We start from the raw sequence: 230,686 nt of genomic DNA, 5'->3' as shown, positions 1-230,686 counted from the left end.
TAGCGGGGCGCACGGTTATCGTGGATGCCGATCGGTACAGTTCGCCTAGAAAAGCCTTGAAAGCAGCGACACCACGGCCGTTTCGACGCGTAGAATGCGCGAGCCCAGATGGATGCCTTCAAACCCCATCGCCTGCAGTTTTTCCACTTCAAAGGGAATAAAGCCGCCTTCGGGGCCAATGGCCAGGGTCACGCTCTGATCCATGGGCAGGCCGCGCGGGCAGCTTTCCCCGATGCCGGGATGTGCCAGCAGTGCCCGATGACCGATGATGGCCTCAGGCAGCTGGTCCTCGATAAAGGGTTTGAAGCGAGGCTGCATGTCCACCGTCGGCAGCACCGTGTCACGCGCCTGCTCAAGCCCAAGGCGGAGGTGGGCATCGATGCGCTCGGGCTGAAGCTCGGGCGATTGCCAATAGCTTTTCTCCACCCTGGCCGTATGTAAAAGCGTCAGTCGCTTGACCCCCATGGTGGCAATGTTCTCAAGCGAGCGAGCGAGCATGCGCGGGCGCGGCAGCGCGAGCAAAAGATGTATCGGCAGTGCCGGCGGGGGAGGATTATCGAGATGAAGGATCTCGAACAGCGCCCGATCCCTTTCAAGCTCGAGCAGGCGCGCTCGGCCGACCCCCTCATTGCTCATGCCAACTGTCAGCTCTTCACCGACGGTGGCCCGATGAATCTCTTGAAGATGGCGCAGGCGTCGACTGTCGCGAATACAGGCTCGATCGGGAGGCACAAGGTCCTCTGGGGTCAGCAGCAGCAGGTTCATGGCAGTGGTATTTCCAAAAGCGCGAGCGTGTCGATAGGAGCGGCGATGATAGCGCAGCGACCGCGGGCGGACGACCCGTTCGCTTTCTGACATAATGCGCCGGATACACGCCCGGACATACGGGCAACTGGCTTGAACCATGATGCAGGAAAGCTTCGCCATGAAGGTATTGATGATCGGCGGCGGTGGCCGCGAACACGCACTGGCGTGGAAACTGGCACAGTCACCGCGAGTAGACGAGGTGCTGCTGGCGCCCGGCAATGCCGGTACCGCTCGCGAGCCCGGTCTTCGCAACGTCGATGTTGCCAGCGGTGACATCGAAGGGTTGCTGGCGGTAGCACGCAGTGAGGCGGTGGCATTGACGGTGGTCGGCCCCGAGGCACCGCTGGTGGCCGGCGTGGTAGATCGCTTTCAGGCGGAAGGGCTCAGGATTTTCGGTCCGAGCGCGGCAGCCGCGCAGCTCGAAGGCTCCAAGGCCTTCAGCAAGGATTTTCTGGCGCGCCACGGCATTCCAACGGCCCACTATCAAAGCTTCACCGAGGTCGCGCCGGCACTGGCCTACCTTGAGTCACAGGGCGCGCCGATCGTGATCAAGGCTGATGGTCTGGCCGCCGGCAAGGGCGTCATCGTGGCCATGGACATGGCGCAGGCACGGGCTGCCATTCACGATATGCTTGAAGACAATGCCTTTGGCGATGCCGGCGCTCGAGTGGTCATCGAGGAGTATCTCGAAGGCGAAGAGGCCAGCTTTATCGTCATGGCGGATGGTTACCACGTGGTCGAGATGGCCACCAGCCAGGACCACAAGCGAGTGGGAGACAATGATAGCGGTGCCAACACCGGCGGCATGGGCGCCTATTCACCGGCACCCGTGGTGACCGAAAGCGTGCGCCAGCGTGTCATGCGCGAGATCATCATGCCGACCATTCAGGGCATGAAGGCCGACGGCCATGCGTACACGGGCTTTCTTTATGCCGGGCTGATGATCGATGATCAGGGCGCTCCACGCGTGATCGAATACAATTGCCGATTTGGCGATCCCGAAACCCAGCCGATCATGCTGCGTTTGCAGTCTGATCTGGTCACACTGTGTGAAGCAGCCATCGACGGCCAGCTTGATCAGTATCACTGCCAGTGGGATCCCCGTTCGGCAGTCGGTGTGGTGATGGCGGCAGAGGGTTACCCGGGCAGCTACCGCAAGGGAGACGTCATTACGGGATTTGACGAGGCGCAGCGTCTTGGATGTCACGTCTTTCACGCCGGCACCCGTGAGAGTGAAAACGGCACCATCGAAACGGCCGGCGGGCGCGTACTTTGTGTGACGGCACTGGGAGACGATGTGAAGGCGGCACGCGATCTGGCCTATGAAGGCGTGGCCGCCATGCAGTTTGAAGGCGGGTTTTACCGCAGTGATATTGCTGCACGCGCCATCAATCGATAGCGCTGCACGTCGGTCGGCTGCAAGGGTCGACCGGCGTCAATAACAATACCCGTCTCGGGTCTGCAGCTCAGGAGGTGCCATGTCACGCGAATATCCCGTGATTGCCATTACCGGCTCGTCCGGCGCAGGAACCACCACCGTGCGGCGCGCCTTCGAGCGCATGTTTTCCCGCAAGGGCATTCGGGCCGCCTTTGTGGATGGCGATGCCTTTCACCGCTATAGCCGGGAGGATCTGGCGCGCATCTTTCGCGACGAGCCCGAGCGCAAGCATGAGCTCTCGCACTTTGCCGTCGAGGCCAACCTGTTGGATCGCCTGGAGCGCCTGTTTGCCGAGTACGGCGAGCACGGTACCGGTACCTATCGCCACTACATTCATGCCGAAGACAAGCGCATGCTGGAGGCCGGCTATCATGTGGGTACCTTTACCGAGTGGCAGCCCTTGCCCACCGGCACGGACCTTCTGTTCTACGAAGGACTGCATGGCGGACTGGTCTCTTCCCAGCATGATCTTGCCCAGCATGTCGATCTGCTGATTGGAGTGACGCCAACCGTCAATCTCGAGTGGATTCAAAAGATTGACCGCGACATCAATATGCGCGGGCATTCCCATGAGGCGGTGGTGGATACCATTCTTGGACGAATGCAGGACTACGTGCGCTATATCGTGCCGCAGTTTTCCCGCACGCATATCAATTTTCAGCGCGTACCCACGGTTGATACCTCCAATCCCTTTGAGCCGCAGGCGATTCCATCCGATGCCGAATCCTTCGTGGTGATTCGCTTTCGCGACCGCGACAGCGCGGATTTTCCCTATCTATTGACCATGCTGTCAGGCGCCTTCATGACGCGGCCCAACACGCTGGTGGTGCCCGGCTCACAAATGCCATTGGCCATCGAACTGATTCTGGAGCCTCAGATCGAAGCCCTGCTGGCGCAGCGTCGCTTTCGATAGGTATGTTTGGCGCCAGTAACAACGATTCTTTCTTGACCAGGGAGTGTTCATGTCCACGATCTTTACCAAAATCATTAACCGCGAGATCAATGCCAGCATCGTTTTTGAGGACGATGAGGTACTGGCGTTCAATGACGTTAACCCGCAGGCGCCGGTCCATGTGCTGATTATCCCTAAAAAGGAGATCGCAACGCTTAATGACCTTGCTGAAGAAGATGCTGCACTGGTGGGCAAGCTGCATCTTGTCGCGGCGAAGATCGCCCGTGAGAAGGGGATCGCTGAAGACGGCTATCGCGTGGTGATGAACTGCAATGACCAGGGCGGCCAGAGCGTCTATCACATCCATCTGCATCTAATGGGTGGGCGTCAAATGAGCTGGCCTGCCGGCTAAAGACATTCTCGCATCCATTAAAAGCGTCGGTAGCCACTCTGCCGGCGCTTTTTGGTTTCCGATGCATGCGTTGCTGAGCATTCAGCGTCGCCAGCCCGAACGATGGCCGCTATAGTCAGGGCATCCTTCGCTTTTTCATCGTGAGCGAGCTTCAGGAGATAGGCCATGTCCCGTCGATTCACGCACAGTGATCGTTTTGTTGATCAGCTTGACACCATGCTGCGAACCCTGGTGCCGGGGGCAACGCGTGCCAGCCGAGCCCGGCCCGGCATGGCGGTAAAAAATCAGTCCATGACCGCGGAAGAGACCCGGCATTCCATTGATGTTCTCCGCCACCACCATCGCGCTCGCGTCATCGGTCAGGGCGTATATCAGGGGCAGCGGTTTGCCACGGGCATCAGCAGCCGCTATCAGCCGGTAGATGACTTATCGGTGCGAGGCATCGACCATCTTGACTGGTGCGATACTCGTCTTGAAGAGCTTGGAGGACAGCCGTCACGTTTGATCCCCTTTTATTACACGACATCGCTGGGCGCGGGCATACTGCTGAGTCGACGCCATCGCGCGCATGGGCTTGGCTTGGTCAATCTGGCGGAAACGCTTCAGGGTGAGTCTCTGGAGCGCCAGATGGCGGCGCTGCCGGCAGGGGATAACAAGTCGCGCGCGATTATCCGTCAGATGCTGGACGACTGTACGCGTCATGCGCGCGTGGCGCTGGAGGCCGGGGGAGAGCGCTGGCCTGGCGGCTGGCGATGGGTGACATCGCTGGGGGCTCGGGCGTGCGAATGGCGACGCCTGCGTCGCCATTCATCCGGTAATATGATCGATTGATCAATCCTGCTCGCGAGGCGCGCGCTCCTGAGTTTCTCCGGATTGAGCCTTGCGAGATTCGGTCGAAATGGGTGAAAGCTCGGTAATGGCACCGGCCTCGTCTTCCTCCTTTTCATGAGAGAAAAGATCCCACGCCGCAATGAAAAGTGCCGCAATCAGCGGCCCGATCACGAAGCCGTTGATCCCGAAAAGCGCCATGCCGCCAAGTGTCGAGATCAACACGACATAGTCAGGCAGCTTGGTATCCTTGCCGACCAGCAGCGGGCGCAGAAAATTATCCGCAAGGCCGATCACCACGACCCCCACAAAGGTCAGGATGATGCCACTGGCAATGTTGCCGGTCAGCAGATAATAGATGGCGACAGGTGCCCAGACCAGAGCGGCACCGATGGCCGGCAGCAGTGACAGGAAGGCCATGATGACGCCCCAGAGCAGGGGCGCTTCAATCCCCAGCCCCCAGAAGGCCAGACCACCAATGGCACCCTGAGTGGCGGCAACGATGATATTACCCTTGACCGTGGCCCGAGTGACCGTAATGAACTTGTTAAGCAGTTGATACTTGTAGCGCGCGCTCAGAGGGATGGCCTGGCGGATGCGTCGACCCAACGGTACCCCGTCGCGAAACAGGAAAAACAGCAGATACAGCATGATGCCCAGGCTAATGAAAAACTGAAGCGTGTTCTGTCCGATACTCAGGGCTCTTGACGCCAGAATCTGGCTGCCCTGTGCGGCGCCTTCGGAAACACGATCGCGCAGCTGGGAAAGGTCGCCCATTCCTGCGCTTTTGAGCCAGCCATCGACCGTAGGCGGTAATGCCTGGCGTGCCTGTTCGACATAGGCACCGATATCCAGATCACCTGTACGGATGCGTTGATAGACGCTGGTGCCTTCCTGAACCAGAGAGCCGGCGATCAGGGTGACCGGGATAATGACGATAAAAACGCAGATCAGGACATTGGTAAGGGCGGCCAGATTGCGTCTTCCCCCATAGAGGCTCAAAAGGCGCCGCTGCAGGGGCATGAACACAAGTGCCAGAATAACCCCCCAGAACACGGCGCTGAAAAAGGGCAACAGTATCCAGATAAAAGCGACCGAGACGGCTACCAGCAGCAGCTCAAACGCCCTTTTTTCAATCGGTTTTTCCATGCTTTCTCCTGCCTGGCCATGACGTCAGCAAGTGCTGACCGGCAGTGCCTGTCACCATCGTAAAAAACCCGGCACAACGCCGGGCATGTCATCTTCAGTGTAGTCAGACTGCGCTACACGACATTGATTCATCGCAGTGTTCAGCGCTGAAGGCCGTTGTCAGGCTTCAACGATTTCCCACGAATGGGTGATCTCGACGCCGCCTTTGGCAAGCATCAGTGACGCACTGCAATATTTCTCGGCCGAAAGCTCCACGGCGCGCTTGACCTGAGCTTCCTTGAGCGAGACGCCTGTCACCACAAAGTGAAGATGGATACTGGTAAAAACAGCCGGTGTGGTGTCGGCGCGCTCGGCCTTGAGCTGGGCCACACAGTCAGTCACCCTTGCGCGCGCCTTTTCAAGGATGTTGATGACATCATAGGCGCTGCACCCACCAAGGCCCATCAGAACCATTTCCATGGGGCGGGGGCCGGTATTACGACCGCCGTTGTCCGGGTTGCCGTCCAGAATGACGGCATGACCGCTGCCGGATTCGGCCACGAACTGTCGACCGTCGGTCCATTTGATGTTGGCTTCCATGAGTCTTGCTCCGTACGAGTAAAAAAGAGGTGAAACCTCTCACGGTATGATTGGATCAGGGACAGAAATCAGTTCATGTCACTGATGCGAAAGTTGTTGCTCCAGAAGAGCCAGACGTTCGGGTGTGCCAATATCTGACCATTTTCCCTGATGGTGATGGCCGCCGAGCCGCCGCTGCTGTATGGCGTTGACCAGGCAGGGTTTCAATGGGCAGGGCGTATTGTCGGTCAGATCTGCCACCAGGGCGGGATGCATGAGCGCCATGCCGGCATATACCAGGCGGGGTTCTCCCTGCTCGTGCAGGCGGCCGGTCTCGTCCAGGTAAAAATCTCCTCCGGGATGGTGCTCCGGCGGGTCGACCATGACCAGTCGCGCCAGGTCATCTCCCAGTGGTGCCGTCATGCCGGGGGGCATGTCGCACCAGACGTCGGCATTGACCAGCCAGAAGGGGGCCTCTCCCAGCAGAGGCAGGGCATGACGAATGCCACCGGCTGTCTCGAGTGCCGTGGGCTCGACGCTGTAGCGCAATTGAACCCCATGCCGGGCGCCATCTCCCAGTGCCGTCATGATCTGTTCGCCGAGATAGCTGACGTTGATGACAATATCGGTCATGCCTACCGAGCGAAGCCGCTCGATATGATATTCGATCAGGGGTCGTCCCCCTACCCTGAGCAATGGCTTGGGACAGTCGTCAGTCAATTCTCGCATGCGTGAGCCGCGCCCGGCGGCAAGAATCATCGCTTTCATGTCAGGCCTCGTGGCAGCCGGTACGATGCTGAATCAGTCGTGCATCCAGTGCTGGTACGAAGCAGGTATCAAACCACTGCATGAAGGTTTCAAAGCCAGGCTGGCCCGTTAGCCCCTGGCGAACATGCTCAACAAACAGTGGCAGTAGCGTGAGATAGCGAGGCTTGTTGTCGCGCAGTGCTAGACGACAAAAGCCGCCCAACACCTTGAGACTGCGCTGGGCGCTGGTTAGATCGACCATGCGTCGAAACGCTTCCGGGGCCACGGGCGCCATGACACCGGCGCCTTGTGCCTGCTGACGCCAGGCCTCGATCCAGCGTTTTTGATCGCTTTCAGGCCAGGCATTGTTGCGATCGCGTAAAAGACAGACCAGATCGAAGGTCAGCGGACCGAGCACCGCGCCCTGAAAATCGATGACCCGGAGTTGGTCCTCATGCCACATAAGGTTTTGTGCGTGGAAATCGCGATGGACACAGACTCTGGGCTGGGCGCTCACTGCCGCGACCAGCTGTTCTCGTATTTGTGTCCAGCCCTGCGGAGGCGCCATGTCAAGCCACTGCTTTAGACACCACTCGGGGAAAAGATCGAGCTCCTCTCCAAGCCAATGCGCATCATAAATCGGCAGCTCATCGGTCGGCAGGGCTGCAATGGCTACCGAGGTTTTGATGGCCTGCATCATGAGCATTTCACGCTGACCATTTTGAAGATGTTGGCGCAGCATCTCATCGCCAAGATCTTCCATCTCGATAAACCCCTGATCCAGATCGACATGGTAAAGCTCGGGGACGGCAATACCATGGTCGCGCCATTGGCGAGCAATCTCTACAAAGGCATGGCTGTTTTCGTGCTCCGGAGGGGCATCCATCAATATACGTGAATGGCCGCTATCGAGATGCAGGCGAAAATAGCGCCGAAAGCTGGCATCATCTGTCACGATCTCAAGCTCGGGAGCTGTCGACTCAAGGCCGTGATGAGAGGCTGCCCAGTGGCGCAGGGCGTCAAGGCGCGCTGTCATGGGAACTCCTGGTTGACGGTACGGTTGCGGCACCGCATGCTGAGCGCTCAAGGACCGCAACAGACACTTTTGTCGCTGTTTTCAGGCTGCTGCAGTGTCCAATGCCGCGTACCATACCGATTTTTAAAAGCAATCACATCGCTTCATTGCAAGGAAGAACAAGGATCATGGGCCAGCGTATCTTCTGGACCGCCGCCTCGCTGACCGGTCTTCTCTCGACCATGGCTCAGGCGGCGCCCCAGCCACTGCCTGCAAGCGAACTTGACTGGCAGGCGTGGGGGGATGACCGCCCCGCCAATGCGCTGTGTCGGGGCCGCTATGTTATGCCGGATTATCGTATCGATGCCGGCAGTACTCCGTCACAGGTGCGTACCGAATCCGATGACGCCGGATACGGTAGCAATGGTGAAACCCTGCTGGATGGTGAAGTTGTCCTGCGTCAGGGGGACGAGCAGCTTGAGGCAAAACGCGCCACGCTTAACGAGGCGCGCACGAATGTGTCGCTACAGGGGCCTGTTGCCTATCGTCAGCCCGGGTTTCTGGTGCGTGGTGATAGTGGCGAGATGGCGCTCAACAGCGATGCAGCTGAAATTGACCAGGCCCACTACGTGGCGCATCAGCAGCGTCTGCGCGGTGACGCCGGTCAGTTGGCGCGACTCGAGGATGGTCGCTACCGGCTTCAGGACGCTTCCTTTACCACCTGTGAACCGCAGTCGAGTCTCTGGAAACTGGTCAGTAGTGACATCACGCTGGATCAGAAAAGAGGATACGGGACCGCGACCCATGCACGCATGGAAATCGAGGACGTCCCGGTCTTTTACTGGCCCTGGCTGCGATTCCCGATCGATGATCGCCGTCTGAGTGGATTTTTGTGGCCTTCGGTCAGCTATGGCAGCGATTCAGGGCTCGATTACGCTCAGCCGTTTTATCTCAACCTGGCGCCCAATTACGACGCTACCATCACCCCCCGCTACATCTCTGAAAGAGGGGAGGCGATTGGTGGGCAGTTGCGTTATCTCTTCGAAGAGGATGCCGGTACCCTGGAAGGCAACTATCTCGGCCACGATGAGGGCGGAGATGACAATGAGCATGAAGGGGAAGATCGCTGGTTTGTCCGCTATGCCCATGATGGGCTTTTTTCGCCGCGTACCACCTACAATCTGCGCTATGGGGCAGCCAGCGATGGTGACTATTTCGATGATTTCGGGCAGACCTTCGAGCAACAGGATACCGATAACCTCGAGCGTCTGGCGCGGCTGAATTATCAGGGCACGACCTGGAACCTTCAGGCGCGGGCGCGTGGTTATCAGAAACTTGATGACCCGCTGCGTGATGATGACAAGCCCTTCTATGAGTTGCCGGCGTTGCTGGCCAGCGCGCGCTGGGACCAGGCCGGAGGTCTTTACGAGGAATTCAATTCCAGCGCCACTTATTTCTGGCGTGACGTTAACTATAGCGACCCCGAAATCATCCCGCAGGAGTCCGCGACAGGGGCGCGTGTTCACGTTGCCCCCGCCGTTGGCTTCCGCCGTTCTCCTTCATGGGGATTTTTCGAACCGCGCGCGCAACTCATGGCCACCCAATATGATCTGGACTGGCATGACCGTGAAGACACCTCGGGCTTTGATAACTCGCCCAACCGGGTGTTGCCGGTCCTGTCGGTAGATTCGGGGCTCATTTTTGAACGTGATGCCAGCATTTTTGGCAGCGACTGGCGCCAGACCCTGGAGCCTCGCCTGTACTATGCCTATGCCCCGTATCGCGATCAGTCCGAGCTGCCGCAGTTCGATAGTCGCGAGCAGCCGCTGTCCTACTCGCAGCTCTGGTCACCTTACCGGTTCAGCGGTACGGACCGTATTGGAGACATCAACAAGGTGTCCTATGGGGTCAGTACCCGCTTCCTTGAAGATGATACCGGCCGGGAACGGCTGGCGTTGTCGGTGGGGCAAAGCCACTACTTCGAGGATCGCCGCGTCATCGATGCCCGCTTTGAAGACCGCGTGCTTAATGAACAAAGCGATCTTTCTTATCGCAATACGCGTGATCGCTCACCGATCGTTGCGGAAGCCGATTGGCAGATTACCGATCGCTGGTCGGCCCGGCAGTCTCTTTTCTACGATGATCACCGTAATCGCACCGAGAAGGCCACGTCCTACCTGACCTATCAGGACACAGACAATCTGATCCTCAATATGGGGTATCGGTGGACCGTTCAGGACTTTGATCCTTTCGGGGATCAGGATGATCGCCTGACCTATAACCGTGAAGAATATGATCTGTCGGCGGCGTATCGCCTGACGCCGGCAATTTCACTGCTTGGTCGCTATCTGTATGATCAGACCAATAATCGAACCCTCGAGACGCTGGCGGGTGTGCGCTTCAATGACTGCTGTTACGGCGTTCAGCTTGCCTGGCGTGACTATATCGATGATAACGATACGGCTCGCATCAGTGATGACGATCGCAAGCAGGGGCTCTTTTTGTCCTTTATCTTCAAGGGGCTTGGCAGTGTAGGGCAGGGTAGCACTGATGGTTATTTCTCCGAGGCCATTCCCGGGGTTCGGGAAGATGACTTCGGCGCCTATACCGGCGTGAGCAACTAAATCATACGATCGCCTGCAACCGGACAATAACCCGTAGCGAAGGCACGACCCTTGCTGCACCACTGACGTCAGGTCAGTGTCATGAATGAGAAGAGAGATGTCATGAAAGCACGCAACGCAAACACGCTGGCCGCTCTGGGCCTTGCGCTGAGTCTTTCCATGTCGCCGCTGGCGACGGCTGCGGTGCAGCCACTGGATCGCGTCGTTGCCGTGGTCAACGATGACGCCATCATGTCCAGCGATCTGGACCAGCGTGTCAGCCAGGTGCGTCAGCAGATGCAGTCACGCAACATTGGCATGCCCGACCAGAATGAGCTGCGCGAACAGGTGCTCTCACGCATGATCACCGAGCAGATCGAGCTGCAAATGGCCCAGCGTGCCAACCTGAGTGTCAGCGACAGCGACCTCAATCAGGCCATGCGAGGCGTTGCCCAGCGCAACAACATGACGCTCGAGCAGTTTGCAGATCGTGTCGAGCAGGAAGGCATGAGCTATGCCCAGGTGAGAGAGCAGGTGCGCCGTGAGCTTCTGATTACTCAGGTGCAGCAGCGCAGTGTGGCAAGCCAGGTCAACATTTCCGATCGGGAAGTGGATCAGTATCTAAAGCAAGCCGGCAGCAATGCCAATACGCAGTATCATCTGGCGCATATCCTGATCTCCGTGCCGCAGGCGCCAACGCCTCAACAGGCTGAGGCGGCTCGTCAAAAGGCCGAACAGCTGCGTAAGGAAATTACCTCGGGTCGGGCGAAATTTCAGGAAGTCGCCGCGGCGCAGTCCGATGGACCGCAAGCGCTGGACGGTGGTGATCTGGGCTGGCGCTCCGGTGCCGAGATGCCCAGTATCTTTGACGACGTCGTGCCCGGCCTGAGCGTGGGGGAGGTTAGTGAGCCGATTCGCAGCCCCAGTGGTTATCATCTGATTACGCTTCTGGACAAGCGCGGCGGCGGTAATGCCGATCAGCAGCGAGAGCAGATTCGACGCACGCTGTTTCAGCGCAAGGTCAACGAAGAGCTGGAGGCCTGGACGCAGGAAATTCGTGCTTCGGCCTACGTCGACAATCGACTGGAACAGGGTGACGGCACCTCGCCGTAACGGGCCATGCCTTTTCTCGGATGCCGGCATTGATAACAGGCCGCGAGCGACCCTCGCGGCCTTTCGTTGATGCAGGCCGTTATCTTTTATGCAAGGATCATTCATGTCACGACAACCAGCCCCCATGCGCGCGCGCAAGCGCTTTGGGCAGAATTTTCTTCAGGATCACGGGGTCATTGAGCGTATTGTTGGCTCGATACATCCGCGAGAGGGTGATCGGCTGGTCGAAATCGGACCCGGTCAGGGCGCCCTGACCGAGGAGTTGCTGGCAGTACATGGATCACTTGAGGCCATCGAACTCGACCGTGACCTGATCCCGGGGCTGCGCACGCGCTTTTTTAACTATCCCGACTTCAACATCATTGAAGGGGATGCACTGGCGTTCGATTTCAGGGCATTCCGGGGTGAAGGGGCACCACTGCGTGTGGTCGGTAACCTTCCCTACAATATTTCCACGCCGCTGATTTTCCATCTATTGAGTGCCGGCGACGCGGTGCGCGACATGCACTTCATGCTGCAAAAGGAAGTCGTGGCCCGTCTTGCTGCACAGCCTGGTACCGGACAATGGGGCAGGCTATCTGTCATGACACGCTATTACTGCCAGGTCGAATCGCTCTTTGATGTGCCGCCTGAAGCCTTTTTGCCCCAGCCCAAGGTGGATTCCAGCATCGTACGGCTGGTGCCGTGGCAGGTGCGGCCACACGTGGCGCATGATGAAACACTGCTCTCCGATCTGGTGCGTCGCGCCTTTTCCCAACGGCGCAAGACGCTTCGCAACAATCTGCGGGATATCATGAGCGCCGAGACACTTGAATCGCTTGAGATTGCGCCCACGCGTCGCCCGGAAACCCTGAGTGTCGGTGAGTTTGTGACGATTGCCAATCACCTGTCCGAGAACGCCTCATGAGTGAGCCTGCCAGGGATATCGTGGTCGAGGTTGAAAGCTTTTATCTGCCGCAGGAGTCGGATCCTTCGCAGCAGCGCTTTGTGTTTGGCTATCGGGTCGCCATCCGCAATCAGTGGGCGTATTCCATACAGCTACTGGCGCGCTACTGGCGGATCTCCCTGGGCAGTGGCGAGGTGCGTGAAGTTCGTGGAGAAGGGGTGGTGGGCAAACAGCCCATGATTGCGCCGGGTCTGCCCTTCAATTACAGCAGCCGCGCCATTCTCGACAGCCAGGTAGGCGTCATGGAGGGCAGTTATACCTTCATGGCGCCGGCGCTGGGAGAGACGTTTGATGTGACCATTGCACCTTTTCGTCTGGCCTGCCCGCTGCATCTGCATTGATATCTCAAGGCCTCGTGCTGAAAGGGAACAATGTCTTGTTCGTTCAATGGTTCTGGAGTAGACAATGACGATCTGGGTCATCGGTGATTTACATGGCTGCGGCCATGAGTTTGATGCGCTGCTCAAGGCCATCGATTTTGTACCGGGGCGCGATCATCTGTGGCTGACCGGGGATCTGATCAATCGTGGGCCGCAGTCACTGGCAACGCTTCGCCGGGTATATGAATTGCGTGAGCATGCAAGCGTGGTGCTTGGTAATCATGACCTGCATCTTCTGGCCGTCGCCTTTGGCCATGGTCGTCTCAAGCCTTCGGATACCCTGATCGATATCCTTGAGGCGCCTGACCGTGAAGTGTTGCTGGAGTGGCTGCGTTGCCAGCCCTTGATGGTCGAGTCCCAGACGTATCAGTGCGTCATGACCCATGCAGGTCTGCCGCCGCAGTGGTCGATCGAACGTGCAAGGCAATATGCCCGTGAAGGTGAGGCCATGCTGTCTTCGCGCCAGTTCCTTGAATTCCTGCCGCACATGTATGGCAATGAGCCGGCGCGATTCGAGCCGGGGCTTCGCGGCAATGATCGCCTGCGCGCGATCATCAATGTCTTTACACGCATGCGTTTTATCGATGCCCACGGCACGCTCGATTTCAGCGCAAAGGAAGGGCTGGACAGTGCGCCCGAAGGTTTCAGTCCCTGGTTCTGCTTCGAGCGGGGCGACACCGAGCGCTTGATCTTTGGTCACTGGGCTGCCCTGGAAGGTCGTGCACCCGGGGCGCGAGCCAATGTTCGATCGCTTGATGCCGGCTGTGTCTGGGGCGGGGCCCTGATGGCCATGAATCTTGAAACCGATGAAGTTGTCACGGTCGCCGCGCAGGCGCGTGGATAATGGCGGCATCGATATTGCAAACAGATCCAGAGGAGACGGCATGTCCTTTAGTCATCTCGATCATGACACCCTGAGGCAGTGGCAGGGCAACGGCACTGCGCATAAGGTGGTCGATATTCGCGATCCCATGAGTTTCAGTCAGGGGCATATCCCCGGCAGCTGTCATCTGGACAATACGAGCGTGGGCGATTTTGTCGAACGCACGCCGCAGGAAAGTGCCGTGGTAGTGGTCTGCTATCACGGTCACTCCAGTCAGCAGGCAGCGCTGTGGCTGGCCGGGCAGGGCTTTGAAAGGGTCTACAGCCTGGATGGAGGCTTTACCCACTGGCAGCACCAGCATCCCGATCAGGTGGTACGTGACGATGGGGTCGGGTCGAGGTGATTCGTTTTGAGCTCGATGAGGCGCTGAAGGGTCTCGAGGTCTATTGCGTTGGCGGCGCCGTGCGTGATGACCTGCTGGGGATCGCCCATGATGACCGGGATTGGGTGATTGTGGGTACCACCATCGATGAGATGCGCCAGCGCGGGTTTCGCCCGGTCGGGCGTGATTTCCCCGTCTTTCTCCACCCTCATACTCACGAGGAATACGCTCTGGCGCGCACCGAGCGCAAATCCGGTCATGGTTATACCGGTTTTGAGGTACATGCCGCGCCCGATGTGACACTGGAAGAAGATCTTGCGCGGCGCGATCTGACCATCAATGCGATGGCGCAGGATAGTTCGGGGCAGCGCGTGGATCCTTTTCATGGTCTGGAGGATTGTCGTGCCGGAATCCTCCGTCATGTCTCCGGGGCCTTCGTCGAAGACCCGCTGCGCATTCTACGCACTGCCCGCTTTCTGGCCCGTTTTCGCCCGCGCGGGTTTACGGTCGCTGATGACACGATGACGCTGATGAAGGCCATGGTGGCCGAGGGCGAGGTCAGTCATCTGGTGGCCGAACGGGTCTGGCAGGAGATCGAGCGGGCGCTGAGCGAGTCTGATCCAAGGGCCTTTTTCGAGTTGCTTCAGCAGTGTGGAGCGCTCAATGTTTTGATGCCGACGCTCGATGAAGTGTTGGTGGAAGGTCTGGCACGGATGAGTGTTGCTACGGCGCCCATGGCCCGCTGGGCGCTGCTGACGGCGGACCTGTCAATTGACGCCCTGACGGCACTTTGCGAGCGTTATCGCGTGCCGGGAGAGTGGCGTGATCGTGCTCTGATGGTCGTGCGAAGTCGGGCGATGTTCTCAGCCCCGTTTGAGGCCGAGCAGGTGCTGGCCTGGGCGCAGGTCATGGATGCCTGGCGGCGGCAGTCGCGTCTGGATGACGTGCTTGATATGCTGGCCATCGGCGACTTCGGGTTGCCTGTTACGGTGCTTGAACACGCGATTGATCAGGCGCGCATGATTTCACCTCAATCACTCATGGCGCAGGGCTATCAGGGTGCCGAGCTGGGACGTATGATCGAGATCGAGCGTCTGCGTGCTATTGAACACGCGCTGGCGCAAGCGTGATGGCCTCCAGCGGCTCCGGCGCCGAGATCTGCTTTCCCTTCCACTCAAAGGCGACCGGCCACAGCCCCTGGGAGTCGGCATCGAAATCCTGCCATAGCGCCTGGTAGGTCAAACCTGTCAGCGGATGATGGTGATCACCGAAGCTTTCCGCCAGCGGACGCAGGACAAAGGCGTTATAGGTGATCTCTTCACGAGGCAGAGTGATTCCGTCAATGCAGCCGGTGAGATCGTCCATGCTCAGGATGTCGATATCCAGTGCCCGCGAGCTGAACTTTGGGGCGCTATGGTCACGGCCATTGTCACGCTCGACCTGCTTGCACCACTGATTGAGCTGCGACAGCGGCCACGGGCAGGTCGCGCCCACTACCAGGTTGTAAAAGTTGCATGGGCTGTCAAACCCCACCGGGTGGCTTTCAAATACCCGCGAGATCAGCAGTTCCCCGAATGCCTCATGCAGAGCGGAGAGCGCCGCATCGATACGGCGATGACGATGGGCGTTGCTGCCCAGGCTGAACAGTACAAAGGCCATGTCAGCTGCGGTACTCGCCGCGTTCGATACGCACGCCCACAAAGGCAGCGTCTGCCACGGCACCCGGTTTCTTGAGCGTCAGCCGCAGCCAGGCAATGCCAAATTCTTCTTGAAGCAGGCTCGCCATGCGCTCGGCAAAGGTTTCTACCAGTTCAAACCGGTGTTCGCTGCAGTACGCCTGAAGGCGCTGGCTAATAGCGGCATAGTCCAGTGTGGCGCTCAGGTCATCGTTACGAGCGGCCTGTGCGATGTCGCAGCCCAGCTCCAGGCTCAGCAGGAGCCGCTGATGGATGCGCTTTTCCCACTCGTACACGCCGATAACGGCTTCCAGCGCCAGTTCTTCAATCAGCACCATGTCCATGGCGTCGCTCCTGTCATGGGAGGTTGTTGTTTATGGACGGTTGTTTATTTCTGGACGTGCGCCGGGGGCGCCAGTTCGGAAAGCGGCCAGCGCGGTGTGGCCAGCATGGTCCGGCCATCGCGTTCGCCGGCCAGCAGGCGCTGTGTGCCCACATAGGCAATCATGGCGCCATTGTCGGTACAGAAGCGCCCTCTCGGGTAAAAGGCGCGTGCGCCCATTTTTTCAAGTGCTGCATCCAGGCGCTGACGCAGCCGCTGATTGGCACTGACGCCCCCGGCTACGACCAGGCGTTTGAGGCCGGATTGCTCCAGCGCGCGTCGACACTTGATGACAAGCGTATCGGCCACCGCTTCTTCAAAGGCGCGGGCCACATCGGCTCTTGTCTGGTCATCAAGGGTGCCCTCGGATTCCAATGCCTTGATGGTGGTCAGGGTGTGCGTTTTCAGACCCGAGAAACTGAAGTCCAGTCCAGGACGGTCGGTCATGGGTCTTGGAAAACGGAAACGGGTGGGGTCGCCCTGCTCGGCGAGACGTGCAATGTGAGGGCCACCGGGATAAGGCAGCGAAAGCATGCGAGCGGCCTTGTCGAACGCCTCGCCTGCTGCGTCATCAACCGACTCGCCCAGCAGCGTATAGTCGCCCAGCGCATGCACGGCGACCAGCTGGGTATGTCCACCCGAGACCAGTAGTGCCACAAAGGGAAATTCGGGGCGCTCTTCTTCCAGCATTGGCGCCAACAGGTGGCCTTCCATGTGGTGAACACCCAGTACCGGTACCTGCCAGGCCCAGGCCAGCCCATGTGCGGTGGATGCTCCGACCATCAGAGCGCCGACCAGGCCGGGGCCTGCTGTATAGGCGATGGCATCGACTTCGCGGGCTTTTAGGCCCGCTTCAAGCAGTACCTGGTCAATAAGAGGGAGCAGGCGACGAACATGATCGCGTGAGGCGAGCTCGGGCACGACGCCACCGTGCTCGACGTGCATGTCGATCTGGCTGAACAGGGCGTCGGCCAATAGCCCGTGTTCACTGTCAAACAGGGCAATCCCCGTTTCATCGCAGGAGGTTTCGATCCCCAGTACGCGCATGATGTTTCCTGACTCTGATAAGGGCGTCTTTCAATGGCGGGTGCCACTCGGCAGGTGGTGGGCGCTGCCGCCGGCAGGGGAGCAAGTTTACCTGTTTGTGCTTCTCGCGTCAGGCGCTTTGCAAACCGGAGACGTGACGTTTATAATGCGTGTCCCTGTAATACCGGGCTGTGCTTCTGGCCGCTGATCGCGGCGCCTTCGCTGAATCGTGATAAACATTCATGACCGGTTTAAGTGCCGCATCGACGGCATTGAGCACATTCAAACCTCATTGATCTCCTTAAGGTGGTGATTGCTTAATGCCTTCCGTCAAAGTACGTGATAACGAACCGTTCGACGTTGCTCTGCGTCGCTTCAAGCGCTCCTGTGAAAAGGCTGGCGTGCTCTCCGAAGTTCGTCGTCGTGAGAACTACGAAAAGCCCACGGCCGAGCGCAAGCGCAAGGCAGCAGCAGCTGTCAAGCGTCATGCCAAGAAGCTGCAGCGCGAGCGCAAGCGCTTCGAACGGTTGTATTAATCCGTACCTGAGCGTATGCCCAACGCTTCAGCGGGATGCCGAACGGCCGCCATTGGCGGCCGTTCGTTTTTATAGATGATGGTGTGTCAGACGTTGCCACAGGGTGGCAATCAAGGACGTCATCACGGCCGATAACGCCACATGCAGCGCCTGAGAAGTCAGATCCTTCGGATAATGGAAGTGATGGCGACGTCGCAGGCATGACCACTGACCCTTGAGGTAGTGCAGGACATTATGGCCGGCAGAATTCCTCAGCGATTCATCGACGATCTACTGGCGCGAACGGATATCGTTGATGTCATTGGTGCTCGTGTGCAGCTCAAGAAGACGGGGCGCAACCACTCGGCGCTTTGTCCGTTTCACCAGGAAAAGTCTCCTTCCTTTACTGTCAGCGCCGATAAGCAGTTCTACCACTGCTTTGGGTGTGGTGCGAGCGGCAACGCGCTGCGTTTTGTCATGGAGTTTGATCGCCTGAATTTCCCGGAGGCGATCGAGGCACTGGCCGGTCGTGCCGGCATGGAAGTGCCGCGCGAAGGAGAAAGCGATGAACAGCGCCAGCAGGCGCGTGTCCAGGCGCGACGACAGGAAGAAGCCGTCAATCTGCTGGAGTTGGGGACGCGGTTCTATCAGCAGCAGTTGGCGTCAGGCGCGTCGCAGTCGGCGCACGATTATCTAAAGCGTCGCGGCCTGAGCGATGACATTGTCAGCCGTTATGCCATTGGCTATGCACCGGCAGGCTGGGATGTGCTCAAGCGTCATCTGAGCGAAAAGGGTGTGGATGAAAACGTTCAGATCGAGTATGGCCTGCTGGTCAGGAAAGAGGAAACCGGGCGCAGTTGGGACCGTTTCCGTGATCGGGTCATTTTTCCCATCCGCGACTGGAAAGGGCGAACGATCGGCTTTGGCGGCCGCGTGCTGGGGGATGAAAAGCCCAAGTATCTCAACTCGCCCGAGTCCCCGGTCTTTCACAAGGGGCGAGAGCTTTACGGGCTTTATGAGACCCGGATGCAATCAAAGCGTCCTGAGCGCATGCTCATTGTGGAAGGCTATATGGATGTGGTGGCCCTGGCGCAGCACGGGGTCGATTACGCGGTAGCGACACTTGGGACTGCGACCACGGAAGAGCATTTACGGCGTCTTTTCCGCCTGGTGGATGAGGTGGTGTTCTGTTTCGACGGTGATACTGCTGGCCGGCAGGCGGCATATCGTGCGCTGAATACCGTGCTGCCGCAGATGATCGATGGCCGTCAGGCACGGTTTCTGTTTCTGCCGGAAGGGGAAGACCCGGACTCTCTGATCCGTCAGGAAGGCGGTAAGGCGTTTGAGCAGCGCATCGTTCGCGCCGGTTCGTTGACGGAATACCTCTTCGATCATGCCGGTGAGGGACGGGATCTGCGGCGCCTTGAGGATCGGGAGCGCTTTGCCAGTGCTGTGCTGGAAGGCATCGCGAAGTTGCCTCAGGGGCTTTTGAAATCCCTTTTGATGCGCGAGCTCAGCGAGCGTACAGGCCTTGAGCGCAGTACGCTTGAAGAGATTTCCGAAGGCAGGGCTCGCCCGGGTGTGGCGGCATCACAGACCCCTCAGCCACAGCAGCATGCGTCTTCTCATGAATCCGGCCATTCGGCGCCGTTGGCAAGAAAGGCGCCGCCACGCCGTCAGCAGGGTGCGACGAGCCTGAGCATGAGCGGTCGAATCCTTCATTTGATCGTACATTCGCCAGTGCTGGTCGAGGCGCTACCTGAAGGCGAGGCGTGGTGCCCTGAAGATGACGACGGCCAGCTGTTGCTGGAGGTGGTCAGGCTGGTGCGCGCTGGTGGGTATCGCTCATCGCAGGTATTGCTGGCCCATTTTCATGGCAGCAGTCATGGCAGCCGGCTGTTGACGCTCCTGCAGCGTGAGCCATTGATTCCGGCCGCTCTGCGTCAGCGGGAAATGGAGGTGCTCGTGGCGCACTTCGAGCAGCAGCGCAAGCGTTCAAGTCCGGAGCGTGAGCTTGAAGCGTTGCAGGCCAGAGAGCGCAACGGTGAAAAACTCACGCGTGAGGAAGCAGGTCGGCTGTGGCAGTTGATCTGTGAGCTCAAGCGCTGAAGGCCCTGCCATGGGGTTGAAACAAGCGTTTATCCCCCTTATTTAGTAGGGATACAGCGATAGACGCCGCATGGCTTTTGGCGTCCGAATCAATACACAGGATTGGTGAGAAGCGACAGTCATCTGCTGTCGGCTCCCTGCTGGTCTATACTGGATTGTCTGGTGTGTCTTTTGACATGAACCAGGCGCTTCACTCTTCTTCGAGATAGGTTTCTATGGCTGGAAATACACCGCAGTCACGTCTGAAGGAGTTGATCGCGCGAGGCAAGGAACAGGGGTTTCTTACCTACGCGGAGGTCAACGACCATCTGCCTGAGGATATTGCAGATCCTGATCAGGTAGAAGACATCATCGGCATGATCAACGACATGGGTATCAACGTCGTTGAGGAGGCACCCGATGAAGATACGTTGATGATGTCGGATCAGTCTGCTGACGAATCTGCCGCCGAAGAAGCTGTCGCAGCGCTGGCGGCTGTTGAAAGTGACGTTGGTCGCACCACTGATCCGGTCCGCATGTACATGCGTGAAATGGGTACCGTCGAGCTTCTGACGCGTGAAGGCGAAATCGAGATCGCCAAGCGTATCGAAGAGGGAACCCGTGAGGTCATGTCGGCACTGGCGAGCCTTCCGGGCTCTGTAGATTCGATACTCCAGGCCTACGATGCCACTCAGGATGAAGAGGCTCCGGGGCGTCTATCCGATCTGTTCTCGGGCTTCATTGACCCTGATGAAGGCGTACCGGGTGTGGCCGAGGTCGAAGAGCCCATTCCCGAAGTCGTGGCCGACGACGCCGACGATAGCGACAGTGACGACGACAGCGACGAAGAAGACAGCGATGAAGAGGACGATACCGCCTCTGAAGGCGGTCCGGACCCCGAGCTGGCGCGCGTTCGCTTTGAGCAGATCCGCGAGCAGAACGAGCAGACCAAGGCGGCCATCGAAGCGCATGGTCTGTCTTCATCGCAGGCGCGCAGCGAGCAGGCCCGTCTGGCAGAGCTCTTCTCACCGATCAAGCTGGTACCGCGTCACTTTGAACGCCTCGTGGGTCAGCTTCGCCTGAGCGTGGGTCAGATCCGTGAACAGGAAAAGACCATCATGCAGTTGTGCGTCAAGCGCGGCAAGGTGCCCCGCAAGACGTTCATTGCTTCTTTCCCGGGTCGTGAGTCCGATTCGAGCTGGATCGATGATTTTATCGAGCGCAACAGCAAGCACGCCAGCAACATCGAGCCACTGCGTGCCGATATCGAGCGTGCTCAGCGCAAGATTGCCTTTGAAGAAGAGCTGGCGCTTTTGCCGGTCTCCGAGCTCAAGGACATTAACCGTCGCCTCTCGATCGGTGAAGCCAAGGCGCGTCGTGCAAAGAAGGAAATGGTAGAAGCCAACCTTCGACTGGTGATCTCGATTGCCAAGAAGTACACCAATCGCGGCCTGCAGTTCCTGGATCTGATTCAGGAAGGCAACATCGGTCTGATGAAGGCCGTCGACAAGTTCGAATATCGTCGTGGTTACAAGTTCTCGACCTATGCCACCTGGTGGATTCGTCAGGCAATCACGCGCTCGATTGCCGATCAGGCTCGTACCATTCGTATTCCGGTCCACATGATCGAAACGATCAACAAGCTCAATCGCGTTTCGCGTCAGATGCTTCAGGAAATGGGCCGCGAGCCCACACCGGAAGAGCTGGGCGAACGCCTTGAGATGCCGGAAGACAAGGTCCGCAAGGTGCTCAAGATCGCCAAGGAGCCGATCTCGATGGAAACGCCCATCGGTGATGATGACGACTCCCATCTGGGTGATTTCATTGAGGACTCCACCATGGTGTCTCCGATCGATTCAGCTACCGGCGAAGGTCTGATCGAAGCCACGCGCAACGTGCTAGGCGGCTTGACGGCACGCGAAGCGAAGGTGCTGCGCATGCGCTTTGGTATCGATATGAACACTGACCACACGCTGGAAGAAGTGGGCAAGCAGTTTGATGTGACCCGCGAGCGTATCCGTCAGATCGAGGCCAAGGCACTGCGCAAGCTGCGTCATCCGTCTCGTTCCGAATCACTGCGCTCCTTCATCGACGAATAAAGCATCAGGTTCGTCTCTCAACGCCCGCTGCCTTCAAGGCGCGGGCGTTTTTTTATGCATATAAGACGACGTCACGATCCGGGCGTACGTCTGGCTTCGGCACATATCCAGTCATGGACGGCGCGAATGCGAGGATCGTCCAGCGCACCAAAGGCGTGAACGATCGCGTAATGGCGGCCCGTGTTGACTCGCTGTGGTAGTGGAGCAATCAGTTCACCGCTGCTCAATTCATCGCGCAGCAGTGTCTGGCGGGCAATGGCAATACCCATGCCGGCACGGGCGGCCTCCATGGTGAGGTCATGTCGATTGAAGCTATAGCCTCGCTGGATGCCGAGGGTGTCGGCGCCGATGGCTTCCAGATAGTGATGCCATTCGCCATGCGCGCTGCTGCCTCGCCACGCAGTGACATCATGCAGAAGCGGATAGTGGCTGAGCCGGTCGGGATGGTTCAGTGCCGGGCGGTGGCTGAATAGCGATGGGGCGCAGACCGGAAAAATGATCTCTTCCATCAGCAGCGTGGAGGCCATGCCCGGGTAGTGATCGTTGCCCAGATCGATGGCCAGATCGAAGTTTTCCTCGGTCAGGGTGCGGTCACTGTCTTCGGCGTGCAGGTAGATGTCCAGTGCCGGCAGTTGCGCCTGCAGGCGTGGCAACCGAGGCATCAGCCAGCGGGTCAAAAAGGACGGCACGCAGCGCAACACCAGCTCACCACTCATCAGGCCGCGGGACAGTCGCTTGAGCTCCTGGTCGATACGACCGTGTGCGCTCAACACTGCTTCGGCCAGTCGCTCCCCCTCGGCCGTTAGCGTTAGTCTTCGCGGGTGGCGATGGAAGAGTCGAAACCCGAGTCGCTCTTCGAGTAGACGAATCTGCTGACTGACGGCACCCGTGGTGACATTGAGTTCACCGGCCGCACGCGTAAAAGAGAGATTGCGCGCGGCGCAGGCAAAGACATGAAGACCGGCATGCATGGCGGTAGTGGCTGAGGGCATAAAAACTCGGCATCAGCGGTGGCCCATATAAGGCCGATATGGTTGATGGTTTAGAATAACTAAACCCTGGTCGCCTATTTATGCTTTGAAAGGCGCTCAAAGGCAATACATGCTGGCCTCATCGCGCACAAATCCAATAATGGTTTAGCGCTCCTTACACCGATTATGGGGTGACAACATGCCTATCAGCGTCTTCGAATTGTTCAATATCGGCATCGGCCCATCCAGCTCGCACACGGTTGGCCCGATGCGCGCGGCCAAATTTTTTCTGGATGCGCTGGAAGAACGTCAGGCGACCTCACGCGTTACCGGTATGGAGATCCATCTTCACGGTTCACTGTCAGCCACCGGGGTCGGGCACGGTACCGACCGCGCGGTCATCATGGGACTGATGGGAGAGCTGCCGGCCTCGATCGATCCGGACATCATCGCGCCGGCCATTGATGAGCTGCTGGAGTCACAGGTGCTGCGCCTGGGGGGGCGGGTCAGCGTGCCCTTTTTGTGGGAGCGGGACTTTTACTGGTCCAACGAGCCACTGCCGCGTCACCCCAACGCCATGACGCTGGTGGCCACGCTCAGGGATGGCAGCAACATCACCCAGACCTGGTATTCGGTGGGCGGCGGCTTTGTTATTAATGGTGCCGATGAAGAAAATGCTGATGTCGAGCCCGGCATCACGCTGCCCTATGATTTCGAAAGCGCCGACGCGCTGCTTGAGATCTGCAAGCGCGAGAACATGAGCATCGCCCAGGTCATGATGGCCAATGAGCTGGTCTGGCGCAGTGAAGAGGAAGTGCGTCAGGAGCTCTTCGGTATCTGGCAGGCGATGCAGGCCTGTATCGCCAAGGGGCTTGAGCAAACCGGTGTACTCCCGGGCGGCCTCAACGTTCGCCGTCGTGCCTCAGGTCTGCTGGCCAGGCTTGAGCGCGCCGAGAAAAACCTGATCGCGACCACCTTTTCAGCGATGGACTGGGTCAATCTGTTTGCCCTGGCAGTCAATGAAGAAAACGCCGCCGGTGGGCGCATGGTGACGGCACCCACCAATGGCGCCGCCGGTATTATTCCAGCAGTGCTTGGCTACTGGATGAAGTTTGAAGAGAGTGCCTGTGAGCGTGGCGTCGTCGACTTCCTGTTGACGGCCGGTGCCATCGGTATTCTGTGCAAGAAAAACGCCTCGATCTCCGGTGCCGAAGTCGGGTGCCAGGGAGAAGTGGGTTCGGCCTGCGCCATGGCCGCTGCCGGTCTGTGCCAGGTCATGGGGGGCACGCCCGAGCAGGTGGAAAACGCCGCCGAAATCGGCCTTGAGCACAATCTCGGCCTGACCTGCGACCCGGTCGGCGGTCTGGTTCAGGTGCCGTGTATCGAGCGTAATGCCATTGCGTCGGTCAAGGCGATCAATGCCGCTCAGTTTGCGCTTAATGGCGATGGCAGCCACTTTATTTCGCTGGATCATGCCATCCGTACCATGCGCGATACTGGTCGGGACATGCAGAGCAAATACAAGGAAACCTCGCTGGGCGGGCTGGCCGTCAATTACGGGCTGGCCGTCAACGCCATCGAGTGCTGAGCGTCTGGTCGGGTCATGCGGTCAGCCTCATGACCCGATCAACAGTACCGGCGCATAGGCGGCCACCCCGGCCGCCACCGGTAGCCCCAGCGTTCGTGTTTTGTACCACAGGGTCAGCGTGACGAGGCTTGCGATCAGCGTACTGACCCAGCTCACCGCATTGACCGGCTGAGGCGCCAGCGACACTCCCAAAAGGGCCGCAATCATCAGCGGTGCCAGTATCGATGGCCATGCTGGTATGGTCACCTTCCCCTCGGTGTCGGACGAACGGCTCAGACGCCGCTGCATCAGATAAAGCGGTAACATTCGAATCAGCAGGGTCCCCACGGCCGTGGCACAAGCGGCCCACCAGACAGCGCTGTTCATGGTCAGCTCCTCGCTGCACTTTCCGTCAAAAGATAAAAGCAAAGAGCGCCAAGCGCTGCTGCCATTGGCACGGCGATGTTGGTTATGTGATTGAGCGCCAGTATCAGCGCCGCAAAAGCACTGATCAGTAGCGCACTACTCCATCGCGCGGACGTCACACGCGGTGCCAGCAGCACCAAAAAAAGTGCCGACAGTGCAAAGGCCATGGCACTGGCCAGTAACGGCCACTGCTCGATCAGTTGCTCACCGATGAGGCTACCCAGCAGGGTGCCACCCGCCCAACCCAGCCAGGCCACAATGGCGGTACCGAAAAACCAGCTCGTGCGCTCTTTCTCATCCAGTAGCGGCAGGCGGTAATGCGCCAGCGCAAACACCTGATCCGTCAGGCCATGCATCAGCCACGGCCATCGACGACTTTGTGTCACCCATGGGGCAAGTGATATGGCATAGATCGCGTGGCGGGCATTGATCAATAGCGTCATGACCACCGTCAGCCATAGCGGCGCGCCGCCCGCAATCATGCCCACAAACAGAAACTGCGAGGCTCCGGCATAGATCAACAGCGACAGGGCCGTGGCTTCAAACGGACTGAAACCCGCCTGATTGGCCACCAAACCAAAGGAGAGTGCCGCCGGCAGATAGCCACTCAGCAGTGGCAGGGCTTCGCGAGCGCCCATTTGCCACGTGGCGGTCATGTCATGTCTCCTTTGGCATAAAAGATGGTGACCAGTGCCGTGGCACCCGTTGGGCCTGCTCTGTAGAGGTGCGGCTGATCCGCCGCAAACTGATGAATCTCTCCGATGATCAGCGTAAGCGGTGCCTGCTCGACGCCGGCCTGCAGACTGCCGCCGATGACCTGGATTGTTTCACGAGTGCCCATGGCATGCGGGTGGGCATGACGCGAGGCGTTGGGAGCCAGCGTCATGAGATAGATGTCGACGGGCAGGGCATCATGATGACGCTTGAGCAGGGAGATCGAGATATTGCCGTCAGTGACGCTGCCCAGGGTTTCGGCGATCAGCGCGCTGAAAGGTGTTTCCAGTTGCAGTGCCAGACGCCACAGGGTATCGAGGGTGGGGTTGCCCTGGCCCTGCTCAAGTCGTGACAGGCTTGACTTGGCAATGCCGGCCTTTTCTGCCAGAAGGCTCAGTGACCACGCCCTTTGCTGGCGCATTGTCGTGAGGTGGTGTCCAAGACGCTGCAGGGCATGATTATCCATGAATCTTTGCTCCAGTAATCGACGATCTCGACCGTTCCATATATAAAACGTTTTATATATGGAACGGTGCAATGTCAAACGTGAGGTCCGGCTTGCGTCATTCAGGGCAGCATCTGGATAAATAGAGACTTATGAAGGGATTGTCATGGTAATGACATAGTGGTGTAGGATCGTGGGTATCGTCTCGACTCGTGGGGAGTTTCGTGTTATGCGCCAACCCATGGTGTTACGTCTACATGCCTCCGGCATCCCGATCGACTGGTTGACGCTTGAAGAAGCTGCGGTATTGATGTCGCGTGCCTCTGAAGGTGGTGTGGTGTGGGCTGATGGTGAGGCCGCTTATCGACTGCACGGCGGCACCAGCTCACTAACCGGCAGGCAGTCGTTTATTGATATTCCTGAGGTCATCGGGGTCTCGCCGTCGGTCAATGCCATGCTGGCGTTCGAGCACACCGGCTTTAATCGGGTGCTGTGCAAATACCGTGAAGGCCTTTGCTGCGCCTACTGTGGCGTGACGGTGACGCGCCAGGCCCTGACCATCGATCACATTCTACCCCGATCCCGTGGCGGGCGACTTTCGATGCTCAATGCGGTGGCCTGTTGTCAGCGCTGCAACAGTCTCAAGGGCAATCGAACGCCGGAAGAGGCGGGCATGGCGCTTCTGTTGAAACCCTTCGTACCGACCATGGCAGAAGTGCTCTACATGATGCGCCCGAAAGCCATGACGCCCCGGCAGCTCTGGTATCTGAAGTGTCAGTTCAAGAATGCACCGCTTCGCGCGTATCTGAAAGCAGCACTGGCAGCCTGAGAGCTCGCCGGCTCAGTAGTGCATCAGCCTGGCCATACGCTCGCTCAGCAGTGTGCCCCCCAGTTTGATGTGTGTCGGGGCGACCGGGACGAAGTGTCCACCCTTCCAGAGCAGGCTATGGGTCTGGTCAAAGGCCACGATAGGGGTGAGGTCGGTACGCTGTGTCTGAGGCAGTATCAGTGGGGTGAGGTTATCAAGGATCAGATAACTGCCGTCCTGCTTTCGATAGCGCAATACGGCGTGATAGGTAGGGGTGAGGGTATCCCTGGCCGCCAGAAAATCGAGCCTGTCGGATGACATGCCGACCTCGCGCAATATCTGGTATTTGGCGATGGCAAAGTCCTCGCAGTCGCCGTAGCCCTCACGGGTTAGACGATCAAAGCCTTTCCAGATGTCAGTGCCTTCTTCTTCCTGCTGGCGCGCGGCGTTATTGACCACTCTGTTGACGTACTGCAGCTGCGCCAGTCCCTGATACTGACGCACCTGTTGAACCAGTTCAGCTCTCGATTGGGTAATGGCCATCTCGCGGCTGTCGTCCCACCAGGTGAAGGCTTTGGCGGATGATGTGAAAGGCAGGGCAAGGCAGCCGGTCAACAGCGTGGCGGCAAAAGCGCGATGAAGGGGCATGAGCAGATACCGACAGGATCATGGAAGACGTCCGGGGTGTGATGCTCTATTTTGCACTGTGCCGAACGCATGCCATGGGATGATCAACCCCCTTGAAAGGGGCCTTTTTCTGCCTATTGCCCCGGGAGGCCGTCGACACCCTCCAGTGCCGAGTCGTGATCTCCAGCACTGCCAATCACACTGAAACTACCATCGGTTTCCAGAACAACGGCGTGAACCTTCTCGACATCGGCCATGCCCTTTTCACGAATGGCGGCCATGATTTCTGTCTTTGCCACCCGCTCGCGCTGCATGGCATCACAGCAGTACTGCCCCCTGAAAAGCAGCAGGGTGGGCTGGGACTTAATCAACTTGAGCACGCCGCGTGAACGCACCGAGAAGAAGGTGATCACAAACTGCAGCATCACGATCACCACAAATGCGGTAATGCTCTGGGCGAGGGAGACCTGCGTTGAGGTCAGCGCAGTGGCCAGAATGGAGCCCAGCGCGATGGTGGTGACAAAATCGAAGGCGTTCCATTTTGACAGGGTTCGCTTGCCGGAGACGCGCAAAACGATGATCAGGATCAGATAACTTAAAATACCGACCACGATTGTATGCAGAATGGGGTTCATGAGCGCCGCTCTTTGAAGAAGCATGAAGTGAACCTTCAGGGTAGATGCGGATATGGTTTTCTGTCGGATATCCGCGGGAAATACTGGCGCGCCAGACCGTATCAGTGAAATAACACCGGAGATGTCTCATGAAGGATATGCCCTCACCAGTACGATGCACGTGGGTTCAGGGAAATCCTGTACTGGCGCACTACCACGATCATGAATGGGGCGTGCCGGAGTTCGACAGTCAGGCCCTGTGGGAGAAGCTGATCCTTGATGGCTTTCAGGCCGGCCTTTCGTGGCTGGTCGTGTTGAAAAAGCGTGATGCCTTTCGCGAGGCCTTTGAAGGATTTGATCCCGAGCGTGTTGCCCGCTTTACCGAGCAGGATGTCGAACGGCTGCTGCTCAATGCAGGCATCATTCGCTCACGTGCCAAGATTGAGTCAGCCATTGGCAATGCTCAGGCGTTTTTAAGCATGCAGGATCAGGGGGAGGACTTCGCAACCTTTTGCTGGTCAATGATAGGCGATCGACCGATTCAAGGCCTGCCGCCCGTGCCAACGCAAACGCCGCTGTCAGCTGCGTTTTCAAAAGCACTCAAGGCAAGAGGCTTCAAGTTTGTCGGGCCTACGATCGTGTATGCCTGGATGCAGGCAACGGGGATGGTCAATGACCATGCGCCGGATTGTCATCGGCGCCGGGTGGTTGCGGCGATGGGGGAGCCCCGCATGCCGCGGTCATGAGACCAATGGGCAGGGTGCCGGCCGACATATGTCGGCCGGCGGCTCCTTTTATGGTTAAAGGAATGTCATCAAATCATTTGCCTGTCTCAAGCCTCAGGCAATATGTTCATGAATGACAGCTTCCGGGAAGTAGCGACGCAGCATGCGATTTTGAAAACCATCCACGAAGCTTGAGTTGATGATGATGATAAATCGCTCATAGGGCTGGCCCGGGTCGTCCTGACGCAGCGCCTTGGCGCCGTGAAAGAGGCGGTCATCACGCAGATGAAGCACATCGCCGGGTTCCATGACCTGATCAGCCAGCAACGCCTGGCCTGCACGATCTGCGTAAAGCACACTTTCAGCACCGCTGACGTTGTCACGGTCCAGCACCATGATGCTCAGATAGCGGCAGCCGTCGGCATGAATGCCCTGGCCCTGAAGAGGGTCAAGCTCGCCCGAGCCCCTGACGCCTGTGATCTGCATCAGGATGGGCTCATTGGCACCCAGTCCCCAGAGTCCTGCCCAGGCTTCGACAAAGGCGCGGACGTCGGGCCGGTCCAGAAAATCCTGCTCAAGAGCCGGATACCAGCGCAGCTTGTCCGCCATGCTTTCGGCATCGTTATACTGTCCACCCTGGGCCATGGGGCACTCACCCAGATCTTTCATACGACCCAGCTCATCAATCGCCAGCCAGGACATGCGCTTCCAGCGACGATCAACGTAGGGGTCACGCGGAAGGTTCCGGGTAAAGGCCTGCCAGGCACTCAGGTCGACACGGTCACGAACCTGGGTAAAGCACCAGTCATGTTCGCCGAGCGCTGCCGGGACATTGTGCTGCCAGAAGGACTGTGCATTGGTTGTGGTCATCTTTTTTCTCCTGAAAGAATAATGAAATGCGTCAACTGTCGGCGTTTGCCGACAGTCCGCACTCAAATGTTATGGACTTTCAGAAGGGGATTGATGAGCAAAGACAGGCATTGATTGGAAATGAGGGTGAATGCCAGAACACTGGTAACGTCTCGCTTATTCCTTGTGACATGGCGTAAGCTGTTATGCTGATGAGAGACGCCAGTATTTTTGACCAGCGGACCCTTCACCGGGTCAGATCAGGATTAATCGGAGATGCGCATTTCGCACAAGTACCTGCGCTATGGTCTTGTTCTATGGATGACAGGCCTGATATCGGTGCTGGTGGTCACATCTTTTTTTGGTGCGCGCAATCTGGCGATCATGATTCTGGGACTGGCACTGGTCGCCGTGCTGTTTGCCTGGCATCGTACCCGGCTGCGTAATCGACAGCTCTATCAACAGCTTCACTATCCGGACAATCGTCTTAGCAGCCATGAGCGTTTGCGCTATGACCGCAGCGAACAGCGCTTTCGAGCGCTGCTTGAAAGCCTGCCGCGCGTTGCCGTGCAGGGCTATGATCGTAAACGACGCGTCATTTACTGGAATGCCGCCAGTACCCAGCTCTATGGCTACATGCCTGATGAGGTGATGGGCTGTCGGTTTGAAGAGCTGATCATTCCGAAAGGCATGCGCGAGTCGGTCATACGTGCGCACCAGAGCTGGATCAACGAAGGGGTAGAAATCCCGGCCAGTGAAATGGAGCTGGTACACAAGTCAGGGCGGAACGTGGCGGTCTTTTCGCACCACGTGATGCTTGGACAGCACACCAATAATCCGCTGATGTTTTGTGTGGATGTTGATCTGTCAGTGCAAAAGCAGGCACATCGTGATCTTGAATTCATTCGGCGTTATGACCCGCTGACGCTACTGCCTAATCGTGCAGCTTTCATTGCCGAGCTCAACCGATTGATCGAGGATGAGGATCGTCATCGGGCGCCCTTGGCGGTCCTGTTTATCGACATCGAGAATTTCTCCGAAATCAATGACTCGCTGGGATATGAGCAAGGAAATCATCTACTGACTCAGGTCGCCGAGCGGCTCTCCCAGAACAGTTACACTTCCGATTTACTGGCACGGTTTGGCAATGACGAATTCATCATGGCCTGCACACACCTTGATTCAAGACGCCATGCCCTGCAGTTGATCGACCGGGTCAACAGCATGTTTGAACTGCCATTTCTGCTGGATGGCAAGTCTCATCACATCACGGTCAGTCAGGGCATCAGCCTTTTTCCTGATAATGGCGAAGATGCCCAGTCACTGGTCTATGCCGCCAATGTCGCGCGCAACCGTGCCCGGATGCCGGGTGAAAGCCGGTTTCAGATATTCAGTCACGAGTTTCACCGCGATCTGATTTATCAGCATGAACTGCTCAAGCGTCTGGAAAATGCCATCGATCAACAAGAGCTGGCGCTGCATTTTCAGCCCCAGATATCGCGTAGTGGTCGTATCGAAAGCATGGAGGCGTTGCTGCGCTGGTTTCCTGCTGAGGGTGGAATGATCTCTCCTGCAGAGTTCATTCCGCTGGCGGAACGGTTTGGGCTGATGGGGAGTCTGGGGAATTGGGCCATCGAGGCGCTTTGCCGCCAGCAGGCCAGCTGGAAGGCGCAGGGACTCCATGGCTACCGTGTGGACATCAATCTTTCCGGAGAGCATCTGCGTACCACGATCATGCTTGAGCAGCTGGAAAAAACGATGCAGCGTTACCAGCTTTCCATGCGCGATATCGGTATCGAGATTACCGAAAATGTTCTGGTGCAGGCTGATGAAGCGGTAAAGAACCATTTGCAAACGCTTTACCATCGTGGCATGAAAATTGCGATTGATGACTTCGGCACCGGTTATTCCTCGCTGGCCTATCTAAAGCAGTTTCCCGTCACCTCACTCAAGATCGATCGTACCTTTGTGATGGATTCGCCTCAGAGTCTTCAGGACCGGGCCATTCTGGCAGGTATCGTCTTTATCGGGCACCGACTCGGTCTTGAAGTCATCGCAGAAGGGGTCGAAACCAGCGAGCAGCTGGAGCTGGTTCAGGAGCTCAACGTCGATCTTGTTCAGGGGTTTTATTTCTTTCGATCCATGCGAGCCGAACGAATCACGCCACTGCTTGAAACACAGCCCCTGTTTCGAGGGCGACAGAACGCCTCACACAAAAAGTAAGTACGTCATGTCCTCTTGATCAAGAGAGACGCTTCAGCGTGATCAACACCTGATGCCGGCAAGCCGGGCTGCTCATATGACAGGTGATTTCTTTAATAAAATGAGCCGGCTCGCCAGTACCGGAAAACGTCACATGATTTTATGGCCGTCTTCATGTCGGCCAGGTAACTCTCAATCTGGCGCTTCGCCGTGCTTTTCTTGTAAATGATTGATTTTTTGCTATTTGCATAATCCAGGTTAGCGGCATCGGGAAGCGATTCGTCCAACAATAGCGTCTATCTTTGGACGGTAATGCATCAATTATTACTATAATGCCGAATGGCTTTTTCAAGCGATTCGGGAGGTGCATGCCATGTTGGACAGGGATCGCTGCCTGGTGCGTAACTTCAAACATTATTGTGCGCTTGATGAGACGGAAGCCGAGCTTCTGGCAGCGCTGGAAAAGACGCCTCAGACCGTATCGAATGCCCAGATGCTATGGGAGGAGAACCATTTCGCTGAAACCCTTTGTGTTCTCAGTGAGGGCTGGGCATGTTCATACCGGTCAATGGATGATGGCACTCGCCAGATCCTTAATATCTTTTTGCCGGGGGATGTGGTCGGTTTGAGTGATTTTTCACCTCGACGCCATCTGACGTCGGTGGCCATGCTGACAGAAGGCGTGATTTGCCGTTTTCCTTTCAAGAATTTGACAGATATCTTCACGACATCTCCCAGGTTGACCACCGTGCTGTTTTCGCTGGCGGGGCAGCAGCAGGCCATCATGGCAGAGCGTCTGGTCAACATGGGCCGACGCACTGCGCGTGAAAAGGTGGCGCATTTCATCTGTGAAATGCATTTGCGTTTGCGAAAGACCTGCCCGGACATCACGCATCGGTTCAACCTGCCGCTGTCGCAGCAGGTGCTGGCAGATGTTCTCGGGCTTTCAGCCGTTCACGTCAGTCGTACCTTCTCCGAACTCCGTGAGGAAGGGCTTTTATATCGTGAGCGTAATCGAATCGAGATTCCGGATCTGGAGGCCTTCTATGACGTCGCCAATTTCTCGGATATCTACCTGGGCGATAGTATCAGCGAGCTGTTAAAGCTGATTGAAAACGATGGCTCTACGCTGCGTTGATATCACCACTCATCCATTCCATCTCTTGAACGTCTGATGAGCATCTGACAGGGCAGGCCTGGGTCTGTCCTGATGCTTTTCAGGCAGTATTTCTATCGCGTCTTTCCCTCAGTGAAGGCTCCGGCCTAAAGCGGTATCGTCCATTGGCCGTGCTCGTCTGGATTTGTCTCTTTCATCGGTTGCCGTTTGCGCTTTTCGTGGCCCACTATACCGGCGCGATATCGAGCTGTTGAATGCCCGTCGATGTCGGATACCCGTGTTCAGCAGGCACATCGAGCCTGTTTTGACCAGGATGGAACGTATCTATTACGCCAGTGATAACCCATAGTGGAGACGACCATGACGCAGTCCATCGAACAGTTGAGCGCTACCCGAAGCCATGGGGGGTGGGTCAAGCGCTTCAGCCATCGCTCGCAGGTACTTGATTGCGACATGACCTTTGGCATTTTTTTACCGCCACAGACGGAAAATGGCCCCGTGCCGGTACTGTGGTGGCTCTCCGGACTGACCTGCACTGATGAAAACTTCATGCAAAAGGCCGGCGCCCAGAAAATGGCCGCCAGGCTGGGCATGGCGATTATCTGCCCGGATACCAGCCCGCGCGGCACTGATCTGCCGGGTGAGCGCGAAAGCTATGACTTCGGTTCAGGCGCCGGTTTTTATCTGAATGCCAAAAAGGCGCCCTGGGACAAGCACTATCACATGTATGACTATGTGACGAGCGAGCTTCCGGCGCTGGTTCGTGAACATTTCCCCATCAGCGAACGTGAAGCCATCAGCGGACACTCCATGGGTGGCCATGGTGCCTTGATCTGTGCGCTGAAACAGCCCGGCCGCTATGCCAGTATCTCGGCCTTTTCGCCCGTCGTTAATCCGGTGGACTGCCCCTGGGGTGAAAAGGCCTTCAGCCACTATCTGGGAGAGGATCGTGGCGAGTGGTCCAATTGGGATGCCTGTGAGCTGATATTGGCCGGCGCTTCCAAACAGCCCATGCTCATTGATCAGGGGGAAGATGATCAATTCCTTGAAAACCAGCTCAAGCCGGATCATCTGGAAAAGGCCTGCCACCTTCAGGGCGTCCCCCTGAAGCTCCGCCGTCACGAAGGCTATGACCACAGCTATTTTTTTGTGGCAAGTTTCATCGATGACCATCTCGAATATCACGCTCGTCACCTCCTTGCCGATCAGGCGTGATCCTCGGCGATTAACGTTCATCACTTCCGGGGCTCCTGCATGAGCCCCGGCTGTTTATTGTCCTCATGGATATCGCGAAGGCACTCATGGTCGGGGACGTGTAACCTGTGGTCATTAACAATGATCAGACGGCATGGTGCACAAACAGGCACTGCTGCAATAGAGGAAGGGGGCAAGGGCATTGATCGGACTGCTGCTACGATGGTGCGTCAGAATCCTGTTGGGCGCGATCGTGTTGTCGATACTGCTGGTCACGCTGTTTCGTTTCGTGCCGTTGCCGGGGTCGATGGTCATGCTCGAGCGCAAGGTGAGTTCCCTCATCGATGGTGAGCCCATCACGATTCACTATCACTGGACGCCCTGGCGGTCCCTTTCCGATCAGGCAAAGCTTGCCGTCATTGCCGCCGAGGATCAGAAGTTTCCCTATCACTATGGATTCGATCTGGATCAGGTGCATGCCGCCATCCAGGCCTGGAAGGAAGGCAAAAGCCTGCGTGGTGCCAGTACCATCAGTCAGCAGACCGCCAAGAACGTTTTCCTGTGGTCCGATCGCAGCTGGCTGCGCAAGGGCATGGAGGTCTGGTTTACACTCTTGATCGAGCTGATCTGGCCCAAGGAACGCATCCTTGAGGTTTACCTCAATGTGGTGGAATGGGACCAGGGCGTGTTTGGACTGGAAGCTGCTGCCCAGCATTATTACGGCATCGGCGCCAGTCAGGTCACGGCAGGCCAGGCCGCAAGACTTGCAGCCGTTCTCCCCAATCCTCGTCACTGGAGTCCGACGGCGCCGAGTGGGCGTGTGGCACAGCGCATTGCCTGGGTCAGACAGCAAATGAGACAGCTGGGCGGCACGCGCTTTTTACAGCGTCTACAGTGAAATGGAACTGCCTGTAATAATGAAGGCAATAAAGCCTTTAAAATTAATTACATGCAGTAACAAAATCAGTTGAACTTAGTGGGTCGTGCGGCGTCATAATGACAGTACGCATTGAAAAGCAAAGGTAGTCAGGAGGATGTTCATGAAACGTTTTGCCGCAGTTGTTTCCGCATCGCTGGTCGCGACCGGCCTCGCTGCCACACCGGCACTCGCCGCTCAGGAGCAGCCGGCTCAGGGCGCCCAGAGCCAGCAGCAGTCACAGAAGAATTTCAGCGACGACCAGCTGCAGAACTTTGCCTCTGCTTCTCAGGAAATTGCAGGCATCTCGCAGGATTACACCAAGCAGCTTCAGGGTGCTGATGATGCCGATGCTCAGCAGAGCATCCGTGAAGAGGCCAACCAGAAAATGGTACAGGCCGTACAGGACAACAATCTGGAAGTCGAACAGTTCAACCAGATTGGTCAGGCTGTCCAGAATGATCCTCAGATGATGCAAAAGGTTCAGCAAATGGCGCAGAAAAAGCAGTAAGCCATTTCGGTAATCTCAAAGGGCCGCTTCTTCGGAAGCGGCCCTTTTTTATGCTCGAAAAACGCTTTTTGATCCCGGTTCGAGTAAAAGGAAATTTTCTACTAAAGTCTACCCCTTGATGACTTAAGGCCAGCGCAAGGCTGGTGACATTCAGGGATGAAGACGAGCACTTATGACGGAGCAAAAGAGTTCAAGCGGAATAGGCTACATACTTTCCATCTGTCTTGTCGCAGCACTTGGCGGCATTCTGTTTGGTTACGATACGGCCGTCATTTCAGGCGCCATCTACTCGATTACCACCTATTTTGACCTCTCATCGACCATGAAGGGTTGGGCAGTATCGAGTGTGGTGATCGGCAGCATTCTGGGCGCTCTCGGTGCCGGCTATCTGGCCAATATTCTGGGCCGACGCATGACCATGATGACGGCGGCTGCCCTGTTTCTGGTGTCAGCACTGGGGTCTGCACTGGCGCCTGCCTTCTGGTTTTATATTGTCCTGCGCTTGGCCGGGGGTGTGGCCGTGGGGATCGCCAGCGTGGTATCGCCCATGTACATGGGAGAACTGGCCCCTCAGCACTGGCGTGGCCGGACACTGAGCATGTTCCAGCAGTCTCTCGTGGTTGGCCAGACCATCGTATTTTTCGTGAATTACTTTATTGCACGTGATGTGGCCCAAGAGTGGCTCAATAATTACGGCTGGCGCTGGATGCTGGGCTCAGAGGCCATTCCAGCCGTGCTCTTTGCGGTATTGCTCTTGCTGGTGCCGGAATCGCCGCGCTGGTGCATTATGCACGGACAGCATGACCGGGCTCGGCGAATACTGGCGCGCTTTACGCCGCAAAAGGACATCGAGCCGATGGTTGAGGAGGTGCGTCATTCACTGGATGGAGGAAAGTCCAGCGGTCGTCGTGCCATGAACCGCCAGCTTCATCAGGAAAAGCGCAGCTCACGCAGTGCCCTTAAAAAACCCGTGATGATGGGAATCGCGCTGGTAGGTATCTTCCTATCGGCGGCGCAGCAGCTCTCCGGCATCAATGTGGTGATGTATTACGCGCCGACCGTGCTCTCCGGCGTCACTGACAGCACCGGCAGCGCGCTGCTCCAGACAGGCTACATTGGCCTGATCTTTATCGTGGGCAATTTGATCGGGATGTATCTGATCGACCGTGTCGGGCGCGTACGTCTTCTGACCATTGGTTCGCTGGCCTGCATTGTGAGCATGGCCGTGTTGGGCACCGTTTTCTGGTTCGATGTTCAGGGCTATACTGCGATGCTGGCCATCATGGTGTATGTCACGGGCTATGCCATTTCCTGGGGCTGCTGCAGCTGGACGCTTTTGTCAGAGATCTTCCCTAACTCGATTCGTGAGTCGGGCATGGCGCTGGCCATGGGCGCACAGTGGACGGCTGGTTTTATCGTGGCGCAGACCTTCCCGATGATGCGCGGCAGCGAATGGCTCAATGACATGTTCAATGGTGCCTTTCCGTTCTGGCTGTTTGGTGCGATTACGCTCATCAGCCTGTTGATCGTCTGGCGTTTTGTGCCGGAAACGAAAGGCGTGCCGCTGGAATCGATGGAAACGCTCATGGGCGAGAAATTCCGCCAGGGGCGAGTTAAAGACTTCTCGCAGTATCGCGAGCGTGATGCGCAAACGGCCTGACACCGCTCGGGAAGGGTTTCACGCCATCAAAAAAGGCCCCACCATGGTGGGGCCTTTTTGATGTTTCAAACCGGCCGAGTCAGCTTTAAATCACCCACATCAGCATCAGCGGCAGATAAATGAACGAGGCGAGTGTCGAGCACATGACCAGACTGGCCACGAACTCCGGCGAGCGTCCTGCCTTCTGGGCAAAGAGATAGTTATACACCGCCATGGGCATGCACATCATCACCATGAGAATACCTCGGGCTTCTTCATCCAGCCCCAGCAGCAGGCCAATGCCCTGAGCGATAACGCCGGCCACTACAACCCGGCCCAGCGCAAAGGCAAGTCCAGCTGACAGGTTACGTGCGCGAATGCTGGCCAGTGCCACACCGAGCGTAATCAGCATGATGGGAATCGTCATGCCGGCCAGTAGTTCGATGCTGTTGGCAAGCCATGCCGGCAGCGTAATCTGATAGGCCATCAAAAGAATCGCGATGATGCTGGCGTAGATGGTCGGATTGGTCAGCAGGTTTCTGACCGGCCGTGAACTGCTGGTAATGCTGCCCACCACGAACTGAGCAATCGATACGATCACGAACACGGCAATGGCGAGTGAAAAGCCGCGTCCTTCGCCAAAGGCATACATGGCCAGTGGCAGGCCCATGTTACCGGTGTTGGGAAAAAGTACCGACGGCACGATGGTACGCCAGTCCATCTTCGTAATACGCGACAGCAGCAGACCGACGACCAGCAGCACCAGCAGGCACAGAAAGGTTGCGGTGGCCATGCTCGAGAAGGCCGACAGTTCGACATGCGTACTCGACAGGGCATTAACGATAAGACAGGGGGTGCCGACGTTAAAGACAAGCTTGGTAACGAACCCGGTGGGGTAGGGCTGACGAAAGCGCACCCAGAAGTAGCCGATGCCAGCACCCACCATGATGGGCACCATGACAGCCATGATTTGTGAAAACATGAAAAACCCTGTGGAAGCAGCAGTGATGACTGCAACAAAGCGAGAGCTTTATTTTCACGGGGTTGTGAGGACAGTTGCAAGCTGTCTGGAAAAAATATTCTACTTTCGTCGTATTTCTATTTGGGCAGCTTGATGGCGTGCCCGGGCCGATTGGCCAGGCGGCTGTCCTGGCCCAGCCGGCGGGCGCCATGCCTGGCGTGGCTGATAAGACCGGTAATCAGTACTCGTTCCGGCATGTGTCGCCAAAAGCGTGAGGGCATGCTGCGCACCATCGTTTTTTCGTTGAGACGAGCCGGGTTGAACGTGCTGGCATAGTAGGCAAGCCAGAGATCTTCTGCATCATCTTCCATGGCCGACAGCGACTGATAATCCTGCACGGTAAAGGGGCCAGCATCAGGACGCTCAATGTGCCATTGCCGCCCATCACAGACGATGGCGCCCTCGGGGGTCATGATCAGCCAGCGATGCTGTCCCATCCGATCAATAAAATGTCGCGCGGCGCCTTCAAGCACATCGTGGCGAGGTTCGAACCATGCGATGAATTCCGGCGCGTGCTGCTCTCCAGCACTGGTTGATTGAGGATGAAACCGCAAAAAGGCATGAATGTGATGCACTTCATGGTTCACGGCCTTGACGCGCTGTTCGATGACGGCACCGTCAGTATCCCCCGCCAGCAGGGCTTCGCCTTTGCCCTGAGCCAGTCGCCAGACCACTCGATACAGCAGCGCCCAACGACACTCCTGATGATGGGTAGGCCAGTAGCGCGAGGCACACTCCAGTCGCCGCAAATCCTGCCTTGAAAGTTTCAATGCCAGTGGTGTCTCGGCGGGTGGGGGCAGGTCGGTATCACCGCTGGCAAAAAGATCACCTGCCGAGTCTTCGCTTTGCCACAGCACGTCACCGGGCGGCACTCTGGCAGCCAGTAACCGGCGGGCATGGTTGCGCCAGCAGGCGAAGTCGGCTCGGGTCATATGCAGGGTATACATCGTCACGCCGTCTCCTGAAGGATCAAAGCAACGCCATCTGCGCTGGAGAGGCCGTCTGCATCTGGGCGAGCAGGGCCTGTCGTTCAAGACCGGCCTGTCGCGGCCGGTAATCCTGCGTGGTAATGAAGGGCGCCAGCTTTTTCATGGAGCAGCCCAGTCGGGTGAGGTCGGTATAGCGGATGCGCCGCTCCCGTCTTAGCGTCTCGATGCGTCGAGCGCTGGTGATGCCGATGCCTGGAACGCGGGCAATCATGTACATGTCAGCGCGATCCAGATCGATGGGAAACAGCTCACGATGGTTGAGCGCCCAGGCAAGCTTGGGGTCGATGTCCAGCGACAGGTTGCCGGGCCCTTGCAGAAGCTCATCGGCACGAAAACCATATCCCCGAATCAGAAAATCGGCCTGATAAAGGCGATGTTCACGCAGCAGCGGCGGTGCAATCAGCGGCACCGATGATGGGCTTTCGGGGATGGGTGAAAACGCCGAGTAGTAGACCCGCTTGAGCCGGTAATCGCCATACAGCGACTGAACGTTACCCAGAATGGTGTGGTCATCGGTATCGTCGGCCCCCACGATCATCTGGGTGCTTTGCCCGCCGGGCGAAAAACGAGGGGCCTTTGGCTCGGCGGTAGCTTCATCCAGCCCATCGCGGATGGTCGACATGGCGTGGCGAATGGTGGTGTCGCTTTTTTCTGGCGCCAGTCGGTTCAGGCTCTGGCTGGTCGGCAGCTCGACATTGACGCTGAGCCGGTCAGCGTACAGCCCGGCCTGACGGATCAGGTCGGGCGAGGCATCCGGGATCGTCTTGAGATGAATGTAGCCGCGAAACTGATGCTCAACGCGCAGCGTTCTGGCCACTCTGACCAGCGCCTCCATGGTGTAATCATTGGAGCGAATGATGCCGGAACTAAGAAACAGCCCGCTGATCAGGTTACGGCGGTAGAAGTCGAGCGTCAGCCGCACGATTTCATCAACGCTGAAGCGTGCTCTGGGGACATTGCTCGAGCGCCGATTAATACAATATTGGCAGTCGTAAAGGCAGAAGTTGGTCATCAGAATCTTGAGCAGCGCCACGCATCGGCCATCCGGCGTGAAGCTGTGACAGATGCCATTGCCATTGGTGGCGCCAAGTCCTTTCTGACCCTTTGACGAGCGTTTGGGCGCCCCGCTGCTGGCGCATGAAGCGTCGTATTTGGCGGCGTCGGCAAGAACGATCAGCTTGTCGGTGAGCTGCATGAGCACTCCTTTAACTGTATTTGCATACAGTAATCGTGATGCGCATGAACAACAACTGAATTGCATTCATGGCATCAGCGTAGTGCCTGAGCGGGGTACTTCTTCATCAAAGGACAGTCGTGCCTTGGCGCCGCATCAATCATGACGGCGGTCAGGGCATGGTCGTCCAGATTGGCGTGGTCGCCGATCAAGCGCATGCCCGATTGCCATGTCTCGCTCAGTGTACAGTCCAGTACCAGCGTGCACTGGCCTGAGGAAACCGTCGGGTCCAGCCCCTCGATCCGTGCGTCATGAAAATAAAAACGTGTGCCGGTCAGGGGATACAGCGCCTTGAAAAGACTCTCCTTGAGCGAGAAGGTCAGTGTGATGAGGCGTGCACGCTGTTCAGGTGTGAAGCCATCGATGGCCCGTTGCTCATCCGGGGTCAAAATCGATGTGGCGAGATAGTCGGCGCGCTCGACACTTAGCCAGCGTTCGGCATCCACCCCCAGCCCCTGATGAGTGGCTGCGGTAGCGACCAGAGCAGCAGCAAGATCACGCGCATGGGTGATGGAGCCTTTTGCCGGTAGTGGCCAATCGACCTGGCGGTCCGTCAGGCTGGGCAGGGCAGTAACATGGATATCAAGCGCGGACAGCGCATGGCGGGCGCACACTCTACCTGCCAGGTATTCGGCGCGACGCTTGGTGACTGCACGGGAGAGGTTGTCAGGCAGCGCCATGCCATGAAGGGCGAAGGCGCTGTCATCAAAGCGTTGAGCATCAAAGGAGGTAATGCTCAGTCGCGCCCCACGCGCCGGAGAAATAAAGGGCCAGCCAAAGTGTGGGGGCGCGATGACATCAGACATGAAGGGTCGGCGTTACAGTGACAGCAGGCCGACGATAATGCCGCCAAAGATCAGCCACTTGATCACGTAATACAGTGTCTTGTTCTTCTTTTTGAGACGCTTGCCGGCTTCACGAACCTTGTAGATGTACTTGAAGGCACGGTTGAGCCCGCCGGTGTGATCGTTGTCATCATTGGGGGAAGCCGCCGCAGCCATCACGTTGCGACTGAACCAGCGATTGACCGCCGCTGCCCAGCGATACTTCATGGGTCGCTCGATATCGCAGAACAGGATCAGGCGGTTCTGTTCTGTATCGTTCTGGGCGTAATGAATGAAGGTCTCATCAAAGAGCACGGCTTCCCCGTCTCGCCAGCTGTAATCGATGCCATCCACATTGATGCGGCAGCGATCATCGTTGGGTGTACGCAGGCCGAGATGGTAGCGGATCGAGCCGGCATAAGGGTCGCGATGTTTCATCAGCTTGCTGCCGGCGGGTAGCTCGGCGAACATGGCTGCCTTTACACCGGGAATCCCGGCCAGAATCTCGGTCGTGCGCGGGCAGAGCTGGCGCGCTGACTCATGGCTTTCGCCGTACCACTTGAGATAAAAGCGCTTCCAGCCACGTCGGAAAAACGAATTGAATCCGGCGTCGTCCTTTTTGGCCGAGCCCTTGATGTGATTTTCAAGTGTCAGGGCCTCATCGCGAATTTCTTCCCAGCGAGCGGTCAGTGCTTCAATGCCCGGGAAGTCTTCGGCGCGGTGGTAGGGGCGGTCCGGCACTTTTGAAAACAGATACATGAACGCATTGATGGGCGCCATGAAGCTCGAGTGGTCCGACAGCTGGCGGAAGGGCTTGTGACGAACGCGGCCACGAAAATGCACATAAAGAATACTGGCCACGATCAGGGCCACGATTGTCCATTTGATCATAGCGATCTCTTTTCCGGATGATTGCCGGCAACGTCGGCGATAATGTTGTCTTCCAGACTACTGGCGGCGCAGTCTCGCATGTTCGCAAATGAGTGTCATTACTAAAGTCGAGGAGGGGCTTTCCTGGGGCCAATCATGCCCATGCTCGTCGGTTCTGTCGACATGATTTGCAGGCTAACGACTTGAAAGACACGGCGCAGGGACTAATGTCATTACTGGACTATCGATCAAGGGTCCACGGCCAATGGTCGTCAAGCCGTTACACGGCGCTTCGAGCGCCATATGACAGGAGGTCACATGATTCCCGATATTGGTCTGGGTACCTATCGCCTCAAGGGCCAGGAGGTCATCGATTCGGTGACAACGGCGCTTGAACTGGGCTATCGACATATCGACACCGCGCAGATGTATGGTAATGAAGCTGACGTCGGACGTGCCATCGCCGAAAGCGGTGTGGCGCGGGAAGATATCTTTTTGACCACCAAGGTCTGGACCGATCGCTTTACCCATGACGATCTCATCAAGAGTCTTGAAGAGAGTCTTGAAAAACTCGGCACCGACCATGTGGACCTGGTGCTGTTGCACTGGCCGTCTCCGAATAACGAAGTCCCGATCGCCGAGTCCATCGGGGCACTTGTCGAAGCAAGATCGCGTGGGCTGACGCGTCATATCGGCGTGTCCAACTTTACCATCGCCCAGATCGACGAGGTGCTTGGCGTCGAGGGTGGTGATCAGCTCATCACCAATCAGATCGAGGTGCATCCCTTTCTGGCCAACAAGGCGCTTGCAGAGCACTGCAGTAAAAAGGGGCTCAGAGTGACCGGTTACATGCCACTGGCGGTGGGTAAGGTCATGGAAGATGATACGCTCAAACAGATTGCCGAGCATCACCATGTCACACCGGCACAGGTAGCATTGGCCTGGGTAGCGGCGCGCGATATCGTGGTGATTCCTTCTTCCACAAAACGAGCCCACCAGCAGTCCAACCTGGACGCCATGAATCTGTCGCTGGGTGATGATGAGATCGAGCGCATTAATGCATTGGATCGCGGCGAGCGCATCGCCAATCCTTCCTTTGCGCCGGCATGGGATGAGTGAGGCGTTTAAGCTTCTGCTCTGATCGAATGAAAAAGGGGCGCCTTTAACAGGCGCCCCTTTTTACGTTGACACTCGATCCCTGATTGGCTCACGAGGTCAGCAATGACGGATTGAGTGTCAGCATCTGCATCGAAAAGGCCGTCGGCGTTTTCGGTTTGCCGTCAGCGTCGACAAAGTAAAGCTCAAACCCTGTGCATTGGCGACGTGTCTTGCTGGAGTTGATGTAACTGTTCAAATGCTTGAGCCCATCAAAGCGAACCCCACGGTCTTCAACGGTGACCTGAATCAGCGGGTTATCCAGCAGATATTCGGTGACCAGCTTGATCGTGCCTTCCGTTGTGACCTGATTGGTTGTAAAGCATCCCAACCCACGGCTGAGCTTGTCCTGGCGCCACAGGAAGTGCTGTGGGATGCCAGTGGTCAGCTTGACCTTTTCACCGTTGATCATCATTTCGCTGACGCCGGTCAGGCCGACCGTTGGTTTGCCGGCAGCGTTGCGGGTCAGACTATAGCGCTCATAGAGCCCATCGCCCTTGCCAATGGTAATGGCATCCGAAAAGGCCTGATCTTCACTGTCTTCAAGCGTCAGTGGTCCACCCTTGGTGCGCATGACAATACCCTTGGCCGACCCCGCACTGTTTTTGCAGGCTTCAATCACAAGAGGTGGCAGATAGGCCCATTTGTCTGCCTGCTGAACAATGCTGTCCGGCGTAATGCGCATGGCACGACCCGATGCGCTTCTGACTACCATGGCGCCCCCCTGAGCCGAAACGCCACCCATACGCGCATCATGTAAAAGAGAACTGAACACGTTGCGCCAGCCCCAGGTCACCTTATTGCCCGCCGCGAAACAGTTCATGATCTGCTGATAGCTGGTGCTGCGAATGGCGGGGTAGCCACTCTCGTCATCGGTTTCATCCGTAGGCGCGATCAGCGGAACCTCTGCAGCTGTCCCTGTGTCGCGACGCTTTTCCCACCAATTGCCGATAAAGTTGCAGTCGTAGATATGTGATGCAGCTACGGCGTCACCACTCAGGAACTCGAAAATGTTGTCCTGAAACGTGCTGCCATTAATTTGACGGCGGAAAATAAAGGCATTTCCGCAGTTGTTGAATTCGTTACGCAAAAAACGCGCTGTTGTCGAATAGCTGTTTTTGCTGTCTTCACAATAAAGCCCATAACCTACCTGAATGCAGACGCAGTCCTCCATCGTGAAATTAACCAATATGTCCTTGACGTAAATGGCGTACTGGATATTAGTGAAATGAATGTTTTTGAAAACGCTGTTGTAGCCGTAAGCATCGAATGCGATTTTGCTGTCGCTTTCCTTTTGGCCCTGAATCAGCAGGTTTTCAACCAGTGGCCCCTGATTGATGAACATGGGCCCGCTGAGTCCGCTGGCCGGACGAATGCGGGCACACCTACCTTTTTGATTTTCACGTAGACGCCCGGGGCCGCTCAGATTTTTGTACTGTAGATCAACCGTTTTGGCGATGACATAGTCGCCCGACGGTACGATAACTGTCGCGATGTCGCTGTGCGCCGCAGCATCATTGAAAGCCTGTGAACTATCGGCCTTGCCGGTAGCATCTGCACCAAAATCGAGAACGGTCTTCATTGCAGTAGCAGTAACAGTAGTCATGAGTATTCTCCAAAGATAACCAGATTAGTACCGCCTTGTTATCCTTTATGGATAACGTGTAATCATGGTTAATTATTTGGTTAATACCGTCAAGCCGAATTTGATCAAAATGGTTAATTAAATTTGATTGGTCCAATTAATCCTTTTTAAACAGTGATTTGCTGATGCAGGGCCATACGTTATCGGCGAAGCATCATTTGTGCCATGACCACACCAATGATTCGACAGTGAGGCCCCAGTGTCATGTACTGCTGGGCCCAGCCTCTGTTCAATGCCTTGAGCATGGGAGGCTGACCGGGTTCTTCGATGTAGCGCTTGAAAGTGGCCTCTGCACTACCGTGTTCTTCACACTGAACGATGACGTCATCTCCCGACATGGCCTGAACATCCGGGTCGACAAAGATCAGGGTGCCCGGTGGATAGACCTCCATCATTGACTCCCCTCGCACGCGAAGTACAAAGCAGCTCGGACCGCAATTGGGGGGCCTGGGGAAGAACTCCTGGTCCCCCTGGTCGATGATGCTTGCCGAGGTTTCCGTCCATGCCCCTGCCTGCACCCAGCTGAGCAGTGGGGCCATTCCATTCATGATAGGGGCCTGTTCAATGCTGTTGTCACTGCGTGGTGACATGGGGATCACATTGCCTTCGTAGGGCAAAGCCTGCTGATGCACGCTGTCCAGCCATCCATCTTCCTTTCCGAATGCCGCTTCAATACGACGTGCGAAATCATCGCCGATATTACGGGTCGCCTTGTTGCTGAGAACCCGACTGGCTGCCGGCGGCTCTACGCCTACGCACTCGGCAAATGCCTTGTTACTGCCGGCCTGGTCGCGTAACGCGCGTGCGTTTTCACGTCTGATCTCACTGACTCTTAGCATGGTGGGGTCTCATCAGAAGTATTAAACCTTTCTCATAATTATCCTTGATGGATAATTAAAACTCACGCATACTCGGTTTTGTTAACCAAATGTGTGCATATTGTGCATCCGGTGATTGAATATTGCCATGTGAAAAGTCAACGCGTCCCGGTCCGCCAATAGCGCTTCAAGCAGTACCCGTATACGCGGAGAGTCTTATGAACGAATCACAGCGCAGCAAGATTATCGTCGCCCTGATGAAACGCGAAGGCGGATTTGTGGATCACCCCGATGATCGCGGGGGGGCGACCAATTATGGCATTACTCAGCAGGTGGCATTCGAGCACGGCTTTCGCGGAAGCATGCGTGATCTGCCTCAGCCGCTGGCCGAGAAAATCTATCTGAAAACCTACTGGCATGCGATGAAACTGGATGAGATCAGTGCGCGTGCGCCCGCACTGGCAGTCACCTTGCTGGACTATGGCGTACACAGTGGTACCAAACGGGCCGGACGACAATTACAGGAGGTGTTGAATGTCTTGAGCAATAACGGACGGCGCTGGAGCGCTATCGGGACAGACGGTTGCATTGGAACGCAGACGCTCGGGGCAATGGACGCCATGCTCAAACTTCGCGGTGTTAATAGCGGTCACACACTCGCGAGTACCATTAATGCGCTGCGTCTGGCGTGGCTGGTCGATCTCGCACGGCGTGATGTCTCACAACAGGCATTTGCACAGGGCTGGATTGATCGTGTCGTCAGGCTTGAGAGGGATATGTATGACATCGAACCTGACACTGGTCGAGATGGGACATCCAGAGAACGGCGAGGAAATCGTCATGGCCTGGTCTGACGTCGGACGACGTCTTGAAAAGGAGGCGCCTGAACTGGCAGCGCTTTTTAAAAATCCGGATAACTGTGACACATTGGGAGCGATTGTTGCTGCCACCCTTGAGTGCTGGGCAAATGCCTCTGCGCAAGGGGTCACGGACATGCTGGATCAGAACCCGGAGGCCATTGAGCGACTCAGGCAGCTGGATATAGAACGCATCAAGCTTCAGTTGGATGTCGCATCACAAAAGCCGTCGATGTCGCGGGCAACCGGAAGCGCTATTACAGGGCTTTTCAACAATGACTGGCGAGCGGGGGTGGGGTGGACACTGTGTGGCATGCTGGCACTTATGTCTGTGGCCATCTGCATTACCGTTATTAGAGACCCGGACCGTATCCAGGACTGTGTGGATGTCATGACCTGGCTGATTTTCTCCGCCAGCGGAATACTGGGTGTTAACCTGCACGGCAACAGCGTGGAACGCCGTGTCATGATGGAGGAAACGCATATGGGCATGAATGATCGTGGCCAGGAGGGCCCTCCACCACGTCCAAGGGATACTCAGGATTGATCCTGTTGCATCCAGTCTTCGCGCCCGGCTCCTGCCGGGCGCTTTGATGTTATCGATCAGCGCTCGATCAGTCGGGCATTGAATTCGATCGGTATGGCATTGTCCAGACGCTTGTAACCCAGCAGCGACAAAACAGTCTGTGCATTATCCAGCTTCATCAACTGCTGGGTATCTACACTAATGGGCTCGGCCAGTGTCAGGTGATAGTACTGTTGATCCAGGCGCTCAAGTGTCAGAGGGACCTGTTCACTGCGCTCGAAGTGATTGCCACTGGCGGTCAGCGTCACATTGCGGGTGGTCGAGTCTCCCGGTTGCAGGTTGCTCAGCCAGGCCGGATTCACCTTCGTGGACAGCGTTACCATGGCCGAGTCGGATGAAAGTCCCGACAAAAGGCCGCCCAGGCCACCTTTCTTACCCAGCAGGTCAGTCTGCTCAAGACGCAGAGGCATCTCGAACCGACCTTCATCATCGATGGTGCCCTGAAGATCGGAGACATGATAGGTGCGCTCCATTGGGCCGCGCTGCCCCTGACCTGCCACATGAGCGGTAATCTCACTGTCAGCCGGCACAAATTGCCAGGCCGCCTGTGCCTGGGAGGTCACTGCAAGCGTTACGCTTGCCACGCCCAGCATTTTCCAGAAACGATCACGCATGTGCTCACTCCTTGTTGATTAACGGCACTGGCCTCACGGCAATGCTTTGGGTATCATACGCAACCGCAATATCAGGGCCTATAGCTCAGTTGGTTAGAGCAGGGGACTCATAATCCCTTGGTCGTAGGTTCGAGTCCTACTGGGCCCACCAATTATTTCAATAGCTTACGCTATTTCTCGCCTGTCTCATCGCCCTCATTTGTACCCGGTGTCAACGTTGTGTCAACGCCACACCATTCATGATGAAGTGACTGGCGAACGTGTGTCGCAGCACGTGTGTCCTTTGACCCTTTGGCAGGACAATCGTTGTCCGGTTCAATGCCTGGGTAAATGCCGCGTAGGCGTCTATCGGAAATATACGGCCAATCCGCGGGCCGTGTGTCTTGAGTTCAGATAAAGCCCGGGGTTAGCAGTGCTGCTTTCCTGTGACCATTGCCGATGTTCACATGGAGGCTTTTTTGCGGAGTGCGCTGCTACAGCAGATTCTCGATCTCGGTCTTGGATCCATAAAAGCGAGAAGTTAATGCCATCTTCTGCATGTATAGGGTGCGTCTTATGAAAAAGATGATGTGAATCTTTTCGTCATTTAATTTGGTTAGATCAAACGTGCGGCCACAAGAACATCGGCAATCGATTGAAAGGTCCCTTCAGGAATCGGTTCACCGTTACCGGCACGAGTAGCGATCGCTTCAGCAAGCTGCGAATCAGCAACTCGTGGAATATGGCGCTGGTTGGCACTTTCGAGCAGCAATGCAGCAGCATTGGCCGATGCCTTGCAGGTGATGACAGGCACTGGGGTCTCACCACGTACATACCGAATACCTACCAGCCAACCCTCCTTTGTACCGATCATTACAGAGGTATGCTGTATCCCGATTTTGGCATTCAGCTCGTGCATTTTGCGTCGCTCTCTGCGGCGTACCTGATTCAGCGTTGGGTCACCTTCCTGATCCTTTCGTTCGCGTTTCTGTTCGGTTTTGGTCATGCGTTGATCGCGTCTGAAAAGCCAGCGCTGCAGCAATACATCAATGGCGCCGACCAATAGAAACGCGGCCAGAGCGGTGATGGTCAGTGGTTTCAACAGGTCAAGGAAGGTGCCCTGCATACAGCCCAGGCCACAATAGGAAGACTCCATTAACGACTGCAATCCGAGTCGATAAACGATGATTAGCGCTACCATGAGTGCTGTCATCTTGAGCAGCGACTTGAAAAACTCGATGATGCCGCGAACCGAGAATATTCGTTTAAGCCCTTCCACAGGATTGATCTTTTCCGCCTTGGGCAGTACTGGCTCGCCAGAAAAGACGAACCCGCGGGAGACGCCAATGTTGGTCAAGACAACCACCAGGAATATCAGTGCTACCAGAGGCAACGTGAAAATCAGCAGTATCTCGCCAGCCTGTGTCACCAGGCGCGGCCAGAGAGTATCGAAAGGATCAGTATATAGGCGTGCGGTCAGGTCAAGCAGGCCCTGTAGTCGCGCGAAAAAATCACCGGCAGTAATGGCCAGATAGAGCGTGCAGGCCATCATCTGCATGGCGGTGACCAGGTCTGCACTTTTGGCGACCTGGCCCTTCTTGCGTGCATCGCGGAGCTTTTTCGCCGATGGCGGTAGCGTTTTCTCCTCGGAGGGCTGCTGGCTCATCGCGAGCCCCGCCTGACATCAGGCGCCGACAGTCGATCCTTTCTCCATGTCTGTCTGCAGATTGTCGCCATCACCAGCATAGTCCTCATGAGTGAAATCGTCCCAACCCGCCTCGGGGAGGTGGCCCTCGCGCAGGAAGAACGCGTACTCATCGCTGCGGTACTCGAAAATGCTTTCGTCATCCGGCGCATCGCGTTGGCCGTAGCCCTGGACATACTCCTTTAAAAACTCGTAGCGGTCGGCGCCATCTTCGGTCAGTAAACCATCCTGGTCCAGCGAGTTGAACAGGTCATTCAGATCATTTTGATGGCCTTCCAAAGCATTGGTTCGCTTGATGTCCTGAAAAATGGTAAAGGGTACTGTGGCGATCGTCAGTGCGGCTGAGACCCAAAACAATGGCCCGGAGGCGGCTCGGGCAAAGGCAAGTCCCTTGAGTGCGGCGAGTGCGGCACCGCCCCCGGCCAGACCAAAGGCTCCGGCAGCAACGGTTACCGCGCCCTGACCGATGGTGGCACCATCGCCGCTGTCCACACCGCGCTTGATCATCAGCCCGCCAAGGGCGATATCCAGCGCCCCGGTGGCCGAGTTGGCCGCGCCGTCGAGCACGCGCAGGAAAGAGCTGATGGTTCGTGTCGTCGTCGTGGCTTTGGGCAGTGCCGGGTTTTTAGCGTATCCGTCACTGATACCCTGCACAATCTTGCCCGTATCGGATTCGCTCAGGTCCAGTTTCTGGCTCAGCTTTTCGCGATCGCCGACGGGCGCGTCGTCGATGATCTGTTCGATGTTCTCGACGAACCTGAGACCCTTGCTCTCGGTGAAGGGGGCGCCGCTGGAGGTATCCTTGCCCCAGATCTGCGGCAGTGTCTTGTCCAGCCCCAGCATGGCGTTGACGTTGGTACCCTTGACCTTGTCCGTGATGTTGCTGCCGAGGTTGACGAAGTGCTGGCTGGCGCCGAGGAAACTGATGAATTCCTTGGCCACGGCCATCCGCGCCTCGTCGCTGTCGGCCAGCTTGCTGCCTCCGCCGGCGAGCTGATAGATGCCCGAGGCGAGCGAGATCAATCCGCCTGTCGAGCCCAGCGCGCCGTTGGCATTAAGGGTACTGATCAGCGACAGCATGCCGCCGTTGGTCTTCTCGTTGAGCGCCTTGTAGACGCCATTTTTCATCAGCCCGTCGATATCCGATTGGGTGATGGCGCCATTTTTTTGAAAGCGATCGCCGAGCTCCTGCAGCGCCTTGCCGAAATTCTTCGCCGTCTGCTTATCATTGAGATACTCGTTGACAAACTTGTCGATCGACTCTGTCGTACGCCGCGGGATATCGACGCCAGCACGCTTGAGCGCTGCCAGCACCATCTTGACCACGTCTTGTGTGGCGGTCGCAGTGTTGGCGTCGTTGATATTGTCGGGGTTGGCAATCAGCTCGTCGAGATCGGTGATCATCGAGTCGAGCTGCAGGCTCTGAGCAAACTCGGCCGCCTTGTCGCTATCCTCGGTGGCCGGGAACATTGCCGCCAGCGAGCTGTAGGTGGCGGCAATATCCTCCTCGGCCAGCTCTCCCTGGCCACTCTTGCGGAGATCATTGATATATTCGATGTAGTCCTCACTAAATGCTGTTTCCTCGAGCCGCGAAGCGATGGCATCCTTATTCGGGACTTTATTTACCGCTTCTGTCTGGGCTGACATGTAATCGTCCCGGACGGCGTCTGAAGCAAACAGTTCACCAAGCTTTTCATCCAGCTTCTCGCCATTGATGATGGACGAAAAATCCTTGCCATTGAGCTGATCCATACTGAGCCCTTCGGAGACATCCAGACCTACCATCTCCAGCCCATTGTCGAGGGCACCCTGAGCACGCAAGGCACGATAGAACTGAGCTCTCTCGTCATTTTTATCGATGCTGCCGTCCTTGATGCCTGTTTTCCAGTCATCAATGAGTGTTTTCCAGGTGAGCTCGCTGACGGTCTGCTTGCGAGAGCTGTCATCCGGATCTGCTTCACTCGTTTCCAATGAGCGAATATCGACGTTGCTGAGAGAGGGTAAATCATGTTCTCGACGCGCCGTATCGATCTCTGCATTGCCGGCCAGCCGCTGAGCATCGTTATCGCCACCGTGACGTGACCAGTAACCATCGAAAACGTTTTGCACTGCCTTGCCGTCGTCTCCGGCTGCACTTTTGATTCGTTCACGCAGTTCCTCGTTGACCTCTTTGGTCGCTTTCTCCAGAGAAGCACCATTACCCATCTTGTCAGCGATCAGATTCTGATACAGCTGCGACATTGTCTCTGAGCTATCGAGATGCAGAATCTGTCGTGAATCCGTCAGAGTGGCCCCGGCCATGGCTTCTGCGAGGGCGTTGAGATTGTCCTCGTAGCTCGGATTGCTGGTCTCTGTGTTCTCGGCCAGAAAGTGGTCATAAGCGCTGTAGCCGGCATTGATCGCATCTTCTTCGCCACCATGACGCTCGAAGTAACCGTTGAAGACGTCCAGCCCGTCTTCGCTATCCTTGTCGGCGTTCGTCAATGCATTGTCGATTCGGCCGAAGAGGTCATTTTTTGCCTCACTAATGGCACTCTTCAGGTTCGGAGCGTCACCCCGATCGCGCTGCTGCTCAAGCTGATAACCGACCAGCTTGCGGAACTTGTCACCGGCATCACCGGTCAGGCCGTGAACGGTGCGCTTCTCGATATTGATGCCGTCGGCCATGTCTGATGAGAGCGAATTCAGAGTGTCGTCGTAGGCGATGTCTGCCTCGTCGCGGTGCGCCATCCAGGTTTCTTTGCCGAGCGCAGCGGCGTCTTCTTCGCCGCCGTGACGCTTGAAGTACCCATCGAAGACGTTGACGACGCTGCTGCCGCCGACGCTGTCGATTCGGCGGCGCAGATCATCATTTACAGCGCTCACCGCTTCTCCCGGATCTTCGCCCTGGTCGATCCGGTTCTGGACCAGATTCTTGTAGAGTTGCGACAGAGTGTCCGAGCCATCGAGGTGCAGAATCTGACGCGAGCCGGTCAGTGTGCTTCCGGACAGCCCCAGCGCCAATGCGTTGAGGTTGTCTTCGTAATCCGGATTGCTGGTGATCGTGTTGTCGGCGAGAAAGTCATCGAATGCATCATAACCTGCGTCAATGGCGGCCTCCTCGCCGCCATGGCGTTTCCAGTATCCTTCGAACACGTCGAGACCCTTGCTGGCGCTGCGGTCAGTATTTTCGAGCGCATTGCCGATGCGCTCAAACAGTGCATCCTTCGCCTGATCGATCGCCTTGCCCAGATCGGGTTCCTTTTTGTTGGCCCGTTGTGCGTTGAGCTCGGCGTTGACGAGGGTTCTGAATTTTTCTGCTGCGCCCCCCGTCAGGGAAGAGACCTTTCGTTTGTCGATATCAATGCCGTCAGCCATTTCGACCGCAAGTGCATTCAGCTTGTTCTCATACCCTTTGTCACCCGGCAGAAGTGACTGGCTATCGCCCTGACGTTGCCTGCTGGCCAGCACCAGTGCGGACAAAAAGTCGCTATCCTTGACAGGATTGGCATTTGAAAGGGCAGAGCTGTTAACGCGCATTGGAGTTCCTTTTTCGACAGAGGGCGGGCAGACTCGACGATGAACGATCAACCGAGAGGCGAGTTGCGTATTAGTCCTGTCATGGAGTGTCATTGGGAGGTATGACGCTCCTATGGCAATAAGGAAACAATGGGTAACAGAGCGTGGGGATTTGGTAGTTGAAGAAAGGGAAAAAGTCTATTGACCAGCCCCAAGTATGCCTTCCAGACGACTCAGGTTGAGCTCGAGTACATCAAGATGATTCACCATCAACGGAATAAGGAATACGACATAAACCAGCATCAGGAAAGCGAACAGTAAATTCTTGATCGGCAGCGACAGATCGAAGGCGTGGAGGTTGGGTGCCATCCGTGCCGCGTAGGCGAGCATTAGATCGGAAAGAAGCAGGGCGATCACAAGGGGGGCCACCATAAGAAGGCCAATTTCCATGACCTGATCGAGCAGAGCGAGCAGTCCCATCGCTGAATCATGTGTTATGATCGGAGCAACATCCGCCGCAGGCCAGAGCGAGTAGCTGCGATAAAAGCCGTCCAGCAATAGCATAAAGCCGCCGGTAATAAAAAAAAGCGCGAGCAGGGTAATCGACATTAGCGTTGATGTGACACCGGTTTCGGTTGCCCCCATGGGGTCAACAATCTGCGCCATGGTCGAGCCCCGTTGCAGGTCGATAAACTCTCCAGCAACCTCGGCGGCCCAGAATGGCACGCCGAAAATCAGGCCAATCGTCACACCAATCAGTAACTCCTTGATGACCATGCCAGCCAGCGCGATGCTTGAGATATCAGCAAGACGGGCAATATCGGCATAAAGTGGAACAATCAGCGGAATCGAGATCGTAACTGCGACTGCTGATCGAATCATGCCGGTCAGGCCGAGACGATTGAATGCAGGTGTCACGAGCACCATGCCCAAGGCACGGGCAACACCCAGTGCACCTGCTGTGATGAGCGGGTAAGCAAAGTCGGTGAGAAAGCGGGCAAACTCTTCGTAATTCATGCCGGCGCCTTGCCCCCATTGAGCAAGCATATCTCGTGTCTAGCGTGTCCAGGCGGCAAAGTTATTCAGTACCTGATCGGTAAGGTTAACGATTTGTGTGGCCAGTAGCGGGCCGGACAGAATCAATACCAGCAGTACGGCTACCAGCTTGACCGCCTGAGGCAACGTTTGATCCTGAATCTGGGTCAGGGCCTGAAGCAAGCCGACACCAAAGCCAATCACAATGGCGACAATCAATGCCGGAGCCGATACAAGAAGGACGGTCCAAAGAGCATTTTTCATCAGGGAAAGAAAGATATCGTCGTTCACGCTAGCCTCCGCCATAGCTGAGAATGAGACCGTGCATTAGTCGTGACCAACCATCCACGGCGACGAACAAAAATATTTTCAGGGGAATCGAGATCAGGGTTGGAGATACCATCATCATGCCCATCGCCATCAGGACATTGGAAACGATCAGGTCAATGATCAGAAATGGAATATAAAGAAGAAAGCCTATTTCAAAGGCCCGCGTCAGTTCCGAGCTGACAAAGGCAGGGATCAGTACGATTAGATCGTCATCCTTTAGATTTTCTCGCGCTTCGTCTGACCAGAGCGTCCTTGTTGCATCAATGAAAAAGGCCCGTTCATGCTCACTGGCATAACGCGAAAGATACGCCTGTAATGGCGCTCGTATGGCTTCTCCGGATTGACGTATCTCCTCGACACTGGAAAATCCCGTTTGTTGATGCTCAATGCGATGTGTGATTTCACCGATCAGCGGTGTGGTGATATAGACGGTTAGTATCAGTGCGATACCGTAAAGCACCAGGTTGGGTGGGGTCTGCTGTACGCCCAGCGCATTACGGATAAGAAACAGCACGACGGAGATTTTTAGAAATCCTGTCATTGTGACGACGGCCAGGGGGACCAGACCGATCGAGGCGACAGCGATAATGATCGCGATCAGATTGGGCTGAAACTCATCCATCCAGATTGAGCCTCTCGATTTGCACACCAAGATCATCACCAATCATCACCAGACGGCCGAGCCCCATGCGACGGCCGTTGATTACCAGATCCACTGCTCGTTCAGGACGTTTGCCAAGAGGCAGAACGCTTCCATCTCCCAGTTCTCTTAGCTCGCCAAGCGTGAGCTCCAGACGGCCCAGCTCACAGGTCAAGCGCAGCGGTAGATCGTTCAGGTCAGCCCTGTCGCCTGTCGCTTGTTCCTGATCAGGTGAAGTATTGTCCGGCGACGATTCGTTCATGCTGTCCTCTTTTTGATCAAGTTCCTGAAGGGGAGTGTCTGGTGCTGTGACCGATGCATGGTGCTTGCCTTCGGATCGAAGCGAGCTTGTAAGTGTTGGCCCCTCCGAGCTGACACGTGCCTCTGCGATGTAGCATCCGCCGACAATGACTTCCGCCTGAGTCGGATCGCCGTAAGGTTGCTCAAGCAGCACCACGTCACCAGGCTGCAAACTTCGCCACTCCCGTAGCGCAAGATGCTGGAGGCCCGTAGAGACTGTGACGGTCGTGGTAATTGCGCTGCCAGAGTGCTGTTGTCGCGGGAAATGGCGATCAAGCAGGGGCTGAAGACGAATTAATAAAGTCGCACTCAGTTCGATCCGTACAAGATATGGCTCATTGCTGGATTCAGGAGACAGTAAAAGCATCATCTCCTGATTCACCGTATGTCCTCTGATTCCTTTTTCTATAGCATTATTTTCAGGTACCGACTCAACACGTATATCGGCGTCGAGAAACGTCTCAAGCGGTTCGAGCCAGGAAAGCCACACCGACTCCAGCCATAGGGCCGCCAGGTCGGGATCAACCTGGCGCAGGGAGCGCTGCCGAGCCGGATGCGCGCCCAGAAGGTCAAGCGTGCGCCAGTTGCAGGCAATGTTGATGAACTCGTCGCCGACACAAAGTCGAAAATGAACCTTTTCGGCAGGCAATAATGCATCATGAACAAGACTCAAATGCACGGTATGCCCGTCCCACTCCAGAACCAGAGGTTCTCGCGGGCAGTGCAGTGCGTTATGCAGCGATAGCATATCCGGATCAAACCGGCGCAATATGCTGGGCAACGCTGCCTTGTCCGATGACGAAGCGATAGTATCCTTCACTGCCTGAATCTCCCGCCCGAGTGACTCTCTTCCATTTCGAGCTCTGCCAGATGCTCAGCGTTGGTCAATGCTGTCTGTCGATGTCGGGCCTGTAATCGTTCGAGCGCTTTCTGCGCGCGTAACTGCCGGGACCACTCGCGTGCACGAGCTTCACGCTCCTGCTCGGCCAGGCTGGCTTCGTCATGACAGCGTTGTTGCTGCTGCTCAAGGTCGGCACGAAACTCGTCCACATCGGCACGTGCGTTTTGCCACTGCTCAAGATGAAAGACACTCAGCGGCTGGCGAGCCGTTTCGAACAGGTGATCATCGTGTTCGTCGGCACGCTGTCGGTGAAAATTTTGTTCGGCGATCAGCCGGCGAGAACGCTCATCGATTTCTTGACATCGCTGACGTGCGCGCGTTAGTGCCTGCTCGGCGAGCCGAGTCCGCTGCTGGCGCAGCTTTAACAGACGATCCAGCTGATTCGGGGAGGTCACTGTGCAATTTCCCGCAGTCGACTCAGAGTGGTTTCAAAGCTGACATGGTCGTTCGGAGACTGGCGAAGAAAAGACTCGATGGTGGCGTGTTTGCGGATTGCTTCGTCGGTGACGTCATCACTACCTTCGCGGTATTCACCCACCTGCAGCAGAAGTTCAACGTCCCGGTAGTGCGACATCAGATTCCGTACTCTGGCAGCGTCACGACGATGGGCCTCATCAGCAACGCTCTCCATTAACCGACTTCGACTGGCAAGTATATCGATCGCGGGAAAATGTTCGCGACGGGCCAGCTCACCACTCAGCACGATGTGGCCATCAAGGATGGCACGAGTTTCCTCGGCGATAGGGTCAAGTGCACCATCGCCTTCTGTCAAAACTGTATAGATTGCAGTAATGGACCCATCGCCTTCACGGCCAGGCCCTGCGCGTTCGAGCAAGCGGGGCAGGGCGGCGAAAAGTGAGGGTGGATAGCCACGACGGGTTGGTGGTTCACCTGCGGCAAGGCCGATTTCGCGCTGGGCGCGAGCAAACCGGGTCAGACTGTCGACCAGCAGCAAAACGTCGCGCCCTTGATCACGGAAATACTCGGCAACGCTGGTAGCTGCCAATGCCGCGCGGGCTCGCTCGATTGCCGGACGATCAGAGGTGGAAACCACGCATACCGTGCGCTGTCTTGCCCTGGCATCCAGCTGAACGTCGAGCAGTTCACGCACTTCGCGACCACGCTCACCAACCAGACCCAGTACGACGACATCGGCGTCGCTGCCACGAATAATGGCCGACAGTAGAGAGGATTTACCAACGCCGGGTTCACCAAATAAACCGATACGCTGCCCTTTTGCGACCGTATTGAGTGCGTCAATGGCACGCACGCCCAGAGGCAGGGGGTGTTGAATCAACTGTCGCTTCATGGGCAGTGGTGGTTCAGCATGTACCGGATACTCGATGAGTGTTTCCGGCCCGGGTTCAGGGCCGCCATCCAGCCACTCACCCAATGGACTGATCACCCGCCCGAATAGTCCCTCTCCTACTGCAATCCCCTGAGCGCGGCCGGTAGCGATCACCTCGCTGCGCGTCGAGAGACCGTGCAGTTCACCGATCGGTGAGAGGATGGCATCGTCTTCCTCAAATCCGATGACCTCGGCCGCAACGCGACGACCGCTGACGGGATCACGCAGATAACAGAGCTCTCCAATGCTCACACCTTCGATGCTTGCATGGATCAGAAGTCCACGAATTCGTTTGACTCGTCCCCGGATCTGATGAGGCGTTATTCGAGAGAGTCTGTCATTGAGCCGCGGCAGTAAATCATCGAGGCTCATGGTGCTTTCCGTCCGGGATTCGATGATAACGCCTCGGCAATGGTTTCAAGCTGTGTCTCGATTCCCAGGTTCATGACTGCTGTCGGGCTCACCAGCAGGCACTGGGATGGGCCAAGTCCTGGGTCGGCTTCCACTGAAAGATCAGTCGCTGCTTGGTAGTGTTGGGCAAGGTGCTCGGTAACGCGATCTACCAGTTCAGGTGCCACGCGAATGCAGGGTCGTTGTGCCTGGCGCCACTCACCGAGCGCTTGACGCACACTCATTGCAATACGTTCGGTATCGTCGAATTCACCGAGCAGGCGTTGCATCAGATTGAGCACCAGACCGCCAAGCTTCGGCTCCAGGGCGGCAAGATAGTGATCAACATCGGCATGGGTCTTTATCAAGAGCTCTGCAGCGTCACGCTCACCTTTCTGACGTCCGGCGGCAAGACCTTCGGCATACCCCGTTTCGCGAGCGCGCCGAATCTCTTCTTCCTGATCGGTGGCACGCTGGCGTGCCTGATCTAGAAAGGCAAAACCATCGGTCCAGGCCTTGGCCTGCTCTGCACGTAAAATGACATTGCCGGGGCGGCGGGGCAGCATGTTCATGTGTCACCTCGCAGCCCGGAGAGGGAAGGAGAAGAAAGGCCTTCTACGGCCAGACGTGCGATTTCCACTGCTGCGACATCGACCGGTCTATCATCAAGTGTCATATCCCAGGCCCAGCTCAGTTGTAGCCAGTTCTGCCATGCCGGGGGTAGGTATTGCCACCATTGGTTCAGACAGTAATGGCCATCGCGCTCGATGGCGCCCTCAAGCAAATCAAGGTCTTCGGTAGAAATCATTTCGATCGTATCAGGGTGTGGCCGGCCTCGGTGGCGAAGCGCCAGTGCGTGTAGATCATCACCAAATCGACTCCTGAGTGACAATACTTTCGTGGCCTGAATCTCACGTACAAAAGCATTCGCATGTGCGATAACGCCTGCAGCGCGTCGGCAGGCATCGATGGTGTCAGGAGCAAGCTGACTCAACTGTAGATCGGAGGGCGGCAGCGATGGCAGTGACGCGGGCGACGCAAGGTTGTGACGCAGGCGTAGGCGCTCGACCAGTCGGGCACGAAAGCGGGGCTGTTGGCTCCATTCATCAAGATACGTCTCGCTGGCGAGACCATCGAGGCTGTCCAGCCAGTCATGTCTGTTACAAATGACCGGCAATATATCGGCACTGCCGTTCTTGTTGGCTTCGAAACTCATGGTGGTGCCGCCAGTTCATAAGGTTGCTGTCGCCGTCGCTGCCAGATCAGCCACCCCACCACGGTCAGCAATACAATGATGGCAGCGATCAGCGTACCGAACAGCCACCAGGCCCGTGAAACGCTGGGCGCCGGCATCGCAATGCCCAGAAAAGTGCTCATCATTGGTTGGCGAGCTTCATTGACCGGCTCGCTGATTTTCGAGGCAACCGTCACTACTGACACCTTGTCGTAAGTCAGCCCGGCAATACCGTTGGCTACCAGCGTTTTGATTCTGGGAATCAGTGGATTGATATCGAGTGATGGCAGATATCTTACAAATACGGATGCCGAGGAGGGGGTACTGTCGCCGCGGAGCAGATCATTGTCGGGAAGCACCACGTGCACGCGTGAAGAAAGAACGCCGTCTATCTGGGAAACGGTATGCGAAAGCTCTTGGCTCAACGCATAGATCATCTGTGCTTTTTCCTGAACAGGAGAGGAAACCAGTCCGTTTCCCTGAAAGACATCTCCCATATTGGCAAATTGATGCTCCGGCAGACCGGCACGATCGAGAATATCGACGGCATCGGCAAAATGATCTTCATCGACCGTTACTGTCATGCGCCCTTCATCATCGGCATGGCGCTTGGCCGGCACGCCACTGCGCGCCAGTGTCGCCACGAGCAGGTTTGCCTCGCGCTCGTCGAGGTCAGTATAGAGATCGGTATCGCACGCTTGCAGCAACACGGCCATCAAAAGCAATGCCATTGTCCGAATCCGATGTCTTGAAAAAAGCCGAAGCACGTGGAGCTTCCCCTGTCGTCGATGGTAACTAAAACGTTACTGACCTTTCAGCAGCGTATTGGCCGAACCCGATACCTGAGTCGCCCCTCGAACCACCATTGAGGTTTCAATGGAGTGATCGAAGACGCGTCCCAGCGAATCGACAACCTTCGCCATTGCTTCGTTATCAAGTACCGATGGCGTATCGCCGCCATCATTCACAGGGAGGCCATTTTCCGGTGTTGTTACCTGTGCCATGGGCTCGGAAGCCTGTACTGAATCTGCTCCGGTTTCCTGAGAAAAGCTGCTGACGCGATTGAAAAAGCCATCCAGATTGTCAAGAAGGTTGGCACCGAGCTCTGAAGGGCTCGTTTGATGAGAAGCACTGGCCTGACTTGCCATGTGCTCAAAAAGGTTTTGCGATGACTGCGCTCGTGTAGTGGTTGCCGATGCCACCATATCCGCGCCAACGGGAGACACAGGATTCATCATTCACCTCCTTTTTGTCCTCGCCAATGCGAGCGATACTGGTAATAGGTAAGGCGGCGCCGAACGCAAAAGCGAACGGTGCCGCTTCTTGATTTGAAAGGTAAATCAAGCGTCGGACATGCACCGACCTGTCTTTCTCTACCGGATTAGTCCTCTCCGCCGGACATTGCCTCGCCAAGCATTTCCTTCATCATCGGCATCAGAATCAGCTGTCCACCGACCTGGACCATACCTTCATTCATAGCCTGATCGAACTGTGCCTTTTCCAGTGCCTGGTCGAACCCCTCGGTACCGGATGACTGAGTGTCACCTGCGGGGCTGGTGCTGTTTACGGATTCTACTGGCATGATCTATCTCCTGTTACAGGTTTTCGATGCCGGGGTGAACTGATATCCCCTTTTACCGCCTTTCTCACGGGGCAGACGGTGTCGTGACACTGCCCCGAAAGACTCTGACCCCGTCAGGCGCGGATGCCGGAGTGGGTCGACGCAGCGACGAGACACGCTGCTCTATTTCTGCCAGCCACGCCGGTGGTCCGGCCACCTCAAGCCGGCTTCCACCGTTTCGAAGCCGGGCATTCAGGGGATCGCCGATTTCAATTTCATTGATTTCAATCTGCAATCGGTCAGCATCTACACCATCAAGATCGATGATTTGGCGGTCCAATTCTTCATTGGAAACCACATGCAGCACATAGCCATCGTAAAACCATGCCAGATCATTGGCCTCGCACACCTTTCTTAAAAAATCGCCGGCACTGTCAGCGTGAATATCACCGCGCATTTCACCCTTTACGGAACGGCTCATTTCCATGGGGAGTGACAGATTTCGCCCGAACTCCTGCAGGACATCACGTACATTCTGCTTGATGACAATGTAGTGATAGCTCTGGTTTGCCCAGGGGGCTTCTGCACTCAGAACAGGACTGGCCAAAAGCACGGCGGTCACGATCGGCAATAGCGTTGCCAGTCGCAATACGATGCATCGGAAGACCATTCTGGCAATCCTGTGATGACGTCTGAATGACGACATGTCAGCGTTGATGCTCGCCGTATGGCTGTGATTATGAAAGTATGCGTTCACCATCGGCATGACTCGATGCCCACTGCCGAGTATTTTTCGCTACGCTGTAGGCTCATTTTTCAGGTCCGGGATGACTTTCCAGATGACGATAACCGCTGACTTTTCTTCCGGTACTGTACGGTTGCTGGTTGTTGCCGGGATGACTGCGATTCTCACGGCCTGCAGCTCGGCGCAGGTTGGTAGTGACCAGGATCGGCTGCTCTCGCTGGCCGACGATATCGATCAGCAGGGCGATCACTCTACTGCTGCGGCGATGTATGAGCGCGCGATCGATCGAAACGGCTCCTCGGCAAACGTTCTGGTGCGCCTTGGGCAGGCAAGACTTGATGCTGGTGATAACGAGGGTGCCGCCCGCGCCTTTCGCGATGCCCTTCGAGAGGATATTCAGCTTGCCCCGGCCCTGCTGGGACTTGGTACGGCCCAATTGCGTCTTGGAGAGGCGCAGGGCGCTCGGCGCAGTCTTGTTGAGGCAGTCAAGACCTTGAACAGCACCGCGGCGTGGAGCAGGCTTGGTGCGGCACAGGCGCTTTCCGGCGAGCCGGATGAAGCCGTGAATTCCTTCCGCCGCGCGATGATGCTTGACCCGAAGAGTCTTGATGTAAAAACCAACCTGGCCCTTGCTCAGGCGCTCGCCGGTAATGGTATACAGGCCGGTACTGAGATACGTGACGTGGTCAATTCGCCCCTGGCCGAGTCTCGCCACTACCGTAATGCTGTCTTGATTCTCGTGCTGGCAGGCCGATCTGATGTTGCGAACCACATGGCGCTTCCGGATGTCTCTACTGTCGAACGTCAACGTTTGATTGCCCAGGCTCAACGCGTTGCAGCGTTGCCTACTGCTGAGGCGCGGGCACGGGCACTCGGACTGCAGTCGACGTAGTATCATGATTTAAAGCCCGTCCGTAGTGGCATTGAGCCCTCCGGCGGAGCGGGCCTCGCTCTCCAGCCGGGTGCGTCGTTCATTGGCGCGATCACGATCATTCAAGCGTTCTCTGGCAGCATTGGCCACCGGCGCTGCCATGGCCTCGCCCATGGGCTGACCGCGTGTCAAATCACGAGGATTTGCCACCATCAATGACAGGTTGAGATCATTGGCGCAGCCCGGAGGGAGTGTGATCTCACCGGAGGCTTCTGATGGTGCCTGACAGAGATTGGGGATCGCCATGGTCCGTTGCACGGTCCGGGCCGGACCAAGAACATCCACTTCGCGATAACCGCTCGTCCAGCTCATGGGGCCCAGCGTTGATTGACAGCCTGCCAGCAACACAAGTGCCAGAGTCGACGATAGACGAAGCGATGTCGGCAGCCGGACCAGTGCAGGCGGCGTTACGACCTCACCGTTTTCTGTCATGCCAGCTCCTTTCATTGAAGGTAAAAGCCAAAGGGGTCATCGACACCTGCCGATCTTGCATGTTGAGCCGGATCATCTCCCAGACGCGGACGTTCACTTATACGTGCCGTGTCCAGCGGGGTTCTTGGCGTCGGCGACGAGGACGGTGACACCAGGTAGGGCGTGATCAGTATGACCAGTTCCGTTTCGTTACGCTGAAAGCGCCTGGAACGGAACAGCTGTCCGAGAATGGGAATGTCACCGAGTACCGGAATACGTTCGATACCGTCTGATGCCTGACGCTGAAAAAGGCCGGCAATGGCAAATGTCTGCCCGCTACCCACTTCAATCACCGTATCGGCTCTTCGAACCTGAAGTGATGGCACGTTATAGCCGGCGATCTGAACATTGTTATTGGCGATACTGCTAACCTCGGGGCGTACCTCCATCGAGATTCGACCGTTAGGCAGTAATGTCGGCGTGCTTAAAAGCGACACACCGAACTGCTTGTACTGAATGCCGACCAGATCGTTGCCTACCGGGACGGGAATCGGAATTTCGCCACCGGCCAGAAAGCTTGCGGTTTGACCTGAAACGGCGGTGATGTTGGGCTCGGCCAGAATCTGTAGCAGATTGTTCTGCTGCAGGGCCTGAAGCAGGCCGTCAACACCATCGCTGCTCGGCGCATTGGCGATATTGCTGGTCAGTACGCCAAAGGAGAAGGAGCCATTGTTGATCAGAGCGTTCCAGCTGACGCCGTAATCAAGTAGTTCATCGCGAGCGACCTCTGCAAAACGAACCCGAATGTTGATCTGTGTTGCGCTGTCGAAGGTCGTGCGGTTTGAGCTGATACCGTCGGGTGATTCAGCCTCAAGGATGTCCTGTGTTGCCATGGCACCCGTTACTGAATGGCTCTGCCCTTCAGCAATCAGGCGTTTGCCTGCCAGACGAAGATGAATCTGTGTCTCACCTGCGTCATCCTGGAGGGCCTTGCGTGCCGGACCAGGATCATCGCGTACCTGAAGATGTAAAGAGGCCTGGTTCACCTCATTGGCATCCAGGGCAATCAGGTTGGTATCGCCGGACTGCTTGCCAAAGAGATAGACGACGCCCGGTGAGACAACTTGTACGTCAGCGATGGCAGGATCGGCCACGAAAATCGAGGCGATATTGGCATCAAAGCGCAGGAGGCGCCCCTGCCCGGTTTCCAGTGGCAGAGCCTCACTGTCATCGGTTGCGTCGACAGTGACAGCAGCATATGCCGGAAGCGTTGTCAGCAGGACAAGCAATACACATAAAAGCCAGTATTCGGCCAGCCGAAAGGTAAAGCGCCCTCTATATCTTGTGCCTGGGGTCATGAATGTCGTTGCCACCTTGTGCAAGGCCTTCAAGGCCGGATTACTGTGAAGCATTGTTTTTGAAGCAATCCTGTCTGATTGCGCAACTTCCCATGATCGCATTAGCCGCTGACTTCGGATTGTGCGTTTCTGGGTGAAGCCGGCTTTGGCAAGCGCATCTGAGAGATGGCTTGCAGATGAAACTCCGGCGCAATTTCCTGCCAGGCAATAACGGGTACGTCCAGTTCCTGCTGATGCACCCATCGTTGAAGGGTCGCGCGAACATCCTGTGTGATTACCACAATGGGGTGAAGATCGGAATCTATAGCTTTCAGTTGCTGCTGAAACCAGGTGTTCAGTGCCTGAGAAAGAGGGGACGGCAGGCCGCTGCGCAGCGGCTGATCCTGTGTCCGGCGCTGGGTAGTCCGAAGCGCTTCTTCAAGCGACCGAGTCGCTACCCATGCGGGTAAAACCCGATCATCGCGGGCGTATAGATGGCAGATCTGTCGAGCCAGAGCAATGCGGATGCGATCTGCCAGCCGGGCACTATCCGTTTCCTGACCACCCCAGGTTACCATCGCCTCAAGGATGGTCCGCATGGCGCGAATGGGCACACCTTCCCCCACCAGCCGACGCAGTATTTCAGCCATCCTGTGTAGCGACACCACACGAATTGCTTCGCTGACCAGTTCGGCATAGTCCTGCTCCATTTCGGAGAGCAGCCCGCGCGTTTCCTGAATACCAAGAAACTCGCCAGCGTAGCGATTCAGTGTTCGCTCAAGGCAACGTTCCAGAACCTGGCTCATGAGAAGATAGCGTATGCCGGCTTCATCAAGCTTTTCAGCTGCGCTGTCGGGCAACCACTGCCATGTGCCGCGTCCAGCCAGCGCAGGTTGATCCCAGGCAGAAAGTTCGACTACCTCCAGCAGGGTGGCATCGTCGTCGAGCAGCAGTGATGACTCTGGAAGCTCGTTGCGCAATACGGGCACTTCGTCAATTTCGATGGCGAAATAGCGATTGCCAAGTCCTGGTTCCATGCGCATTCCAACGGCAGGAATCGAAATGCCAAGACGCCTTCCAACCCGCTCGCGAGTGTTTTGCAGTCCTTCACGCAAAATTTCCTGGGAAAGATTTTCGGCCAGAGAAGCTCCCAGAGACACCGTGACCCGATAATGTCGGATATCTCCTTCTTGTGCGGTCAGCGTGGTGTCCGATATGGAAGGGAGGTGGGGTGAAGCCTGTGATGTCTCGTCGATCGAGTCGTCCAGAGCCGGATCTGCGGAGTCAGCCTCTTCCTGACGACGTTGACGACGACGTAGCAGAAAGGCACCTGCGCCCATCAAGGCCGCAAGTGACAGGAAAACACCAGTGGCAAACCCCGGGATAAATGCAGCGCAGAAGAGCACTGTAGCGGTCAATCCGAGCGCCTTGCTGTTGCTGCCGAGCTGACCGACGATCTCACTGCCCAGATCGCTTGCATTATCCGAACTCACACGGGTAACAACAGTACCTGCACCAATCGAGATCAGTAATGCGGGGATCTGTGCAATCAGACCATCCCCGACGGTCAATAACGAATAGGTTTCTACGGCTTCCCCAAACGCCATGTTGTGCTCAAGCATGCCAATCATCAGTCCGCCAATCAGATTGACGAACAAGATGACCAGACCTGCGATGGCGTCACCCTTGACGAACTTCATCGCCCCATCCATGGCACCGTAAAGCTGGCTTTCACTTTCAAGGCGAGTACGGCGTCGACGTGCCTCCTGCGTATCGATATCTCCATTTCGCGCATCGTTGTCGATGCTCATCTGCTTTCCGGGCATCGCATCAAGTGTAAAACGCGCGGCAACCTCGGCAACGCGTTCAGAACCCTTGGTAATGACCAGAAACTGGGCGACGGTAATGATGAGAAACACCACCATGCCAATAACCACTTCTCCAGCAATCACAAAATTGCCGAACGCCTCGACGATCTGGCCGGCATCCGCTTCAAGCAGGATCAGACGTGTCGTGGTGATCGATAGCGCCAGCCGAAACAAGGTCGCAAGCAGGATGATCGGTGGGAGAGAGGAGAACTCAACCGGATGGGATATGTAGAAAGCAACCACAAGAATCAGCAGGCTGACGCCGATATTGATACCAATCAACATGTCGACCAGCGCTGTTGGCAGTGGAATGATCATCATGACAACGGCCAGAATCATGAACGCCGCGATCACCACATCACTTCTTTGAGAGGCTTTCTGGGCCAGACGATTAAGACGTGACAGGACATCATTCATGGTGCAAAAAACTCCGGGAGTGGCTCTCGTGTTGCCTGTCATGGGTGTCTTTTTGCGTAATGTATTCGCGGTAGGACTGTCTGGCCAGATCGCGATCATCACTGACCAGATGCGCGCGGCTTTTCAATAGCGATAGCGTCGGATCGGCTTCGCTGAGCGCTTCCAGATGTTCGATGATATTGAGCGCACGACGTGCATTGCCCTCGGCCAGAAAACCGTGGCATAGCGCACGTAAAATACCCGTATGCCTTGGTGCCATGCGGACAGCGATCAGCAGTAAAACCATGCCTCGCTGTGTCTGACCACTCTTTAGATAGAGGTGTCCCATCAAATGCATGAGATCAATGGCGTCGCGATCATCGTTCCGGTTCATGAATTCTCCTGGTCGTCATTTTCGCTACCGGGAAATGCACTGGAAAGATCATCAAGCCGGGCTTGCCAGGCTTCCCGCCAACCAATTTCTTCTTCAAGAATTGTTTTGGCTGTTGCCTGCGCATCATCATCTTCCAGTCTGGGCAGGACGTGATCCAGAACATGCCGGAGCAGGTCGATGCTGCGATCATTGGTAAAACTGCTGACATCGACTGGCGCAGGTGCTGCCAGGGTTTCAAGACGCTGGCTTAATGGCGGACGAAGCGTCTGGCGCGATCGTGCCTCGAGCACTGCATCGTCAAAGGCGCCATCGGTTCGAACGTCGAGATCATCTCCTCTTCGCTCTGGCGCTTGAGTGCCGAGGCCTCGAAGGCTGTCACCGCCCAATGGAATATCATGGTTAATCTTCATTGTGAGCGCGGCTCAATGTGTCAATGCATACCGGGTATCGCCGCGGCTCAGCAGTACACGATCATCATTGATTGACGAGATGATCCATCCCGAAGAAAGAGAAGCTCCCGGGTAAAGACGCTCACCTCTGTCATCGATCACATAGGGATTATCCCCCAGCCAGACCGCGCGCAACTGCAGGTCTGGGGCCTCGGCCTCTGGCTTGAGTTGCGCTTCATTGAGAAGCATCTGCTCGCTGCCATAACGACGATCGAACCAGTGCTGGATCTGCTGCCAGGTGCCTGCCTGGTCGGGCGTGTATTCACCTGAGACGCTCAGGTAGTTTTCTTGTTGACCGACATTGAGGTGTAGGCCGGCCTGACTCAGACGCGCTTTCAGCGCTTGCGAAGCATCCTGTCGAGAAACAGCACCTATCTGACGAGCGCTATCGATTGTCTGATTATCCAGTGTGACAGGTGCTGCAGATGGGCCAATGTTGGCATCTGCCTGATTGGCGCCAATGAATTCGTAAACGATCAATACCCCGATAGTGGTGCTTAGTGCCACGAAAGGCACCAGACGGCTGGCCGTTTTATGCCAGACAACCGGAAAACGAGGCAAACGAGGCATGAATGATCGGGTCGGCGGAGGCGTGATACGCATAGAGACGTCAGCAAAGTCGATACATGCCGGTAATTCACTACGAACGCCGGTGCCTTGAGCGATGATGCGGCCATTGACCGAAACGTCTCCACCTATAGCTTCCACAGCCATCTGGCGTCCATGAAAACGTAATACGACATGTACTGGTGCGATATCGGGATCACCAAGCCATACATCAGACGTATCGTCGGTGCCAATTCGACATGTACCGCTTTCCAGTTCGATGATTGCGCCGCGATGAAGGCCGGTGACGACTTCAAGCGTCATGGCATGATGTCGAATTGAGGGCGTTGAAGGCGCTGGCGGACTCATGCGTTGCTCCCCTGAATATTGTCGTTGACTGTGCCAAGGACCAACCCGATCCACCACTGGAACCATGGGATGTGTCAGACGCTGTAAATAGGGATCGCGCTTTAAAAAAGAGATCGCGGACGACAAACGTCCGCGATCAGAAGCCATTGCTTAGTTCTGCGGACGCTGTTTTGTCGCATCAAGCTCGGTCTTCTTTTCGGTTGTGACTTTCGTGATTTCGGCAGATTTTGCAATGGCTTCATTAAATACTTCTTTCAGCTGCGAAATCGCTGCATCGGAAGAAGTGTTAGAACTTGTCGGATCAATGGCGGGTGCATCAGACATGTCGTGCTCCTACAGAAGATATGTATGAGTAATTCATGATTGCTTTCAGCTGTAACAGCAAATGGCGTGAATCTGGAAGGCCGCGTGCTGTCGACAAATCGATACTAGGGGGCAGGTCATGACAAAGCGATGTCATCAAAGTAACGTTTATTGCGTTAATGTTTCATTTCGTTTGTTAAAAAACAAAAACCATCCAGATCTTCTGGGGATGTTCTATCGGTATTTTTTAATGTTAAATATTTACATGATATCAAAAGAGTATGGTCAAAAGAATTGCCTGTCATTGTTTAATAACGATCGACAGCGCCGGCCCAAGCCCGAATTGAAACTAGCAAATAGTGGCAGTTGTTAAAAATAGAAATGATACCATCATTAACAATTATATTTATAAATATTACGTAAGTTTAATAATTACTTCGAATTATGCAGTTGAATTGTTACGAACAACCGGTCCATGGTTGGGGTCATAATATTACCCAACCTTCGGCTGCCGGCTACGAGTTTTAAGTATTATCAATGTCTGAAGGTTGATTATAAAAAATAATGAATTTAATAGCTCTCACTTCTGACTTGAGATAGTTCTTTCTGATGATTGACAAAAGTTTTGCAATGGACTTGGGCTCTAGCGTGAAGCCTGTTTAAAGGAGTTGTCGATATTCTGATGCTTTTTGGGTTTGGCTTGAAAAATTGTCTTTTATGCCAGCCATGATCTTGAGCGCCTTTTGGAAAAGGTGCGTGAAATATATCCAGTTAAAGAAAAGGTTCTTTTGTTAATTCATTTTTGAAAATCGGTCGATTTCAGCGTTAGAAGGCATCAAAAAAACAAACCAGGAGGCTCCCCCCATGTCTGGAGGAATTACGCCAAAGCAGTCATCCCGCTTATCTGAAACTGCTGGTCCAGAGGTTCTCGAGCGTCATCCAGAGGGTTGGATATCGACGCTTGTCAGGTCCATCAATCTAAATCAGAAGTCTCTCAAATCCGATGACAGCGGTCCCGGCTCCGAAAAGCTTGCCGATTCCTCTACAAAAGCGCCGAAAAATCTCGATGACTACAAGCAGATTGTGACCACCGGCGATAGCCGAATTCGTTATGAAACAAAGGGTGGAAAGACTGTTGAGGTCGACCGCCACGCCACGCCGGCGCTGTTCGAGACGGTCAAGCAGGATGCCGCGCAGATGACCGCGCTCAATCAGAGCGGGGAGGATGGCTACGGGGTATTGCCGCTGGATGCCGAGCCTCCCGGCAAGCTAAGCGACTACCGCTTCATTGGCCCGCCCGACGAAGTGGCCAAGGGTATCATCCGCTATGAGATGCAGAACGGTGCCCGGGTCGTGGTTGCCGAGCGCGCCAACCCAGAGCTCTTCGCTGCCATCAAGAAGGATTATGAAAGCCTGATTGGCATCAATAAAAGCGAGGCGGATGGCTACGAACGTCTCCGCGGCGACGCCACTCCGCCGCCCTACTACAACACCGAAGTCGGCGCACCCGGAGAGATGGGTCCGGAAGTGATTCGCTACGAGCATGACAGCGAGAAGTTCGTCGTCGCGCGCAGCGACAATCCGGAACTCTACGACTACCTGAGCGAGCAGTACGCGACTCTGGGCGGTAACGCTGAGCATCAGTCCGCCATCGATGGTGCAGTGAACGATGGCGCCATCATCGCCGGCGCCGATACCGAAGCGCCTGAGTTAAACGACTTTAAAAACTTCAGTTGGCAGACCGATGCGCGGGACGACGTCATTCGCTTTACCACCCATGACGGTCGCGACGTCGTGGTCTCAAAAGCTTTGACGCCAGATCTGTTCAAAACGGTCTCCGAAGCTCATAAGACCTGGGACAGGATTCACGAGCTCGAGGGCGACGGTTACCAGCTGCGTTCCGCCGATGAGGATATACCCGTGCTGGGCAGCGGTGACAGCGTGAAAAACGCCACCGATGAGCACGGCGATGTCATCGAAGGACTCAAGCTGGTCGAGGTCGATGGAGAAAAATTCATTGTCTCCAAGGGAGTGACACCGGAGCATTTTGAGGCTGCTTCCAGCTTCCAGCAGACTTCGAGCGAGAGTGTCATCGACGATGTGTTTACCGATCACGACCTGCCTAGGTCGGAAGAGACCAACCTGATGGGCCAGGAGACCACCGTCGAGAACGACGATGGTGAGGCCAAAACGGTCACTGAACTCTACATGGAGAAGCTCGAAGAAAAAGCGGAAAATTCGGACAACGAGAACTTCAAGAAATATGCCCGACTGCTCGAACTCAAGACCCAACTGGATAACGGAAGCTTTCAATACCTTCCTTATATGACAGTCAATCATGGTGGCGACTGGACTTATTACGCCAGCGATACCCAAGGCATGGACCCGGCCGACCTGCGTGGTCTAATTCATGAGGAAAATCTCGGTATAGAGCTTGCGAAGCTACTCGGCGATGAGGAAATCGCCAAATTTACCGAGGAGGCGATGAGTGAAGCCCAGAGCAAGATCAAGGATCGTGATGGGCTGGCCGACAGGATCTACGACTCGCTGACCGGCGACAAGGGCACGGATTATCTCGATGCCGTCGAGGATCTGCGCGACAAGGGTTTCGGTGACGAAGCTGCCACCCGTCTGAACAATGATCTGAACACGCTGCAGGCGCTTGATCCAGAGCGTGCAGCCGAGGCTCGCGGCAGCATCACGGCAGCCAGTACCGCCAGGGGGGTAGAGGGAGAGCTCAGCGACATCGACGCCGAATACGAGAGTGGCGATATATCGCCGGAGAGCGAAGAAGCCGCGGAGCAGGTCGCCGCCGACATGGTGCCAACGATACTCACCAGCATTACCTACGGCACCTTTGGTATTCAAACGACCAATGGCGTCTGGAACGCGGTAAACGATGTGCTTTCTAGCGGCAAGACCGATCCAAAGGGCTCGGTACCGTCCAACCTGTCAGCAGATGAAAAGCTGCAGTTCACAAAAATCATGGCGATCGCCTCCGGCCTCAAGGAAATCATCAAAACGGCAGCGATGAGCGGAAGCAACATGGAGACGGCGCTGAAGGATTCGTCTCTCATGCGCGATGTCATGAAAAATGTGGGTGAACAACTTCGCAACATGACCACCAGTCGCGATGGCCAGCCGCCCATCGTCGAGTTGAGTGACAGCCAGCGCACCAGTATGCAGAGTTCGCTTAGAACCCAGTTTCAAAGTCTGATGGCTTCGAACACCATGTTTGCGATTGGCGGCATGGCGGCACTTTCCAATGCCATCTATCGCCGTTCAGGCGACGATTTTGGTGATACGGCCGAAGAGCGCATGACTGTTGCCCGCGGTATGCTGGTCTTTATCGGTACTACGCCTTTCGCACTCAAGGGCCTTGCCGATGCGGCAGGATCGAAACTGGATGATGGCAGCCGATTGGCGAAACTGTTTGGTACCACTGACATTACCCATGCGCTCGGGCTTGACAAGGAGATGGGTGACGTTGTGCACGAGCGCTTTCCCGACAAGTTCAATGGCGGTGCGGATTCTTCGAACAATACATCTCTGATGAACCCGGGATCAGAAGCAAGAGAGCGCTTAAACAGCGTAAATTCAAGTCTCATCGAGCTTGAAACACTTGCCAATGATCCCGGCGCAAGCCAGGGACAGCTTGAGCAGCGCATTGATGAGGTGATTCGAGATGCCAATGCGCAACTCGATGAAGTGTCATCCCTTGCTCAAGGGGAAGCTGGTATCGGCAGCGAGGAGCAGGCGCGTATTCAGGACGGCATCGATCGTCTTAAGAGTGATATCGACAGTCTTGAGGCAGCCAAAAGCAATACGTCATCAACGAACTCTCGAGAGACCTTCGTTACTGCACTTGAGGATATCTTTTATGATGCCCAAAGCCATTTAAGCGAATTTTCGACCAACGCCACTCCCAATGAGGTGCTGTATAGCCAGATCGACGATTTCGACCGCTCGGTAGGGGAATATCGTCAGATGCTGGACGCCGATGGCAAGGGCAAGGGCAGGATGCCTGAGAATGCCGGTAAGCTGTTCGATGCCATGATGGAAAAACATCAAAACATTCGAGAATCGATCACCAATGACCCCTCGCTAACGGATACCGACCGAACTCGGCAGCTCGAGCGACTGGATGATATGGCTGGCCGGCTTAACGACGTTCGCCCCCCAAGTGATGGATCACGCCCGACCGGTCTGAGCGACGCTCTGGACGATCTTGACAGCCATGCGGATGATCTTCATCAGCGCTTCGACCCCGCCAACGGTGAATCCTCGAAGGCTGCCCTGCAGTCCATGAATCAAACACTGGACGCCACAGCTGACGTCATGACCAACGGCGAGCGCACTCAAGGGGGCACGTCGCCTGACCGCCTTGGAGGCACCAGCGACGATGGCGATGTAGGCAGCAAGAAGAAGGCGCTCATCGGGCCGGCACTCAAGGGTTTGGCCTACATGACCGACTTCGCTGGCGGCATTCTCGATACCGTTGTCGCAGGTATTGGCCTCGATAAACTCATCAAAAACGGCGGCACCCCGATGGAGTTTGCTGCCAGCTCGACCGGTGTGGTTTCTGGGTCGTTCTTCACCATTGGCGGTGCCGCCGAGATTGGGGCGTCACTGCAAACGGCTTCCCGCGTGCTTACAGGGCTTGGCGCGGGACTGCGCGCGGCCGGTCCCATCGGCAATCTCATCGGACTAGGGGTTGGTATCGCTAGTCTGATCCTCAACGCCGTCATGGCTCAAAAGAAAGGCGCCGAGACTGAAGGCAAGATACGCGACCAGTTTGAGCAGTTCGCCGAGGATGGCGTGACGGAGGATGATTGGGGCGAGAAGTTCAACTATCTGATCAACTCCAGCTACGGCTTCAAGGACATGATGCACGCTGGCGATAACGACAAGGAGCCCGATCCCTTGTTCAAGGAGTGGTTCCCCGAGGACATGGCGGCTTGGGAAGCGCAGCCGGAGCAGTACGAGAAATTCACCCAGGAGATCCGTGAGAACGGCAACGTCGATGACTTCTTCTTCGATTTTGATAAGGACCAGATGCAGCTCAACATTCACGGTCAGGAATTCTATCAGGAGAACAAGGAGATTATCGATACGGTTTTGACCAATTGGGGCAAGGGGGACGGCGGCAGCAATTGGACAGGCTTGAAAGGTGGCGATGATATCGTCAGCAGGGACGACCTCGAAGACATCTCTGAAGGTAAATACGATTCCTCTCAGTCGGAAAAAGACGCTGCCGACTTCCTGCTTGAGAACGAAGAGTTTTTTGCCCTGCTGGATACCTTGCACAAGCAGGATGGGTCGGATGGCAAAATCAGCAGCGCCGACATCGATTCCTGGATGCAACTGATCGGCGAACGAGAGATTACCGACGATAACCCGGCCTTCGCTAAAGAAAAGAGCATCTGGGATAACCCCGCGAGCTTTAAACTGTAGAGAAGCCCAGGAGGGGGTTCTTCTGTTCACTTAGTTCGAGTCCGCCATGACTGCACGGCGGGCTCGAAGCTTCACGACAGCCGTTGTATCAAGCTTTGACTGAGCTACAAAAGAAAATAGGGCACGTTGCGCTTTACCAGGTAAACAGATTTTTTCTGAGGGCTCCGGTATAGAGACTACGTTTCTACCATGATGACTACCAGGCAGTTGCATACTCATTCCGTGCAATAAAAAGCTCTTCAATCTGATCCTGTGCCAGCTCTCACGCTAACCTATTCCTGTTCATTGCCTTTGAAACGATCATGACACACACAGCAGAGCTTGTTGCCGTCGGGGTCACGCAGGTAGGCACCATAAAAATAGTCGTGATACTGCGACCTCAGGGCAGGAGCTCCTTCGTCGGTAGCGCCCAATGCCATGCCAGTCGCGTAAAACTGATCGACGATGTCATGGCTGTGCGCCTTGAAGGCAATCATCGTGCCGTTACCGGCAGTGGCAACCTGTTGATCAAACGGGCTACAGACAAGAAACAGAATGTTCTCCTGCGGGGCGGCGTAGCATAGCCATTTATGATCCATCTCATCGTCTTCATGGCGATAAAGACCAATGCAGTCCAGTAGTGGATCATAAAACTCTCTGGCTTGTGCAAGGTCAGTACTTCCTACCATGACATGACTCAGCATGACTTTTAAGCTCCGGCATCTGCCGTTCTGACAGGTATGGCTTGGCATAGCCCGATGCAAGGCTATCGTGACGTACCATTATGATTGAACGAGCAGGCAATAACAGTGCTGGAAAAGCCGAATGGTCTGCAGGGGTACCAGCATGATCAAGACGGCGTCGAATAAGCCGTTCACGAAAGGAAGGTTTACGGCTTCAAAAAATCGCGGTTACCGTCCGGGGACAGTAACCGCGGTCAGCTTCCATGCCTGTGAAAGCAGTCCCTGCTTCAAGTGCTTCATGCACAATGTGGGTCCTTCCACCTGATCAGGTTATTCACCCAGGAGGGGACGTGCCATAGCATTGGTATAAAAAAGGGCACTCTCCGGCATTGGCCATAAAATGACCCCAATTATTGCTTTGGTTTATTAATTGCGCTTCTTGAACTGTTGCCCATAAATGATCTCAGGTGAACAGCGACATGAGATCACGCAGCAGTTGAAGGGTATTGCTGATAGCTTCTGCCATGAGAGGTGTCTCCATGAAGGTAGCCGGCCCCCGAAAGTGCTTGATCAGATCTGAATCATTACCGCCGGGTATCGCGGTCTATGGTCAGGCCTGGTCGAACTCCCTGAGTGGCACTTCGGGTGGCGGCCGGGAATTGTTCGCTGCCTATACATTATGGTGTGGTACTACGCCCTCAGCGAGCTGAATGATAGACAAAGTCATCACTGTCACGCTGGTAGCGGCTGGTGCCCAACACGCTGGCTTCGGCACGCTCTCCACTTCGCTGCACGGCCTGGCAGCGGATGTCGGTATGGCCGGTAAACGGCCTTAGCCCGGTATTGACGGCTGTTTTCAACAGGGCGTAGCAGACACCATTGTTGAACGGCTCAAGTTCCGCATCACTGTAGTGATGATCCCCCGAGTACGTTAGTTCCACATCAATATCACTGGCGGTCAGCGAGCGAATGTCATAGCCGACCAGTCTCTCATCCTTGAGCATGTTGTCGAGCGTTTCGGTAAATGGTGCGGTAGGCATGGCTTCAGTTTCTGCCATCGCAGCGCCACCTGAAAGACAGGTGCCTATTAGCAGAAATACCGATAAAAAATTGCGTTTCATGTCACCCTCATCGTGATGGTGTACTAATATTCTGGCGGATATAAAACCTGGCTGCTGTGCTGAAAACTAGAGGGCACAGGTTAAATTGGCGCACGGTTAAATTCTTGCCTAGGCTAAAAATTGCCTGTTTTCGAAAAGGAGCATTCGAAATGACGTTCAAGGGTATCGCTACTACTGCAGTACTTGCATCTGTTATCGGACTGGCGGGTTGTTCCGGCAACGATGTGAAAAATCAATCACCCTATGCGCAGGCTGATGGCCGTTATCAGGGCACACTGCCCTGTGCTGACTGTGCCGGAATCAAGACCAATCTTGAAATTCGCAATCAGAACGACACTGGTGCGAGCTTCACGCTGGACAGCACACGTCTAGGTCAGAGCCAGAAGCCACTGGAAACCAAGGGTCAGGTGCTGATCAAGGAAAATGTGGGTCCCAACAGCTACCCACTGGTGTATGAACTGAAAAACGGGCAGGGCAACACCATCTATAACCTGCTGCCAGTGGGCAACGGCGACATGCGTTTGCTGGATCGAAATTATTCACGTATCGATTCCAGCGACAATCTGACACTCAAGCGCATTAATTAATAGACGCCTGAGTTCAGATGACCCGGTCCATCGCGGCCGGGTTTCTTGTATTTCCTAACGTCTGATACAGGAGATTGACATGGGTGATCTGTCTGAAGAGATGAGAATGCCAACGCCGTGTCCGGAATGCGGCAGTCATAGTGTCCGCCTGTCAGAAGTGCGAAATCCTACGGACAAGGTGTTTTGCTCATCGTGCAATACGGTACGTGGCCAATACGCCGATCTGCAAAAAGAGCTTGAAGACAAGCCCAAAAGTGAAGCCGAGGAACTGCTTGAAGAAGTGGTCAACAAGAAGGGAAAAGCGCCCAGCTCGTCCTGATGGATAGACGGTGCCGACCGCGCACACTGCATTGAAAAAGGCCCGCTTCCATGGAAGCGGGCCTTTGCATTGCCGGTACCGATTGGTGGCTGGTGTCACGTCTTGATACCGCCCCAGTTTCGGCGATGACAGTCACATTGGCTGTCCTGACAGGGCTGGTTGTCCGGATGAGAGGTGGCGCAGGCCTCACAGCAATACACCTTGCCGTTGACCTCGGGTGCTGTATCAGGAACGACGCATTCACAGTAGGTGCAGTCACAGATGCGCTGTGTCATGAAAGTTCTCCTTGTTGATGAAACGCGGGCCTGCCCCAAGCATAGGCCATCAACGCATGAACGGTGTTCCGGATAGCGTTATCCCATCAGGGCATTGGCGATAAAGAGCCCTGCAAGCGCCGTGGCCCAGCCAAGCGTTGTCGGCACCGAGACCACCAGTAGCTGGTGCTTGGCATTTTTAACGCCCAGCATCCGATTGACCACCCAGAAATAACTGTCGTTGAAATAGCTGAAAAACAGTGCTCCAAGGCAGGCCGCCTGCGCCGCGAGTACCATGTTGACGTCCGGTATGGCCGCCAGAATGGGGGCTGAAATTGAGGCGCCCGTGATCATCGATACCGTACCGCTTCCCTGTGCAAAGCGCACCAGTGTCGCAATGATGAAAGGAATCAGAAACGCCGGCAGGGCCAGAGAGGCTACCTGTGCGCCGATGTAATCGCCGGCGCCGCTGGCCCGTAATACTGCTCCCAGAGCGCCGCCGGCGCCGGTGACCAGCAAAATGATACCGGCACTTTCCACGCCCTTCTCCAGATGAGTCAGTACCTCTTCGCGCGGCATTTTGGGGACCAGTCCATAGACCGCCACCAATACACCAATACCCACGGCGATGACCGGATTACCAAAGAAGGTAATCAGCTGGCCAATCAGGGAGTTTGCAACATCCACACTGTCACTCAGGCTTGCCAGCGCACCAAACAGCGTATTGAGAAAGATCAGACCGATCGGCAGTGCAATGGGCAGAATGGAGCGCATTAGTGAGGGCAGCTCGTGCTCGCCGAGCTGGGGCAGCTGGGTTGAAGCGTCATCAACAGGGCTCAGGCTCTGGCCGGTATCGCGCTCGATCATGGCTTCGATGCGGGGGCCCATGAAACGGGCGTACAGCACCATGACGATCAGTGCCGGTGCGGTAAACACGATCCCCCAGGCAATCATCAGACCAATATCGATTCCGAAGATTCCCGCAACGCCCAGCGGACCCGGGGTGGGGGGAACGGCGCTGTGGGTTACGATCAACCCTGAACCCAGCGCGATCCCGAGAGTCAGCAGCGAACGACCACTGCTGCGCGACAGTGCTCGCACCAGCGGGTTGAGAATGACATAGGCAGAATCACAAAAGATCGGGATCGAGACGATATAACCGGTCAGCGCCATGGCCCAGTCTTCTCGCTCCTTGCCCAGCAGGCGCAGGATGGTCCGGGCCAGTCGCTGGCCGGCACCGGAGACTTCCAGAATACGGCCCATCATCACACCAAACCCGATCACCAGACCGATGGTGGCAAGCGTTGCGCCGAAGCCGGTGGTTATGGCACCGATAACATCGTTGGCCGGCATGCCACCGATCAAACCGGCAAGCGAGGCCGCAGCGACCAGTGCCAATAGCGCGTGTACCCGAGTTTTCAGCACCAGAAAGATCATCACAAAGATGGCAATGCCCAGGCCAATGATGACCTGTGGTCCCGCAGTGGTGGCCTCTGTCATGACGGTAGATTCCCGGAAAAGAAGTGGATGGCCTTCCAGAGAAGGCCGTTTGGTCCAAAGTGATCGCGTTTACTGGCTGGCCATGTGGTGCTGATGGGCGCGAACGATGTCGTCAAAGTTCTCGTCGACATCAAAGCCCAGTGACAGGGCGTAGCGGTTATCAAAAAGCGGCGCCCAGCTATAAACGATGGCTTCGATCTGCGGGTCACGCTCGTAGCGAATGCGCGCGCTGGCGTCATTTCCTGCCACACGCTCAAGGCTTTCGATCATTTCGCGAACCTCAATCGACATGCCGGGGAGATTGATGGTGCGACAGACCTCCATTCGCTCGGTATCAAGTGACAGCGCATGGGCAAGGTTATTGATGATGGTTTCCGGCGAGCAGATCCAGATGGCAAATTCCGGGTCGATCGGACAAATCGCTTCTTCACCTCCCAGCGGCTCCCGGATGATGGAACTGGCAAAGGAGGAAGCAGCCCGGTTGGGGCGGCCGGGGCGTACCACGATAGTGGGCAGTCGACAGATCCGGCCGTCGATGAAACCGCGGCGGCTGTAGTCATTGACCAATAGCTCACTCATGGCCTTTTGAGTGCCGTAGGACGAGCGCGGCTGCGGGGCTGTCTGTTCGTTCAGCGGAGAGGGCATACCCGGGCCGAACACCGCCAGTGAACTGCTGAACAAAAATCGAATGTGATCACCGCGATGTCGGCAGGCTTCAAGCAGTGACCGTGTGGCATCGAAATTGACCTGCATCCCCTCATCGAATTCCGCTTCAGCGTGAGAGCTGACAATCGCTGCCAAATGGCACACGGCAATGGTGTCCTCGCGAAAGGCACGTTCGATCACCGATGGGTCACTGATATCACCCACTACTGAATCAATGCGCTCGTCATCGATCGGGCATGGCGCCAGATCAAGGCTGGTGACATGGCTGATGGGCTGTCCTGCAAGTGTTCCCTGAGCGAGCAGTTTCGCGGCCAGTCGTGCGCCCAGAAATCCTGCGCCGCCAGTAATGATGATGTGCATGGGCTGCTTCCTTGTCTGGTGTGTCGAATTGTTTTCTGGAAAATCCTGACCCTGGCTCGACAGGGCCGAGCGCACCGCGCGAGTGCGTCGAGCGATATCATTCAAAGGGGGTATTGAGTGTTGCCCCTTTTTTTGTAATGTTGTCTGACAACTATTGAGCGGAGCAATATGGTCATTGGTCGAACATCCGGCGCTCTGGCGTTATTTTTCGCAGGACCGCATCTGATACGGAGGCGTACACGACATGGTTGATTCGCCGTCTGACCGTCACCTGTCGGAGAGAGGGCCGGGCCTTGCCGAGCAGGTGGCGGGCGTACTGACTCGTGCCATCCATACCGGAAAGTTGAAAGCCGGACAGCGCCTGCCTACCGAAGCAGCGCTGGGGGAGCGTCATGAGGTCAGCCGCTCCGTGGTCCGCGAAGCCATTTCCATGCTGCGCAATGCCGGTCTTGTCGTTTCAAGGCGGGGCAGTGGCACTTTTGTGGCCGAGGCGCCGACAGTGTCGCTGGTGCAGGCACTGCCCGGGGGTTCGCTGGCCTCGGTACTGCATCTGCTGGAACTGCGTCGTGCGCTGGAAGGCGAAGCGGCCTTTCACGCCGCTACGCGCTGCTCGCGGGCGCAGCTTCGAAGACTGCGCAATGCGATGGTGGATATCGATGAGGCCGTGGAAGCCGGTGAGTCGGGCGTAGAGCAGGATCTCGCCTTTCATCGTGCCATCGCCGAGGCCTCGAACAATGAGTACTTCATCACCGTTCTGGATTTTTATAACCGGTTTTTGCATCAGGCCATCAGCCTGACCCGAAGCAACGAAGCACGGCGTGACACCTTTGTTGCCGAGGTCATCAGCGAGCATGACGCCATGATCGAGGCCATCGCCAGCGGCGATGGCGACGCCGCGCGTCAGGCGGCGTGGTGGCATATGGATCAGGCCCGCAGGCGCCTGAGTGATATCCCGCCGTCGTTGATCGAAGCATTCGAGCACGCGCGCGATGGCGGTCAGGATTAATTTCATCATGAACTGGTTTCAAGGGAGTCAAGGCATGGCACACAGGCTCAGAGCAGGGGTTATCGGACTGGGATCGATGGGAATGGGCATGGCGAGCTCGCTGATCCGCGGTGGGTTCGACACCCAGGGCTGCGATATCAATGCAGGTGCCCTTGAACGACTGGCCGCCGAGGGTGGCAGGCCGGTTGCCAACCCCGCCGAGATGGGGCGCCAGGTCGACATCGTCTTTCTGGTGGTGGTCAATGCCGCTCAGATGCGCGAGGTGTTGCTGGGAAGCCATGGGCTGGCCTCGACTCTGAGCTCTGGCAGTATCGTGGTGGGGTGTGCCACGGCGGCGCCGGACGATGTCATCGCGCTGGCGGCCGAGCTAAAGGAAAAGGGGATCGACTATCTCGATATCCCCATTTCGGGTGGCGCGGTCAAATCCGCAGCCGGTGAGCTGACGTTGATGGCTTCCGGTCCATCAGAAGTGTTTGAGCGTGCCCAGCCGACGCTGGATGCCATCGCAGCCACCATCTTTCGTCTGGGCGAGGCGCCGGGGCAGGGGTCACAGGTCAAGCTGGTCAATCAATTGCTGGCGGGCGTACATATCGCGGCAGCTGCCGAGGCCATGGCTTACGGCATCAAAAGCGGCTGTGACCCGCAAACGCTCTATGAAGTGATTACCAAAAGCGCGGGTAACTCCTGGATGTTTGAAAACCGCGTGCCGCATATTCTTGATGGCGATTATACGCCGCGCTCGGCCGTCGATATTTTCGTCAAGGATCTGGGGCTGGTGCACGACACCGCCCGCGCTGGGCGTTTCCCGCTACCGATGACCGCCCAGGCGCTGACCATGTTCAGCCAGGCCTCTTCCATGGGCTTTGGCCGTGAGGATGACGCGGGTGTAGTGCGTATTTTCCCGGGGATTGATCTGCCGACGCAGGCGGCCAACGACTGATTCTACCAACGCCAGTACGGAGTTTCCCCATGCCATTGCTGGGTTGTATTGCAGATGATTTTACCGGTGCCACTGATCTGGCCAGCCAGCTGGTCAGTATCGGGATGCGTACCGTACAGACCATCGGTATCCCCGATGAAGGGCTGGCCGAAGAACTGGCCGAGGTTGATGCTGTGGTGGTGGCGCTCAAAAGCCGCACCATCCCTGCCGAGGAGGCGATCTCACAGTCGCTGGCGGCGCTTGAATGGTTACAGGCGCGCGGCTGCGAGCAGTTTTATTTCAAGTACTGCTCCACCTTTGACTCTACCCCTGAAGGCAACATCGGCCCGGTTACCGAGGCACTGATGGCCGCGCTCGAAGTGTCCTTTACCGTCGCCTGCCCGGCGTTGCCGGCCAATCGCCGCACGGTCTATAACGGTTATCTGTTTGCCGGTGGTGTACCGCTCAATGAAAGCGGCATGCAGGATCACCCCCTCACGCCGATGACCGATGCCAATCTGGTGCGTGTGATGGGCAGCCAGACCCGACACCGGGTTGGGCTGGTGAATATTGACTGCGTGCGTCAGGGTAGCGATGCCGTGCGAAACCGCTTTGAGGCGCTCAAGGCAGACGATGTCAGGGTGGCGGTGCTTGATGCCATCGAACAGTGTGATCTGGAAACGCTGGGTGAGGCCTGCCGCGATCTGAGGCTGGTGACGGCCGGCTCCGGTCTGGCGCTTGGCCTGGGGGCGCGCTGGGGCGATCAGCTGACTGGTGGAGACGCCGCCGCGCTTCCCGCCACCCCCGGTTCCGAGGCCATTCTCAGCGGCAGCTGCTCACGGGCGACGCTGGCCCAGATCGAGCATGCAAAGGCGCACTATCCTCATTACCGCCTTGATGCACTAACCCTTGCCGAAAATTATCAGGATCAGGTGGCCGAAGCGCTCGCTCTGGCGCGAAAGCATCTCGATCGGTCCCCCGTGCTGATCTATGCCAGTGCCTCCCCTGACAATGTCAAAAAGGCGCAGGAGATGCTGGGCGTGCAGGCAGCCGGTGAACTCGTTGAGCGCGCGCTGGGGGAGATCGCAAAGGCACTGGTCAGCGAGCTGGGCGTTCGCCGCCTGCTGGTCGCCGGGGGCGAAAGCTCGGGCGCTGTGGTCAGTGCTCTTGAGGTGAAAGGCCTTCAGATTGGGCCGAGTATTGATCCGGGCGTGCCCTGGACGGTGACGCTGGGCACTGACGAACGGCTTTCGCTGGCGCTCAAATCCGGTAATTTTGGCGGTGAGGATTTCATGACCAGGGCCTGGGAGACAACGCCATGAGCCACATCAATACCCATAGTGAAGAAAACCGTCTGCGCGAGGAGATCAGCGAGATCGGGCGCGCCTTTCGCCAGCTCGGCATGGCGCCCGGGACTTCCGGCAACATCAGCGCCAAATGCGAGGGCGGCTGGCTGATGACGCCCACCAATGCGAGTCTTGGTGCGCTGGACCCGGCCGAGATCTCGATGCTCGACTGGGACGGCAATCTGCTCTCCGGCAAGCCGCCGACCAAGGAGTCCTTTCTCCATCGCGCCTTCTATGAGTCACGTGAGGAAGCCGGTGGCGTCATCCACCTGCATTCGACCTACGCCTCGGCGGTTTCCTGCCTGCGCGGGCTGGACGAGCGCTCGTGCCTTCCACCGATCACGCCCTATTTTGTGATGCGGGTCGGCCGTCTGCCCTTGCTGCCCTATTTCCAGCCCGGTGACCCGGCGATGGGCGCGGCGGTACGTGAATACGCCCCCGATTACAGCGCCGTGCTGCTTGCCAATCACGGCCCGGTCGTGGCTGGCAAAACGCTGGAGGCGGCGCGCAATGCCATTGAGGAGCTTGAAGAGACCGCGCGTCTGTTTTTGCTGCTCAAGGATCAGCAGATCAATACCCTTGATGAGTCGCAGATCGAGGGCCTGCGCCAGCAGTTCGGTGCCCGCTGGTAATCATGGTCTCTTCCCCGGTGACCGTGGGCACCGGGGCCTGTCGACTGCCCCTTTTTATCTGAAGGAATCCTCATGCCGCGTTTTGCTGCCAACCTGACCATGATGTTCAACGAAGTCTCCTTTATGCAGCGCTTTGAACAGGCCGCAGGGCAGGGCTTTGAAGCGGTCGAATATCTTTTTCCCTACGCCTTTGCGGCCGACGATATTGCCCGTGAGCTCAAGCGCCATAACCTGAAGCAGGTGCTGTTCAATCTGCCGGCGGGTGACTGGGAAGCGGGCGAGCGCGGTCTTGCCGCATTGCCCGGACGCGAGCGCGAGTTTCGTGACAGCGTCGAGACGGCTATCCAGTACGCGCGCACGCTGAACTGTCCGAGAGTACATGCCATGGCCGGCGTCGCCGGCGAAGGGGCAGACCTTGCGGCCATGCACGACACTTATCTGGACAACCTTCGCTTTGCCGCGCGCCGGATGCAGGAGGAGGGCATCATGCTGTTGCTCGAGCCGATCAATAGCCGCGATATGCCAGGCTATTTCATCAATCATCAGCATGAAGCGCATGAGGTGATCGAGACCCTCGGGGAGCCCAACATTCGGGTGCAGATGGATTTCTATCACACCCAGATCATGGACGGTGATATCTGGACCACCTTTGAGGAGTATCGCGAAGGGGTAGGCCATATCCAGATTGCCGGCGTGCCCGAGCGTCATGAGCCCGATACTGGCGAGGTCAATTACGCTTGGCTGTTCGAGCAGCTTGATCGAGTCGGTTTTGACGGCTGGCTGGGCTGTGAGTACAAGCCCCGTAGCGAAACCGCCGCCGGACTTGAATGGTTCAAGCCCTGGCAACGTTGAGTGACGATCTTATTCGTCGTGACCTGAATAGCGCGCTTCCAGATCGTCAAAAAGGGCCTTGTTCACCAACCGCTGCCGTTCGCTGAATGAGGCCACCAGCTGCGGGTCTTCATCGAGCCGGCCATTTTTGAGCAGTTGGGGCAGGGCCCTTTGCATGCCGCAAACGGCACTTTGTAACGCTGCATTGGCATAAAGCACGACGGCGTAGCCCAGTTGGTCAAGCGCATCACGGTCAAGGGTGGGGGTTTTACCACCGATCACGAGGTTGATCAGCAGGGGTACCTCAAAAAGGGCCGGCAGGCGTCGAATATCTTCCAGCGACTCGGTGGCTTCGATAAACAGGATATCTGCCCCTGCCTCGGTAAATTGATGTGCGCGCTCGATGGCGTGTTCAATGCCGTGGACCGCTGCGGCGTCAGTACGGGCGACAATCTGAAGGTGGTCATCCTGTCGGCTATCGACGGCTGCCTTGATCCTGCCGACCATCTCCTGTGTCGTCACGACCTGCTTGCCGTTGAAATGACCACACTTCTTGGGCATCACCTGATCCTCGAGCTGGATGGCATCTGCACCGCTGCGCTCGAGTGTGCGCACTGTATGGCGAACGTTCAGGGCGTTACCGAAGCCGGTATCGGCATCTACCATGATGGGAAGCTCAACGACCTCGCGCACTCGGGCGGTATGCTCGGCCACTTCATTGAGGCCGATAAATCCCATGTCAGGGAGGCCCAGTGACATGTTGCTGATACCCGCACCGGTGAGATAGAGCGCTTCAAATCCCGCATCTTCGACAATTCGAGCGCTCAGGGCGTTGAAAGCACCGGGCATCAACATGGCGTTGCGTGCCATGATTCGGCGGCGAAAGGCATCACGTCGCTGGGTATCTGCAATGGACATGTTCTTGTTTCCTGAAACAGGACGTTATTGTGGAGGGCACTCCTTCTGATACTGCCAGAGGCTGTCGAAAACCGATATCTCGCCATTGGATGGAGGCGGTTTGTCCAGCGAGCTCAGGTATTTGTCTCCTGCCTGAAGCCATCAGCGATAGCCTGCGGCCTGTAGCTCGAAAAACTCGGCGTAGCGGCCGCAAGCCGCCATCAATTCGTCATGACTGCCGCGCTCGATAACATGGCCATGCTCCATGACCACGATGACATCGGCACTGCGAACGGTTGAAAACCGGTGCGAGATCACAATGGCGGTCTTGTCGCGACTATAGAGACGAAAGCGCTCGAATACCGCTGCCTCGGCGGCGGCATCCATGGCGGCGGTGGGTTCATCGAGCACCAGAATATCGGCATTTTCACGCATCCATGCGCGGGAAAGGGCGATGCGCTGCCATTGGCCGCCGGAAAGCTCCTGACCATTTTTAAACCAGCGGCCGAGCTGAGTGTGATAGCCCTGTGGCAGCCGTTCGATAAAACCATCGGCCAGTCCGCGATGGGCGGCATCGCGCCAGCGCTGTTCGTCGTCGAAGGCATCAATGTTGCCTACTCCCAGGTTCTCTCCGACCGGAAACTGATAGCGCACGAAATCCTGAAAGATCACCCCGATCCGACGGCGCAGAGCTACGACATTCCAGTCACGCAGATCGCTGCCGTCGAGCAGGATACGCCCGCGGCTCGGCTGATACAGGCGGGTCAACAGCTTGATCAGGGTGGTCTTGCCGGAACCGTTTTCCCCCACCAGCGCCAAGCTCTCGCCGGGGCGCAGGTGCAGGGAAATGTCGTGCAGCGCGGTGGTGCCACCAGGGTAGTCGAAGTGGACGTGCTCAAAGCGCAGGCCGTCACCGGGTGTGGCGCCTTCGGTCAGCGTGCCGTACTCGGCATCGACAGGCAGTTCGAGAAATTCATAGAGATTGGACAGATAGAGATTGTCCTCATACATGCCGCTGATGGCACCAAGACCGGCTGACAGTGCGCTCTGGCTCTGTTTGAACACCATCAGATACATGGTCATCTGCCCCAGCGTCAGTGTCCCGATGATGGTTTCCAGCACCACCCAGCCATAGGCCGCGTAGAAGGTCAGGGTGCCCAGCAGCCCGAGTAGGAATCCCCACATGGTGCGCCGCAGGGTAAGGCGACGTTCTTCGTCGTAAAGGCGTTCAAAAATGGCGCGGTAGCGCTCGCGCAGCAACGGTTCAAGACCGAAAAGCTTGACCTCACGGATACTGTCTTCACGTGCGAGCAGCGTCTCCAGATAGCGTTGCTCGCGCATTTGCGGCGAGCGCCAGCGGAACAGGCGAAAGGCCTCACCGGAAAAGCGTGCCTCGGAGAAAAAGACCGGCAGGGCGCCGAAGGCGATAATGCCCAGTGCCCATGGGGAAAATTGCACCAGCAGCACGGCGAAGCTTGCCAGTGAGATCAGGTTTTGCAGCAGGGTGAACGTTCGATTGACCAGCGACAGGGGCCGGGTCGAGGCCTCACGACGGGCACGGGTGAGCTGATCATAAATTTCCGAGTCCTCGAACTGCGGCAGCGAGAGCTGGCCGGCCTTGTCGAGAATCATCATGTTGACCCTCTGACCCAGCCGGGCCCGCAACAGCGACTGCTGCGCCTCCAGCAGTCGCTGTGCCAGTGCTATTACTACGATAATGCCGCCTTCCAGTGTGACCAGCCACAAGACCGGAGAAAGTATCTCGAGCGTATCGGTGGCGATACTCTGATGTCTGGTGGCTGCAACCACGCCATCGACAATCAGCTGACCGACCCAGGCGGCGACGGCTGGCAGTACGCCGGCCACCAGTGTGGCCAGAGCCAGTCCGAGCATCATCAAACGTGAGGTCTGCCAGACCAGAAGCAAGGCTCGATGGGTGTAACGAAAGACATTGAAAAAATCGCCCGGCGCAGCGGCCAGGCGATGTTTGATGCGAAAAGGGGGCATGAGTCAAATGGCCATCAGAAGATCTGTCGTGAACGCCTTCGCGGGGTAGCGCCCTGGCGCGGGGCCCGGCGCATTCTGATATTGGCCTGCCATAAGTCGGGGAGCGAGGGGGCCAGTGGCCTTGCCGGCTGACGTTGGGCCCGCCCCTGCTGGGGCTTTGGTATCTCGCGCATGCCTTCTCGCAGGCACACACCAAGACTTGCAACCACGAGTACTCCTGCCATCAATAAACTGCCCACACTGCTGATGATGATCAATGCACCGGCTGCAACGCCCAGGGCAATCAGCATGACAGACAGGCAGATGTCGCGTGAGAAACCTCGCCAGAGCCCGTAGCCACCCAGGATGATTGCAAGAAAGGCTATCCATAGCAGACTGATCATAACGTCACGCTCACTCCTTGTCGGGCGCATCCTGCACCAGTATGTCCATCAGTGATTTTAGTGCATTTTGTGACAAAAACACGCCAAAGTCTGACAGACCCGAATCAATGGGTCGTCATGCTGTGGCGCACTGGTCCGAAGCGCCGTGATGGGCACTTTAAAGGCACCGGGTCAATAACGTCAGAAGAGGGCGACAGGTTAAGCCTCCTGATGATCAGAAGTATTAACAAAAGGGATTCCGGAGCTTTTAGATGACCGGCGGGGCGGCGAGAGAGGATGGCTGTCCTGCAGTGCGCATGCGCGAGAATAACCTGTGCGCAAGCGCCTTCGAGGGGCCGGAAGGCAGTGCTGACATGCTATCCTCATGACCATCGCGGTATCAAAGCCCCGTTAACGTGCGGGCATCCTTTCATGCCTGGACGCCGCTTTTTCAAAGACTCAGGAGTACAGGTCATGGCCATCGGGCATCGCAAGGGCTGGAGCATTACTGCCGGTATTGCCGTACTGGTGGTTGGCGGTATCTATTTTGCCGGCCCCTGGGCGCTGAAGAGCTGGGCAGTGGACTCGCTTGGCAAGGCCACCGGTCGGCCGGTCACGATCGAGCATCTGAGCTTTAATCCCTTCACGGCGACGGCTTCGTTACGGCAGCTCAATATCGGCGCCGGTGACTCGCCAGTCATTCATGTCGACGAGGGTGAGGCGACTCTGGCGTGGCGTACGCTTTGGGAGTCAGGTATTCATGTTGAGCGCATTGACCTTGAGGGACCTCGGCTGCATCTGGTGCAAACGCCGGAAGAGGGCCTCAACATCACGCAGCTGGGTGGCAGTGGTGACTCCGGCAAGAGCACTGCGCTGATCATTGACAGTATCAAGGCGCAACACGGTGAGATTGACTGGGTAAATCAAACTCAATCTCCCCCGGTGCAGCTGGCGGTAACCGATCTGGCGCTGACGCTTGAAGGCTATGACAGCCGCTCGTCATCTCCCATGCACGGTGAGGCAACAGGCACCTTGAACGGCGGGCAGCTCCATGCCGATGGCCGATTCGGTCTCAGTCCGTTGACCGGTGATCTGCAGGTAAGGGGGCAGGAGATCGGATTGAAGCTTATCAACCCCTGGCTGTCTCAGCTCAGTCGCGTGCAAATCGACCAGGGCACGCTGAACGCTCACGGAAAACTTGCCTTTGGTGAAGCAGAACAGGGAAAGGTGCAGTGGCAGGGTGATCTGGAGACAAACTCGGTTTCCGTGCTGGATGGTCGTCAACGCCTGTTTTTCAGTGTTGACAAGGCCCGGCTTGAAGGTATGGATCTTTTGACCGGTGATCATCTAAGCGCTGATCAACTGTCAATGTCAGGGTCAAAAATGATGGCCATTATTGATGAGGAGGGGGCGTTCAATCTGACCACTTCTCTGGGACTGCAGTCCGAAGGTGGCTCAAAACAGGAAAATCAGTCCCAGCATGGGGCCTCGGCAAAAGAAAACGAGTCCTCCGAGGGCGAGTCTCGGAATGAGCCACAGCAAGAGGGTGGTATGGCGCTTGCGCTCGGCCACATGGAAGTTTCCAATGGCGCGTTCGATTTCGAGGATCGCAACATGTCACCCAGGGTGACCCTGAGCGTCAGCTCACTTGAGGGCACCATGCAGGATTTTGATACCCGCCGCGACAAATCGGCAAGCTATTCCTTCAAGGGGTTCGAGAGTCAGCAGACACCGGTCACCATCGAAGGAAAATTCAATGCATCAGCGCCCTCTGGGGTCATGCATCTGATGGTCGATCGTCTGCCGCTTGAACGTTTCGCCCCCTATATTCAGCGCTTTGGAGGTTACAGGATCGAACAGGGGACTGCCGATCTTGATCTACGCTATCAGCTTCGCAACGGGCAACTGGATGCCAACAACCACGTAGTGCTTCGCCAGCTGGACCTGGGAGAGGAGGTGTCCAACGGAGATACTTCTTTGCCGCTGAAAACGCTGATCGGTGTTCTGCAGGGAGGCGATGGCGTTATCAATCTCGATATTCCCATTGATGCCTCGGTGGAAGGAAGTGGCGTCGATGTGAGCAAGGTGGTCTGGCAGGTCATTGGTGAAGCAATGGAGAATATGGTGACATCGCCCATCGATACGCTCGATGCCATGATCAATGGGGGGGACGATGATACGAAAGACAAGGACTCCGGGGGCTACGAAGAGGGGCCCCTGTCGCGGGTGGTCACCAAACCCAGCGACGACTGAGCGTGAAACAAGGATATGAAGGCGGAATGAAAACGGATAATGGGCAACTGGCTCGGTGGGCACAGGGCGTACGCCCCGGGGCGGCAGGTCTTTTGCTGGCGGCGTTGATCAGTGGCTGCGCCAGCTATGAAGGTATTGAGCCCAAAGGCGAGCTGGTGTCGCTCAATCAGCTATCGGCCCTTCAGGCCGTCAGGGATGTCACCATTTCTTCGGCCAACTGGCCCGAGCGTCAGTGGTGGAATGCGCTGGGAGATCCGCATCTGGAGGCTTTGATCCAGGAGGCGCTGGCGGATTCACCAGATATGGATGTGGCTCAGGCCCGGCTGCGTTCGGCCAATGCAGCGGTTGATCAGGCAGGTGCCAAACGTCTGCCAACCGTGGATGGTTCTGCGAAAATATCACGCTCGCGCGTCTCGGAAGTCGATGATCCCAGCGGGCAGGGCAATATCTACAGTACCACTCGCGGGTTGTCATCAAAGTTCAGCTATGACGTGGATCTGTGGGGGGGGCGTCGTGCGGCATGGTCAGCGGCACTGGGCGAGGCCAGAGCCACCGAGATCGATCTGCATGAGGCTGCCCTGACGCTATCGGTTAATGTGGCCAGGGCCTATGTTCAGCTGGCGGGAGATTACGCCCTGCTGGGCATCGCCCAACAGGAGCTCGAGCGTGCCCAGACCATTGATCAGACCAACCAGCAGCTTCAGCAGGCGGGGCTAAGCGATCAGTCGGCACGCCTGCAGTCCCGCTCCAGCGTGTCCACGGCGAAGCAGACACTGGAGTCGGCCGAGCAGGCCGTACGCAGTGATCGGATTTCTCTGGGCGTGTTGTTGGGCAAGGGGCCGGATCGCGGCTTTGATATCGAGCGCCCCCTGCCATTGTCACCAGCGCTGTTGTCGCTGCCTTCGGTAGTGCCGGCCGAGCTGGTCGGTCGCCGTCCGGATGTGGTGGCCGCGCGCTGGCGGGTCGAGGCCCAGACCCAGCAGATCAAGGCAGACAAGGCGCAGTTCTATCCCAATCTCAACTTGAGTGCGATGGCCGGCTTCAGCTCGCGGCTGGGCAGCTATTTCTTCTCTGAGCCGGCCAAGAGCTGGAATGTTTCTCCGGCATTGTCGCTGCCGATTTTTGAAGGCGGCCGGCTGAGGGCCAATCTGGACAGCACCGAAGCGGATTACGACCTGGCCGTGGCCCAGTACAACCAGACCGTGATTTCGGCACTGGGCACCGTGGCCGATACCATTACCTCAGTGCAGTCACTGGATCGCCAGCGGCAGTCGCTTGAAAAGGCGCGCGACGACGCTCAACAGGCCTTCGATCTGGCACTCGAGCGCTTTCAGGCAGGCATCACCAACTATCTGCAGGTGTTGAGTACCCAACAGCAGCTGCTCAGTGCCCAGCAATCGCTGGTCAGTCTGAACAGTCAGCTGGTAGATACCTCGATTCAGCTGGTACAGGCGCTGGGTGGCGGTTTTCACGATGGCCTCAACGTGCCACATATCTCTGGCGGCTATCCCCATGCGCCCAACCCCCGGACCACGGGTAGTTCCTCTGATCAAGCGGGCTCCTGAGCAGACATCGTCAATAAAGAAACGCCCCGTCAAGGGGCGTTTTTCGTGGCAGAAGTCGCGTCAGCAGACAAGAAGTATCAGGACTCGTCGTCCTTGTCACTCTTGTCGTCATGGCGAACCTGAGCCACGGCACGGCTGTTGTCAGCATTCTCGAGCTTGGCCAGAAGTTCTTTCGAATCGGTCTTGAAACTGGCCAGTTCCTTGCCGCTCAGTGAGCGGCCGCCCGGCAGCTTGACGCGCATGGCATTGACCTGAGAACCATTGGCGATGATCTCATAGTGAAGATGCGCGCCGGTGCTGCGACCCGTATTGCCGGATTTGGCAATCTCCTGGCCCATCTTCACGCGCTGTCCCGGCTTGACCTCCGGCTTTGAGAGGTGGAGGTAGCGGGTCTGGTAACCGTTGTCATGGGTGATCACGATATATTTACCGGCCAGCGGATGGCTGACCACTTTCGTGACACGGCCATCGGCGGGGGCGCGCACTACGCTTCCCACCGGCATCGCAAAATCAGTGCCCTTGTGGGGCGAGATGCGACCGGTGATCGGATGGTGACGCTTGAGATTAAAGGGCGAACTGATGCGATAGTGGCCCTTGAAGGGATAGCGGTTAAAGGCCGGGTCGAGCCCCTTGCCGTCGGGCGTATAGTAATCGCCGTCATGGCGCACGATGGTAAGGTCATCGCGGCCTACATACCGGGCGGCCAGAATGCGGGAGTCAAAGGGTTTTCCATCAATCACGTCCGACTCGACCAGCACCTGGAACCTGTCGCCGTCGCGGGCAGAACGGAAGTTGAGCTTTTTGCCCAGTACCGAAATCAGCTCCGCCACTTCTCCACCGGATAGGCCGGTCGCCCGTGCCGAGGAGCCAAAGCTGCCACTGACCGTGCCGGCGAAAAGCCGCTGTGTGGCTTCGCCGGTGCGTTTGATGTCGTTGACACTAAAGCTTTCATCGGTGCTTTCGCGCTCAAAGAGATAACCCTTGCGCGTATTCTGCATGACACGAAGTGCCAGCAGATGCCCGTCCTTGTCGACCTTGTAGTCCAGCTCGTTACCCACGCGCAGATTGGTCAGCGCCTTTTTATCAGGGGCGTCATTAATGAGCTTGAGAACTTCGCTATAGCCCAGTCCCAGGCTGTGCTCGGCAAGCTCTGCAAAGGTATCCCCACTTTGAACCTTGTAGGTCTGCCATTCGGGCGTGTAGGGCTCCCGGGTTTCGATCTGGCTGCCCAGAGAGAACTGGCCGCCTAGGCTGTCATCGTCGGCATAGTCGCCGGTATCGTCATCGTTGAAATTGTCAACATAGGACGTATGCCCGCCGAGACCGTTGCCCATGCCCGTTACATGATCGGCACGGGCGATGGCCAGCTCGGCATTTACCTGTGCAGGATCATTGCCCAGAGTGGCGCCGGCATTCATGGCCGAAAGGTTGGATGCCACAGCCAGGGCCTGGCGGACGTTGAGAGGGCTGGTGTCGCTCGCTGTCGTTGCAGTAGGCGCCGCCAGTGTCAGTGCACCGGCGATCTCGAGATGCGTTGGCTGACCAAAGACTCGAGCCTGTTCCTGTGTGCTGGCGAGGGCGAGGCTGATGGGCCGTGTGGCCTGCTGGAATTCTGCGACCGTGGCGTCTGTCGCAGCCGAGGTGTTCGTATGTTGATAAAGCTGGTGCGCACCCAACACGCCAACCATGGCGGTAACCGGTAACAATAAAAGCCTGTGCGTGCGGGGTAGCGAACTAAAAATTCGCAACATGATTATGGGCGCCGTATACAGATAGATAAAAGGGATAAAGGCCGGGTTACCTTACCTCAAGGTCAGAGATATGCCTAGTGTGAATCCCGTTAATTGGGCACCTTTATTACATATTAAAGCGGCTTGTACATAGAGATGATTAATGTTTGTTGGTTGTGAAACCATTGTACAAGAATCACTTTTTTGTCATGGCGGTATGACATACTCGGTCAGTCGGGCTTTTTCCGCTGCCGCCGCATGGCTGTCGCTCTGGCAAGGCTCCATGTTCCTTGCATCGGCCCTGACAGGAGTATTGATTGCGGGTCCTTTTATATGGATAAATAAACAGTATCTGATGTGGCTTGCAAATCCGAACAGTGTTTTATTTTAATCCTTGACTTCGAAATGCTCTTTTCCTTTTAAATAAATAGGGTTTTAGAACGCGTTATCATTTTTAAATAATGATGCCGTTAAAAAAGGTCGATGAAGGATTTAACGGGTATGCATTGGATTTTAAATGTATCTTTTTGTCATGCTGTAAATGACGTTTATGCTGGTTTTTTGTTGTAAAAATTAACGTTCTCTTATATTTTCTTTGCGGCTTGCGTTGTGCTGATCGGAGCATTTAGTTGCATGATTGGAAAGAAATTTTCCGTGCAGAAGTGAGCGCGCTGATAGCTGAAAATCCAGCGATGCCGTCATTTGTTGACAGGATGTAACATGTCTCGAGTAACTCTGGTTCAGTGGAAAATGCTGGCAGCAGTGGTGGATCATGGTGGCTTCGTTCGAGCTGCAGAAGCGATCCATAAAAGCCCCTCCAGTATTAATCATGCTGTTCACAAGCTTGAAACCCAGTTGGGTGTACAGCTGCTGGATACCAGCGGCCGACAGCTGCGTTTGACTGAGTCGGGAGAGATGTTGTTGCGCCGGGCGCGCCAGCTACTGGAAAGTGCCGAGACCCTCGAAGCAGTCGCCGACAGCCTCTCGGGTGGGCTGGAGGCCGAGATTTCCATCGGGATTGACCAGATTCTCGGTCCTGAAGCTCTTTGCTACGCTCTGGATCGCTTCTCTGCCCAGTATCCACATACGCGCATCCAGCTGCATGAGTCAGTGCTCAACGGTGGTATAGAGATGCTGCTGGATAATCGGGTGGACCTTCTGATCTGTGGTCTACCGGTACCGGGGTATCTGGGGGAACTGATGGGGGCCATTCGTTTCATTGCGGTGGCACATCCGGATCATGTACTTCATCAATTGAATCGGCCGCTGGATCTGCGCGATCTTCGACAGCATCGCCAGATCGTGATCCGTGATTCCGCGCAGCGTGAACAAAACGACAGCGGTTGGCTCAAGGCCGAGCAGCGCTGGACGGTATCGCATGTTGCCACTTGTCTGGACATTCTGGCTCGAGGGCTGGGGTTTGCCTGGGTGTCGCAGTCGCGTGTTCAGCCATTGCTGGACAGCGGTCGGCTCAAGGCATTGCCGCTGCAGGCCGGTGGCATTCGCGAAGTGCCGCTCTCTCTATACATCAATGATGTGGAAGGGACGGGGCCTGCGGTTCAGGCCATGGCCGAGGCGCTGCGTCATGAGTTTCGATCCTGATGTGATAATTGCCACAGCGCTGGATGTGGTCGGAGGCTGTGCCAACCATGGTTGTAGCGACTATTCTCACTGCCCGAACATGAATTTCCCGGAGATGGATTGATCCGGGCAAGGAGACTGGCATGGGCTTATTGGTTGAAGGGCAGTGGGTAGACCGCTGGTATGACACGAAGGGCAATGACGGCGAGTTTGTTCGCGAGTCTGCAAAGCTGCGCGACTGGGTGACGCCTGATGGCGACCCCGGTCCCGATGGGCAGAAAGGCATCAGTGCCGGCAGTAATCGCTTTCATCTTTATGTTTCGCTGGCCTGTCCCTGGGCACATCGCGCGCTGATCATGCGCCGGCTCAAGGGGCTTTCCGATATCATGGGCGTTTCGACCACCAGCCCCTACATGCTGGACGAAGGCTGGACGTATGAGCTTGATGAAGGGTCTAGCGGTGATCCGATCAATGGCGTACGCCGCCACTATCAGCTTTATACCCTGACGGATCCGGATTACACCGGGCGTGTGACCGTGCCTGTTCTATGGGACAAGAAAACCTCGCGCATCGTGAATAACGAATCCGCCGATCTGATGCGCATCTTCAATACCGCGTTCGACGAGCTGACCGACAATACGCTTGATCTTTATCCCGCGCCGCTGCGTGAGGAAATCGATCGCATCAACGATGAGGTGTATGACCGGATCAACAACGGCGTTTACAAGACAGGGTTTGCCACCGATCAGAAGGTGTATGAAAAGCATGTCACGGCACTGTTTGAAACGCTTGACCGGCTTGAGTCGCTGCTGAGCGAGCGCCGCTACCTGGCCGGTGAATATCTGACCGAGGCCGACATCCGCCTGTTTACGACGCTCGTTCGCTTTGACAGCGTCTACTACAGCCACTTCAAGTGCAATCTGCGTCGAATCGAGGATTACCCGTCGATGTCGAACTATCTCCGCGAGCTTTATCAATGGCCCGAGGTGGCAGAGACCGTCAACATGACGCACATCAAGCGTCACTACTATGGCAGTCATCCGGGCATCAACCCCAATGGGATCGTGCCGCTGGGGCCCGAGCTTGATTTTGATCGACCACATGACCGGGAACGTCTGTCGGGCAAGGGGATCTGGCAGCACAGTCGTTAATAGCGCGTCGTGAATGACGATGGCCGGCAGGGGTTGGCCATGTCATGGTCCCGGTCATTCGCGACGTCTTCGACTTTCGGCGTGCACTTGCAGCCACGCTGTGATAGATTATGTCCACCTCGCTTGTGAAGACCCTGCCATCTCTGCTGATTCGCCCCCATTGAGACTGCCGTTGCGTAGGGGACGATTCTCCAAGGCGCCAAAGCGCCCACGCATCGATGGAGCATTGGGCACCATACGACGGCAGTGACTGCCATGACCTGTCGGTCGCCGCGTATGACGTGTTGCCCAGATGCAATAACGGTCGCCACATGCCACGGATATCGTCGTTTGCTCGCCTATTATGCAAGCAAACCGGGACGATACGAGTGCGACCGGTCCGGGAACCATCCGATATGTCTATCGCTTGATAGGTCTATCGCTTGATGAGTGTCTCCCGACCAGACATTTTCCCCCGCCGGCCTGATGCCGGCTTATAAGGTGTGACATGACTTCTACTTCCGTTGCCTCGCCGACTTTCGGTGACATGGCGCTGCTGCCTGCTGTTCTCGAATCTCTTGTATCTCTGGGTTATGAAACCCCGTCACCCATTCAGGCGCAGACCATTCCATCGCTTCTGGAAGGCGCTGACCTTTTGGGTCAGGCGCAAACCGGTACCGGCAAAACGGCAGCCTTTGCCTTGCCGCTGCTCTCCAGGCTGGATCTTGATCGTCGTGAGCCGCAGGTACTGGTACTGGCCCCGACACGCGAACTCGCCCAGCAGGTTGCCGTGGCCTTCAGCCGCTACGGTCAGAACATCAAGGGCCTTGAGGTCGTGACACTCTGCGGTGGTCAGGACTACCGCGAACAGATGCGCGGCCTGAAAAGCGGCGGCCAGATCGTCGTGGGCACGCCGGGTCGTGTCATCGACCACCTGGATCGTGGTTCTCTGAGCCTGACCGGCCTGAATGCGCTGGTTCTTGATGAAGCCGACGAAATGCTTCGCATGGGCTTCATTGATGACGTCAAGCGCGTTCTCAAGGACACCCCGACCGATGCGCAGCGCGTGTTCTTCTCCGCCACGCTGCCGCCGGAAATTTCACGTATCGTCAGCCGCTATCTGGTTGACCCGATCACGGTTCAGATCGAAGCGCGTGCCGCCACGACCACCATTCAGCAGCGCGTCTGCCGCGTGGAAGGCCCGGCCAAGATTGAAGCGCTGGCACGTATTATCGAGGTCGAGCCGGTTGATGCAGCCATTGTCTTCGTGCGTACCCGTGCGTCCTGCACCACGCTGGTCGATCAGCTGGTCGCTCGTGGTATCGCTGCGGCGCCGCTGTCCGGCGACCTGGATCAGAGCCTGCGTGAGCGCACGGTTCAGCGCCTGAAAAAGGGCAAGGTCGACGTGCTGGTTGCCACCGATGTGGCCGCACGTGGCCTCGACGTGCCGCGTATCACGCATGTCATCAACTTTGACATGCCCCACGATACCGAAGCCTATATTCACCGTATCGGTCGTACCGGCCGTGCCGGTCGCGAAGGCACGGCAATTGCCTTTGCCGGTAATCGTGAAGTCCGCAAGATTCGCTGGCTCGAGCAGGCCACCGGCCAGAAAATCGATATCATGGAGCTTCCCGACGAGAAGACCATGCGTGCGCATCGCGACGAGAAGTTCAAGGCCCGTGCCGAGGCCATGCTTGAGCGCGGTCATGAGCATCAGCGTGCGATGGTGGAATCGCTGCTGGAAGAGGGCATCGATCCGATCGATCTGGCCTGCGTCTTTGCAAGCCTTGCCCGTGCCGGCGAACCGCCGATTCGTTCACTGCCGAAATCCAATCCGCGCAGCGAGCGTCCCGAACGTGGCGAACGCTCCGAGCGTGGCGGTGAGCGTCGTCCGCCGCGTCGCCGCGAAGGTGGCCCGAGCGAAGGCATGACCCGTTATCGTCTGGCCGTCGGCCATCGCGATAACATCAAGCCGGGACAGCTGGTGGGTGCTCTGGCCAATGAAGGCGGTATCGAAGGCGCCCGTATTGGTCGCATCGACATTCGCCAGACCCACAGCCTGGTTGAACTGCCCACCAGTCTGCCCGAGACCGTACTGGCCAAGATGGCACGTGCTCGTGTCGGCGGTCGTCAGCTGGAAATCAGCAAGGATGCCGGACGCCCCGAGGGTGGTCAGAGCGAAGGTCGCAGCGAGCGCCCGCGTCGTGATGATCGTCGTCAGCAGGCCTCCTGAGGCTATCCTGTCGGTGCGCTGACTAACGCACCGGTAAATGCTACTTCAAGGGCCCCCTGCCTATCGGCAGGGGGCCTTTTTTATTGATGGGCATCACCATCTGATCATGGGGTCGCTGGCGGGGAAGGGGCGGCATTGTCTACGCTCAGGCAAACCGCCAGGAGGTACCATGACATCACAGCGACAGCCGTTACATGAGTGGACCATCGACCCGGAAAGGGCCGTCGCGCTACAGAAATCGCTGGCGCCTCGTATCGAGTGTCAGGACCGGATCAGTAACGTTGAGCACATTGCCGGGGTGGATATCGGTTTTGAGGATAGAGGCGAGACCACGCGCGCGGTGATAGTGGTCATGCGCTGGCCGTCGCTTGAAATTGTCGAGCGCGTCCTGCATCGCACGCCAACACGTATGCCTTACATTCCGGGGCTATTGAGCTTTAGAGAGCTGCCAGCGGCGCTGGAGGCCTTTGAGCAGCTCACAGTCACACCTGATCTGTTGATGGTGGATGGCATGGGCATCGCGCATCCGCGCCGGCTGGGTATTGCTGCCCACCTGGGGCTCTGGCTCGATATACCTGCCATTGGCGTAGGGAAAAGTCGTCTATGTGGTCAGCATGACGAGGTGCCCGAAGCGCGTGGCAGCTGGGTTCCCCTGACACATCGCAATGAGACCATCGGCGGCGTGCTGCGTACCCGTGAAAGGGTCAAGCCGCTCTACATTTCGACTGGCCACCGGCTCTCGCTTGAAAGCTCGATCGAGTGGGTCATGCAGTGTCTGACTCGCTACAAGCTTCCCGAGCCCACTCGACAGGCCGATCGTCTTGCCTCTCGCCGAACTGCCGAAACGCGACGACCCGAGGGAGACGCTGCGCCAGGGCAGGAGTCACTATCGCTTGAGTAATATACCGTTATCCTGTTTCTGGGGCTCAATATTAAACCTGGCGAGATTGGCTCAGCCATTTTAGCAGTGCGTCATGAAAACGCTCCGGAGCCTGTACCTGTGGTGAATGACCCAGATCCTCGAAGCGCACATAGGTAGCGTCTGGGATCTGGTCGGCAATCGCTGGACCCAATTCATCGTAGTGGCCCAGCGTTTTTTGAATATTCTCTGGTGCGAGCGCCTTGCCAACGGCCGTATTATCCTTGTCTCCGATCATTAAAAGCGTTGGGACCTCAATATCCTTGAACTCGTAGACAACGGGTTGATTAAAGACCATGTCATAGGTCAGTGCCTGGCTCCAGGCATTGATATCACGGCCATCGCCGCGGTACATGCCGGCCTGCATCTCGACCCAGCGATCATATTCCGGTTTCCACTGACCGGCGTAGTAGGTCTCCTTTTGATAGGCGCGCATCTTTTCGGCGCTGGCCTTTTTGCCGCTTTCATACCAGTTGTCGATCGACTGCCAGGGAACCCCCTTCGCTTTCCAGTCTTCCAGACCGATGGGGTCGACCAGCACCAGCTGATACGTGGCCTTGGGGTACATCAGTGCATAACGGGTCGCCAGCATGCCGCCCATCGAGTGGCCCATGATGGTGGCGCGCTCGATTTCAAGATGTGACAGCAGAGCATTCGTGTTGGCGGCCAGCTGATGCAGGCTGTACTGATAGTGTTCCGGCTTGCTGGATTTGCAAAAACCGATCTGATCCGGGGCAATCACGCGATAGCCCTTCCGGGTCAGGGCCTCGATGGTGCTCTCCCAGGTGGCGGCGCAGAAGTTCTTGCCGTGCATTAATACCACGGTGTCACCGTTGGCCTCTCCTTGCGGGGTGACATCCATGTACATCATCTCAAGCGATTGTTGCTGACTGTTCAGCTTAAAGCGATGCAACGGCCAGGGGTAATCGAAGCCTTCCAGTCGAGGGCCGTAAACGGGCGCGTCAGCAGTGACATTATCTTTTGCCATGACAGGCAGGGTCAGGGAGACCAGAAGTGGGGCCAGTAAAAGAGGGCGCATGACATATTCCTTGCCAGCATCGTCGAACGATGTCGTTGTGGGCTCAAAGGCCACCACACCTCAGGCGGCGCTTTCCAGTCTGGCAAAAAATGGCGGTCCGCCAAGCGCGCAGCGCGTGTTTTAAGCTCCTCTCAAGACACTCCGGACGCACGATCAGGCACGACCTCGGCTCAGGCGATCTGTCATGCTGCCGCGCTGCAGACCGTCGAGCAGAACCTCTCACTCCGGCATGGCGGATACGCGGTGCTGTCGAAGTGTTCGTTTGTTTGCCATGATAGAGCCCCTGAACCCACTATGCCCATTGCAATGAAAGGACCCCTGGCCATGCAGAAAAAAGGTATTGGCGATTTCTTTTTTACCATCGTTTTATGGATATTGATCGGTGGTCTGGCCCAGTGGCTGATGCAGCACCAGCTCGGTGGCGGGGAGGGCAATGCGGCAATGACCGGCATTTCCACCGGTAGCAGCACGGCCGAAGGCGTTGGATTTTCCTCCTACTGGAGCGCGCTGGGCCTGGTATCGCTCTTTTTCGCCGTCATTGCCTTCATGGCGCGTGATCTGATGCGTGACAACCCGGTCACCCGGTCGCTGAAGGTTATCGGCACCCGCCTTCTGAGCACGACCTTCGACATCGGCCTTTTTGCACTGGGCGGCACGCTCTTTTTGATGCTGAGTCCGAGTGCGGTCAATACAGTGCCTCAGTGGCAGGCCCTGTTTATTGGCATCAGTCTGCCATTTTTCATCGTTATCCTGGTGGTGCTGGGGGTGATCTGGTGTTTACTGCGCTTCTCGCGTCTGTCGCTGGTCAGCATTCCGGCGCTGGAGTTCAAGCCGCTGGTACGGGTCGCGCTCTACGTGGGACTGCTGGCCGTTTTCGTGCTGGCCGCCTGGCTGGCACTATAAACATCGCCAAACGAGTGATGAGGGGCCTCTACGGAGGCCCTTTTTTAATGGCTTAAAAACGAGTGGCCTGACTTTACAAGGGTTTCTGAAGCGTTGTCAGGACGTTTTTTTCGAGCATCAACTTAATGTGATATCGCTTTGTCCGTTACCGCGGGGCGCGATCCTGATCTGAACCGGTATGCGTTCATGCATATCCTGAACGTGAGAAATGACGCCGACGCGCCGCCCCAGCGATTGCAACGCATCGAGGGCGTCCATGGCCTGCGACAGCGACTGGGGGTCAAGGCTGCCAAACCCCTCGTCGATGAAGAGGGTCTCGATCTGCAGCTCCGAGGACGCCATGGAAGCCAGGGCCAGGGCCAGGGCCAGCGAGACCAGAAAGGTTTCTCCGCCTGAGAGCGAATGCACCGAGCGTCGCTCATCGCCCATGTCCGTATCGATGACCAGAAGCCCCAGTTCGCTGCCGCCTCGTGCCAGCCGATAGCGTCGCGCCAGACCCTGAAGGTGGATATTGGCGTGTTCAATAAGCCGCTCCAGATTCCAGCCCTGGGCAATGCGACGAAACTTCTTGCCATCGGCGGCCCCGATCAAGCCGGAAATGCGTCCCCAGCGCGTGACGTCACGCCGATGCTGCTCAAGCTTTTGTTCAATTTCACGGGCCTGCGCACGGCAGTGGTCATCGTGGCGCAGCGCATGCGCGGCCTCATCACGCAAGCGCTGTGCCTGAGGAAGGTCCGCGTCAAGGCTTGCCTGTTGGCGGGCAAGCTCGGTGAGGCGTTCTTCTCGCCATGTTGTCAGGCAGTGCGATGCGCCCCGTGCGGTAAGGGTCGAATCGGGTGAAACGGCATGCTCACTGTAGTGTTCACGATGGCGCTCAAGCACGGCCAAGCGCTCCTGACCAAGAAGTTGTGCCTCGCTGATGCGCTGGTCCGTGGCCGCCATCCTGCTTGCCAGCTGCTGCAGATGCTCGGGTGGCAGGGCCAGAAGCTCTGCCAGGGTGGCTTCATCGATATCAGGATTCGCTTCACGCCACTGTGTCATCTCTAGGGACAGCGTCTCGCGACTGCGGGTCTGGTCTTCATGCTGCTGCTGAAGCTGTGAAATGTCCTGTTGAAGCGTTCGGCACTGCTCATCACAGCCCGCCAGCTGCTTTTGAGCCGTGGCCAGCTTCTCTTCACAGGTCTCGATGTCATGATCGAGCGCCTCACGCCAGCGATTAACGTCCGGGTAGTCGCCCAGCTGCGTCCTGAGCGTTCGGGAAAGCGTTTCGCGCTCGTCGATCAGCGGGGCATGGGCAGCTTCAAGGCTCTCGATCTGTTCGCGCGCGTGGGCCACAGTGGTTTCAAGGCGTGCTGTTTCGATTTCAAGGTCATGAAGCTGTTCCTTGAGCGGCGTTCTGGTCTCCTGGTCACGATCAAAATACGCCAGATGCTCGCCATCCTCACGCTGCGCGGTAGTCACGCCTGCCAAGCGCTGCTCGAACCATGGCGGGCGGTCCTCCAGGGGAGTCGCCAGCAGCGTGTCGCTCTCGGGGCAGGCCTCAAGATGCTGGCGGGCTTCGAGTCGCTGGGTCTCGAGGGTGGCAAGCGCTTCTTGGCGCTGGATGATCTGGCTATTAAGCTCGCCGTAGCGACCTCTCAGCTCGGCACAGTGCTGATCCAGATCGTCGCGTGTCTGGCGAGCCTCATCAAGCTGGCGCTGCTCCTCGCGCTCGGTGGCCACCAGCATGTCATGCGCCGGCTGCGACGGTGGCTGGCGTGCATAAGGATGATCCTGACTGCCACATACCGGACAGGGCGCGTCGGCTTCCAGGCCTTCACGCAGGGTGTCAACGCTGTCGCTGCGGGCAGCGCGCAGGCGGGCAATGCTGTTTTCGAGCTGATCGAGAATCGCTTTTTGCCGATCAAGGTCGGTTCGGGTTCGGGTGCCGTCCTTGCGTAGCGTTTCAAGCGTCTGACGATCTTTGGTCTGATGCGTGCTCAATGTCTGAAAACGCTGATCCAGCTGCTGCCAGTGGTCGTGGGCGTGTTGAAGGCTTTCCAGCGCCTGGCGCTGCTGGCGATATTGATCCAGTCGATTCTGGATCGCCTCGCGCCACTGAGCGAAGGAGGTGGCGCCATCGGTCAGCGTTTGAAGTCGAGCATCAAGCGCCTCGAGCGAGGTTCGTTGTCTGTGTGCCTTCTGGCGGCAGTGAGCGAGCGCCTTTTCCTGGTCCGACAGGGTTTGATGATGCGTCTTGAGTTGCTGCTCGGTATGCAACGCGCGCTGATGCAGGTCGCGATGGCGCTGCTCATCCAGTGAGCACTGCGCCAGTAGCGGCTGCTGATCCCGGTAATGCTGACGTCGTGATTCCAGCTGCGCCTTGTGCCTGTCGCGCTGGTCGACGATCTCGTCGCGCTGGCGTTTGGCCGTCGTAAGACGTGTTTGTGCCGCATCGCGGCGATCTTCCAGCGCCTTGAGCGACGCGGTCAGCGCGTCGTGCTGTACAAAGAGGTGTCGCGCAGGGGCCAGTGCCTCGAGTCGGGACAGCTGCTGTCTCTGATCGGCCTGTGTCTGTCGAATGCTCAGGGCGTCTTCATAAGCTTGACAGGCGCTTTGCCAGTGCGTTTCAAGCTGTTGATCGGTGGCCAGCCAGCTCTGCTCGCGTTCAAGCGCCTGCTGCTGTGTTTGAAGCGTCTGAAGTTGCGTCAGGGTTTCGGCGGCGCGCTGCTCGAGCGCCTGGCGCTGCTCGGGTTCGACGGGCATCTGATGGCCGAGCTGAGCTTCCAGTGCGGCCACCTCACGTTCACAGTCGCGGGTCTTTTGAAAGGCGGCGATGGAGAGGCGCGAATAGATGTCGGTGTCGGTCAGCTTTTCCAGCAGCTCGCTGCGTTGATTGTCATCGGCTTTCAAAAAGGCACTGAATTCGCTTTGCGCCAACAGCACCGCGCGGGTGAACTGCTCGAAACTCAGCCCCAGATACTGGGGCAGCAGACGGTCGAATTCGCGCTTTTGCGAGGTAATGACCCGTTGGTCCGGCAGGGAGATGAGGCTCTGTTCAACGCCCTGAAGCTTGCCATCTGCCTTGTGACGGGCACGCCGCACGCGCCAGCAGGCCCGGTAGTGAGCGCCATCACAGCCGCGAAAATCGACTTCGGCGTAGCCGCTGCTTTCGCCTCGGCGCAGCAGAGTGCGCGCATCGGCGGTGGTCAGGGTCTCCTCGCCGACATCAGGAGAAACAGAGTCCCGACCCGGCGCGGTCCGAAGGCGAGGGGTGCTGCCGTAAAGGGCCAGACACAGCGCATCCAGCAGCGTGCTTTTGCCCGCACCGGTCGGACCGGTAATGGCGAATAGCCCTGCACTGTCGAGCGGGCTGGCGGTGAAGTCGATGATATGTGGGCCGCTGAGCGAGGCAATATTGTGAAGGCGAAGGGCCAGAATTCTCATGGGGTCTCCTCGGGCGTCTCATCATCGAGCAGCGTTTGCATCAGGGACTGCACATCGTGGATGACCTCATCGGGCGGTGCATCGCCATACTCTCTCGCCCAGACACGGCCGAACAGATCCACGGGACCCAGATCATCAAGGGATTCGCATACCTGATCCGGCGACGGTGGCTGCGACGTGCGGGTGGTGATGCTGATCAGACGTACGGCCTTGCCCTTGAGCGCGTGCTCGATGAGTGGGCGCAGATCCACTCGAGGCGCATCCAGCATCACACGCACGTCAAGCCAGGGCCATGTGTCGCGCGGCAGATCAGTTTGTGTGTCATCGACAAAATCGCTGCTTGCCAGAGTCTCTAGCACCTCTTCAAGCGGCAGTGGCCCGACCCGGTGCATGGCGACACTGCGAGGGATGAGCAGCGAGGTGATTTCCGCAACCTGTTCGCCTTCGAGGGTGACTTCGAGCACCTGATGCGGGTAGTGGGTTTCGGAGAAATCCATCGCCAATGGTGAGCCGCTATAGCGAATATGGTCACTGCCGACCCGCTGAGGTTTATGCAGGTGTCCAAGCGCCACATAAGCAATGTCGGGCGGGAACAGCGATGCAGAAAGCGATTCTTCACCGCCGATCACAATGGGGCGCTCGCTGTGTTCGGAGACGCTGGCACCATGAAGATGGGCGTGGCTCATGGCGATCAGCGCCTGCCCCGGCTCGCGCTTTTGCAGGCCGGCCTCAAACAGTGCGTCATGAACGCGCACCATGCCCTGAACATAGTGGTCACCGGGCGTTTCGGAGACGTCTTCATCGTCAGGCCTGGTGCCATCATGTGTTCTTCCGGTCACTTCAGCCGGTCGCAGAAAGGGCAGGGCCATGCACCAGGCGCGAGTGACCCCCTGCCTGTCCGTCAGGGGAACGATCAGGCGATCCACATCGGGCCGGCCGCTGTCATGCCAGAGAATGCGACCCAGCGCATGGGTATTCAATCGCTGCAGCAGTGGCGCAGGCAGTTCGATGCGTGTGCTGCTGTCATGATTGCCGGCAATCATGACAATGGTCAGCTGTGGCTGGCGTTCGTGCGCACTGACCAGAAAGTCATACAGCAGTGACTGGGCCGCCATGGAAGGATTGATGACATCAAAAATATCGCCTGCGATCAGCAGGGCATCGGGCTGTCGCTCATCGAGTGTTTCCAGCAGCCAGTTCAGAAAGTCGTGATGCTCGTTGTGGCGCGACTGGCCGTGGAAGCGCTGGCCGAGATGCCAGTCCGCGGTGTGAATCAGTTTCATCAGGCGCTACCGTCTCGGGAAAAATGGCCTAGGGTATCGGTATCATACGCGGATGATCGAGCCGTTCAGGACATGATCGAGGCGCACAAAATGTAATGTCAGGGTAAGCGTGAGTGTGCTCGTGAAAATGATGTGTTGTTCAGGATCATCTCAAGCTCGACATAATAGGAACGCTCGATCAATACGAGTATATTTCTGATCCATTGCAGGTCCCGGTCATGTCGGTGCTGGCGTTGCCCGTGCAGGAAGAAAAAAAGCAGTAAGCGGTGACACGGCGTCACCATGTTTTACGCAAGGGTGAGGAACCCTCCAGACCTGCGATGGTCGATTCTGGTTAATTACGGGTCATCAAACCCTGGAGTGGTTGACCCTGTATTAACTCAACAACTGGATTGCGACTCAGGCAGGGTCGTATCGTCTCAAAAGGAAAGTCTTGTCCATGGATCGAAGAACTCTACTCAAGGCATCTGCGGCGCTGTCTGCGCTGGGCATGTCGACCAAATCCCTGTTGGCTCGCGCCAGTGGCAACAACAATCGCGGACCGGGTGAAGGGGTCGAGGTGGCGCTGGATGACAAGGGCACCGATTTCGATTTCGACTGGCTCAAGTCGCATGCTCGTGACATGGCCAAATCCGAGTACAAGGACACCACCGAGAAGCTGCCCGAGACGCTGACACTCGACAATCTTGACCCGCTGGAATATCAGGCCATCCAGTACGACCAGAACCATGCCCTGTGGTCCGATCGTGGTGATGCGGCCGTTCAGGCCCAGTTCTTCCACGTCGGCATGCAGTTCAATCAGCCGGTGCGCATGTACAGCGTGGTTGATAAAAAGGCCTATGAGATTCATTTCCGACCCGAGCTCTTCACCTATGAAGGTACGGGCATCGATGTTGATCAGCTCAAGGGCCATGATCTGGGCTTTGCGGGCTGGCGTGTCTCGCGCAATCCGGATTTTTCGGCGCTGGCCAACGTGGTCTCTTTTCTGGGCGCCAGCTATTTTCGGGCCATTGACAAGAACAACCAGTTCGGCCTGTCGGCCCGTGGACTGGCCATCGATACGGCCATGCCGCCGGAAGAGGGACAGGAAGAATTCCCGGTATTTACCCACTTCTGGTTTGATGAGCCGCCGGCCAACCGCGCCCGGTTTACCGTGTATGCCCTGCTGGATTCTCCCAGCGCGACCGGCGCCTACAAGTTCGATATCGACTGCCAGTCCGAGCGAGTAGTGATGGGGGTCGATGCCAACGTCTATCCGCGCAAGAGCATCGAGCGTCTTGGTATTTCTCCCATGACCAGCATGTTCCTGACCGGGACAAGTCAGCGGATGCGTCGCGATACCATTGTGCCTCAGGTACATGATTCCGACCGGCTCTCGATCTGGAGCGGAGATGGCGAGTGGATATGCCGCCCGCTCTATAATCCCGATGTCCTGCAGTACAACACGTTCGAGGACGAAAACCCGCGTGGGTTCGGACTGGTGCAGGATGATCACGATTTCGAACACTATCGCGACGTGGTCAACTATTATCATGCCCGCCCGAGTCTGTGGTGCGAGCCGACCAGTGAATGGGGCAAGGGCTCGATCACGCTGATCGAGCTTCAGACCATGGGGGAAACGGTCGATAACATCGCCGCGTTCTGGCAGCCCGCAGAACCCGTAGAGGCCGGTCAGGAGTTGAGTTACAGCTATAACCTGTACTGGAGCCCGCATCCCCCCGTGAAACCTTCCGTTGGTCAGGTGGACAAGACCTGGAGCGGTATTGGCGCGGTACGTGATGGCTGGATTCCGGGCGAATATTCGCCGGAAACCTGGGCGCGCCGGTTTGCGGTGGACTTTCGCGGTGCGCCCATCAAGGATATGCCGCATGACGCCAACATGGAGGCCGTTGTGTCCGCTTCCAGCGGCGAAACGCAGGTTGTGTCGGTCACAAAGCTGGGTGGGCCGCTTCAAATGTGGCGTGCACAGTTTGACTGGTATCCCAAAAGCGAGAAGACCGACCCGGTGACACTGCGCGTTTATCTACGCCAAGGTGACCAGACACTCAGCGAGACCTGGCTTTATCAGTTCGTACCGCCGGCACCCGGCGATCGTAATTGGGATCGCCACGGCTGAGCCGAAAAATATTGACGTACTAAAACGGGCCCTGCGGGGTCCGTTTTTCTGTATGACGTCTTCAAGGGTAACGCCTGCCGATGGCGAGGCGTACACTAAAAGAACTGACCGCTGACTGATAAGTGCCGGAATTTTCAATGACCGAGCTATTACCGCGTCCCTTCGTCTTCCTTCGCCATGGCGAAACCTTCTACAACCGTGCCAGCCTCATTGCCGGTAGCCCGGATGTGCCCCTGACGCCGCGGGGCGAGTCGCAGGCGCGTGAGGTCGGCACGATGCTTGGACAGGCATCATGGTCTCATGTGGCCGTCAGTACCATGTTTCGAGCCCGCAAGACTGCTCGGCTGGCGCTGCCGGATAATGAACTGCATGTTTATGCCGGGCTTCGAGAACGTCACTGGGGCGAGCTGGAAAAGACGCCCATTCAGGATCCCATGCCTTATTTCGAGGCGTTGGAGAAGGGCGAGTCCTGGGAATGCTTTCAACGCCGGGTGCTGGAAGTCCTCAATGAACTACTGACACGCTTTGAGTGCCCGCTGGTCGTGGCGCACTCCGGTGTTTTTCGGGTGATCTGCAATGTGACTCAGGGCCACCCCTACGGTGCCCGCATCGGCAATGTGGCGCCCGTGCTGTGTCAGCCGCCTTTGCCGGGCCATGAGCACTGGCAGCTCACCCCCTGGCAGCGGTAGTGAAGCAGGCCGCTGGTATCTATCCTTCATAACGTCTGTATCACGGACCATCACGCACATCAGGGAAGGAGTTATTTAAATGACGACAGTCGGTTATGGCGATGGCCATGTTGAGGTAGGCGGTCACTTTCCCGCGCAGGGGGACAAGGCCCCATCATTTTCCCTGACAGGACGGGAAATGAACGATGTCTCTCTCGAGGATTTCGCCGGGCAGCGCAAGGTACTTTCGATCGTGCCCAGTATTGATACCGGCACCTGCGCCACCTCCACGCGCAAGTTCAATGAGCAAGCCTCCCGGCTCGAGAATACGGTCGTGCTGGTCATTTCGGCGGATCTGCCTTTTGCAGCCGGTCGCTTTTGCGGCGCGGAAGGACTGGATAATGTACTGATGCTCTCCACGTTTCGTCATCACGCCGAATTTGTGCAGGCCTACGGGGTGGATATTCAAAGCGGCCGACCGCGCGGGCTTTGCGCGCGTGCCGTGATCGTACTAGATGAAAATGATCGGGTACTGCACAGCGAGCTGGTTGATCAGATCAAGAATGAACCCGACTATGACGCTGCACTATCGGTGTTGTAGGAATACTCATTCTCGAAGAAGTTGCCAGTGTGAAAGGATCGACTATCCTTTGGGAAGTGTCAGGCACTGGCCCGACACAGGGATTTTTTGAATATTATCTGTACCAGGGAGGCATGTAATGGCCATTCAGAAGAAAGGTTCTGCCGAATGGAAAGGAAGCCTGAAGCGGGGCAAGGGTGTCGTTTCCACCGAAAGTGGTGCGCTCAAGGAAAACCCCTACGGTTTCAATACCCGCTTTGAAGGTCAGCCGGGAACCAACCCGGAAGAACTGATCGGGGCAGCGCATGCCAGCTGTTACTCCATGGCACTGTCCATGATTCTGGGACAGTCCGATCTTGAGCCTGAAAGCATCCAGACAGAGGCGATAGTAACGCTGGAGCAGGACGACAGTGGTTTCTACGTCAGCAAGGTGGCGCTGAAAACGGTGGCCCGTATTCCGGGGGCTGACCAGCAGACTTTCGAAAAGGCCGCCAACGATGCGAAGGAAGGGTGCCCGATCTCGCGTCTGCTTAACGCCGACATCACCCTTGATGCAAGGCTTGAAGGCTGATCTTTCAAATAAAGATTCAGGCAGTCATAAAAAGGGCCCTGCCAAAAGCAGGGCCCTTTTGCGTAGATAGTCTTTTACCTGGATAGTGTGCTTAAGGCGTCTCGGGCTCTTTCAGTACGCCCGGGAAGATATCGTAGAAGGTATCAGAGGCGATGCCGATGAGCACAACATCGTTGCCGATACGGCGCCAGGCGTAACCTTCATAGCGGGGCAGTGCCTGCTTGACCGCGTCGGGGAGCTGCTCGCTTTCGACATTTTCCGGAATTCGATCCCCTATTTGTAGTGGTGGCGCTACCACCTCAAAGGTCTGACGCTTGAAGTCTTCTCGATGTGCCATCAGCGTTCGAATGACCAGGCGGCGGTCGACTTTCGGGCCGCTCTGGGGTTCACGCATGACACTTGCCCCCGGTGAGGACTGATACCCCTGCTGAGGCTGAGTGGCGGCCTGTGCCGGGCTCTGAAGCATCACCAGCACAAGTCCCAGACTCAGGGGTATGGTCAAAAACGCTGGGCACATACGCATTCCAGTTTCCTTCCAGCTAAATAATGAATCCGGATAACCTTCGGGCAACGAAATACCCGGTAGCGTTATCCTCATGAAAGTGATTGAGCGCTGCTTTTTATTGTGACATACGCAAGGGGCCGCTCCCTTGAAAGCGGCCCCGTCAGATGAACGAGACGGTAGATATGGTGCAAAAGGCATTCAATGCACCAGCCAGTCCTGTTCCGGACGAATGATACTGGGCGCTGGCGCGGCCCCATACTTTTCATAGTATGCCTGCCGTTGGCGCCACTCCGCACGTTGAAGCCGATGTTTAAGCTGAACAAATCCTTCATGACGATCATATTCGCTGTCATCGATCAGCATGGCAGAGGCCTGCTCCGGTGATGAAGCAAGCTCTGCGTAGCCCCTTTGCGACGAATCCAGAGATGTCGAGCTGCGTTTGAAAAATCTCATAAGGCTCCCTCTCTTGCACTGTAACAGCAGTGTTTCTTTTTTAATCTGTACAGTATCGACACTGGCCTGATCCTTGGCTGTGCCGTTACGTTAAGTGACAGTATAGATGGTTAAATCAGCAAAATTCACGCTTTTGCATCCATCCATTGGACAGGCCTTGCGGAAGGGCTGGCAGCTGCCAGCCGCTCCCGTTTGTCCTGCTGTCATGAAGATCCCGGCTCGGCTGTGACAGGGAAGCCTCAGGGAGGGCTGGGTCATTCCGCCATGATCGGTCCCAGCGATTGCATCAGGCGCTCGCCACGCTCGAGCTGTTCGAGCGAAATGAATTCATCAGCTCGATGTGCCTGCTCGATGCTGCCGGGACCACAGATGACGGCCTGTAGACCGGCCCGTTGAAACTGCCCGGCTTCGGTGGCATAGGCGACGGCCTGACCGGGTTCACGAACGCCCAGCTTTTCCAGCAGCGCGAGCGCCTCTTCGTTGTTGCGATTTTCAAGCCCCGGCACGGTATCGGTCAGTGTGGTGGTCTCGATGGCAAAATCGGCATTGACGCCCTTGAGAGTGGTCTCAAGCTCATCGCTGTATTCGCGAAAGCGCTGGTAGACAGCTTCGAAGCCTTCCTCGGGCAGATGTCGAATTTCCCAGTCGAACTCGCAGTGCTGCGCCATGATGTTGATAGCGTTGCCGCCCTTGATGGTGCCCACATGCAGACTTGAATGGGGCACGTTGAAGGCATCATCCAGTGACCCTTCCTCGGCCAGCTCGCTCATGATGTCCTCGATGCGGCTGACAAGACGCGCTGCAATGTGAATGGCCGAAATGCCTTGGTTGACCTGGCTTGAATGGGACGGTACGCCATGAATGATCGTTCTAAGCGTGGTGATCCCCTTTTGCAGGATCACCGGGGCCATCAGGGTCGGCTCACCGATAATAACGGCGGATGGGGCAGGATGGTGTTTGACCAGATGCTCGATCATTCGGGGCGCGCCCAGACAGCCAATCTCCTCATCATAGGAAAACGCCAGCCAGATGGGACGCTTGAGCTCGCGTCGGGACCAGTCCGGCACACCTGACAGGGCACAGGCCAGAAAGCCCTTCATGTCACAGCTGCCCCGGCCGTAAAGACGACCGTCACGCTCGGTCAGGGTGAAGGGATCACTTTGCCACTGCTGGCCCTCGACGGGGACAACATCGGTATGACCGGACAGCACGACGCCACCGGCCACATCGGGCCCGATTCGGGCCAGTAGATTAAAGCGCTCACCGTCATCGCTGGCGATCCGCTCGTGACTGATGCCATAGGCATCCAGATACTGTTCGACCCACTCGATCAGGGCCAGATTGGACTGGCGAGACAGCAGATCAAAATCAACAAGGGTGGCGAGAATGTCCCGGGCAGTGGCAGGCAGTGAGGCAGGGGATGTCGTCATGGCGTTCTCGGGCTCCGGACAGAAAGGGGAACGACCTGCCGGCATTAAAAGGGCAGATCCTGACTGAAAGTGTAACGCAGCCTCCATGAGATGAAAGATCGCCTCCTGTCGGGAACTTCTGTCGACTTTTGTGCGTGACTTTTCTGATATGATCGGATCCGGCTCGGTCGGCACCCATTTCGCGTGATCCGCGAATGTCGGCAGACCATGTCGCGTGATCCGCGATCAGATTGACTTTGTATGTGCCACGTCAACTGCTTTTTCGATAGCGACTTTCCCCATGAACAATGCCAATTCAAACGGACCATCGACGTCCGTGACGCGTCCATTGGGCGCCCGCGATATCAAGACACTGGGGCTTTCCGCACTGGGCGGTGCGCTTGAGTTCTACGATTTCGTTATCTTCGTTTTCTTTGCAAGCGTGGTCGGCCAGCTCTTCTTTCCGCCTGACATGCCCGAGTGGCTGCGTCTGGTACAGACCTTTGGCATCTTTGCCGCCGGCTACATTGCCCGACCCATCGGTGGCGTCATCATGGCGCACTTCGGTGATCGGCTGGGTCGCAAGAAGATGTTCATGCTCTCCATCATGCTCATGGCCCTGCCGACGCTGATCATGGGGCTTCTGCCCACCTATGCCACCATCGGCTATCTGGCACCGATTCTGCTGCTGGCCATGCGCATGCTGCAGGGGGCCGCCATCGGCGGCGAAGCGCCCGGCGCCTGGGTATTCGTGACCGAGCATGTGCCGGCCCGTCACACCGCCTTTGCCACCAGCACCCTGTCTGCGGGGCTGGTCGCCGGAATTCTGCTGGGGTCTTTCATGGCGACTGGTCTGAATTACGTCATGAGCGACGAGACCCTGCATAGCTGGGGCTGGCGTGTACCGTTTCTGGTCGGTGGGGTACTGGGCTTTGTGACGCTTTATCTGCGTCGCTACCTGCACGAGACGCCGGTATTTACCGAAATGCAGGAGAACAAGGCGCTGTCCGAAGAGCTGCCCATGCGCACCCTGTTGCGTGACTATCGCCCGGGTGTGGCCATTTCGATGATCGCGACCTGGCTTTTGACCGCCGCTGTGGTGGTCACGATCCTGATGACACCGACGCTGTTGCAAAGCTTTGCCGGCATTGACCGCGGTCTGACCCTTCAGGCGAACTGTGTGGCGATCGTCTGTCTGATCATTGGCTGTCTCAGTGCCGGGGCGCTGGCCGACAGGATCGGGGATGGCATCGTGCTGATGCTTTCCTGCGCGGGTCTGGGCATCACCTATTTCTATTTTTTCTGGCTGATGCATCACGACGTGACGCTGCTGTTCCCGCTCTACGCGCTGGTAGGCTTTTTCGGCGGGCTGACCGGGATCGTACCGGCCATTGCCGTCAAGTCGTTTCCGGCCGCCATTCGCTTCACGGGACTTTCGTTTTCCTACAACGTGGCTTATGCCATCGCCGGTGGTCTGACGCCAATGATCGTGACCACCTCGATCGAAAAACTGCCAATGTCGCCTGCCTGGTATGTGGCCGGCGTCATGAGTGTCGGTGTGGTCATGGGGCTTTTTCTGGCCAGGCGCCACTATCACTACCGTGCTCAGGCCGCACACTAAGCCGACCTTTCCTGTCCGGCGCTTATCAGCCAGGCTCATTCGAGCCTGGCTTTTTTATGGCCGTTCAAAAGCCCCGCAACGCCGGGCCATGCGTTCATGGACAATCTTTCAGGGAGAAGCAGATGGAGATTACGCTCAAGGGCAAGACGGCACTGGTCACCGGCGCCAATCGCGGTATCGGTGCGCACATGGCCGAGTCGCTCGCCCGTGCCGGTGCCAATGTGGCCTTTCACACGCGCAAGCCTCGTGACGAGGTCAACGAGACCGCTGAACGCCTGACCCGCGAATGTGGCGTCAAAACCGGCGTGGTGGTGGCGGATTTAAGTGATCCGCAGGCCGTGGATGGCATGTTCGAGCAGTTTGACGATCAGTTCGACCATATCGACATCCTGATCAACAATGCCGGGTTCGAGAACGCCCATGCGCTGGAAGACATGCCGCGCGAGGACTGGCAGGCCTTGATGAACGTCAATCTCAATGCGCCGTTTTACTGCTCGCAGCACGCTGCGCGACGCATGAAAAAGGCCGGACAGGGCGGCGTTATCATCAATATTCAGTCCATCCACGATGAGGTGGTCAGAAAGGGCGTGGCGCATTACAGCGTCGCCAAGGCCGGTCTCAAGACCCTGACCCGGGCGGCAGCCGTGGAGTGGGGCGAATACGGCATTCGCGTGGTCGGGCTATCACCCGGTGCCATCAGTACCGATATCAATCAGGAAGACAACGAGCGCCTGGGAATTGACAACATGAACAGCTGGATTCCGCTGGGCTTTATCGGAGAAACGAAGGATGTCGCCGGGGTCACGGTCTTTTTGTGCTCGGAGCAGGCGCGCTATATCACCGGCACCACGCTCTATGTTGATGGCGCCTTCATGCATAACGTCATGCGCTATGACATGCGCCCGGACCATGATCTCGGGGTCTGACACCGCCGCGACTCGCTGTCGAGCATTAACCCGCGCCAGATCGTGCGGGCTTCTCCCAGCGTGAACGCTTCGCAGCTCCCGGCGGTGCAGGTAGGATAGATGGCCCCACCGTCTGCTGTGTCTCCGGGAGCGCAATGTTTACTGTTTTGCACGCCAACCATCTCGAGGATCTGCGTGATCTCGCCACGGCGCTTTCGGAGCGCGACCCGCTGGGGCCTCTTGAAGATGAGACCTTTCTGGTGCAGTCCAACGGCATGGCGCAGTGGCTGCAGCTCTGTCTGGCACAGCACCATGGCGTCGCGGCCTCGCTGGATTTCCCGCTGCCCTCGAGCTTTGTCTGGCGCGCCTACCGTGCCGTGCTGGGCGATGACATTCCCAAACGCTCGCCGTTTGACAAGGGGCCGATGACCTGGCGACTGATGCGCCTGTTGCCTCGTCTTTTGCGTCAAAGCGAGTTTGCACCGCTGGCCCACTATCTCGATGACGAAATCTCCCTCGATGATCAAATCGAAGGCGTGGCGCCCTGTGGTGAACGCAAGAGCTATCAGCTCGCCTCCCGGCTGGCGGATCTCTTTGACCAGTATCTGGTCTATCGGCCCGACTGGATGGCGGCCTGGGCGCAGGGGGAGACGGCGCCTTTTGATATCGCGCCGGTAGATCACTGGCAGCCCGTGCTCTGGCGGGCGCTGCTGGAAGATGCCTCCGATCAGGCGCAGCGTCATCACCGCGCGGCGCTGCATGATCAGTTTCTGGTGCAGGCCCGCGCGCTGACCTCTGTCCCGAAAGCGCTGCCGCGCCGGCTGTTCGTGTTTGGCATTTCGGCGCTGCCGTTTCAGCTGCTTGAAGCCCTGCATGCCCTGTCGGGGGTAATGGATATCGTACTGATGGTGGCCAACCCGTGTCGCTTCTACTGGGGCGATATCGTGGCCGATCGTGACGCACTGCGAGCGCAGCTGCGACGTGACAGCCATCGTCAGCGCCATCAGGCCGCACCCTCGCTTGAGGGGCTGGACAGCGAGACGCTGCACCTCAGTGCCAATCCGCTGCTGGCCGGCTGGGGCGCACAGGGCCGCGACTTCATCGAGGCGCTTTACGATTTCGAGGCCGACAACGCCTTTGACATGGAGCACGATATCTTTCGTGATCCGCCGACCGAGGCATATCCGAGTCTTTTGCATCAGCTTCAACAGGAAGTGCTGGACCTGGTGCATCCGGCGCGTCGCGCCGAAGAGGAGGGCGACAAGCGCCTCGTTCAGCCTGAAGATCGCTCGCTTGCCTTTACACGTGCCCATTCACCCCTGCGGGAAGTCGAGATTCTGCACGATCAGATGCTTGATGCCTTCGACCGGGATTCAAGCCTGCGTCCGCGAGACATGGTCGTGCTGGTGCCGGACATCGAACGCTACGCGCCGCTGATTGATGCGGTGTTCGGGCAGATTCCGCGCGATGACGCTCGCTATATTCCCTATACCGTCTCCGACCGGATTGCTTCTGGCGCGAGCCCGCTGATGAGCGCGGCACTGTCGCTGCTGGAGCTGCCCGAGCGGCGTCTTGGTGTCAGCGAGGTGCTCGACTGGCTGGAGGTGCCGGCCTTTCGACGGCGCTTCAACATCGAGGAAGAAGAGCTCGAAAGACTGTCGCAGTGGCTGGCCGGCAGCGGTGTGCGCTGGGGGCTCGACGGTGAGCATCGCGATACGCTGGATCTGCCGGGGCTTTCGGAAAATACCTGGCAGTTCGGTCTGGATCGCATGCTGCTGGGCTTTGCCATCGGCGAAGGCAGCTTCGACGGCATCCAGGCTTATGACGAGATCGGCGGGCTTGAAGCCGATCTGGCCGGGCGCCTGGCCGAGCTGATGACGCGCCTCAGATACTGGTATCAGCATCTTGAGACGCCCGTGAGCATCGATGATTGGATTGCGCGTCTGGAGGAGATGCTCGAGGCGCTTTTTGCACCGGTTGAGCAGAATGATTTCGATATTCTTGAGCGTCTTTCCAGAGCGGCCCGCACCCTGGCCGAGGAAGGCGAGTGCGCCGAGTTTGGAGAGGTGCTGTCGCTGGCGGTCTTCCGCGAGGCGCTGACCGATCGGCTCGACGAGGGCGGCCTGGCCCAGCGTTTTCTGGCCGGGCGGGTCAACTTTGCAACGCTGATGCCGATGCGCGCCATTCCGTTTCGCCATACCTGGCTTTTAGGGATGAATGACGGTGACTATCCGCGCGTGCGTTTGCCGCAGGACTTTGACCTGATGGCCACTCGCCATCGCAGCGGCGACCGTTCACGCCGCGACGATGATCGCTATCTGATGCTGGAGGCGATGCTGGCCACGCGTGAAGCGCTGACCCTCTCCTGGGTTGGCCGCGACCAGCGCGACAACAGTGAGCGCGCCCCTTCGATTCTGGTCAGTGAGCTGCTCGACACCCTGTCGATGGGTTGGCGCGTTGAGTCAGAAGATACCGAGACGGCGCTGTTTGAGCGTTTGATTACGACCCATCCGCTTCAGCCCTTTGCACGGGCCTACTTCGCTCTGGAGCGAGGAGCAGCTCCCTTTGATCGGCTGTTCACCTATGAGCGCGGCTGGGAAAGCGTGCATCACCCCACCGCCATTGCGGCCATCGAGCCGCTGGGTGCATCGCCGCCGCCGGAAGAGGCCGCCAGCCTTGATGATCTTGAGCGGTTGTTGAGGCGGCCCTGGTCAATCTGTACGGCCGGGCGGCTGGGCATTCATTTTCATCCCGTTGCCGTTCCGGAGGAAGACGCCGAACCCTTCGCGCTGGACGGGCTTGAGCGCTTCAGCTTCAAAAGGCATCTGCTGGAAGGCGCCTGCCGCGAGCGAGACCTGAGCGAGATGCTGGAGGAAGCGCGACGCAAGGGCATGCTGCCGGCGCTGGGATTTGGAGAGCGGTTGGCAGAAGCGCTGATCAAGCCTCTCGGGCAACAGCTGGATCAGTGGCATGAGCTGACAAACGGTTTGTTACCGGTCGAGGCGATGCGGGTCGAAGTATTGAATGATGCCGGCACGACCGTATTGTCGGATCGACTTGATGGCCTGTGGCGAGATGACACCGGCGGGCTTCATCGCTGTGTGCTGGCGCCGGCTCACTTTGGACATTTTCGCCGCGACCGTAGCGGACGCCTGACGCACTACGGCAAGCCGCACAGGATGATCCGCGCCTGGCTTGAGCACATGGCGCTCACCGCCATGGGCGAGCAGGTCGTGACCACGGTGCTGTTTGAAGACCGCGTACTGGTATTTGAAGCGGTCTCGCTTGATCACGCGCGAGATACGCTCCGGTCGCTGTGTCAGCAGTGGCGAAAGGCCGGTGATGCGCCGTTGCCCACAGCGCTGGAGCCGGCCATGGAGTATTTCGCCGGCTGGCCTCGAAACATCGATGAGAGCTGCGAGAGTGAGTACCGCGAAGCGGGGCTTACCCGGGCGCAGACCTGTTATGAAGAGGCCCGTTTCAACGGCCCGGCGCCCCTGCGTGAACGCGAACCCATGATGGGGGAGCTGTGGTCACGCTTTGACGATCTATGTGAGGCCGGGTTCGAGGCGGCCACCCGGGCGCTGTACGCACCCTTCATGAGTGCAATGGCCGCGCTGGTGGATGGCAGCCCCATCAAGGAGCCGGAAGCTTAAAGCCCCAGCTGATTGAGCCCCGGATGATCCTGTGGGCGCGGGCCGGGTGCCGGCCAGCGGAAACGACGTTCATCGGCTTCGATGGGTATCTCGTTGATGCTGGCTTCGCGGCGCACCATCAGGCCGTATTCGTTGAATTCCCACATCTCGTTGCCATAGGCCCGATACCACTGATCGGAGCGGTCGCGCCATTCGTACTGAAAGCGCACGCCAATGGTGTGATCGGTAAAGGCCCAGAGCTCCTTGCAGAGTCGGTAGTCGAGCTCGCGCTGCCACTTGCGATGCAAAAAGGCGGTAATGGCCTCACGCCCCTGAAAGAATTCGGTGCGATTGCGCCAGCGTGAATCCTCACTATAGGCGCCGGCGACCCGTTCTGGCTGGCGGGTATTCCAGGCGTCTTCTGCGGCACGCACCTTGGCGCGGGCGCTGTCCATGTCAAAGGGGGGAAGCGGGGGACGGCTTTCCATGCGCGGACTCCATCACATGATGAAACAGGGACGCTCAGGCTAGCATGTTCATGAAGGTGTTTTCATGAGGCCGGTGCATGACGCGGCGGGGTGATCATGAGGCTGCTATCCTTGTTGTCATTCTTTCCCTTTTCTCCTCTCGGAGTGCTCGAATGCGTCATCTTGATCTGCAGGTGATCCAGCAGGCTCGCGAATGGGCTTATACCCATTCCACGATCTGGCTGTGTACCGTTCTGGGAACCTATGGCTCTTCGCCTCGTGCGCCCGGCTCGATGCTGGTGGCCACACAGGATGGTCATCATGTCGGCTCGCTGTCCGGCGGCTGTGTCGAGGAGGCGTTTATCGAAAGCCTTCAGGACGGCGCCTTTTCAAGTCCGGCCACCATTGTGCGCTATGGCGAAAGCCAGGAAGAGAGTCAGCGTCTTCAATTGCCCTGTGGCGGCGTGCTGGAAGTGCTTATCGAGCGGCTGGACGTCACCGATGAGTTGAAGGTGCACCTGGAAGTGCTTGAGGCGACGCTTCTGGGGCGCAAGCGCCTGGTTCGACGCGTGAATCCGGAAAACGGTCGCTATCGTGTCGTACTTGACGAATCCCCCAACGGCCCCGCCGTGACGCGTGATGACCAGGGGATGGTACAGATCCGCGTCGGTCCGGCCCTGCGTCTGATTCTGGCCGGCATTTCACCGGTGGCCGGTTTCTGTGCCCAGTTCGCTCGTGCGCTGGGGTATGAGGTGATTGTCTGCGATCCGCGCGACGAGGTGCGACGCGAGTTCATCGCTGCCGGCCACGGTGAGGGCATTGAAGTACAGGCGGCCCTGCCGGCACTGTTCATTGCCTCGGGCGCCTGTCACGAGGCCACTGCCGTGGTGGCGTTGACCCATGACCCGCGCATCGATGACCCGGCCATGGTAGAGGCGGTCAGAACGCCTGCGTTTTACATCGGTGTGATGGGCTCAAAAAGAACCTCACAAAAGCGTGCCGAGCGACTCAGGCGCTCCGGTGGCCTTAATGACGAAGAGATTGCCCGGATTCATATGCCGATCGGCATGGATCTTGGCAGCAAGGCACCGGCCGAGATTGCCCTGTCTGTTGTGGCCGATGTCATGCGGATTTATAACGGCAAGGCAGGAGAAACGCATCTCGCCGCTACCCCCGTGGCGACTGCGGTCTGATGGCAGAACCCAGGCACGATCAACGGCGCAAGACTCCACAGGTGATAGGGCTGGTGCTGGCGGCAGGACAGAGTCGTCGGTTCGGCAGTGACAAGCGTCTGGCTTCGTTTAATGGGCAGACGCTGCTGGCGGCCACGGCGGCCAGGCTGGCCCCCCATGTGACCGCCATGGCCGTCATGTTGCGTCATGGCGAGCCCATTGAACCTTTTGGTTTGCCGTTCGAGGCGCACATCATGCATGCACCTTCATCACCCATCGGCATGGGAACAAGCCTTGCCACGGCGGTATCCGGCCTGCTCGCCTCGACCGAGCCACGTCACCTGCAATGTGAGGCGCTGGCGCTCATGCTGGGGGATATGCCCGAGGTGCGTGACGAGACCCTTTCGGCTCTGATGGTCCATGCGAGTGGCGATATCATCGTGCGTCCGAGCCATCAGGGCCGCGCGGGCCATCCTGTGGTCTTTGGACGGTCATTCTGGCCGGCGCTGGCAGAACTTGACGGGGATGAGGGCGCCCGGTCACTGCTCAAGCGTCATGCCCTGCAGGTCGTGACGCTGGACACCAGCGATCCGGGAATCCTTACCGATATCGATACGCCCAAAGACCTGTCTTCACTTCAATGATTTGAGATCTCATGGCTCGAGTTGCGCTTTTTGCCGACGTACAAAACATCTATTACACCGCCCGCGAAACCTTTGGCTGTCAGGTCAACTACGCTGCGCTCTGGCGACATGCCGTCGGCGAGGACACCGTCGTGGCCGCTTATGCCTATGCCATCGAGCGACATGATCCGCGCCAGCAGCAGTTTCAGCATGCGCTGCGCGATATTGGCTTTGAGGTGCGCCTCAAGCCGTTCATTCAGCGCCGTGATGGCAGTGCCAAGGGCGACTGGGATGTCGGGATCACGCTGGATGTTTTTGAAACGTCGAGCGAGGTCGACCGGGTGGTATTGATTTCGGGCGATGGCGATTTTTCCGAATTGCTTGACCGTATACAGCAGCGCTTTGGCGTCAAAACCGATGTTTATGGTGTTCAGGCACTGACCGCCAATGCCCTTCGGCAGGCGGCCGACCGATTTGTACCCATTGAAGGCGCGCTTTTGCAGAACACCCGACGCTGAGTCGGGGGCTGCCAATGGTTACTGCACGCTGTAGCGGTGGCCGACCAGACAGGCGGCCAGTGCACGGCGATAGGTGCCCGCCTGAAGCCGGGAAGGTGGCTCAAGTGTAGTCGTGGGGTTAAAGCCGCTCTGATCGATGGCCCAGCGATGACACTGGCCGTGGTCGTGCTGCTGCAGGCGTAGCGTTTGATCCTGCATCGGGTAGGCCACGACATCAAACAGGTCCATTCCGGACATCTGAACTTCGCGCGGGGTAGGCGTTGGGGTATAGCGTCCATCACTTTCGGAGGCCACAAACCAGCTGCCTCGCGACACCTGATAGCGCTGCTCACCGATCCAGATCGGGCGAGCATCGTCGGGCAGTCCGGCGCGTCCGGAGGTCGTCGGTGCGGCATTTGCTGATGCCGCGCCCAGTATCAACAGAGGCAGCAGCGCGTGAGTCAGACCGCAGGACAGGGGAAGAGACTTGACCATGAAAGGGCTCCATGACAGGTGTGGGCACCGCAGCGGGCGCCCTTTGATGTCATGCCAGGATATACGACAGGAGCAGGCAGCACCATGACCCGCCATCTATCAGCCTCAAACGTTCGCCATCTGACGCTGGCCATGCAGGGGTTTGGCGCCGACCGCGATGGCCCCGAGCCTGACAGTCGTGCACTTTCAAGCCTGGTTCGAAGGCTCGGGCTCTTGCAGATCGACAGCGTCAACGTGCTGTGTCGGGCGCATTATATGCCGCTGTATTCACGGCTGGGCCCTTATGATCGGCAATGGCTGGAGCGCTTTAATCAGGGGCCGCCTTCCAAAAGGCGACTGTTTGAATACTGGGGCCATGAAGCCTCGCTGATTCCCGTGGAAGATTACCCGCTCTATCGCTTTCGCATGCAGCGCGCCCGTGAAGGCGGGGGTGGCCTTTACAAACGCCTGGCGCGTTTCTCGAAAGAGCATCCTGATTTTGTAGACCAGGCGCTCGCTGAGATCCGCCATCGCGGTGCGCTGGCAGCGTCTGACCTGACCGGCGGCGGGCGAGGGCAGGGTAGCTGGTGGGGCTGGAGTCATGGCAAGTCAGCCCTTGAGTATCTTTTCTGGAGTGGCCAGGTACTGGTGGCCCATCGGCGTGGCAATTTTGAACGGGTATATGACCTGCCCGAGCGTGTGGTCGGGTATGATGCCGTCGAGGCACCTGAGTTGTCACCCCAACAGGCTCAGCAGGCGCTGGTCGCACGGGCGGCTCGGGCCATGGGCGTGGCCAGCGTGCGGGATATGCAGCGTTATTTTCGCCTGGATGGTCGTGAGGCCCGCGCGTGCATCGAGGCGCTGGTCGACAGCGGTGAGCTGGAGCCTGTCGAGGTGGAGGGCTGGTCAATGCCGGCCTGGCAGCATGTCAGGGCGCGAACCAGTCGCCGGGCAAGCCATGCGACCGCGCTCCTTTCACCCTTTGATCCTCTGATGTGGGACCGCGAGCGCGCCGCTCGTGTGTTCGACTTTCATTATCGCATCGAAATTTATACGCCATCGCACCTGCGCCAGTACGGCTATTACGTGCTGCCTTTCATGCTGGCCGGGCAAATGGCCGCTCGTGTCGATCTCAAGGCCGAACGCGCCGCTGGTGTGCTGCAGGTGATCAGGGCCCACCCCGAACCGAATATCTCAACGGAAATACTGGCGCCGGCACTGTTTGAGGAGCTTGTCCGACTGGCCCGTTTTCTGGGGCTTGGGCGTGTGCAGATAATGGGCAGTGGCCCACTTGATCGAGCGCTTGAAGCTGTGGCCCGCGAGACATGAAAGGACCGAGAAGGACTGTTACTGGCGCCTCGTCAGGCGTATGGTAAATGTCATACAACCTCATACCTTGACCAACAACGACAAGACCATGTCCTCTGATTCGATGGCGGGAGCAACGCCCGCCGGTACCAACCTTCGTATTGTCGCCATCGTCAGCTCTACCTTTGTCAGCATGCTGTGTATCGGGATGACGCTGACGGTGCTGCCGCCATGGATGAATGGCCCGCTGGGCTTTGATGCCGTCACGGTAGGCGCGGTCATCAGCCTTCAGTTTGTGGCGACGCTCCTGTCCCGACCCTTCTCAAGTCAGATGGCCGACCGGCTTGGCGCCAAGCGTGTGGTGCTGCTGGGCATGAGCGGCTGCGCGCTCAACGGTGTCCTGATTCTGATGGCGACGCTGAGTATTCAATGGCCGCTTGCAAGCCTGGTATTGTTGGTTCTGAGTCGCCTGGTGCTGGGTGTCTCTCAGGGGATGATCGGCACGGGCTCGCTGAGCTGGGGTATCGGGCTGGTGGGGCCTGCGTTGATGAGCAAGGTGATCTCCTGGAATGGCATCGCAGGATTTGGCGCGCTGGCCATAGGCGCGCCGCTGGGCGCCGTGCTTGCGCAGGGGCTTGGCGTGATGAGCATGGGGCTTTTCATCGTGTTGATCGGTGGGCTGGCACTGGCGCTGGCCTGGCGGCGACCGGCCTCTCCGATTGTCAGCGGCAAGCGCGTGCCCTTTGCGCATGTCTTCCGCGTGGTCGCCCCCTATGGCGGTGCGCTGGCCCTGAGCTCGGTCGGCTATGGTGTGATCGCGACCTTTATAACGCTGTATTACGCCGACCAGCAGTGGGATCACGCGGCCTGGGGGCTGAGCGCCTTTGGCGCTGCCTTTATCACGGCGCGGGTGCTGTTTGCCGGTACCGTTAATCGCTTCGGCGGCTATCGTGTGACGCTGGTGTGCTTTATGGTCGAGCTGGCAGGGCTTCTGGCCCTGTGGCAGGCCACTCATCCGGGCGTTGCCCTGCTGGGCGCGATACTGGCAGGTCTTGGGGTCTCACTGATTTATCCGGCACTGGGCGTCGTGGCGGTGGCCAAGATTGCCGCCACCAGTCGCAGTGCCGCACTGGGCGCCTATTCGGTCTTTCTGGATGCTGCGGTGGGCCTGACCGGGCCGCTGGCGGGCTTTATCGCCAGCCGTGCCGGCTATTCAAATATCTTTCTGGCTGCAGCGCTTTGCAGTCTGGCCGGCTGGGCGCTTTGTGTCGGGCTCTACACCGTCTCGATCAGACGCCGCGCGCGAGCCCGACGCCAGGCTCTGTCAGAAGACAGGGCGACATCATCTTCACTGGAGTCACAGCCTCAGAGTTGAGCGAGGCGAGCACGTTCCAGATCCTCTCTGGTATGAAGAGAAAGCTGGTGCTCGAGATCGAAATACTCCCCCCACTGCTCATCAAAGTGGCTGGGCTCAAAGCGCTCAAAGCCACTACCCGGGGTAAAGGTCATCTCACCAAAATAGACCTGTCCCTGAAGGCTGTAGAGATCCACCCGCACGTAAGCGAATCCCTGTGAAAGGTTTTTGGCGCACTCGATCAGGGCTTCCAGGTTGTCAGGCCTTGTCGGGAGGCGCGACGCCGAACTGTTGGCGTATTTGACCTTGAGCGGCAGCCGCTGCCAGTCGGTCGTGAAATAATCACGGCAATGGCCGTTGAAGCGGTCGCTATCAACCTGAATGATGCAATGTGATTGTTCGGCGCTGTTGAAGCAGTGGAACTTGTAATCGGCCGGAATGTTGCCGCCGTCATCAAGCATGAGCTGTTCAACCACCAGCTGCGGTGCAATGTTGCGGTACTGGGTCTCGCGTGAGCCCATATAAAAGTTGCGACTGAGCCAGCCATCGGTCTGACGCTTTAGCTCGTCAAAGGAAAGAGCGCTCTTGTCGGTGACGATGCGATTCATGGCGCTGCCATGGTTGCCCTTGATGACGAACTGCTCGGGCAGGGCCTCGAACATGTCACGCGTCAGCACCGGATTTGACGCCAGCAGCGGGATCAAATGCTGCTGTCCCAGTCTTTGCGCCACGAAGTCACGCACTGCCAGCTTGTCAGCCAGATCACGAAAGATGGGACGATCAGCATCGAGCTTGAGGCACGTCAGCTTTTCGCTCCATGTACGTGGAGCCTTGAGCGATGGTGTGCGACCAAAACGTTTTTCAAACTGTCGCAGGGCTTCGCGCCGGTCCGAGCGCTTGAGGCGGCGAAAGGCTTCAGAGCATCGTTGACGCGTGCGCAGTAATGGTAGCGGCAGGGGGAGCGTATTGTCGGCCACGAACATCTTCCATGAATGCTGACTAAAATGTGGCAGGACGATAGCAGGATCAATCGCATTGTTAATTAAGTAATTGTTAAGGGCTATTCATTGTCCCCCGTGACAGCTACCTTTCGGGGTTGTTTTGACGTATTGCATGTTTTGACGCCGGGCAGGGGCTCTGAAACCCTGACCCGTTCTAAAGCGGAGACGGCCATGAGTGATAATACCCCGCAGCAGCCTCACGACATTGATGAGGAAACGATTGAGCTTGCCACCCGGATATTCAACACGGCGCGCACCGGCGATGCCGAGAAGTTTCGGGAGTGGCTGGGTCAGGGACTGCCGCCCAATATGCGCAATCACAAGGGGGACAGCCTTTTGATGCTGGCGAGCTATCACGGCCATCATGACACCGTGAAGGTGTTGCTCGAGCATGGCGCCGACCCCGAACTGCGCAACGACAATGGCCAGAACCCGCTGGCTGGCGCGGCCTTCAAGGGAAATCTGGAGATGGTCCGACTGCTGCTGGACGGTGGCGCCGAGATCGATGGCTGTTCGCCGGATGGCAAGACCGCCCTCATGTTTGCGGCCATGTTCGATCACGTCGAGATCACACGGTTTTTGCTGGAAAAGGGAGCTGACCCCATGCGACGCGAAAGCCGTGGCATGACGGCCGGCCAACTGGCACTGGGAATGGGTGCCGAACACACCCCGGCGCTTTTGGGAGAAACCCGCGCGGATTAAGTCCCGAAGCCGGCGCCGTCTATAAAGTGTCCCGCCATACGCGTACAATCGCCCGCCAAACGTCATCATTCACGCCCGAGCCGGCCTGCCGGCTCGGGCGCCTTTTCGGAAATTCCCCTTGCTCTCTACTGCCAATATCACCATGCAGTTTGGCCCGAAGCCGCTGTTTGAAAACGTCTCGGTCAAGTTCGGCAACGGCCATCGCTATGGCCTGATCGGCGCCAACGGCTGTGGTAAATCCACTTTCATGAAAATCCTGGGGGGCGATCTGGAGCCTTCCGGCGGCCAGGTCATGAAGGATGCGACCACACGGCTTGGCAAGCTGCGTCAGGATCAGTTTGCCTTCGAGAATGAGCGAGTCATCGATACCGTGATCATGGGTCATGAAGAGCTCTGGCACGTCGCAGCCGAGCGGGAGCGTATTTACTCCCAGGCCGAGATGTCCGAGGAAGATGGCATGAAGGTTGCCGATCTCGAAGTGCGCTATGCCGAACTCGACGGCTATACCGCTGAAGCCCGCGCCGGTGAGCTGTTGCAGGGACTGGGCATCGGGGATGATCAACATCAGGATCTGATGAGCACGGTTGCCCCCGGCTGGAAGCTGCGTGTGCTGCTGGCGCAGGCCCTCTTTGCCGACCCGGATGTGCTGCTGCTCGATGAGCCGACCAACCACCTGGACATCAACACCATTCGCTGGCTGGAAGACATCCTCAAGGCGCGGCGGGCGACGATGATCATCATCTCGCACGACCGCCACTTCCTGAATAGTGTCTGCACACACATGGCGGATCTGGATTACGGCGAACTGCGTCTGTTTCCGGGTAACTACGATGAGTACATGATTGCCGCCACCCAGGCGCGCGAACGTCTGCATTCCGATAACGCCAAGAAAAAGGCCGAGATTGCCGAGCTTCAGCAGTTCGTCAGTCGCTTCTCGGCCAACGCCTCCAAGGCCAAGCAGGCCACCTCTCGTCAGCGCAAGATCGACAAGATTCAGCTCGAGGAGGTCAAGCCGTCATCGCGTGTCAGCCCCTTCATTCGCTTTGAGCAGAACAAAAAGATTCATCGTCAGGCGCTGACGGTCGAAAACATCAGCAAGGCCTGGGATGACAATGTTCTGTTCAAGCGGTTCGGCCTGCAGGTCGAAGCCGGCGAGCGTGTGGCCATCATCGGCCCCAACGGCATCGGCAAGACCACGCTGCTCAACTGTCTGACCGGCAATATGGCCGTGGACAGCGGTGAAGTGAAATGGACCGATGCCGCAGAAGTCGGGTATTTCGCGCAGGACCACGCTGCGGATTTTGAAAGTGGCGACACGCTTTTTGACTGGATGGGACAGTGGACCACCCAGGGTGAGCAGCAGGTACGCTCGGCGCTGGGCCGCATGCTGTTCTCCAATGACGATATCGGCAAATCGGTACGGGTCATTTCCGGTGGCGAGCAGGGCCGCATGCTCTTTGGCAAGCTGGCGCTGCAAAAGCCCAACGTGCTGGTGATGGACGAGCCGACCAACCACCTGGACATGGAATCGATCGAGGCGCTCAACCTGGCGCTGGAGAACTATCCCGGCACGCTGATCTTTGTCAGCCACGACCGTGAGTTCGTAAGCTCCCTGGCCACGCGCATCATCGAGATGAAGGATGACGGTATCGTCGACTTCAGCGGCAGTTATGAAGACTATCTGCGCAGTCAGGGCATCTACGGCTGATGCTGACGTTGTCGTTCGAAAAGCCCCGCCATTGGCGGGGCTTGTTTTTCTGCTGCAGGGTGTTTTCGTGCGGAGCATCATGCCGGTGATCATGAGTGGCAGTGGGCGGCACCTGGTTCAGTGATTGCCCAGACATTCGCGTTTTCTTCAGTCATCTGGCCCATTGGCATAACCTTTTGTGCAGCGATGGCGGTTTTTTTTATCACCTTTGATTGCATTCGATGATCAAGGGTTACGCGATCTGCATTGTGAATGAACAAAAATAACAGGGATTCATAACCCTGGTTAGCGCATCGTTTAGAGGAGAAGGCGGTAAGCGATTTTCGGGCCCGGCCACCGTAATAGCGCGTAAATTTCCATTGCCTTGTAGAGGCACCTTGTCGGCTGGATGCCCGTCATGTCGGGAACTATCGGGTATCGTATGCAGCCCAATCATTATCATGCCAACCAGGAGGGCACCTTATGAGCAAGCACGGCAATGGGCGGTTCGAGAAATTCAAAAGTGATATCAAGGCGAAGGTTGCGGTGGCCACCAACAGCGATCGTCTTTATGAGGACGCCGAAAAGCAGCGGCTGATGGTACGCCTAATGGAAACAAAAGGTCTGACGCAGGATGAGGCAGAAAGGGAAGCCGCTCTCCAGCTTCGCAATGAATAACCGGCGTTGAAAAATGCCATGGCAGGAGCGGGTCATGACTCGCTGTTGATCGAGGCCGGTGCCTACCCTGACTCGGACCCTTGCTCGGAAGTCGCCGTAATCAGCGCTCCCACCAGTGATTTAATCCGGCCCAGGTAGCTGCCGCTTGAAGGCGGTGTGGGGTCCGAGGTCAACACGATTGTCATCTCGCGCTCCGGTACCACGAACAGCACCTGCCCGCCGTAACCCCAGCCGTAATAGACCGTCTCATGTTCAATCTTGCTGGAAAACCAGCCGTAGCCGTACTCATCGCCGTTATAGAATGAACGTGTCCGTGGCTGCCATGACGTCCTGATCCAGGCTTCTGGTACCACCTGTCGTCCGCTATAATGCCCGCCGGTACGATACATTTCGCCCAGCGCCATCAGCGCCTGTGGTGTCAGGCCCATTTCATTACCGCCGAAGTAGATGCCCTGAGGGTCGCGGGTCCACGGTGGAATATTGATGTCCAGCGGAGCACCCAGCCAGTCCCGCATCAGCGCCAGCGTCGAGCGCCCGGTAGTGTGGGTCAGGGCGGCCGACAGCAGGTGCGTATTGCCGGTGGAATAGAGCATCCGGCCACCCGGTTCCGAGACGAAAGGTCGCGAAAGCGCGTTACGAACCCAGTTTTTACTGGCGACCCATGCGCCATAGTGCTGCCCGGAGGTGCGCTCGAGCCCTGCCTGCATCGACAGCAACTGGCCGACGGTAATATTGCGTATTCGCGAGTCGGCATCCGTCGGGATCTGGTCGCGGGCCAGCAGTTCGATGACCGGCTGATCGACGCTTTTGATGACGCCCTGCTCGATGGCAATACCCACCAGTGCTGACATCACTGTCTTGGACAGTGATTTGATGTTGGCCGTCTGATTGGGGCGGTGTCCACGATAGCCTTGCTCGATCACGATTTCACCGTGAATGGCCACCATAAGGGTATGGGTGCGCGGCAGGGCACCGGCCTGATCTGTCAGTCGTGACAGCGTTGAAGGAGCTGGCGTGATGGTAGAGGCCGAGGCGGGTATCGATATTAGCCAGAACAGGGCGATTATGACCAGTGCATGGCTTGGAGGTCGGCGCTTTGGCATGGGGGCCACTCCATCGGGGGGACAAGCCGGATGACTCAAGTGTGGTGCATATTCAGGATGACCGCCTGCAGGCACTGGCGTTGTTAAGGCCCAGCTGAGCCTGGTCTGAGCCCCTTGATAAATCATTCGCCTGGGCCAGGGGGGAAAGCGCATGCTGTAGAGGCTACTGATATCCCTTCACCCGCCTTTGGAGGATTTGATGACGCGCCCCAATGTATTGATTCTCATGGCTGATCAGGTCAACGGTACCTTGTTTGAGGATGGGCCGGCCGACTTTCTGCACATGCCCCACCTCAAGGCGCTGGCAAGCCGCAGCGTGCGGTTCAAGAACGCCTATACCCCCAGTTATCTCTGCGCGCCGGGGCGAGCGGCCTTTATGTCCGGGCAGTTGCCATCTCGTACCGGTGTCTACGATAACGCCGCTGAATTCCCGTCGAGTGTACCGACCTGGGCGCACCATCTCAGACGCGCCGGCTATCAAACCTGCCTGTCGGGCAAGATGCATTTTGTAGGGCCCGATCAATTGCACGGGTTCGAAAGCCGCCTGACAACCGATGTCTATCCGCCCGATTTTGGCTGGACGCCGGATTACCGACGTCCCGGTGAGCGCATCGACTGGTGGTATCACAACCTGGGCTCTGTTACCGGCGCGGGTGTGGCCGAAATCTCCAATCAGATGGAGTATGACGACGAGGTCGCCTTCCACGCCGAGCAGAAGCTCTTCGATCTCTCCCGTGGCCATGATGATCGCCCCTGGGCGATGTGTGTGAGCTTCACCCATCCTCACGACCCCTATGTGGCAAGACGCAGATTCTGGGATCTCTACAACGACTGCGAGCATCTTGAGCCCGGACTGAGTGAGGTGCCCTATGCCGAGCAGGACCCGCATTCCCAGCGGCTTTATGAGGCCAACGACTATACGAAGTTCGATATCCAGCCGGAGAATGTGCGTCGCGCGCGTCAGGGGTATTTCGCCAATCTGTCCTATGTCGATGACAAGGTTGGCGGGATTCTGGATGTATTGAAGCGCACCCGCATGCTGGACAACACCATCATCATGTTTGTCTCGGATCACGGCGACATGCTGGGTGAGCGCGGTCTGTGGTTCAAGATGAGCCCGTTTGAAGGCTCCTCACGCGTGCCGCTGATGATCAGTGCGCCGGGCTTTGAGCCGGGCGTCGTGGAAACACCCGTGTCGGCCATTGATATTAATCCTACCGTGGCCGATCTGGTCGGTGTAGATCTCAGCGCCATCGCTGCCTGGACCGATGGAGAGTCGCTGGTACCGCTGATGAAGGGGGGGACGCGTGACACGCCGGTCTATATGGAATACGCCGCCGAGGGCACGATTGCGCCGCTGGTGACCATTCGCGAAGGGCAGTGGAAATTCAACCACTGTGAGGTTGACCCGCCGCAATTGTTCAATCTGGTAGACGACCCGGATGAGCAGCATAACCTTGCCGAAGACCCCGAGCACACTGGTGTTCTTGAGGCGTTTACGCAAAAGATGCGCAAGCGCTGGGACATGGCACGCTTTGATGCCGATGTGCGAGAAAGCCAGGCGCGGCGTTTGATCGTCTATGAAGCGCTGCGTAACGGTCACTACTTCCCGTGGGATCATCAGCCCCTGCAGGTAGCGTCCGAGCGTTATATGCGCAACCACATGGACCTCAACGTGCTGGAAGAAGCGCAGCGCTTTCCACGCGGAGAGTAGAGCGCAGACACCCCTGTCGGTTCTGTCCTGACGAACCGGCGCCATGAAAGTGTCGAATGGGGTATCAGGAGCTTTCATGGCAGCCTTTGGCCATACGCGTACCCTCACGGTCTGGAACACCGTAGAGGGGACGCAACATGGCATCATTCTGGACCGGGCTGGGGCTGGGCCTTTCATTGATCATGGCGATCGGGGCTCAGAACGCCTTCGTTCTGCGACAGGGCCTGCGTGGCGAGCATCTTTTGATGGTGTGTCTGTGCTGCGCGCTCAGCGATGCGCTACTGCTGGCGTTTGGCGTCTATGGTGCTGCTACCCTGATCGAGCAATTTCCAGCTCTTGACGCCGTCCTGCGCCTGGCGGGCGCACTTTTTTTACTGATGTATGGTGCCAGGGGCATGGCCGGGGCGGTGTGCGGTGGTCAGGCGCTGGTGCCGGTTGAGCAGCAAAGGGCCCTGTGGCCCCGGACGCTTGCCGTGTGTCTGGCACTGACCTGGCTCAACCCTCATGTCTATCTCGATACGGTGGTGCTGGCGGGGGCCGTATCGGCCCAGCAGCCGTCAAAGGGGGCCTTTCTGGCCGGTGCCATCACGGCTTCCTTTATCTTCTTTTTTGGATTGGGACATGGAGCAGGCCGCCTTCGGGCCGTGCTGTCCCGCCCTCGTGCCTGGCAAATACTGGATGGCAGCATGGCGATGGTCATGTGGGGGGTGGCCCTGTCGCTGCTATGGCCCATGGTCAGGCCGTGAGGACGCGGCTATCGTATGTTCAAGACCATACTGATGCTGTCCGACCATGGTTGAATATCATTCATGTCATGGGTGAACAACCCTCGCTGGTGTTCATGACGACGCCACGGCATATTGCGTGACGAAAAGGCTGTTCTGCAGCATTTGTTGATTAAGGAATGATCATGTCTTTACCCATGCCTCCCTATCGTGCTGACACGGTGGGCAGCCTGCTGCGCAGCGACACTCTCAAGCATGCCCGTGAACAGCATGCCGCCGGCACCATCGATCAAAGCGCGCTCAAGGCTGTTGAAGACAAGGAAATTACACGTCTGGTCAAGCAACAGGAGTCTCTGGGGCTGAAGGCCGTCACCGATGGTGAGCTGCGTCGCGCCTGGTGGCACTTTGATTTTCTTGAACATCTCACCGGCGTTGAAGGGTTCGAGTCCGAGCAGGGCATTCAGTTTCAGGGTCGCCAGACCCCCTCCCATGGCGTGCGCGTGGTGGATCGTGTCCGGTTCAATCCGCAGCATCCGATGCTTGAGCACTTTCGCTATCTCAACGAGCAGACCACCAGCTCGATTGCCAAGATGACGATCCCGAGCCCCAGCGTGCTCCATTTTCGTGGCGCCGGTCAGGTCGATCGCAGTGTCTATCCCGAATGGGGAAGCTACTTCAATGATCTGGCCGACACCTGGCGTGAGGCCATCGCTGCCTTTTACGAGGCGGGCTGTCGCTATCTGCAGCTTGATGACACGGTCTGGGCCTATCTGTGCTCCGACAGTGAAATCGAAGCGGCACGCGAACGCGGTATGGAATCGCCCGAGGCCCTGCAGCACGTCTATGCCGACGTCCTCAATCGGGCGCTTGAAGGCCGGCCAGCCGACATGCACATCAGCCTTCACGTCTGTCGTGGCAACTTCCGTTCAACCTGGATCAGCGAAGGCGGCTATGAGCCGGTCGCCAAAACGCTGCTGGGCAGCGTCAATGTCGATGCCTTCTTCCTGGAGTACGACACTGACCGGGCCGGTGACTTTCGACCGCTGCGCTTTTTGCCTCGTGGCACTCAGCAGGTCGTACTGGGTCTGGTCACGACCAAGACCGGCGAGCTTGAATCCGCCGAACAGATTCAGGCTCGCCTGAAGGAGGCGAGTGAATATGTGCCGATGGATCAGATCTGTCTGAGTCCGCAGTGCGGGTTCGCCTCGACGCACGAAGGCAACAATCTCACCGAGGAGCAGCAGTGGCAGAAGCTGGATCTGATCGTTAACCTCGCCGAGGAGTTCTGGGGCTACTGAGACAGCCCTTGAACCGCCTATCAACGTCTGACTGATGTCCGGGTCAGGCGTTTTTTTATGCGCTTTTGAATGCGAGAGCTGCACTCGCGGAGGTGTCCCGCTATCGTTGTCGCATGTTCTCCTGCAAAAGGCATCTCCCTTGGCACGACCAACCGGCACGCACAGTGCCTCACGCTATCAGGCGTCATTGCTGGAAGGCCCGGTTCTGGGCTCCCTGTTAAAACTGTCCATCCCGATCGTACTGGCCAACATCCTGCAGTCGGGCTATCAGCTCATCGATGCCTTTTGGGTCGGCCGGCTGGGCGGGCACGCCGTGGCCGCCGTCTCGGTCAGTTTTCCGGTGACCTTTTTGCTGATTGCGCTGGGCTCGGGGTTCAGCATGGCCGGCTCCACCCTGGTGGCGCAGCACATGGGGGCCGGTAACCATCATCGAGTCAATCAGGTGGCGGGACAGACCATTTTACTGGTGGTCGTGACCTCCCTGAGTCTCTCCCTGATCGGCATCTTGCTGGCGCCGGGACTGCTGGGGCTTTTGGGAGTCGAAGAGGCCGTGTACGACGCGGCGCTGGTCTTTTTGCGCATTTCGATGGCGGCGATGGTCTTTACCTTCGGATTTTCCATGTTCCAGGCGCTGATGCGTGGGGTCGGCGAGGTGCGTCTGCCGCTGTATATCGTGACCGGCACGGTACTTTTGAATGTGGTGCTGGACCCACTGTTCATCTTCGGTTTCAACCTTGGCGTGGGCGGTGCGGCGCTGGCGACTCTTGTTACCCAGGCGCTGGCGCTGGGAACCGGGTTATGGCTGCTGGTGCGCGGGCGGCATGGCATCGTGCTCAAGGGCCATGATCTGCGCCCTGATCCGGTCTTCATTCGCCGTGCGCTGTCGCTGGGGCTGCCGGCGTCGGTCGAGCTTTCTGCCCGGGCGCTGGGCATGAACGTGATGGTTTTTCTGGTGACGGGCTTTGGCACCGTTACCATCGCCGCCTATGGTGTGGGCACCAATATCATGGCCTTTGTGATCATTCCGGCGCTGGGGCTTTCCATGTCCACGGCAGCGCTGGTAGGACAGAACATCGGTGCCGGACAGATCGAGCGCGCCGGGCGGATTGCACGCCTGTCTGCCCTGATCGCGCTGGTGTCCCTGAGCGTCATCGGTCTTGTGGTCTTTACGTTCGCCCGCCAACTGGTGGCCTTTTTCGTGCCGGGAGATGAGGCCATTATCGAGGCAGGCAGCCATTTTCTGCACATCACATCGCTGACGTTCGGATTTATCGGTGCCCAGATGGCGCTGACCGGTGTCTTTCGGGCGGCAGGACATACCGTGGTGGCAATGCTGCTGGCGCTGGTATCGCAGTGGGTATTGCAGTTCCCGCTGGCCTTTATTCTGTCGCGCGATACCGTCATGGGCGTGGATGGCATCTGGTGGGCCTTTCCGGTCACCAATATGGTCACGGCATTGATCGCGCTGATTCTTTTCATGCGAGGCGACTGGCAGAAAGGGCGCCTGGCCGAACGGGAAGACCCGCTGAGTGCACAGGTCTCCGACGAGATCATCAGCAAGGGCCCCGGTCCGAGCGCCTGAACGCGCCCACGCGGACGGTTCGATCAATCGACAATTAATAAAGAGGAGAGCGGCACATGGCAGACAATCACCGGTTTGATGCAGCGATGGCGCAGCTGGATGCGCTGCACGCCGAAGACCCACGGATGGAGACGGTCGATGGCGAACAAGTGCCCTATGAGCTTTTATACGCTCAGCGCATGAGTGAATGGCTGGAGCGGCTCAGGGGTGACGCCAGCGAGACGCTGCAGCTGGCGGTGCGTGCCCAGCACCTGAAGCGCTGGGAAGTGCCGCGCGACAGCTATCCGATGGACCGGCCCGGCTATCACGCCTGGCGTACCGGTCTCAAGACGCGTCAGGCTGACATGGCGGCCGAGGTGTTGCGTCAGGCAGGCTATGACGAGGCGGATTGCGCCCGGGTGGCCGCGCTGATACGCAAGGAAGATCTGAAAAATGATGAGGAGACGTGTGCGCTTGAGGATGCGGCGTGTCTGGTCTTTTTGCAGGACTATTATGCCCCCTTTGCCGCCGAACACGACGATGACAAGGTTCTGGGAATCCTGCGCAAGACCCTGCGCAAGATGTCTGCCGAAGGGCATCGTCTGGCTGGAGAAATTGTGCTGGAAGGTCGTGCCAGAGCACTGGTTGAAAAGGCCGTTGCCATGGAGATGCGCTGACCCGTAGGCGCATGTGGTGCTGAAGTGGCAGGATCAGGATGACACTAAAAACCCCGCCGAATGGCGGGGTTTTTTGAGCGCACAAGCATCAGAATTCGGCCCACTCTTCGACTTCGTGGCGTTGCACGGTCGGTCGCTTGAGCTCGGTACGCGGCGGTGCTGACGGCGCCTTGATGGCCGGTCGTACGGGCGAGGGCGCTGTCGCACTGACGGATCTGGTGCTTGCAGCCGAGGCACTGGCAGTGGCGCCGGCCTCGACCCTGAAAAATGATATCTCCTGCTGAAGTTCGGCGGCGCGGTCGCGCAGGGCACGGCTGGCCATGCTTGATTCTTCAACCAGTGCGGCGTTTTGCTGGGTCACGGCGTCCATCTGGGAGACGGCCACATTGACCTGGTCGATGCCGGTCGCCTGTTCGCGGCTGGCCACGGCGATCTCGCTGACCAGATCGGTGACGCGTTTTACGCTTGAGACAATCTCGGTCAATGTCTGGCCCGAGCGATTGACCAGGTCAGCGCCGGTATCCACACGTTTGACGCTTTCCTCTACCAGCTGCTTGATTTCGCGGGCCGCGTTGGCGCTGCGTCCGGCGAGGTTGCGCACTTCGTTGGCCACTACCGCAAATCCGCGGCCCTGTTCGCCGGCACGGGCGGCTTCGACTGAGGCATTGAGCGCCAGCAGGTTGGTCTGGAAGGCGATCTCATCGATCAGGGAGACGATGGTGGAGATCTTCTGGCTCGAAGCGCTGATCTCGCCCATGGCGGAGACAGCGTTTTGTACCACGTCACCGCCGGTTCGGGCCTGCTGGCTGACTTCACGTACCAGACGGTCGGCCTGAGCAGCGTTATCGGCGTTGTGGCGTACCGTGGTCGTAATCTCCTCCATTGAAGCGGCCGTTTCCTCAAGGCTTGTGGCCTGTTCCTGAGTACGTTGATTCAGATTCTCGTTGCCATGGGAAATACTTTGTGCGGCATCATTGACCGCTACGGCATTGTGGCTTACCGAGCGAATCACGCCGGCCATCTTGTGCTGCATGGCGGTCAGCGCCCTTAGCATGTCGCCAAACTCATCCCGGCAGGTAATGTTGGTCTCGACGGCCAGATTGCCCTGCGCCAGCTCATTGGCGAAATGATGTGCCTTGCCGAGCGGCGTCATGATGCCGCGTACCAGCCAGATCGACAGGGCCAGTGACAGCGCAATGGCCAGTGCAATCACGCCAAACATGATGTTCCTGAAGGCCTGATAGGCCGTGCCGCTTTGCTGATAGTGAAGGCCGGCGTCGGCAACTTCACGTTCGAGCAGATCTTCAATACCCGGAATGACGACCTTGTAATCCTGCCGGATGGCGGCGTCATTAAAGGCCTCTGCGGCAACGAAGTCGCCGGTCGCCATGATGTCCATCATGCGCTGCAGATTGGACTGCAGCGTGGTGATGGACTGCTGCAGCTGTGTGGCCTGCTGGCGCTCCTCGGCATTTGTGATAACGCCAAGATAGGTGGACATGGCCGCGTTGGTAATGGCGTCATTCTGAGCCATTTCTGATTTTGTGGTCAGGGCCGTTGCGGTGTTGTGGTCACGCTGCTCGGCGACCATCTTGACGCGGTTGCTCAGTAGGGTCGCGCGTATGGCGCCCAGCTTTTCGATGGCCGTCACGTTGTATTTGTAGGTGGCTTCCAGCGCCTGCTGCGATTTGTGTGCGCTATAGATGCCCAGTGCCCCCACCACCAACAGCAACATGATGCAGATGGCCAGGCTGCCCGAGAGCCGGAGTCGGACGCTCTTTTTAGGGTTCATCATTTGATGCTTTCCTCGAATGGTTGATCCGATCGCTTCCGTTGCGAGTCGATCGCGCACCCGGCGCAGATTCTGACGTGACGGAGTAGGTTGAAATAGTTCCGAGTGTTCACGGCGGGTATATCGACCGCTTTGGCATTTACTCGAGCATCATGGGAACTATCAGCACAATTAACTTGTGCTAAATAAGGCTCGTTTATGATATCGAGCAGTCGCCCTGATGAAGGTTTGTCAGTCGTAAAGTTTCCTGCTCTGGTGCCGATGGTAGTGGGTATTCGATGGGTCATTGATAAGCGAGAGCCTGGCCGGGCGATGTCATGACATCGCGTAAATGTCAGGGCTGATACAAGCGGGGAAAACCGGGATGATGCCTTCCCTGAAGGGGTGTGTGACGGTGCTGCTCTTGCTGCTGTCGTTGTCGGCAAGGGCGGATGGGTCACTTTTGATCACGCAGGCAGGCAGCGATATGCCGCTTGCTCAGGCCGTGGTTGAAATCATGCTTCCCGATCGTGAAACGGCTACCGGGAAAGAGGACGGCTATCAAATCGTTCAGCGCGGCGCGCAATTTGACCCGCTGGTCACCGTGATTCCGGTCGGGGCCAGCGTCACCTTTCCCAATCAGGATACGACCCGTCATCAGGTCTTTTCCTTCTCACCGCCCAAAGTGTTCAGTCTCGACCTCTATCTTCGTGAAACGCCGCCGCCGGTGTCGTTTGAGCGCCCCGGTGTTGAGGTGCTGGGGTGCAATATTCACGATTCGATGCAGGCCTTCATTGTCATCAGCGAGGCGCCATTTTTTACCATGACGGACAAGAGTGGCCGCATCGAGCTGAACGCGCTGCCACCCGGGCGTTACTCGATGCGGATATGGCATCCGCGTCTTGACGATACGCACCAGCAGTGGTGGCAGGGCGAGGTTGATACCCGCATTGATAATCATGTGGCGCTGACATTGGCAGCAACGCCGACGCCTTCATCCGAACCCTCTCTTTTGCAGCAGCGCTTTCAGCGCGGGCTCGAGCACCGGGAGTATCCGTAATGTCCTTTCGGCGGCGTCTTCTGCTGGTCATGCTGGCCGTGCTGGTAGTGGCTCAGCTGGGTACGGCCCTGGCGACGCTCGACACCATTCGTCGTGATGTCCTCAACAAGGGCAGTCGCGAAATTGATGTGGCCCTTGATGTCACCCGGCAGCTTTTGGCCGAGCGAGGCCGTCATCTGCGCGATAATGTGGCCGTGCTGGCCTCCGATTTTGGCTTCCGGGCCGCCGTGGCCACCCAGGATACCAATACCCTGAACAGTGTGTTGCTCAACCATGGGGAGCGAGCCGGTGCCGATATGGTGCTGCTGACCGACCCCGATGGTCGAATTCTGGCCAGCAGCCATCAGGAGATTGGCACCAGAATGCCTTTTGAGTCGCTATGGAAGGAAGCCAGCAATCATGACAGTGCCGTGGGTGTGGTGCTGCAGGATGGCGTGCCCTATCAGATGGTCCTGATGCCGGTTCGTGCGCCAGGGCTGATCGGCTGGGTGGGTATGGGGTTCATGCTCGATGATCAACTGGCGCGCGAAATTGGTGACCTGACGCGCCTGTCGGTCAGCTTCATGGTGGATGAAACAGGCCATGAAAAGACGCCACCGGCTTTTGTGGTGGGGGCGCTTCAGTCGGCGCCCGCGTCGGTTCTTGATACCTTTCGAAATGCCCTGATGCAGGGTCGCTTCATCGATCACAGCGACATGGAGGAGATGACCGATACGCTGGCGCGAGCCACGCTGCTTCAAAGTGACGGTTCTGGCAGAACCTGGGTCATCATTCAGCATGGCCGAGGCAATCTGCTGGCCGTATACGATGCCTTGAGCTGGCAATTGCTGTGGATCTTCGCCGTCATGCTGATACTGACCGCTACTGTGGCGGCACTGATTGCTCGCAGCATGACCCGACCTCTACTGCAGCTGGTGGCCTCGGCGCGCCGCATCGGACGTGGCGAGCGTCTTGCCGCGCTGGATCATGGCCGCCACCGCGAGATTGGGCTGCTGGCCGATACCCTGATGGGCATGCAAGCCGACATCGATCAGCGTGAACAATGTCTACTCCACCATGCGCGTCATGACCGACTGACCGGGCTGTCCAATCGCGACAGCGCCCAGCAGGATATCGCCCGGGCCATTGAGCGCAATATGCCCTTTACGCTGGTGCGCCTTTCCATTGTGGGCTTTCGCCAGATCAACGATACCTTTGGCTATACCGTGGGTGATGAGGTGCTGCGCATGCTGGCAAGGCGTCTGGAAGGACTGGACCTACCGCATCAGCAAACCTATCGCCTGGGCGGTGACGAGTTCCTGTTGCTGTTGCCGGAAGAAGGCATCACGAGTCAGTACATCATGACCCTTCACGAGCATCTGGCTCGGCCCTTTGAACATGAGCGCTCACCGATTGCGCTGACCACCGTTGCCGGTGAGGTCAGCTATCCGGAACATGGCGAGCGCGCCGGATTATTGCTGCGCTGCGCCGAAATCGCCATGGATCGTGCCCGGCATGAGCACAGTCGGCATGTGCGCTATGAGAAGGGGCAGGACGAACAGCATCAGCGTCGACTGGCGCTGGCTCGCGATCTTGGGGCTGCCGTCGAGCAGGATCAGCTCACCATGGTCTATCAGCCCAAGATTATGGCAGGCAGCGGCGCTGTCATGGGGTTTGAAGCCCTGATGCGCTGGCACCATCCTGACTTCGGCTTCGTTCCGCCGGATGAGTTCATCGCACTGGCTGAGCAGTCGGGGCGAATGGCGCTACTGACCCACTGGATGCTGCGCACTGTCTGTCGCCAGATCGATCTTTGGGCACAGCAGGGTGAGGTCGTCAGTGTGGCGGTCAATCTTTCGGCACATGATGTCATGGACGTCACACTGCCCGAGCGCATCCATCTATTGCTGCAGGACTATCAGCTTGGTCCCGAACGGCTGCGACTCGAGGTCACCGAGAGCGCGCTGATCCGGGACCCGGCGCTGGCGCAGGGCAACCTGATCGCACTGCGCAATGCCGGTCTGCATATCGCCGTCGATGACTATGGCACCGGCTACTCATCGCTTTCTCAGCTCAAACGTCTTCCGGTGCAGGAGCTCAAGATCGACAAGTCCTTTGTCATGAAGCTCGATCATGATTCGGAGGATCGCATTATCGTGCGCTCCACCATCGAGCTGGCGCACAGTCTTGGGCTGAGCGTCGTGGCAGAGGGCGTCGAAACCGAGGCGTCAAAACGGCTGTTGGTAACCATGGGTTGTGATGTGCTGCAGGGCTATCTGATTTCTCGCCCTCTGCCTGCGGATCAGGTCATTGACTGGATCGGTCAGTACCGCGAGGGCGATCCCACGGCCCGGAGGGCGCAGGGATGAAGGGATATCAAACGCTACTGGTATTGACCGGGTGGCTGCTGATAGATGGGCAGGCCCTGGCAGGCAGTCGCCTGGCGGGCACGGGCGGGGTAATGCAGATCGAGGGTGCCAGCGGGGGTGGCCTTTCTCCATGGGGCATGCTGACCGGCACGGTCAGCGAGGGCGAGGTGGCGGTGACACTTGGCGCCACGCGCGCAGATGTGGATGACTACCATCTCGTGGTCAGCGGTGTCGCTGCCAATCTTTATGATCGCATCGAGCTGTCCTATGCCCATCAGCGACTGGCACTGGATACCCTGGGCGGTAACCAGGTTCAGGAAATCTACGGGGCCAAGCTGCGACTTTTCGGTGACGTGCTCTATCGTCCCTGGGGTGTCTGGAGTCTGGGTGTTCAGCACAAGGCGCTGATCGAGGGACAGGCCCTGGCTCGTGCCGTCGGTGCCCGGGACACACAGGGCAACGATATTTATCTGGCCGGCAGCAAGCTCTTTTTCGATGCGTTTGCCGGGCGCAACCTGCTGGTCAACACCACGCTGCGCTCGACAAAAGCCAATCAGGGCGGCCTGCTGGGATTTGGGGGCGATCGCGGTAATCATCGCGAACTGATGATTGAAACCTCGGTTGGGCTTTTCTTGACGCCAGACTGGATCGTGGGCGCCGAGTACCGTCAGAAGCCTGATAACCTGGGATTTGCCGGAGAGGATGACTGGCGCGATGTCTATGTCGCGTGGTTGATCAGCAAACATCTGTCGCTGACCGGAGCATTGCTGGATCTGGGCGACATTGCAGGCCTTGAGCGGCAGCGGGGCGGCTATCTATCCCTTCAGCTGTCGCTGTAATCATTGCGGAGAGTCAGCATGCGTACATGGTGTGGTGTCGCATCCATCGCGGCATTGATCATCGGTCTTTCAGGCTGCGCCGGGCAGCCTGAAAGACCGCCGTCACTCTATGAGCGGCTGGGCGGTCAGGCCGGCGTTCATCAACTCGTCACGGACCTTTTAATCAATGTGGCCGATGATCCGCGCATCGTGGGCTATTTCGCTCACACCAATATCGATTATCTGGCCGGCTCGCTTGAGCAGTATATCTGTGACATCAGCGATGGCCCCTGCACCTATGAGGGGCCTTCCATGGCACGGGCGCATCAGCACATGGGCCTGACCGATGCCAGCTTCAATGCGCTGGTCGATAACCTGCAAAGGGCGCTGATGGCCCAGGATATCGATATGGGAGCTCGTAATGCGCTGCTGGGGCGACTGGCGCCACAATATAGTGAGGTCATGCGCGATCAGTAGGGCATGCCTGACGCCCTGTCAGAATTGACGATGACAACCCGCGCCATTCGCCTGACAATACGCTCACATTTCTTGAAAGAACCGGTCATGAGAGCGACACAGAAAACCACGCTGATACTCCTGCCCGGTTGGGTGCTGGGGCCGCGCCCACTGATGCCGCTGGCCCGTGACATCGAGCGCCATGATGATGCCATTTCCGTACAGTGTGTTGCCTACCCTCGCCTGAAAAGCCGGCGTCTTGACGTATGGCTCGAGGCACTGGACGCACAGCTGCCTGACGATGTCTGGCTGGGGGGCTGGTCCATGGGCGGTATGCTGGCGGCGGCTCTGGCCGAGCGGCGCGGCGGGCGTACTCCAGGGGTGATCACGATGGGGGCCGGTGCGCGAGTGACACCGCCCATTCATGCGGGAGGGAATCTGCCGTCACCGGAGTCCTGGCCTGGCTGGTTTGATCAGGGTCGACACGATGCCTGGCACCTGGGCAAACGCCTGTTGAAGACCCTGCCTCGTGCCGGTGCGCGTCAGTCGGTCACGGCGCTGGCGCTGCTGGGGGCGATGGACCTGCGTCAAACACTGCCGCGGCTGACCATGCCGCAACTGCATCTTTACGGTGAGCAGGATTTTTTGATTCCGGCATCGGCTCGTCAGGTGGTCGCAGGACATCTTTCTCCTGCCGGGCACATGCAGCTGATACCCGAGGCCGGGCACGGTTTTGTGATCGACCAGGCGGATCAAACGGCACGAGCTATCGTGGCCTTCATGCAGGGGGCTTCCCGAGGGAGTAACAAATTAGAAGAGCCGTTGTGAACCCGGGCATCAGCGTAAAACCGTTCGTGAGCATTCAGCCCTTCATGGGTTAAAAGCTCACCGAGTCTCAAGGCAACATGACAACGCGTGATGGAAGGTCATCCATCACGCGTTCAAAAGCGAGGAGGGGCGGCGGTTAATGTCTGAAAATCAGTGCGCGCGCATCAGCGCTGCTGTCGCGGTGGAGTGCGGCCATTTTTGGTTGTGGTGTTCCTGCCCTGCTGGAAGCGGTTCCAGACCTGCTGGGCGGTCTGTTTGGCCTTGCGGCGGTTTTCCGGCTTGCGCAGCCAGTTGGCAATGAATGCTCCAATCGCGCGTTTCATGATGATCCCTCCGTGGGTGTCGGGATGTTTCCCATCCAGTCAGTATATGCGACCAGAGCCTGCAGGATTCAATATCAAGCCTGAACCACGCCTGAAGTCGCCCTCCAACGCGTCGCGTTAGCGTTCTCCGGGCTTCCTGGTGTCTTCAGGGCTCACGATAACTGTGTGCAGGCGGACACCTCGACACCGCTGTGCTGATCTGCTGCGCCATGGGCTGGCGCAGCAGGTCGGGCACTTCACAGGCTCAATGTGATGATCTCGGGATGATCGGCAGGCTTGCCCAGGCTCAGCTCGGCACGCTTTTCAGACAGGTTCATGACGATCGTGAAAAGGGTTTCCATGCGCTCGCCTTCGGGGGTGTCCGGATTTTCACGTCGATTGATTGCATCCGGCGCGCCCTGTTCATCGCTTAAATGGGCGCGTAGCGACTCAAATGAGGGTTCGCTGTCAGCAACCAGTGCCCGCAGGCGCTCGAGCCGGGTGAAGGAGTCCTCGCGTGGGAAGTCTTCAAGCCCCGGCGGCAGATGTCTGGCGATTAAATGATTGGTATGGCAGAGCCTGCCGTGGCGCGGGGTCATGGCGCTGTCGCCCATGGGAGAGACTTCGACGCCTGCCGCCTGGCCGCTACCATCGGCAATGAGAAAGTGCGCCGGGGAGGCCACGCCAACCTCGTCGATCATGTCCAGTGCATGCTCGACCCCATCACTTTCGAGTACTCGTCGCAGCATGATATGGATCGGCAGCTTCGGCTTGCAGATCTGTGAGCGCAGGGCATTGAGACATACGCCCACACCGTGCTCGTTAAAGCCGATCTTGCCGATGATGCCGGCCTCGGTGACCATCGTGATGGCCGGTTTATCCGGTGCGCGCAGGGTCATGCAGATCAGGGCATCACGCTGCGAGGCCTTCCAGTCCCAGTTCTGGGCCAGCCACTGGGCACCGCTTGTCGAGTCGCGCTGGGACAGTGCCGAGCAGCCGTCGGGCTGGATGGGGCCGCCGGCATGAGTGAGGGCGATTTCGCTGCGCGCATTGAGCACCAGCACATCCAGCGGGTCGATGTCAGCGCCCTGGGCAATGCCGGCCATTTCTTCCAGCAGTTCGGGGCAGACGTGTTCAATGGCCGCCTTGAAGCGCTCGGCTTCATAGCGCGCCGTATCCCAGTCCAGTCCGGCCATGTCCTGGAACATTCGACGATAGGTGGCAAGGCTTACGGCGATCTCCGAGGCCGCCTGTCGCCCATGTGCCTCACCGATTTCGAAATGGGTGCCTCGAACATCGATATGTTTGACCACGTCGCGCTCCTGTTGTTATCGGACCTGTTTCACCTCCAGCATGACCCTCGAAAGTCGATCCGTCGAGTATCGGCCGCACAGTCCTGCGCACCTGCGTGTGACTGCCGGTCATCAGCACAGGGTTTAACGCATGGCTTGCGACCATGGCACCCGGGGCGCGGCGATGGTGTAATGCGGTCATGACCACATCGCTTGATATCCCGACGCTGCCGCTCAACGGTCGCCGCCTGATCGAGGCCGGCGCCGGCACCGGCAAGACCTTTACCCTGGCCGCGCTCTATGTGCGGCTGGTGCTGGGCCATGGTGGTGACGCCGCTTATCCGCGTCCTCTGATGCCGCCGGAAATTCTGGTGGTCACCTTTACCGAGGCCGCCACCGAAGAGCTGCGCGATCGTATTCGCGCACGACTGCGTCAGGCCCGCGAGGTGCTTTTGGGCCGTGCCGACAGCGACGTCGTGCTGGACCGCCTGCTGGCAGACATTGCCCCGTTGGATCGCGAACGGGCCGCCTCGCGGCTCGATGCGGCAGCGCGCGTGATGGATGACGCGGCCATCTTCACCATCCATGGCTTTTGCCAGCGCATGCTCAAGCGCCACGCCTTTGACAGCGGAGCGCTGTTTGCCAGTGAGCTGGTGCCGGACAGCAGTGCTCTGTTCAAGTCTCTGGTGGAAGATTACTGGCGCCGTCAGTTTTATCGACAGTCCACGGCGCGTCAGCGGTTGCTGGCGCAATGGTGGGAGACCCCCGATCAGCTGCGTCAGGAGATCAGCCTGTTACTCCATGGTGGGCGCCCCCGGGCGCTGATGCTGGGGGAGACGCTGATTCATGCCCCCGCAACCCTGGAGGGCGCGCTGGATCGGCTGGATCAGGGGCTGGCCCAGCGCGATGCCCAACTGACGCGACTACGTGCGCTGTGGCAGGCCGAAAGTGATGATATTACGGCGCTGCTGCGAGAGGCCATCGAGGGTGGGGCGCTCAAGGCCAACATGTTCAAACCGTTGGATCTGGCGGCGCGTCTTGAGACCTTGCGGCAATGGATGACGGGCGAGCAGGAGACGCCGGACGAGACGCTTCGGGATTCGAAAGGGCGGCTGTGGTGTTCGCGCGAGCGCCTGGAGGATGGCGTCAAAAAAAATCACGCCCCACCAGCGCATGCCTTTTTCGAGGCGCTCTCGCAGTTTGAGCGGCTGGTAGAAGACCAGCGCGACCAGCAGGCTACTGTGCGCGCACAGGTACTGGCCCATGCTCGGGATGCGCTGGCGCAGTCGCTGAGTCAGGAAAAGCGCCGGCGCGGCATGTGGGATTTTGATGATCTGCTCAATAGCCTTGATGATGCGCTGGCGGGACCGGCCGGCCCGCGACTGGCCGAGCGCATTCGACGCAACCTGCCGGTGGCGATGATCGATGAGTTTCAGGATACCGACCCGGTCCAGTACCGCATCTTTTCCACCATCTATGCACGGCCGCAGCAGACGACGGAACTGGCGCTGGGGGAAGATGAGTCGTTCGGGGCAGATTCATCGATGATGGACGCCTCCGAGGTGCCGGCTGCGCTTTTGATGATCGGCGACCCACGCCAGGCCATTTACGGATTTCGCGGCGCCGATATCGAGACCTATCTGCAGGCGCGTCGCCATGTGAATCAACGCTATACGCTGGATCGCAACTTTCGCTCGACGCAGGCCATGGTCAGCGCCGTCAATCAGCTCTTTGCAACCGAGGCACCTTTCCAGCTCGAAGAGATTCCCTATGAGCCGGTCACGGCCCAGGGACGCAATGAAGTCTTTATCGAGGCCGGCCAGCCGGTCGATGCCCTGACCTTCTGGCACATGGACGACCAGACGTCGGTCAAGCGCGATGACTATCTCGAGACCATGGCGACGGCCACCTGTGCCGACATTACCCGGCTGCTGTGGGGGGCTCGACGTGGCGAGACCGGTTTTCGCAGCCATGATGGGACCTTCAGGCCGCTCAAGCCTGCCGATATCGCCATTCTGGTGCGTACCGGCAGTGAGGCCATGCGGGTACGTCAAAAGCTTCTGGAGGGCGGCGTTCGCTCGGTTTATCTGAGCCAGAAAACGTCGGTGTTCGAGTCTCGCGAAGCGTTTCATTTACTGCAGCTGCTGGAGGCCTGTGCTCACCCGCGTGATGACCGTTCCCTGCGCGCGGCGCTGGCCACACGACTCATGAGCGATTCGTTGTCGGAGGTGGCGCGACTGGAGGCCGACGAGCTGGCCTGGGAGGCGATGGTAGAGCGCTTTGATGGCTACCATCGCCTCTGGCAGCGTCAGGGCGTGCTGCCGATGCTGCGTGTGATCATGCGCGATTTCGACGTGCCGGCACGGCTTCTGGCGCAGTCCGACGGTGAGCGGGCGCTAACCGATGTGCTGCATCTGGGCGAGCTGGCACAAACGGCCAGTGCGCAGCTCGATGGGGAGCAGGCACTGCTGCGCTGGTGGCATCAGTCGCTGGCCGGCCGCTTTGATAGTGGCATGGACCCGCAGTCCCTGATTCTGCGGCTTGAAAGTGACGATACCCTGGTGCGGGTTATCACCATCCACAAGTCCAAGGGACTTGAATATCCGCTCGTTTATCTGCCCTTCATTGCCGATTACCGTGAAGTGGACAGCAAAAGTAAAACGTTGATGTTAAGCGATGACACCCATGGTGCCTCGCTGGTCATGCAGGTCAACGATGAGCAGCGCGCCAGGGCTGATCGCGCGCGTCGGCAGGAGGATCTGCGGCTTTTGTATGTGGCGCTGACGCGGGCGCGCTATCTGTGCCGCCTAGGGATCGGGCCGATTTACAAGGGGGCCGCGCGCAAGGACACCCCGAGTGGTGCCACGACGCTGGCCGGAGCCGCGCTCGGCGCGCTGCTGTGTCAGCACGGTCACCATGCGTCACTGGACACGGACAGCCTGAAGGCAGTGCTGGGCTCACTGGAAAGCCCGGGCAGTATCGCTCTGATCGCACCACCAACGCTGACGGGGAAGTCAGCCCTGGCGCCGCAGGCGTCATCGCAGGCAGGTCGGGCACGTCGATTTGAAGGGCGCATTGATCGGGACTGGTGGGTGGCGTCCTATACCGCTCTGGTGGAGGGCGCTCGCCAGCCGGGCGATCTGACCGGTCAGGCGCGTGAAGCGATGCTGGAGGATCAGATACCCATGCTTGATCTGGAAGTGCTGACGGAAACCAGCCCCATTCCCTTGCCACCGGTACGGCGTCTGCTCGATTTTCCACGTGGTCCGCGGGCGGGCACCTTTCTGCACGCGCTGCTGGAAAACATTGAACCCGACCGTCTGGGCGAGCTTGCCACCCCGGGATCGAGCTATTGGGAAGCGCTTCATCGACTGATTCGTCAGCGCGTGCAGCGTGGCAACCTGGACCCGCACTGGATAGAGGTCCTGCACGACTGGTGCTGTGCAGTGCTGACAGCGCCGCTGCATCCGTCCCTGCCAGGGTTGTCGCTTGAACGGCTCGATGGCTGGCGCACCGAGCTTGAGTTCTGGCTGCCGGCCCGCGGCATCAGTAGCCGGCGGCTGGATGCGCTGATTTGCCAACACGAACCGCTGCCGGGCATCCGCGCGGAACTCGCCCCCAGAACGCTGGCCGGAATGCTCAAGGGCTATATCGATCTGGTGATCGAACACGATGGATGCTTTTACGTGCTCGACTGGAAGTCCAACCATCTGGGGGACACGCTTGAGGCCTATGATCAGGCCGCCATGGTGGCTTCGGTAGTATCGCATCGCTATGACGTGCAGTACGTCATCTACACCCTCGCGCTGCATCGCCATCTCAGGAGCCGGTTGCCGGATTACGACTATGATCGCCACCTTGGTGGGGTGCTCTATCTCTTCTTGCGCGGCATGACGGCGGAAGGTGGTCGAGGCGTGTTGTATCGAAAGCCGGCCCGTGAACTGATCGAGCAGCTTGATCACCTGCTGGCTCAGGGCGAGCGCACGCATTCTGAAACACAAGCCGTCGATTCAGGAGCACTGTCATGACGCGCCGACGCCAGGGCCCTGATAGCGGGCAATTCTCACTTTTTGATGAGCCATCGGACATACCTGAGCCATCAGCCGTGACCAGGGCCCCGACCAAGCGGGATAAGACTGACTCATCAGAGGTTCCGCACGTGCCACTCCGGTCGCCTTCAAAAAGCGCGATCGATGCGCCCTTTATTCTCGGGCAGCTTGAGCGCTGGGTTGAGGTAGGGTGGCTGCGTCCACTGGATGCCCATCTGGCCCGATTTGTGCTCAGTCGTGAACCACAGGGTGATCCGCTGGTCATGCTGAGTGCCGCACTGGTCAGCCATCAGCTCGGTCGTGGGCATATCTGCCTGGATCTCGAGCATGCGCTGCGCGAGCCCGATGCGGTGCTCTCCCTGCCGCCCCATGACGAGCAGGCATCAGGTGAGGCCGCAGAGATCGTGACACCCGCTACGCTGCTGGCCGATATGGGCATTTTGCATGTGGCGTCATGGTGCGCACGCCTGCAGGCGTCCAGCGTGCTGGGTCAGGGCGTGAGTGATGAGAGTGCTCGGCCGCTGGTACTGGAAGGTCGAAGGCTTTATCTGCGCCGTTTCTGGCAGCATGAGGGCAGTGTTGTGGCGCGGCTTCAGCGATTGATGGCCGGCGCCGGCACCGTCAGTGACGAGATGATGGCGCGTCTGGACGTTCTCTTCGAAGGTGCTAATGAGCCCTCGGCGCCTGACTGGCAGAAGGTGGCTTGCGCCATGGCCCTGCGCAATCGCCTGACCGTGATTTCCGGGGGACCCGGCACCGGCAAGACGACCACGGTGACACGGCTTCTGGCGCTGCTGCAGGAGAGTGCGTTGAGCGAGCAGGGACGGCCATTGATCGTACATCTGGCCGCGCCGACCGGCAAGGCGGCGGCGCGCCTGTCACAGTCACTGGCAGGTGCGGTCGCGGCGCTGGACGTTTCTGATGCGGTACGAGCTTCCCTGCCCAGAGAAGCCACCACCCTGCATCGCCTGCTGGGGGTGCAGCGTGACAGTCGTCACTTCCGACACGATAGTGATCATCCGCTGGCGCTTGATGTGCTGGTCGTTGATGAGGCCTCGATGGTGGATCTGGAGCTGATGTCGTCACTGCTGGCGGCGTTGCCTGCGCACGCGCGGCTGATCCTGCTGGGAGATCGTGATCAGCTGGCCTCGGTCGAGGCTGGTGCCGTACTTGGGGATCTTTGTGATGGCGCCGAGCAGGGACAATGCAGCGATTCAGCGCGCCGGCTGATGGAGCGAGCGGCGGGCCAGGCCCTGCCGGTATCCGTCACATCACCCAGCGTGCTGGCCGATCATGTGGTCGTGCTCAAAAAAAGCTACCGCTTTCATGAGCACTCGGGCATCGGGGCACTGGCGCGCGCCGTTAATGGCGGCCGTCCGGAAGAGATCCGACGGTGCTGGAAGGCCGGCTATGAGGACATCGATTTTCAGCTGGTCAGGGAACATGGCGGAACACTGATCCGCCGCGCCGTCAGCGGCTACCGGGAGGCGCTCAGAGCCATGGCAAAAGGGTCCGGCCCGGAAGAGGTGTTACACCTTTTCTCTCGTTTTCAGGTGCTTTGTGCCCTTCGTCGTGGTCCATGGGGCGTCGAAGGACTCAATGACGCCATTGTTGAAGCGCTTTTTCGGGAGAAGCTGGTGGACGGTACGCGCGGCTGGTATGCCGGTCGACCGGTAATGGTGACCCGCAATGACCCTCAGCTCGGGTTGTACAATGGTGATATTGGCATTGCGATGTTCATGCCCGAAGATGAGTCCCTCTCAAGTCAGGTCACAAAAAAGCTGCGAGTATTCTTCCCGCATGCGTCGGGACAGGGCGTGCGCGCCGTATTGCCTGGCAGGCTGGGAGGCGTGGATACGGCGTTTGCCATGACGGTGCACAAATCGCAGGGATCGGAGTTTGACCGCGTCCTGTTGGTACTGCCGGATCGTCCGAATCCGATCATGACCAGAGAGCTGGTGTATACCGGCATTACCCGCGCTAAATCGCACTGTTTGATCATGACAGCCTTTGCTGGTGCGATCGAAAGTGCCGCATTGCGCCAGACGTGGCGGGCCTCCGGAGTGGGGGAGCGTCTTGAAGCGTGAATATGGAAAAGCAGCAACCGAAGATCTTTAGTGCTGGCAAAGACGGCTCAGGAGCCGGTCGCGTACCACAACCGGACAGGTTGCCAGATAGCGGCAAAGCAGTTCTCGGGGCAGGGCGTTCATATCGGCCAGGCGAGTGTTATGAACTCGCAGATAGTCACTTGCAGACATGACAACATCTCCTCTATCGATGATCGGCATGTACTGATGGCGGCACGTTGCCATGTGGTGGCTTGAGCGGCCATACAAGGGTTTAAATTCTTGTACATTATCGGTACAAGGCAGTGCGTTCTGCCAGTCAAAGCTCATGAATTTTCACAATCGTAAAATGCAGAATTCTTGCACACTGTTCGTTAAAGTCCCGTATTCGAGGCTTTCGGGTCATGAGGCCGTCATTTTCATGACGGTTTTCAGGACGCGATATTATTTCCTTAAAACTTGTACAATGTTGTGCTTATGAGTGCATGCCATGCATCAATGGTATTGCCTTCAAGAGGCAGGGGCGGCCAGGGGCTGCCATTGCCATGAATCTGATCAGCAATGCACCGGGGTGACAGAATACCTATGCCAGCAGCGACGCTTTCCAGAGCACAGGCCTGGGAACATGTATTGCGCGCCCGTCGTTTTGATTGGCAGGGTGGCCACTTTTATCAGCACGATTCGATGTCAATAACGGCGAGTGGCACGTGGCACTGTAGCGCCGCTGTGGACGCTGATGCCTCGCAGTTGCTCGACATCATGCTGCCGCTGGCGGCCCGAGCCGGAGGACTGGTCATGGCGCAGCTGGGGCAGAGCCTTGATGGGCGTATTGCCACGGAGTGCGGGGCGTCATACTACGTGACGGGGCATGAAGGGCTGGTGCATCTGCATGCGCTGCGGGCCGTGGTCGATGCCGTGGTGGTCGGGGCGGGCACCGTGGCCATGGATGACCCACGCCTCACCGTTCGTCACGTTGCCGGCGAGCATCCGGTACGGGTGGTGCTGGACCCGCGGGGGCGGGTTCCCGAGCGTCGTTTTGTCTTTGAAGACGATAGCGCCAGAACCCTGCATCTGGTCGGGCACGAGCATGTGGCGCGCTGGCGTGCCAGTCATGAGCAGCATGGGCATGATGTCAGCGTGATGGGGCTTGAATCAGGAGAGAATGGTGTCGAGCCGCGCGCGGTGATCGAGCTTCTGAATCAACAGGCATTGACGCGCGTGCTGGTAGAAGGCGGTGGCATGACCGTGTCGAGGTTTTTACAGAAGGGGTGTCTTGACCGTCTGCACAGTATGATCACGCCGATGATCATCGGCTCGGGCAGGCCTACGTTGACGCTGCCGGTCATTGAGTGCCTGAGCCAGGCAATACGGCCGTCTGCGCGTCACTTTACGCTGGGAGAAGACGTTCTTTTTGATCTGGAATTTACAACTGTTTCACAAATAGACATTAATTAACCGTTCTTTTTAAAGGCTTCAATCTCAAAATCTCTGGGAAAATACCAGCGTCCCCTGCTATTGAACGGAGCCTGAGAATGAGCGTAAAAGGGTTGGTATCGCTGCTGTTTTGTGTGTTGCTGGTGTCCTCCGGCATCTGGTTGACAATGGACCAGGCAAGTCAGGAGCGGCAGTGGAACCTCAAAAGGGATGCGGCCAACGGCGTTGTTCCAGGCGAACTCCCGGGAGATGAAGTCGACGCCAGTGTTGCCGACAACCAGACCGGTGACAACAAGGATCAGGACACCGGCATCGTCAGCATGCTGCCCTGAAACTAACCCGGGATTTGTCGAGGGCGTGTATGGCGTCCCATGAGAAGTACTACGGCACCCGGCAGACTCGACAGCAGTATCACAGCGCCATAGGTGACCGAGATGGCCACCCCCTGCTGGGCAGAAAACCCGGCCAGCATCCAGATCAGCGCTGCCGCACTCTCCCTGATTCCCCACCCGGCTACCGACAATGGGATGGCCATCGCCATAAGCACCGGCGGTGTCAGCGCCAGCAGCGTGGTCGTCGACAACGGCTCTCCCAGTGCTCTGGCACAGCAGACAAACACCAGCATGTAGCTCAGGACAATGGCCAGCGAGCCGAGCAGCTGGCGCAGCCATAGATGTCGATTCCAAAGCCCGCGTCGTAGATCCCGCCGCAACGCACCCAGCCATTTTGGCGGGTGACGACAGACCCATAACCCTGCCAGCAGCAACACCGCCAGCGTGATGTAAAACAGGGCATAAGGCACATCGGTATGGGTATCCAGCATCAGGTTGGCCTGGCTGAATCGCTCGACCAGTCCATGACGCAGCGGCGTAAAGGCCAGCAGTGTGGTGACGGCGACCAGTAGCAGGGCTGCCTGCCCCGATGCGCGTTCGATAATGACCGCTCGCAGCGCGGCACCATAGGATACATCCCGAATACCATGACGCCAGGCGCGCCCCAGATCCCCTGTCATGCCCCCCGGCAGAATCTGATTGAGAAAGGTCGAGAGGTAGTACTCACTGATGGCGGTGGGCAGTGACAGGGACATTCCCATGTGTGAGGCCGTCAGACGCCATCGCCAGGCCGATAGCATGATCTGCGGCACCGAGATCAAAAGCGCCAGGCTCAGCCATCCCAGCGAAAGATCGCTCAGTCGTGTTCGCAGGGCATTAACATCCACCAGCCAGACAACACTTCCCAGAATGCACAGGGTAAGCGTCCAGCGCAGTACTGGAGAGGTCAGTAGACGTCGGAAACCCTGCCTGCCGGGCGACACTTGCCGAGGCTGTTGTACCGTCATGGTGCCTCGAGGGCGCCGGCGACAGCGAACAGATCAGTATGTCCGACCGTGATCTCGATACGACCCTGCGCAATATGCTGTTGGCGGTGTTGGTGCCAGTCCATCAGGACCTCACGCTGGTCAGGGGCCTGCTCCAGCGCGGCTTCCAGCCAGCCCTGCACGAGCGCCTGCGCCAGGCGCGCCTGATCGGGGTCGCGACAGTCCAGCTGCCAGGGCGCCTGCGCTATGGTGACCTGATAGCCGGCTTTCTCCAAAAGCGATCGGGCCACCTCGGGCGCCTGGGTGCCCAGCGCACCGTTGAATCCCTTGTCACGCTGCTGGTGAAGGCAGATCAACCGCTGGACCTGCTGATCCATCGCTTCCAGTCCGCTGTCGCTCTCATGCTGATCATGATCGATCAAGGCGTTTTCGCCGTTGATGCTCATGGCCAGCCAGATGGCACATTGATGTGACGCGCATCGATGGATCAGGGTTTCAAGCCAGGGCTCGGAGACCAGGTCAAGCAGGGCAGAGGCGGTGACAATCGTGGTGTCTGCCAGCATGTCGTTGGTCAGTGCCCGCTCCAGATCAGAGAGATCGCGCTGAAGACACTGCAGCTCGTCAATATGTTGATGGCATCGATGGCCATCATTTTTGGCATGGGCCAGCAGGGTTGCGTCCTGATCCATCATGACCCAGTGCTGATGTGGCGGGAGCCGAGGCGCGAGATAGCGCAGGTTGTTGCCACTGCCGCAGCCCAGATCCATAAGCCTTAACGTCTTCCGCAGCGGTTGCGACGCCAGCCAGTGACGACAGGTCTCTTTCAGCGACTGAGTATCACGAGCACGATGATCGGCTGGCTCACGCAGAGCGAGCCATGACGAACTGAAATCGCTGTGGGCAGCCATGCCGTTATCAGGCGGTGGTTGGGTCATCGGCAGTGACTCCGCTCAAGAGGCCGGGGTGGCATGCAATCGATTCAGGCAGCCCAGAAACTGCTCGGCAGCGCCCGGCCAGTCATTAAGCGTCTGGCGCGCCTCGAGGGCGCCCTGGCGCAGGGACCGGTACTGCGCGCTGCGGGTACCGTTATTGTCAAACAGGAGCGATCGCAGGGCATCGCGCAGGGCAGGGGCATCGTCAGGCGGCACATGAATGCCGGCACTGGCGGGTAGCGTGTCTGCCAGCGCACCGCCGGTGGTCGTGATGACCGGCAGGCCATGGGCCAGCGCCTCGGTAATGACCATGCCGTAACCTTCGTAGAAGGAGGGCAAGACAAACAGATCGCTTTGCTGCCAGTGCGCTTCCAGCGTTTCGGGGGGCAGGGCGCCGTGTAACGTGACGCGCTGTTCAAGCTGATGCTCGGTGATCAGCTCACGAAGCCGCTCGGTATAGCGTTCGTCGCGAGTCTTATCGCCGATCAAATCACAGTGCCAGTCGTGTGTCTTGAGATCGGCCAGGGCCTCAAGCAGCAGGTGCTGGCCCTTGCGCGGAATCAGGGTGGCGATACAGAGCAGCCGTGGTGTGTTGTTATCTGCCGCGGCTACCGGTACCGGCGTGATGCCGGGCTCGATGACGCTGATGCGGGCTTCCTCGACCCCCAGCTCGATCAGGCGCCGCCGGGTAAAGGTGCTGGTGACGATAATGCCGGTAGCCGACTGGAGCGCCTGACACTCCAGTGCCAACAGTGTCTCGCGCTGATGATCACTCAGGCCGGTTTCATCGCCCAGCGGATGATGAATGAGCGCCACCAGCGTCAGGCGGCGGGCGTGCACCGCCAATATTTCGGGCATGGCGCTGGCGGCCAGACCATCGACCACTACCAGGCTGCGATCGGTACAGCCGCCCAGTGCGCGCTGAAGCGATTCGCGGGCAATATCATCCGGCCATGGGAAGCGCCCATCCAGACCGATGACCTCGACGGCAATGTCTGACTCGCGCAACGCCTCGACAATGCGTCTGTCGTAGATATAGCCGCCGGTGAGCTGATCCGGTCGACCGGCAACGATCAGGGGCAGACGACGAACGGAAGATGTGGCTGTCATAGCGACCCTTCGTAGCTGGCCCAGGCGATGTGGGATTCATGCAGGGTCACGCTCAACGCCGTCAGCCCCTTGCCGGTCTCACCAAGTTGGTCGGCCTCGATCGAGGCGGCCATGCGATCAAAGATGACCCGGGCCATGAATTCGGTGGTGGTATTGCGCCCCTTGAACTCCTCGATCTCGTCGAGGTTTTGCATGTTGATATCGCTTAAAACGTCCGATAGCGTCTGACTGGCCAGACCGATGTCCACGATCAGATCATCCTGATCCAGATCCGGTCGCTTGAAGGTGACATCCACGATATAGGTGGCGCCGTGGAGTTTCTGGGCCGGGCCAAAGATCTGGCCGTTAAAGCTGTGGGCGATCATGACGTGATCGCGAACGGTAAGGCTATACATGGCAATACTCCAGAAAGGGGGCGATATCAAAAACGGTAGCGAATGCGGTGACACAGGGCGCCGGCCTGCGTGGTGATCCGCGCCATGGTCTCGGGCAGGTCTTCAAAGGCGCTTTCGGCATCAATGAGCGCGTCGAGTCGATCATCTTCCAGCAGCGATAGCGCCTGCATCATACGCTCACCATGGGTGCGTCGCGCTGCCCGGGCCGGTGACACGGTACCGACCTGACTGGCTCGCAGCGTCAGTCGCCGCGAGTGGAACGCCTCGCCCAGCGGCAGGCTGACCGTTTGTGCGCCAAACCAGCTCATCTCGATAATGCAGGCTTCCTGCCCGGCAAGCGACAGGGCCTGTTGCAGTCCGGCCGGGCTGCCGCTGGCATGAATGACCAGATCGCATTCGCCGCGGGCGCTGGCAGGCGTTGAAAAATCGATATCCAGAGCCCGGGCCAGTGATTCACGGGAACTGTCGATATCAATTAATTCGACCCGGGTGCCCGGAATGTTGCGACAAAGCCAGGCGATGAGCGTGCCCACAACGCCGGCACCAATGACGGCAATACGATCACCGATGCGGGGTGCGGCGTCCCAGAGGCCGTTAAGCGCGGTTTCCATGTTGGCGGCCAGTACGGCACGCTCGGGCGGCAGTGTCTCGGGCAGCGCCAGGGCCATGAATGCCGGGACAACGTAACGCTCCTGATGAGGATGCAGGCAAAACACGTGGCGCCCTACGAGCGTCTCGGGCCCTTGCTCAACCACACCCACATTCGAGTAGCCGTATTTGACCGGTGCCGGAAAGTCTCCCTGCTGGAAAGGCGCGCGCATGCGCGCGTATTCACTCTCCGGGACCCGGCCGTGAAAGACCAGTGTCTCGGTGCCGCGGCTAATGGCGCTATAGCAGGTGCGCACCTGAACCTCTTCCGGTCCGGGCGCTGCCAGAGGCTGGGTTCGTATCGATCCCTGGCCGGGGGCGTCAACCCAGAAGGCGCGGGTGGTATTTTCCGAGCTCATTCATGACCTTGTACGTTATGAAAAGGGGCGGCGTGCTGTCACAAGTGCGCCGGACAGTATAGACACTGTCCATGGATTCGCCGTGTCATGTAAAGCTTAAGCCCACAGGCTTTTGTCGAACCTTCCACGTTACAAATGGTGATCAGACGCTATTCTGATAACACGGTTTATCATATCGGTGCGCAGTTTTACTGCTGTATGATGACCTTCTGATGAAGTTTTAATGCTTTTCTCGGGGTCGCATGAATCGTGATCGATCAGGAGTATCTGCCGACCGGGAAGGAGGGCTCGGACATGAGTGAACAACGCATCGTTGTACGCCAGCCCATGTGGCCTGCATCCAGCGTGCTCATGGAGCTTCTGGCCGGTGGCATCGGCCTGATGTTGCTGGTGGCGTTGCTGCATCTTGTCTGCGGGGCGCCGACACTGCTGTATCCGGTCGCAGGCGGCGTGTATCTGGCGCTGTCAGGGATTATCGTGCACGGCTGGCCGGAGGGGCAGCAACGCTTTGGGTGGGCCAATCGCGTCACCCTGATGCGAGCGATACTGATCGTCCTGCTTACGGCCATGCTACCGTTGCCGGCGTTTATCAACGAACATCACCTGATGGTGTTTGCCACCGCCCTGACCGCGCTGGCGCTTGATGGCGTTGATGGCTGGGTGGCACGCCGCTCTCATACCGAAAGCCGATTTGGCGCGCGGCTGGATATGGAGCTGGATGCCTTTTTCATTCTCATGCTGTGTTTGATGCTGGTCATCCAGGGCAAGGCAGGGGCCTGGATCATGGCCATCGGTGCCATGCGCTACGCTTTTGTGGCGGCCGCCCGGGTCTGGCACTGGCTCGACGAAGAGTTGCCGGTCAGCTATCGACGCAAGACGATCTGTGTCTGGCAGGTCAGCACTCTGATGACGTGTCTGCTGCCCTGGGTGACAACGCCCTGGTCGAATCTGGCACTGGCACTGTCGCTGCTGCTCCTGATGATCTCCTTTGCCATGGACACCGTGTATCTTTACCGGCGGGCTGCCGTTTGAGCGGACTGTATTTTCAACGCTCGCCGCCGATAAAAATCCGGTTCGCCACGACTTTTTTGACACGCCTTGATGAGTATTCGTATGGCCCGTGATGCCTTTTTACTGGCGGGGGAGAAAGTGCTTCCCGGTCAGCGTCGCCAGATCGATGTGCCGGTTGCCCGTCTTTATACCCACACCCCGCTCAATATCCCGGTCGAGGTGGTTCATGGCCGTCGGGATGGCCCGGTCATGCTGGTGTGCGGTGCCATTCATGGCGACGAAATCAACGGAGTGGAGATCGTCCGTCGAGTGCTCAAGACGCGCTCTCTTACACGACTGCGCGGGACGCTGATTGCCGTCCCGATCGTCAATGTGTTCGGCTTCGTACAGCACAGTCGCTATCTGCCGGATCGCCGGGATCTGAATCGCTGCTTTCCGGGCAGCGAATCGGGCTCTCTGGGCTCGCGCATCGCGGCGCTTTTTCGCGAGCAGGTGGTGGATCTGGCCACACACATTCTGGATCTGCATACCGGCGCCATTCATCGGACCAATCTGCCTCAGATTCGTGCTCAGCTTGAGCGCAACGAACAGACCCGGGCGATGGCCGATGCCTTCGGCGCGCCGGTCATTCTCAATGCCGAGCTGCGTGGTGGCAGTCTGCGTGAATACGCCGAGCGCCGTGGTATCCCGGTGTTGACCTATGAGGCCGGAGAGGCGCTGCGCTTTGATGACTGGGCGATCAGTGCCGGCGTGCGTGGTGTGCTGCGGGTCATGCGCTTGCTGGACATGCTGCCGGTGGGGCGTGGCAGCAAGATACCGGCGTCCGAAGTGGCGCGCAGTTCGAGCTGGGCCCGTGCGCCCATCGACGGCGTATTGCGTCCACGCGTTCGGCTGGGAGCGCGTGTGGTCAAGGGTGAGCGGCTGGGCATTGTGGCAGGGCCCTTTGGCAACGAAGAAGGGGATGTGCTGTCGTCCAGCGACGGCATTGTGATTGGCATGAGCAACCTGCCACTGGTCAATGAGGGGGAGGCGGTCTTTCACATCGCCCGTTTTCATGAACTGGAAGACGCCGAGCATGCCGTGGAGGCGTGGCAGGCGCGCGTTGAGTAGCTAACGCAGGACAGGAAAAAGGCCCTGACGCAACGGCGTCAGGGCCTGCCATGCAACGGAAGTCAGGCAGCGCCGGGAATGGGCGCATCCATTGATACCAGACCTTCACTCCAGAGCGTTTGCCACAGGGCGCTGGGGATATCCGTGGTCATCAGCGCCTGATTCTCGGCAATGCGCTCCGGTCGTGTGGTCCCCGGAATCACGGACGCCACGACACGCGGGGCAGCACTGAACTGCAGTGCAACGGCGCGAACATCGACCCCGAAACGGTCACAGACATCTCGCAGTCGTCGAGTGCGCTCCCGCACCTCGCTGGAAGCCTGTCTGTAATCATAGTGATCACCGCCGGCCAGAATGCCGGAGTTGTAGGCGCCGCCGATGACCAGACGCGCACCACGGCGATCGCATTCCGGCAGCAGGGTTTCCAGCGCGCCTTCGTGGTCGAGCAGCGAATAGCGACCGGCAAGCAGGAAGCCGTCAGGGTCGGATTTTTCAAGCGCGCGCGTACAGGCTTCCACTCGGTTGACGCCCAGCCCCCAAGCACGAATCACGCCTTCCTCGCGTAGCCGGGTCAGCGCGCGTGCCGCCCCGTTCATGGCCTGATCATGCACCTCTTCCCAGTGTTCGCCGTGAGCATCGGCGGCGCAGTCATGGATCCAGGCGATATCAATGCGATCCATATTCAGGCGTTCGAGACTCTCCTCGATGGAGCGCAGGGTCGCGGACTCTGAGTAGTCGTACACCACCCGATTGGTACGACCGTGGGCAAAAATGCCCTGCTTTGATTCCTGCTCGTCAAGAATCAGCCGCCCCACCTTGGTAGACACTACATACGTGCCCCGGGGTTCGTCGGCCAGCGCTTCTCCCAGACGCATTTCCGACAGCCCCGCACCGTACTGCGGTGCCGTGTCGAAATAGCGAATACCGGCATCCCAGGCCGTGCGCAGCGTCTCGATGGCGCGAGCGTCCGGTACTTCCTCAAACATGTTGCCCAGAGGAGCCGTGCCCAGCCCCATTTTGCCTGGCAATTCAAAACGCATATCGCCTCCTTGACGGTCATGATGTGTTCGGATTGAACCCGAAGGGTGCGCCAAGTATGGCCAGGTAGGCCAAAACAACAACCTGGAGATGGTCATGCTTCCTGAACCGGCATGAGCCGGCCCAGGAAAGGAGAGGGGAGCCGCTGGCGTTTGATCAGCATTCAGTCGGGCATGTGGGCCGGCAACGCTTGTGCGGCATCAATATCGTTGACCAGTTCGAGCGCCTGATCGAACACCTCGATACCGGCATCAGGGCGATGAGCCGTCTCGGAAAGATAGCGGCGAAAACGTCGTCCGCCGCGGCAGCCCGTAAACAGACCGAGAAGATGGCGTGTGATGTGATTGAGCCGCACGCCCGACTCAAGACGCGAGATCAGATAGGGCCGAAAGGCCTGCATGGCATCGTGTCTTGTCGGCGGTCGGGTATTTTCGCCGAAGATATCGCGGTCGACATGGGCCAGTAGAAACGGGTTCTGATAGGCCTCGCGGCCGACCATGACGCTGTCGACATGTTCGAGCTCTCGCTGGCAATCGCTGATGGTCTTGAGCCCACCGTTAATGCCGATGTGAAGCTCGGGATGCGCGGCCTTGAGCCGGTGCACTCGCGGATAGTTCAGTGGCGGCACGTCCCGGTTCTGTTTGGGAGACAGCCCCTCAAGCCAGGCCTTGCGAGCATGAACGGTAAAGGTCGTGCAGCCAGCGGCGGCGACAGTATCGATAAAACGCGCCAGATCCTCATCCTCGTCCTGATCATCGATCCCGATGCGGCACTTGACCGTGACCGGAATCGAGACGGCCGCCTGCATGGCCGCCACGCAGCGGGCAACCAGTTCGGGATGGCCCATCAGGCAGGCGCCGATCATGTTGTTCTGAACGCGATCACTCGGACAACCAACATTGAGATTGACCTCCTGATAGCCCCAGCTTTCTGCAATGGCGGCACACTCGGCCAGCGCGACCGGGTCGCTGCCGCCCAGTTGGAGGGCCAGCGGATACTCAAGGGCATCATGACCAAGAAAGCGTTCGCGGGGCGTGCCATGCAAAATGGCACCAGTGGTTACCATCTCGGTATAGAGCAGGGCACGTTTGGTCAGCGTTCTTGCGAAAGCGCGCTGATCGCGTGGCGTCCAGTCCATCATGGGGGCTATCGAAAACCGGCGGGCCTGGTCTGCGAGGCTAACTTTAGAGATATCAGTCACTTGAGAAATCCGATTGATCGTGTCTCGTCTCGTTTAGTCCCACTAAAAACCGTCTGAAATCCTCGGTGATGTAACAATACTGCACCCGTACGAAAAGCCGAGGGATAGCAAAAAAGGGAGGACGACAGTCGCAACATTATTTTAAAAGTGGGGGACGAGTTGATGCGCCATTGTACGAAAGAAGGGGCATTCTGCCCAGACACGCCCCTTTTCCACAAAAGCCTGACTCGGGTATGGAAAAGTCAGGTCAAAAAGTGGCCTTGAGAAGCGTGACCGCTATCGCACAACGCGTTTCGATACTGGTTTATTGAAGAAACGGCCACGATGCATTCAGCGTTGCGAACACAATATGCTCAGCGTCTCTTCTAGGGGCATCGGCCGGTAAAAAAAGTACCCCTGGCCGACATTGCAATTGAGTGCTTCGAGGTGGTCCGCTACCACCGCATCTTCTATACCTTCAGCTACCACTTCAAAGCCCAGTCCCTGCAGCATCTGAATCAGATGAGCGGCAATCTTTAATCCGTCAGGATCCTTGTGGATGTTGGTAATCAGGCTTTTGTCGAGCTTGATGACCTGTGCGGGTATGCGCCGCAGATACTTGAGGTTGCTATAGCCGCTGCCAAAGTCATCCAGTGCGATTCGAATGCCGTGACTTCTCAGGGTGTCAAGTGTGTTGACGGCCAGAGGATTGTTGAGCAATTCCTCGGTTTCGAGGCATTCAATTTCAATCAGGGCCGGGCTGATCTCACGCTCGGTGAGTATTTTTGAGACGCGCCCTGCAAACTGATCGTCGATCAGATTGGTGGTGGTGACGTTGATGGAAACGGGGAGGTGTATATTCAGCGTTTCAAAACGCTTTATGGCCTTTGCAACTTCTCGAATGACCCAGAGTGTCAGAGGGTTGATCAAGGTGGTTTGACTGATCAGAGGAATGAAATCCGATGGGGGCACCTCTCCCAGCCGTGGATGATGCCACCGCAGCAGCGCTTCAAATCCCACTATCTGACGTGCTTTTAAACAGACCCTGGGTTGATACACTAGGTAAAGCTGATGGTCGCTTTTCAAGGCATCACCGAGGCCGTTGGCAAGCTCAAGCTGTCTTCTTTGCGCCTTGTCGAAGTCGGTTCGATAGGGCATGACGGGTTCGTTGTGGGTCAGTGCGTCATATAACGCGCAGAAAGATCTTCGAAAGGCCGTTTTGGCTCTGGTCGTGGCCGGATCAAAATCGTGATAGCCCACTCTGACTTCCAGCCTGACCGGTAGCCGGGTACGAAATGCCTTCTTTATCCGCTTGTTAAAATCCTGCAGCGCATCGAAAACCTGCTGTTTCTCTGACTGGGGGACCAGTATGGCCATGCGAGAAAGCATCACGGAATAGAGTTTCAGTCCTGGAGGCAGTGAGATTCTCAGCAGGTTGGCGACCTTGTAGGAAATGTGCTCAACCGCATCAATGCCGAAGCCACGAGCCAAGTCGTAGTAATAGCCCTGACGTGCTGTTTCCAGAAGAATCAGGGTATGCGGCTTGTCGCTTCGCGTATTGAGATCCGTGAGATCCTTCATGAGTCGCTGACGATTGGGCAGCAGCGTCACCGGGTCGATAAAGCCGACATTGTTACTGGTTTCAAGGATGCCACTGGCAATATCGGCGAAGGATTTGAGCAGATCACCTTCCTTGTCGCTCAGCTGCCGTGGCTGATAATCAATGATGCAGACCCCTCCTACAAGATGGCCATCTGCGGTTGTCAGCGGCGCGCCTGCGTAGAACCTGATATGAGGGTCGGAGGTGACCAGTGGGTTGTTCCTGAACTCACTATCGAGCGTGGCATCTTCGACGACCACCAGGTCATTGCGCTCAATGGTCCTCTGGCAAAAGGAGACATCCCTTGCGGTTTCATCCGGTCCGAAGTTGCATTTCGCCTTGAGCCATTGACGGTCAGACCCCACCAGTGTCACCAGTGAGGTGGGGGTATGCAGCAGTTGAGCGATGACATTGGTCAGTTTATCGAGAAGATGATTGGCGCCCAGTCGTGACAGTCGAAACGCTTCCAGCTCGGCCAGTCTTTGCCTTTCACTGGCGCTCAGGTTTTGTTCAAGGCTCATGTGGCGTTCCGCAGGCAGATTCGGGGCTATACGCCAATCATGCTATGACGATTTGCCTGTTCCAATACTTTGATAAGGTAAGTGATATCCCCTCATTTCTTCCGTTATCCGCCGGTGCACCAACGTCTGAGTGCCATTTCTCCACGGCCTTGCCATGCGCGCGATCAGGACGAAGAGGATTCGTTGGCAATGGCGTCCTGCAATCGGCGACACCATTCCACGCCCTGCTGTCTGAGCAGTGCCTGATTGCGCTCGGGGATGCGTTCAGGGTGAGGGAAGCGTGCCAGTGCAGCTTCGAGACTGGTCTCGCGCAGCAGATGGAATAGCGGAAAGGGTGAGCGGTTGGTGTAGTCGGCCGCATCCTCTTGGCCGGGTGAGGCCTGGCTGTCGCCAAAAAGATAGTCAGGATGAAAGCTTGCCAGCTGATAGACGCCTTCATAGCCTTCACTGATCATGAGTCGCTCGGCCATATCGAGCTTGTCCAGGAAGGTGAAGAAATCTTCGGCACCGGGCGTCAACACCAGCAGAGTGGTTTCCGTCTCCTGATGCTCTTCAAGATATTCGCACTCTTCGATCACGGCCATGAGCAGGGCTGCATCGTCTGCGGCATCAAGCTGGCGATAGCGAATACGCTCCCGCTCGAATTCGGCTGCAGCAAACGGGCACAAATCATGTGCCATGACCCAGTCTTTCACCCAGCGTCGGGTGGCCTCCAATGGTTGTGTCGTCACGATAGGCTCTTGGCTGAAAGGAAAAAGGGCCGACGGTTGTCGGCCCTGAAACACTATATCAGTCTCGGCTGGTGTTGGCGCTGGTGGGCGCACCGTAAGCCGCCTGCGCACATGGCCGACATCGGTGGCCGGCCATTGGGTTAACGGGCCTGGCCTTCCAGTGTAATGGACATGCGATCATCGGCGGTTTCTGCTTCAGAGCCCATCATTTCGTCGTGTGCGACGCTATGTCTAAAATAGATCGGGACATTATCCATCCCGCCAATATCACGCAGCAGGGTCTTGGCCGCATTGAGAGACTGAGGTGTCAAGATGGTGCCGTCTTCGTTGAGCAGCGTATCGATCTCTCCCTGTGTGGTGATACGAAGAGTAAAGATATCGCCTTCCATCGACTCGATGACGATTTCATCAAGTTGGCCAGAATGTGCTCTTTCCGTTAATTCATTAAGTTTCATGTGCCTCTCCATGGCCTCGATCATCAGTAAGCCTCTTTACTGTAGTCTGTCTGTCCAAAAAGCCTTGTTGACGGCGGGTTAAAAATTGTCAGAGGGCGCTAAAGGGCGATACCGCCCGACAGGGTCTGGCGCTATGATCGATATAAATGCCTGCTGTTTCGGAGAGATATGATATGAGCGAAAAGAGTCCGCCTCTGGAAGACCTGAAGGGGAAGGTGAAAGAGGCATGGGGGGCGCTGAGCGATGACGAAGAACTCAGTGATGAGGGCGAGATCCAGCAGCTCGCCGCCAGACTTGAAAAGGGACAGGGACTTTCTGCAGAGCAAGCCCAGCGTCAGGCCGAAAAGACCTTTAACGACCGACGCTGAGGTAATGGTCATCCCATTAACATTCTAGAGCCTGTGAAGCTCGTCATTGTGTGACGTGTTCAGCGGTTTGAATTGCTCATCGACCAGTTGCAGGGTGGCGTTATTTTCCATTAGTAGATAGACAGGCTCATGTACCTCGTCGCCGCGAGCGGGATGAAGCACATAAACCGTGCCGCCGCCGGGCACGGCATTGCCACTGATGACTTTCCAATTGCCCTTGCGCTTTTGAGTCTGACCGTCATTGGGGCCACCGCGTGGCGTTTCTGTCAGGTTGTAGACGCCACCGGCACTGTCGGTGCTGAAATTCAGTGCCAGTTCGGTATCCACTCCGTCGCAGTTGTCACAGGGCAGCGACCCGCCATAAATCTGATTGGTGCCAGAACTTCGCTGAGAGGTGTCGGGCGTGTCGCGGCCCTGATCGCAACCGGTCATCGAAAGCCCCAGCAGAGCGCCTGTCAGTATCAGTGCGCTAAAACGTGTCAATGTCATGTTCCCTGATGTCCTGAAATCATCGCTTCCGGCAGGTGAATGGCGTGCCTTGCCGACCTGTTTGACGAGCCTAAACGATCCATTCTGCCATGTCTCTTGTGCCTGAACCGGCAGTGTCTTGAATCGATAAAATTGATGGCGCTACACGACTATGGTCCAGGAGCTATTGTTGTTCACGCCGTACGGGGCGAAAATCCCTTTGTTTTAACTTAATTCGAATATGACATTGTAAAGGGACGGGACATGAAGAAGGGACTGTGTTGCACGCTGGCGCTAATGGGTATGGGCCTGTCATCACAGGGTTGGGCCGCTGGTGCCTTCGATCCCGATGGCGATTTCATGTTTGGGGACTGGGGCGGCGCACGAACCAGGCTGGCCGATCAGGGCGTAAACTTCCGTTTTGAATACATCTCCGAGATGGCCTATTCCGTTGACGGAGGTTTTCGCGACAAGCATACCGGACGCTACGCTGATCAGTGGACCGCCGGTGCCAATTTCGACCTTGATAAGCTGTTTGGCGTGCCCAATGCGCAGTTTCAGTTCACGCTGACCGACCGTAACGGCGAAAGCCTGACCAACGACGTTATCAATAACCCCAACAGCGTCGGTGGCTCCTCCAGTCAGGAAGTCTATGGTCGCGGTAGTGTCACCCGTATTACACAGATGTGGTATGGCCAGACCTACATGGACGACACGTTTGAAATCAAGGCGGGTCGGGTGCCGGTAGGGGATGATTTTGCCGTCATCGACAGCAACTTCCAGAACCTTTATCTGGGTAGCGGTGAACCCGGCAACCAGAACGGCGGTATCTGGTATAACTGGCCGATATCTCAGTGGGCCCTGGTCGGCAAGTGGAACATCACCAATGAGCAGTACGCTCAGATCGGTTTTTTCAATCTCAATGAGTCCAATCTGGATCGTGATCACGGGCTGGATTTAAAGCACAGCGGCACCAGCGGCACGCTCATTCCGATTGAGTACGGCTTTGAGCCGGAGCATGGCATTAATGGTCTGCCGGGCCACTACAAACTGGGTTATTACTACAGTAGCGCCGATGCTGACGATTATTCATCACGTGATGATGCGTCGAATGCCCAGAAGAGCCATCGCTACGGGCTCTATTACGTTATCGATCAGCAGGTGACCAGCCACGACAATGATCGCGACCGCGGTCTTGGCGTATTCAGCATGGGCACATGGAACGATGGTGATACGGCAACCTTTGATCGCTACCTGTCAGCCGGCGTGACCTATACCGGGCCGTTCGATAGCCGCGCACAGGATGAAGTCGGTTTTGGTCTGGCCTATGCCCATGTCAATGACGACTACGATGCCTGGTCGCGCTCGGGTAACGCTGCGTTGATCGGTGGGTCTTCGGCGCCAGGCTATGTACCGCGCCAGGGAGAGGAATACAACGCTGAAGTTTATTACTCCCTGCAGGCCACACCATGGATGTCCTTCCGTCCCAACCTGCAGTATGTGCGTCATCCCGGCGCAGACAGCGACGTGGACAGTGCCTGGATAGCCGGTCTTTCCGTGCTGGCCACGTTCTAGACCCGCCAGGGGCGCTATTATTGTGGCGCCCTGCGGATTCGCGGCGGCTCGGGGGGCCATTCCTCGAGCCATGCGCCGTGCTCGATCAGTGGCAGGATCTCATGAAGCTGGTCGGGCATATGGCGCAGTCCACATTCCCATACGATGAGTACTCGCCAGCCCAGCGCATTCAACGCTTCCAGCTGTCGACGATCTCGCATGACATTGCCTGACAGCTTTTCCTGCCAGAAGGTTTTTCGTGTCGCAGGTGACGTGGCATAAAAGCAATGCTCGTGACGATGCCAGAAGCAGCCGTGCACAAACACCACGCACTGATGACGTGGCAGCGTCAGATCAGGGGTGCCTGGCAGGTCGCGCCGGTGCAGGCGGAATCTGTACCCACAGGCATGTAGAAAGCGCCTGACTGAAAGCTCGGGTTTTGTATTCTTGCCCTGTATGCCCGCCATCATGCGAGAGCGAGTTGCGGCATCGACCACATCGACCAAGGTCATGACCTCCCGATCCACGAGCATTAAAGCATTCAGTGTAGGAGATCATGCTTTGATGTGACGTTAGAAATTCATGACCTGCATTGGCCAGATGACAGGAATGGCGGCATGAAAAACAAGTTCATTGCCCTGTGCGTTTTCTTCAGGATCACGGCTTTCGGCGTCGCCAAAAATGTTCAAAACCATATCGAAATCCTGCTCGATTCTTTTGACCATCAGGCGAGCGTTTCTTTCGACAAGATAAAGACCATTACCATCAAAACGAGAGCATTTTCTTGCCAGCATCAGGGTGCCCTGTGGGCAGAAGTCGAAATGCTCAAGATGCTGGGGGGTCAATAAATAGTCATCCTTTCTGATCAGTTCATTATCAATAAACCCCATGGAAAGGTGCGAGATCGGCATGGCGCTGATGCCGATCGTTTCGGGAGATGACGTCAGTGGATAGAGGGGCAGTGACGGCACTATGGCGTGGCTGCCGCCAGAAGTCTCACGAGCATTGCCCAGTAGATGCGCGATACTACAGCGCAGCGCTCGTGCCAGCGGTTCCAGACGCGAATGCCCTACACGTTTGATGGTGCCATTTTCCCAGTAGGAAATGGTGACATCTGAAACGCCTACGCGACGGGCCAGCTCCGCCTTGCTCAATCCACACTGTTCCCGCAATTTGCGAATGCGCTCGCCCAACTCATTCATGCGTGGTCTCACATGTCTCATAAGCGAGCCAGCATAGCGAGCCAGGTGTTAAGTATGTTTAGTAGTTTGTCATTAATTGAACACAAAGCCCTTCTATGGATTTAATTTTTTTGTGTTGGTCGGTTTATTCGTAAAGGGTAAAAAGGAGGCCGACTTTCCCAAAAAAATGATTAGAATCCACTTATTTTCATGAGTTCAGCCAGCCGGCAACAAGTGGCAGCATGATGGCGCTGAGGGCGCCATTGAGAGCCATGGCGAGGCTGGCAAAGGCACCGGTTTGTGAATCAATACCAAACCCGCGTGCCGTGCCCAGACCGTGCCCGTTGAGTCCGAGTGCGAGGCCCACTACACGAGGGTCCTGACAGCGTAGTAGCGCCGCCAGTGGGGGAATGGTGGAAGCCGCAAGGATGCCGGTAACCGTCACAATGCCTGCCGTTAGACCGGGATAGCCGCCCAGCCCTTCCGAGACGCCGATCGCGATGGGCGTTGTAATGGATTTAGGGGCCAGAGAGGCGAGAATGGCGGGGGAAACGTCCAGCGCCCAGGCAATGGAAAGGGTCGCGGCGCAGGCCGTGATCGAGCCAACGACAAGGCTTACCGTGACAGGAATCAGCAAACGCTTGATGTGTTGAAACTGCTCATAAAGCGGGATGGCCAGACCGACCGTCGCCGGGCCAAGCAGCAATGTCAGCCAGTGGGCATCAAGATAATAGGTATTGTAATCGATCGGCAGTACCAGGATGAAAACCGCCAGCATCAGGCTGCCGGTCATCATTGGGGGCGCCCAGCTGGGGTAGCGCATCAGTCGATACAACGATAGTGACAGCATGTAGGCGGCCAGGGTGATCACAACGGCCAGTGCCGGTGTGGCCATCATCTCGTGCGCCAGGGTGTTCGTCGTCATGAGATGCCTGCTGTCTTGTCACGACGTTGCTGCCATCTCACCATGGCCTGCATGGTCAGAAGCGTCACCACACTGCTGATCAGGGTGCCCAGCACGATGGCAATCAAAAGCTTGAGCCAGTTATCGGTCAGCGTGCTGCCCAGAAAGAAAAGGCCGGCAGCGCTGGGCAGAATCAGAAGGGTGAAATAGTGAATCAGATGGCTGGCGGCGATGCCCATCGAGCGCGAAGAGCGCCGACGGGCGATTAACACCATGAAAAGTATCAGCATGCCCAGCACGCTACCCACTACGGGCAGCGAGAACATGGTCTGTAAAAGATTACCGATGACCAGAAAGATCATCAGCCACATGAACCCCTTTAACATCATGGCCTCTGCAATATGCGGATCAATACCTCGCCCGCTGGCAGGCAGTTTTGGTCTGGCGGGTTTGGGCTTGGGGTCATGATAAGCTAATGATATAAGTAAATGCAGTGAAAATCATGAGTGCTCTCTGGCATCAGCTTGCCTGGCATCTTCACACTGATCACGCTTTATACATATCTTCGATTGAGGCAATGGTTCATGGCAAAACGTATTGAATTTGCAGAAACCGGCGGGCCGGAAGTGCTCAAAATGCACGAATTCGAGCCGGAGGCGCCCGGGCCGCGAGAAGTGCGTGTTACCAACTGGGCCATTGGCCTCAACTTTATCGATATCTATGTCCGCACCGGCCTTTATCCGGTCAATGAGCTGCCTTCCGGTCTGGGGACGGAAGGGGCTGGTGTTATCGAGGCCGTGGGTGAGGAGGTCAAGGAGTTCAGGGAAGGCGATCGCGTTGCTTACGCTACCGGTCCGCTGGGCGCCTATGCCACTCATCACACCCTGCCTGCCGACAATGTGGTCATGCTGCCGGACAGCATTGGCTTCGACCAGGCTGCAGCAGCCATGCTGAAAGGGCTGACGGTGCAGTATCTGCTGCGTCAGGTGTATCAGGTCAAAAGTGGCGATACCTTTCTCTTCCACGCCGCTGCCGGTGGTGTAGGTCTGATTGCCTGTCAGTGGGCAAGAAGCCTGGGCGCGCGTCTGATCGGCACCGTGTCCACACCGGAAAAGGCGGAGCTTGCGCGTAAAAATGGCGCCTGGGCGACCATCAATTACAGCGAAGAGAACGTGGTGGAGCGCGTTAGGGAACTGACCGATGGCCAGATGTGTCCGGTGGTTTATGACTCGGTAGGTCGGGATACCTGGGAAAGATCGCTGGATTGCCTCGCACCGCGTGGGCTGATGGTGAGCTTTGGCAACGCCTCCGGTCCGGTAGAGGGCGTTAATCTGGCCACGCTGAACAAGAAAGGCTCTCTTTTTGTCACGCGCCCAAGTCTTGCCGGCTACGCCGACACGCGTGAGCGACTGGAAGCCATAAGCCAGGAGCTGTTCCAGGTGATCGCCAACGACAGCGTTCACGTTAACATCGGCTGTCGCTTCCGGCTCGACGAGGCCGGCGAGGCACAGGAGAATGTGGCCTCACGCCGTACGTCCGGTTCGACCATCCTGATTCCCTGAGCACGATCCACCGTGCTCGGCATCCGAGCTGGCAGCTCCGCCATGGGGGCTGCCAGCGCAGCTCTGGCTACCACTCGATGGGCCTGTCATTCCAGTCATAAAATGCACCGCTGTCTTCAACGGTGCGTCGGTCGATGACCTCGAGCAACCGCTCGGCCACAAAGTCCGGCGTAAACAGTTTCTCTTCCGGCACTCTGGCCTGAAAGGGGCGAGACAGCTCGGTATCCGTCGTCCCCGGGTGCAGACAAAGCAGGATAGCCTGCGGGTTGCGCCGTCTAAACTCGACGGATGCCGTTTTGATCAACATGTTAAGGGCCGCCTTGCTGGCGCGATAGGCGTACCAGCCCCCCAGCTCGTTATCCCCGATCGATCCCACGCGTGCCGAAAGCGTGGCAATAATGGCCGGATGGTGGGTCAGGCGGTCGGTCAGCGTGCTGATCAGCATGGCGGCCGTGGCGGCGTTGACGTGAAAGGCGTGGTTCAGCGCCTCAAAGGAGAGCCGCTCAAGCCGCTTTTCGGGGGTAATGGCTACCGACTGGTCACTCTGTCCGCTGTGCAAAACCCCGATCGTGTTAAACAGAAGATGGATCGGTGTCTGCGTCAGGTAATCGCTGAGCGTTTTCAAGCCCTGTTCGGTAGTGATATCGGCGTCAACAACCTCCAGTCGGTTGGTATCGAGCGGTGTTTCCTGCTTGAGGCGTTCGGGGTGGCGGGTTACGGCAATCAGCCGCCCGGCGCGCGGGTCCTGATGCAGTCTTTCCAGCAGAGCGCGGCCAATACCGCCACCCCCGGTGACGACAGCAGTGTATTGATTGGGGAGGTGTTCAAGCATGTCAAGGCTCGCCTGGTCGATGAGAAACGGTCGTAAATCACGACGGTGCCTTCAAGCGTAGCGGACCTGACGGCGTCAGGCCGGCCGCATGAGGCCGGCAAGTTCTGGATCGATGCGTCGACACAGTGTGGCCAGACGGCTATCGGCATCCCTCAGAAGACACTCGGGCGTGTCATGTTCGACCAATTGTCCTTCATCGAGCATGGCGATTCGATCAAACTGCTCAAGCTGTGTGAGCCGATGCGTAATCACGATCAGAGTGCGTCCCTGACAATGATGGCTTATGGCACGCCAGACCTGTTGCTCGGTGGCTTCATCCAATCCCTCGGTGGGTTCATCCAGCAAGACGATAGGTGCCTTGCGCAGCAGCGCACGGGCAAGGCCAAAGCGTCTGAGCTGTCCGCCGGACAGAGAGCTGCCGCGCTCGTCCGGGAAGCCTGATAAACCATCAGGTTGATGCGCCAGCCAATCGCTCAGTGCCAGCGCGTCAAGCACGGCCATGATGGCATCATCTTCGATAGGCTGGCCCATGGTCAGGTTGTCACGGTAGCTGGCTGTAAAGAGATGGGTGTCCTGCTGTGCCACAGCAAATTGAGCGCGCAGCGTCTCCTCGCTCAGCTGATTCAGGGGGGCGCCTCCCAGCGTCAAGATTCCTTCACTGGGGGGGACGAAGCGGATCAGGCTATTGAACAGAGTGGTCTTGCCGCTACCGGAGGGCCCAAGAACCAGCAGGTGCTCGCCTTCTTCGACATCAAGACTGACGGAGGAAAGGGCTGCGGTGCTTGCATCAAATCGTACGCTCAGGCGATCAATGGAGAGTCGAGTACCTGCTGGCAGCTGCTGTCGGCCTTCTTCAGGAAATCCGGTTTCCGGCACCCGCTGCTGGATGTCATCAAGGCGCGCAGCGGCGCGTTGAATACGACCCAGATTCTGCCAGGCCTGGGGAAGCAGGGCGATTGCCTCGAAGGCGCCCATGACCGACAGTCCCATCAGTGCCACCAGTGTGGCATTCATGCCGTGTTGAGTGACTGCCCAGCCGGCCATGCCCAGCACGCCAGTCAGCGTCAGCCCCAGTAGTGTCTGCGAGAGCAGCTGTGAGCTGCCCCATTGGCGGGCAAGCTGATATTCGTGGGCATCCCGCGTGTGCTGCCCCTTGATGAGGTGGTCTACTTCGCCGTGCCAGCGATTGTAGATCATCAGCTCTGAAAGACCGTTCAGACGCTCCAGCAGCCGTGCCCTTAACCGGGTATTGTCCTGCTGCCAGGCATCGGAATGAGATCGCCCGGCACGCCATGCAAGCCACGGCCCCAGCAGTCCCGACAGCAACAGCGCCAGGGCAGCAAAGGCACCAATGGCGGGAGCAAATACACCGATGACCACACCACAGACCACGATGCCCAGCAGAGCCACGAGGGAAGGGGCCAGTACACGCAGATAGAGACTGTCGAGGGCATCCACATCCGCCGTCAGTCGTGTCATGAGCTCGCTTTCGCCATGACGCTGCAGTTGTGCCGGTGAGAGGGGCTCAAGTCTTTCATAGACATGCCGCCGCAGCTGCGAGAGCAGACGGAAGGTGGCGTCATGAGTGACCAGTCGCTCGCCGTAGCGAGTGCCGGTGCGTGCGAGCGCAAAAAAGCGCACGCCGGCCGAGGGCAGCAGATAGTTAAAGGTATGTGCTGTAGCAACGCTCAGTCCTGCCAGCGCCGAGGCAGACAGAAACCAGCCTGATAGTGCCATCAGCCCGATACTTGAGGCCAGTGCCATGAGCTGCAGGACAATCCCGATGGCCAGCAGCCACATCCAGGGCTTCATGAGGCGCAGATAGGGCAGCAACTGTTTAAACATGGCGCATCTCCGATGGCTCGATCGTCGCCGAGCGCGCCAGCGGCCCGCCTGGTGCGCGCAGCGCCTCCAGTGTATCCAGTGCCTGAACCTTTCCCTGACTGAGCATCAGGACCCGGTCGGCCAGGGTCAGAAGCTCCATCCGGTGAGTCAAAAGCACCACCGTGCGACCCTTGCATAGCCTCGAGAGGGCGTCCATCACTAGCCGCTCGCTGGCCTGATCAAGGCTGGCCGTTGGCTCGTCAAGCAATACCAGACGCGCATCGCGCAAAAAGGCACGCGCCAGCGCGATGCGTCGCGCCTGACCCCCTGAAACCGCTCGGCCACCTTCCCCCAATCGTGTATCAAGCCCGTCGGGCAGTTCGTCAAGCCAGTGATGGAGCGCGGCCTGCTCCAGGGCTTCCCTCAGGTTCTGGTCGCTGGCGTTTGCGTTGGCCAGTCGCAGATTGTCGGCCAGTGTCCCGGATACGATCACGGCGGACTGACCGACCCAGGCGATCTGATGCTGCCAGTCATCGGGACGGATATCCGTCAGGGCGCGTGACGGCTGATCGCCGTCTGACACACTCAATATGCCGGCCTCCGCATGCATGAAGCCCATCAAGACATTGAGCAGGGTTGATTTGCCTGCGCCGCTGGGCCCGATAACCGCCAGCGTCTCATGGGCGTGGATATTGAAGGAAACTTCCGCCAGAGCCGGGGTTTCGCGCCCGGCATAGCGTGCTGTCAGGCCTTCAAGCGTGAGCGTGAGCCCTGCCTGTGGCTGCCATGATGGTTGATCGGTATCTCGTTCAAAAACGCGCCGGTTGAGGATGGGCATGAGGTCTTCGGCGGCGGCTTCGGCTTCTGCCCTGGCATGGTAGTGAACGCCGAGATCGCGCAGGGGCTGATAGAACTCGGGCGCCAGAATCAGGATGAACAGACCGATAAAGAGATTGATGCCATGGTCATACATGCCGAAATGGAACTGACCCAGATAGACAAAGCCCAGATAGAGCGCCAGCAGGGCAATCGAGACAGAGGCAAAAAACTCCAGAACGGTCGAGGAGAGAAAGGCCAGGCGCAGAACGCGCATGGTGCGACGACGAAAGCTTTCGGAAGCCGTATGGACTTCACCAGCCTGGCGCTTGCTGACATCAAAAAGCTTGAGCGTTGAAAGTCCCTGCAGCGTATCCAGAAAGTGCCGGCTCATGCGGCCCATTTCCAGAAACTGATCTTCCTGACGCTTTTTGGCACCGATACCTACCATGGCCATGTTCATCGGAATCAGCGGGCCGGTGACAAGCAAAATGAGTGCCGCCGCCCAGCTCAAGGGGGCAACGGCGACCAGAATGATGATCGGGATAATGCCGCACAGCAGCATCTGTGGACGATAGTCGGCATAAAAGCCCTGCAGGGCATCGACCTGATCCCAGATTCGGTTGCTCAGCGTGGCGCTGTGCTGACGTCGTGCCCATAGCGGACCGAGAACGGCAATACGCTCCAGCAGCTCCTGTCGTACGGACTGGCGAATTTCGATACCGCCTCGAGCACCGCAAATGGTGCGGGCTCGAACCAGCAGTCCTCGTGCAATAAAGGCCGGCGGAAGCAACAGCAGTGGTGTGACAAGAGAGGAAAAGTCGGCACCATCAATCACCATGCGCTGAGCAATGGTCGCAATGCACCAGGCCTGTACCAGCAGGACAAGCGTTGAAAGGGTACCTGCAATGACTGAAAGTCGGCTCCAGCGAGCGCCTCGACTGGCAGTGCGCTGCAGCCACTGGCGCGGTGTTTCATTCGAGGCCATGACGGCTCCATTGAGAGCGGGCATATAATATCAACAAAAAAGCGGGCGAACGCACAGCGGTACTTCGTCGCAGTCGTGAAGGATGTGTCGGTACGACGTCGAACGCCACCTTAAGTGCGCGCGCTGGTTGGCGTATAATAGTGGCACGTTTTCAAGCCAATGGCCGTTTTCATGACTGTACGCACGCGTATTGCCCCTTCTCCGACCGGCGATCCCCATGTCGGTACTGCCTATGTGGCGCTTTTTAATCTTTGCTTTGCGAAACAGCACGGTGGTGAATTCATTCTGCGCATTGAAGACACCGACCGGGTGCGCTCCACCACCGAATCCGAGCAGATGATTCTGGATTCACTGCGCTGGCTGGGCATCGAGTGGTCCGAAGGGCCCGATGTGGGCGGGCCGCATGGCCCTTATCGCCAGAGTGAGCGCGGCGATATTTATGCCACGCATGTTCAAAAGCTTCTGGATAGCGGCCATGCCTTCAAATGCTACCGCACCAGTGAAGAGCTGGACGACATGCGCGAGGCGCGCAAGGCACAGGGACTCTACGCAGCACTCAAACCGGAAGATCTTTACCTGGACGCAGACGAGCATGCTCGTCGCGAACAGGAGAACTGGCCCCATGTCGTGCGCATGAAGATTCCCGGGGAGGGGAGTTGCCGCTTCAATGACATGCTGCGTGGCGAGATCGAGGTGGACTGGGCTCAGGTGGACGCCCAGATCCTGATGAAGTCGGATGGCATGCCGACCTATCACCTGGCCAACGTGGTCGATGATCACCTCATGGGCATCACGCATGTCCTGCGCGGCGAGGAATGGATCAACTCAGCGCCCAAGCACATCCTGCTTTACGAGTATTTTGGTTGGGAAATGCCGGCGCTGTGTCACCTGCCGCTACTGCGTAATCCGGACAAATCGAAGCTGTCCAAGCGCAAGAATCCGACCTCGATCAACTACTACAAGCGCATGGGATATCTGCCTCAGGCGGTGACCAATTATCTGGGCCGCATGGGTTGGTCGATGCCGGACGAGCGCGAGAAATTCACGCTCGATGAGATGATGGCGAATTTCGATATTCATCGTATCTCGCTGGGTGGCCCGGTCTTCGATCTCGAGAAGCTGACCTGGCTTAATGGCGTCTACATCCGTGAGGATCTCGACGACGAAGCCCTCATGCGTAAACTGATGCAGTGGGCGTTCAACGAGGAATATGTATCCCGGATTCTGCCGCAGGTCAGACCCCGCGTTCAGACGCTTGCCGAAGTCATGCCGCTGGCCGGTCATTTCTTTGCCGGCCTGCCGAATCTGCGCGCCGAGCAGTTCGATGAGACCGGTATGACACGTGAGCAGACGGTTCGGCTGTTGCAGTTTCTGGTCTGGCGCCTGGAAAACCTGCGATGCTGGGACAAGGAGGCTCTGCTTTCCGAGGTCAAGCTGTTGTCGGGTTATCTTGAAATCAAGATGAAGTCATTCCTCGCGCCGGTATTCATCGCCGTTACCGGTAGCCAGACCTCGACATCGGTCATGGACGCGATGGTGATTCTGGGATCGGACATGACTCGAGCTCGACTGCGACATGCCATTGCAGAGCTTGGTGGCGTTTCCAAGAAGCAGACCAAAACGCTGGATAAGGAATACCGCGATCTGCCCGCGAGTGATGCATAAGGGGCTTGACGCTTCCCAGTACAATCAGTAAGATGCGCCCCGTTCCTGACCGCAGTTGTTGGCACAGGTCGGGGCAGTGGGGCCTTAGCTCAGCTGGGAGAGCGCGACACTGGCAGTGTCGAGGTCAGCGGTTCGATCCCGCTAGGCTCCACCACCTTTTGCGTCCCATTCGTCTAGTGGTCCAGGACACCGCCCTTTCACGGCGGTAACAGGGGTTCGAACCCCCTATGGGACGCCACTTCCTGCCTTATCCATTCAAGCCACTATATCGCGCAGGCATTGCGCTTATCATTTCCCGATGCGACCAAATTTTTATGCATCAGGGACTTGACACCTTTCCTAATTGTCCACCGGTTCCGGCTTTCGTTGGTCTGCTGTCAAGGCAGGGCCAAAAACGATGGCTATCTCATTGTTTTTATAAAAAACTCTTTATATTCAGTTACTTGCAGCTGGTTAAAAAATGCCCAATCTGTCTGAAGTGCCCAGAATATGGCGATTTTGAGACCTTCTTCATACGTTATGAACAGGCTTATCCACAGATTGTGTGGACAATAAAAAGTTCGATGCGAGCAGATGAAATCAAGGGTGTTGTCAAGCAATAAAAAGCATAACAAGGTGGCTGGTAGCAGCCTCAACAGCGCTTGCGACAAACATGAAAAAGGCCGCTATCAGCGGCCTTTTCAGTGCAGGGGCGATCAGTCCTGACTGCCAGGATAATCTCTCTGCGTGTATCCCTTGTAGAGTTGTCTTGGGCGGCCGATGCGGCTGCCATTGGTAATCATCTCGTTCCAGTGGGAAATCCAGCCTGTGGTACGTGCCACCGCAAATATCACGGTAAACATGTTTTTCGGGATGCCCAGTGCACGCAGGATGATGCCGGAGTAGAAGTCGACATTGGGGTAGAGCTTGCGTTCGATGAAATATTCATCTTCCAGTGCAATCTGTTCCAGACGCTTGGCGATCTTGAGCTGCGGGTCGTCGCCCATGCCCAGCTCTTCCAGCACTTCGTCACAGGTTTCCTTCATGACCTTGGCGCGCGGATCGAAGTTTCGATATACCCGGTGGCCAAAGCCCATGAGACGGAAGGCGTCCTGCTTGTCTTTGGCGCGATCAACAAAGCGCTGAATATTCTCTTCGGATTCGTCACCAATTTCGGCAAGCATGTTGAGAACGGCTTCGTTGGCACCGCCGTGGGCCGGGCCCCACAATGCCGCAATCCCGGCGCTGATACAGGCAAACGGATTGGCGCCGGTCGAACCTGCCAGTCGAACCGTGGAAGTCGAGGCATTCTGCTCATGGTCGGCATGCAGCATGAAGATGCGGTCCATGGCCTTGGCGGCAACCGGGTTGATTTCATACGGCTCGCAGGGATTGCTGAACATCATGTAGAGGAAGTTTTCAGCGTAATTCAAATCATTGCGAGGATAGACGAAGGGTTGACCGATGTTGTACTTGTAGCACATGGCGGCAAGCGTCGGCATCTTGGCGATCAGGCGAACGGCAGAAACCTGTCGGTCATGTTCCTGGGTGATGTCCAGGTTATCGTGGTAAAAGGCTGAAAGGGCACCTGCAACGCCACATAGCACGGCCATTGGATGCGCGTCGCGGCGAAAGCCCTTGAAGAAATTGACTATCTGTTCGTGCACCATGGTGTGGCGCGATACGCTGTCACGAAATGCCTCATAGGCAGCCTGATCGGGGATTTCCCCGTTAAGCAGCAGATAGCTCAACTCTGTGTGGTTGGAATGTGTAGCGAGCTGTTCGATGGGGTAGCCACGGTGCAGCAAAACGCTGTTGGCGCCATCGATGTAGGTAATTTCCGACTCACACGATGCGGTGGACACGAACCCCGGATCATAGGTGAAATAACCATGATCTATCAGGCCGCGAACATCGATTACATCAGGGCCTGTGGTGCCCGAATAGATAGGCAGCTCGACGGGAGCGTCCAGACCGTCGATGGTCAGTTGTGCCTTTCTGTCAGCCATGAGGCCTCCTCGAATTATATAAAATACTGTTTTATCTGATATGTCCGCCAAATCGTTGGGGCCCACTATTGAGCGGGTGCGACAGTTTGTCAATTCCACGCATGCCCGGGCCCGGGCATGGTGTCTTCATTTCGTGAGCGCGTAACAGAAAGCTTTTTTTTAATGTCTGCAGGACATGACTGTAGCCTGTTTTGCCTTGGTTTTTGAGCTTTCCATACGTTTACAGAAATGTGCGTCAATTTGTCATCCGAACGTCGGGGACATATAATTAATGGCCGCGCGACGGGCGATTCATCGCCTGTCCAGGCGACCTGACCTGATGATGATTGAATCCTACCAAAAACTGCCCGTGGTCTATTTCATGCGGGCCGGGAGAGAAAAGCGCCGTGAAGAGTCAACGACCCTTGTCGACTGCCAAGCGTCCGGTGAATCTGGACCTTTCAAGTATCCAGTTTCCCTTGCCTGCCCTTGTATCCATTTCGCATAGAGTGTCAGGCATCATGTTGTTTATCGGCCTGATCTTTCTGATGTGGGCCTTTCAGGTCTCCCTGTCTTCGCCCGCCGGGTTCGATACCGTCCGCGAAGCGATGGCTCACGGCTTTTTCGCCAGGCTGGTGCTGTGGGGGCTTTTGTCTGCCCTCGGTTTTCATCTTGTCGCAGGGGTGCGCCATCTCGTGATGGACATGGGACATGGCGAAACACTGGAAGGCGGTCAGCGCGGCTCTCAGCTGACCATCATTATCAGTGCATTACTCGTTATTATGGCAGGAGTCTGGGTATGGTAATCAACATTTTAAATCCGGGACGCAATGGGGTAGCCGACTGGATGATCCAGCGCGCATCTGCCGTGATTCTGGGACTTTATACCATCTTTATGGTGGCATACCTGCTGTTCACTCCTGATCTGGACTATGTCGCCTGGTCAGGGCTTTTCAGCCACCTCTGGATGAAAGTGTTCACGCTGCTGGCACTTCTTTCCGTTGCTGCGCATGCCTGGGTAGGCCTGTGGATCGTGGCAACCGACTACATCAAGCCCGCCGCCATCCGGTTCGGCGCGCTGCTATTCGTCATCCTGGCCCTGTTTGTGTTCGTGGTCTGGGGTGTGCAGGTTCTCTGGGGAGTTTGACATGACACAGTTACGTACCCTGACCTTTGATGCCATCATTATTGGTGGCGGTGGTTCCGGTCTGCGCGCGGCGCTTCAGCTGGCGCAGTCCGGCAAGCAGACGGCAGTACTGTCAAAGGTCTTTCCCACGCGCTCCCACACTGTTTCCGCTCAGGGCGGTATCACCTGTGCCATCGGTAGTGCCGATCCGAATGACGACTGGCGCTGGCACATGTACGACACCGTCAAGGGTTCCGATTATATCGGAGATCAGGACGCCATTGAGTACATGTGTAATGAAGGCCCCAAGGCGGTTTTCGAACTCGAACACATGGGACTGCCTTTTTCCCGTTTTGACAATGGCCGCATCTATCAGCGCCCGTTCGGCGGTCAGTCCAAGGACTATGGCAAGGGTGGTCAGGCAGCAAGGACCTGTGCGGCGGCAGACCGTACCGGTCATGCGCTGCTCCACACCCTTTACCAGAATAACCTTAAGAACAATACGGTCTTTCTTAACGAATGGTACGCCGTTGATCTGGTGCGCAACGCCAATAACGATGTGGTGGGCGTCATTGCCATCTGCATGGAAACCGGCGAAACCGTCATGATCAAGGCCAAGGCCACCGTTCTCGCGACGGGCGGTGCGGGTCGTATCTATGCTTCTACCACCAATGCTCTGATCAATACCGGTGATGGTATCGGCATGGCCCTGCGAGCCGGCTTCCCGGTGCAGGACATCGAGATGTGGCAATTCCATCCCACCGGCATCTATGGTGCCGGAACACTGGTCACGGAAGGTTGTCGTGGTGAGGGCGGCTATCTGATCAACAAGGATGGCGAACGCTTCATGGAGCGCTATGCGCCCAACGCCAAGGATCTGGCCGGTCGTGACGTTGTTGCCCGCTCAATGGTGCTTGAAGTGCTGGAAGGTCGTGGCTGCGGTGAGAACGGCGACCACGTCATGCTCAAGCTTGATCACCTGGGCGAAGATGTGCTGATGAAGCGCCTGCCCGGCATCGTGGAGCTTTCCCGTACTTTCGCACACGTGGATCCGGTCAAGGAGCCGATCCCGGTGGTGCCGACCTGTCACTACATGATGGGCGGTATTCCGACCAACGTGAACGGTCAGGCGTTGACTGTCGACGCCGATGGCAACGACAAGGTCATCAACGGTCTGTTTGCCTGCGGTGAAGTGGCCTGTGTCTCTGTCCACGGCAGTAACCGTCTGGGCGGCAACTCGCTGCTGGATCTGGTGGTCTTTGGTCGCGCGGCCGGCATGCATATCGAAGAGACCCTTAACCAGGGTATCGAATACATGGAAGCCTCGCAGTCCGATATCGATGGCGCCATGGCACGTCTGAATCGCTGGAACGAGTCGGGCAGTGGCGAAACTGTTCCCGAACTCAAGCGTGACCTGCAGACCATCATGCAGAACAACTTTGGTGTTTTCCGCAAGGAAGACAATATGCAGGAAGGCGTGAAAAAGCTCGAAGAGCTGCGCGAGCGTATTGCCAATGCCTGGCTGCCTGACAAGTCAGACATGTTTAATACCGCGCGTATTGAAGCCCTGGAGCTGGACAACCTGATGGAAGTTGCCGAGGCGACCGCCATTGCGGCCCTTGAGCGACGCGAAAGTCGTGGTGCTCATTCGCGTGAGGACTACCCCGATCGTGACGATGAAAACTGGCTGAAGCACTCGATCTATCATCCGGCGGAAAAGACGCTGACCAAGCGTGATGTCAACTTCTCTCCGAAGACCGTCGATACGTTCCAGCCCAAAATTCGTACTTATTGATGAGGGGATGACCCATATGTCGACATTACAGGTCTCCGTTTACCGCTATAACCCTGAAAGTGACGATGCGCCCTGGATGCAGGACTTCCAGATCGATACCCAGGGACGCGATCTGATGGTTCTCAACGTACTTCAGATGATCAAGGAGCAGGACAGTTCGCTGGTGTATCGCGCCAGCTGCCGTGAAGGTGTCTGTGGCTCCGATGGCATGAACATGAACGGCAAGAACGGTCTGTCCTGTGTGACGCCGCTGTCCGAAGTGGTCAAGAACAATCGTCTGGTACTGCGCCCCCTCCCGGGTCTGCCTGTCATTCGTGACTTGATCATCGACATGTCGCTTTTTTATAAGCAGTACGAGCGCATTCAGCCTTACCTGCAAAACGATGAGCGTCCGCCGTCCATCGAGCGTCTGCAGTCGCCGGAAGATCGTGACAAGCTCGACGGTCTTTACGAATGCATCCTGTGTGCCTGCTGCTCGACGTCCTGCCCATCATTCTGGTGGAATCCGGACAAATTCGTGGGCCCCGCCGGCCTGCTGCAGGCCTACCGCTTTTTGGCCGATTCTCGTGACACGCACACGCAGGAACGTCTGTCAGAGCTGGATGATCCGTTCAGTGTTTTCCGGTGCCGCGGCATCATGAACTGTGTCAACGTTTGTCCGAAAGGACTCAATCCGACCAGAGCCATCGGCAAGATTCGTGAAATGCTGGTGCGTAATGCCGCGTGATGCACGGTTTTTGCTTAATATGACAGGCCTTGCTTGTTATCATTGACGGCCTGCCGCCACCTTGCGGGGTGGCGGCAGTCTTTTGAGTCTCGGCTTCGACAATGGCCTGCTTGATCGGGTCGGCGCTGATGCGGCAGTACTCGTAATTTATATCAAGGTAATCGCGCTGACTGCGATTACTGACCCCACCCCAGACCCAGGGTGATTGAGCGATGCAAGAAGGCATAATGGAATTAATGTGGCGTACCTCGCATATGAGCGGGAGCAACGCCCATTACGTTGAAGAGCTTTACGAGCAATATCTTTCCGATCCTCAGTCTGTCCCCGATGAGTGGCGACAGTACTTCGACAGCCTCCCCGGCTATGATGGTGGCCCCTCCCGGGACGTTCCCCTTGCCCCGATTCGCGATCAGTTCTATCACCTCGCTCGTGAGCGTCGTTCTCTGGCGCCGATAGCGTCAGGCAACGCTGAAAACGAAGAAACCAACCGAAAGCAGGTTCGCGTTCTTCAGCTCATCAATGCCTATCGGTTCAGAGGCCACCAGAAGGCTGATATTGATCCTTTGGGGTTGCGTGTTGCGGAAACCGTCCCTGATCTTGAACTCTCCTTTCACCAGCTTTCCGATGCCGACATGGATACCGAGTTTCAGACCGGTTCCCTGTTTATTGGCAAGGACAGTGCACCGCTGAAAGAGATTATCCAGGCGCTTGAGCAGACCTACTGTCGCTCGATCGGCTGTGAGTTCATGCACATCGTCAATACCGAAGAAAAGCGCTGGCTGGAACAGCGGTTTGAGTCGGTGCGCTCCAAACCCGACTATTCGGCTGATGTGCGCAAGCACGTACTGGAACGTCTGACCGCGGCGGAAGGTCTTGAAAATTACCTCGCCAGCCGGTACCCGGGGACCAAACGCTTTGGTCTGGAAGGCGGCGAAAGTTTTATCCCGATGGTGGATGAACTGATTCAGCGCTCTGGCAACTATGGCGTGCGTGAAGTCGTGATCGGTATGGCGCACCGTGGCCGTCTCAATCTTCTGGTCAACATTCTCGGCAAGAGTCCGAGCGAGCTGATCGATGAGTTTGACGGCAAGAAGATGCTCGAACACGGCTCCGGGGATGTGAAGTATCACCAGGGTTTCAGTTCCAATGTCATGACGCCCGGTGGTGAAGTGCATCTGGCGCTGGCCTTCAACCCGTCACATCTTGAGATCGTGACCCCGGTCGTCGAAGGTTCGGTAAGGGCGCGTCAGGATCGTCGTGAAGACAGTGAGGGCGACCAGGTGCTGCCATTGGTCGTGCATGGTGACGCCGCAGTCGCCGGTCAGGGCGTCGTCATGGAAACCTTCCAGATGTCGCAGCTGCGCGGCTACAAGACTGGTGGCACGGTTCACATTGTCATTAACAACCAGGTCGGTTTTACGACCTCCCGTCGTGACGATGCGCGTTCTACCGAATATTGCACCGATATCGCCAAGATGGTTCAGTCACCAATCTTCCACGTGAATGGTGATGATCCTGATGCGGTGTTACATGCGACCCAGGTGGCCATCGACTATCGCCAGCAGTTCAAGAAGGATGTGGTCATCGATCTCATCTGCTATCGCCGTCGTGGTCACAATGAAGCGGATGAGCCCTCCGGTACCCAGCCGCTCATGTATCAAAAGATCAAGAGCCACGACAGCTCACGTACGATCTATGCCCGCCGTCTGGTAGAAGAGGGTGTGCTGGATGAGGACGAGGTCAAGGGGCTGGTTGACGGCTATCGAGAAGATCTCGATAACGGCAATCACGTCGCCAACGCGCTGGTTCAGGAGCCCAACAGCAACCTCTTCGTTGACTGGACACCTTACCTGGGGCATCGCTGGACCGGTGAGTCCGATACGTCCTTCGATCTCAAGCGCATGCAGGAGCTGGCGACCAAGATGTGTGACATCCCTGATGATGTCGATACACAGCGTCAGGTCGCCAAGGTCTATGAAGACCGCCGCAAGATGATCGCTGGCAGCCTGGGCATCAATTGGGGATTTGCTGAAACGCTGGCCTACGCCACCCTGATTGATCAAGGGCATCCGATACGTCTGACGGGGCAGGATACAGGGCGGGGGACCTTCTCTCACCGCCATGCGGTTGTACATAACCAGAAGGATGGTTCGATATGGACACCGCTTTGTCATCTCAAGCCCAATCAGCCTGACTTTACGATCTATGACTCCTTCCTGTCCGAGGAAGGTGCCATGGCGTTCGAGTACGGCTACGCCACGACCACGCCCAATGCATTGATTGCTTGGGAAGCACAGTTTGGTGACTTCGCCAACGGCGCTCAGGTGGTGATCGACCAGTTTATCTCATCGGGCGAAACCAAGTGGGGACGTCTGTGTGGTCTGACCCTGCTACTGCCCCATGGCTATGAAGGTCAGGGCCCCGAGCACTCATCGGCGCGTCTTGAGCGTTTTCTGCAGCTGTGTGCCGAAGAAAACATGCAGGTTTGTGTTCCGACCACGCCGGCACAGATTTTCCATCTGCTGAGACGTCAGGTCATTCGTGGGCTGCGCAAGCCGCTGATCATCATGTCCCCCAAGAGTCTCCTGCGTCACAAGGATGCAACTTCTTCGCTGGAAGACCTTTCCGATGGTCGTTTCCAGATGGTCATTCCGGACCAGGGCAAGCTTGAGGCCGAGAAGGTCACGCGTGTGATCTTCTGCTCTGGCAAGGTTTACTATGATCTTGCCACCTGGCGGGCGGAAAACGAGCGTTTTGATACTGCCATTATTCGTATCGAGCAGCTTTATCCGTTCCCGGAAGAGTCACTTTTTGCTGCCATCGAAAGCTATACCAACCTTGAGCGTGTGGTCTGGTGTCAGGAAGAGCCCAAGAACCAGGGCGCCTGGTATCAAAGTCAGCATCACATGCGAAAGGTGGCTGATAAGGTGAAATCCGGGCTGGGAAGTGAGCTTGGCTTTGCAGGCCGTGCCGAATCGGCAGCTCCGGCGGCTGGATATATGGCAGTACATAGTGAGCAGCAGCGATCGCTGGTAGACAAGGCGTTCAACGGTTGAGCGCCTGAAAGCTCAGGAACATGAGTGCCGCGATTGCCGGCTACCGAGAAGAGGATATTAAGGAATAATCATGGCAACAGACATCAAGGCGCCAAGCTTTCCCGAATCCGTTGCGGAAGGGACCGTGGCTACCTGGCATAAAAAGCCGGGAGACAGTGTCTCGCGTGACGAACTGATTGTTGAAATCGAAACCGACAAGGTGGTGCTCGAAGTCGTCGCCCCGGCTGACGGTACGGTAGAAGAAATTACCGTACAGGAAGGCGAGACCTGCGAATCCGAGCAGGTACTGGGTCGTCTGGGCGAAGGTGGCCAGTCTGCACCGCAGGGTGAGAAAAAGGCCGAGCAGGGCAAGGAAGGCAAGGCATCTTCCGACAAGCCCGCAGACGCCAGCAAAAGCGACAGCAAGTCGTCGGCTGCCGGCGCCTCGGTTGACGTCAAGGCACCTTCCTTCCCTGAATCCGTTCAGGAAGGTACCGTTGCCAGCTGGAACAAGAAGGTAGGTGATTCGGTCAAGCGCGACGAAGTGCTGGCCGAGATTGAAACCGACAAGGTCGTGCTGGAAGTGGTTGCACCTTCTGATGGCGCTCTGACCGAAATTCTTGCCGAAGAAGGCAGCCAGGTGACCTCCGAGCAGGTACTGGCACGCTTCGGTGAAGGTGGTGGTGATGCCGCAGGTGCCTCTGCCGAATCCCGTGGTGATGACAGCCAGGCCGAATCGGGTGATGCCAACGCCGAGCAGGATGAGAAGGTCGGTGACAAGGTGCTCGCCCCGGCAGCTCGCAAGCTGGTGGCCGAACACGATCTTGACGTTAACAGAATCGAGGGCACCGGCAAGGGTGGCCGCATTCTGAAGGAAGACGTGCAAAAGGCCATCGATGCCGGCAGTGCCAAAAAGGGTGGTGGTGAGAAGCCGTCAGCTTCTTCTGGTGCCGGTGTGTCTCAGAAGGCCGCAGCGCCGGCAGGCGCCGCCATTCAGGGCGAGCGCCCGGAACAGCGTGTGCCGATGAGCCGTCTGCGTCAGACCATTGCCAAGCGTCTGGTACAGGCTCAGCAGACTGCTGCCATGCTCACCACCTATAACGAGGTGGACATGAGCGCGGTCATGTCGCTGCGCAGCCAGTACAAGGATGACTTCCTCAAGGCGCACGACGTGAAGCTTGGCTTTATGGGCTTCTTCGTCAAGGCGGCTACAGAAGCGCTCAAGCGCTTCCCGGACGTCAACGCTTCCATTGACGGCACTGATATTGTCTATCACGGCTATCAGGATATCGGTGTTGCCGTTTCTACACCGCGTGGTCTGGTGGTGCCGGTACTGCGTGATACGGATTCCATGAAGCTGGCCGATGTCGAAAAAACGATCGGTGACTTCGGCAAGCGTGGCCGCGATGGCAAGCTCGGTATCGAAGACATGCAGGGCGGTACCTTTACCATCACCAACGGCGGTATCTTCGGCTCGCTGATGTCGACGCCGATCCTCAATCCGCCGCAGACGGCCATTCTGGGGATGCACAAGATCCAGGAGCGTCCGATGGCGATCAACGGCAAGGTCGAGATCCGCCCGATGATGTATCTGGCGCTTTCCTACGATCACCGCATGATCGATGGAAAGGACGCGGTTCAGTTCCTCGTGGCCATCAAGAGCCTGCTTGAGGATCCTGCACGTTTCCTGCTTGACGTTTAAGCCTTCAAATCCCGCCCGGTCTCGTACCGGGCGGGCTGTTTTATACCGATCATCGGCGAGATGCAGGGTGATCGACAATGAACCGAACAGGGATACACATGGCTGATAAATTTGATGTCATCGTGATCGGCGCTGGCCCCGGAGGCTATGTTGCCGCAATTCGTGCTGCCCAGCTGGGCATGAAGGTTGCCTGCGTTGAAAAGTGGGTCAACAAGAGTGGCAAGACCGTGCACGGTGGCACCTGTCTGAATGTGGGCTGCATTCCTTCCAAGGCGCTGCTGGAAACATCCCACAAGTACGTCGAAGCTCGTGATGATTACAGCGAGCTGGGTATCGAAGTCAGTGACGTTCAGATGGACGTCAAAAAGATGATGGCCCGAAAGGAAAAGACCGTTGCCAATCTGACCGGCGGTATCAGCGCCCTGTTCAAGGCCAACGGTGTGACCGCCCTTGAAGGTACCGGCAAGCTGCTGCCCGGCAAGAAGGTCGAAGTTACCGGGCACGACGGCAACAGCGAAACCCATGAAGCGGAAAACGTGGTCATCGCTTCCGGGAGTGTTCCGGTTGAAATCCCGCCGGCACCGCTGACTGAAGGCCTGATCGTTGACTCTTCCGGCGCTCTGGAATTCCAGGAAGTACCCAAGCGTCTCGGCGTTATCGGCGCCGGTGTTATCGGTCTTGAGCTGGGAAGCGTCTGGAATCGTCTGGGTAGTGAGGTCACTGTTCTTGAGGCGATGGACAGCTTCCTGCCGGTGGTCGATGACCAGATCGCCAAGGAAACCAAGAAGCTGCTTGGCAAGCAGGGCCTTGATATTCGTCTCGGCGCCCGCGTGACTGGTACCGATATCAAGGACAGCGAAGTTGTCGTGAAGTATACCGACAGCAACGGCGAGCAGGAGCAGACGTTCGACAAGCTGATCGTCTGCGTCGGCCGTCGTCCCTATACGCAGAATCTGCTGGCCGATGGTACCGGCGTTGAGCTTGATGAGCGTGGCTTCATCCAGGTGGATGATACCTGCCAGACCAACGCACCGGGTGTATTTGCCATTGGTGACGTGGTTCGCGGCCCGATGCTGGCCCACAAGGGGTCGGAAGAGGGCATGATGGTCGCTGATATCATCCACGGCGAAAAGGCCCAGATGAACTATGACGCCATCCCGAGCGTCATCTACACCGCTCCTGAAGTCGCCTGGGTTGGCATGAGCGAGCAACAGGCGAAGAAGGAAGGCTTCGAGGTCAAGTCGGGTGTCTTCCCGTTCTCGGCCAGCGGCCGTGCCATGGCCAACAATGCCACCGAAGGCATGGCCAAGGTCGTCACTGATGCCAGCACCGACCGTATCCTGGGGGTTCACATCATTGGCCAGCACGCTGGTGAACTGATTGCCCAGGGCGTGATCGCCATGGAGTTTGGCTCCAGTGCCGAAGACCTCGCACTGACCTGCTTTGCCCACCCGACACTGTCTGAAGCCGTTCACGAAGCAGCACTGGCAGTCGAAGGTCACGCCATTCATATGGCAAACCGCAAAAAGCGTTAATGCATCGACATTGACGTTAACCTCACTTCGGTCGTCGCCGAAGTGAATCGGGATGGGGTGACAGGCCGCTGGTCATCGCCCCATCGATCGAGTCCAATGCAACCAATGGCATGAGACGATGAATCTTCACGAGTATCAGTCAAAACAGTTATTTGCTGATTATGGTCTGCCGGTCTCCAAGGGGTACGCGGTAGATACCCCCGAAGAAGCAGCCAAGGCATGCCAGAAAATTGGCGGGGAACGCTGGGTCGTCAAGGCACAGGTACATGCCGGTGGTCGCGGCAAGGCAGGCGGTGTCAAGCTGGTCACCAGCCCCGAAGAAGCCAGCGCTTTCGCCGAGCAGTGGCTAGGCAAGAACCTTGTCACCTATCAAACGGATGAAAAGGGCCAGCCGGTCACAAAGATTCTGGTCGAAAACTGCACCGATATCGCTACCGAGCTGTATCTGGGTGCGGTAGTGGATCGTGGTTCACGTCGCATCGTGTTCATGGCCTCCACCGAAGGTGGTGTCGAGATCGAGAAGGTGGCTGAAGAGACACCGGAAAAGATCCTCAAGGCTGAAATCGATCCGCTGGTCGGGCCGCAGCCCTATCAGGCGCGTGAACTGGCGTTCAAGCTGGGCCTGAACAAGGACCAGATTAAGCAGTTCACCAAGATTTTCCTGGGTCTGGCAAAAATGTTTGCCGACAAGGATTTTGCTCTGCTGGAGATCAACCCGCTGGTCATTACCGAAAGCGGCGATCTGCACTGCCTGGATGCCAAGATCAACCTGGACAGCAACGCGCTGTATCGTCATCCCGATCTCGAAGAGATGCGCGATCCCAGCCAGGAAGATGAGCGTGAAGCCAACGCTCAGAAATGGGAACTCAACTACGTGGCGCTTGATGGCAACATCGGTTGCATGGTCAACGGCGCGGGCCTGGCCATGGGTACGATGGACATCATCAAGCTCTCCGGCGGTCAGCCGGCGAACTTCCTTGATGTTGGCGGCGGTGCCACCAAGGAGCGCGTGGCAGAAGCGTTCAAGATCATCCTGTCCGACACCTCGGTGAAGGCCGTACTGGTCAACATCTTTGGCGGTATCGTGCGCTGCGACATGATTGCCGAAGGCATCATGGGTGCCGTAGAGCAGGTTGGCGTCAACGTGCCGGTCGTCGTTCGCCTTGAAGGCAACAACGCTGAGCTGGGCACGCAAAAGCTTGCCGACAGCGGCCTCAACATCATTGCAGCAACCAGCCTGACCGATGCGGCGCAGCAGGTGGTTAAAGCAGCGGAGGGCAAATAATGAGTATCCTGATTGACAAGAACACCAAGGTAATCTGCCAGGGATTTACCGGTGGTCAGGGCACGTTCCACTCGGAACAGGCCATTGAATACGGCACCAATATGGTGGGTGGTGTGACACCGGGCAAGGGCGGTCAGACCCACCTTGGCCTGCCGGTGTTCAACACTGTTGCTGAAGCCGTCGAGCAGACTGGTGCAGAAGCGACCGTCATCTACGTGCCGGCAGCCTTCTGCAAGGATTCGATCCTTGAAGCGGCCAATGCAGGCATCAAGCTGATCATCTGCATCACTGAAGGCATTCCGACACTGGATATGCTGGATGTGAAGGTCAAGTGTGATGAGCTCGGCGTGCGCCTGATCGGTCCCAACTGCCCGGGCGTGATCACGCCTGGCCAGTCGAAGATCGGCATCATGCCCGGCCACATCCACAAGCCCGGTCGCGTCGGTATCGTATCGCGTTCCGGTACCCTGACCTATGAAGCGGTCAAGCAGACGACTGATCATGGTTTTGGTCAGTCTACCTGTGTCGGTATCGGTGGCGACCCGATCCCGGGTTCCAACTTCATCGACATCCTCGAGATGTTCGAGAAGGATCCGGCAACCGAAGCCATCGTCATGATCGGCGAGATCGGCGGTACGGCAGAAGAGGAAGCGGCTCAGTACATCAAGGAGCACGTAACCAAGCCGGTAGTCGCCTATATTGCAGGCGTCACTGCGCCTCCGGGCAAGCGTATGGGCCATGCTGGCGCCATCATTGCCGGTGGCAAGGGCACTGCGGACGACAAGTTCCAGGCGCTGGAAGCCGCAGGTGTTCGCACGGTGCGTTCGCTGGCTGAAATCGGTGATAAGCTCAAGGAAGCGACCGGCTGGTAAATCAGCGGTAGCACGTGAGCGAAAAAGGGGGCCATCCGGCCCCCTTTTTTATGCGCTTTGGAAACACCCGGAATCAGAGATCTGAAGGCTTTTCCGCCTTGCGGCCTTCAAAAACCTTTTTCAGCAGGGGGCGGCCGGCCATCAGCATGAAGACCGGTGCCCCCGCAATCAAATAGAAGTAATAGGTGACCGCCCGCCAGATCAGAATGGCCGCTGCTGCCGTGCTCTGGCCCACCATGGGTGCGAGCAGTGCCGATGATGACAGCTCGGCGCCACCAGCGCCGCCTGGTAGCAGCGTCAGCTGGCCGGCCGCCATGGACAGCATCTGCACCAGGAAGGTCCATGCCCAGTCCAGATGTTGATTCAGCCCGTAAAGCGTGACGAACAAAATGCTGTAGCGCACGATCCAGTGCACGATGCCGAGTCCAAAGGCCAGCGCCAGAGCCGAGCGAGGGAGTCGTAGGGTTTCGGTAAAGGCCTTCTTGAAAATCAGAATGCGCCGAACCATGGTCTGCTGCAGTCGCGGGCTGACCTTCATTTTGCTTAGCAGCCTGCCGGATACCACCAGAAAGCGTCGGTGATAGCGCCCCATCAGGACCACGCCCAGCAGGGCCAGACACAGCAGGGTCATCGGCAGTACCAGCATCCAGCCCAGTCGGGCATCGATAGAGCGGGTAATGACATAGATCATCATGGCGATCATCGAACACAGGAAAAACAGCAGATCGATGATTTGATCCACGGCAAAGATGGCCGTGGTCTGTGCCGGGCGCACGCCGCGCCGAGTCAGCAGGGCAATCAGGGTGAGCGGGCCGCCACTACCGCCGGGAGTGGCGCAGATGGCAAATTCGGTCGCCATGACGGTCCCGGTGGCACGCATCAAGCCCATCTCACCGGCGCGTCCGGCCAGCAGGACCCTGAGCTTGGCACCATTGAGCAGCCAGCACAGCAACACCATGCCGAGCATCAGAGCAAAAATCCCGGGCGGAAAGCCGGGAAGCAGGTGCAGCAGGTCACGTCCACCCAGCATTACAGGGATGGCCAGGACAGCAAAAAGGCCCGCGACCAGCAGCCAGAGTGTTCTTTTCATGACATTAATGGATCTGGGAGTGAGTCAACTCTGAACATGTCACCATGCAGGGCGGTGATATATTCGAGATCATGACGTTGCCGTATTCATCGGCGTCGAGTTTGATTGACGATTCAGCCAGCTGATCTTGGTGGTGGGCTGATACCCCTCACTCAGCAGACGACGAATCGTATCAATCCAGTAGCGTCGTGAAATGTCATGGCGCATATCGACCGGATGCAGACCCAGTCGAATCAACGGTTCATGACGATGACGTCGGCGGGCCCGCTCATTGACAACCCAGGACATGCCGCGTCGCCAGCGACTTCGAGCACTCCAGACCAGTGAGGGCGCCTTGATGGCCGTGTAGTCCGGCAGCCGATAAAGGTTTTCCGGGTCGCTGGTGTAAATGAATCCCTGGGTTTTGAGCGCCTGGCGTGCGCCATCGCCCAAAAGCCAGGCCGGCGCGACAAAACCATCCAGCGGCCAGTCTTCGCGACGAAAGAGCTCGGCGCCTCTCTCCAGGCGTTCAAGTGCCTCATCGTAGCCGATGGGATAGAACTCGCCTTCATAGGTATAGAGCCTGCGCATGAAATAATCGCGGGGCGTGCGCGGCGGCGGTGCATCATCACAGTGATAGAAGCCGTGCAGCGCCAGTTCGTCACCTCTTGCCCTGCGTTGATGCAAAAGACGTAACATGCCGGCATCTTCGAAGGTATTGCTTCGATGATGAAAGTCGGGCACCACCAGCCAGGTCATGGGCACGCTACCCATGCCATCGATCTCCTCGACAAAGGAGCGGTAATCGGGCCAGGTAGCCGGTGCAATATCGTGAAGCACCAATGCGAATTCACGCTCAGCCATGTTGTACGCTCGCTCCTGCCGTCGTGCTGATGCCCAGCAGTTCCTGATAGTGATGCGTGACGCCCTGCACCACAATGTTCCAGTCATGATGGCGCTCCACATGGGCGCGCGCCTTCTGCCCCATGGCTCTGGCATCGTTTTCAAACAGGGCCAGAATGCTCTTTACCATGTCATCGCTGTCCAGCGGCTGGCACAGCATGCCACAGCCCTCCGGCACGTTTTCTGCCAGCGCACCGGCCCGGGTAGCCACGACCGGTATACCGCAGGCCATGGCCTCCAGCAGGACCAGACCAAAGGTCTCCTGCGTACCGGCATGCAGTAGGGCATCGCTGCTGGCGAAATAGCGCGCGATCTCGGCGGTCGGACAGAAGTGATTGATCACCGTCACGTTGTCTGGCACCTGAGTGGGCATGGACGAGCCGACCAGCAGCAGATGAAAAGGCTGTGTGCCCCTGTCGGCAAGCTTTTGCATCGCTTCCAGCAGGATATGAAGGTTCTTTTCCTGTGAGCCACGCCCGGCAAATACCAGCAGTCGAGTGTCCTCGGAAAGCCCCAGTTCGGTCTTGACGCTGTCGTCGCGAAGCGATGGGTGAAAGGTTTTTAGATCCACGCCCAGTGGCTGCACGCGAACGTTTTGAATACCCAGGCCTTCCAGACGCTGCGCCATGACGTTACTGGGGGCCAGCACCCGATCATAGTGGCCGTACAGCCGTTTGATGTAGGTATTGATCAGCGGACGCGACCAGTTGCCGAGTCGGTTGCTGATCATGGTCGGCAGATCGGAGTGATAAAAGGCCACCAGCGGGATATCAAGCTCGCGTGCTCCGGCAATGGCGGCCCAGCCCACCGTATAGGGGTCACCGGCCTCGATCAGATCCGGTCTGACATCGCGCAGGGCGCGACGCCACGGGCCTCGAGTCAGGGGGAAGCGATAGCCATTGCTGAACGGCAGAGGCGCCGCCGGCACATTGACCCGGTGGTCATCTTCCTGACGCGTATATGCCTCTCCCGGCACCAGCAGCGTATGTCGAATATCGTCGGTTGCGTTCAAACGGCGGCGTTTGGCATCGAGATAGGTACGCACGCCACCGCTGGATGGCGCATAAAACATGGTCATGTCGGCAATATGCACTACGCCGAACCCTCCTCGAACCGCACGTATTTGATCGGACAATGGATGACTGCCGGGCGCAGGTCACCAGCAGGCGCCCTAGTATAATGTGTCAATCTGATGACTGCCGCTGTAACGGGTAACAGACTGTAGTCGTCAGGCCGACAGCTGCTCGCCCTGATGATCAGGGCGAGCGTGTGGTTCAGGCAGGGCGTGCCACCAGCGACCGGGTCTCTTCACGGGCTTCAATCAGCACGACATTGAGCATGTCGCCCAGACGGTAGCGCAATTCACCGTCGATGGTAATCAGACCTTCCTTGTCATCGATGCTGACGGCGTCACGGTCGGTGTGCAGCATGGAAGCAGGGACAAAGGCCGAGGCACCGTTGGCGGGCAGACGAACACGCAGGCCGCCGCGGCGAATGTCGACGATTTCGCCTTCAAAGGGTGTCTCGCTGGTCACGGCATCGGCCAGATAGCGGACATAGAGCCAGTCCTTGACGTCACGCTCTGCCATGCGGTTCAGGCGACGACGCTCGCTCAGGTGATCGGTCACGGCCACTTCGGCTGCCTTGTCGTGCTCGGCGTCACCTCGCAGCACCTGCTTGATCAGGCGGTGATTGATCATGTCGCCGTATTTGCGGATCGGCGACGTCCATGTTGCGTAGGCCGGCAGCCCCATGCCGAAGTGCGGGCCCGGTTCTGTCTGCATGACGCTATAGCCCTGAAAGCGGCGAAGGCGTGCATCAAGCCAGGCATCCTTGCGCTCATCGAGCTGATGGCGCAGTGTCCGCCAGGCGGCGATGTCGTTGAACTGTTCCTGGGTCGCCTCAACCGACTGGCTGGCCAGAAATGCCTGAGCCTGCTCGGCCTTTTCAGTGGCAATCCCCTGATGAACGTTGAAGATGCCATGGCCAACGTGCTCGCTGAGAAGACTCGCGCAGCAGACGTTGGCCGCAATCATGGCCTCTTCCACCATGCGATGGCCGATGCGGCGCTCTTCGGTGACGATATCAAGGACGTTGCCGGTGTCATCGAGCTTGAAGACGTAGTCGGGGCGGTCGGCAAAGACCAGCGCATGCTGCTGACGCCAGCTCTGGCGTGCCTGCGTCAGGCCGGCCAGCGCCTTGAGCTGCGCCTCGCCCTGTTCAAACATTGGCGCCCAAACCGGTGTCGTGCTTGCCTCAAGCGCCTCGATGTAGTCAGAGACCTGCTCGTAGTTCAGGCGGGCCTTCGAGCGTACGGTAGCCGCTTCAAAGTGGTACTCACCGATGACGCCATCGGCACCGACTTCAAGCGTACAGACCAGCGCAGGCCGGTCTTCATCCTGCTTCAGCGAGCACAGGTCATCGGCCAGCGGCTCGGGCAGCATGGTGACGTTCTGACCCGGCAGATAGACGGTGAAGGCGCGCTGACGGGCTTCCTGGTCGACGCGATCACCCGGTTCGACATAGGCCGTGGGGTCGGCAATGGCGACCTTCATGCGGAAGCGACCGTTGTCCAGTGCTTCGACGCTGAGGGCATCGTCCATGTCGGTGGTCGTGGCGTTGTCGATGGTGAAAAAGGGCACATCGGTCAGATCACGACGTTCCAGACCCTCCTCACGCATTGGCCATTGATCGCCGGCGTCGGGTGAAGCCTGCTCCAGCGCATGACGTGCCAGAGTGACCCGCCATGGGACGGACGGATGAGTCCCTTCGGCGATGATCTCATCGACCTGGACGAAAAAGCCGCGATCGTTTTCACGTAGCGGGTGGCGAAGCAGATGAACCACCACCCAGTCACCTTCGTTGAGCGAGCTCTCCTCGATACTGCGATGGGTGCGAGCCCGCAGCGCTGTATTGATGGAGGGATGATCAGGAACGACAGATAGACGCCCGTCACGCTTTTTGACGCGACCGATGAAGCGACTGAGTCCGGCTTCGATCAGACTTTCCGGCTCGACACTCTTGCGTTCTTTCTCCTCATTGAGCACGGCCTCGACACGATCACCGTGTACAACCTGCTTCATGGCGGGGGGCGGCACGAAAAAGGACTGGCCGTCGTCGGTTTCCAGAAAGCCGTAGCCCTTGTCGGTGGCCTTGATCACACCGGTCACGCGGGGCGTTTTTTCACGGATCTGTTGCTTGAGCTGGGCGAGCTGGCTGTTGTTCGAGAGCATCTCGTTAATCGGTTGGGGAATCGGGGGCCCACTATAAGGCCTCACAGGAGCCGGTGAAAGAGGCACCCTTGCCACTTGATGGTGGCAAGGGCCGCCACGTTATCCCAGCACCTGGTCGATGGGATGGTCACCCTCGAGCAAAACAATCTCTTCAGGGGCGGATGTCTGACGTTTGAGCAGCGTCAAAATGGCGGTCGCAACATTGTCGCGCGAGACGTCACCGGTGCTCGCTCTGCTCTGATCGGTTTCGATGTGACCGGTGCCGGGGTCGTCACTGAGCCGACCCGGCCGCAGGATGACATGTTCAAGGCCCGAGGCCTGCAGGTAGGCGTCTGCCGCGCGCTTGGCCACCAGGTAGGGCCTGAGTTTCTCGGGGCCCTTGAGCGGGTCGACGTGCAGCGTGCTGACCATGAGAAACCGGCGAATACCATGCTCCCGGGCTATATCAACGGCGCGCATGGCACCGTTGAGATCCACCATCAGGGTATGGTCCAGCCCGGTGGCCCCACCGGAGCCGGCGGTAAAGACCACCTGATCGCAGCCCTCGAAGACGTGATCCATATCGCCGGTCAGATCGCCCATGACAGTCTCGACGCCGATCGAGTCAAAAAAGGTATTTTGTTGCTCGTCACGTACCATGGCACGTACGGCGTGACCGCTTTGGGCGGCCTGTTCGCAAAGGCGTCGACCGATCTGGCCATTGGCACCGATGATTAATGTGGTCATGACGGATACCTCTAGTCCGGGGATATTGCATGGGGGATCTGCAAACCTTGCCTGAAGGCAAGGCAGCGCTGAAGATACATCCTTGTTGAGTTGGGGTGTCGCAAGTGGATATCAATCGAAACACTTCAGCGCATGACATGCATGGGCAAAATGGGACATGGGCGATGACACTTGAAGGCAACATACTGACGCCGGAGGGGTGGTTCAAGGGTGAGCTGATGCTCCGACGGGGTCGAATCGTCGGCATCAGCGGAGCGCCGGTGAACCCTGATGACAATGATGCCCCGCGAATCATTCCGGGGTTTATCGATCTGCACGTTCATGGCGGTGGTGGTGCCGATCTCATGGAAGGTGGACAGTCTCTGGCCGTGCTGGCCCGCACGCATGCCCGCTTTGGCACGACCAGTCTGCTGGGTACCAGCATGACGGCCTCGCGCGAAGCGCTGATCAAGGCTTTCCAGGATGCCGGAAGGGTCATGGCCTCACCGCCCGAACAGGCCGCCGACATCCTGGGCATGCATCTTGAGGGGCCCTTCATCAGCCCGGATATGCTGGGTGCTCAGCCTCCCCATGCCCGGCCAGGGACACTTGAGGCGTTTGATGAGCTCAATGCTCTGGCGCCCATTCGGGTCATTACCATCGCACCGGAAATCGAGGGGCACATGGCCCTGATCGAAGTGCTGGCCGGCCGGGGTGTCAGGGTGCAACTGGGCCACACCGCGGCCACACATGATCAGTGCGTCAAAGCCCTTTGCCTGGGCGCCCGAGGATTTACCCATCTTTATAATGCCATGAGCGGTCTGCACCACCGTGCACCCGGCGTGGTGGGGGCGGCGCTGGCGCATGCCGACTACGCCGAGATGATCGGTGATCTGATTCATGTCGAGCCCGGTGGCGTGCTGGCTGCGCGTCGCGCCATACCGCATCTTTATGTGGTCACCGATGCCACGTCTGCCGCCGGCATGCCTGACGGTGAGTATCGTCTGGGCGAGCACCGGGTATTCAAGCGCGGCGACAGCGTGCGGCTGGCTGATGGTGGGCTGGCCGGCAGCGCGCTGACCATGGATGTGGCTCTTCGCAATCTGATTCATCTGGGGCTGACGCTGGCAGAGGCGTCCCAGCGTCTGTCGCTGTGGCCGGCACGCTATCTGGGGTTGAGTGATCGCGGTGTGCTGGCACCGGCCCACCGGGCCGATATCGTGATGCTCGACTCAAATCTTGAGGTCCAGCAGGTATGGGTTGCCGGGCGCAAGGTGATCGAGTGACCCGGATAGCGTTCTATTTTTTGTCGATTCAGAGCCTGGAGAATCCTCATGTCCCTGATGCGTGACGAGGCGCTGAGTGCGCCACAACGAATTGCCGAGCAGGCACGTGTCAATCGCGACACCATGGTGCAGCTGGGAGACGTACTGCGTCATCAAACGCCTCATGGCGCGATCACCGTGGCCCGAGGCAGTTCGGATCACGCTGCCGGCTATTTTGCCCGGCTGATGATGCAGATGACCGGTCGACCCTGCACCTCATTGCCGCTGTCGCTGTGCACGCTGGATGACACGGCCTGGCAACTTGATAACACCCTGTCACTGGCCGTATCGCAGTCCGGACGCAGCTTTGATCTTGTCGAGGCACAAAAGGCCCTGAAAGGTGGCGGTGCTCTGGCGCTTGCCATGGTCAATGCCGTGGATTCACCGCTGGCCCAGGGGGCCGATCACGTGATCGATCTGCAGGCCGGGGAAGAAAAAAGTGTGGCCGCCACCAAAAGCTTTATGGCCACGCTCTCGGCCAGTGCCTCATTAATGGCGCACTGGCGGCAGGACAAGCCTCTGCTGGAGGGGCTGGCCGCGCTGCCGGAGGCGCTGTCGCAGGCCTGTGACCTTGAGTGGGCACAGGGCGTGGAGGCACTGAAGGACGTGGACAGACTTTTTGTCATCGGCCGCGGTGCCGGTCTGCCCATCGCCCAGGAGGCGGCGCTCAAGTTCAAGGAGACCTGCGTCATCCAGGCGGAAGCCTTCAGCGGGGCCGAGGTGCAGCACGGGCCAATGGCGCTGGTGGGGCGCGATTATCCCGTGCTGATTCTGGCGACAAGGGGAAGCGCCCAGAAGGGGCTGGTCGAGCTGGCCGAGACCTTTCGCCAGCGGGGCGCTCGTGTGCTGCTGGCGGCCGATGCTGCGGTAGCCTCGCGTGATCTCACCATTGCCGACGCGCCTCATGACGCCCTGGCACCGCTTTGTGCAATTCAGAGCTTTTATCTGATGATTGAGGCGCTATCGCGCGCAACGGGGCATGATCCCGACCGACCCGAATTTCTCAACAAGGTCACGCAGACGCGCTGATGGCCTGTCTGCGTGAGGTTTCAAAGGATGGCCATGACGACGCCCGCCATGAAAATGACAACAGGACCCTCTCATGTCCGAGACCGCTGATCCGATGCCGGCCAGCACGCAGCTTCATGCGCCTTTAAAAGCGGTGCTGGTACCGCTTGATCAGGTGCCTGATCCTGTCTTTGCCCAGCAGACCATGGGGCCGGGCATTGCGCTCGAGCCTCTGGAGTCGCAGCTTTTCTCCCCTTGTGACGGTGAAATCGTACATCTGGCGCGCACCCGCCACGCCCTGACCCTCAAGACCGATCAGGGCTGCGATCTTCTGATCCATTTGGGGCTTGATACCGTGGATCTGGAAGGCGAGGGCATCACCGTTCATGTCGCACCGGGAGATCGCGTTCGTCGAGGTGACCTGTTATGGGATTTTGATGCGGATCTGCTGGCCTGTCGGGCGTTGAGTCTCATCACGCCGCTGGTGGTGACCAGCAGCGACCAGTGGCGCTGTGAGCTGATGGATGTGCCTGTCGGACGTGTGATCGAGCGTGGTGCAGCATTGATGACGCTGGTGGCAACATCGCAGGCATCGCCTACAGGCAAGGGAGACGGCAGCAATAACGAATACCGCGAACAGGTTACGCTGGCGCTGGCAGCAGGACTGCATGCGCGTCCGGCGGCGCGTCTTCGCGCCATCGCCCGGGAGCACGGCTGCACCCTGGTGCTGGAGCGTGGCGAACATCAGGCCGATGCCGCCAGCCTGACGGCGTTGATGGGCCTTTCCCTGCGACACGGCGATACGCTGGCCGTTATCGCGCGCGGTGCGGATGCCGCCGCTGCGCTGGGGGAAGCCGCAGCCCTTTTGACCACGCCGGAAGCCGCCGAGGATGATCCCGGTCACGGTGAGCCTGCCGACCCCACGCCCGCTGTCGTGCCAACGAAGAATGACACCACCTGTTACGGGCTGACGGCCAGCCCGGGTCTGGCCGTGGGTCCGCTGGTGCGGCCCGGGCATTCTCGTATCGAGGTCAACGCTGATCGTGAGGAGAGCGCTGAGACGGCCGAGCGCGCGCTGGTACAGGCGATCAGCACGCTCAACGACACGCTGGTCGCCGATATCGATCAGGCGCGCCGTCAGGGTCGTCGCGAAGAAGCCGACATTCTGGAAGCGCATCAGGCCTGGCTGGATGACCCGGCCCTGCGTGAGGAGAGTCTGGCCCATATCCGGGCCGGGCGCAGCGCAGCCTTTGCCTGGCGCGAGGTGCTGGAAGGCCGCATCATCGCATTGCGTCAGAGTGAGAGTCGGCTGCTGGCGGCACGCGCGGATGATCTGCGCGATCTGCAGGAGCGTCTGGTGGCGTTATTGGTTCCGGATGCGGCAGCGGTCGGCCATATCGAGATCGCGCCGGGTGCCATTGTGATGTTTGAAGAGATCACGCCTTCGCAGCTGCTGGCACTCGATCGTGTTTCGCCTGCCGGTCTTTGCCTGGCGGGTGGCGGCACGACCTCGCACGTGGCACTGCTGGCTCGCGCCCGGGGATTGCCCTGCCTGGCCGCGATGGGAGCAGGGCTGATAGAGGTCATGGGCCGTCACCAAGGCGGCGACGTGATTCTGGATGCCGACAACGGGGCGCTGATTTTCAGCCCTGCTGCGGACCAGCTCAGTGAGGCTCGCGAGCGGATCGAGCGGAACCGGACACGGGCCGTAGCTGAGCAGCAAATGGCGCATGAGCCGGCGCGCACGCGTGACGACGCGTTGATCGAGGTCTGTGCCAATGTCGCAGGCCCTGAAGAGGCGCGTACGGCGTTTGATGCCGGCGCCGACGGCATCGGCCTGATGCGCAGCGAGTTCCTCTTCATGGCGCACGCGCAGGCACCGGATCAGGAGATGCAGCGCGAGAGCTACCAGCAGGCGCTGGACAGCATGGGCACACGTCAGGTCATTATTCGCACGCTGGATATCGGCGCCGACAAGCAGCTTGATTATCTCTCGCTGCCCTCGGTGCCCAATCCGGCACTGGGCACGCGCGGCGTTCGCCTGATGGCGCGTCATCAGGCGCTGCTCGATGTTCAGCTGCGTGCGCTGCTGTCGGTTCGGCCACTGGACCGCCTGCGTATCATGGTGCCGATGGTGTGTGATGCGGCAGAGCTTGTGGCCGTACGTGAGCGCATCGAGGTCCTGGCGCGAGAGATGAACCTTGAAGGTCGGCCCGAGCTGGGGGCAATGATCGAGGTACCGGCGGCTGCCGTGTGCGCCGATCAGATCGCACGCGTGGCGGATTTCCTCTCCATCGGCACCAATGACCTCACCCAGTACACGCTGGCCATGGATCGCGAGGACCCGGATCTGGCCGGGCGGGCCGATGTTCTGCACCCGGCGGTACTGCGATTGATTGATTTGACCGTCAAGGGGGCTTCTACCCACCGTTGTCCGGTGGGCGTATGTGGTGCCGCCGCGGGTGATCCACAGGCCTGGGCGGCGCTGGTCGCCCTCGGCGTGGATGAACTGTCGGTGGAGCCGGCACGCGTCGCTGCCGTCAAGGCCGGTATCCGGCGTCTGGATCGCGCTGTACTGTCCCGGGCGCTGCGCGAGTGGCTCAATGAGCCGATCGACAGTGTCACGCTGCGACAGCGCCTTGAGCAGTGGCTGAGTGACGCGCCGGATGCCAACACCAATGACAGGGGAGTATCCGATGATGCGATTTGATCCCATGGGGGCGCTTCAGCAGTTGGGCCGCTCCCTGATGCTGCCGATTGCGGTATTGCCGATTGCCGGGCTTTTGCTGCGTATGGGCCAGCCCGATCTGCTCGACATTGCCTTCATTGCCCAGGCCGGCAATGCCATTTTTGAACATCTACCGCTGATCTTTGCCATTGGCGTGGCGGTGGGCATCGCCGATGACAGCAATGGCGCTGCGGGCCTGGCCGGGGCGATCGGCTATCTGGTCATCACGGCGGTGCTTGAAGCCCTTAATCCCGATATCAATATGGGAGTGCTGGCCGGGATCATCGCAGGCGTCGTGGCCGGGCTCTGGTATAACCGCTGCAAGAATATCGCGCTGCCCGATTATCTGGCCTTTTTTGCCGGGCGGCGCTTTATTCCGATTGTGACCGGGCTGACCGCGCTGGCGCTGGGGTGGCTGCTTGGCTGGATCTGGCCGCCGGTGCAACACGCCATCGATCTGAGCGGTCAGTGGATGATCGACTCCGGTGAACTGGGGCTTTTTGTCTACGGCACACTCAATCGGCTTTTGATCGTGACTGGCCTTCATCACGTGCTCAACTCGCTGGTGTGGTTTGTTTTCGGCAACTATGAGGGGGCCACGGGCGATCTACACCGGTTCTTTGCCGGTGACCCGAACGCCGGGAGCTTCATGGCAGGGTTTTTCCCGGTGATGATGTTCGGCCTGCCCGCGGCGGCGCTGGCGATGTATCACACCGCCGCTAAGGATCAGCGTGCCCGGGTTGGCGGCATGCTCTTTTCACTGGCGTTGACGGCCTTTCTGACCGGTATTACCGAGCCACTGGAATTTACCTTTATCTTTCTGGCGCCCGCGCTCTATGCCGTGCACGCCGTGCTGACCGGCGTTTCAATGGCACTGATGAGCTGGCTGGGCGTCAAGCTCGGCTTTACCTTCTCGGCCGGCACCTTTGACTATCTGCTGTCCTATGGGCTCTCCAGCCGGGGTTGGCTGCTGATCCCGGTCGGGCTTTTGTACGCGGTGCTGTATTACATGATCTTTCGCTGGGCCATCGTGCGTTTCGATCTTAAAACGCCGGGGCGTGAAGACGTGTCCCAGACGCCGACCATGGAAAATGACGGGGAAGTGCAGGCGCGCGGCCCGGCCTTCGTGACGGCGCTGGGTGGTGGCGACAACCTGACTTCGGTTGGTGCCTGCACCACGCGGCTGCGTCTGGTGGTTCAGGATGTCGAGAAAATTGATGAGGCTACGCTCAAGAGTCTGGGCGCTCGTGGCGTGCTCAAGCTCAAGGGTGGTCACCTGCAGGTGGTGATGGGCCCGATTGCCGACGGCGTGGCCGAGGATATCCGCGCGGCGCTGAAAGCGCGCGGCAAGGCGGTGGAAGTACCGGACACGGCTCGCGTCATGGCGCCATCTGCCGAGCAGACAGCACCTGCCCAGACGTCGCTGAAGGATGCCGATCTCTCTCGCTGGCTTGAAGCGCTGGGCGGGGTGGGGAATCTGCGTCGAAGCGAATTGGTGGCGCTGTCGCGGGTGCGTCTCGAGGTGAGTGAGCCATCACGCCTTGATCATGACGCACTATCGACACTCGGAGCAGCCGGTGTGCAGCCTCTGGGTGATCACTGCCTGCATCTGATCATGGGCGAGCAGGCCTGGATCGTGGCGCAGCAGCTTGCAGCGGAGATCCAGCGCGATGGTCGCTGATGGTGTGCTGCTGGCAGGGGTGGACGGCGGTGGCAGTGGCACCCGGTTGAGGGCGCAGTGGCAGGACCGCTGTGTTGAGGTGACCGGTGGCCCCTCCGGTCTGGCGCTGGGCGTGACACCGGCCTGGCACACGATCATGGCCCTGCTGGACAGTGCGCAGCAGGCGCTGGGCATCACTCTGCCCATCGAGCGATGCCAGCTGGCACTGGGGCTTGCAGGCGCCAATCAATGGGCGTGGCGGGGGGCCTTTTTACAGGCCTCCCCGGCATTGGCCGGCCTGAGACTGGAAAGCGATGCCTTTACTACTCTGGTGGGAGCCCATCGAGGGCAGCCGGGGGCCATCGTTGCCCTGGGAACCGGTAGTGTGGGAGAGGCGCTGCATATCGATGGTCGGCGCGTCAGTGTGGGCGGCTATGGCTTCCCGTCCGGTGATGAAGCCAGCGGCGCCTGGCTGGGTCTGAGAGCAAGTCGCCATGCCCAGCATGCGCTGGATGGCCGCACGCCGCCGGACGATTTTTCCCGCGCGCTGTGTGAGGCAATGTCGTCGCTGTCTTCCGCGCCCGTGTCGTCTGTCGCAACGCTGACACACTGGCTTTCAAACGTAAGCCAGACCCGGTTTGCCGCGCTGGCACCGGTGGTTATTGAATACGGTGATCATCCCATCGCCCAGGCACTGCTGGATCAGGCCGGTGAGGATATTGCACTCATGTATCAGGCGCTGGATCAGGATGAACAGCTGCCGCTGGCCCTGTGTGGCGGTCTGGCGGCGGCACTGGCCCCTCGAGTGCCGGAAACACTCAAACACAGGCTGGTGCCCGCACAGGGCAGCAGCGTCGACGGGGCATTACAGCTGGCAGCCGAGCTGTGCCCGTCATGACAGGGCTTGCAGGCGCGAGCGTCTGTTGGCCCAACCCTTATCGTAGACAGGAGATTGCATGACGCCTCATCTGATCGTGACCGATCTGGATCGAACACTGCTCAACGCCGATCATGGCCTTGATGACATCACCATCGACACCTTTCAGACGCTCGAGCGCCAGGGCCATTCGCTGGCCATTGCCTCCGGGCGGCACTATCAGGATATTCGCGAGGTCAGACGTCAGTTGGGAGTCAATGCGCACATCATTTCGGCCAACGGGGCGCATCTACATGGCCCGGACGATCAACTGATCCATGAAATTCTGGTGCCCCGCGACATCGTGCGGGCGTTACTGGAGATGGATATCCCCGGGGAGGTGCGCATCAATCTCTACACCAGCGACCGCTGGCTGATCGATGCGCCCGAGCCGAAGCTGCTGGCCTTTCATGAAAGCACCGGATTTACCTATGACGTGGTCAACATGGCCGACGTTGACGGAAAACAGGTCGGCAAGGTGCTCTTTATCGGCGATCCTGCATTGCTCAAGAACATCGAGGCGCGTATTCGTGCCCAATTCGACGAGCGTACCCACATCACCTATTCACTTGAAAATTCGCTGGAAGTGATGGACCGGAAAGCCTCCAAGGGGCAGATGCTAACGCGTCTGGCTACGCAGCTCGATATTCCGATATCGCGTACCGTGGCCTTCGGTGACAACCTTAACGATACGGACATGCTGCAAAACGCCGGTCGCGCGTTTGCGATGGGCAACGCACACCCGGAGTTGCTTGTCCGAGCTCCTGACGCAGAGCTGATTAAATCGCATACCGAAGCTGGTGTGGCCGTAAAACTGCGTGAGCTGTTTGCGCTCTAGCATGAGGCCCGGATCGTTGCTGGCCCCGGGAATCGGTTTTTGATCGCCGATCTCCGAGGCGAAAGATTTCAGGTTCGATCAGTTTTCTCATCGCTGGCCTTGCCGTCATCGACGCGCTTCATCTGTTGCCAGAGCTGGCGGCGCAGGTCGGCAAGCTTCGGGGCGCGGTCATCCTCAAACGGCAGCGGGCGCAGCATTCTGAGCGTTCGAATGCCCAGCCGTGCTGTCAGCAGACCGCTGGCCATACCCTGTCCGGCACGACTGGACAGACGGCTGGCAAGATTCATTGACAGAAGATCCATGCTCACTTCGGTGGCGATTTCACTGGCGCCGACAAATGCCATGTTGGCCAGCACCGCTCGAAACAGACGCAGGCGGCTGGCATAGCCCAGTTCCAGGCCGTACAGCGCGGCCAGACGGTCGATCATGCGCAGGTTGCGCCAGGCCATCAGACCCATGTCGATCAGTGTTACCGGGCTGATGGCTACCAGCAGCGCGGTTTCACTCGACATGCGGGTGATCAGGCGCCGGGCGCTGGCATCCCGCGGGGCCAGCACATAGTGATTGAAAAGATCACGGGTCTCGCGGGCGTTGTGATGGGCCTGATGGGCCTGCAGAAAATCCTGCCAGTGCGGGTCGCGATGGCTCAGGCCCATTTGAACACGTAGACGGTCGCACAGCTTTTGCATGTGTTCGCCGTCGATTCGGGTGTCCATGATATGGGCATCGATATCCTCGCGCAGTCGCGCATGCCGGCGCAGTCGCTTGAGACGTACGAGTTCGCGTGTCAGCGACGTACCGGCCAGCGTGACGACCCCCAGCCCCAGCACGCTCCAGGCGCCGCTGACCCAGTCGCCACCAAACCAGGCGTTCTGGAAGGTATCGACGGCCTGCACACCTCCCATGACCAGCGTGCCGGCCAGTACGCTTAAAAGCCCCCAGCGCCGCTTTTTGGGTTTTGCCAGCGCATGGTCAAGGGCGCTGTCGATCTGCTCGGGGGGCGCTTCGTCTTCCAGTGGATGGTGCACACTGTCCAGCTGATAGCGCGCGCCGGGCGCCGGGTCTACCGGTACAAAGTGCTGTTCGAAGGCCGAGGCTTCAGAGGTTTTGGTGGTCGTGGTATCACCCTGGACATCAAAGCGTCGGCCCGGACGTGGATCACTCATCGCAGCTTGTCTCCCAGTAACCAGTCCAGTGCGCTGTCCATGCGAATGTGGGGCAGCGCTTCTCCCGAACCCTGTGGCGCCGGCCGGAAAGCGGTGAAGTCAAAACCCTGACGCTGCCAGAAGTCGGCATCCGGCAGTCTTGAGGGCACTTCGCCCGGGAACATCAGTATTTCCTCACCCGATTCCGTCGTGCCCTTGAGGGCTGGATGACGCTTGCCGTCCTGCTCGACGGTGCGAGCCTGAGTGGCGCGAATGGCAGCCAGCGACAGCGATTTGACCGGAACATCGGCGTAGCGTAGATCCCGCAACGGTTCGGCCATCAACGCCTGTACCAGTGACAGCAGATTGTCATGCTGCTCAGGGGTGACGTGATCGGCCTTGGTGGCCGCAATTGCCAATCGGTCGATGCGTGGATTGAAAAGCCGCGACAGAAGGCTGCGGCTGCCGTAGTCAAAGCTTTGCATCAGGGTGGCGATGGCGTGGCGCAGGTCATCGAACACGTCAGGCCCGGCATTGAGCGCCGAGAGCACATCCACCAGCACGATCTGGCGATCAAAGCGGCGAAAGTGCTGGCGGTAAAAGGGGCCGATGACGGTACGCTTGTAGTGCTCAAAGCGCCGCGCAAGCGTCTGATAGTTGCTGTCAGACGGCAGCTCGGAAAGCTGTGACGGGTCGCCCAGCTGTTCCATGGGCAGCGGAAAGAACTGTAACACCGGTGCGCCATCAAGTTCGCCCGGCAGCAGAAAGCGCCCGGGCTGTACCCAGGTGTAGCCGCCTTCATTGCGGGCGCTGTTGAGCGAGCGGGCATATTCGGCGCTGATGTCGGCCAGTTGCTGCTCATCGGCCGTGGCGGCCGGGTCCAGATCGTTGACGCGCTGCAAAAAGCCTTCGGCAAATCGCCGCCGGCGTCCGACAAGCTGAGTACCAAACGCTTCGCACCACTGCTGATAGCTCTGACGCAGCATGGGGAGATCAAGCAGCCACTCTCCGGGATAGTCGATCAGGTCCAGCGTCAGGGTGCGCTGCTCGCCCAGGAAATGACGGCTGCTGGTACGGCTTTTATAACGAATCAGCAGGCGAAGCTCGCTGATGCCGCGGGTGGGCGAAGGCCAATCGGGCGGCGTGCTTTCAAGTGAGGCCAGCGCCTGATCATAGGGGAAGCGGGGCACGGAAAGGTCTGGCTGGGTCTGACGCTGCGCGCCCAGCAGCCGGCCTTCGCGCGCGCAGCTCATCATGTCCAGTCGGGCATCGAGGCCTGCATGGCGCAGCTGGTTGACCAGCGAAGTCAAAAAGGCGGTCTTGCCGGCGCGCGACAGCCCCGTGACTGCCAGACGCACCTGCCTGTCAAGGCTGCGTTCAAGCCAGTCACCGGCATAACCGGGCAGCGATAGCGGCATGATTGTCCTTGTTCATGATCGTTGACGAATGGATGGTGTCGATTGTAGCGAATTGCTCGTCACGACGCCTGAATGCAATGTGATTGGTAACATGGCATTGAGCGTCTATAGTCAAGTCAGCACTGCACGTGATCTGCAGGCTCCCCGGCCGGGGCAAGGGCATTACATTCAAGCAGGGTGGTTATCAGGGAGAAGACCATGGGCATTATTCTTTGGCTGATCATTGGCGGTCTGGCAGGCTGGATTGCCGGCAAGATCATGCGTGGCGGCGGCTTCGGTATCCTCGGCAACATCGTTGTTGGTATCGTGGGGGCCGTATTGGGTGGTGCCATCTTCAGCATGCTGGGCATCGGCTCCAACAACATCATCGGCTCGCTGGTGGTGGCCGTTATTGGATCGGTGATTCTTTTGTGGCTGGTCTCTCTGATCAAGGGCAAGGGGAACGGCAAGGTCTGACCCTGACGAATCATTCTTCCCCTCGACGCCCGGTGCTACCGGGCGTCGTCGCATCCGGCCTTTTGTCCGAAACGACCGCAGTAGCAGCGACGTTGCATCAAAGCCTGACAGCTCAGTTTTTGAATGGGGTGTCCATACAGTATTGGCAATCGCTCAAATTGGGAAAGGCCATTAAAACTCCGTTATTTGATTGTGTAAATTTATCGCCTGCTGAAGCCTCATACAGGAATACAATCAATGACCGATCCAGCCCCCATTTACTACACCACGGCCAACGGTGCGCCCGTCCCCAATGATGATGCCAGCATTACTGCAGGCCGCAATGGGCCGCTGACCCTTGATAACTGGCGTCTGTTTGAAAAGCTCGCCCATTTCAATCGTGAACAGATTCCCGAGCGGGTGGTTCATGCCCGAGGTAGCGCGGCCTTTGGTACCTTTCGTCTCACACGTGATCTTTCCGATCTGACCATTGCCGATTTTCTACGCGGTGCAGATACTGAAACCCCGGTGGCGCTGCGCTTTTCAACCGTGGCGGGTGGTCAGGATTCTGCTGACAACATTCGGGATGTGCGCGGTTTTGCCGTCAAGTTTTACACTCATGAAGGCAACTTTGATCTGGTGGGCAACAACACGCCGGTATTTTTTATCCGTGAGCCGAGCAAGTTTCCCGATTTCATTCATACCCAGAAAAAGGACCCGCGCACCAATCTTCCCAGCCAGCAGAACCAATGGGAATTCTGGGCTAATCATCCGCAGTCCTTCCATCAGGTGACGATTCTCAAATCCGACCGCGGCATGCCCTATAGCTATCGCACCATGCACGGCTTCGGTTCGCATACGCTGAGCCTTTACAATGACGCCGGCCAGCGTGTCTGGGTGAAATGGCACTTCAAGACCAACCAGGGCATTCGCAACATGACGCCTGAAGAGGCACAGTCGCTGCCGGTCAATCATCATCAGGCGGATCTCTTCAACCATATCGAGCGGGGCGATTTTCCTTCCTGGACCGTCAAGCTGCAGGTCATGACAGAAGAGCAGGCGCGCGGTTATCGCATCAATCCGTTCGATCTGACCAAGGTCTGGTCGCAGGCCGACTTCCCGCTGATCGAGATCGGGCAGCTTGAGCTCAATCGCAATCCGGACAACTATTTTGCCGAGGTCGAGCAGCTGGCGTTCAGCCCGTCCAATTTCGTCCCCGGGGTCAGCGCCTCTCCCGACCGCGTGCTGCAATCGCGACTGTGGTCGTACGCTGATGCCCATCGCTACCGCCTGACGGTCAATTATCAGCAGATCCCGGTCAACCAGCCGCGTTGCCCGGTTCGTAACTATCAGCGTGACGGATTCATGGCCGGTACCCGGCGTGACGAGGGTGAGGGCGGTCAGTATTCACGGACCAACTTCTATCCCAACGATCGTATGTCACAGGGCGCCCCGGTCCCAAGGGCTGCTGTCAGCGAACCCCCGATGCCACTCGAAGAGAATGCCTGGGTGGGATATTACGATAATACCGATGAGGATAACTTCTCTCAGGCCGGTGATCTCTATCGCCTCTTTGATGAGGGAGAGCGCGAGCGTCTGACCTCCACGATTGCGCATGATCTGACCGAGGTCGATGAGAGCGTCCGGGCGCGCATCATCATTCAGTGTCACTCCGCCGATCAGGATTACGGTGCACGCGTCGAGCATCATCTCAAGGTACTGCTGAACAGATAGACGAGTATCAAAGGAAGGCTCAAGGGCTGCCGGGTGACCCCGGCGGCCTTTTTTATGTCTGCATGGTGGCGGGAGTCACAGGTCGTCAATGGCGGGAGGATGGGCGATGACTCTCAAAACCTTCACAGGATAAGTTTTGGCGACATAGTCGATGATCGGCCCTTTTTATGCCGAAAAATTTACCTACGCTTAAGGCCTTCAAGACGCCATGAATGGATGGGTCAGTGCTTTCATGCGCTGACCGGATGGTTATCGAGCGCTTTTAAAAGCGCCGCCGATGGACAGGCAGACCGGCAGTGTTTCATTGCCGTATTCGATGAGGAGCATGGACTGTGGCAAATAATCCTTATAGCGCATCCAATACGGATGGCCCGCACGATACTGATTTCAAGACCAGCGATCAGAGCAAAAACGAAAATCTCGAGCAGTTTCGCAACGATGCTGAAGGGCATGACCTGCGTACCAATAACGGCGTACGCATTGCCGATAACCACAACTCCCTGAAGGCAGGTGAGCGTGGCCCAACACTAATGGAAGATTTCATCTTTCGCGAAAAGATGAATCACTTTGACCATGAGCGTATTCCCGAGCGCATCGTGCATGCTCGAGGTGCAGCCGCTCATGGGGTATTTGAGGCTTATCCGGAGGCCGAAAGGTATTCAAAGGCCGCCGTTTTCAAGGCAGGCCAGCAAACGCCGACTTTTGTTCGCTTCTCTACCGTGCAGGGCTCGCGCGGCTCCAACGATACCGTGCGTGACGTGCGCGGTTTTGCGACCAAGTTTTATACCGAGGAAGGCAACTGGGATCTGGTCGGTAACGATATGCCGATCTTCTTTATCCAGGATGCGATCAAGTTCCCCGACTTTGTCCACGCGGTAAAACCCGAGCCGCACAACGAAATCCCGCAGGGCCAGTCGGCGCACGATACGTTCTGGGATTTCGTGTCCCTGATGCCGGAGTCGGCCGCCATGGTGCTGTGGACCATGTCGGATCGCGCCTTTCCGCGCAGCTATCGCTCCATGGAAGGTTTCGGCATTCATACCTTCCGGCTGGTCGACAAGCAGGGCAAGTCGCGCTTTGTGAAGTTTCACTGGAAGCCGCTGGCCGGCACTTATTCCTTTATCTGGGACGAGGCTCAGCTGCTGTGGGGGCGCGACCCTGACTTCAACCGCCGCGAGATGGCCACCGATATCAGCAATGGCGACTATCTGGAATGGGAGCTGGGGGTCCAGATCATCGAGGAAGAAGACGAGCACAAGTTCGATTTCGATATCCTGGATGCCACCAAGTTGATTCCCGAAGAGCAGGTGCCGGTGACGCCGCTGGGCAAAATGACGCTCAATCGCAATCCGGACAACTATTTCGCCGAAACCGAGCAGGTCGCCTTTAACCCGGGCCATATCGTGCCGGGCATCGACTTTACCAACGACCCGCTGCTGCAGGGGCGTCTGTTTTCATATCTGGATACCCAGATGCTGCGTCTGGGCGGGCCAAACTTCAAGGAAATTCCGATCAACCGTCCGGTCACGCCGGTGCACAACAATCAGCGTGACAGTTTCCATCGGATGACGATCAACAAGGGGCAGGCCTCCTACGAGCCGAACTCGATCGACGATGGCTGGCCGCGTGAAACGCCGCCGGCAGCGGAAAATGGCGGGTTTGAATCGGTCAACGAGCGCATCGATGCCCACAAGGTTCGCGGCCGTAGTACATCCTTTGCCGATCACTATTCGCAGGCGACGCTGTTCTGGAACAGCCAGACAGATGTGGAAAAGGAACACATCGTTCAGGCCTACGGTTTTGAACTCTCCAAGGTTGAGCGTCCCTGGATCCGTGAGCGTGTGATCCAGCAGATTCTGCCCAATATCGATCTGGATCTGGCGCGTCGTGTTGGCGAGATTCATGGCATCGAAGCGCCCACGGAGAAGCCGGCCTCGGTAGAAGAGCTGGGCAGGAGTACGCTGACCGAGTCGCCGGCACTGAGTCTGATGGCGCGTCTGCCCGGCAACATCAAATACCGCAAGGTGGCGATTCTGGTGGCGGACGGTGTTGATCTTGATCAGGTCACGGCGCTTCAGTCGAAGCTCAAGGCGGAAGGGGCAAAGGGCATGATCATTGCGCCGACTATGGCGCCGGTGAAAGGGAGCAATGGCAATACCCTGACACCTGATGCCATGCTCAACGGGCTGCCGTCAGTCACCATGGATGCGGTATTGATCGCCGGTGGCGCCCAGAGCATTGAAACGCTCAAGGCCAGCGGCCAGGGTCGCTACTATCCGCAGGAAGCCTGGAAGCATCTGAAGGTGATTGCTGCCGTCGGTGAGGGCAAGGACCTTCTGGAAGCGGCCAATATCAGAATGGATGAGGGTGTGCTGACGGGTGACAGTGTTGATGCCATCTTCGATGACTTTAAAACGTTGCTTGGCCAGCATCGCGTCTGGAGTCGCAACCCGGAGGCCAACACCCAGCCGGCCTGAGGCAATTAACGGATCGTATTGGTTCTACAACGGAAAACCCCGGCCTCGCCGGGGTTTTTTATAGGCCTGTCGATTAACATATTATGACCCTCCGGAGTGGACGTTGGCACGAGAGCTGCGTATGTTGCTTGCCAAACCGGCATCTGTCAGTCATCTGCCAAAAGGCATGGCGGATTTGCCCCGCTTACGTCAGTGCTTTGAGTGGATATCATGGCCTCTTCCAAAGAGCGTTTTATTGGGCTTGAGTGGCTGAGATTCTTTCTCGGCCTCTACATTGTCATCTTTCATACCCTGCACAACTATCCGTCGATCAGAAGCTGGTCGGGGTATGTCACCGACCTTGGTTTTTTCTCGACCAGTACCTTTTTTATTCTGTCCGGCTTTTTGCTGGCGCACGTGTATCTCAATGACAAACACGAGATGCGCGAGCCGGCCAGAAGCTTCATGACCAAACGATTTGCCAATCTCTATCCGATTCATATCGGGTCGTGTCTTCTGGCCATGGCGGTCTCGGCAGGCGTTGGCTATCTGGCCCTGACGGCGCAGGATGCCGGCACGTCACTGCGCTTCGTGCTTTATGACGTCAACAACGATACCGGCATCGTCAATCCCGAGGCATTGCGCCACACCATGGGCGACTTCGAACTCTGGTTCAATGTCGTGCTTAACGTGTTCATGCTGCATGCCTGGAACCCGTATTACCTGACGTTCAATCCGCCTTCCTGGTCCATTTCGGCACTGTTTTTCTTCTATCTGACCTTCCCCTTCATCGCGCCCAGGCTCATGAAGGTCAAAAGAACGCGGCTGGCCATTTTGATCACCAATCTGATCTATCTGGTGCCGCCTCTGATCGTGATCGCCTTCACGCCATTTGATATGCCGGAAACGGGCATCCTGCATCGCAATCCGATCATTCGTCTGCCCGAGTTCATCGCCGGCATTTTGCTGTGTGCCTTTTACATGCAGCAGAAAAATGCCGGCAAATTGTTGAATCTGCGCGGCAAGCTGACGCTGGTGCTTTATATCGTGGTGTGCTGTCTGGTGGCGATCTGGCTGCTCGAGCATGGGCGCGCCTGGTATTACCTGCTGCATAACGGACTGTTGCTGACCGCTGAAATGGCACTGATTTATCTGTGCGTGCATATCCCCATGCCGGACAGTGAACGGTTGACCAAATTTGCCGGGCGCCTGGGCGGGGCATCGTTGCCCATGTTTGCCCTGCACGTGCCGCTTTATGTCATTTTCACCCGAAGCGAACAGATCCTGAAGGGCGAGCCTTCCCTGTGCGCTGATAATCTGCGTCTGTGTCTGGCAGCGGCGGGCAGCAGCTCCATCTGGCTCTACCCGGTATATCTGTTGCTGACCGTTTGTCTTTGTATTCTCTTTCAGGAGCAGTTTGTGGTTCGGATACGTCGCTGGATTCTGAGCTGGATGCTGCCTGCAGCGCCTGCGCGGAACAAGACTCACGCCGAGCGAATGGCCGATCCGCAGGAACCCCGCTGAGACAAGGGGGCGGTTCAGGTTACAATATGGATCGCCCCGTAACGGCATGACCGAATATTTGTCTCATGAGGTATTTTTTGAAAGAGAGCCTGCAGATCTGGTGTGCCCAGCGTCTGGCCAGCCACGGCTGGCATCGTGAGGTGCCGCCCGAGCGTGGCATGAGTGTGTCCCGTGCCCTTGCTCGCCTGCGCAGTATGGAGATCGATGAACCCGGCGCCCTAGGATGGCAAATGATCGGGCGCCTTGATCAGGCGCAACGTGATGAAGCCGTCACCATGCTGGTGCTGGCCTTTAATGCGCAGTGGCTGGACGAGCAGGCACTTTCACAATGGCTGAGCTGGCTTCAGGGAAGCCTTGCTCAACCACCCTGGCCTGACCAGGGCGACAGCGTCATCTGGCGTGCGCGTGCTCCCTTTGCTCCCATCATGATCGATAGCCTGTCGGCGGCCGCGCTGGAGCGTGAGCGTACCGGTCATTTCCTGAGTCATGTCTGGTCGATTCAGGAGCGTGATGAACTCATCCGCATGCTGCTATGGCTGGCGGGGCAGGGGCATCGCCATGGCTGGGAACTGGATCATCAGCGATTTGGTGCCATGACCACCGCCCAGCGGCTGAAATGGCATGCGCAGATGGCGCCGCAGGCTACCTACGCTGCCACGCTCGAGGCTTTTGTCATACAGGGGCAGCCGCGTGATGTGGCGGCCTGGGACTGGTTACGTCTGGTGGATCTGGCTTGGGCCGGCATGGCCATGGGGTGGCTGGATCAGGAGGAAGCCAGAGGGTTTGCCGCACACGGAGTGGATCTGCTGACTCGTCGCTACGACAGCTGGCATCAGGTGGCTCTGGCCTGGCAGCGCGGTCGCAGCCTGCATGAAGGGCTCGACCTGATGGAGAGCTTCACCACTGACTGGCAGCTGTTGCTGGAGGCCGATGACAGCCCCTGGCAGATACCGCTGCATCAACTGCTCGGTGACGATCTTCGCGACCGCTCACGCACCATGATTCGCAAGCTTCGAAGCAGCGCACGCCACTGGGCACTCGCCGTGGCTTCGGTCAGGGAATCGGATCTGCTGTATCGCCAGTCACTGGCGCCCGCCGTCAGCGATGAGCAGCGACAGCAAAGCCGAGAGTATCTCCACGAGGTATTGGACTGGCGGCAGGAAGAGGGTGTGGCAGGGTTGTCGCGCTTCTGGATGCCAGGGCAGGTACATCATCTCAATCAGCTGGCCTCGGATGCACTTCATGGCAGGCTGCCGGCAGTCGAGACACCCTTTGGCATCCCGTCTCCAGAGCTGCTGGCCTGCCGCCCGCGGCTGGCGAGCTGCGCCTCGGTTTCGGCCACGATCATCATGGCTGAAAAATATGCTTTCCACCTCCAGATGTTTGAAAGCGCCGACTACGGTGAGACCGAAACGCTGGCGCGCTATCACACAAGACTTGCTGCCACGCTTGATCGTCACTATCTGTGCGTGGATGCCATGCTGGAAGCCTGGGTGCGTTGGGAGCGCGCTCTGCCTGAGGACAGCACTCAGGAGTCTCTGGTCGAGGATATCGAATGGCACCGGCAGGATCCCGGCAGTCCCTTTCACTGGCTGACCGCACCAACCGGTTTTCAAAGAGAGCCGGGCAAGCGGCCATCGTTGTCCCGGTTTACGGCGCTTTCCCTGTCAGGGCCGCTCAATACTGCACTCTGGGGTGAGCCTGAGCCGCAGTACGGTACTCAGACCAGTGATATCCGTGACTGGCTCGATAGCCACTATGGAATCGAGGGAACGGCGCCGCTGATTCGCTTCCTCGATTTCTTGGTCGAGGCCGGAGACCGGCAGGAATATCTGATCAACTACGGGCCGTACACGCTTAATCGACGTCGTTTGCAGGAGGAGATTGCCGTTCTTGAATCGGCCGGACGCAGTGAAGAAGAAGGGGTTCATCTGGAGCGACTGCGACGCGTTCTGAAAAACGATCATCACTGCAACGACATCGACATGGCCGCGTGGGACATCGCGCAACTGGTAGATCTTGCCGCTGCCGGGCGGCAGATGGGCTGGTTGAGCGCTGACAAGTTTCATCATTATCTGAATCAGGCGCTCAAGCTTGCCTCTCATCATTACAGCGACTGGTGGGCTTATGGCAAGGGCATGCTGGCGGGGTACAGTTTTTTCATGGTGGCGACCCCCGAGCGAGAGCATTTTCTTTCAGAGTTCAATCAGGCCATGACCGCGTGGCAGACCGGGCTGCCGCCACTGGCGGGCTGCTGGGCAAGTCTTGATTTTCCCGGCACCCAGGCGAGGCGATGGCCGCCCCTTCATGCAGACACACTGCCGGGTGACGAACGAATCCTGCACTAGTGGCCTCAGAAGTAACGGATTGATGTTGTTTGGTAACTTTTGTATGAATTTCGATTAATACTTTGGTCACAACAAGGGTGGTTTGATTAATTTTTAATACTCGCCACCTTCGACCAGATTCCTTAACATCCTGAATGCGTTGTGCCCGACGCCTTTATCTCTTTGACACGCAACACTTTCAGGATGCTTCCAGTGCTCGATCAACAAAAAGGGCCGTATACATGCGGCGAATAATCATGAGTGGTCTGGTTTGTCTGGCTTTGGGAGGGTGTGCAGCATCGCAACCCGGTTCACAGGATGGTGCAAAGGACATGGCCATGCTTTCTTTTTCGACGGTCAAAACGTCGAAAGCGAAAGCGGGAAGAACCTCGGGTCAGTCTCCCCGATATGATTACATGTCTCCCGAGGATGCTTATCCGCTCGATGTAGAGGCCGCGCTGATGGCTGAATACGACACTTGGCAGGGGACGCCTTACAGATACGGTGGCGAAAGCAGTAGTGGTATCGACTGCTCGGCACTGGTTCAGCAGATCTTTCGGGACAGCTTCAATTTCGACCTGCCTCGCACGACGGCGGGCCAGGTGCTGACCGGGCGTCGCATCGATAAAACGGCGCTCAAGGCCGGTGATCTGGTCTTCTTCCGGCCATGGCGCGGTGATCGCCATGTGGGTATCTATCTTGGTGATGGCCGGTTCATGCATGCCTCAAGTTCAAGGGGTGTCAAGATTTCCCGTCTGGATAACCCCTACTGGACCCGCCATTACTGGCAGTCTCGCCGAGCGCTCGACGTTAATGCGCTTGCCATGCGAACCCCCTGATTTTCCTGCTTCGTAAAAAGGGCCGATACCGTCGTGGTGTCGGCCCTTTTTTATTCATCAAAAGAACCGTCCATGCATCCTGGCATGACGTTTTGATGCTTGAGAGGCCGACATTTCTTGTACAAGACATATAAATATATTATACGATTACGGTGGTAAGCGATTGGCAGGACGCCGATCAAAATCTTGATTTCAGGAATCACCTGGTATGGACACCCAATATTCAGGGCTCTCGGCCCCCGCAGCTGATGCAATGCCTCCTCCAATGACATCGGTTGCCGTCGATGATTTTATTTCGGCGAAATCAATCTGTACGCGCTCACATGGCCATGGGATATCACTGCTTGATATTGAACCTCATCATCGGGTTCTTGACATGTATGGCTCTGGTCAGCAGCGCATGCAGCTGATTGCCAGCGAACTGGACGAACGTGGTGAGCTGGTTGCCAACATCATGGGGGCGCTCTCTCTGGAAAGTATTGAACGTCGATGCACGCCGCAAAACGTTGTCATGACGCGTCTGAGCGACCAGCGGCTGTCTTTGGAAGAGATAGGAAGCTTTGATCGTGTACTGCTGGATATTCCTGCCCTGATCGGACGTCACCTGACATCACGTCAGCGTTCAGAGCGATTGGTGTCACTGCTGCTTCGTGCGATTTCACTATGTCGTGATGGCGGACGTGTGGTGTACATGACGCATGGCCACCTGGCGCAAAACAACGAGATGGTCATCGATCAGGTGATCAACGATGCTCACAAGGGGGTCGCGCTTCGCAATATTGTGCTGCCTCATATGGCCGCCAGTGCGGGCATGACCCTTTGTGGTGGCCAGCAGCTGGATCCCAGAATTGCCGGGACGCTCCATATTGGCACCAAAGCGAGCTGTGATAATCGCTTTCTGGCCGTTTTCGAGTGCAGATACAACTGAGCCGGGAGCCATATCGACGCCACAGTCGCCCATCACTACAATAACGCCTCTTTTGCCTTCTGGTACAGAGGATGTCTCATCTGATCAATCATCTGCGCCGTTCATGCCATTCCATTGAGGCATGGACGGCGTATCAGCTTCTCACCCTGCGCATGTCCCCGGCAGGACTCGCTCTGGCCGCCATTATTTCTGCGGCCGCCACGCTGCCTTTGCTGTATGCACATCAAACCTTGTTGGCTGCGTTTTTTGTCATGTTGTACCGCCTCTTGAGTATTTTTTCGGGCCGGGTCTCCAAAGCCATGGGACATGTCGATGTCAGGCAGCGCTATTTGCGCCCCCTTATGGAAATCATCCTGATCCTGTCGGTTTCGGGCGGCCTGTCACTTTATCAGCCCGAGCGTCTTTTTCTGCCATCGTTGGCGCTGGTCATCGTGACACTCGTGTTTGACTTCGAAAGGCGACTGATGGCGCTGCTGCAGGAGTTTCAGGAGGTACTTGTCAGGACCGGCAGGGTAGAGCGTCTGGTGGGTATGGCCACAGGTAGCGTCGGACGAACGATACTCTTGATCGCTGCCTGCTATCAGCCAGCATGGTTTTTCTGGAGTGGTCCGGGGTTCGCTGCTGTCTGTCTGATCGTATTGATCTGGCATCTGATCTCCAACTACCGACAGCTGGGTATGCATTCAGGGGACTCACGCTCTGTTGTTGGCGTTGAAACCCCCGAGCCCGGCACTTCAAGCGTGACGAACCCTCAAGGTTAGAAAAGGACAGACATAAAAAAAGGCAGCCCGCAGGCTGCCTTTTTAAACGCTGGGCGTTGGCAATCAGTGCTGATGGCCACCTTCGCCATGCACGTGGCCGTGCTCGAGTTCTTCAGCACTGGCTTCACGTACGGATTCAACGCTGACGTCAAAGTTCAGGGTCTCACCCGCGAGCGGATGGTTACCGTCAACAGTGACCGTGTCACCTTCAAGCTTGGTGACGGTGACCAGCAGCGGGCCGCCTTCAGTCTGTGCCTGGAACTGCATGCCCGGCTGGATATCTTCAACGCCCTGGAAGGCATCACGCGGCACTTCCTGAACCAGAGAGGGCTGTACTTCGCCATAGCCTTCGCTGGGTTCAACGCGTGCCTGGAGCGTGTCGCCTATGGTCTTGCCAGCCAGTTCCTTCTCAAGGCCCGGAATGATGTTGCCAGAACCGTGCAGATAGGAAAGCGGATCACGACCTTCAGAGCTGTCGAGGACTTCGCCAGCGTCGTTTTTCAGGGTGTAATGAAACGCTACTACCGTGTTCTCTGCGATCTGCATGATAAGGGTCCTTTTGCGTCGGTACGTTTAAGGTTGCTCTGAAACTGTCGGGGCATTGTCTCCATGGAGAGCCTCCATGAATGCGTGCCGACGTGCTTGTTTACCAAGATGGCGACGGCCGTATATTTTTCAACCCCGGGTGACCCATCAATTCCGCTTTTTTTGCGATATCATGCCAGCATGGTGCTTGCCTGAATGCAGGACGGCGTCATGACAGCCCAGCGGTATAGGCATTGTGCCTGGGGTCAAACCAAATTATAGACATTCAAATATTCGCGCAGGAGAGCTTATGACCATTGCTGTCATCTGGATTGTAATCTTCGCCATTGTTACGGCGCTGGCATGGAAGGGCTGGGAAAGTGGCTTTGGCAAGATGGTCAATCGCTGGGTACCCGCCATGCTGCGCCTTGATGATGATCAGGGCAATCGCCTCACCTGGTCGATCGTTGCCGGGGTGCTGTTGGCGACGCTGATGACCAACCCCGCTTCCATGCTTCTGACGCTGATTCTGATTGCCCTGATCGCTCTGATCGTGCGGGCAGTCATCCGCTTCGCGTTGAGCAAGGTGCACTGAAACAGAACAAAAGCTTCTGATTCATGCTCATTGGCGAGATGACAGGCTCGCTGTCTTGAAGATGGTTTCACGGCATGTCATCAAAAAGGGCTCCCTCGGGAGCCCTTTTGACGTGTCAACTGCGGTTGGATGATCTCAGCGAGTGATCTGCTTGTATTCGCCGGAATCATTGGTAGCCCTGCTGACCACCACGATGGCAATAAAGGAAGCGATGAAGCCGGGAATGATTTCATAGACACCCGGACCGCCCAGAAATGCTGCGTTCCAGCCCAGTGCGATCCAGACCATGACCGTGACGGCCCCTACGACCATACCAGCGATGGCGCCGGCACCATTGGTGCGTGACCACATCAATGACAGCAGAATCAGCGGACCGAAAGCGGCGCCAAAGCCTGCCCAGGCGTTACTCACAAGACCCAGCACCTGAGAGTTCGGATCGGAGGCGATAATGGCGGCCACGATGCCCACCAGTAATACGCTCACACGACCCACTGTGACCGCTTCCTTCTCGGAGGCTTCCTTTCGCAGGAACAAACGGTAGAAATCTTCGGTCAGTGAAGAAGAGGCCACCAGCAGCTGGCTGGAGATGGTGCTCATGATGGCTGCCAGCAGCGCAGCGTAGAGGAAGCCGGTGACCAAGGGATGGAACAGCAGATTGGCCAGAATGATAAAGATCGTTTCCGGATCTTCAATCTGCATGCCATTGCGCACGGCATAAGCCCGGCCGAAGATTCCCAGCGAGACGGCGCCAATCATGGAAATGAGCATCCAGCTCATGCCGATGTTTCGCGCCACGGGGACATCCTTGAGCGATCGGATAGCCATGAAGCGCACAATGATATGAGGCTGTCCGAAATATCCCAGGCCCCAGGTAACGGCCGAGAGCCAACCGATGAAGGTCAGGCCATCCGTCCAGGAAAGCAGTGTGGGGTCTACCTCATTGAGGGTCTGCGCGGCCTGAGAGAAACCACCACCACCTTCGCCAAAGAGCACCACGGCCGGCATGATCACCAGTGCCAGCATCATGATGCAGCCCTGTACGAAGTCCGTCAGGCTGACGGCAAGAAAGCCCCCGACGACCGTATAGACCAGCACCACGCCCAGCGTAATGACGATGCCCGTGCCGTAGTCACCTAGACCGCCGATGTTGATCAGACCGGCGAAGGCACTTTGAAACAGCTTGCCGCCGGCGACCAGACCCGAAGCCGTATAGATGGAAAAGAAGACCACGATGACGATGGCAGATACCACCCTCAATGACATGGCGCGGGTAGGGAAACGATTGGCCAGAAAGGCAGGAATCGTAATGGCATTGCCATAGTGTACCGTCTGTTCACGAAGACGAGGGGCCACCAGCAGCCAGTTAAAGAAGGCCCCCACCAGAAGCCCCACACCGATCCAGGCCGAACCCAGGCCGGAGGCGAACATCGCCCCGGGAAGCCCCAGCAGCAGCCAGCCACTCATGTCCGATGCCCCCGCCGACAGGGCAGCGACCTGTGGGCTGAGCGTTCGGCCACCGAGCATATAGTCTTCGGAGGTAGAAGTAGAAGTGCGCATGGCGTATACGCCGATCGCGATCATGAGCGCAAAGTAAGCAAAAAGGCTGATCCAGACACCGATAGCCATAGAATTCTCCTGTCTTCTGATTATTAGGCCGGAATGTTTCCTGCAAGCGTCATGAGCAGGGCGCGCGCGAATGGAAAACCGTTTTTGACGTTGTTTTCAACCACAAATGGTGATCCATCGCGCGCCTGACTCATGGGGTCAGGATTAACCGTCACCCATGGCCAGCAGGGAAGCATTGCCCCCAAGCGCTGCTGTATTGATCGTACGCGTTTTTTCATTGGCAAAGCGCAGCAGATAATGAGGTCCGCCGGCCTTGGGCCCGGTGCCCGAGAACCCCTGGCCACCAAAGGGTTGAACGCCTACCACGGCACCGATGATATTACGATTGACGTAAACATTGCCTACTCGGATACGACTGGCCACGTGGTTGGTGAACGTCTCGTTGCGGCTGTGTACACCAAAGGTCAGGCCATAGCCGCGCTCGTTGATGGTGTCGATGACCTGATCAATCTCACTGGCCTTGAACGTCACTACATGCAGGATGGGGCCAAACTGCTCGGTCTCCAGCGCATCAATACCATCGATTCTGAATGCCGTCGGTGCAATGAAGGTGCCGTTGGCAGCAATGGCCGGATCAATCTCGGTCTCTGCAATCAGGCGACCTTCGCCCTTGAGTCGATCAATATGCGCCTGAAGACCTTTACGGGCATCCTCATCAATGACCGGGCCAACATCGGTGGCAAGCCTGGTGGGGTCGCCGATATTGAGCTCGGCCATCGCCCCCTTGAGGGTTTCAGTGACGCGCTCGGCGATGTCCTCCTGAACGTAAAGGACACGCAGCGCTGAACAGCGCTGGCCGGCACTCTGATAGCTTGAGGCCACCACATCCTTGACGACCTGTTCGGGCAGGGCGGTGGAGTCCACGATCATGGCATTCAGTCCGCCGGTTTCTGCCACCAGCGTCGGCAGAGGCGCGTTTTCACGAGCAGCCAGCGAGCGATTGATCAGCTGCGCTGTCTGGGTGGAGCCCGTGAAGGCCACACCGGTAATACGGCGATCGCTCGAGAGTACAGAACCCACTGTTGCGCCGTCACCCGGCAGCAACTGCACGACTTCACGCGGCATCCCGGCTTCATACAGAAGCTCAATGACGCGGTGCGCAATCAGTGAGGTCTGTTCGGCGGGCTTTGCCAGCACGGTGTTACCGGTCACCGCCGCAGCGACGGTCTGGCCGCAGAAAATCGCGATCGGGAAGTTCCACGGGCTGATGGTGGCAAAGACGCCCTTGCCCTGCATGATGAGCTCGTTGGATTCGCCCGTTGGGCCGGGCAGGACCGTGGGTGCCTCAAAGATTTCCCGGGCACGCGCAGCGTAATAGCGGCAGAAATCCACTGCCTCGCGGACTTCGGCCACGCCGTCGGTCAACAGCTTGCCGCCTTCCATGCAGCACATGGCCATCAGCTCTGCCATGTGTGTTTCCATCAGATCGGCGAAACGCTCCAGAATGGCAGCGCGCTTCTCGACCGGTGTATCGTTCCAGTCAGGGAACGCCTTCCACGCGACATCGATGGCATGTGAGGTTTCTTCGGCACTGGTCCAGCGGACCTTGCCGACCGTGCGGGTGTGATCCCAGGGGCAGATAACGTTGCGTTGATCGCCGCCACTGTCTTTCAGATCAAATCCCACCAGCGGACCGGCATTGTAGTCGCGCTGGAAAAAGGGCGTCATCTCGTCCATCAGCGGCTTGAACTGACTGTTGACGTTGAGGTTGATGCCTCGAGCGTTACGACGTCCGTCAGGAAAGATTGCCGCCGGCATGGGGATGTTGGCATTGAAGTACTGGCCAACACCGATCAGTTTCTCGACCGGGTGGACACACAGGGATTCGACCGGTACACGCGGGTCTACCAGCTGGTGCACGAACGAGGAGTTGGCGCCGTTTTCCAGCAGGCGGCGCACGAGGTAGGGCAGCAGATCCTTGTGGGCGCCAACCGGGGCATAGATGCGACACCAGGTGCCCTTCGGAGCTTGCTTGAGGGCGGCCTCGTAAAGCGCCTCGCCCATGCCGTGCAGGCGCTGGAATTCAAAGGCGCGATCACCCTGGTGAGCCAGATCGATAATGGTCGAAATGGTGTGTGCGTTGTGGGTGGCAAACTGTGGGAAGAGGCGGCCACGGGTATTGTCGGACAGCAAATAGGTCGCGCAGGCCAGATACGAGACATCCGTACAGGCCTTGCGGGTAAAGACCGGATAGCCGTCGACACCGAGCTGCTGTGACTCCTTGATCTCGCTGTCCCAGTAGGCACCCTTGACCAGGCGAACGGGGATTTCATCTCCCTGGTCGTTGGCAACATGTGTCAGCCACTGCAGTGCCGGAAGCGCTCGCTTGGAGTAGGCCTGAATGACAAGGCCAAACTTGCCCCAGCCCCGGCAGGCGCTGGAGTTGTAGACGGCCTTGAAGACTTCAAAGGACAGCTCGAGCCTGTCCACCTCTTCGGCATCAATGGTCAGGGCCACATCAAGACTGCGCGCCAGTTCCGCCAGCTGCTGTACGGTGCCCACCAGTTCCCGGAGCACTTGGTCGCGGCGGCCGGATTCGTAGCGAGGGTGCAGCGCTGAAAGCTTGATGGAGATTGAGGGGGCCGGCGTGCTTGAAGAAAGCTTCTGGCTGGTCTTGCCAACAGCGCGAATGGCGTTGGTGTAATCTTCAAGATAGCGCTGGGCGTCCTGACGCGTCAGCGCCGCTTCCCCGAGCATGTCATATGAGTAGGTGTAGCCCTTGTCGAACTGCGGCTTTGAGCGCTTGAGCGCCTCATCAATGTCCCGGCCCAGTACGAACTGGCGGCCCATGACCTTCATCGCCTGGCGCATGGCCTGACGAATGACCGGCTCGCCCATGCGGTTGACCATGCGGTTGATGAAACCGGCCGGTCGTCCATCCTGAGGATGATCCAGCTTGATCACACGTCCGGTGGTCAGAAGCCCCCAGGTGGAAGCGTTCACGAACCAGGATTCGCTTTGACCGGCGTATTTTTCCCAGTCACCGACACTGAGGCGATCCTCGATCAGGGCGTCGGTCGTGGCGGTGTCCGGCACGCGCAGCAAAGCTTCTGCCAGGCACATGAGCATCAGGCCTTCCTGAGTGCCAAGGCTGTATTGCTGCAAAAGCTCGTCGATGGAATCCACCGCGGTATCCATGGCGCGAACTTCGCGCACGAGGGCCGCTGTCCTATCGGCAATCCGCTTGAAATCCTTGTCATCGGTCTGCAGGAGTTCGATGAACTCCCGCACCAGATCGTTTTCGTTAACGATGTAATGATCGCTGATGCGGTCAAAAAGGGCTTCAGGCGCCTGCTGCCAGGTTTTGGCATCCAGTATTTGTTGGCTATTGAGCATAGTGAAGTTCCTTGCCGCGACGGGCAGCCAGCACTGATGGAGGACGCACAAAAGGCAGTGCACCGATGGCTGGCGGTTACAAGAGGATGGTGGCTTTTGCGACTTTAGGTCGCGGTGAGCAACGCCGTCTTGTCGATTTGCCGGGAAGGATTGTCAGATTGGCGGGAGTTGTGAGGCCCTTTGGGTGGAGCAAAAAAACAGGCTTTTCTTCAATGATTCTTTAGTCTAACTGAATGGGTGGGAAGGCCCACCCCTGCTGACAGGATTCATGAGGAAGACGTCTGGCGCAGTGCGCCGGGTGCGTGACCGAAATGGCGCCGAAAGGCGTGCGACAGGGCGCTTTGATTGGCAAAGCCCGAGCGCTCGGCAATATCAATCAGGGGCAGTCGCGATTCCAGCAACAGTTGACGAGCGGCGTTAAGGCGTTTGCGCAGAATATACTGATAGGGTGGCAGCCCGGTTCGAATGCGAAAAAGCTCGGTAAAGTGGGCGCTGGAAAGGTGCACCAGACTGGCCAGGTCTTCGACACGAATGCCCAGGGCCAGATGTTGATCGATATAGTGATCCAGCATGGTCAGGTTGAGTCGAGACTGGGGAGTTGCCTGCCGGTCGAGCAAGCGATGGGAGAGGATCGAAAGCAGGGTAGTGATCAGCAGGTCGCGGTCGACGTCCGGCTGATTCGTGATCTCTTCAACCATAAAGGTGAGATAGGCCCGAGCGGCACTGTCGAGCTCGAAATGCAGGGGCTGAGAGAAAAGCTGAAAATGATGTCGATAGGTGCCTGAAAGTCCCGGTGCATCATCAAAAAGATCCAGCAGCAGCTGAGAGTTGTCACCAATGCCGCGGTAACAATGTTCTCGATCTCCCGGGATGGTGCAGCCCTGAAACGGCGAGATATGTAGCGAGCGACCGTCAATGATGATTTCCGCTTCACCTGCCAGACCGATCACGATTTGATGAAAGGGGTGAGAGTGCGCCTGGGAGATCTCATCGAGAGGCGCGCGGCGAATGACGTTGGTGCTGGTCAGCGAGATATTCATGGCAATTCAATATCCGAACAAGGGACGCTCATCGGCCTGAATCAAAAGGCGCGTCGGTCATTGAGTGACAGTCTCGCTGTCAGGTGTTCACGCAGGGCGCGAATCTCCTCGATCCCGGTGGCTGAAAACAGCGCGCCGCCCTGTTCGAAACGCCAGGGCTGGCCATATTCATCCATGATGGCCTGACAGCGCCGGCGCACGTTTTCGAGATAGGGGTCGTGGCGAATCGGGTAGCCGACAATGGTATACCAGCGCGCTTCGGACACGCGGTTTTCCAGCGTTTCATCGAGCAGGGTCAGCAGATCGTCAGCACTTGTGCGATATCGCGGCGTTCGTGACAAAAGCAGTGCCGCGACCATGAAACCGCAGATCAGCAGACAGACGACAAAGGTCAGCAAAAAGGTAGCCATGGGGGTCATCGGTTGCCGGATCGGGACATTATTCTAGCATGTCCCGATCCATGACCGAGAGGGTCAGCGTTTGGGTAGCCGGTCGTTGATGGCCCCTTCGCGGCTGCGGCGGATGCGCTTGAGCCAGAGCTGCTTGGCGTGATGGCGGAGATTGGAGACATCATCGGTTTCATCGACGATGTCCTGTCCCAGAATGGTTTCGAGAATATCCTCCATTGTCAGCACGCCCACCCAGTTGCCGTGGGTGTCATAGACCACGCACATGTGATGGTGATCGTTGAGCATTCGAATGAACACCTGCTCGACGCTGTCCTCGCTGTCGACCGAGTCGATCGGGTGCATGATTGATTCGAGTGTGGCGCTGTCGTCGGCGTGGTAGGCGTCCATCTTGTGAATATAGCCCACGGTCTGTTCCGGCGGCGTCATGACCGGGTAGCGCGTAAAGGGCAGGTCGCTATAGCCGGCATCAAATTCGGCCACTGTCATTTCAGGCGTCACGGTGGTGCATACCGTACGCGGTGTCATGACATCGCGTACCGGAATATTGTGCAGATTCAAAATGTTGATGATGGTCTTGCCTTCATCGGCATCCACGACCCCGCGCTCCTGACCCAGCTTCGCCAGCGCCTTGATCTCTTCACGCACATCGACATCGTCTTCTGCGCTGTCGCCAATTCGACGTGTGATCTGTTCCGACAGCCATATAAAGGGCAGCAGCAACCAGATCATGACCCTGAGGGTCGGGGCCAGCAGCGGTGCAAGCTGTCGCCAATAACGGGCTCCAATGGTCTTGGGCAGTATTTCCGATAACACAAGAATCAAAAGCGTCATGATCGCCGACGCCACACCGATCCATGTCTCCCCGAAAACCGCAGAGACCTGTGCGCCTACACCTGTCGCGCCAACGGTGTGGGCGATGGTATTGAGCGTAAGAATAGCGGCCAGAGGTCGGTCAACGTTGTCCTTGAGCTGACGCAACGAGTGATGCAGGGCGGGCCTTGATTCCTGCAGACGTGCAATGTGGCTGGGAGTGAGGGAGAGCAGGGCGGCTTCAAGTACTGAACAGATAAAGGAAATGCCGATGGCAGTCAGGGCAAATACGATCAGGAGGATCATGGAGGCTCAGCGTGATGATGGGTACGGCATTAATGACATCTCTCCCGGAGCATTGAATTAAGAGAGTATTAAAAGAAAACGAATTTGAGTAAGTTTATGTAAATATTAAGACTGGCTTTTGGCTCGAAATGGGCCGTCTCAAGGCCAATTTAGCGGCATTTTGTCGCCATTTTGCGACATCGATTAAGTATATTTAATGTATTTTTTGCAAAATTAAATAATTTGATCACAAAATATGTTTCTTTTAATACTTTAGCCTCGTTGGGTGATGAGTATAATTCGTTCAGATTCCAGATTATTAATCCATGTGATGTTAAAAGGCTGACGCATTCGGCATGCAAACTCTCGACTCGCTCGAGCTGGCCATTCTGACCCGCCTGCTCAACACCGGCCGATACCAACGTGTCCATGTCAAGGCAATTGAGTTTGGAGTAACGGATGTCGAGTTTACGCGTGCTATTCGCTATCTCTTTCGAAGAGGGCTTATCGACGCAACCTGGCAGAATGACACTTCGCGTCACTTGATACAGCGATTGTTCAGACGCGACGCCTTTGATCAATGCTGCGGACGCATTACCGAATATGGTCTGGAGGTGGTCATGACGGGGTAGAGCGTGCTTTCCATATCTTTCCGCTCATCCTCTCGATCCTTCATGCATTATTGCCACGCATGTGACATGTGTGACTGCTAGCCTCTATGGCATCAACGGATTGAAAGGGCAGGAGCAGGAATGCGAGACGCCATGGAAGGCCATTTGAAATGCCCGGCATGTCATGTGCCCGTAACGTCCAGACAGCTTAAAAGGACAAGGCTTGATGAACCCTTGAACTGCAGGACATGCGGCGCCTATGTGACGACACCTGCCAGGTATGCGAAAACCGTGACCGAACAGGAAGTGCAGCGCATCTTGACTCGTTATGATGCCGTAATCAGCGCGCGACACCCGATGTGAGTGAAACCGCAATGCCATGGTGCCGGGAAGCAGCAGTGTGAGGGTAGGATCCGACCAAAAAGTCGGGTTCTCTTTGCATGACTACATGACGTAGACATAAAAAGACCGCCACAACGAGGTGGCGGCCATGCAAGGAACAGTTAAACCAAGACGCATCCCTCAGCGACTGAAGAAGAACGTCTTGCCTATTAAGACCCCCCGGTTGCCAATTTGATCCCTAAAATCGAAATTTTTTTTACTCGATGCTTTTTTGCCTCAAAAACAGCACTTTGTAGCGCGTGACTTGTGTTTGCCGATGGGGGCTTTTATGATGAGCGCCATGCGGGTATAGCTCAGTTGGTAGAGCGTCAGCTTCCCAAGCTGAATGTCGTGGGTTCGAGTCCCATTGCCCGCTCCATTTCCTTTCCAGTACGTCTTCCAGCCTCTTTCCGGCTTCATCTCAACAAGCCTTTGCTACTGGCACGTTTTCCGTGCTGCTTCTGCACGTGCTGACTGCCATCCAGCCCGGATAAAGACAGGTTCATGCCTGGCGATGTGATCGATACGTTCGGATATTGAATGCTGGGGTCAAGGCATAAAAAAACCCCGACATCCTTGCCGGGGTTTCATACTCCAATGACAGACATTGCGGCCGACTACCTCTTCCCTGAGCGTCACTCTGATCCATCAGAGTGCCGAATGCCTGCACGCCAAGACTGTAGGGAGAAAATAGAAAAGCTATACAGATATTGCAAGAAAACTTGTACATCTTTTCGATGCATCGTGTTGCCTGCAACATTTCAACGGGCTCAGCTCTGACTGAAAAACTCGAGTACGCGGTCCACGCCCAGACTGTCCGACCAGGCGGCCGGTGTCTGCATCACGGCAATGAACATCTGATCTTCAACGTCCACATACTGTTCGAGATCGGCAAGAATCAGGTCGGGCGTGGCCATGGTTCTGACAAGCCAGGTGGCTTCGAGAATGTGCAGGCTGTTCGGATAGCGTGCCAGGGCCCTGAGCAGGTGATGGTATTCCTGGCCGGGGCGCTTTAGATCGCAGGTAATCATGTAGTCGGCCATGCGTGGCTCCTGAGAAATGCTGCCGGCAGACGATGCCAGCACACACTGGGTCATGACATTGTTGAAGCAACCGATCGTTAAATCGAGCGGCTTGTGTCGTCATATTCATGCGTTGAAAGCGGCTAGCTACCGGGGCCGGTTTCCATGCAGTGCTGTGCCATGGCAGGGCCCTGCTTGAGACAGGCATTGAGATCGCGCAGAGCAGTGCGCAGGCCTTCTTCAACACAGGGGTGATAGAAGGGCATCTCCAGCATCTGTGCCACGGTCATGTGCTGCTGATGGCACCATGCCAGTAGATGGCCCAGATGTTCTGCCTGTGGGCCGAACATTTCGGCACCCAGAAAGCGCCCTGAGCCCTGTTCGCCATAGACGCGCAGTAGACCATGATTTTGTCGCATGACCCGGGCGCGCCCCTGATACTCAAAGTTGACCTCGCCGATGGCATAGCTGTCGCAGGGGCGCTTTTCGATATCGGCCCAGGTTTGTCCGACGGCGGCAATCTGGGGGTCGGTGAAGACTACCGTCAGCATCGAGCGCCGACGACCGGCACGAATGTTCGGGTAGCGGCCGGCATTATCGCCGGCGATGCGTCCCTCATCGGAGGCTTCATGCAGTAGCGGCAGCTCGGCATTGGCATCGCCTGCGATAAAGATGGACGCAGGTGTGCCATCCCGGCGTTGACACTGCAGGGTATAGCGATCAAATACCGGTACCCCTTCATCCATGCGCAGATCGGCGCGATCAATCTCCAGCCCCTCAAGATTGGGCGGGCGGCCCGTAGCGGCAAGCAGATAGTCAAACGACTCGGTAATCTCATGGCCGCTGTTGCGCTCGACAAAGGTGATGTTTACCCGGTCATCGACGAGTCCCACGTTGCGCGTTTGCGCTTCCGGATCGAGATAAAATTCCTTGTTGAACTGCTGATCAGCGTAATCGCGAATATTCGGGTCGCTGATCGGGCCGACGGCTCCGCCAATGCCAAACATGCGCACCCGAACCCCCAGTCGTGACAGCGCCTGCCCAAGCTCCAGACCCACCACTCCGGGACCGAATACGGCGACCGATTCGGGCAGGTCGTCCCAGTAAAAAAGGTCGTTGTTGGTGACCAGACGCTCGCCGGCGGCCTTGAGAACATCAGGGAAGTCGGGGCTGGAACCGGTGGCGATGACAATGCGATTGGCATGAACACGGGTGTGGTCATCGATGAGGAGGGTGTTGTGATCTTCAAAGATGGCGTGGCCGCAAAGGTGCTGTGCGGCATCGATCTCTTCTACCGAGTCGATGACCCCTGCCACGAAGTGGTCGCGTTCACGCTGAACGCGTGCCATGACCTCTCGCCCCTCAATGCGAATATGGCCATCAAGGTGGATGCCAAAGGCCCCGGCATCGCGCGCGTGATGCGCAGCATCGGCGGCGGCAATCAAGAGCTTGCTGGGCATGCAGCCTACTCTGGCGCAGGTGGTGCCATAGGGGCCGCCTTCGATCAGGACGATGCTGTTGGTGTGGGCGCAGGCCGCGTGATAGGCGCCAAGGCCGGCGCTTCCTGCGCCTATGATCGCAACGTCTACATGTCTTTCTTGCATGCTGAAACTCCATTCCATGGATAAGCGGTGGGGGCTGCACATACAAAAACGGCCACCCGAAGGTGGCCGTCATGATCAGGCAAATGATCGATTGATCAGGCAACAGCCTGCTCAAGATGCGCCTTGAGATCTTCAGCACCGCCAATATGGCGACCATCGATCCAGACCTGCGGTACGGTGGCGTGACCGGTCATGGCGCGCAGTGAGCGGCTGGTGATGTCGCGGTTGCCAATGGTGATGTCTTCATAGGCAATGCGATTATCAGCCAGCGCCTGCTTGGCGCGTGCACAGTGCGGGCAGCCCGGCTTGCTGATAATGGTAGCAAAACTGGGGCGCTCTGCCTGCGGATTGAGATAATCGAGCATGGTGTCAGCGTCGGACACTTCAAAGGGGTCGCCCGGCTTTTGCGGCTCAATGAACATTTTTTCGATTTTGCCATCGCGAACGACCATCGAATAGCGCCAGCTGCGCT

General features: G+C 57.8%; 205 protein-coding genes and 4 tRNA genes (2 of these 209 cut by a window edge). 107 read left to right on the top strand and 102 right to left on the bottom strand.

What is annotated here, in order from left to right:
• A protein-coding gene (locus B9H00_RS02965; protein WP_086899411.1) for a phosphotransferase crosses the window boundary here: on the top strand, window positions 1-3 show its 3' end. It extends 1,458 nt beyond the left edge of the window; the window shows 3 of its 1,461 coding nt (coding positions 1,459-1,461); its start codon lies off the left edge, out of view; its stop codon occupies window positions 1-3.
• 42 nt (window positions 4-45) lie between these two features.
• On the opposite strand, the gene B9H00_RS02960 is transcribed toward B9H00_RS02965, so the two are convergent.
• Complete coding sequence (locus tag B9H00_RS02960) at window positions 46-765, bottom strand: 16S rRNA (uracil(1498)-N(3))-methyltransferase (RefSeq protein WP_086901670.1); 720 nt, start codon at window positions 763-765, stop codon at window positions 46-48.
• A 160-nt stretch (window positions 766-925) separates the two neighbouring features.
• Here B9H00_RS02960 and purD point away from each other — a divergent pair, with 160 nt between their 5' ends.
• The 4 genes from purD to B9H00_RS02940 all read left to right on the top strand — a co-directional run bounded on the left by purD (window position 926) and on the right by B9H00_RS02940 (window position 4,380).
• Complete coding sequence (gene purD / locus B9H00_RS02955; RefSeq protein ID WP_086901669.1) at window positions 926-2,206, top strand: phosphoribosylamine--glycine ligase; 1,281 nt, start codon at window positions 926-928, stop codon at window positions 2,204-2,206.
• A gap of 79 nt (window positions 2,207-2,285) precedes the next feature.
• Window positions 2,286-3,158: a phosphoribulokinase gene (locus B9H00_RS02950; protein WP_086622348.1), complete on the top strand. Its 873-nt coding sequence runs from the start codon at window positions 2,286-2,288 to the stop codon at window positions 3,156-3,158.
• Window positions 3,159-3,207: 49 nt separating this feature from the next.
• Window positions 3,208-3,549, top strand: coding sequence for a histidine triad nucleotide-binding protein (locus B9H00_RS02945; RefSeq protein WP_086899410.1), 342 nt, complete (start codon window positions 3,208-3,210; stop codon window positions 3,547-3,549).
• A gap of 165 nt (window positions 3,550-3,714) precedes the next feature.
• On the top strand, window positions 3,715-4,380 hold the full coding sequence (locus B9H00_RS02940) for a 3-demethoxyubiquinol 3-hydroxylase (protein WP_086899409.1): 666 nt from the start codon (window positions 3,715-3,717) through the stop codon (window positions 4,378-4,380).
• Here the strand turns inward: B9H00_RS02940 and B9H00_RS02935 are convergent, their stop codons facing one another.
• From B9H00_RS02935 to B9H00_RS02920, 4 genes are all read right to left on the bottom strand, one after another.
• On the bottom strand, window positions 4,381-5,526 hold the full coding sequence (locus B9H00_RS02935) for an AI-2E family transporter (RefSeq protein ID WP_086899408.1): 1,146 nt from the start codon (window positions 5,524-5,526) through the stop codon (window positions 4,381-4,383).
• Window positions 5,527-5,685: 159 nt separating this feature from the next.
• A complete protein-coding gene (locus B9H00_RS02930) occupies window positions 5,686-6,105 on the bottom strand; it encodes an OsmC family protein (protein ID WP_086622351.1) in 420 nt (139 codons plus the stop codon).
• 78 nt (window positions 6,106-6,183) lie between these two features.
• Window positions 6,184-6,852, bottom strand: a complete 669-nt coding sequence (gene murU, locus B9H00_RS02925) for an N-acetylmuramate alpha-1-phosphate uridylyltransferase MurU (protein ID WP_086899407.1) — start codon at window positions 6,850-6,852, stop codon at window positions 6,184-6,186.
• Window position 6,853: 1 nt separating this feature from the next.
• Window positions 6,854-7,867, bottom strand: coding sequence for an aminoglycoside phosphotransferase family protein (locus B9H00_RS02920; protein ID WP_086899406.1), 1,014 nt, complete (start codon window positions 7,865-7,867; stop codon window positions 6,854-6,856).
• A gap of 167 nt (window positions 7,868-8,034) precedes the next feature.
• Between B9H00_RS02920 and B9H00_RS02915 the strand changes: the two genes are divergently transcribed.
• The 7 genes from B9H00_RS02915 to B9H00_RS02885 all read left to right on the top strand — a co-directional run bounded on the left by B9H00_RS02915 (window position 8,035) and on the right by B9H00_RS02885 (window position 15,223).
• On the top strand, window positions 8,035-10,470 hold the full coding sequence (locus B9H00_RS02915) for an LPS-assembly protein LptD (RefSeq protein ID WP_086899405.1): 2,436 nt from the start codon (window positions 8,035-8,037) through the stop codon (window positions 10,468-10,470).
• Window positions 10,471-10,572: 102 nt separating this feature from the next.
• Window positions 10,573-11,562 carry a peptidylprolyl isomerase gene (locus tag B9H00_RS02910; RefSeq protein ID WP_086899404.1) on the top strand — a complete coding sequence of 330 codons (990 nt, stop codon included), beginning with the start codon at window positions 10,573-10,575 and terminating at the stop codon, window positions 11,560-11,562.
• A 103-nt stretch (window positions 11,563-11,665) separates the two neighbouring features.
• Window positions 11,666-12,469 (top strand): 16S rRNA (adenine(1518)-N(6)/adenine(1519)-N(6))-dimethyltransferase RsmA, encoded by an 804-nt coding sequence (gene rsmA, locus B9H00_RS02905; RefSeq protein WP_086899403.1) that lies wholly within the window; start codon window positions 11,666-11,668, stop codon window positions 12,467-12,469.
• Window positions 12,466-12,849: a Co2+/Mg2+ efflux protein ApaG gene (apaG, locus tag B9H00_RS02900; protein WP_086899402.1), complete on the top strand. Its 384-nt coding sequence runs from the start codon at window positions 12,466-12,468 to the stop codon at window positions 12,847-12,849. The genes rsmA and apaG overlap by 4 nt, the downstream gene beginning before the upstream one ends.
• 64 nt (window positions 12,850-12,913) lie before the next feature.
• Complete coding sequence (locus B9H00_RS02895; protein WP_086899401.1) at window positions 12,914-13,732, top strand: symmetrical bis(5'-nucleosyl)-tetraphosphatase; 819 nt, start codon at window positions 12,914-12,916, stop codon at window positions 13,730-13,732.
• A gap of 40 nt (window positions 13,733-13,772) precedes the next feature.
• A complete protein-coding gene (gene glpE / locus B9H00_RS02890) occupies window positions 13,773-14,114 on the top strand; it encodes a thiosulfate sulfurtransferase GlpE (RefSeq protein ID WP_086899400.1) in 342 nt (113 codons plus the stop codon).
• Window positions 14,111-15,223, top strand: coding sequence for a polynucleotide adenylyltransferase (locus B9H00_RS02885; protein ID WP_322788263.1), 1,113 nt, complete (start codon window positions 14,111-14,113; stop codon window positions 15,221-15,223). The genes glpE and B9H00_RS02885 overlap by 4 nt, the downstream gene beginning before the upstream one ends.
• Here B9H00_RS02885 and folK read toward each other — a convergent pair.
• Genes folK through tsaD form a run of 3 tightly spaced genes read right to left on the bottom strand, consistent with a single transcriptional unit; the run spans window position 15,195 to window position 17,198 of the window.
• On the bottom strand, window positions 15,195-15,752 hold the full coding sequence (gene folK / locus B9H00_RS02880; RefSeq protein ID WP_086899399.1) for a 2-amino-4-hydroxy-6-hydroxymethyldihydropteridine diphosphokinase: 558 nt from the start codon (window positions 15,750-15,752) through the stop codon (window positions 15,195-15,197). The two genes, B9H00_RS02885 and folK, sit on opposite strands and share 29 nt — an antisense overlap.
• 1 nt (window position 15,753) lies before the next feature.
• Complete coding sequence (gene folB, locus B9H00_RS02875; RefSeq protein ID WP_086899398.1) at window positions 15,754-16,113, bottom strand: dihydroneopterin aldolase; 360 nt, start codon at window positions 16,111-16,113, stop codon at window positions 15,754-15,756.
• 44 nt (window positions 16,114-16,157) lie between these two features.
• Entirely contained in the window at window positions 16,158-17,198 is a 1,041-nt protein-coding gene (gene tsaD, locus B9H00_RS02870; RefSeq protein WP_086899397.1) for a tRNA (adenosine(37)-N6)-threonylcarbamoyltransferase complex transferase subunit TsaD, read from the bottom strand.
• Window positions 17,199-17,497: 299 nt separating this feature from the next.
• On the opposite strand from tsaD, the gene rpsU reads away from it, so the two are divergent.
• The 3 genes from rpsU to rpoD all read left to right on the top strand — a co-directional run bounded on the left by rpsU (window position 17,498) and on the right by rpoD (window position 21,879).
• The gene (gene rpsU / locus B9H00_RS02860; RefSeq protein ID WP_086622362.1) at window positions 17,498-17,713 is read left to right on the top strand and encodes a 30S ribosomal protein S21; all 216 of its coding nucleotides are present in this window, start codon (window positions 17,498-17,500) and stop codon (window positions 17,711-17,713) included.
• Window positions 17,714-17,947: 234 nt separating this feature from the next.
• The gene (dnaG, locus tag B9H00_RS02855) at window positions 17,948-19,801 is read left to right on the top strand and encodes a DNA primase (protein WP_086899395.1); all 1,854 of its coding nucleotides are present in this window, start codon (window positions 17,948-17,950) and stop codon (window positions 19,799-19,801) included.
• Window positions 19,802-20,016: 215 nt separating this feature from the next.
• A complete protein-coding gene (gene rpoD, locus B9H00_RS02850) occupies window positions 20,017-21,879 on the top strand; it encodes an RNA polymerase sigma factor RpoD (protein WP_086899394.1) in 1,863 nt (620 codons plus the stop codon).
• A gap of 71 nt (window positions 21,880-21,950) precedes the next feature.
• Here the strand turns inward: rpoD and B9H00_RS02845 are convergent, their stop codons facing one another.
• Window positions 21,951-22,871 (bottom strand): LysR substrate-binding domain-containing protein, encoded by a 921-nt coding sequence (locus tag B9H00_RS02845; RefSeq protein ID WP_086899393.1) that lies wholly within the window; start codon window positions 22,869-22,871, stop codon window positions 21,951-21,953.
• Window positions 22,872-23,049: 178 nt separating this feature from the next.
• Here B9H00_RS02845 and B9H00_RS02840 point away from each other — a divergent pair, with 178 nt between their 5' ends.
• Window positions 23,050-24,438 (top strand): L-serine ammonia-lyase, encoded by a 1,389-nt coding sequence (locus B9H00_RS02840; protein ID WP_086899392.1) that lies wholly within the window; start codon window positions 23,050-23,052, stop codon window positions 24,436-24,438.
• Between the two features lie 27 nt (window positions 24,439-24,465).
• Here the strand turns inward: B9H00_RS02840 and B9H00_RS02835 are convergent, their stop codons facing one another.
• The 3 genes from B9H00_RS02835 to B9H00_RS02825 are packed head-to-tail and all read right to left on the bottom strand — an operon-like array spanning window position 24,466 to window position 26,023.
• Window positions 24,466-24,804 (bottom strand): AzlD domain-containing protein, encoded by a 339-nt coding sequence (locus B9H00_RS02835; protein ID WP_086899391.1) that lies wholly within the window; start codon window positions 24,802-24,804, stop codon window positions 24,466-24,468.
• Window positions 24,805-24,806: 2 nt separating this feature from the next.
• On the bottom strand, window positions 24,807-25,499 hold the full coding sequence (locus B9H00_RS02830) for an AzlC family ABC transporter permease (RefSeq protein WP_086899390.1): 693 nt from the start codon (window positions 25,497-25,499) through the stop codon (window positions 24,807-24,809).
• Window positions 25,496-26,023: a helix-turn-helix domain-containing protein gene (locus B9H00_RS02825; RefSeq protein WP_086899389.1), complete on the bottom strand. Its 528-nt coding sequence runs from the start codon at window positions 26,021-26,023 to the stop codon at window positions 25,496-25,498. Before B9H00_RS02825 ends, B9H00_RS02830 begins: the two co-directional genes overlap by 4 nt.
• A 208-nt stretch (window positions 26,024-26,231) precedes the next feature.
• On the opposite strand from B9H00_RS02825, the gene B9H00_RS02820 reads away from it, so the two are divergent.
• A complete protein-coding gene (locus B9H00_RS02820) occupies window positions 26,232-26,831 on the top strand; it encodes an HNH endonuclease (RefSeq protein ID WP_086899388.1) in 600 nt (199 codons plus the stop codon).
• Between the two features lie 12 nt (window positions 26,832-26,843).
• On the opposite strand, the gene B9H00_RS02815 is transcribed toward B9H00_RS02820, so the two are convergent.
• Window positions 26,844-27,458 carry a transglutaminase-like cysteine peptidase gene (locus tag B9H00_RS02815; protein ID WP_086899387.1) on the bottom strand — a complete coding sequence of 205 codons (615 nt, stop codon included), beginning with the start codon at window positions 27,456-27,458 and terminating at the stop codon, window positions 26,844-26,846.
• Between the two features lie 113 nt (window positions 27,459-27,571).
• A complete protein-coding gene (locus B9H00_RS02810; RefSeq protein WP_086899386.1) occupies window positions 27,572-28,072 on the bottom strand; it encodes a DUF421 domain-containing protein in 501 nt (166 codons plus the stop codon).
• A gap of 128 nt (window positions 28,073-28,200) precedes the next feature.
• On the opposite strand from B9H00_RS02810, the gene B9H00_RS02805 reads away from it, so the two are divergent.
• Entirely contained in the window at window positions 28,201-28,797 is a 597-nt protein-coding gene (locus B9H00_RS02805) for a DNA-3-methyladenine glycosylase I (RefSeq protein WP_322788262.1), read from the top strand.
• A gap of 93 nt (window positions 28,798-28,890) precedes the next feature.
• On the opposite strand, the gene B9H00_RS02800 is transcribed toward B9H00_RS02805, so the two are convergent.
• On the bottom strand, window positions 28,891-29,646 hold the full coding sequence (locus tag B9H00_RS02800) for a 2OG-Fe dioxygenase family protein (RefSeq protein WP_086899385.1): 756 nt from the start codon (window positions 29,644-29,646) through the stop codon (window positions 28,891-28,893).
• 255 nt (window positions 29,647-29,901) lie between these two features.
• On the opposite strand from B9H00_RS02800, the gene B9H00_RS02795 reads away from it, so the two are divergent.
• The 6 genes from B9H00_RS02795 (at window position 29,902) to B9H00_RS02770 (ending at window position 37,225) form a co-directional block, all read left to right on the top strand.
• A complete protein-coding gene (locus B9H00_RS02795) occupies window positions 29,902-31,848 on the top strand; it encodes a putative bifunctional diguanylate cyclase/phosphodiesterase (RefSeq protein ID WP_236944341.1) in 1,947 nt (648 codons plus the stop codon).
• 352 nt (window positions 31,849-32,200) lie between these two features.
• Window positions 32,201-32,965 carry a Crp/Fnr family transcriptional regulator gene (locus B9H00_RS02790; RefSeq protein WP_236944340.1) on the top strand — a complete coding sequence of 255 codons (765 nt, stop codon included), beginning with the start codon at window positions 32,201-32,203 and terminating at the stop codon, window positions 32,963-32,965.
• A 339-nt stretch (window positions 32,966-33,304) separates the two neighbouring features.
• Entirely contained in the window at window positions 33,305-34,159 is an 855-nt protein-coding gene (fghA, locus tag B9H00_RS02785) for an S-formylglutathione hydrolase (protein WP_086901664.1), read from the top strand.
• Between the two features lie 181 nt (window positions 34,160-34,340).
• Entirely contained in the window at window positions 34,341-35,036 is a 696-nt protein-coding gene (mtgA, locus tag B9H00_RS02780; RefSeq protein ID WP_086899384.1) for a monofunctional biosynthetic peptidoglycan transglycosylase, read from the top strand.
• Between the two features lie 142 nt (window positions 35,037-35,178).
• The gene (locus B9H00_RS02775; protein ID WP_086899383.1) at window positions 35,179-35,565 is read left to right on the top strand and encodes a DUF4168 domain-containing protein; all 387 of its coding nucleotides are present in this window, start codon (window positions 35,179-35,181) and stop codon (window positions 35,563-35,565) included.
• Window positions 35,566-35,737: 172 nt separating this feature from the next.
• Complete coding sequence (locus B9H00_RS02770; RefSeq protein WP_086899382.1) at window positions 35,738-37,225, top strand: sugar porter family MFS transporter; 1,488 nt, start codon at window positions 35,738-35,740, stop codon at window positions 37,223-37,225.
• Between the two features lie 85 nt (window positions 37,226-37,310).
• Here the strand turns inward: B9H00_RS02770 and B9H00_RS02765 are convergent, their stop codons facing one another.
• The 5 genes from B9H00_RS02765 to lpxO all read right to left on the bottom strand — a co-directional run bounded on the left by B9H00_RS02765 (window position 37,311) and on the right by lpxO (window position 42,163).
• Entirely contained in the window at window positions 37,311-38,186 is an 876-nt protein-coding gene (locus B9H00_RS02765; protein ID WP_086899381.1) for an AEC family transporter, read from the bottom strand.
• Window positions 38,187-38,302: 116 nt separating this feature from the next.
• Window positions 38,303-39,172, bottom strand: a complete 870-nt coding sequence (locus B9H00_RS02760; RefSeq protein ID WP_236944402.1) for a TIGR03915 family putative DNA repair protein — start codon at window positions 39,170-39,172, stop codon at window positions 38,303-38,305.
• A 22-nt stretch (window positions 39,173-39,194) separates the two neighbouring features.
• On the bottom strand, window positions 39,195-40,409 hold the full coding sequence (locus B9H00_RS02755) for a putative DNA modification/repair radical SAM protein (RefSeq protein WP_086899380.1): 1,215 nt from the start codon (window positions 40,407-40,409) through the stop codon (window positions 39,195-39,197).
• Window positions 40,410-40,483: 74 nt separating this feature from the next.
• Window positions 40,484-41,254 (bottom strand): 4'-phosphopantetheinyl transferase family protein, encoded by a 771-nt coding sequence (locus B9H00_RS02750; protein ID WP_086899379.1) that lies wholly within the window; start codon window positions 41,252-41,254, stop codon window positions 40,484-40,486.
• Between the two features lie 12 nt (window positions 41,255-41,266).
• Complete coding sequence (gene lpxO, locus B9H00_RS02745; RefSeq protein WP_211329554.1) at window positions 41,267-42,163, bottom strand: lipid A hydroxylase LpxO; 897 nt, start codon at window positions 42,161-42,163, stop codon at window positions 41,267-41,269.
• A 297-nt stretch (window positions 42,164-42,460) separates the two neighbouring features.
• Here lpxO and dkgB point away from each other — a divergent pair, with 297 nt between their 5' ends.
• Entirely contained in the window at window positions 42,461-43,261 is an 801-nt protein-coding gene (gene dkgB / locus B9H00_RS02740) for a 2,5-didehydrogluconate reductase DkgB (RefSeq protein WP_086899378.1), read from the top strand.
• Between the two features lie 88 nt (window positions 43,262-43,349).
• Here dkgB and B9H00_RS02735 read toward each other — a convergent pair whose 3' ends face one another.
• Both B9H00_RS02735 and B9H00_RS02730 read right to left on the bottom strand, forming a co-directional pair.
• Window positions 43,350-44,903 carry a glycosyl hydrolase family 28-related protein gene (locus B9H00_RS02735; protein ID WP_086899377.1) on the bottom strand — a complete coding sequence of 518 codons (1,554 nt, stop codon included), beginning with the start codon at window positions 44,901-44,903 and terminating at the stop codon, window positions 43,350-43,352.
• A 179-nt stretch (window positions 44,904-45,082) separates the two neighbouring features.
• Entirely contained in the window at window positions 45,083-45,781 is a 699-nt protein-coding gene (locus B9H00_RS02730; protein ID WP_086899376.1) for a S24 family peptidase, read from the bottom strand.
• A 197-nt stretch (window positions 45,782-45,978) separates the two neighbouring features.
• Between B9H00_RS02730 and B9H00_RS02725 the strand changes: the two genes are divergently transcribed.
• Together B9H00_RS02725 and B9H00_RS02720 are read left to right on the top strand one after the other, a co-directional pair.
• Complete coding sequence (locus B9H00_RS02725) at window positions 45,979-46,614, top strand: glycoside hydrolase family 108 protein (RefSeq protein ID WP_086899375.1); 636 nt, start codon at window positions 45,979-45,981, stop codon at window positions 46,612-46,614.
• Window positions 46,601-47,164 (top strand): hypothetical protein, encoded by a 564-nt coding sequence (locus B9H00_RS02720; protein WP_086899374.1) that lies wholly within the window; start codon window positions 46,601-46,603, stop codon window positions 47,162-47,164. The genes B9H00_RS02725 and B9H00_RS02720 overlap by 14 nt, the downstream gene beginning before the upstream one ends.
• Window positions 47,165-47,220: 56 nt before the next feature.
• On the opposite strand, the gene B9H00_RS02715 is transcribed toward B9H00_RS02720, so the two are convergent.
• Window positions 47,221-47,817, bottom strand: a complete 597-nt coding sequence (locus tag B9H00_RS02715; RefSeq protein WP_086899373.1) for a hypothetical protein — start codon at window positions 47,815-47,817, stop codon at window positions 47,221-47,223.
• A gap of 74 nt (window positions 47,818-47,891) precedes the next feature.
• Here B9H00_RS02715 and B9H00_RS02710 point away from each other — a divergent pair.
• A tRNA-Ile gene (locus B9H00_RS02710) sits at window positions 47,892-47,968 on the top strand.
• Between the two features lie 444 nt (window positions 47,969-48,412).
• Here the strand turns inward: B9H00_RS02710 and B9H00_RS02705 are convergent.
• The 14 genes from B9H00_RS02705 to B9H00_RS02640 all read right to left on the bottom strand — a co-directional run bounded on the left by B9H00_RS02705 (window position 48,413) and on the right by B9H00_RS02640 (window position 61,408).
• A complete protein-coding gene (locus tag B9H00_RS02705) occupies window positions 48,413-49,462 on the bottom strand; it encodes an EscU/YscU/HrcU family type III secretion system export apparatus switch protein (protein WP_086899372.1) in 1,050 nt (349 codons plus the stop codon).
• Window positions 49,463-49,480: 18 nt separating this feature from the next.
• Window positions 49,481-53,020, bottom strand: coding sequence for a hypothetical protein (locus B9H00_RS02700; RefSeq protein ID WP_086899371.1), 3,540 nt, complete (start codon window positions 53,018-53,020; stop codon window positions 49,481-49,483).
• A gap of 177 nt (window positions 53,021-53,197) precedes the next feature.
• Complete coding sequence (gene sctT / locus B9H00_RS02695; RefSeq protein ID WP_086899370.1) at window positions 53,198-54,016, bottom strand: type III secretion system export apparatus subunit SctT; 819 nt, start codon at window positions 54,014-54,016, stop codon at window positions 53,198-53,200.
• Window positions 54,017-54,055: 39 nt separating this feature from the next.
• Complete coding sequence (sctS, locus tag B9H00_RS02690) at window positions 54,056-54,325, bottom strand: type III secretion system export apparatus subunit SctS (RefSeq protein WP_086899369.1); 270 nt, start codon at window positions 54,323-54,325, stop codon at window positions 54,056-54,058.
• A gap of 1 nt (window position 54,326) precedes the next feature.
• Window positions 54,327-54,986 (bottom strand): type III secretion system export apparatus subunit SctR, encoded by a 660-nt coding sequence (gene sctR / locus B9H00_RS02685; RefSeq protein ID WP_086899368.1) that lies wholly within the window; start codon window positions 54,984-54,986, stop codon window positions 54,327-54,329.
• Complete coding sequence (sctQ, locus tag B9H00_RS02680; RefSeq protein WP_147376534.1) at window positions 54,979-56,124, bottom strand: type III secretion system cytoplasmic ring protein SctQ; 1,146 nt, start codon at window positions 56,122-56,124, stop codon at window positions 54,979-54,981. Before sctQ ends, sctR begins: the two co-directional genes overlap by 8 nt.
• A complete protein-coding gene (locus tag B9H00_RS02675; RefSeq protein WP_086899366.1) occupies window positions 56,121-56,600 on the bottom strand; it encodes a hypothetical protein in 480 nt (159 codons plus the stop codon). Before B9H00_RS02675 ends, sctQ begins: the two co-directional genes overlap by 4 nt.
• The gene (locus tag B9H00_RS02670) at window positions 56,597-57,925 is read right to left on the bottom strand and encodes a FliI/YscN family ATPase (protein WP_086899365.1); all 1,329 of its coding nucleotides are present in this window, start codon (window positions 57,923-57,925) and stop codon (window positions 56,597-56,599) included. Before B9H00_RS02670 ends, B9H00_RS02675 begins: the two co-directional genes overlap by 4 nt.
• A complete protein-coding gene (sctL, locus tag B9H00_RS02665) occupies window positions 57,922-58,515 on the bottom strand; it encodes a type III secretion system stator protein SctL (protein WP_086899364.1) in 594 nt (197 codons plus the stop codon). Before sctL ends, B9H00_RS02670 begins: the two co-directional genes overlap by 4 nt.
• On the bottom strand, window positions 58,512-59,159 hold the full coding sequence (locus tag B9H00_RS02660; protein WP_086899363.1) for a hypothetical protein: 648 nt from the start codon (window positions 59,157-59,159) through the stop codon (window positions 58,512-58,514). Before B9H00_RS02660 ends, sctL begins: the two co-directional genes overlap by 4 nt.
• Complete coding sequence (gene sctJ, locus B9H00_RS02655; RefSeq protein WP_086899362.1) at window positions 59,156-59,908, bottom strand: type III secretion system inner membrane ring lipoprotein SctJ; 753 nt, start codon at window positions 59,906-59,908, stop codon at window positions 59,156-59,158. The genes B9H00_RS02660 and sctJ overlap by 4 nt, the downstream gene beginning before the upstream one ends.
• 72 nt (window positions 59,909-59,980) lie before the next feature.
• On the bottom strand, window positions 59,981-60,415 hold the full coding sequence (locus B9H00_RS02650; protein WP_211329553.1) for a hypothetical protein: 435 nt from the start codon (window positions 60,413-60,415) through the stop codon (window positions 59,981-59,983).
• 143 nt (window positions 60,416-60,558) lie between these two features.
• Window positions 60,559-60,759 (bottom strand): hypothetical protein, encoded by a 201-nt coding sequence (locus B9H00_RS02645; protein ID WP_086899361.1) that lies wholly within the window; start codon window positions 60,757-60,759, stop codon window positions 60,559-60,561.
• Window positions 60,760-60,823: 64 nt separating this feature from the next.
• Window positions 60,824-61,408 (bottom strand): hypothetical protein, encoded by a 585-nt coding sequence (locus B9H00_RS02640; RefSeq protein ID WP_086899360.1) that lies wholly within the window; start codon window positions 61,406-61,408, stop codon window positions 60,824-60,826.
• A 169-nt stretch (window positions 61,409-61,577) separates the two neighbouring features.
• On the opposite strand from B9H00_RS02640, the gene B9H00_RS02635 reads away from it, so the two are divergent.
• A complete protein-coding gene (locus B9H00_RS02635; RefSeq protein WP_169713416.1) occupies window positions 61,578-62,375 on the top strand; it encodes a tetratricopeptide repeat protein in 798 nt (265 codons plus the stop codon).
• Between the two features lie 9 nt (window positions 62,376-62,384).
• Here the strand turns inward: B9H00_RS02635 and B9H00_RS02630 are convergent, their stop codons facing one another.
• The 7 genes from B9H00_RS02630 to B9H00_RS16865 all read right to left on the bottom strand — a co-directional run bounded on the left by B9H00_RS02630 (window position 62,385) and on the right by B9H00_RS16865 (window position 68,508).
• Entirely contained in the window at window positions 62,385-62,846 is a 462-nt protein-coding gene (locus tag B9H00_RS02630) for a hypothetical protein (protein WP_086899358.1), read from the bottom strand.
• Between the two features lie 11 nt (window positions 62,847-62,857).
• Complete coding sequence (locus tag B9H00_RS02625) at window positions 62,858-64,183, bottom strand: type II and III secretion system protein family protein (protein WP_086901660.1); 1,326 nt, start codon at window positions 64,181-64,183, stop codon at window positions 62,858-62,860.
• A 101-nt stretch (window positions 64,184-64,284) separates the two neighbouring features.
• On the bottom strand, window positions 64,285-66,447 hold the full coding sequence (gene sctV, locus B9H00_RS02620; RefSeq protein WP_086899357.1) for a type III secretion system export apparatus subunit SctV: 2,163 nt from the start codon (window positions 66,445-66,447) through the stop codon (window positions 64,285-64,287).
• Window positions 66,440-66,820, bottom strand: a complete 381-nt coding sequence (locus B9H00_RS02615) for a tetratricopeptide repeat protein (RefSeq protein WP_086899356.1) — start codon at window positions 66,818-66,820, stop codon at window positions 66,440-66,442. Before B9H00_RS02615 ends, sctV begins: the two co-directional genes overlap by 8 nt.
• Complete coding sequence (locus tag B9H00_RS02610) at window positions 66,817-67,230, bottom strand: hypothetical protein (protein WP_147376533.1); 414 nt, start codon at window positions 67,228-67,230, stop codon at window positions 66,817-66,819. The genes B9H00_RS02615 and B9H00_RS02610 overlap by 4 nt, the downstream gene beginning before the upstream one ends.
• A gap of 12 nt (window positions 67,231-67,242) precedes the next feature.
• On the bottom strand, window positions 67,243-68,331 hold the full coding sequence (locus B9H00_RS02605) for a SctD/MshK family protein (protein ID WP_086899354.1): 1,089 nt from the start codon (window positions 68,329-68,331) through the stop codon (window positions 67,243-67,245).
• 3 nt (window positions 68,332-68,334) lie between these two features.
• Window positions 68,335-68,508, bottom strand: a complete 174-nt coding sequence (locus tag B9H00_RS16865) for a hypothetical protein (RefSeq protein WP_169713415.1) — start codon at window positions 68,506-68,508, stop codon at window positions 68,335-68,337.
• Between the two features lie 843 nt (window positions 68,509-69,351).
• Between B9H00_RS16865 and B9H00_RS02600 the strand changes: the two genes are divergently transcribed.
• The gene (locus B9H00_RS02600; protein WP_086899353.1) at window positions 69,352-73,941 is read left to right on the top strand and encodes a hypothetical protein; all 4,590 of its coding nucleotides are present in this window, start codon (window positions 69,352-69,354) and stop codon (window positions 73,939-73,941) included.
• 272 nt (window positions 73,942-74,213) lie between these two features.
• Here the strand turns inward: B9H00_RS02600 and B9H00_RS02595 are convergent, their stop codons facing one another.
• Window positions 74,214-74,609 carry a VOC family protein gene (locus B9H00_RS02595; protein WP_211329552.1) on the bottom strand — a complete coding sequence of 132 codons (396 nt, stop codon included), beginning with the start codon at window positions 74,607-74,609 and terminating at the stop codon, window positions 74,214-74,216.
• Between the two features lie 692 nt (window positions 74,610-75,301).
• Window positions 75,302-75,661: a hypothetical protein gene (locus B9H00_RS02590; RefSeq protein ID WP_147376532.1), complete on the bottom strand. Its 360-nt coding sequence runs from the start codon at window positions 75,659-75,661 to the stop codon at window positions 75,302-75,304.
• A 212-nt stretch (window positions 75,662-75,873) separates the two neighbouring features.
• Between B9H00_RS02590 and B9H00_RS02585 the strand changes: the two genes are divergently transcribed.
• Window positions 75,874-76,311 (top strand): copper resistance protein NlpE N-terminal domain-containing protein, encoded by a 438-nt coding sequence (locus tag B9H00_RS02585; RefSeq protein WP_086899350.1) that lies wholly within the window; start codon window positions 75,874-75,876, stop codon window positions 76,309-76,311.
• 79 nt (window positions 76,312-76,390) lie between these two features.
• Window positions 76,391-76,630, top strand: a complete 240-nt coding sequence (locus B9H00_RS02580; protein ID WP_086899349.1) for a hypothetical protein — start codon at window positions 76,391-76,393, stop codon at window positions 76,628-76,630.
• A 95-nt stretch (window positions 76,631-76,725) separates the two neighbouring features.
• Here the strand turns inward: B9H00_RS02580 and B9H00_RS02575 are convergent, their stop codons facing one another.
• The 3 genes from B9H00_RS02575 to denD form a co-directional block, all read right to left on the bottom strand.
• Window positions 76,726-76,905 carry a hypothetical protein gene (locus B9H00_RS02575; RefSeq protein ID WP_086622439.1) on the bottom strand — a complete coding sequence of 60 codons (180 nt, stop codon included), beginning with the start codon at window positions 76,903-76,905 and terminating at the stop codon, window positions 76,726-76,728.
• Between the two features lie 78 nt (window positions 76,906-76,983).
• Window positions 76,984-78,384, bottom strand: a complete 1,401-nt coding sequence (locus tag B9H00_RS02570; RefSeq protein ID WP_086899348.1) for a GntP family permease — start codon at window positions 78,382-78,384, stop codon at window positions 76,984-76,986.
• 69 nt (window positions 78,385-78,453) lie between these two features.
• Window positions 78,454-79,410, bottom strand: coding sequence for a D-erythronate dehydrogenase (denD, locus tag B9H00_RS02565; RefSeq protein WP_086899347.1), 957 nt, complete (start codon window positions 79,408-79,410; stop codon window positions 78,454-78,456).
• Between the two features lie 244 nt (window positions 79,411-79,654).
• Between denD and B9H00_RS02560 the strand changes: the two genes are divergently transcribed.
• The 5 genes from B9H00_RS02560 to otnI all read left to right on the top strand — a co-directional run bounded on the left by B9H00_RS02560 (window position 79,655) and on the right by otnI (window position 84,165).
• Entirely contained in the window at window positions 79,655-80,416 is a 762-nt protein-coding gene (locus B9H00_RS02560; RefSeq protein ID WP_086899346.1) for a FadR/GntR family transcriptional regulator, read from the top strand.
• Between the two features lie 34 nt (window positions 80,417-80,450).
• Window positions 80,451-81,356 (top strand): L-threonate dehydrogenase, encoded by a 906-nt coding sequence (gene ltnD, locus B9H00_RS02555; RefSeq protein ID WP_086901659.1) that lies wholly within the window; start codon window positions 80,451-80,453, stop codon window positions 81,354-81,356.
• 29 nt (window positions 81,357-81,385) lie between these two features.
• Window positions 81,386-82,657, top strand: a complete 1,272-nt coding sequence (otnK, locus tag B9H00_RS02550; RefSeq protein WP_086899345.1) for a 3-oxo-tetronate kinase — start codon at window positions 81,386-81,388, stop codon at window positions 82,655-82,657.
• Window positions 82,654-83,313, top strand: a complete 660-nt coding sequence (gene otnC / locus B9H00_RS02545) for a 3-oxo-tetronate 4-phosphate decarboxylase (protein WP_086899344.1) — start codon at window positions 82,654-82,656, stop codon at window positions 83,311-83,313. Before otnK ends, otnC begins: the two co-directional genes overlap by 4 nt.
• A 72-nt stretch (window positions 83,314-83,385) precedes the next feature.
• Complete coding sequence (gene otnI / locus B9H00_RS02540; protein ID WP_086899343.1) at window positions 83,386-84,165, top strand: 2-oxo-tetronate isomerase; 780 nt, start codon at window positions 83,386-83,388, stop codon at window positions 84,163-84,165.
• Between the two features lie 9 nt (window positions 84,166-84,174).
• On the opposite strand, the gene B9H00_RS02535 is transcribed toward otnI, so the two are convergent.
• The 3 genes from B9H00_RS02535 to B9H00_RS02525 all read right to left on the bottom strand — a co-directional run bounded on the left by B9H00_RS02535 (window position 84,175) and on the right by B9H00_RS02525 (window position 87,431).
• On the bottom strand, window positions 84,175-85,062 hold the full coding sequence (locus B9H00_RS02535; protein WP_086899342.1) for an isocitrate lyase/PEP mutase family protein: 888 nt from the start codon (window positions 85,060-85,062) through the stop codon (window positions 84,175-84,177).
• A gap of 141 nt (window positions 85,063-85,203) precedes the next feature.
• Window positions 85,204-87,048 carry an ABC transporter ATP-binding protein gene (locus B9H00_RS02530; protein WP_086899341.1) on the bottom strand — a complete coding sequence of 615 codons (1,845 nt, stop codon included), beginning with the start codon at window positions 87,046-87,048 and terminating at the stop codon, window positions 85,204-85,206.
• A 14-nt stretch (window positions 87,049-87,062) separates the two neighbouring features.
• Window positions 87,063-87,431 (bottom strand): hypothetical protein, encoded by a 369-nt coding sequence (locus B9H00_RS02525; protein WP_086899340.1) that lies wholly within the window; start codon window positions 87,429-87,431, stop codon window positions 87,063-87,065.
• 453 nt (window positions 87,432-87,884) lie between these two features.
• Between B9H00_RS02525 and B9H00_RS02520 the strand changes: the two genes are divergently transcribed.
• Both B9H00_RS02520 and B9H00_RS02515 read left to right on the top strand, forming a co-directional pair.
• Entirely contained in the window at window positions 87,885-89,663 is a 1,779-nt protein-coding gene (locus B9H00_RS02520; RefSeq protein WP_169713414.1) for a DUF748 domain-containing protein, read from the top strand.
• A gap of 26 nt (window positions 89,664-89,689) precedes the next feature.
• Complete coding sequence (locus B9H00_RS02515) at window positions 89,690-91,228, top strand: efflux transporter outer membrane subunit (protein WP_086899338.1); 1,539 nt, start codon at window positions 89,690-89,692, stop codon at window positions 91,226-91,228.
• 77 nt (window positions 91,229-91,305) lie between these two features.
• Here B9H00_RS02515 and B9H00_RS02510 read toward each other — a convergent pair whose 3' ends face one another.
• The gene (locus B9H00_RS02510) at window positions 91,306-92,979 is read right to left on the bottom strand and encodes a peptidoglycan DD-metalloendopeptidase family protein (RefSeq protein WP_169713413.1); all 1,674 of its coding nucleotides are present in this window, start codon (window positions 92,977-92,979) and stop codon (window positions 91,306-91,308) included.
• Between the two features lie 699 nt (window positions 92,980-93,678).
• On the opposite strand from B9H00_RS02510, the gene B9H00_RS02505 reads away from it, so the two are divergent.
• The 4 genes from B9H00_RS02505 to nfi all read left to right on the top strand — a co-directional run bounded on the left by B9H00_RS02505 (window position 93,679) and on the right by nfi (window position 98,806).
• A complete protein-coding gene (locus tag B9H00_RS02505) occupies window positions 93,679-94,560 on the top strand; it encodes a LysR family transcriptional regulator (RefSeq protein WP_086899336.1) in 882 nt (293 codons plus the stop codon).
• A gap of 122 nt (window positions 94,561-94,682) precedes the next feature.
• Window positions 94,683-95,690 carry a glutathione S-transferase family protein gene (locus tag B9H00_RS02500; RefSeq protein WP_086899335.1) on the top strand — a complete coding sequence of 336 codons (1,008 nt, stop codon included), beginning with the start codon at window positions 94,683-94,685 and terminating at the stop codon, window positions 95,688-95,690.
• A 487-nt stretch (window positions 95,691-96,177) separates the two neighbouring features.
• Window positions 96,178-97,905: a DEAD/DEAH box helicase gene (locus tag B9H00_RS02495; RefSeq protein ID WP_086899334.1), complete on the top strand. Its 1,728-nt coding sequence runs from the start codon at window positions 96,178-96,180 to the stop codon at window positions 97,903-97,905.
• Between the two features lie 169 nt (window positions 97,906-98,074).
• Window positions 98,075-98,806: a deoxyribonuclease V gene (gene nfi / locus B9H00_RS02490; protein ID WP_086899333.1), complete on the top strand. Its 732-nt coding sequence runs from the start codon at window positions 98,075-98,077 to the stop codon at window positions 98,804-98,806.
• Window positions 98,807-98,837: 31 nt separating this feature from the next.
• Here nfi and B9H00_RS02485 read toward each other — a convergent pair whose 3' ends face one another.
• Window positions 98,838-99,863 carry an alpha/beta fold hydrolase gene (locus tag B9H00_RS02485; RefSeq protein ID WP_086899332.1) on the bottom strand — a complete coding sequence of 342 codons (1,026 nt, stop codon included), beginning with the start codon at window positions 99,861-99,863 and terminating at the stop codon, window positions 98,838-98,840.
• A gap of 324 nt (window positions 99,864-100,187) precedes the next feature.
• Here B9H00_RS02485 and B9H00_RS02480 point away from each other — a divergent pair, with 324 nt between their 5' ends.
• Window positions 100,188-100,766 (top strand): hypothetical protein, encoded by a 579-nt coding sequence (locus B9H00_RS02480; protein ID WP_120211667.1) that lies wholly within the window; start codon window positions 100,188-100,190, stop codon window positions 100,764-100,766.
• 117 nt (window positions 100,767-100,883) lie between these two features.
• Here B9H00_RS02480 and B9H00_RS02475 read toward each other — a convergent pair whose 3' ends face one another.
• Together B9H00_RS02475 and B9H00_RS02470 are read right to left on the bottom strand one after the other, a co-directional pair.
• Window positions 100,884-104,192, bottom strand: coding sequence for an AAA family ATPase (locus tag B9H00_RS02475; protein WP_086899330.1), 3,309 nt, complete (start codon window positions 104,190-104,192; stop codon window positions 100,884-100,886).
• On the bottom strand, window positions 104,189-105,475 hold the full coding sequence (locus B9H00_RS02470; RefSeq protein WP_086899329.1) for an exonuclease SbcCD subunit D: 1,287 nt from the start codon (window positions 105,473-105,475) through the stop codon (window positions 104,189-104,191). The genes B9H00_RS02475 and B9H00_RS02470 overlap by 4 nt, the downstream gene beginning before the upstream one ends.
• 439 nt (window positions 105,476-105,914) lie before the next feature.
• Between B9H00_RS02470 and B9H00_RS02465 the strand changes: the two genes are divergently transcribed.
• The 4 genes from B9H00_RS02465 to B9H00_RS02450 all read left to right on the top strand — a co-directional run bounded on the left by B9H00_RS02465 (window position 105,915) and on the right by B9H00_RS02450 (window position 109,410).
• Window positions 105,915-107,591: a glucan biosynthesis protein gene (locus B9H00_RS02465; protein WP_086899328.1), complete on the top strand. Its 1,677-nt coding sequence runs from the start codon at window positions 105,915-105,917 to the stop codon at window positions 107,589-107,591.
• A gap of 137 nt (window positions 107,592-107,728) precedes the next feature.
• Complete coding sequence (locus B9H00_RS02460; RefSeq protein WP_086899327.1) at window positions 107,729-108,280, top strand: histidine phosphatase family protein; 552 nt, start codon at window positions 107,729-107,731, stop codon at window positions 108,278-108,280.
• A 79-nt stretch (window positions 108,281-108,359) separates the two neighbouring features.
• Window positions 108,360-108,860: a thiol peroxidase gene (gene tpx / locus B9H00_RS02455; RefSeq protein ID WP_086899326.1), complete on the top strand. Its 501-nt coding sequence runs from the start codon at window positions 108,360-108,362 to the stop codon at window positions 108,858-108,860.
• A 118-nt stretch (window positions 108,861-108,978) separates the two neighbouring features.
• The gene (locus B9H00_RS02450; RefSeq protein ID WP_086899325.1) at window positions 108,979-109,410 is read left to right on the top strand and encodes an OsmC family protein; all 432 of its coding nucleotides are present in this window, start codon (window positions 108,979-108,981) and stop codon (window positions 109,408-109,410) included.
• 91 nt (window positions 109,411-109,501) lie between these two features.
• On the opposite strand, the gene B9H00_RS02445 is transcribed toward B9H00_RS02450, so the two are convergent.
• From B9H00_RS02445 to argE, 3 genes are all read right to left on the bottom strand, one after another.
• A complete protein-coding gene (locus B9H00_RS02445; RefSeq protein ID WP_086899324.1) occupies window positions 109,502-109,933 on the bottom strand; it encodes an RcnB family protein in 432 nt (143 codons plus the stop codon).
• A 180-nt stretch (window positions 109,934-110,113) separates the two neighbouring features.
• On the bottom strand, window positions 110,114-110,278 hold the full coding sequence (locus B9H00_RS16715) for a hypothetical protein (RefSeq protein WP_157663169.1): 165 nt from the start codon (window positions 110,276-110,278) through the stop codon (window positions 110,114-110,116).
• Between the two features lie 344 nt (window positions 110,279-110,622).
• Window positions 110,623-111,798, bottom strand: coding sequence for an acetylornithine deacetylase (argE, locus tag B9H00_RS02435; protein WP_086901658.1), 1,176 nt, complete (start codon window positions 111,796-111,798; stop codon window positions 110,623-110,625).
• Between the two features lie 316 nt (window positions 111,799-112,114).
• Here argE and B9H00_RS02430 point away from each other — a divergent pair, with 316 nt between their 5' ends.
• The 3 genes from B9H00_RS02430 to recC all read left to right on the top strand — a co-directional run bounded on the left by B9H00_RS02430 (window position 112,115) and on the right by recC (window position 117,959).
• A complete protein-coding gene (locus B9H00_RS02430) occupies window positions 112,115-113,398 on the top strand; it encodes an MFS transporter (protein WP_236944339.1) in 1,284 nt (427 codons plus the stop codon).
• 122 nt (window positions 113,399-113,520) lie between these two features.
• Window positions 113,521-114,324: an SDR family NAD(P)-dependent oxidoreductase gene (locus B9H00_RS02425; protein WP_157663168.1), complete on the top strand. Its 804-nt coding sequence runs from the start codon at window positions 113,521-113,523 to the stop codon at window positions 114,322-114,324.
• Between the two features lie 134 nt (window positions 114,325-114,458).
• Window positions 114,459-117,959 (top strand): exodeoxyribonuclease V subunit gamma, encoded by a 3,501-nt coding sequence (gene recC, locus B9H00_RS02420; RefSeq protein ID WP_086899320.1) that lies wholly within the window; start codon window positions 114,459-114,461, stop codon window positions 117,957-117,959.
• Here the strand turns inward: recC and B9H00_RS02415 are convergent.
• Entirely contained in the window at window positions 117,956-118,426 is a 471-nt protein-coding gene (locus B9H00_RS02415; RefSeq protein WP_086899319.1) for a nuclear transport factor 2 family protein, read from the bottom strand. The two genes, recC and B9H00_RS02415, sit on opposite strands and share 4 nt — an antisense overlap.
• A gap of 152 nt (window positions 118,427-118,578) precedes the next feature.
• On the opposite strand from B9H00_RS02415, the gene B9H00_RS02410 reads away from it, so the two are divergent.
• The 3 genes from B9H00_RS02410 to B9H00_RS02400 are packed head-to-tail and all read left to right on the top strand — an operon-like array spanning window position 118,579 to window position 120,718.
• Window positions 118,579-119,598: an XdhC family protein gene (locus B9H00_RS02410; protein ID WP_086901657.1), complete on the top strand. Its 1,020-nt coding sequence runs from the start codon at window positions 118,579-118,581 to the stop codon at window positions 119,596-119,598.
• The gene (locus B9H00_RS02405; protein WP_086899318.1) at window positions 119,598-120,221 is read left to right on the top strand and encodes a nucleotidyltransferase family protein; all 624 of its coding nucleotides are present in this window, start codon (window positions 119,598-119,600) and stop codon (window positions 120,219-120,221) included. The genes B9H00_RS02410 and B9H00_RS02405 overlap by 1 nt, the downstream gene beginning before the upstream one ends.
• A gap of 11 nt (window positions 120,222-120,232) precedes the next feature.
• Window positions 120,233-120,718, top strand: a complete 486-nt coding sequence (locus tag B9H00_RS02400; protein WP_086899317.1) for a LabA-like NYN domain-containing protein — start codon at window positions 120,233-120,235, stop codon at window positions 120,716-120,718.
• An 18-nt stretch (window positions 120,719-120,736) separates the two neighbouring features.
• Here the strand turns inward: B9H00_RS02400 and B9H00_RS02395 are convergent, their stop codons facing one another.
• On the bottom strand, window positions 120,737-121,192 hold the full coding sequence (locus tag B9H00_RS02395) for a hypothetical protein (protein ID WP_086899316.1): 456 nt from the start codon (window positions 121,190-121,192) through the stop codon (window positions 120,737-120,739).
• An 84-nt stretch (window positions 121,193-121,276) separates the two neighbouring features.
• On the opposite strand from B9H00_RS02395, the gene B9H00_RS02390 reads away from it, so the two are divergent.
• Window positions 121,277-122,500, top strand: a complete 1,224-nt coding sequence (locus B9H00_RS02390) for a winged helix-turn-helix domain-containing protein (RefSeq protein WP_086899315.1) — start codon at window positions 121,277-121,279, stop codon at window positions 122,498-122,500.
• A gap of 88 nt (window positions 122,501-122,588) precedes the next feature.
• Window positions 122,589-123,854, top strand: a complete 1,266-nt coding sequence (locus B9H00_RS02385; RefSeq protein WP_086901656.1) for an MFS transporter — start codon at window positions 122,589-122,591, stop codon at window positions 123,852-123,854.
• Here the strand turns inward: B9H00_RS02385 and B9H00_RS02380 are convergent.
• Window positions 123,845-124,810, bottom strand: coding sequence for an ATP-grasp fold amidoligase family protein (locus B9H00_RS02380; RefSeq protein ID WP_157663167.1), 966 nt, complete (start codon window positions 124,808-124,810; stop codon window positions 123,845-123,847). The two genes, B9H00_RS02385 and B9H00_RS02380, sit on opposite strands and share 10 nt — an antisense overlap.
• A gap of 195 nt (window positions 124,811-125,005) precedes the next feature.
• On the opposite strand from B9H00_RS02380, the gene B9H00_RS02375 reads away from it, so the two are divergent.
• The 3 genes from B9H00_RS02375 to B9H00_RS02365 all read left to right on the top strand — a co-directional run bounded on the left by B9H00_RS02375 (window position 125,006) and on the right by B9H00_RS02365 (window position 127,901).
• Window positions 125,006-125,536 carry an ankyrin repeat domain-containing protein gene (locus tag B9H00_RS02375; protein WP_086899313.1) on the top strand — a complete coding sequence of 177 codons (531 nt, stop codon included), beginning with the start codon at window positions 125,006-125,008 and terminating at the stop codon, window positions 125,534-125,536.
• A 118-nt stretch (window positions 125,537-125,654) separates the two neighbouring features.
• Window positions 125,655-127,244, top strand: coding sequence for an ABC-F family ATPase (locus B9H00_RS02370; RefSeq protein WP_086899312.1), 1,590 nt, complete (start codon window positions 125,655-125,657; stop codon window positions 127,242-127,244).
• 462 nt (window positions 127,245-127,706) lie between these two features.
• Window positions 127,707-127,901: a hypothetical protein gene (locus B9H00_RS02365; RefSeq protein ID WP_086899311.1), complete on the top strand. Its 195-nt coding sequence runs from the start codon at window positions 127,707-127,709 to the stop codon at window positions 127,899-127,901.
• A 62-nt stretch (window positions 127,902-127,963) separates the two neighbouring features.
• On the opposite strand, the gene B9H00_RS02360 is transcribed toward B9H00_RS02365, so the two are convergent.
• Window positions 127,964-129,004, bottom strand: coding sequence for a serine hydrolase domain-containing protein (locus tag B9H00_RS02360; protein ID WP_086899310.1), 1,041 nt, complete (start codon window positions 129,002-129,004; stop codon window positions 127,964-127,966).
• Window positions 129,005-129,203: 199 nt separating this feature from the next.
• Here B9H00_RS02360 and betC point away from each other — a divergent pair, with 199 nt between their 5' ends.
• From betC to B9H00_RS02335, 5 genes are all read left to right on the top strand, one after another.
• Window positions 129,204-130,718 (top strand): choline-sulfatase, encoded by a 1,515-nt coding sequence (gene betC / locus B9H00_RS02355; protein ID WP_086899309.1) that lies wholly within the window; start codon window positions 129,204-129,206, stop codon window positions 130,716-130,718.
• Window positions 130,719-130,855: 137 nt separating this feature from the next.
• Window positions 130,856-131,464 carry a LysE/ArgO family amino acid transporter gene (locus B9H00_RS02350; protein ID WP_086899308.1) on the top strand — a complete coding sequence of 203 codons (609 nt, stop codon included), beginning with the start codon at window positions 130,856-130,858 and terminating at the stop codon, window positions 131,462-131,464.
• 164 nt (window positions 131,465-131,628) lie between these two features.
• The gene (locus B9H00_RS02345; RefSeq protein WP_086899307.1) at window positions 131,629-132,741 is read left to right on the top strand and encodes a 5-methyltetrahydropteroyltriglutamate--homocysteine S-methyltransferase; all 1,113 of its coding nucleotides are present in this window, start codon (window positions 131,629-131,631) and stop codon (window positions 132,739-132,741) included.
• A 139-nt stretch (window positions 132,742-132,880) separates the two neighbouring features.
• Window positions 132,881-134,323 carry an MATE family efflux transporter gene (locus tag B9H00_RS02340; RefSeq protein ID WP_211329551.1) on the top strand — a complete coding sequence of 481 codons (1,443 nt, stop codon included), beginning with the start codon at window positions 132,881-132,883 and terminating at the stop codon, window positions 134,321-134,323.
• Window positions 134,324-134,379: 56 nt separating this feature from the next.
• A complete protein-coding gene (locus B9H00_RS02335; protein ID WP_086899305.1) occupies window positions 134,380-134,979 on the top strand; it encodes a DUF4202 domain-containing protein in 600 nt (199 codons plus the stop codon).
• An 88-nt stretch (window positions 134,980-135,067) separates the two neighbouring features.
• On the opposite strand, the gene B9H00_RS02330 is transcribed toward B9H00_RS02335, so the two are convergent.
• The gene (locus tag B9H00_RS02330; RefSeq protein ID WP_086899304.1) at window positions 135,068-136,774 is read right to left on the bottom strand and encodes a methyl-accepting chemotaxis protein; all 1,707 of its coding nucleotides are present in this window, start codon (window positions 136,772-136,774) and stop codon (window positions 135,068-135,070) included.
• A gap of 361 nt (window positions 136,775-137,135) precedes the next feature.
• Between B9H00_RS02330 and B9H00_RS02325 the strand changes: the two genes are divergently transcribed.
• The 5 genes from B9H00_RS02325 (at window position 137,136) to B9H00_RS02305 (ending at window position 142,260) form a co-directional block, all read left to right on the top strand.
• Entirely contained in the window at window positions 137,136-137,810 is a 675-nt protein-coding gene (locus tag B9H00_RS02325) for a cupredoxin domain-containing protein (RefSeq protein WP_086901655.1), read from the top strand.
• The gene (locus B9H00_RS02320) at window positions 137,810-140,158 is read left to right on the top strand and encodes a putative bifunctional diguanylate cyclase/phosphodiesterase (protein WP_086899303.1); all 2,349 of its coding nucleotides are present in this window, start codon (window positions 137,810-137,812) and stop codon (window positions 140,156-140,158) included. Before B9H00_RS02325 ends, B9H00_RS02320 begins: the two co-directional genes overlap by 1 nt.
• Window positions 140,155-140,997, top strand: a complete 843-nt coding sequence (locus B9H00_RS02315) for a DUF3034 family protein (protein WP_086899302.1) — start codon at window positions 140,155-140,157, stop codon at window positions 140,995-140,997. The genes B9H00_RS02320 and B9H00_RS02315 overlap by 4 nt, the downstream gene beginning before the upstream one ends.
• Before the next feature lie 18 nt (window positions 140,998-141,015).
• The gene (locus B9H00_RS02310; protein ID WP_086899301.1) at window positions 141,016-141,453 is read left to right on the top strand and encodes a group I truncated hemoglobin; all 438 of its coding nucleotides are present in this window, start codon (window positions 141,016-141,018) and stop codon (window positions 141,451-141,453) included.
• 87 nt (window positions 141,454-141,540) lie between these two features.
• Entirely contained in the window at window positions 141,541-142,260 is a 720-nt protein-coding gene (locus tag B9H00_RS02305; RefSeq protein ID WP_157663166.1) for an alpha/beta fold hydrolase, read from the top strand.
• A gap of 164 nt (window positions 142,261-142,424) precedes the next feature.
• Here the strand turns inward: B9H00_RS02305 and B9H00_RS16860 are convergent, their stop codons facing one another.
• Both B9H00_RS16860 and B9H00_RS02300 read right to left on the bottom strand, forming a co-directional pair.
• Window positions 142,425-142,583, bottom strand: coding sequence for a hypothetical protein (locus B9H00_RS16860; RefSeq protein ID WP_169713412.1), 159 nt, complete (start codon window positions 142,581-142,583; stop codon window positions 142,425-142,427).
• Window positions 142,584-142,819: 236 nt separating this feature from the next.
• Window positions 142,820-143,875 (bottom strand): C45 family autoproteolytic acyltransferase/hydolase, encoded by a 1,056-nt coding sequence (locus B9H00_RS02300; protein WP_236944338.1) that lies wholly within the window; start codon window positions 143,873-143,875, stop codon window positions 142,820-142,822.
• A 179-nt stretch (window positions 143,876-144,054) separates the two neighbouring features.
• On the opposite strand from B9H00_RS02300, the gene recB reads away from it, so the two are divergent.
• Window positions 144,055-147,882: an exodeoxyribonuclease V subunit beta gene (recB, locus tag B9H00_RS02295; protein ID WP_157663165.1), complete on the top strand. Its 3,828-nt coding sequence runs from the start codon at window positions 144,055-144,057 to the stop codon at window positions 147,880-147,882.
• Between the two features lie 131 nt (window positions 147,883-148,013).
• Complete coding sequence (recD, locus tag B9H00_RS02290; RefSeq protein WP_211329550.1) at window positions 148,014-149,990, top strand: exodeoxyribonuclease V subunit alpha; 1,977 nt, start codon at window positions 148,014-148,016, stop codon at window positions 149,988-149,990.
• Window positions 149,991-150,017: 27 nt separating this feature from the next.
• Here recD and B9H00_RS16710 read toward each other — a convergent pair whose 3' ends face one another.
• A complete protein-coding gene (locus B9H00_RS16710; RefSeq protein WP_157663164.1) occupies window positions 150,018-150,161 on the bottom strand; it encodes a hypothetical protein in 144 nt (47 codons plus the stop codon).
• A gap of 393 nt (window positions 150,162-150,554) precedes the next feature.
• Here B9H00_RS16710 and B9H00_RS02285 point away from each other — a divergent pair, with 393 nt between their 5' ends.
• Together B9H00_RS02285 and B9H00_RS02280 are read left to right on the top strand one after the other, a co-directional pair.
• Complete coding sequence (locus B9H00_RS02285; protein WP_086899297.1) at window positions 150,555-151,424, top strand: RibD family protein; 870 nt, start codon at window positions 150,555-150,557, stop codon at window positions 151,422-151,424.
• A gap of 77 nt (window positions 151,425-151,501) precedes the next feature.
• The gene (locus tag B9H00_RS02280; protein WP_086899296.1) at window positions 151,502-151,735 is read left to right on the top strand and encodes a hypothetical protein; all 234 of its coding nucleotides are present in this window, start codon (window positions 151,502-151,504) and stop codon (window positions 151,733-151,735) included.
• A gap of 2 nt (window positions 151,736-151,737) precedes the next feature.
• On the opposite strand, the gene B9H00_RS02275 is transcribed toward B9H00_RS02280, so the two are convergent.
• From B9H00_RS02275 to B9H00_RS02255, 5 genes are read right to left on the bottom strand one after another with little or no spacing between them, the layout of a single operon-like run.
• Complete coding sequence (locus tag B9H00_RS02275) at window positions 151,738-152,742, bottom strand: lysylphosphatidylglycerol synthase transmembrane domain-containing protein (RefSeq protein WP_086899295.1); 1,005 nt, start codon at window positions 152,740-152,742, stop codon at window positions 151,738-151,740.
• A complete protein-coding gene (locus B9H00_RS02270; RefSeq protein WP_086899294.1) occupies window positions 152,739-153,656 on the bottom strand; it encodes a class I SAM-dependent methyltransferase in 918 nt (305 codons plus the stop codon). The genes B9H00_RS02275 and B9H00_RS02270 overlap by 4 nt, the downstream gene beginning before the upstream one ends.
• 15 nt (window positions 153,657-153,671) lie before the next feature.
• Window positions 153,672-154,763: a glycosyltransferase family 4 protein gene (locus B9H00_RS02265; RefSeq protein ID WP_086899293.1), complete on the bottom strand. Its 1,092-nt coding sequence runs from the start codon at window positions 154,761-154,763 to the stop codon at window positions 153,672-153,674.
• On the bottom strand, window positions 154,760-155,158 hold the full coding sequence (locus B9H00_RS02260) for a 6-pyruvoyl trahydropterin synthase family protein (RefSeq protein WP_086899292.1): 399 nt from the start codon (window positions 155,156-155,158) through the stop codon (window positions 154,760-154,762). The genes B9H00_RS02265 and B9H00_RS02260 overlap by 4 nt, the downstream gene beginning before the upstream one ends.
• 26 nt (window positions 155,159-155,184) lie before the next feature.
• Window positions 155,185-156,165 (bottom strand): zinc-dependent alcohol dehydrogenase, encoded by a 981-nt coding sequence (locus B9H00_RS02255; RefSeq protein WP_086899291.1) that lies wholly within the window; start codon window positions 156,163-156,165, stop codon window positions 155,185-155,187.
• Between the two features lie 294 nt (window positions 156,166-156,459).
• Between B9H00_RS02255 and B9H00_RS02250 the strand changes: the two genes are divergently transcribed.
• Both B9H00_RS02250 and B9H00_RS02245 read left to right on the top strand, forming a co-directional pair.
• Window positions 156,460-157,197 (top strand): CDP-alcohol phosphatidyltransferase family protein, encoded by a 738-nt coding sequence (locus tag B9H00_RS02250; RefSeq protein ID WP_086901653.1) that lies wholly within the window; start codon window positions 156,460-156,462, stop codon window positions 157,195-157,197.
• An 81-nt stretch (window positions 157,198-157,278) separates the two neighbouring features.
• Window positions 157,279-158,286 (top strand): succinylglutamate desuccinylase/aspartoacylase family protein, encoded by a 1,008-nt coding sequence (locus tag B9H00_RS02245; RefSeq protein ID WP_086899290.1) that lies wholly within the window; start codon window positions 157,279-157,281, stop codon window positions 158,284-158,286.
• A gap of 62 nt (window positions 158,287-158,348) precedes the next feature.
• Here B9H00_RS02245 and B9H00_RS02240 read toward each other — a convergent pair whose 3' ends face one another.
• The 5 genes from B9H00_RS02240 to B9H00_RS02220 all read right to left on the bottom strand — a co-directional run bounded on the left by B9H00_RS02240 (window position 158,349) and on the right by B9H00_RS02220 (window position 163,811).
• A complete protein-coding gene (locus B9H00_RS02240; RefSeq protein ID WP_086899289.1) occupies window positions 158,349-159,326 on the bottom strand; it encodes an aldo/keto reductase in 978 nt (325 codons plus the stop codon).
• A 161-nt stretch (window positions 159,327-159,487) separates the two neighbouring features.
• Window positions 159,488-160,465: a tRNA dihydrouridine(20/20a) synthase DusA gene (gene dusA / locus B9H00_RS02235; protein ID WP_236944337.1), complete on the bottom strand. Its 978-nt coding sequence runs from the start codon at window positions 160,463-160,465 to the stop codon at window positions 159,488-159,490.
• Between the two features lie 390 nt (window positions 160,466-160,855).
• Window positions 160,856-162,625 carry a sensor domain-containing diguanylate cyclase gene (locus tag B9H00_RS02230; RefSeq protein WP_086899288.1) on the bottom strand — a complete coding sequence of 590 codons (1,770 nt, stop codon included), beginning with the start codon at window positions 162,623-162,625 and terminating at the stop codon, window positions 160,856-160,858.
• 164 nt (window positions 162,626-162,789) lie between these two features.
• On the bottom strand, window positions 162,790-163,356 hold the full coding sequence (locus B9H00_RS02225) for a DUF1415 domain-containing protein (protein ID WP_086899287.1): 567 nt from the start codon (window positions 163,354-163,356) through the stop codon (window positions 162,790-162,792).
• Between the two features lie 140 nt (window positions 163,357-163,496).
• On the bottom strand, window positions 163,497-163,811 hold the full coding sequence (locus B9H00_RS02220; RefSeq protein ID WP_147376531.1) for a DUF6482 family protein: 315 nt from the start codon (window positions 163,809-163,811) through the stop codon (window positions 163,497-163,499).
• 173 nt (window positions 163,812-163,984) lie between these two features.
• On the opposite strand from B9H00_RS02220, the gene B9H00_RS02215 reads away from it, so the two are divergent.
• Complete coding sequence (locus B9H00_RS02215) at window positions 163,985-164,179, top strand: CsbD family protein (RefSeq protein WP_086899285.1); 195 nt, start codon at window positions 163,985-163,987, stop codon at window positions 164,177-164,179.
• A 24-nt stretch (window positions 164,180-164,203) separates the two neighbouring features.
• On the opposite strand, the gene B9H00_RS02210 is transcribed toward B9H00_RS02215, so the two are convergent.
• Window positions 164,204-164,668, bottom strand: a complete 465-nt coding sequence (locus B9H00_RS02210) for a copper resistance protein NlpE N-terminal domain-containing protein (RefSeq protein WP_086899284.1) — start codon at window positions 164,666-164,668, stop codon at window positions 164,204-164,206.
• A 243-nt stretch (window positions 164,669-164,911) separates the two neighbouring features.
• Between B9H00_RS02210 and B9H00_RS02205 the strand changes: the two genes are divergently transcribed.
• Window positions 164,912-166,222, top strand: a complete 1,311-nt coding sequence (locus B9H00_RS02205; RefSeq protein WP_086899283.1) for a carbohydrate porin — start codon at window positions 164,912-164,914, stop codon at window positions 166,220-166,222.
• Between the two features lie 17 nt (window positions 166,223-166,239).
• Here B9H00_RS02205 and B9H00_RS02200 read toward each other — a convergent pair whose 3' ends face one another.
• The 4 genes from B9H00_RS02200 to B9H00_RS02185 all read right to left on the bottom strand — a co-directional run bounded on the left by B9H00_RS02200 (window position 166,240) and on the right by B9H00_RS02185 (window position 168,657).
• A complete protein-coding gene (locus B9H00_RS02200) occupies window positions 166,240-166,713 on the bottom strand; it encodes a very short patch repair endonuclease (protein ID WP_086901651.1) in 474 nt (157 codons plus the stop codon).
• Between the two features lie 60 nt (window positions 166,714-166,773).
• Complete coding sequence (locus B9H00_RS02195) at window positions 166,774-167,403, bottom strand: helix-turn-helix domain-containing protein (RefSeq protein WP_086899282.1); 630 nt, start codon at window positions 167,401-167,403, stop codon at window positions 166,774-166,776.
• 187 nt (window positions 167,404-167,590) lie between these two features.
• A complete protein-coding gene (locus tag B9H00_RS02190) occupies window positions 167,591-168,307 on the bottom strand; it encodes an LrgB family protein (RefSeq protein ID WP_086899281.1) in 717 nt (238 codons plus the stop codon).
• Window positions 168,304-168,657 carry a CidA/LrgA family protein gene (locus tag B9H00_RS02185; protein ID WP_169713411.1) on the bottom strand — a complete coding sequence of 118 codons (354 nt, stop codon included), beginning with the start codon at window positions 168,655-168,657 and terminating at the stop codon, window positions 168,304-168,306. The genes B9H00_RS02190 and B9H00_RS02185 overlap by 4 nt, the downstream gene beginning before the upstream one ends.
• 213 nt (window positions 168,658-168,870) lie before the next feature.
• Here B9H00_RS02185 and B9H00_RS02180 point away from each other — a divergent pair, with 213 nt between their 5' ends.
• Window positions 168,871-169,848 carry an NADPH:quinone reductase gene (locus B9H00_RS02180; RefSeq protein WP_086899279.1) on the top strand — a complete coding sequence of 326 codons (978 nt, stop codon included), beginning with the start codon at window positions 168,871-168,873 and terminating at the stop codon, window positions 169,846-169,848.
• Window positions 169,849-169,915: 67 nt separating this feature from the next.
• Here the strand turns inward: B9H00_RS02180 and B9H00_RS02175 are convergent, their stop codons facing one another.
• From B9H00_RS02175 to cydD, 3 genes are all read right to left on the bottom strand, one after another.
• Window positions 169,916-170,680 carry an SDR family NAD(P)-dependent oxidoreductase gene (locus tag B9H00_RS02175; RefSeq protein WP_086899278.1) on the bottom strand — a complete coding sequence of 255 codons (765 nt, stop codon included), beginning with the start codon at window positions 170,678-170,680 and terminating at the stop codon, window positions 169,916-169,918.
• 75 nt (window positions 170,681-170,755) lie between these two features.
• A complete protein-coding gene (gene cydC / locus B9H00_RS02170; protein WP_086899277.1) occupies window positions 170,756-172,525 on the bottom strand; it encodes a thiol reductant ABC exporter subunit CydC in 1,770 nt (589 codons plus the stop codon).
• On the bottom strand, window positions 172,518-174,308 hold the full coding sequence (cydD, locus tag B9H00_RS02165; protein WP_157663163.1) for a thiol reductant ABC exporter subunit CydD: 1,791 nt from the start codon (window positions 174,306-174,308) through the stop codon (window positions 172,518-172,520). Before cydD ends, cydC begins: the two co-directional genes overlap by 8 nt.
• 171 nt (window positions 174,309-174,479) lie before the next feature.
• Here cydD and gltX point away from each other — a divergent pair, with 171 nt between their 5' ends.
• The 3 genes from gltX (at window position 174,480) to B9H00_RS02150 (ending at window position 176,211) form a co-directional block, all read left to right on the top strand.
• Entirely contained in the window at window positions 174,480-175,973 is a 1,494-nt protein-coding gene (gene gltX, locus B9H00_RS02160) for a glutamate--tRNA ligase (protein WP_086899275.1), read from the top strand.
• A 78-nt stretch (window positions 175,974-176,051) separates the two neighbouring features.
• Window positions 176,052-176,127 (top strand) — tRNA-Ala (locus B9H00_RS02155).
• Between the two features lie 8 nt (window positions 176,128-176,135).
• Window positions 176,136-176,211: transfer RNA gene (locus B9H00_RS02150), tRNA-Glu, on the top strand.
• A gap of 457 nt (window positions 176,212-176,668) precedes the next feature.
• Here the strand turns inward: B9H00_RS02150 and gltA are convergent.
• Window positions 176,669-177,961 carry a citrate synthase gene (gene gltA / locus B9H00_RS02145; protein ID WP_086899274.1) on the bottom strand — a complete coding sequence of 431 codons (1,293 nt, stop codon included), beginning with the start codon at window positions 177,959-177,961 and terminating at the stop codon, window positions 176,669-176,671.
• 386 nt (window positions 177,962-178,347) lie between these two features.
• On the opposite strand from gltA, the gene sdhC reads away from it, so the two are divergent.
• From sdhC to sucD, 9 genes are all read left to right on the top strand, one after another.
• Window positions 178,348-178,746, top strand: a complete 399-nt coding sequence (gene sdhC / locus B9H00_RS02140) for a succinate dehydrogenase, cytochrome b556 subunit (RefSeq protein ID WP_322788268.1) — start codon at window positions 178,348-178,350, stop codon at window positions 178,744-178,746.
• The gene (gene sdhD, locus B9H00_RS02135) at window positions 178,740-179,087 is read left to right on the top strand and encodes a succinate dehydrogenase, hydrophobic membrane anchor protein (protein ID WP_086899272.1); all 348 of its coding nucleotides are present in this window, start codon (window positions 178,740-178,742) and stop codon (window positions 179,085-179,087) included. The genes sdhC and sdhD overlap by 7 nt, the downstream gene beginning before the upstream one ends.
• Window position 179,088: 1 nt before the next feature.
• Window positions 179,089-180,861 (top strand): succinate dehydrogenase flavoprotein subunit, encoded by a 1,773-nt coding sequence (gene sdhA, locus B9H00_RS02130; RefSeq protein ID WP_086899271.1) that lies wholly within the window; start codon window positions 179,089-179,091, stop codon window positions 180,859-180,861.
• A gap of 16 nt (window positions 180,862-180,877) precedes the next feature.
• Complete coding sequence (locus B9H00_RS02125) at window positions 180,878-181,588, top strand: succinate dehydrogenase iron-sulfur subunit (RefSeq protein ID WP_086623473.1); 711 nt, start codon at window positions 180,878-180,880, stop codon at window positions 181,586-181,588.
• Window positions 181,589-181,800: 212 nt separating this feature from the next.
• Window positions 181,801-184,644, top strand: coding sequence for a 2-oxoglutarate dehydrogenase E1 component (locus B9H00_RS02120; protein WP_086899270.1), 2,844 nt, complete (start codon window positions 181,801-181,803; stop codon window positions 184,642-184,644).
• A gap of 70 nt (window positions 184,645-184,714) precedes the next feature.
• Window positions 184,715-186,325 (top strand): 2-oxoglutarate dehydrogenase complex dihydrolipoyllysine-residue succinyltransferase, encoded by a 1,611-nt coding sequence (odhB, locus tag B9H00_RS02115; protein ID WP_086899269.1) that lies wholly within the window; start codon window positions 184,715-184,717, stop codon window positions 186,323-186,325.
• Window positions 186,326-186,423: 98 nt separating this feature from the next.
• The gene (gene lpdA / locus B9H00_RS02110; protein ID WP_086899268.1) at window positions 186,424-187,860 is read left to right on the top strand and encodes a dihydrolipoyl dehydrogenase; all 1,437 of its coding nucleotides are present in this window, start codon (window positions 186,424-186,426) and stop codon (window positions 187,858-187,860) included.
• Between the two features lie 118 nt (window positions 187,861-187,978).
• Window positions 187,979-189,145 carry an ADP-forming succinate--CoA ligase subunit beta gene (gene sucC, locus B9H00_RS02105; RefSeq protein WP_086899267.1) on the top strand — a complete coding sequence of 389 codons (1,167 nt, stop codon included), beginning with the start codon at window positions 187,979-187,981 and terminating at the stop codon, window positions 189,143-189,145.
• Window positions 189,145-190,017 carry a succinate--CoA ligase subunit alpha gene (gene sucD / locus B9H00_RS02100; RefSeq protein ID WP_086899266.1) on the top strand — a complete coding sequence of 291 codons (873 nt, stop codon included), beginning with the start codon at window positions 189,145-189,147 and terminating at the stop codon, window positions 190,015-190,017. The genes sucC and sucD overlap by 1 nt, the downstream gene beginning before the upstream one ends.
• 73 nt (window positions 190,018-190,090) lie before the next feature.
• Here sucD and B9H00_RS02095 read toward each other — a convergent pair whose 3' ends face one another.
• From B9H00_RS02095 to B9H00_RS02075, 5 genes are all read right to left on the bottom strand, one after another.
• Window positions 190,091-191,107, bottom strand: coding sequence for a lysylphosphatidylglycerol synthase transmembrane domain-containing protein (locus B9H00_RS02095; RefSeq protein ID WP_086899265.1), 1,017 nt, complete (start codon window positions 191,105-191,107; stop codon window positions 190,091-190,093).
• Between the two features lie 69 nt (window positions 191,108-191,176).
• Window positions 191,177-191,950, bottom strand: coding sequence for a DUF2334 domain-containing protein (locus B9H00_RS02090; protein ID WP_086899264.1), 774 nt, complete (start codon window positions 191,948-191,950; stop codon window positions 191,177-191,179).
• Window positions 191,943-193,082, bottom strand: a complete 1,140-nt coding sequence (locus B9H00_RS02085) for a glycosyltransferase family 4 protein (RefSeq protein WP_086899263.1) — start codon at window positions 193,080-193,082, stop codon at window positions 191,943-191,945. Before B9H00_RS02085 ends, B9H00_RS02090 begins: the two co-directional genes overlap by 8 nt.
• A gap of 181 nt (window positions 193,083-193,263) precedes the next feature.
• The gene (locus B9H00_RS02080) at window positions 193,264-195,222 is read right to left on the bottom strand and encodes an exoribonuclease II (protein WP_086899262.1); all 1,959 of its coding nucleotides are present in this window, start codon (window positions 195,220-195,222) and stop codon (window positions 193,264-193,266) included.
• 99 nt (window positions 195,223-195,321) lie between these two features.
• Entirely contained in the window at window positions 195,322-195,948 is a 627-nt protein-coding gene (locus tag B9H00_RS02075; RefSeq protein WP_086899261.1) for an SDR family oxidoreductase, read from the bottom strand.
• Between the two features lie 164 nt (window positions 195,949-196,112).
• Between B9H00_RS02075 and nagA the strand changes: the two genes are divergently transcribed.
• The 6 genes from nagA to B9H00_RS02045 all read left to right on the top strand — a co-directional run bounded on the left by nagA (window position 196,113) and on the right by B9H00_RS02045 (window position 204,402).
• On the top strand, window positions 196,113-197,213 hold the full coding sequence (gene nagA, locus B9H00_RS02070; RefSeq protein ID WP_086899260.1) for an N-acetylglucosamine-6-phosphate deacetylase: 1,101 nt from the start codon (window positions 196,113-196,115) through the stop codon (window positions 197,211-197,213).
• 48 nt (window positions 197,214-197,261) lie between these two features.
• On the top strand, window positions 197,262-198,281 hold the full coding sequence (locus B9H00_RS02065; protein WP_211329549.1) for an SIS domain-containing protein: 1,020 nt from the start codon (window positions 197,262-197,264) through the stop codon (window positions 198,279-198,281).
• A gap of 73 nt (window positions 198,282-198,354) precedes the next feature.
• Window positions 198,355-200,970, top strand: coding sequence for a phosphoenolpyruvate--protein phosphotransferase (ptsP, locus tag B9H00_RS02060; RefSeq protein WP_236944336.1), 2,616 nt, complete (start codon window positions 198,355-198,357; stop codon window positions 200,968-200,970).
• Window positions 200,957-202,669, top strand: a complete 1,713-nt coding sequence (gene nagE / locus B9H00_RS02055; protein WP_211329548.1) for an N-acetylglucosamine-specific PTS transporter subunit IIBC — start codon at window positions 200,957-200,959, stop codon at window positions 202,667-202,669. The genes ptsP and nagE overlap by 14 nt, the downstream gene beginning before the upstream one ends.
• Complete coding sequence (locus B9H00_RS02050; protein ID WP_086899259.1) at window positions 202,659-203,546, top strand: BadF/BadG/BcrA/BcrD ATPase family protein; 888 nt, start codon at window positions 202,659-202,661, stop codon at window positions 203,544-203,546. The genes nagE and B9H00_RS02050 overlap by 11 nt, the downstream gene beginning before the upstream one ends.
• A 58-nt stretch (window positions 203,547-203,604) precedes the next feature.
• A complete protein-coding gene (locus B9H00_RS02045; RefSeq protein ID WP_086899258.1) occupies window positions 203,605-204,402 on the top strand; it encodes a Cof-type HAD-IIB family hydrolase in 798 nt (265 codons plus the stop codon).
• A gap of 68 nt (window positions 204,403-204,470) precedes the next feature.
• Here B9H00_RS02045 and B9H00_RS02040 read toward each other — a convergent pair whose 3' ends face one another.
• Together B9H00_RS02040 and B9H00_RS02035 are read right to left on the bottom strand one after the other, a co-directional pair.
• Window positions 204,471-205,568: a YcjF family protein gene (locus B9H00_RS02040; protein WP_086899257.1), complete on the bottom strand. Its 1,098-nt coding sequence runs from the start codon at window positions 205,566-205,568 to the stop codon at window positions 204,471-204,473.
• A complete protein-coding gene (locus tag B9H00_RS02035) occupies window positions 205,565-206,965 on the bottom strand; it encodes a YcjX family GTP-binding protein (RefSeq protein WP_086899256.1) in 1,401 nt (466 codons plus the stop codon). The genes B9H00_RS02040 and B9H00_RS02035 overlap by 4 nt, the downstream gene beginning before the upstream one ends.
• Before the next feature lie 198 nt (window positions 206,966-207,163).
• Here B9H00_RS02035 and B9H00_RS02030 point away from each other — a divergent pair, with 198 nt between their 5' ends.
• From B9H00_RS02030 to B9H00_RS01995, 8 genes are all read left to right on the top strand, one after another.
• Window positions 207,164-207,421: a GlsB/YeaQ/YmgE family stress response membrane protein gene (locus tag B9H00_RS02030; RefSeq protein WP_086899255.1), complete on the top strand. Its 258-nt coding sequence runs from the start codon at window positions 207,164-207,166 to the stop codon at window positions 207,419-207,421.
• A 237-nt stretch (window positions 207,422-207,658) separates the two neighbouring features.
• Window positions 207,659-209,134 (top strand): catalase, encoded by a 1,476-nt coding sequence (locus B9H00_RS02025; protein WP_086899254.1) that lies wholly within the window; start codon window positions 207,659-207,661, stop codon window positions 209,132-209,134.
• Window positions 209,135-209,466: 332 nt separating this feature from the next.
• Window positions 209,467-211,611: a catalase HPII gene (gene katE, locus B9H00_RS02020; RefSeq protein WP_086899253.1), complete on the top strand. Its 2,145-nt coding sequence runs from the start codon at window positions 209,467-209,469 to the stop codon at window positions 211,609-211,611.
• A gap of 210 nt (window positions 211,612-211,821) precedes the next feature.
• A complete protein-coding gene (locus B9H00_RS02015) occupies window positions 211,822-213,114 on the top strand; it encodes an acyltransferase family protein (protein WP_086901647.1) in 1,293 nt (430 codons plus the stop codon).
• A gap of 77 nt (window positions 213,115-213,191) precedes the next feature.
• A complete protein-coding gene (locus tag B9H00_RS02010; protein ID WP_169713410.1) occupies window positions 213,192-215,462 on the top strand; it encodes a DUF1266 domain-containing protein in 2,271 nt (756 codons plus the stop codon).
• 317 nt (window positions 215,463-215,779) lie between these two features.
• Window positions 215,780-216,280, top strand: a complete 501-nt coding sequence (locus B9H00_RS02005; protein ID WP_236944335.1) for an NlpC/P60 family protein — start codon at window positions 215,780-215,782, stop codon at window positions 216,278-216,280.
• A 208-nt stretch (window positions 216,281-216,488) separates the two neighbouring features.
• Window positions 216,489-217,208 carry an RsmB/NOP family class I SAM-dependent RNA methyltransferase gene (locus B9H00_RS02000; RefSeq protein WP_120211662.1) on the top strand — a complete coding sequence of 240 codons (720 nt, stop codon included), beginning with the start codon at window positions 216,489-216,491 and terminating at the stop codon, window positions 217,206-217,208.
• Window positions 217,209-217,507: 299 nt separating this feature from the next.
• Window positions 217,508-217,969 carry a hypothetical protein gene (locus tag B9H00_RS01995; RefSeq protein WP_147376530.1) on the top strand — a complete coding sequence of 154 codons (462 nt, stop codon included), beginning with the start codon at window positions 217,508-217,510 and terminating at the stop codon, window positions 217,967-217,969.
• Between the two features lie 63 nt (window positions 217,970-218,032).
• Here the strand turns inward: B9H00_RS01995 and B9H00_RS01990 are convergent, their stop codons facing one another.
• Window positions 218,033-218,515, bottom strand: coding sequence for an FKBP-type peptidyl-prolyl cis-trans isomerase (locus tag B9H00_RS01990; RefSeq protein WP_086899248.1), 483 nt, complete (start codon window positions 218,513-218,515; stop codon window positions 218,033-218,035).
• Window positions 218,516-218,804: 289 nt separating this feature from the next.
• Between B9H00_RS01990 and B9H00_RS01985 the strand changes: the two genes are divergently transcribed.
• Window positions 218,805-219,089 (top strand): hypothetical protein, encoded by a 285-nt coding sequence (locus tag B9H00_RS01985; RefSeq protein WP_086899247.1) that lies wholly within the window; start codon window positions 218,805-218,807, stop codon window positions 219,087-219,089.
• Between the two features lie 135 nt (window positions 219,090-219,224).
• On the opposite strand, the gene putP is transcribed toward B9H00_RS01985, so the two are convergent.
• The 5 genes from putP to B9H00_RS01960 all read right to left on the bottom strand — a co-directional run bounded on the left by putP (window position 219,225) and on the right by B9H00_RS01960 (window position 226,617).
• Window positions 219,225-220,715, bottom strand: a complete 1,491-nt coding sequence (gene putP / locus B9H00_RS01980) for a sodium/proline symporter PutP (RefSeq protein ID WP_086899246.1) — start codon at window positions 220,713-220,715, stop codon at window positions 219,225-219,227.
• 144 nt (window positions 220,716-220,859) lie between these two features.
• Window positions 220,860-224,051 (bottom strand): bifunctional proline dehydrogenase/L-glutamate gamma-semialdehyde dehydrogenase PutA, encoded by a 3,192-nt coding sequence (gene putA / locus B9H00_RS01975; protein WP_086899245.1) that lies wholly within the window; start codon window positions 224,049-224,051, stop codon window positions 220,860-220,862.
• Window positions 224,052-224,317: 266 nt separating this feature from the next.
• Entirely contained in the window at window positions 224,318-225,091 is a 774-nt protein-coding gene (locus tag B9H00_RS01970; protein ID WP_086899244.1) for an AraC family transcriptional regulator, read from the bottom strand.
• Window positions 225,092-225,132: 41 nt separating this feature from the next.
• Window positions 225,133-225,501, bottom strand: a complete 369-nt coding sequence (locus tag B9H00_RS01965; protein WP_086901646.1) for a hypothetical protein — start codon at window positions 225,499-225,501, stop codon at window positions 225,133-225,135.
• Between the two features lie 63 nt (window positions 225,502-225,564).
• Complete coding sequence (locus B9H00_RS01960) at window positions 225,565-226,617, bottom strand: CNNM domain-containing protein (protein WP_086899243.1); 1,053 nt, start codon at window positions 226,615-226,617, stop codon at window positions 225,565-225,567.
• 335 nt (window positions 226,618-226,952) lie between these two features.
• On the opposite strand from B9H00_RS01960, the gene B9H00_RS01955 reads away from it, so the two are divergent.
• Together B9H00_RS01955 and B9H00_RS01950 are read left to right on the top strand one after the other, a co-directional pair.
• Complete coding sequence (locus B9H00_RS01955) at window positions 226,953-227,228, top strand: hypothetical protein (RefSeq protein WP_086899242.1); 276 nt, start codon at window positions 226,953-226,955, stop codon at window positions 227,226-227,228.
• A 663-nt stretch (window positions 227,229-227,891) separates the two neighbouring features.
• Window positions 227,892-227,967 (top strand) — tRNA-Gly (locus B9H00_RS01950).
• Between the two features lie 391 nt (window positions 227,968-228,358).
• On the opposite strand, the gene B9H00_RS01945 is transcribed toward B9H00_RS01950, so the two are convergent.
• The 3 genes from B9H00_RS01945 to B9H00_RS01935 form a co-directional block, all read right to left on the bottom strand.
• A complete protein-coding gene (locus B9H00_RS01945) occupies window positions 228,359-228,631 on the bottom strand; it encodes a hypothetical protein (protein WP_086899241.1) in 273 nt (90 codons plus the stop codon).
• 122 nt (window positions 228,632-228,753) lie between these two features.
• A complete protein-coding gene (locus B9H00_RS01940) occupies window positions 228,754-230,214 on the bottom strand; it encodes a dihydrolipoyl dehydrogenase (RefSeq protein ID WP_086899240.1) in 1,461 nt (486 codons plus the stop codon).
• 95 nt (window positions 230,215-230,309) lie between these two features.
• Window positions 230,310-230,686: the 3' portion of a glutathione peroxidase gene (locus B9H00_RS01935; RefSeq protein ID WP_086899239.1), read on the bottom strand. It continues 370 nt past the right edge of the window; only the last 377 of its 747 coding nucleotides appear in the window; the start codon falls outside the window, past its right edge — the gene reads right to left on this strand; it ends in the stop codon at window positions 230,310-230,312.

The sequence above is a fragment of the Kushneria marisflavi genome (genome assembly GCF_002157205.1).
Lineage (GTDB): Bacteria > Pseudomonadota > Gammaproteobacteria > Pseudomonadales > Halomonadaceae > Kushneria > Kushneria marisflavi.
Note: the sequence above shows the minus strand (reverse complement) of the source record. Positions and strands in the feature narration are given on the sequence as shown.

Bases quoted from the DNA above. Each gene is read 5' to 3' on its own strand.
- B9H00_RS02960 (WP_086901670.1), bottom strand. From the start codon at position 765: ATGAACCTGCTGCTGCTGACCCCAGAGGACCTTGTGCCTCCCGATCGA.
- purD (WP_086901669.1), top strand. From the start codon at position 926: ATGAAGGTATTGATGATCGGCGGCGGTGGCCGCGAACACGCACTGGCG.
- B9H00_RS02950 (WP_086622348.1), top strand. From the start codon at position 2,286: ATGTCACGCGAATATCCCGTGATTGCCATTACCGGCTCGTCCGGCGCA.
- B9H00_RS02945 (WP_086899410.1), top strand. From the start codon at position 3,208: ATGTCCACGATCTTTACCAAAATCATTAACCGCGAGATCAATGCCAGC.
- B9H00_RS02940 (WP_086899409.1), top strand. From the start codon at position 3,715: ATGTCCCGTCGATTCACGCACAGTGATCGTTTTGTTGATCAGCTTGAC.
- B9H00_RS02935 (WP_086899408.1), bottom strand. From the start codon at position 5,526: ATGGAAAAACCGATTGAAAAAAGGGCGTTTGAGCTGCTGCTGGTAGCC.
- B9H00_RS02930 (WP_086622351.1), bottom strand. From the start codon at position 6,105: ATGGAAGCCAACATCAAATGGACCGACGGTCGACAGTTCGTGGCCGAA.
- murU (WP_086899407.1), bottom strand. From the start codon at position 6,852: ATGAAAGCGATGATTCTTGCCGCCGGGCGCGGCTCACGCATGCGAGAA.
- B9H00_RS02920 (WP_086899406.1), bottom strand. From the start codon at position 7,867: ATGACAGCGCGCCTTGACGCCCTGCGCCACTGGGCAGCCTCTCATCAC.
- B9H00_RS02915 (WP_086899405.1), top strand. From the start codon at position 8,035: ATGGGCCAGCGTATCTTCTGGACCGCCGCCTCGCTGACCGGTCTTCTC.
- B9H00_RS02910 (WP_086899404.1), top strand. From the start codon at position 10,573: ATGAAAGCACGCAACGCAAACACGCTGGCCGCTCTGGGCCTTGCGCTG.
- rsmA (WP_086899403.1), top strand. From the start codon at position 11,666: ATGTCACGACAACCAGCCCCCATGCGCGCGCGCAAGCGCTTTGGGCAG.
- apaG (WP_086899402.1), top strand. From the start codon at position 12,466: ATGAGTGAGCCTGCCAGGGATATCGTGGTCGAGGTTGAAAGCTTTTAT.
- B9H00_RS02895 (WP_086899401.1), top strand. From the start codon at position 12,914: ATGACGATCTGGGTCATCGGTGATTTACATGGCTGCGGCCATGAGTTT.
- glpE (WP_086899400.1), top strand. From the start codon at position 13,773: ATGTCCTTTAGTCATCTCGATCATGACACCCTGAGGCAGTGGCAGGGC.
- folK (WP_086899399.1), bottom strand. From the start codon at position 15,752: ATGGCCTTTGTACTGTTCAGCCTGGGCAGCAACGCCCATCGTCATCGC.
- folB (WP_086899398.1), bottom strand. From the start codon at position 16,113: ATGGACATGGTGCTGATTGAAGAACTGGCGCTGGAAGCCGTTATCGGC.
- tsaD (WP_086899397.1), bottom strand. From the start codon at position 17,198: ATGCGCGTACTGGGGATCGAAACCTCCTGCGATGAAACGGGGATTGCC.
- rpsU (WP_086622362.1), top strand. From the start codon at position 17,498: ATGCCTTCCGTCAAAGTACGTGATAACGAACCGTTCGACGTTGCTCTG.
- dnaG (WP_086899395.1), top strand. From the start codon at position 17,948: ATGGCCGGCAGAATTCCTCAGCGATTCATCGACGATCTACTGGCGCGA.
- rpoD (WP_086899394.1), top strand. From the start codon at position 20,017: ATGGCTGGAAATACACCGCAGTCACGTCTGAAGGAGTTGATCGCGCGA.
- B9H00_RS02845 (WP_086899393.1), bottom strand. From the start codon at position 22,871: ATGCCCTCAGCCACTACCGCCATGCATGCCGGTCTTCATGTCTTTGCC.
- B9H00_RS02840 (WP_086899392.1), top strand. From the start codon at position 23,050: ATGCCTATCAGCGTCTTCGAATTGTTCAATATCGGCATCGGCCCATCC.
- B9H00_RS02835 (WP_086899391.1), bottom strand. From the start codon at position 24,804: ATGAACAGCGCTGTCTGGTGGGCCGCTTGTGCCACGGCCGTGGGGACC.
- B9H00_RS02830 (WP_086899390.1), bottom strand. From the start codon at position 25,499: ATGACCGCCACGTGGCAAATGGGCGCTCGCGAAGCCCTGCCACTGCTG.
- B9H00_RS02825 (WP_086899389.1), bottom strand. From the start codon at position 26,023: ATGGATAATCATGCCCTGCAGCGTCTTGGACACCACCTCACGACAATG.
- B9H00_RS02820 (WP_086899388.1), top strand. From the start codon at position 26,232: ATGCGCCAACCCATGGTGTTACGTCTACATGCCTCCGGCATCCCGATC.
- B9H00_RS02815 (WP_086899387.1), bottom strand. From the start codon at position 27,458: ATGCCCCTTCATCGCGCTTTTGCCGCCACGCTGTTGACCGGCTGCCTT.
- B9H00_RS02810 (WP_086899386.1), bottom strand. From the start codon at position 28,072: ATGAACCCCATTCTGCATACAATCGTGGTCGGTATTTTAAGTTATCTG.
- B9H00_RS02805 (WP_322788262.1), top strand. From the start codon at position 28,201: ATGAAGGATATGCCCTCACCAGTACGATGCACGTGGGTTCAGGGAAAT.
- B9H00_RS02800 (WP_086899385.1), bottom strand. From the start codon at position 29,646: ATGACCACAACCAATGCACAGTCCTTCTGGCAGCACAATGTCCCGGCA.
- B9H00_RS02795 (WP_236944341.1), top strand. From the start codon at position 29,902: ATGCGCATTTCGCACAAGTACCTGCGCTATGGTCTTGTTCTATGGATG.
- B9H00_RS02790 (WP_236944340.1), top strand. From the start codon at position 32,201: ATGTTGGACAGGGATCGCTGCCTGGTGCGTAACTTCAAACATTATTGT.
- fghA (WP_086901664.1), top strand. From the start codon at position 33,305: ATGACGCAGTCCATCGAACAGTTGAGCGCTACCCGAAGCCATGGGGGG.
- B9H00_RS02775 (WP_086899383.1), top strand. From the start codon at position 35,179: ATGAAACGTTTTGCCGCAGTTGTTTCCGCATCGCTGGTCGCGACCGGC.
- B9H00_RS02770 (WP_086899382.1), top strand. From the start codon at position 35,738: ATGACGGAGCAAAAGAGTTCAAGCGGAATAGGCTACATACTTTCCATC.
- B9H00_RS02765 (WP_086899381.1), bottom strand. From the start codon at position 38,186: ATGTTTTCACAAATCATGGCTGTCATGGTGCCCATCATGGTGGGTGCT.
- B9H00_RS02760 (WP_236944402.1), bottom strand. From the start codon at position 39,172: ATGTATACCCTGCATATGACCCGAGCCGACTTCGCCTGCTGGCGCAAC.
- B9H00_RS02755 (WP_086899380.1), bottom strand. From the start codon at position 40,409: ATGCAGCTCACCGACAAGCTGATCGTTCTTGCCGACGCCGCCAAATAC.
- B9H00_RS02750 (WP_086899379.1), bottom strand. From the start codon at position 41,254: ATGTCTGATGTCATCGCGCCCCCACACTTTGGCTGGCCCTTTATTTCT.
- lpxO (WP_211329554.1), bottom strand. From the start codon at position 42,163: ATGATCAAATGGACAATCGTGGCCCTGATCGTGGCCAGTATTCTTTAT.
- dkgB (WP_086899378.1), top strand. From the start codon at position 42,461: ATGATTCCCGATATTGGTCTGGGTACCTATCGCCTCAAGGGCCAGGAG.
- B9H00_RS02735 (WP_086899377.1), bottom strand. From the start codon at position 44,903: ATGACTACTGTTACTGCTACTGCAATGAAGACCGTTCTCGATTTTGGT.
- B9H00_RS02730 (WP_086899376.1), bottom strand. From the start codon at position 45,781: ATGCTAAGAGTCAGTGAGATCAGACGTGAAAACGCACGCGCGTTACGC.
- B9H00_RS02725 (WP_086899375.1), top strand. From the start codon at position 45,979: ATGAACGAATCACAGCGCAGCAAGATTATCGTCGCCCTGATGAAACGC.
- B9H00_RS02720 (WP_086899374.1), top strand. From the start codon at position 46,601: ATGGCCTGGTCTGACGTCGGACGACGTCTTGAAAAGGAGGCGCCTGAA.
- B9H00_RS02715 (WP_086899373.1), bottom strand. From the start codon at position 47,817: ATGCGTGATCGTTTCTGGAAAATGCTGGGCGTGGCAAGCGTAACGCTT.
- B9H00_RS02705 (WP_086899372.1), bottom strand. From the start codon at position 49,462: ATGAGCCAGCAGCCCTCCGAGGAGAAAACGCTACCGCCATCGGCGAAA.
- B9H00_RS02700 (WP_086899371.1), bottom strand. From the start codon at position 53,020: ATGCGCGTTAACAGCTCTGCCCTTTCAAATGCCAATCCTGTCAAGGAT.
- sctT (WP_086899370.1), bottom strand. From the start codon at position 54,016: ATGAATTACGAAGAGTTTGCCCGCTTTCTCACCGACTTTGCTTACCCG.
- sctR (WP_086899368.1), bottom strand. From the start codon at position 54,986: ATGGATGAGTTTCAGCCCAATCTGATCGCGATCATTATCGCTGTCGCC.
- B9H00_RS02670 (WP_086899365.1), bottom strand. From the start codon at position 57,925: ATGAGCCTCGATGATTTACTGCCGCGGCTCAATGACAGACTCTCTCGA.
- sctL (WP_086899364.1), bottom strand. From the start codon at position 58,515: ATGAACATGCTGCCCCGCCGCCCCGGCAATGTCATTTTACGTGCAGAG.
- B9H00_RS02660 (WP_086899363.1), bottom strand. From the start codon at position 59,159: ATGAGTTTCGAAGCCAACAAGAACGGCAGTGCCGATATATTGCCGGTC.
- sctJ (WP_086899362.1), bottom strand. From the start codon at position 59,908: ATGGCATTGCTTTTGATGGCCGTGTTGCTGCAAGCGTGCGATACCGAT.
- B9H00_RS02650 (WP_211329553.1), bottom strand. From the start codon at position 60,415: ATGATGAATCCTGTGTCTCCCGTTGGCGCGGATATGGTGGCATCGGCA.
- B9H00_RS02645 (WP_086899361.1), bottom strand. From the start codon at position 60,759: ATGCCAGTAGAATCCGTAAACAGCACCAGCCCCGCAGGTGACACTCAG.
- B9H00_RS02640 (WP_086899360.1), bottom strand. From the start codon at position 61,408: ATGGTCTTCCGATGCATCGTATTGCGACTGGCAACGCTATTGCCGATC.
- B9H00_RS02635 (WP_169713416.1), top strand. From the start codon at position 61,578: ATGACGATAACCGCTGACTTTTCTTCCGGTACTGTACGGTTGCTGGTT.
- B9H00_RS02630 (WP_086899358.1), bottom strand. From the start codon at position 62,846: ATGACAGAAAACGGTGAGGTCGTAACGCCGCCTGCACTGGTCCGGCTG.
- B9H00_RS02625 (WP_086901660.1), bottom strand. From the start codon at position 64,183: ATGACCCCAGGCACAAGATATAGAGGGCGCTTTACCTTTCGGCTGGCC.
- sctV (WP_086899357.1), bottom strand. From the start codon at position 66,447: ATGAATGATGTCCTGTCACGTCTTAATCGTCTGGCCCAGAAAGCCTCT.
- B9H00_RS02615 (WP_086899356.1), bottom strand. From the start codon at position 66,820: ATGAACCGGAACGATGATCGCGACGCCATTGATCTCATGCATTTGATG.
- B9H00_RS02610 (WP_147376533.1), bottom strand. From the start codon at position 67,230: ATGAAGATTAACCATGATATTCCATTGGGCGGTGACAGCCTTCGAGGC.
- B9H00_RS02605 (WP_086899354.1), bottom strand. From the start codon at position 68,331: ATGGCTTCTGATCGCGGACGTTTGTCGTCCGCGATCTCTTTTTTAAAG.
- B9H00_RS16865 (WP_169713415.1), bottom strand. From the start codon at position 68,508: ATGTCTGATGCACCCGCCATTGATCCGACAAGTTCTAACACTTCTTCC.
- B9H00_RS02600 (WP_086899353.1), top strand. From the start codon at position 69,352: ATGTCTGGAGGAATTACGCCAAAGCAGTCATCCCGCTTATCTGAAACT.
- B9H00_RS02595 (WP_211329552.1), bottom strand. From the start codon at position 74,609: ATGGTAGGAAGTACTGACCTTGCACAAGCCAGAGAGTTTTATGATCCA.
- B9H00_RS02590 (WP_147376532.1), bottom strand. From the start codon at position 75,661: ATGGCAGAAACTGAAGCCATGCCTACCGCACCATTTACCGAAACGCTC.
- B9H00_RS02585 (WP_086899350.1), top strand. From the start codon at position 75,874: ATGACGTTCAAGGGTATCGCTACTACTGCAGTACTTGCATCTGTTATC.
- B9H00_RS02580 (WP_086899349.1), top strand. From the start codon at position 76,391: ATGGGTGATCTGTCTGAAGAGATGAGAATGCCAACGCCGTGTCCGGAA.
- B9H00_RS02575 (WP_086622439.1), bottom strand. From the start codon at position 76,905: ATGACACAGCGCATCTGTGACTGCACCTACTGTGAATGCGTCGTTCCT.
- B9H00_RS02570 (WP_086899348.1), bottom strand. From the start codon at position 78,384: ATGACAGAGGCCACCACTGCGGGACCACAGGTCATCATTGGCCTGGGC.
- denD (WP_086899347.1), bottom strand. From the start codon at position 79,410: ATGCACATCATCATTACTGGCGGCGCAGGATTTCTGGGCGCACGACTG.
- B9H00_RS02560 (WP_086899346.1), top strand. From the start codon at position 79,655: ATGGTTGATTCGCCGTCTGACCGTCACCTGTCGGAGAGAGGGCCGGGC.
- ltnD (WP_086901659.1), top strand. From the start codon at position 80,451: ATGGCACACAGGCTCAGAGCAGGGGTTATCGGACTGGGATCGATGGGA.
- otnK (WP_086899345.1), top strand. From the start codon at position 81,386: ATGCCATTGCTGGGTTGTATTGCAGATGATTTTACCGGTGCCACTGAT.
- otnC (WP_086899344.1), top strand. From the start codon at position 82,654: ATGAGCCACATCAATACCCATAGTGAAGAAAACCGTCTGCGCGAGGAG.
- otnI (WP_086899343.1), top strand. From the start codon at position 83,386: ATGCCGCGTTTTGCTGCCAACCTGACCATGATGTTCAACGAAGTCTCC.
- B9H00_RS02535 (WP_086899342.1), bottom strand. From the start codon at position 85,062: ATGTCCATTGCAGATACCCAGCGACGTGATGCCTTTCGCCGCCGAATC.
- B9H00_RS02530 (WP_086899341.1), bottom strand. From the start codon at position 87,048: ATGCCCCCTTTTCGCATCAAACATCGCCTGGCCGCTGCGCCGGGCGAT.
- B9H00_RS02525 (WP_086899340.1), bottom strand. From the start codon at position 87,431: ATGATCAGTCTGCTATGGATAGCCTTTCTTGCAATCATCCTGGGTGGC.
- B9H00_RS02520 (WP_169713414.1), top strand. From the start codon at position 87,885: ATGGCCATCGGGCATCGCAAGGGCTGGAGCATTACTGCCGGTATTGCC.
- B9H00_RS02515 (WP_086899338.1), top strand. From the start codon at position 89,690: ATGAAAACGGATAATGGGCAACTGGCTCGGTGGGCACAGGGCGTACGC.
- B9H00_RS02510 (WP_169713413.1), bottom strand. From the start codon at position 92,979: ATGTTGCGAATTTTTAGTTCGCTACCCCGCACGCACAGGCTTTTATTG.
- B9H00_RS02505 (WP_086899336.1), top strand. From the start codon at position 93,679: ATGTCTCGAGTAACTCTGGTTCAGTGGAAAATGCTGGCAGCAGTGGTG.
- B9H00_RS02500 (WP_086899335.1), top strand. From the start codon at position 94,683: ATGGGCTTATTGGTTGAAGGGCAGTGGGTAGACCGCTGGTATGACACG.
- B9H00_RS02495 (WP_086899334.1), top strand. From the start codon at position 96,178: ATGACTTCTACTTCCGTTGCCTCGCCGACTTTCGGTGACATGGCGCTG.
- nfi (WP_086899333.1), top strand. From the start codon at position 98,075: ATGACATCACAGCGACAGCCGTTACATGAGTGGACCATCGACCCGGAA.
- B9H00_RS02485 (WP_086899332.1), bottom strand. From the start codon at position 99,863: ATGCGCCCTCTTTTACTGGCCCCACTTCTGGTCTCCCTGACCCTGCCT.
- B9H00_RS02480 (WP_120211667.1), top strand. From the start codon at position 100,188: ATGCAGAAAAAAGGTATTGGCGATTTCTTTTTTACCATCGTTTTATGG.
- B9H00_RS02475 (WP_086899330.1), bottom strand. From the start codon at position 104,192: ATGAGAATTCTGGCCCTTCGCCTTCACAATATTGCCTCGCTCAGCGGC.
- B9H00_RS02470 (WP_086899329.1), bottom strand. From the start codon at position 105,475: ATGAAACTGATTCACACCGCGGACTGGCATCTCGGCCAGCGCTTCCAC.
- B9H00_RS02465 (WP_086899328.1), top strand. From the start codon at position 105,915: ATGGATCGAAGAACTCTACTCAAGGCATCTGCGGCGCTGTCTGCGCTG.
- B9H00_RS02460 (WP_086899327.1), top strand. From the start codon at position 107,729: ATGACCGAGCTATTACCGCGTCCCTTCGTCTTCCTTCGCCATGGCGAA.
- tpx (WP_086899326.1), top strand. From the start codon at position 108,360: ATGACGACAGTCGGTTATGGCGATGGCCATGTTGAGGTAGGCGGTCAC.
- B9H00_RS02450 (WP_086899325.1), top strand. From the start codon at position 108,979: ATGGCCATTCAGAAGAAAGGTTCTGCCGAATGGAAAGGAAGCCTGAAG.
- B9H00_RS02445 (WP_086899324.1), bottom strand. From the start codon at position 109,933: ATGCGTATGTGCCCAGCGTTTTTGACCATACCCCTGAGTCTGGGACTT.
- B9H00_RS16715 (WP_157663169.1), bottom strand. From the start codon at position 110,278: ATGCTGATCGATGACAGCGAATATGATCGTCATGAAGGATTTGTTCAG.
- argE (WP_086901658.1), bottom strand. From the start codon at position 111,798: ATGACGACATCCCCTGCCTCACTGCCTGCCACTGCCCGGGACATTCTC.
- B9H00_RS02425 (WP_157663168.1), top strand. From the start codon at position 113,521: ATGGAGATTACGCTCAAGGGCAAGACGGCACTGGTCACCGGCGCCAAT.
- recC (WP_086899320.1), top strand. From the start codon at position 114,459: ATGTTTACTGTTTTGCACGCCAACCATCTCGAGGATCTGCGTGATCTC.
- B9H00_RS02415 (WP_086899319.1), bottom strand. From the start codon at position 118,426: ATGGAAAGCCGTCCCCCGCTTCCCCCCTTTGACATGGACAGCGCCCGC.
- B9H00_RS02410 (WP_086901657.1), top strand. From the start codon at position 118,579: ATGCGTCATCTTGATCTGCAGGTGATCCAGCAGGCTCGCGAATGGGCT.
- B9H00_RS02405 (WP_086899318.1), top strand. From the start codon at position 119,598: ATGGCAGAACCCAGGCACGATCAACGGCGCAAGACTCCACAGGTGATA.
- B9H00_RS02400 (WP_086899317.1), top strand. From the start codon at position 120,233: ATGGCTCGAGTTGCGCTTTTTGCCGACGTACAAAACATCTATTACACC.
- B9H00_RS02395 (WP_086899316.1), bottom strand. From the start codon at position 121,192: ATGGTCAAGTCTCTTCCCCTGTCCTGCGGTCTGACTCACGCGCTGCTG.
- B9H00_RS02390 (WP_086899315.1), top strand. From the start codon at position 121,277: ATGACCCGCCATCTATCAGCCTCAAACGTTCGCCATCTGACGCTGGCC.
- B9H00_RS02385 (WP_086901656.1), top strand. From the start codon at position 122,589: ATGTCCTCTGATTCGATGGCGGGAGCAACGCCCGCCGGTACCAACCTT.
- B9H00_RS02375 (WP_086899313.1), top strand. From the start codon at position 125,006: ATGAGTGATAATACCCCGCAGCAGCCTCACGACATTGATGAGGAAACG.
- B9H00_RS02365 (WP_086899311.1), top strand. From the start codon at position 127,707: ATGAGCAAGCACGGCAATGGGCGGTTCGAGAAATTCAAAAGTGATATC.
- B9H00_RS02360 (WP_086899310.1), bottom strand. From the start codon at position 129,004: ATGCCAAAGCGCCGACCTCCAAGCCATGCACTGGTCATAATCGCCCTG.
- betC (WP_086899309.1), top strand. From the start codon at position 129,204: ATGACGCGCCCCAATGTATTGATTCTCATGGCTGATCAGGTCAACGGT.
- B9H00_RS02350 (WP_086899308.1), top strand. From the start codon at position 130,856: ATGGCATCATTCTGGACCGGGCTGGGGCTGGGCCTTTCATTGATCATG.
- B9H00_RS02345 (WP_086899307.1), top strand. From the start codon at position 131,629: ATGTCTTTACCCATGCCTCCCTATCGTGCTGACACGGTGGGCAGCCTG.
- B9H00_RS02335 (WP_086899305.1), top strand. From the start codon at position 134,380: ATGGCAGACAATCACCGGTTTGATGCAGCGATGGCGCAGCTGGATGCG.
- B9H00_RS02330 (WP_086899304.1), bottom strand. From the start codon at position 136,774: ATGATGAACCCTAAAAAGAGCGTCCGACTCCGGCTCTCGGGCAGCCTG.
- B9H00_RS02325 (WP_086901655.1), top strand. From the start codon at position 137,136: ATGATGCCTTCCCTGAAGGGGTGTGTGACGGTGCTGCTCTTGCTGCTG.
- B9H00_RS02320 (WP_086899303.1), top strand. From the start codon at position 137,810: ATGTCCTTTCGGCGGCGTCTTCTGCTGGTCATGCTGGCCGTGCTGGTA.
- B9H00_RS02315 (WP_086899302.1), top strand. From the start codon at position 140,155: ATGAAGGGATATCAAACGCTACTGGTATTGACCGGGTGGCTGCTGATA.
- B9H00_RS02310 (WP_086899301.1), top strand. From the start codon at position 141,016: ATGCGTACATGGTGTGGTGTCGCATCCATCGCGGCATTGATCATCGGT.
- B9H00_RS02305 (WP_157663166.1), top strand. From the start codon at position 141,541: ATGAGAGCGACACAGAAAACCACGCTGATACTCCTGCCCGGTTGGGTG.
- B9H00_RS16860 (WP_169713412.1), bottom strand. From the start codon at position 142,583: ATGAAACGCGCGATTGGAGCATTCATTGCCAACTGGCTGCGCAAGCCG.
- recB (WP_157663165.1), top strand. From the start codon at position 144,055: ATGACCACATCGCTTGATATCCCGACGCTGCCGCTCAACGGTCGCCGC.
- B9H00_RS16710 (WP_157663164.1), bottom strand. From the start codon at position 150,161: ATGTCTGCAAGTGACTATCTGCGAGTTCATAACACTCGCCTGGCCGAT.
- B9H00_RS02285 (WP_086899297.1), top strand. From the start codon at position 150,555: ATGCCAGCAGCGACGCTTTCCAGAGCACAGGCCTGGGAACATGTATTG.
- B9H00_RS02280 (WP_086899296.1), top strand. From the start codon at position 151,502: ATGAGCGTAAAAGGGTTGGTATCGCTGCTGTTTTGTGTGTTGCTGGTG.
- B9H00_RS02275 (WP_086899295.1), bottom strand. From the start codon at position 152,742: ATGACGGTACAACAGCCTCGGCAAGTGTCGCCCGGCAGGCAGGGTTTC.
- B9H00_RS02270 (WP_086899294.1), bottom strand. From the start codon at position 153,656: ATGACCCAACCACCGCCTGATAACGGCATGGCTGCCCACAGCGATTTC.
- B9H00_RS02265 (WP_086899293.1), bottom strand. From the start codon at position 154,763: ATGACAGCCACATCTTCCGTTCGTCGTCTGCCCCTGATCGTTGCCGGT.
- B9H00_RS02260 (WP_086899292.1), bottom strand. From the start codon at position 155,158: ATGTATAGCCTTACCGTTCGCGATCACGTCATGATCGCCCACAGCTTT.
- B9H00_RS02255 (WP_086899291.1), bottom strand. From the start codon at position 156,165: ATGAGCTCGGAAAATACCACCCGCGCCTTCTGGGTTGACGCCCCCGGC.
- B9H00_RS02250 (WP_086901653.1), top strand. From the start codon at position 156,460: ATGAGTGAACAACGCATCGTTGTACGCCAGCCCATGTGGCCTGCATCC.
- B9H00_RS02245 (WP_086899290.1), top strand. From the start codon at position 157,279: ATGGCCCGTGATGCCTTTTTACTGGCGGGGGAGAAAGTGCTTCCCGGT.
- B9H00_RS02240 (WP_086899289.1), bottom strand. From the start codon at position 159,326: ATGCGTTTTGAATTGCCAGGCAAAATGGGGCTGGGCACGGCTCCTCTG.
- dusA (WP_236944337.1), bottom strand. From the start codon at position 160,465: ATGATGGACTGGACGCCACGCGATCAGCGCGCTTTCGCAAGAACGCTG.
- B9H00_RS02230 (WP_086899288.1), bottom strand. From the start codon at position 162,625: ATGAGCCTTGAACAAAACCTGAGCGCCAGTGAAAGGCAAAGACTGGCC.
- B9H00_RS02220 (WP_147376531.1), bottom strand. From the start codon at position 163,811: ATGAAACTTAATGAATTAACGGAAAGAGCACATTCTGGCCAACTTGAT.
- B9H00_RS02215 (WP_086899285.1), top strand. From the start codon at position 163,985: ATGAGCGAAAAGAGTCCGCCTCTGGAAGACCTGAAGGGGAAGGTGAAA.
- B9H00_RS02210 (WP_086899284.1), bottom strand. From the start codon at position 164,668: ATGACATTGACACGTTTTAGCGCACTGATACTGACAGGCGCTCTGCTG.
- B9H00_RS02205 (WP_086899283.1), top strand. From the start codon at position 164,912: ATGAAGAAGGGACTGTGTTGCACGCTGGCGCTAATGGGTATGGGCCTG.
- B9H00_RS02200 (WP_086901651.1), bottom strand. From the start codon at position 166,713: ATGACCTTGGTCGATGTGGTCGATGCCGCAACTCGCTCTCGCATGATG.
- B9H00_RS02195 (WP_086899282.1), bottom strand. From the start codon at position 167,403: ATGAATGAGTTGGGCGAGCGCATTCGCAAATTGCGGGAACAGTGTGGA.
- B9H00_RS02190 (WP_086899281.1), bottom strand. From the start codon at position 168,307: ATGACGACGAACACCCTGGCGCACGAGATGATGGCCACACCGGCACTG.
- B9H00_RS02185 (WP_169713411.1), bottom strand. From the start codon at position 168,657: ATGTGGCTGATGATCTTTCTGGTCATCGGTAATCTTTTACAGACCATG.
- B9H00_RS02180 (WP_086899279.1), top strand. From the start codon at position 168,871: ATGGCAAAACGTATTGAATTTGCAGAAACCGGCGGGCCGGAAGTGCTC.
- B9H00_RS02175 (WP_086899278.1), bottom strand. From the start codon at position 170,680: ATGCTTGAACACCTCCCCAATCAATACACTGCTGTCGTCACCGGGGGT.
- cydC (WP_086899277.1), bottom strand. From the start codon at position 172,525: ATGTTTAAACAGTTGCTGCCCTATCTGCGCCTCATGAAGCCCTGGATG.
- cydD (WP_157663163.1), bottom strand. From the start codon at position 174,308: ATGGCCTCGAATGAAACACCGCGCCAGTGGCTGCAGCGCACTGCCAGT.
- gltX (WP_086899275.1), top strand. From the start codon at position 174,480: ATGACTGTACGCACGCGTATTGCCCCTTCTCCGACCGGCGATCCCCAT.
- gltA (WP_086899274.1), bottom strand. From the start codon at position 177,961: ATGGCTGACAGAAAGGCACAACTGACCATCGACGGTCTGGACGCTCCC.
- sdhD (WP_086899272.1), top strand. From the start codon at position 178,740: ATGGTAATCAACATTTTAAATCCGGGACGCAATGGGGTAGCCGACTGG.
- sdhA (WP_086899271.1), top strand. From the start codon at position 179,089: ATGACACAGTTACGTACCCTGACCTTTGATGCCATCATTATTGGTGGC.
- B9H00_RS02125 (WP_086623473.1), top strand. From the start codon at position 180,878: ATGTCGACATTACAGGTCTCCGTTTACCGCTATAACCCTGAAAGTGAC.
- B9H00_RS02120 (WP_086899270.1), top strand. From the start codon at position 181,801: ATGCAAGAAGGCATAATGGAATTAATGTGGCGTACCTCGCATATGAGC.
- odhB (WP_086899269.1), top strand. From the start codon at position 184,715: ATGGCAACAGACATCAAGGCGCCAAGCTTTCCCGAATCCGTTGCGGAA.
- lpdA (WP_086899268.1), top strand. From the start codon at position 186,424: ATGGCTGATAAATTTGATGTCATCGTGATCGGCGCTGGCCCCGGAGGC.
- sucC (WP_086899267.1), top strand. From the start codon at position 187,979: ATGAATCTTCACGAGTATCAGTCAAAACAGTTATTTGCTGATTATGGT.
- sucD (WP_086899266.1), top strand. From the start codon at position 189,145: ATGAGTATCCTGATTGACAAGAACACCAAGGTAATCTGCCAGGGATTT.
- B9H00_RS02095 (WP_086899265.1), bottom strand. From the start codon at position 191,107: ATGAAAAGAACACTCTGGCTGCTGGTCGCGGGCCTTTTTGCTGTCCTG.
- B9H00_RS02090 (WP_086899264.1), bottom strand. From the start codon at position 191,950: ATGGCTGAGCGTGAATTCGCATTGGTGCTTCACGATATTGCACCGGCT.
- B9H00_RS02080 (WP_086899262.1), bottom strand. From the start codon at position 195,222: ATGCTCTCGAACAACAGCCAGCTCGCCCAGCTCAAGCAACAGATCCGT.
- B9H00_RS02075 (WP_086899261.1), bottom strand. From the start codon at position 195,948: ATGACCACATTAATCATCGGTGCCAATGGCCAGATCGGTCGACGCCTT.
- nagA (WP_086899260.1), top strand. From the start codon at position 196,113: ATGACACTTGAAGGCAACATACTGACGCCGGAGGGGTGGTTCAAGGGT.
- B9H00_RS02065 (WP_211329549.1), top strand. From the start codon at position 197,262: ATGTCCCTGATGCGTGACGAGGCGCTGAGTGCGCCACAACGAATTGCC.
- ptsP (WP_236944336.1), top strand. From the start codon at position 198,355: ATGTCCGAGACCGCTGATCCGATGCCGGCCAGCACGCAGCTTCATGCG.
- nagE (WP_211329548.1), top strand. From the start codon at position 200,957: ATGATGCGATTTGATCCCATGGGGGCGCTTCAGCAGTTGGGCCGCTCC.
- B9H00_RS02050 (WP_086899259.1), top strand. From the start codon at position 202,659: ATGGTCGCTGATGGTGTGCTGCTGGCAGGGGTGGACGGCGGTGGCAGT.
- B9H00_RS02045 (WP_086899258.1), top strand. From the start codon at position 203,605: ATGACGCCTCATCTGATCGTGACCGATCTGGATCGAACACTGCTCAAC.
- B9H00_RS02040 (WP_086899257.1), bottom strand. From the start codon at position 205,568: ATGAGTGATCCACGTCCGGGCCGACGCTTTGATGTCCAGGGTGATACC.
- B9H00_RS02035 (WP_086899256.1), bottom strand. From the start codon at position 206,965: ATGCCGCTATCGCTGCCCGGTTATGCCGGTGACTGGCTTGAACGCAGC.
- B9H00_RS02030 (WP_086899255.1), top strand. From the start codon at position 207,164: ATGGGCATTATTCTTTGGCTGATCATTGGCGGTCTGGCAGGCTGGATT.
- B9H00_RS02025 (WP_086899254.1), top strand. From the start codon at position 207,659: ATGACCGATCCAGCCCCCATTTACTACACCACGGCCAACGGTGCGCCC.
- B9H00_RS02015 (WP_086901647.1), top strand. From the start codon at position 211,822: ATGGCCTCTTCCAAAGAGCGTTTTATTGGGCTTGAGTGGCTGAGATTC.
- B9H00_RS02005 (WP_236944335.1), top strand. From the start codon at position 215,780: ATGCTTTCTTTTTCGACGGTCAAAACGTCGAAAGCGAAAGCGGGAAGA.
- B9H00_RS02000 (WP_120211662.1), top strand. From the start codon at position 216,489: ATGGACACCCAATATTCAGGGCTCTCGGCCCCCGCAGCTGATGCAATG.
- B9H00_RS01995 (WP_147376530.1), top strand. From the start codon at position 217,508: ATGGGACATGTCGATGTCAGGCAGCGCTATTTGCGCCCCCTTATGGAA.
- B9H00_RS01990 (WP_086899248.1), bottom strand. From the start codon at position 218,515: ATGCAGATCGCAGAGAACACGGTAGTAGCGTTTCATTACACCCTGAAA.
- B9H00_RS01985 (WP_086899247.1), top strand. From the start codon at position 218,805: ATGACCATTGCTGTCATCTGGATTGTAATCTTCGCCATTGTTACGGCG.
- putP (WP_086899246.1), bottom strand. From the start codon at position 220,715: ATGGCTATCGGTGTCTGGATCAGCCTTTTTGCTTACTTTGCGCTCATG.
- putA (WP_086899245.1), bottom strand. From the start codon at position 224,051: ATGCTCAATAGCCAACAAATACTGGATGCCAAAACCTGGCAGCAGGCG.
- B9H00_RS01970 (WP_086899244.1), bottom strand. From the start codon at position 225,091: ATGAATATCTCGCTGACCAGCACCAACGTCATTCGCCGCGCGCCTCTC.
- B9H00_RS01965 (WP_086901646.1), bottom strand. From the start codon at position 225,501: ATGGCTACCTTTTTGCTGACCTTTGTCGTCTGTCTGCTGATCTGCGGT.
- B9H00_RS01960 (WP_086899243.1), bottom strand. From the start codon at position 226,617: ATGATCCTCCTGATCGTATTTGCCCTGACTGCCATCGGCATTTCCTTT.
- B9H00_RS01955 (WP_086899242.1), top strand. From the start codon at position 226,953: ATGCAAACTCTCGACTCGCTCGAGCTGGCCATTCTGACCCGCCTGCTC.
- B9H00_RS01945 (WP_086899241.1), bottom strand. From the start codon at position 228,631: ATGGCCGACTACATGATTACCTGCGATCTAAAGCGCCCCGGCCAGGAA.
- B9H00_RS01940 (WP_086899240.1), bottom strand. From the start codon at position 230,214: ATGCAAGAAAGACATGTAGACGTTGCGATCATAGGCGCAGGAAGCGCC.